Origin of the sequence: Sporolactobacillus mangiferae (assembly GCF_023336505.1) — a bacterium.
Classification (GTDB): domain Bacteria; phylum Bacillota; class Bacilli; order Bacillales; family Sporolactobacillaceae; genus Sporolactobacillus; species Sporolactobacillus mangiferae.
The window spans coordinates 173,015-344,587 of the sequence record NZ_JAMAST010000003.1 but is presented as its reverse complement, the minus strand read 5'-3'; the positions used below and the strand labels follow the sequence as shown (position 1 = coordinate 344,587).

The 171,573-nt window shown below is 46.7% G+C and carries 129 protein-coding genes, 1 tRNA gene, 1 pseudogene and 2 riboswitches; of the genes and pseudogenes, 80 read left to right on the top strand and 51 right to left on the bottom strand.

Annotation, left to right across the window (positions count from 1 at the left end; genetic code table 11):
• From M3N64_RS05770 to M3N64_RS05755, 4 genes are all read left to right on the top strand, one after another.
• Nucleotides 1-910 (top strand): IS110 family RNA-guided transposase (locus M3N64_RS05770; protein ID WP_249099407.1); only part of this gene is annotated, 910 nt, incomplete at its 5' end.
• Between the two features lie 774 nt (nucleotides 911-1,684).
• Nucleotides 1,685-2,083, top strand: coding sequence for an ArpU family phage packaging/lysis transcriptional regulator (locus M3N64_RS05765; RefSeq protein ID WP_249099405.1), 399 nt, complete (start codon nucleotides 1,685-1,687; stop codon nucleotides 2,081-2,083).
• Nucleotides 2,084-2,218: 135 nt separating this feature from the next.
• The gene (locus M3N64_RS05760; protein WP_100486608.1) at nucleotides 2,219-2,620 is read left to right on the top strand and encodes a phage holin family protein; all 402 of its coding nucleotides are present in this window, start codon (nucleotides 2,219-2,221) and stop codon (nucleotides 2,618-2,620) included.
• Between the two features lie 12 nt (nucleotides 2,621-2,632).
• Nucleotides 2,633-3,820, top strand: a complete 1,188-nt coding sequence (locus M3N64_RS05755; protein ID WP_249099402.1) for a phage tail tip lysozyme — start codon at nucleotides 2,633-2,635, stop codon at nucleotides 3,818-3,820.
• A 1,057-nt stretch (nucleotides 3,821-4,877) separates the two neighbouring features.
• Here M3N64_RS05755 and M3N64_RS05750 read toward each other — a convergent pair.
• The gene (locus M3N64_RS05750; protein WP_249099399.1) at nucleotides 4,878-5,117 is read right to left on the bottom strand and encodes a hypothetical protein; all 240 of its coding nucleotides are present in this window, start codon (nucleotides 5,115-5,117) and stop codon (nucleotides 4,878-4,880) included.
• 165 nt (nucleotides 5,118-5,282) lie between these two features.
• Between M3N64_RS05750 and M3N64_RS14245 the strand changes: the two genes are divergently transcribed.
• Together M3N64_RS14245 and M3N64_RS14175 are read left to right on the top strand one after the other, a co-directional pair.
• Nucleotides 5,283-5,375 carry a flagellar basal body rod C-terminal domain-containing protein gene (locus M3N64_RS14245; protein WP_438271004.1) on the top strand — a complete coding sequence of 31 codons (93 nt, stop codon included), beginning with the start codon at nucleotides 5,283-5,285 and terminating at the stop codon, nucleotides 5,373-5,375.
• Nucleotides 5,376-5,525: 150 nt separating this feature from the next.
• Nucleotides 5,526-5,876: pseudogene (locus M3N64_RS14175) on the top strand (TatD family hydrolase).
• An 840-nt stretch (nucleotides 5,877-6,716) separates the two neighbouring features.
• On the opposite strand, the gene M3N64_RS05740 reads toward M3N64_RS14175, so the two are convergent.
• The 4 genes from M3N64_RS05740 to M3N64_RS05725 form a co-directional block, all read right to left on the bottom strand.
• A complete protein-coding gene (locus tag M3N64_RS05740; protein ID WP_249099396.1) occupies nucleotides 6,717-7,874 on the bottom strand; it encodes an MFS transporter in 1,158 nt (385 codons plus the stop codon).
• Nucleotides 7,871-8,668 carry a Cof-type HAD-IIB family hydrolase gene (locus M3N64_RS05735; RefSeq protein WP_249099392.1) on the bottom strand — a complete coding sequence of 266 codons (798 nt, stop codon included), beginning with the start codon at nucleotides 8,666-8,668 and terminating at the stop codon, nucleotides 7,871-7,873. Before M3N64_RS05735 ends, M3N64_RS05740 begins: the two co-directional genes overlap by 4 nt.
• Nucleotides 8,669-9,280 carry a sugar O-acetyltransferase gene (locus tag M3N64_RS05730; RefSeq protein WP_249099389.1) on the bottom strand — a complete coding sequence of 204 codons (612 nt, stop codon included), beginning with the start codon at nucleotides 9,278-9,280 and terminating at the stop codon, nucleotides 8,669-8,671.
• Between the two features lie 70 nt (nucleotides 9,281-9,350).
• Entirely contained in the window at nucleotides 9,351-10,223 is an 873-nt protein-coding gene (locus tag M3N64_RS05725; protein WP_249099385.1) for an AraC family transcriptional regulator, read from the bottom strand.
• A gap of 315 nt (nucleotides 10,224-10,538) precedes the next feature.
• Here M3N64_RS05725 and M3N64_RS05720 point away from each other — a divergent pair, with 315 nt between their 5' ends.
• From M3N64_RS05720 to pgmB, 5 genes are all read left to right on the top strand, one after another.
• Nucleotides 10,539-11,522, top strand: a complete 984-nt coding sequence (locus tag M3N64_RS05720) for a LacI family DNA-binding transcriptional regulator (RefSeq protein WP_249099382.1) — start codon at nucleotides 10,539-10,541, stop codon at nucleotides 11,520-11,522.
• Nucleotides 11,523-11,763: 241 nt separating this feature from the next.
• Entirely contained in the window at nucleotides 11,764-13,131 is a 1,368-nt protein-coding gene (locus M3N64_RS05715; protein WP_438271001.1) for an SLC45 family MFS transporter, read from the top strand.
• A gap of 110 nt (nucleotides 13,132-13,241) precedes the next feature.
• Nucleotides 13,242-15,527: a glycoside hydrolase family 65 protein gene (locus M3N64_RS05710; protein WP_368389893.1), complete on the top strand. Its 2,286-nt coding sequence runs from the start codon at nucleotides 13,242-13,244 to the stop codon at nucleotides 15,525-15,527.
• Nucleotides 15,528-15,591: 64 nt separating this feature from the next.
• Complete coding sequence (locus M3N64_RS05705; RefSeq protein ID WP_249099377.1) at nucleotides 15,592-16,629, top strand: aldose epimerase family protein; 1,038 nt, start codon at nucleotides 15,592-15,594, stop codon at nucleotides 16,627-16,629.
• Between the two features lie 17 nt (nucleotides 16,630-16,646).
• Nucleotides 16,647-17,327: a beta-phosphoglucomutase gene (pgmB, locus tag M3N64_RS05700; protein ID WP_249099373.1), complete on the top strand. Its 681-nt coding sequence runs from the start codon at nucleotides 16,647-16,649 to the stop codon at nucleotides 17,325-17,327.
• A 9-nt stretch (nucleotides 17,328-17,336) separates the two neighbouring features.
• Here pgmB and M3N64_RS05695 read toward each other — a convergent pair whose 3' ends face one another.
• The gene (locus tag M3N64_RS05695) at nucleotides 17,337-19,835 is read right to left on the bottom strand and encodes a glycoside hydrolase family 30 protein (RefSeq protein ID WP_249099371.1); all 2,499 of its coding nucleotides are present in this window, start codon (nucleotides 19,833-19,835) and stop codon (nucleotides 17,337-17,339) included.
• A 661-nt stretch (nucleotides 19,836-20,496) separates the two neighbouring features.
• On the opposite strand from M3N64_RS05695, the gene M3N64_RS05690 reads away from it, so the two are divergent.
• Complete coding sequence (locus M3N64_RS05690) at nucleotides 20,497-21,495, top strand: alpha/beta hydrolase (protein WP_249099369.1); 999 nt, start codon at nucleotides 20,497-20,499, stop codon at nucleotides 21,493-21,495.
• Between the two features lie 300 nt (nucleotides 21,496-21,795).
• On the opposite strand, the gene nrdG is transcribed toward M3N64_RS05690, so the two are convergent.
• The 3 genes from nrdG to M3N64_RS05675 form a co-directional block, all read right to left on the bottom strand.
• Nucleotides 21,796-22,380 carry an anaerobic ribonucleoside-triphosphate reductase activating protein gene (gene nrdG / locus M3N64_RS05685; protein ID WP_249099365.1) on the bottom strand — a complete coding sequence of 195 codons (585 nt, stop codon included), beginning with the start codon at nucleotides 22,378-22,380 and terminating at the stop codon, nucleotides 21,796-21,798.
• 14 nt (nucleotides 22,381-22,394) lie between these two features.
• Nucleotides 22,395-24,602 (bottom strand): anaerobic ribonucleoside-triphosphate reductase, encoded by a 2,208-nt coding sequence (gene nrdD, locus M3N64_RS05680; protein ID WP_249099363.1) that lies wholly within the window; start codon nucleotides 24,600-24,602, stop codon nucleotides 22,395-22,397.
• 322 nt (nucleotides 24,603-24,924) lie between these two features.
• Nucleotides 24,925-25,929, bottom strand: a complete 1,005-nt coding sequence (locus M3N64_RS05675; RefSeq protein ID WP_283163309.1) for an oxidoreductase — start codon at nucleotides 25,927-25,929, stop codon at nucleotides 24,925-24,927.
• 197 nt (nucleotides 25,930-26,126) lie between these two features.
• Here M3N64_RS05675 and M3N64_RS05670 point away from each other — a divergent pair, with 197 nt between their 5' ends.
• Nucleotides 26,127-27,479 carry an L-cysteine desulfidase family protein gene (locus M3N64_RS05670; RefSeq protein WP_249099360.1) on the top strand — a complete coding sequence of 451 codons (1,353 nt, stop codon included), beginning with the start codon at nucleotides 26,127-26,129 and terminating at the stop codon, nucleotides 27,477-27,479.
• Nucleotides 27,480-27,893: 414 nt separating this feature from the next.
• Nucleotides 27,894-29,003: a PTS sugar transporter subunit IIC gene (locus M3N64_RS05665; RefSeq protein ID WP_249099358.1), complete on the top strand. Its 1,110-nt coding sequence runs from the start codon at nucleotides 27,894-27,896 to the stop codon at nucleotides 29,001-29,003.
• A 148-nt stretch (nucleotides 29,004-29,151) separates the two neighbouring features.
• On the opposite strand, the gene M3N64_RS05660 is transcribed toward M3N64_RS05665, so the two are convergent.
• Entirely contained in the window at nucleotides 29,152-30,096 is a 945-nt protein-coding gene (locus M3N64_RS05660) for an aldo/keto reductase family protein (protein ID WP_249099355.1), read from the bottom strand.
• Nucleotides 30,097-30,652: 556 nt separating this feature from the next.
• Here M3N64_RS05660 and M3N64_RS05655 point away from each other — a divergent pair.
• The 3 genes from M3N64_RS05655 to M3N64_RS05645 all read left to right on the top strand — a co-directional run bounded on the left by M3N64_RS05655 (nucleotide 30,653) and on the right by M3N64_RS05645 (nucleotide 33,084).
• On the top strand, nucleotides 30,653-31,681 hold the full coding sequence (locus tag M3N64_RS05655; protein WP_249099353.1) for an ATP-binding cassette domain-containing protein: 1,029 nt from the start codon (nucleotides 30,653-30,655) through the stop codon (nucleotides 31,679-31,681).
• 5 nt (nucleotides 31,682-31,686) lie between these two features.
• The gene (locus M3N64_RS05650; RefSeq protein WP_438271003.1) at nucleotides 31,687-32,493 is read left to right on the top strand and encodes an ABC transporter permease; all 807 of its coding nucleotides are present in this window, start codon (nucleotides 31,687-31,689) and stop codon (nucleotides 32,491-32,493) included.
• A gap of 294 nt (nucleotides 32,494-32,787) precedes the next feature.
• Nucleotides 32,788-33,084, top strand: a complete 297-nt coding sequence (locus M3N64_RS05645) for a hypothetical protein (protein WP_249099346.1) — start codon at nucleotides 32,788-32,790, stop codon at nucleotides 33,082-33,084.
• Nucleotides 33,085-33,320: 236 nt separating this feature from the next.
• Here M3N64_RS05645 and M3N64_RS05640 read toward each other — a convergent pair whose 3' ends face one another.
• Nucleotides 33,321-33,842 (bottom strand): GNAT family N-acetyltransferase, encoded by a 522-nt coding sequence (locus M3N64_RS05640; RefSeq protein WP_249099345.1) that lies wholly within the window; start codon nucleotides 33,840-33,842, stop codon nucleotides 33,321-33,323.
• 408 nt (nucleotides 33,843-34,250) lie between these two features.
• Complete coding sequence (locus tag M3N64_RS05635; protein WP_249099344.1) at nucleotides 34,251-36,635, bottom strand: phosphoketolase family protein; 2,385 nt, start codon at nucleotides 36,633-36,635, stop codon at nucleotides 34,251-34,253.
• A 469-nt stretch (nucleotides 36,636-37,104) separates the two neighbouring features.
• Here M3N64_RS05635 and M3N64_RS05630 point away from each other — a divergent pair, with 469 nt between their 5' ends.
• Nucleotides 37,105-37,827: a DapH/DapD/GlmU-related protein gene (locus tag M3N64_RS05630; protein ID WP_249099341.1), complete on the top strand. Its 723-nt coding sequence runs from the start codon at nucleotides 37,105-37,107 to the stop codon at nucleotides 37,825-37,827.
• A gap of 189 nt (nucleotides 37,828-38,016) precedes the next feature.
• Here M3N64_RS05630 and M3N64_RS05625 read toward each other — a convergent pair whose 3' ends face one another.
• A complete protein-coding gene (locus tag M3N64_RS05625) occupies nucleotides 38,017-38,991 on the bottom strand; it encodes a LacI family DNA-binding transcriptional regulator (RefSeq protein ID WP_249099340.1) in 975 nt (324 codons plus the stop codon).
• Nucleotides 38,992-39,259: 268 nt separating this feature from the next.
• Here M3N64_RS05625 and M3N64_RS05620 point away from each other — a divergent pair, with 268 nt between their 5' ends.
• The 4 genes from M3N64_RS05620 to M3N64_RS05605 are packed head-to-tail and all read left to right on the top strand — an operon-like array spanning nucleotide 39,260 to nucleotide 41,931.
• On the top strand, nucleotides 39,260-39,931 hold the full coding sequence (locus tag M3N64_RS05620) for a YhbD family protein (RefSeq protein WP_249099337.1): 672 nt from the start codon (nucleotides 39,260-39,262) through the stop codon (nucleotides 39,929-39,931).
• Entirely contained in the window at nucleotides 39,928-40,671 is a 744-nt protein-coding gene (locus tag M3N64_RS05615; RefSeq protein WP_249099332.1) for a hypothetical protein, read from the top strand. Before M3N64_RS05620 ends, M3N64_RS05615 begins: the two co-directional genes overlap by 4 nt.
• Nucleotides 40,672-40,673: 2 nt before the next feature.
• Entirely contained in the window at nucleotides 40,674-41,396 is a 723-nt protein-coding gene (locus M3N64_RS05610) for a polymer-forming cytoskeletal protein (protein WP_249099329.1), read from the top strand.
• A 31-nt stretch (nucleotides 41,397-41,427) separates the two neighbouring features.
• Nucleotides 41,428-41,931, top strand: a complete 504-nt coding sequence (locus tag M3N64_RS05605) for a DNA-deoxyinosine glycosylase (RefSeq protein ID WP_249099326.1) — start codon at nucleotides 41,428-41,430, stop codon at nucleotides 41,929-41,931.
• 36 nt (nucleotides 41,932-41,967) lie between these two features.
• Here the strand turns inward: M3N64_RS05605 and M3N64_RS05600 are convergent, their stop codons facing one another.
• Nucleotides 41,968-43,566, bottom strand: a complete 1,599-nt coding sequence (locus M3N64_RS05600) for an amidohydrolase (RefSeq protein ID WP_249099323.1) — start codon at nucleotides 43,564-43,566, stop codon at nucleotides 41,968-41,970.
• Between the two features lie 346 nt (nucleotides 43,567-43,912).
• Between M3N64_RS05600 and M3N64_RS05595 the strand changes: the two genes are divergently transcribed.
• On the top strand, nucleotides 43,913-45,097 hold the full coding sequence (locus M3N64_RS05595) for a pyridoxal phosphate-dependent aminotransferase (protein WP_249099320.1): 1,185 nt from the start codon (nucleotides 43,913-43,915) through the stop codon (nucleotides 45,095-45,097).
• A gap of 211 nt (nucleotides 45,098-45,308) precedes the next feature.
• Here the strand turns inward: M3N64_RS05595 and M3N64_RS05590 are convergent, their stop codons facing one another.
• On the bottom strand, nucleotides 45,309-46,208 hold the full coding sequence (locus tag M3N64_RS05590; protein ID WP_249099317.1) for an SDR family oxidoreductase: 900 nt from the start codon (nucleotides 46,206-46,208) through the stop codon (nucleotides 45,309-45,311).
• Nucleotides 46,209-46,395: 187 nt separating this feature from the next.
• On the opposite strand from M3N64_RS05590, the gene M3N64_RS05585 reads away from it, so the two are divergent.
• The 3 genes from M3N64_RS05585 to M3N64_RS05575 all read left to right on the top strand — a co-directional run bounded on the left by M3N64_RS05585 (nucleotide 46,396) and on the right by M3N64_RS05575 (nucleotide 49,299).
• Nucleotides 46,396-47,145 carry a hypothetical protein gene (locus M3N64_RS05585; RefSeq protein WP_249099315.1) on the top strand — a complete coding sequence of 250 codons (750 nt, stop codon included), beginning with the start codon at nucleotides 46,396-46,398 and terminating at the stop codon, nucleotides 47,143-47,145.
• A gap of 96 nt (nucleotides 47,146-47,241) precedes the next feature.
• Nucleotides 47,242-47,991 (top strand): phosphorylase family protein, encoded by a 750-nt coding sequence (locus M3N64_RS05580; RefSeq protein WP_249099311.1) that lies wholly within the window; start codon nucleotides 47,242-47,244, stop codon nucleotides 47,989-47,991.
• A gap of 282 nt (nucleotides 47,992-48,273) precedes the next feature.
• Nucleotides 48,274-49,299 (top strand): NAD(P)-dependent oxidoreductase, encoded by a 1,026-nt coding sequence (locus tag M3N64_RS05575; protein WP_249099309.1) that lies wholly within the window; start codon nucleotides 48,274-48,276, stop codon nucleotides 49,297-49,299.
• A 211-nt stretch (nucleotides 49,300-49,510) separates the two neighbouring features.
• On the opposite strand, the gene M3N64_RS05570 is transcribed toward M3N64_RS05575, so the two are convergent.
• Nucleotides 49,511-50,056, bottom strand: a complete 546-nt coding sequence (locus M3N64_RS05570) for a GbsR/MarR family transcriptional regulator (protein WP_249099306.1) — start codon at nucleotides 50,054-50,056, stop codon at nucleotides 49,511-49,513.
• Nucleotides 50,057-50,978: 922 nt separating this feature from the next.
• Here M3N64_RS05570 and M3N64_RS05565 point away from each other — a divergent pair.
• The 9 genes from M3N64_RS05565 (at nucleotide 50,979) to M3N64_RS05525 (ending at nucleotide 60,901) form a co-directional block, all read left to right on the top strand.
• Entirely contained in the window at nucleotides 50,979-52,184 is a 1,206-nt protein-coding gene (locus tag M3N64_RS05565) for a quaternary amine ABC transporter ATP-binding protein (protein WP_249099303.1), read from the top strand.
• Entirely contained in the window at nucleotides 52,181-53,029 is an 849-nt protein-coding gene (locus tag M3N64_RS05560) for an ABC transporter permease (RefSeq protein ID WP_249099299.1), read from the top strand. The genes M3N64_RS05565 and M3N64_RS05560 overlap by 4 nt, the downstream gene beginning before the upstream one ends.
• 1 nt (nucleotide 53,030) lies before the next feature.
• Nucleotides 53,031-53,915 carry a glycine betaine ABC transporter substrate-binding protein gene (locus tag M3N64_RS05555; protein ID WP_249099297.1) on the top strand — a complete coding sequence of 295 codons (885 nt, stop codon included), beginning with the start codon at nucleotides 53,031-53,033 and terminating at the stop codon, nucleotides 53,913-53,915.
• A 409-nt stretch (nucleotides 53,916-54,324) separates the two neighbouring features.
• A complete protein-coding gene (locus M3N64_RS05550) occupies nucleotides 54,325-55,374 on the top strand; it encodes a ketopantoate reductase family protein (RefSeq protein WP_249099294.1) in 1,050 nt (349 codons plus the stop codon).
• Nucleotides 55,375-55,859: 485 nt separating this feature from the next.
• Complete coding sequence (locus M3N64_RS05545; RefSeq protein ID WP_249099290.1) at nucleotides 55,860-57,053, top strand: phosphopentomutase; 1,194 nt, start codon at nucleotides 55,860-55,862, stop codon at nucleotides 57,051-57,053.
• Nucleotides 57,054-57,064: 11 nt separating this feature from the next.
• A complete protein-coding gene (locus tag M3N64_RS05540) occupies nucleotides 57,065-58,363 on the top strand; it encodes a pyrimidine-nucleoside phosphorylase (RefSeq protein ID WP_249099286.1) in 1,299 nt (432 codons plus the stop codon).
• Nucleotides 58,364-58,387: 24 nt separating this feature from the next.
• Nucleotides 58,388-59,044: a deoxyribose-phosphate aldolase gene (gene deoC / locus M3N64_RS05535; RefSeq protein ID WP_249099283.1), complete on the top strand. Its 657-nt coding sequence runs from the start codon at nucleotides 58,388-58,390 to the stop codon at nucleotides 59,042-59,044.
• 261 nt (nucleotides 59,045-59,305) lie between these two features.
• A tRNA-Glu gene (locus tag M3N64_RS05530) sits at nucleotides 59,306-59,377 on the top strand.
• Between the two features lie 321 nt (nucleotides 59,378-59,698).
• Nucleotides 59,699-60,901 carry an NAD(P)/FAD-dependent oxidoreductase gene (locus M3N64_RS05525; protein ID WP_249099281.1) on the top strand — a complete coding sequence of 401 codons (1,203 nt, stop codon included), beginning with the start codon at nucleotides 59,699-59,701 and terminating at the stop codon, nucleotides 60,899-60,901.
• Nucleotides 60,902-61,038: 137 nt separating this feature from the next.
• Here the strand turns inward: M3N64_RS05525 and M3N64_RS05520 are convergent, their stop codons facing one another.
• Both M3N64_RS05520 and M3N64_RS05515 read right to left on the bottom strand, forming a co-directional pair.
• Nucleotides 61,039-62,343 (bottom strand): O-acetylhomoserine aminocarboxypropyltransferase/cysteine synthase family protein, encoded by a 1,305-nt coding sequence (locus M3N64_RS05520; RefSeq protein WP_249099279.1) that lies wholly within the window; start codon nucleotides 62,341-62,343, stop codon nucleotides 61,039-61,041.
• A 125-nt stretch (nucleotides 62,344-62,468) separates the two neighbouring features.
• Nucleotides 62,469-62,572: riboswitch (SAM riboswitch) on the bottom strand.
• Between the two features lie 308 nt (nucleotides 62,573-62,880).
• Entirely contained in the window at nucleotides 62,881-64,377 is a 1,497-nt protein-coding gene (locus M3N64_RS05515) for an aldehyde dehydrogenase family protein (protein ID WP_249099276.1), read from the bottom strand.
• 296 nt (nucleotides 64,378-64,673) lie between these two features.
• On the opposite strand from M3N64_RS05515, the gene M3N64_RS05510 reads away from it, so the two are divergent.
• The 6 genes from M3N64_RS05510 to rlmN all read left to right on the top strand — a co-directional run bounded on the left by M3N64_RS05510 (nucleotide 64,674) and on the right by rlmN (nucleotide 71,760).
• Complete coding sequence (locus M3N64_RS05510) at nucleotides 64,674-65,432, top strand: LamB/YcsF family protein (protein ID WP_249099273.1); 759 nt, start codon at nucleotides 64,674-64,676, stop codon at nucleotides 65,430-65,432.
• A gap of 237 nt (nucleotides 65,433-65,669) precedes the next feature.
• Nucleotides 65,670-66,380, top strand: coding sequence for a 5-oxoprolinase subunit PxpB (pxpB, locus tag M3N64_RS05505; RefSeq protein ID WP_249099270.1), 711 nt, complete (start codon nucleotides 65,670-65,672; stop codon nucleotides 66,378-66,380).
• Nucleotides 66,377-67,381, top strand: coding sequence for a 5-oxoprolinase subunit C family protein (locus M3N64_RS05500; protein WP_249099267.1), 1,005 nt, complete (start codon nucleotides 66,377-66,379; stop codon nucleotides 67,379-67,381). The genes pxpB and M3N64_RS05500 overlap by 4 nt, the downstream gene beginning before the upstream one ends.
• 95 nt (nucleotides 67,382-67,476) lie before the next feature.
• Nucleotides 67,477-68,817 carry a C1 family peptidase gene (locus tag M3N64_RS05495; protein WP_283163308.1) on the top strand — a complete coding sequence of 447 codons (1,341 nt, stop codon included), beginning with the start codon at nucleotides 67,477-67,479 and terminating at the stop codon, nucleotides 68,815-68,817.
• 710 nt (nucleotides 68,818-69,527) lie between these two features.
• Entirely contained in the window at nucleotides 69,528-70,571 is a 1,044-nt protein-coding gene (locus M3N64_RS05490; protein WP_249099264.1) for an AI-2E family transporter, read from the top strand.
• A 115-nt stretch (nucleotides 70,572-70,686) separates the two neighbouring features.
• Nucleotides 70,687-71,760, top strand: a complete 1,074-nt coding sequence (gene rlmN, locus M3N64_RS05485) for a dual-specificity RNA methyltransferase RlmN (RefSeq protein ID WP_249099261.1) — start codon at nucleotides 70,687-70,689, stop codon at nucleotides 71,758-71,760.
• A gap of 160 nt (nucleotides 71,761-71,920) precedes the next feature.
• Here rlmN and M3N64_RS05480 read toward each other — a convergent pair whose 3' ends face one another.
• Nucleotides 71,921-72,559: a LysE family translocator gene (locus tag M3N64_RS05480; RefSeq protein ID WP_249099257.1), complete on the bottom strand. Its 639-nt coding sequence runs from the start codon at nucleotides 72,557-72,559 to the stop codon at nucleotides 71,921-71,923.
• Between the two features lie 254 nt (nucleotides 72,560-72,813).
• On the bottom strand, nucleotides 72,814-73,986 hold the full coding sequence (locus M3N64_RS05475) for an MGDG synthase family glycosyltransferase (RefSeq protein ID WP_249099254.1): 1,173 nt from the start codon (nucleotides 73,984-73,986) through the stop codon (nucleotides 72,814-72,816).
• Nucleotides 73,987-74,160: 174 nt separating this feature from the next.
• Between M3N64_RS05475 and M3N64_RS05470 the strand changes: the two genes are divergently transcribed.
• Nucleotides 74,161-75,558 (top strand): MFS transporter, encoded by a 1,398-nt coding sequence (locus M3N64_RS05470; RefSeq protein ID WP_249099251.1) that lies wholly within the window; start codon nucleotides 74,161-74,163, stop codon nucleotides 75,556-75,558.
• A 161-nt stretch (nucleotides 75,559-75,719) separates the two neighbouring features.
• On the opposite strand, the gene pepT is transcribed toward M3N64_RS05470, so the two are convergent.
• From pepT to M3N64_RS05445, 5 genes are all read right to left on the bottom strand, one after another.
• Nucleotides 75,720-76,952 (bottom strand): peptidase T, encoded by a 1,233-nt coding sequence (gene pepT / locus M3N64_RS05465; protein WP_249099247.1) that lies wholly within the window; start codon nucleotides 76,950-76,952, stop codon nucleotides 75,720-75,722.
• A gap of 845 nt (nucleotides 76,953-77,797) precedes the next feature.
• A complete protein-coding gene (locus tag M3N64_RS05460; protein ID WP_249099244.1) occupies nucleotides 77,798-78,172 on the bottom strand; it encodes a hypothetical protein in 375 nt (124 codons plus the stop codon).
• On the bottom strand, nucleotides 78,156-78,770 hold the full coding sequence (locus M3N64_RS05455) for a TetR/AcrR family transcriptional regulator (protein ID WP_249099241.1): 615 nt from the start codon (nucleotides 78,768-78,770) through the stop codon (nucleotides 78,156-78,158). The genes M3N64_RS05460 and M3N64_RS05455 overlap by 17 nt, the downstream gene beginning before the upstream one ends.
• A 351-nt stretch (nucleotides 78,771-79,121) precedes the next feature.
• Nucleotides 79,122-80,756: a hypothetical protein gene (locus M3N64_RS05450; protein ID WP_249099238.1), complete on the bottom strand. Its 1,635-nt coding sequence runs from the start codon at nucleotides 80,754-80,756 to the stop codon at nucleotides 79,122-79,124.
• A gap of 3 nt (nucleotides 80,757-80,759) precedes the next feature.
• Complete coding sequence (locus tag M3N64_RS05445; protein WP_438271000.1) at nucleotides 80,760-81,557, bottom strand: ABC transporter ATP-binding protein; 798 nt, start codon at nucleotides 81,555-81,557, stop codon at nucleotides 80,760-80,762.
• 309 nt (nucleotides 81,558-81,866) lie between these two features.
• Between M3N64_RS05445 and M3N64_RS05440 the strand changes: the two genes are divergently transcribed.
• Genes M3N64_RS05440 through M3N64_RS05430 form a run of 3 tightly spaced genes read left to right on the top strand, consistent with a single transcriptional unit; the run spans nucleotide 81,867 to nucleotide 84,526 of the window.
• Nucleotides 81,867-82,637 carry an ABC transporter ATP-binding protein gene (locus M3N64_RS05440; protein WP_249099236.1) on the top strand — a complete coding sequence of 257 codons (771 nt, stop codon included), beginning with the start codon at nucleotides 81,867-81,869 and terminating at the stop codon, nucleotides 82,635-82,637.
• 37 nt (nucleotides 82,638-82,674) lie between these two features.
• The gene (locus M3N64_RS05435) at nucleotides 82,675-83,496 is read left to right on the top strand and encodes an ABC transporter permease (RefSeq protein WP_249099461.1); all 822 of its coding nucleotides are present in this window, start codon (nucleotides 82,675-82,677) and stop codon (nucleotides 83,494-83,496) included.
• Nucleotides 83,497-83,512: 16 nt separating this feature from the next.
• Nucleotides 83,513-84,526, top strand: a complete 1,014-nt coding sequence (locus M3N64_RS05430; RefSeq protein WP_249099234.1) for an ABC transporter substrate-binding protein — start codon at nucleotides 83,513-83,515, stop codon at nucleotides 84,524-84,526.
• A gap of 109 nt (nucleotides 84,527-84,635) precedes the next feature.
• Here the strand turns inward: M3N64_RS05430 and M3N64_RS05425 are convergent, their stop codons facing one another.
• Nucleotides 84,636-86,021, bottom strand: a complete 1,386-nt coding sequence (locus tag M3N64_RS05425; RefSeq protein ID WP_249099229.1) for a hypothetical protein — start codon at nucleotides 86,019-86,021, stop codon at nucleotides 84,636-84,638.
• A 225-nt stretch (nucleotides 86,022-86,246) separates the two neighbouring features.
• On the opposite strand from M3N64_RS05425, the gene M3N64_RS05420 reads away from it, so the two are divergent.
• The 4 genes from M3N64_RS05420 to ybaK all read left to right on the top strand — a co-directional run bounded on the left by M3N64_RS05420 (nucleotide 86,247) and on the right by ybaK (nucleotide 90,347).
• On the top strand, nucleotides 86,247-87,215 hold the full coding sequence (locus M3N64_RS05420; protein ID WP_249099226.1) for a TerB family tellurite resistance protein: 969 nt from the start codon (nucleotides 86,247-86,249) through the stop codon (nucleotides 87,213-87,215).
• A 48-nt stretch (nucleotides 87,216-87,263) separates the two neighbouring features.
• The gene (locus M3N64_RS05415) at nucleotides 87,264-87,893 is read left to right on the top strand and encodes a DNA-3-methyladenine glycosylase (RefSeq protein ID WP_249099224.1); all 630 of its coding nucleotides are present in this window, start codon (nucleotides 87,264-87,266) and stop codon (nucleotides 87,891-87,893) included.
• A 473-nt stretch (nucleotides 87,894-88,366) separates the two neighbouring features.
• On the top strand, nucleotides 88,367-89,413 hold the full coding sequence (locus M3N64_RS05410) for a PTS sugar transporter subunit IIC (protein ID WP_249099220.1): 1,047 nt from the start codon (nucleotides 88,367-88,369) through the stop codon (nucleotides 89,411-89,413).
• 451 nt (nucleotides 89,414-89,864) lie between these two features.
• A complete protein-coding gene (gene ybaK / locus M3N64_RS05405; RefSeq protein ID WP_249099217.1) occupies nucleotides 89,865-90,347 on the top strand; it encodes a Cys-tRNA(Pro) deacylase in 483 nt (160 codons plus the stop codon).
• 26 nt (nucleotides 90,348-90,373) lie between these two features.
• On the opposite strand, the gene M3N64_RS05400 is transcribed toward ybaK, so the two are convergent.
• Together M3N64_RS05400 and M3N64_RS05395 are read right to left on the bottom strand one after the other, a co-directional pair.
• Nucleotides 90,374-90,808 (bottom strand): hypothetical protein, encoded by a 435-nt coding sequence (locus tag M3N64_RS05400; protein WP_249099213.1) that lies wholly within the window; start codon nucleotides 90,806-90,808, stop codon nucleotides 90,374-90,376.
• Between the two features lie 77 nt (nucleotides 90,809-90,885).
• Nucleotides 90,886-91,278 carry a hypothetical protein gene (locus M3N64_RS05395; RefSeq protein ID WP_249099211.1) on the bottom strand — a complete coding sequence of 131 codons (393 nt, stop codon included), beginning with the start codon at nucleotides 91,276-91,278 and terminating at the stop codon, nucleotides 90,886-90,888.
• A 708-nt stretch (nucleotides 91,279-91,986) separates the two neighbouring features.
• Between M3N64_RS05395 and helD the strand changes: the two genes are divergently transcribed.
• Nucleotides 91,987-94,320, top strand: a complete 2,334-nt coding sequence (gene helD, locus M3N64_RS05390) for an RNA polymerase recycling motor HelD (protein ID WP_249099207.1) — start codon at nucleotides 91,987-91,989, stop codon at nucleotides 94,318-94,320.
• Nucleotides 94,321-94,513: 193 nt separating this feature from the next.
• Here the strand turns inward: helD and M3N64_RS05385 are convergent, their stop codons facing one another.
• Together M3N64_RS05385 and M3N64_RS05380 are read right to left on the bottom strand one after the other, a co-directional pair.
• Nucleotides 94,514-97,591, bottom strand: a complete 3,078-nt coding sequence (locus M3N64_RS05385) for an ATP-binding protein (RefSeq protein WP_249099203.1) — start codon at nucleotides 97,589-97,591, stop codon at nucleotides 94,514-94,516.
• Entirely contained in the window at nucleotides 97,588-100,698 is a 3,111-nt protein-coding gene (locus M3N64_RS05380) for a hybrid sensor histidine kinase/response regulator (protein ID WP_249099200.1), read from the bottom strand. Before M3N64_RS05380 ends, M3N64_RS05385 begins: the two co-directional genes overlap by 4 nt.
• A 549-nt stretch (nucleotides 100,699-101,247) precedes the next feature.
• Here M3N64_RS05380 and M3N64_RS05375 point away from each other — a divergent pair.
• From M3N64_RS05375 to M3N64_RS05350, 6 genes are all read left to right on the top strand, one after another.
• Nucleotides 101,248-102,324, top strand: a complete 1,077-nt coding sequence (locus tag M3N64_RS05375) for a response regulator (protein WP_249099197.1) — start codon at nucleotides 101,248-101,250, stop codon at nucleotides 102,322-102,324.
• A gap of 358 nt (nucleotides 102,325-102,682) precedes the next feature.
• Entirely contained in the window at nucleotides 102,683-108,700 is a 6,018-nt protein-coding gene (locus M3N64_RS05370; protein ID WP_249099193.1) for an SdrD B-like domain-containing protein, read from the top strand.
• 493 nt (nucleotides 108,701-109,193) lie between these two features.
• Complete coding sequence (locus M3N64_RS05365) at nucleotides 109,194-111,389, top strand: SpaA isopeptide-forming pilin-related protein (RefSeq protein WP_249099191.1); 2,196 nt, start codon at nucleotides 109,194-109,196, stop codon at nucleotides 111,387-111,389.
• A gap of 134 nt (nucleotides 111,390-111,523) precedes the next feature.
• Nucleotides 111,524-111,652: an FbpB family small basic protein gene (locus M3N64_RS05360; protein WP_249099188.1), complete on the top strand. Its 129-nt coding sequence runs from the start codon at nucleotides 111,524-111,526 to the stop codon at nucleotides 111,650-111,652.
• A gap of 180 nt (nucleotides 111,653-111,832) precedes the next feature.
• Complete coding sequence (locus M3N64_RS05355) at nucleotides 111,833-112,468, top strand: class A sortase (protein ID WP_249099458.1); 636 nt, start codon at nucleotides 111,833-111,835, stop codon at nucleotides 112,466-112,468.
• Between the two features lie 273 nt (nucleotides 112,469-112,741).
• Entirely contained in the window at nucleotides 112,742-114,637 is a 1,896-nt protein-coding gene (locus M3N64_RS05350) for an ABC-F family ATP-binding cassette domain-containing protein (RefSeq protein ID WP_249099185.1), read from the top strand.
• A 120-nt stretch (nucleotides 114,638-114,757) separates the two neighbouring features.
• On the opposite strand, the gene M3N64_RS05345 is transcribed toward M3N64_RS05350, so the two are convergent.
• Nucleotides 114,758-116,947 (bottom strand): alpha-galactosidase, encoded by a 2,190-nt coding sequence (locus M3N64_RS05345; RefSeq protein WP_249099182.1) that lies wholly within the window; start codon nucleotides 116,945-116,947, stop codon nucleotides 114,758-114,760.
• Nucleotides 116,948-117,177: 230 nt separating this feature from the next.
• On the opposite strand from M3N64_RS05345, the gene M3N64_RS05340 reads away from it, so the two are divergent.
• Nucleotides 117,178-117,687: a PTS sugar transporter subunit IIA gene (locus tag M3N64_RS05340; RefSeq protein WP_249099179.1), complete on the top strand. Its 510-nt coding sequence runs from the start codon at nucleotides 117,178-117,180 to the stop codon at nucleotides 117,685-117,687.
• 271 nt (nucleotides 117,688-117,958) lie between these two features.
• Here the strand turns inward: M3N64_RS05340 and M3N64_RS05335 are convergent, their stop codons facing one another.
• Nucleotides 117,959-119,167: an ABC transporter permease gene (locus M3N64_RS05335; RefSeq protein ID WP_249099176.1), complete on the bottom strand. Its 1,209-nt coding sequence runs from the start codon at nucleotides 119,165-119,167 to the stop codon at nucleotides 117,959-117,961.
• Nucleotides 119,164-119,889: an ABC transporter ATP-binding protein gene (locus M3N64_RS05330; protein ID WP_249099173.1), complete on the bottom strand. Its 726-nt coding sequence runs from the start codon at nucleotides 119,887-119,889 to the stop codon at nucleotides 119,164-119,166. Before M3N64_RS05330 ends, M3N64_RS05335 begins: the two co-directional genes overlap by 4 nt.
• Nucleotides 119,890-120,073: 184 nt before the next feature.
• Here M3N64_RS05330 and M3N64_RS05325 point away from each other — a divergent pair, with 184 nt between their 5' ends.
• Entirely contained in the window at nucleotides 120,074-120,706 is a 633-nt protein-coding gene (locus M3N64_RS05325; protein WP_249099170.1) for a TetR/AcrR family transcriptional regulator, read from the top strand.
• 215 nt (nucleotides 120,707-120,921) lie between these two features.
• On the opposite strand, the gene pdxK is transcribed toward M3N64_RS05325, so the two are convergent.
• Nucleotides 120,922-121,770, bottom strand: a complete 849-nt coding sequence (gene pdxK / locus M3N64_RS05320) for a pyridoxine/pyridoxal/pyridoxamine kinase (RefSeq protein ID WP_249099166.1) — start codon at nucleotides 121,768-121,770, stop codon at nucleotides 120,922-120,924.
• Nucleotides 121,771-121,994: 224 nt separating this feature from the next.
• Here pdxK and M3N64_RS05315 point away from each other — a divergent pair, with 224 nt between their 5' ends.
• The 8 genes from M3N64_RS05315 (at nucleotide 121,995) to ptsP (ending at nucleotide 132,737) form a co-directional block, all read left to right on the top strand.
• Nucleotides 121,995-123,785, top strand: a complete 1,791-nt coding sequence (locus M3N64_RS05315; RefSeq protein WP_249099163.1) for a sensor domain-containing protein — start codon at nucleotides 121,995-121,997, stop codon at nucleotides 123,783-123,785.
• 75 nt (nucleotides 123,786-123,860) lie between these two features.
• Nucleotides 123,861-124,982: a LysM peptidoglycan-binding domain-containing protein gene (locus tag M3N64_RS05310; protein WP_249099160.1), complete on the top strand. Its 1,122-nt coding sequence runs from the start codon at nucleotides 123,861-123,863 to the stop codon at nucleotides 124,980-124,982.
• A gap of 552 nt (nucleotides 124,983-125,534) precedes the next feature.
• Nucleotides 125,535-126,488, top strand: coding sequence for a cytochrome aa3 quinol oxidase subunit II (gene qoxA, locus M3N64_RS05305; RefSeq protein WP_249099157.1), 954 nt, complete (start codon nucleotides 125,535-125,537; stop codon nucleotides 126,486-126,488).
• Nucleotides 126,481-128,448 (top strand): cytochrome aa3 quinol oxidase subunit I, encoded by a 1,968-nt coding sequence (qoxB, locus tag M3N64_RS05300; RefSeq protein ID WP_249099154.1) that lies wholly within the window; start codon nucleotides 126,481-126,483, stop codon nucleotides 128,446-128,448. The genes qoxA and qoxB overlap by 8 nt, the downstream gene beginning before the upstream one ends.
• On the top strand, nucleotides 128,448-129,077 hold the full coding sequence (gene qoxC / locus M3N64_RS05295) for a cytochrome aa3 quinol oxidase subunit III (RefSeq protein WP_249099151.1): 630 nt from the start codon (nucleotides 128,448-128,450) through the stop codon (nucleotides 129,075-129,077). The genes qoxB and qoxC overlap by 1 nt, the downstream gene beginning before the upstream one ends.
• Before the next feature lies 1 nt (nucleotide 129,078).
• Nucleotides 129,079-129,384: a cytochrome aa3 quinol oxidase subunit IV gene (gene qoxD / locus M3N64_RS05290; protein ID WP_249099149.1), complete on the top strand. Its 306-nt coding sequence runs from the start codon at nucleotides 129,079-129,081 to the stop codon at nucleotides 129,382-129,384.
• A gap of 290 nt (nucleotides 129,385-129,674) precedes the next feature.
• A complete protein-coding gene (pfkB, locus tag M3N64_RS05285; RefSeq protein WP_249099146.1) occupies nucleotides 129,675-130,586 on the top strand; it encodes a 1-phosphofructokinase in 912 nt (303 codons plus the stop codon).
• Nucleotides 130,587-131,018: 432 nt separating this feature from the next.
• Nucleotides 131,019-132,737 carry a phosphoenolpyruvate--protein phosphotransferase gene (gene ptsP / locus M3N64_RS05280; RefSeq protein WP_249099143.1) on the top strand — a complete coding sequence of 573 codons (1,719 nt, stop codon included), beginning with the start codon at nucleotides 131,019-131,021 and terminating at the stop codon, nucleotides 132,735-132,737.
• Nucleotides 132,738-133,109: 372 nt separating this feature from the next.
• Here ptsP and M3N64_RS05275 read toward each other — a convergent pair whose 3' ends face one another.
• Entirely contained in the window at nucleotides 133,110-135,128 is a 2,019-nt protein-coding gene (locus M3N64_RS05275) for a penicillin-binding transpeptidase domain-containing protein (protein ID WP_249099140.1), read from the bottom strand.
• Between the two features lie 236 nt (nucleotides 135,129-135,364).
• On the opposite strand from M3N64_RS05275, the gene M3N64_RS05270 reads away from it, so the two are divergent.
• Both M3N64_RS05270 and M3N64_RS05265 read left to right on the top strand, forming a co-directional pair.
• A complete protein-coding gene (locus tag M3N64_RS05270; protein WP_249099455.1) occupies nucleotides 135,365-136,933 on the top strand; it encodes a bifunctional metallophosphatase/5'-nucleotidase in 1,569 nt (522 codons plus the stop codon).
• A 21-nt stretch (nucleotides 136,934-136,954) separates the two neighbouring features.
• The gene (locus M3N64_RS05265; protein WP_249099452.1) at nucleotides 136,955-137,644 is read left to right on the top strand and encodes a uracil-DNA glycosylase; all 690 of its coding nucleotides are present in this window, start codon (nucleotides 136,955-136,957) and stop codon (nucleotides 137,642-137,644) included.
• A 203-nt stretch (nucleotides 137,645-137,847) separates the two neighbouring features.
• On the opposite strand, the gene M3N64_RS05260 is transcribed toward M3N64_RS05265, so the two are convergent.
• From M3N64_RS05260 to menB, 4 genes are all read right to left on the bottom strand, one after another.
• A complete protein-coding gene (locus M3N64_RS05260) occupies nucleotides 137,848-139,284 on the bottom strand; it encodes a PH domain-containing protein (RefSeq protein WP_249099137.1) in 1,437 nt (478 codons plus the stop codon).
• A complete protein-coding gene (locus tag M3N64_RS05255; protein WP_249099134.1) occupies nucleotides 139,274-139,756 on the bottom strand; it encodes a PH domain-containing protein in 483 nt (160 codons plus the stop codon). The genes M3N64_RS05260 and M3N64_RS05255 overlap by 11 nt, the downstream gene beginning before the upstream one ends.
• A gap of 406 nt (nucleotides 139,757-140,162) precedes the next feature.
• The gene (locus M3N64_RS05250) at nucleotides 140,163-141,656 is read right to left on the bottom strand and encodes an o-succinylbenzoate--CoA ligase (RefSeq protein WP_249099129.1); all 1,494 of its coding nucleotides are present in this window, start codon (nucleotides 141,654-141,656) and stop codon (nucleotides 140,163-140,165) included.
• Nucleotides 141,657-141,664: 8 nt separating this feature from the next.
• Complete coding sequence (menB, locus tag M3N64_RS05245; RefSeq protein ID WP_249099126.1) at nucleotides 141,665-142,486, bottom strand: 1,4-dihydroxy-2-naphthoyl-CoA synthase; 822 nt, start codon at nucleotides 142,484-142,486, stop codon at nucleotides 141,665-141,667.
• A gap of 317 nt (nucleotides 142,487-142,803) precedes the next feature.
• Here menB and truA point away from each other — a divergent pair, with 317 nt between their 5' ends.
• Entirely contained in the window at nucleotides 142,804-143,541 is a 738-nt protein-coding gene (gene truA, locus M3N64_RS05240; RefSeq protein WP_249099124.1) for a tRNA pseudouridine(38-40) synthase TruA, read from the top strand.
• Here truA and M3N64_RS05235 read toward each other — a convergent pair.
• The 3 genes from M3N64_RS05235 to M3N64_RS05225 all read right to left on the bottom strand — a co-directional run bounded on the left by M3N64_RS05235 (nucleotide 143,538) and on the right by M3N64_RS05225 (nucleotide 148,506).
• Nucleotides 143,538-145,226, bottom strand: coding sequence for an adenine deaminase C-terminal domain-containing protein (locus M3N64_RS05235; protein ID WP_249099121.1), 1,689 nt, complete (start codon nucleotides 145,224-145,226; stop codon nucleotides 143,538-143,540). The genes truA and M3N64_RS05235 overlap by 4 nt on opposite strands.
• Nucleotides 145,227-145,573: 347 nt before the next feature.
• Complete coding sequence (locus M3N64_RS05230) at nucleotides 145,574-147,814, bottom strand: ABC transporter permease (RefSeq protein WP_249099118.1); 2,241 nt, start codon at nucleotides 147,812-147,814, stop codon at nucleotides 145,574-145,576.
• The gene (locus M3N64_RS05225) at nucleotides 147,808-148,506 is read right to left on the bottom strand and encodes an ABC transporter ATP-binding protein (protein ID WP_249099115.1); all 699 of its coding nucleotides are present in this window, start codon (nucleotides 148,504-148,506) and stop codon (nucleotides 147,808-147,810) included. The genes M3N64_RS05230 and M3N64_RS05225 overlap by 7 nt, the downstream gene beginning before the upstream one ends.
• A gap of 172 nt (nucleotides 148,507-148,678) precedes the next feature.
• Between M3N64_RS05225 and M3N64_RS05220 the strand changes: the two genes are divergently transcribed.
• Nucleotides 148,679-149,293, top strand: coding sequence for a TetR/AcrR family transcriptional regulator (locus tag M3N64_RS05220; protein WP_249099112.1), 615 nt, complete (start codon nucleotides 148,679-148,681; stop codon nucleotides 149,291-149,293).
• Here M3N64_RS05220 and M3N64_RS05215 read toward each other — a convergent pair.
• Both M3N64_RS05215 and M3N64_RS05210 read right to left on the bottom strand, forming a co-directional pair.
• Nucleotides 149,265-149,891, bottom strand: coding sequence for a DUF6944 family repetitive protein (locus M3N64_RS05215; protein ID WP_249099109.1), 627 nt, complete (start codon nucleotides 149,889-149,891; stop codon nucleotides 149,265-149,267). The genes M3N64_RS05220 and M3N64_RS05215 overlap by 29 nt on opposite strands.
• A gap of 146 nt (nucleotides 149,892-150,037) precedes the next feature.
• The gene (locus M3N64_RS05210; protein ID WP_249099106.1) at nucleotides 150,038-151,279 is read right to left on the bottom strand and encodes an MFS transporter; all 1,242 of its coding nucleotides are present in this window, start codon (nucleotides 151,277-151,279) and stop codon (nucleotides 150,038-150,040) included.
• 706 nt (nucleotides 151,280-151,985) lie between these two features.
• On the opposite strand from M3N64_RS05210, the gene M3N64_RS05205 reads away from it, so the two are divergent.
• Together M3N64_RS05205 and M3N64_RS05200 are read left to right on the top strand one after the other, a co-directional pair.
• Nucleotides 151,986-153,116, top strand: coding sequence for a branched-chain amino acid aminotransferase (locus tag M3N64_RS05205; protein ID WP_249099102.1), 1,131 nt, complete (start codon nucleotides 151,986-151,988; stop codon nucleotides 153,114-153,116).
• A 321-nt stretch (nucleotides 153,117-153,437) separates the two neighbouring features.
• A complete protein-coding gene (locus M3N64_RS05200; protein ID WP_249099449.1) occupies nucleotides 153,438-154,616 on the top strand; it encodes an aminotransferase A in 1,179 nt (392 codons plus the stop codon).
• 110 nt (nucleotides 154,617-154,726) lie between these two features.
• Here the strand turns inward: M3N64_RS05200 and M3N64_RS05195 are convergent, their stop codons facing one another.
• Nucleotides 154,727-155,188 (bottom strand): Hsp20/alpha crystallin family protein, encoded by a 462-nt coding sequence (locus tag M3N64_RS05195; protein ID WP_249099100.1) that lies wholly within the window; start codon nucleotides 155,186-155,188, stop codon nucleotides 154,727-154,729.
• 363 nt (nucleotides 155,189-155,551) lie between these two features.
• On the opposite strand from M3N64_RS05195, the gene recQ reads away from it, so the two are divergent.
• The 4 genes from recQ to M3N64_RS05175 all read left to right on the top strand — a co-directional run bounded on the left by recQ (nucleotide 155,552) and on the right by M3N64_RS05175 (nucleotide 161,349).
• Nucleotides 155,552-157,339, top strand: coding sequence for a DNA helicase RecQ (recQ, locus tag M3N64_RS05190; protein WP_249099097.1), 1,788 nt, complete (start codon nucleotides 155,552-155,554; stop codon nucleotides 157,337-157,339).
• Between the two features lie 451 nt (nucleotides 157,340-157,790).
• Nucleotides 157,791-159,026 carry an MFS transporter gene (locus M3N64_RS05185; protein ID WP_249099094.1) on the top strand — a complete coding sequence of 412 codons (1,236 nt, stop codon included), beginning with the start codon at nucleotides 157,791-157,793 and terminating at the stop codon, nucleotides 159,024-159,026.
• A gap of 111 nt (nucleotides 159,027-159,137) precedes the next feature.
• Nucleotides 159,138-159,314, top strand: a riboswitch (Lysine riboswitch).
• A 225-nt stretch (nucleotides 159,315-159,539) separates the two neighbouring features.
• Nucleotides 159,540-160,937: an amino acid permease gene (locus M3N64_RS05180; protein WP_249099444.1), complete on the top strand. Its 1,398-nt coding sequence runs from the start codon at nucleotides 159,540-159,542 to the stop codon at nucleotides 160,935-160,937.
• Nucleotides 160,938-161,022: 85 nt separating this feature from the next.
• Complete coding sequence (locus M3N64_RS05175; protein WP_249099093.1) at nucleotides 161,023-161,349, top strand: DUF1516 family protein; 327 nt, start codon at nucleotides 161,023-161,025, stop codon at nucleotides 161,347-161,349.
• Nucleotides 161,350-161,584: 235 nt separating this feature from the next.
• Here the strand turns inward: M3N64_RS05175 and M3N64_RS05170 are convergent, their stop codons facing one another.
• Nucleotides 161,585-162,778, bottom strand: a complete 1,194-nt coding sequence (locus M3N64_RS05170) for an aminotransferase class I/II-fold pyridoxal phosphate-dependent enzyme (RefSeq protein ID WP_249099090.1) — start codon at nucleotides 162,776-162,778, stop codon at nucleotides 161,585-161,587.
• Between the two features lie 246 nt (nucleotides 162,779-163,024).
• Here M3N64_RS05170 and M3N64_RS05165 point away from each other — a divergent pair, with 246 nt between their 5' ends.
• The 3 genes from M3N64_RS05165 (at nucleotide 163,025) to M3N64_RS05155 (ending at nucleotide 165,756) form a co-directional block, all read left to right on the top strand.
• Entirely contained in the window at nucleotides 163,025-164,284 is a 1,260-nt protein-coding gene (locus tag M3N64_RS05165; protein ID WP_249099087.1) for a glycoside hydrolase family 18 protein, read from the top strand.
• Between the two features lie 22 nt (nucleotides 164,285-164,306).
• Nucleotides 164,307-165,236, top strand: a complete 930-nt coding sequence (locus M3N64_RS05160) for an NAD(P)-dependent oxidoreductase (RefSeq protein ID WP_249099085.1) — start codon at nucleotides 164,307-164,309, stop codon at nucleotides 165,234-165,236.
• Between the two features lie 145 nt (nucleotides 165,237-165,381).
• Nucleotides 165,382-165,756: a DUF423 domain-containing protein gene (locus M3N64_RS05155; RefSeq protein WP_249099083.1), complete on the top strand. Its 375-nt coding sequence runs from the start codon at nucleotides 165,382-165,384 to the stop codon at nucleotides 165,754-165,756.
• A gap of 156 nt (nucleotides 165,757-165,912) precedes the next feature.
• Here M3N64_RS05155 and gerQ read toward each other — a convergent pair whose 3' ends face one another.
• The 3 genes from gerQ to hemQ all read right to left on the bottom strand — a co-directional run bounded on the left by gerQ (nucleotide 165,913) and on the right by hemQ (nucleotide 168,094).
• The gene (gerQ, locus tag M3N64_RS05150; protein ID WP_249099080.1) at nucleotides 165,913-166,443 is read right to left on the bottom strand and encodes a spore coat protein GerQ; all 531 of its coding nucleotides are present in this window, start codon (nucleotides 166,441-166,443) and stop codon (nucleotides 165,913-165,915) included.
• Nucleotides 166,444-166,476: 33 nt separating this feature from the next.
• Complete coding sequence (locus M3N64_RS05145) at nucleotides 166,477-166,899, bottom strand: cell wall hydrolase (RefSeq protein ID WP_249099441.1); 423 nt, start codon at nucleotides 166,897-166,899, stop codon at nucleotides 166,477-166,479.
• Nucleotides 166,900-167,347: 448 nt separating this feature from the next.
• Complete coding sequence (hemQ, locus tag M3N64_RS05140; RefSeq protein ID WP_249099076.1) at nucleotides 167,348-168,094, bottom strand: hydrogen peroxide-dependent heme synthase; 747 nt, start codon at nucleotides 168,092-168,094, stop codon at nucleotides 167,348-167,350.
• Nucleotides 168,095-168,389: 295 nt separating this feature from the next.
• On the opposite strand from hemQ, the gene pta reads away from it, so the two are divergent.
• On the top strand, nucleotides 168,390-169,382 hold the full coding sequence (gene pta, locus M3N64_RS05135; RefSeq protein WP_249099074.1) for a phosphate acetyltransferase: 993 nt from the start codon (nucleotides 168,390-168,392) through the stop codon (nucleotides 169,380-169,382).
• Nucleotides 169,383-169,602: 220 nt separating this feature from the next.
• On the opposite strand, the gene M3N64_RS05130 is transcribed toward pta, so the two are convergent.
• Both M3N64_RS05130 and M3N64_RS05125 read right to left on the bottom strand, forming a co-directional pair.
• Nucleotides 169,603-170,487, bottom strand: coding sequence for an aminoglycoside 6-adenylyltransferase (locus tag M3N64_RS05130; protein ID WP_249099071.1), 885 nt, complete (start codon nucleotides 170,485-170,487; stop codon nucleotides 169,603-169,605).
• Between the two features lie 132 nt (nucleotides 170,488-170,619).
• Nucleotides 170,620-171,564, bottom strand: coding sequence for a DMT family transporter (locus M3N64_RS05125; protein ID WP_249099068.1), 945 nt, complete (start codon nucleotides 171,562-171,564; stop codon nucleotides 170,620-170,622).
• Between the last annotated feature and the right edge of the window lie 9 nt (nucleotides 171,565-171,573).

Genomic DNA, 171,573 nt, shown 5'->3' with positions numbered 1-171,573 from the left:
AGACGCCTTCCGGATTGCCGATTTTCTACGTATTGAACGCTATCAAGTGCCGGTGATCAAGGAAGAAAAATATGTTGCTCTCCAGCGTCTGACACGAACCCGTTACCAACTGATTCATCAAATGACCGAATGTAAACAGCACTTCTTAGAAAATCTATACTACACGTGCAACACCTTGACTCAGGAAATTCCGACTTCTGTGTTCAGCGCGTCGATCATGGATATCCTAAGCGATTCCCTGTCCCTCGATGAGATCTCCCAGATGAAGATGGAGGATCTTGCGGAACGCCTAAATAAGGCCGGAAAAGGACGTTTCAGCGATCCGGAAAAGCTGGCCAAAGCGATTCAGAAAGCGATTCGGGATTCCTACCGCATTGGCAAAGTCCTTCAGGATTCCGTTGATGTCGTGCTTGCCACCTATGCCCGTATCATCGCCGGGTTGAAGAAACAAATTCAGACACTGGACAAGAGCATTGAGTCCCTATGCGTCATCATCTCGGAGGCGCAGAGTCTCATGAGCGTTCCGGGAATCGGCCCGGTCTACACGGCCGGTCTGATTGCCGAGATTGGTCAAATTGACCGTTTTGACAATGAGGCACAACTCGCTAAATATGCCGGCCTCTACTGGAAAGTCTCTCAGTCTGGAACTTTTCGGGCAGAACGCACGCCACGAACACACACGGGTAATGAATACCTTCGCTACTACTTGATTGAAGCTGCCAATTCAGTAAAGCGATGTGACCCGGTTTATCGGGCCTATTACCAAAAGAAATTCAATGAAGTTCCTAAGTTTCGTCATAAACGCGCACTCGTACTAACAGCAAGAAAACTGGTTCGGCTGGTGGACGTGCTGCTTCGCGACCACCTGATTTACACACCGAAGAGGGGTGGAATCGCCGATAATCAGTAAAGATCCGCCTCCTTATCGCCTTCAAAATTTTGGTAATTAGTGAAGGCTTAGGTTTGTGTACTCTCATTTTTGAAACATCGGTGAAGAGCACAGAAATAAATCTTATTTAGGTCTTGACTTAATACCACAAGACTTTTAAAATTGGCATGGCAAAAAAGGTCAACAATTAGTCACATTAACTAATTGTTGACCTTTTTTAATAGGAGCATAGTGTACAAGGGTGCAAAATGGAGGGATAATGCTATGATCCAAACAAGATTTAAAGTTATTCTAGACTGGCCAAATTGCATATCAGGGGTTGATAATAACCAAAATATGTTGCTTGGCGCGTTACTTAGTCATGTGGTAATTATCTATTGACTATCGTTCGGCAATTATAGACTAGCTTGTCAGTAATATGACCAACACAGCAAAGGAAGGCTCTAAGAGAGCGGATAAATATACTTATCCAAATCCATCTCCATCACTCTGCTTTTCATGCGACGGTTATCAATTTATTTCGTAATTTTGAAAGGCCCATTGTTGCATCCTTGAAAGAATAAGTATTTTCGTGTATTTTAAATAACACGAACGTATGTTCCTGATTATGTGGATGACAGTATTTAGGCATGTTTTTGGCAAGGTTTAACAGATATAACGATTTATGATGGGAATAAGCACCCGGCACATCCCCTTTCACTCCTCTTGATGACATAGAAAACACATCATGTCATACTATCTTGAATTTTATGTATCTGAACATATGGAAAATACTAATTGAATCAGGTGGGCGAAATGAAAAGTGTTAGAAATCCTAGTGAAAAACAAGCGGTTATCGATCTAAAAGATTATCTTTATCGTTGCCAGTTGTTATTTGTGAAGATGACGCAATCGCCTTTTTTGTTTGATGATTATCATATTGAAATCAGTCGAGAATATTTTCATTTTCTTGAATTTGATGAAGTCAATCAGTTATTGAAAATTTATGCGGCACTTCAGGCTTTGGATATCGATGAACAGTCTATTGTGTTTTATAAATATCTTAGAAAGGCGTCATCTATGGATTTTGAAATACAAAACCGTCTGGCTATGTCTGAACGCACGTATTATCGAAAGAAAAAACGGGCTTTGACTAAATTGGCCATTGCTCTCCATTTACTTCCAATCAGTAATATTCATTGTTCTCTTTTGTAATAAAATTTTTATGTGGCAACAGTAGCGCTCCCTCAAGCAGAAAGTTGGGAGACCTGAAGCCAGAAAATCAGATAGCATGGGTTTTAGTTAAAACAGGCCATGTGTCTTGCGTGTCTATAAAAGAGGAGGGGTGAAATGAGTATGCAGGGTATGACTGTATATGTTTTTCTGGTCCTGTTAATGGGGCTGGATGTCATAGCAGGATTATTAAAAGCTATTAAAAAGAGAACGCTTCAATCGGATGCCGTTCGAGATGGACTGCTAAAAAAGTCAGGAACATTTCTGGCTCTGATTCTATCCTATGTCCTAGATCGTCTCGTAAATAACGGTTCGCCCGTTTTTCAAACAATGATGGTCATCATGGCCGTTTGTGACGAAAGTCTTTCGATTATAGAAAATCTGAGCTTTCTTGGCGTTCCTTTTCCAAAGGGAATTACAAGCCGGTTAAATAGTTTGAAGGAAAAATCAAGTGATATAGGCACGGACAATCAGGATGATCTTACTAAAATAAATAAGAAGAATAACACGGAATTATAACAATGGCAGTCTTTGCTCTACGCCGATATCTGGGAAGGTGGTGTCGGCCCAGGGTATGGCCTTGTTCAGTGGACACCCGCCAGCAAACTTATCAGCTGGTGTGATGCGCAAGGGCTGGATTACAAGGATATCGGTTCGCAGTGCGCGCGTATTGAATATGAAATGATGAACGGCATTCAATTCTATCCTTCATATTCTTATTCAATGACTTCGACCCAATTCATCACGAGTACAGAATCAGCTGAAACGTTAGGATTAGTGTTCCTTGCAAATTACGAGCGACCTAAGAATCCCGATCAGCCCCAACGTGGAGATCAGGCGCAGTATTGGTACAATCAGTTAGCCGAAGGCGGAAAACCATCAGCGCCAACCGAACCAACGCCAAGCAAACCTACGGATACCAACACGTATACTGTTGAATCCGGCGATACACTGAGTGGCATTGCGCTAAAATTCGGCGTCACGGTTTCGCAGCTACAATCATGGAATAGCATTTCTGATCCAAATAAAATCTACGTTGGACAAGTATTAAAGCTTAAACCGGATGAAAGCGATAATTCGGAGACGTCAAATACGTATGTCATCAAATCAGGAGATACACTGAGCGGCATTGCACAGCAATTTAATGTTACAGTATCGCAGTTGCAATCGTGGAACAATATTTCTGATCCAAACAAGATATATGTCGGTCAAAAAATTATTGTGTATAAAAACGGCGGGGGAACGGGTACAATGGTATACACTGTAAAATCCGGGGATACATTGAGCGCCATTGCGGAACGTTTTGGCGTAAGTTTAAGCAATATCGAGCAGTGGAATGACATTTCCGATCCCGACAAAATATACGTTGGACAAACTTTGAAAATGTACAGTTCCGGTGGCGGTGGTGGCAGTGAGATTTCTTATACCATTCAATCCGGCGATACGCTGAGTGGAATTGCGGCCAAGTTTGGTGTATCTGTCTCACAACTGCAGGCGTGGAATAGTATTGCTGACGCCAATAAGATTTATGCTGGAGAGGTGCTTTCCATTTTTACTTCGGGAGCCGGTGGTGGCGGATCACGGACTTATACCGTGGAATCTGGCGATACGCTGAGTGGAATTGCGGCCAAGTTTGGTGTATCTGTTTCACAACTTCAGTCGTGGAATAATGTTGCCAATGCCAACAAAATATACGCTGCTCAGGTATTGGTGGTCTGATATCGAAAGATCAGAAACCCATACAATTATTCTGAAGACAGAAGAAGATTAAAATTCATCGTGCTTAATTTAAAGAGGTGGTCTTAACAGGCAACCCCCGAATATAAAAACTGAGAGGAGTTCACCTCTCAGTTTTTATATTCGGGGGTTCTTTCAGAAGAAATCCATCTTTCCTTTTGTAATGTAAATGACCAGTCCACATTATTCGAAGACGACTTTTAGGATAACGAGGGGGATCTGTTAACCGTGAAAATTGCCTGTATATTGATCAACGGTTACATAAGGATTCTGCCCTGTATTATATTCTTTTACCCAGACCTCCCAAAGACCATTGCCTATATATTTATAGCGGCTGGGTGTTACGTGATAACCTTTATATAGGTCTTGTTCAAATTATTTTAACCCAAGCTCCCGTCGGTTTACTGGCAGGTTGAATTGCACTCGTTTGTCCGCTTGTAGTATTTGTACTTTCAGATGCCGCAGAATGGCTTGTTGATGATTCATTTGACTGGGTTTTGGTTGCAGTCCGACTTGATGATGCAGCGGAGGGGCTCACTGATTCTGTTACGCTGCTTGTTGAACTATCTGTTATCGGCTGGCTCGAACTCTCCGTAATCTCGTGACTCGACGAAGATGACACGTGAGATTGACCCGCAGGGGCTTGACTTTCTGTGTGTTTGCCGCTAGATGATCTGTTCGAATCTGAGTTATGATTCAAAAAAATAAACAATCCTCCAATTACAATCAGAATCGCTAACGATACTACCAGAACTCTTTTCATTTTTTCGACCTGCCTCCAAATGAACTACTAATTGCTAAATCTGGTTTGCAAGGAAGTTAGAATAGCCTGAACATGAGAGTGGTTTTAAAGAGAGAATCTTACCCGAGGATGTATGATTATTCATTGAATGATGAGGTTCCTGTCTTCAAAACATTATTAGTTTAGCATTCTCTGAATCGTAATGCAAAAATTCAAGGACAGTGAGCTTGACCAGAATTTCATTACAGTGAAAACAACAATATCCTAGTCGAGTTGTTCTAATTAGGTTTATCCTTTTTAATAGGAAGGTGTCGTTGCTATGATTATGTCCATACGTAATCCCTCCATAGCATGTGGATAGAGTAAATTAAAAGTAATAATGCCTTCAGAAAGCACTGAGATCTGGGCTTGTTTTGAAGAATAATCAACGTGAATGTCCGCAATTTTATGTGCGCCCACTGCAAACTGGCTGCCTTCCATGAACGGTGGCCCATGAAAGAGCGCGAGATGCCCGTAGCGCGCCGTTACCGCATCCATTGCGGCAGAGAGCCGCTCCTTTGCGCAGCAATGACCCGGAATAGGTCGAGTTGGTAAACAGACGCGTCCTAGAGCAGAGGGCGTCAGGCCGACACTACGCACCGGTTGGCCGTCCCACTCATTTCTGGAGCACTTGAAGCTTCGAATGTTGATCTAACCGATGAAATGACGGAGCTGATCAATGCGCAAAGAGCTTATCAATCCAACGCAAGAGCATTACTAGTGCAGATCAAATCCTACAAGAATTGGTACAGTTGAAAAGGTAAACATCAATCAAAATCCGGTGACGAGCAAACACATAATGCTTGTCACTTTTTTTCTTTAGTTTGTTTGGTCTCGTAGATGTGAAGAAGTATAGGATTTCAACCGCAGGAATCAACTTTAGGCGTTAGAGGTTTCGCAAATTTCTTGGTTTTAGCGAATAATGTAAGATATATTGGTGAAATTGGTCTAGATTTTTCCTCAAGTAGATATTTACCTAAGAATCAACAATTAGATTATTTCGAACAAATAGTTAAATTGTGTGCAGAAAATGATAAACTAATGTCTGTACATTTACGTAAATCCTAGAAGGCGGCGATAGACATTATAAAGAAATATAAACCATCAAAATGCATAATTCATTGGTTTACTGGTTCATCTACGCAACTAAATGCCGTTGTAGCCTTAAATTGTTATTTTTCCACAAATACTATAATACGACACACAGTAAGAAAGCAAAACCAAAGCTCTCACTTATTCCTACTAACAGACTCCTAGTAGAAAGTGATGGTCCCTTTACAAAAGTTCAAAGTTAATGGTAATAAATTCACATCCAAATTACTTTCATCAGCCTATCAATCAATAGCTGAATACTATGCGAACATTCTTGTTGAAAGAAGAAGATCTCAAAAAACACACCCCTTTGCCAAGCCAGTGAGAAACATGGAAAATTCGTTTCTCTTCCCATCTTTCATACTGACTCTCACCGGGACAATGCTATTTGTTGCAAGATACCTCTTTTCTATGAAACTTTTAAGTATTGAAAAAAAGCCTGAGCGGACCTCATCATCCGTACAGATTTTTGAATAAGTACATATAGCTCTAAAAAATAAAGCCATCGCTAAAATAAACTTTTTTATCTCTGTAATTCTATCTCCTATAATTGTGTCGTGATACTTTGAACGATATTATTCGATATTCAGACTGCACTACTGACGAAATACAGAGAGATGCATCAGTACATCAGCGACTCCATTTACATCACTAGAGGTTGTGACATAGATGGGACTCTTTGATTTCAACATCCGCATACGTCATTACAATCGGGATTCTTGTCAATTTGATGCCATGGGTACACCATGGCATCACTGAACGCGGCTGTTTGGTTCCCATAGAATTGTTCACTTGCCATATCGGTGCATGGCCTGATACAAGTTTAAGCAGGATTTTATGTCCCGAATTACTTGAACTGTAGTTGGAATGATATGTCCATGACTGTTAAGAAGAGTCCCGTCCGTATCCGAAAAAATGTCTCTAATCATATTTCAGCGTTCCTTTATTCAATACTTCAAATATTTTACAGCCGTTTGTCTCCTCTACTATTCTCATCTTAGTCTATCATTTATTCTTCTCCATATGAGGTTGCAGCACTCGGATCCATATGCATCCTGTAATCACAAGTAGACTACCAGTCACCCATAGTAAAGCATTTCCAGTAACATCATTCGGGCCGAGGTTGCCGAGAAAATTCCATACCACCGGTGCAAAGAAGGCACTAATCACAGTGGCAATCGTCAGATAACTACTCAAAGTATCGACCTGATCATCAGCAAGCCCAAGATTACTGCGAAATACCAGATATGGTCCGGTGTACGAATAGATATAGTTGAAAAAGACTGCGGCGAGGATTGCAACTACTTGGTTCTTAGCAAGTAAGAGCACCGCAACAGAAACCGCAGCACCGCCATAACCCAAAACGAGCGTATATTGACGCAGTCGGCGGTAGACCAAGCCAAAGGATAGGCCAGCAATCAGGCCGCCAATATTCATTGCAGCAAGCGTCCAATTAACTACCGACGCATCTCCGAATCCTCTCGTCAAAAATAGACTAGGCAGTTTTAGCTGAACGCCCCAAATCAACAAATATGTGATAAAAGCCAGTCTGATAAAACACCAACGTTCATTGTTTAAGTGACTACGTACATGCTCATGTGTATCCGTCTCCCCGACTGCTGGGACAAAGCGCCATACACCAACTGCAACAACGCCCAAAAGCAGATATATAAGGAATACTGATCGCCAGTTCAACGCCACCATAACGCCAGCCAACGCAAGCAACAATGCATTTCCTAAAGCGGATAGACCCGTCTGATAACCAAGCAATCGTGTGCGAAACTCTCCGGTGTATACATGAGCAATTAGCCCAATGGCATGTGGTAAAAACAGACCAACGCCCAACCCGAGCGCAAGGCGGCTGACCATAATCAGTGTGAAATTTTTGATCAATAGGGGAATGACTCCGGCCCAAGCAGCAATCAGCAACCCCGTGATCACAACACTGCGACTGCCGTAGCGATAGGTCAACTTTGGATTCAGTAAAAGTGTCGCCAGAGCGCTAAAATTCGCTGCTGTTACAAGCCATTCAATCATAGTCGTCGGCATCTGCGGGTATGCATGCTCCAGTTGAGGAATTATCCCGGTGATAATCGTTGAAACGCCACCAACCATCGAAATGCTTAAAATGCTGACCGTTGTCGTGAACCGAGGTTGACTCAAAATTGTTTCTCCAGCAGTTGGTCAATAAAGCTGAGAACGCCTTGCGACTGATTATCGGTCGTCTTTGCCTTCGCTACAGCGGTAACCGCCGGTTGAGCATTTTGCATCGAAACGCCGAGTCCAACTTCTCTAATCATTTCAAGATCGTTCCCACCATCACCAAATGCACACATTTCACTCAGATCGATTCCAAGAACTGCTCCTAATTCCCTTAGCCCTGCAGCTTTATTCATCCCTAACTGAATGACATCAATATCGCCATGTCCGCTACTTGTCGGTTCAGCTAATCCGATTAACATGATTCGCAGACGTGCGACAATATCCTCAGTCAGTTCAGGCGGGCAAGTGATCGCGAACTTCAAAACATTATCGTCGATATGGTCAAAATCTTCTACAACAGTCAATTGATGGTAGTAGCGACGCACAAACTGAATGTGCGCTTTACCTTCGCTTGCTCGTGCATAGGCACCCTTCTGCCCACATACGAGTATCTTCAATTCTGGGATCTCAATCAACTTAGGCAAGATTTGCTTGACGGCTAGAGAACTGAAGGCATGCAGCGCATAGACTTGCTTTTCATCAAGAATGTACGCACCATTCTCAGCGACATAAATTGTATCGGGATAATCTTCAAAAAAGGACTTCAATTGAAAGTATTGGTTCCCACTCGCAACAACAAAGTGAACGCCTTGTCGTTGCATTTCCGTATACAGCTTCGAAAAATGGAGACGATCATAACTCATGTCGTCGCGTAAGAATGTGCCATCCATATCAGTTGCAATCAACTTAATCATTTATGTCCTCCTCAGATAGGCGCGCTGCTCAGCTTTCCAATACGCTTCATCATTATCGGTAATCGGTCGAATGACGCGTGCGGGGTTTCCTGCAACAACCACGTTATCAGGAACATCTTTTGTCACGATTGACCCAGCGCCGATCACAACGTTACTGCCGATCGTGATACCTGGACAAATTACCGCATTTCCGCCGATCCAGACGTCATTTCCAATCGTAATTGGATGTCCATATTCAAGATATTCGTTCCGTACACTTGCAACAATTGGGTGTCCAGCAGTATATAGCGAGACTCGTGGTCCCAGCATGACATTATCTCCAATAATGATCGGCGCTACGTCTAAAAAAATGCAGTCATAATTTGCATAAAATCGTCTTCCCACATGCAAGTTGGAACCATAGTCCGCTCGCATCGGCGGTTCGATGTAAGCGTCATTGGTCGGACAGTCAATCATTAAGTTAAGTAACTCGTCACGTTCTTCACTCTGCTCCGGTTGTGTGCCGTTATAACGCCAAGTCAACTGCTTCGCCTTCAGTCTCATTTGCACCAATTCAGTATCGTTTGAGTCGTATAACTTGCCCGCGAGCATTAATTCACGTTCTGTTGGCATAAAAAAACCTCCTGTAAAATCGATTACAGGAAGTAGATTAGCATATTTATCAAGCCCTTAAGGGACAATTTCAAAGGCAACTGGTATCATTTTTGTGATAACGTGCATACGCCTGTCGATACTCAGTCGGCGTCATGCCTTTCCATGACTTAAAGTTGCGATTAAATGTCTTACCATTGGTGAATCCGGATTCGGCGGCAATATAGTCAACCGTTTTATTCGTTTCGAGAAGTAGACGCCGCGAGTTCATTAAGCGAACCAAACGAATATAGCGATTTACTGACATCTGCAGATTGATATTGAACTGTTGATTAAGTGTTGTCAACGAGACATGGAATTGTTCAGCCAGCATTGTTCCAGTCAGCTGTTGTGCATAATCCCTATTGATTGCGTTCATGACAGTATCAATCAGAGGTGGATTAGGATTGACGTCTTGCGCAATCATGGGAACCGTAAAAGACTCTCCCAATATTGCCAATATCATGAAAAAATGACCTAAAATCGACATCCGTGAAAGGTCTGTTACCTGAGAACTGATAAGATCGTGAATCGCGATAAGATGCTCCCGAATTGCTCCATAGGAAGCCCGATTGGTCTGTGACGAGCGACTGCCCTGTAGGGTAATCTGCCAGTTGGTACTGGCCGGAAACTGTGACTGGAGAATGTTATCATCGATGATAAAGCCAAACTCTGACCAGTTTGCCTTTGAAGGACCAGTGACACTATGAATAACGCGACGGTTAACTGCCCATACATCTCCTGGATGGTATTCATTTGTCACACCATTTGTCACGAACTTCAATGTTGCACCGGACATCAGGCAATTCAGTTCGATTCCTTGATGCCAATGTGGAGAAACATTAATACTCGTTAACGGATCGTGTTTATAGTATTTGAACGGCAGTCTAGGCGTGAGTTGAACATTTTCATGCTGTATTGTCATGTCTTATCACCTCGCTTGAAGATATAGGGTCACCGGAGCATTAAGAGCCTTGCATAACATTAAAAGCATAGCACATTCGAGCTTTGAACGATTAATCAACCGTTTTACCAGTAAGCGATAGAACAATAATAGTTCTAATTACTTTCAATAATAACTCCTGAGTCAGCAAGTTACTAAGACAGGTGTTATGGTAAACGTTTATTTTTTTTATAATACCGCATTTCTTGGACCACATTACAGAGAACAATTTTTTGAGAATCCCATGCAACGGTTGCATGAATTTCTGCTATAATGAAGTACACGGGAGGAATATTGATGGTAACCATTCGGGATGTAGCAAAATATGCTGGTGTATCTGCATCAACGGCATCACGCGCCATACGGAATAGTTCACTAATCAGCCCAGAAACACGAAAAAAAGTGCAACTTGTTGCAAAAAAAATGAACTATGTTCCAAATTTCAACGCACATAATCTAGCAACTAACGCCAATAACACTGTTGGTATTGTTTTCCCAGTTGATAAGGATGATTTGTACCAAAACCCCTTTTATACTGAATTAATTGAAGGCATTAATCAGGAGTTAACACCAAAGCATTTTTTCATGACGGTGGCTTTAGGTGGTACCATAAAGGAATTGAAGCAAACTATCAAAATAATGATTGAAAATAGTAAAATTGAGCAATTCATTTTATTGTATTCTATTGAAAATGATCCTATTTTGAAATATTTGCAGCAACGAAAAGCAAAGTATGCTGTCATTGGAAAGCCCTATACTAACGCCAATAGCATCCCCTATGTCGACAATGATAATGTCAATGCTGGATTAGATGCAACGGAATATTTGATAAACAAAGGACATCGTCAGTTAGGTTATGCTTTTACTAGTAGATACCGATTGGTACAAACAGACCGAATGCTTGGTTTTCATGAAGCAATTCGTCGCAATGATTCTTATGGTTATGATCTGGAACTGTGCAGTGAACGTTTTGGTACCGCCATTAAGGAATACTTGCAACGCTATCCAGACATTTCTGCCATTTTGGCGAGTGATGATATTTTAGCCTTTCAAGTCCAAAAAGCTGTGCAGCGAATTGTCCCTGAAAGGCAGATTGAACTGATGGGATTCAACGATTCTTTATTTGCTAAATTTGCCGAACCGAAAATCAGCACCGTACAAATTTATCCGAAACGACTTGGCAAGGCAGCCGCACAGTTGATTATTCAGCAACTCGAGCAGGAATCGAATGAACCTTTCGAAAAAATGATTGTACCCTATAAAATCATCGAACAAAATTAATTAAAAAATGTACTGGCGGATTTGGTTCGCCAATCGAGCAGTTAGTTCGCCTAAACCGCGAAACAGCTGCTTTTTTGTTTGCTTTTTGATACAATCGACTGTTTCTTTGTAAATAAATATTCAAAATTTTTTATTTGCAACCGGTTGCATTTTTTTGTAAGCCGTTACATAATAGATTATGCAAGTAACGAACATTATCCTTTTTAAGGCATTGTTGTTCGATTATGAAGGAGGAGAAAGAATGATGTATCAAGAACAACCCGTTAAGGCCGATGTAAAAAGCACCGAACAGAAATTGCCAAGTCTTCCGGTCAGTACGATTTGGATGATTAGTTTTGGGTTTTTGGGCGTGCAAATGGCATTCTCATTGCAAAGTTCAAATATGGGACGGATCTTCCAGACGATTGGCGCAGATCCTACTAAACTCGGTTTCTTCTTTATCTTGCCTCCGCTGGCAGGTTTAGTTGTTCAACCCTTAGTTGGTTATTTTTCCGACCGCACGTGGATACCAAAACTTGGACGCCGTATCCCTTATCTGCTCATCGGAGCCATTGTTGCCGTCATTGTCATGTGCCTATTGCCTAATTCAGGCAGTTTTGGTTTTGGTTTTGGTTCAATGACAGCGCTGACATTCGGAGCCATCACGATTCTGTTCATGGATCTGTCATCGAACCTTGCTATGCAACCGTTTAAAATGATGGTTGGCGATATGGTTAACGAGGAGCAAAAAGGGTATGCCTATTCTATTCAAAGCTTTCTCTCAAACAGCGGCGCTGTGCTGGCTTGTATTTTCCCCTTTGTTTTAACCGTGCTGGGCACGTCAAACAGTGCACCAAAAGGGGTTGTCCCTCAATCAGTTGTTATTTCATTTTATGCTGGAGCAATTATTTTAATTGTCTGCAGTTTAATTACGATATTCAAGGTTAAAGAGTATTCACCTTCTGAGTATGCATTCTATCACGGGTTCACAGATAAAACCGCTCAGAGAGAAAGTAACATTATCAAACTGCTTGTCCATGCACCAAAAGTTTTCTGGACCGTTACTGTCGTGCAACTCTTCTGCTGGATGGGTTTTCAGTATTTGTGGACTTACGGCGCAGGTGCCGTTGCTAAGAATGTTTGGCAGACGATTGATCCAACAAGCGCAGCTTATCAAGATGCCGGGAATTGGTTTGGTATTTTATCAGCTGTGTATTCATTTGCTGCCGTTTTGTGGTCACTTGTCTTGTCGCGCTTGCCAAATGATAAACGCAAACCGGCTTATGCCTTCAGCTTGTTGCTAGGCGGTATCGGTTTTGGTTCTGTATTCTTCATTCATAATCAATGGGCATTGATCGTTTCATTTATCTTGATCGGTATAACCTGGGCTGCTATGATGACCTTCCCATTCACAATACTGACCAATGCTTTGTCTGGCGAGAATATGGGAACGTATCTCGGACTGTTCAATGGAAGCATTTGTTTGCCGCAAATTATTGCATCCTGTGCAAGCTTTGCCTTATTCCCGGTGTTTGGATCATCGATGCCGTCAATGATTTTATTTTCAGGTGTTATGCTGATTATCGGTGCATTCTCTGTTCCAATTATCAAAGAAACCTATGCAGAATAAGTTAATCAGCAATATTAATTGAAACCGCTTTGATTTTTGCTTGACTGTGCAACCGGTTGCATTTAATATAAGGGCATGAAAGAGCATTCAAAATGGACGTACGAGGAGGAATTGGCATGCAGCGAATTTTTGAAATTGACCCTTGGGAAGTCGTTACCCATAAATTAGACAAAGAAAACAAACGGGTGCAAGAAAGTATGACTAGTATTGGAAACGGCTACATGGGCATGCGTGGGTTTTTTGAAGAAAATTACAGTGGAGACACACTACAAGGGATTTACATTGGAGGCGTTTGGTTCCCTGACAAGACACGTGTCGGATGGTGGAAGAACGGCTATCCAAAGTACTTTGGCAAAGTGATCAATGCAGTTAATTTTATTAAGACGAATCTATTCATTAACGGTGAACCTATTGATCTAGCCAATGATTTGGTCAGCGATTTCAGTTTGCGGCTGGACATGAAGACTTCCTTTCTAACTCGTGAATTTACTGTAGAAAAAAGCGGCGCTAAGTTAAAAGTTTCCATTGAGCGCTTTGTTAGCGCCGCACAAAAGGAATTATTCGTGGATGCTTATCAATTTGAAAATGAGGGTTCAACGCGTTTTAAATTAACCGTAAATACCCAAATTGACGCCGATGTTCAAAATGAAGATGCAAATTACGGAGAACGTTTCTGGAAAGTTTTAAATAAGTCCCAAAGTGATACTAAAGGTCATGTTGTAGCGATCACTAAAGAAAATCAATTCGGTACTCCTCGATTTATCGTTGGTGATGAGATGGTCAACAAAACGGATTTGACAGCTGAAAAGACGGATGAAACGGATGAATTAGAATTAGCCGTTCAAAACCAGTTCAGTAAAGAACTTGTACCAGGTGACACAGCTTATTTTGAAAAACGTGTCGTTGTCGTTACTTCACGCGATTACGATGACCAAGCGAGCTTAATCAAAGCCATGCATCAATTAGCTGCCAAAGTTGCCGATAAAAAGTTAGCAGATTTACAAACAGCTCACAAACACGTTTGGGCACAACGTTGGAAAAAATCCGATGTTGAAATTGACGGCGATGCTGCTGCACAACAAGGAATTCGTTTCAACCTGTATCAATTATTCTCCACGTACTATGGTGAAGATGATCGGCTGAACATTGGCCCTAAGGGCTTTACTGGCGAAAAGTATGGTGGTGCCACCTATTGGGATACCGAAGCATTTGCCGTTCCAATGTACTTAGGAGTTACCGATTCTACAGTGACCCGAAACTTGTTAATGTACCGTTACAAGCAGCTCGATGGTGCTTATGTCAACGCTAAAGAACAAGGCTTAAAGGGTGCGCTGTATCCGATGGTGACGTTCAATGGAATTGAATGCCATAACGAATGGGAAATTACCTTTGAAGAAATTCATCGGAACGGTGATATCGCATTTGCCATTTACAATTACACCCGATATACCGGTGATAAATCCTATGTATTAAACGAAGGCAGCAAGGTCTTAACCGAAATTTCTCGCTTCTGGGCAGATCGGGTACATTATTCACAACGTAAGGGGCAATACATGCTTCACGGTGTAACCGGTCCAGATGAATATCAAAACAACGTCAATAACAACTGGTACACGAACTACCTGGCACAATGGACATTGAAATACACGCTTGAAATATTGGAAGAAGTTTCATCCGAACAAGCAGTTCAATTAAAAGTTTCTGATGAAGAAAAGAAACAATGGAAAGAGATCATCAACAAGATGTACTTACCAGAAGACAAGAAACTTGGCATCTTTGTTCAGGACGACGGCTTCCTAGATAAAGATTTAAAGCCGGTAAGCGAACTTCCAGCCGATCAATTGCCGATTAACCAGCATTGGTCATGGGATAAAATTTTACGTTCGCCATACATCAAGCAGGGTGACGTCCTTCAAGGAATATGGGACTTTATCGATGAATTCACACCGGAACAAAAGAAAGCCAACTTTGACTTCTATGAGCCTTTAACCGTTCATGAATCAAGTTTATCTGCTTCGATTCATTCGATTTTAGCTGCCGACCTGCATTACGAAGATAAGGCAGTTGAAATGTATGAACGGACATCCCGCTTAGACTTGGATAACTATAACAACGATACTGCCGATGGACTGCATATTACCTCAATGACCGGCAGTTGGCTAGCCATCGTGCAAGGCTTTGCAGGCATGCGCATTCGCAATAATCAACTACACTTTGCTCCATTCTTACCGAAGAAATGGGAAGGGTATCGCTTCCGGATCAACTTCCGTGGACGGGTCATCCAAGTTGCTGTCGATCATATGGGAACACGGATCACATTAGTTTCTGGTGAACCACTCACCATTGATGTTAAAGGAAAAAACGTCCAACTGGATTCAGAAACCGCCACGGCTTAAATTCATATTGGATGAGTTTCTGCATTTATCCCTAAAGTATAGAGAAAAGTTAGGGGATAGTACCGTGAAAATTACGCAAGCAACGATTGGTTCAATTGCTGATGAGCCAATTACACAATATACTTTAGAAAACGATCACCATGTACAAGTCGTCTGTATGTCCTATGCAGCAACTTGGCAAGGGTTTATGGTTCCATGCCAAAATGTCAAATTACACAATTTGATTTTACGATTCGATGACACCAACACTTATTTGACGAATCCATTTCATGTTGGCAATACCATCGGTCGTGTAGGTGGCCGAATTAAAAATAGCAGCTTCGCCATTAACGCCATTAAATACCACGTTCCTGCAAATGAAGGTCCGAATTTAATTCATGGTGGCGACCATGGCTTTTCCAGTTGGAATTGGCATGCCGCTACAGAAAGCCTTCAAAATGCAGTGAACGTGACATTTAGTCGGAAGATAGCAACCCAAGATGATGGTTTTCCGGGAAATATTGAGGTGAAAATCTCATACACCCTGGACAATCAAAACAAAGTCACGATTCAATTTTTTGGTCAAAGTGATGCAGATACCCTCTTCAATCCGATGACGCATGTTTATTTTAATTTGAGCGATGACCAAGAAACCATTATGAATCATGAACTGCAAATCAATAGCCGGCAACACGTTGAAGTTGATGATCAAAAACTGCCGACCGGTCGTTTACTTGAACATAGTGGAACGGCATTTGATTTTTCTAAACCTGTAACGCTGCAAAAGGCGTTCGCGCAGTTACAAAAAGAATCAGGTAAAACCCAATTTGACGATGCATTCAAATTGGTCGACCAAGAACATCCAGCCGTTGTGATTCGGGATAACGCTTCCCACCGTCAAGTTCGCGTTTATTCTGACCGAAATGGTGTCGTGATGTTCACGGCCAATCCTGAAGTGATTGGAAAACCGAAGGAATGGGAAGCAAGCCATCCCTATAATGGTGTGGCGATTGAAGCACAGACGTTTCCGGATGCCATTCATCATCCGGAATTTGGCGATATCGTTTTAAAAGCGAATCAACCTAAAGTATATACCGTACACTATCAATACGAAGAAATTTGATGAGAGGGGAAAATAGATTGACAAACTTTAATGACATTAAGGGGTTCATCTTTGATTTGGATGGCGTAATCGCGCTGACATCTAAGTATCACAGTCAGGCTTGGCATCAGATTGCTGATGATTTGGGTGTGACATGGACGAAATCACTTGAAGATGGGCTCAAAGGGATCAGCCGAATGGACTCTTTAGAAATGATTTTGAAAGCTGGCAATAAAGAAAACGACTATACCGAAGAAGAAAAAATCAAATTAGCGGCAAAGAAAAATGACAATTATTTGGCGCTTATTGGAAATATGAATATTGATGATCTTTTACCTGGAATACCGGAGTTCTTAGAAGATTTAATGGCCCACAATTATAAGATTTGTTTGGCATCTGCTTCAAAGAATTCTCCAATTATTCTTAAAAAGTTAAACCTGGCAAGATATTTTCCAGATGTTGTCGATCCATCTAAACTGAAAAAAGGAAAGCCAGATCCTGAAATTTATATTCGTGGAGCTGAACTGTTGAACTTGAAGCCTGAAGAATGCATTGGAATTGAAGATGCCGCTGCAGGGATTCAATCCATTAATGGAGCCGGCGAAACATCAATTGGTATTGGTGATACACAAGAACTAAGTGCCGCTGATATTCTTTTCTCAAGCACAAAAGACATTACATTAGCGAATATTGAAGCTGCAATGAAAGTTAACGCATAAATCGATCATTTAAATTGTTTTCAGTGTAAGAGGCTGTCTCAAAAGGTCAGCAGATGAAAGACGAGAGGGAATTTTTATCCCTCTCGTTTTTTCGCGTTTCTGGATAAAAATCATAGAAAAAAATCGCCAATTCTCTTTAAATGAAATTATCCCGAGTCTCAATGAATGAAGACGATTTTTTTGAAAAACATTATCTTCGAAAAGTATAACATGCATCAACTCATTCTTCCAATGGATTTCAGCGACAGTATTCCCAAAAGCCATATATTGCGTATGTGCATATCCGGTTGTGAGCCCGACTTTTCCTGATGTATAGATTGAAGTGGTATCTTGATAGTTAATGACCTGCTGGTGGTCGATGGAGGCCGTGATGGAATTATCAACGACCTTCAGCGCTTCGTTATGCCATTTTGTATTATCGAATTGATCGATTTTGCCTGATTTCAGCACCTGTCCATTTTTTGTTAATTGGTAGTTTCCATTCGCGTAAACCCTGAAAATATATCCTGCGTTATCACCGCCGCCTGTGATTAGATTGCGTGCAACGATTCCAGCATAATTAGAGCTGGAATCCTGGGATTTGAGATCCAGTTTGAAGTCAACGCCAACCTCATAGTCTGCCCAGCGGTCATCTCCAAGCACGGTATCATTGCCGGATTTCGTATTCCATTCACCATTCGCGTGTGTCGAACGATCAATGACTCCTTCAAGTACATGACCCCTTCCTTGTTTCGTCACTTCAAATGCTCCGCCGATGTCTTCCGTATAGCGTGGTGTTCCGTTGCGACTTGCCGAATAACTCTGCATGCGCGGATCCGCTACGCTTCGGTCGCGATAGAGCATGTATCTCAGATCCGAATATTCAAAGTCGTCTTTATAAGGCAGGCTGAGGGCCTGGTCATGAGACGCATCTTGATTTTTCTGATGGTGGTATGGTTTTTGTCCTGAGGTTGTTGACAGCGTGGCGATCGTATTCGGCTGCAGATTATACGTAAAGGTATAACTTCCATCGCTTTCTTTTTTAGGATGAATGTTTGCTACGTGTTTTAGCCAGCGTGCATCATACGACTCACTCTGTTTTGGTCCTGAGGTCTCCCAGACATGCAAAATTTTTCCAGGATGTTTCATATTTTTCACAGTCACTTTGTAATTGCGTACCTGATTGCTGTCGTTAGTCATCACAACCGAATAATTGTTTTTCTGAGTATCAGTCAGCGTCAAGTAATTGTTGGTTGTGTCGGAGATGGAATTGTCACCCTTTCCGTCTCCAAACGATGCGCTCTGGACATATTGCCATCCCGGCTTAATAAAATTCATGAATTGACGGACAACAGGTATGCCGGCGTCTGTATAGTAATAACCGGACCATGGGCTGTCTGCTTCAATGAGTTCTTTCGACGAGTACTGACCGCCATCATAGAACGAACCGACAGCCGGTTGAAATTCGTAGCGAGTCATATAGGCGCTGGTTGATTCGCCTGACTGATACATGTTGATAAAGTGATTGGCAATATCAAGAGCGCCTGACGTACCACCCAGGCCGCCTTTAGGTTCGGACGTATTTAAACGGTACTGAGCATATGTGCTTGGAGCTACTCCTTCAGAATACCAGATCTGTTTATGGTATTGCTGGTTCATCAGGCGCATGTCGGCTGTGCCATGAGCATTGTAGTGCATGCTGATGACATCAATGTCGTTGCGCAGCTCTTCATCGTTTTTCATTAATGTTGGAAGCGATGTCGCACCAATCTGATCAGAGGCTACAATTTTGATCTTGCTGTAATCGTATCGTTCATTCCCTTCATTTTTTAAATGAGACGCGAAATACTTGATCCAATCTGGATCAGGTTTGCCCGTTTCATTCTTGTCGGGACTTATATAACTGAACTTAACTTTATACGTATCATAGACCGCGTCGATGGTTTCCTTGTACCATTTATATCGAGCAGCATACCCTGACTCATTGCCACTGCCAAAAGCATTGGTGACCCATTTCGGCTCTGCCCAGCGCAGCGCGTCGACCTGAAGTGACGGATTAATTTTTTGTGCGTCAGCTACAATATGCCAGTCCCATCCACGCAGGACATCAGCCTTTTCCCCCTCAGTTCGCTTGGTAGCCGGAGTGACGGCTGTGGACGTGTTGACATCGGCCCCCAGCTCGACCTTGATGAAATTCAAACCCGCTCCAGTCCGTGGATTAAACAGCTCGTTCATGAGTTTCCAATACTGTTTCGGGTGTTCGGCCTTATAATCCAGCAGCAGTCGGGATGTCCCATTACCGGATACCATTCCAAAGCCTTTGAATGTGTTTGCTGGATTAGTATCAACTGTATTTCCGTCGATCGTCAGCTGACGCACGTCACCTTGGCTGATTTCCGATTCAGCATGTCCGCCAATCGGATAAAACAGGAGAAAAGCAATTAAAAAGGCTGTCCCGATTAATGAAAGTTTTTTTTCATTTAAGTTTAACCCCTTTCTAAAATGGATGTTCTGGTATGCAACTTTCACCAAAATACTCAGATTATTGTTTATTCGATATATCACTTTCTTTTCACATCTATGGCGATCATTTGTACACAATACATGGCTCATTCTGGTTATCGAAAGGCAGTTGAGTTGAAGCGCCCGTTTTCAAATTGAAAAGCAGAAAACAATTTTGTATACGCTTTCATTATACTGTGTTGTAAAAAATCATGATTTTCCTCCTTCCGACTGAAAGGATTGATTTACTTTTTCTTTCCCCCAATCTTTTAAGTATAAATAGATAACGCTTTCAAAATTAAAAAACAATTCTGTGATACTAATACATCATTGTCGTAAACATTATAGGTCACATAGAAAAGTGTGTAAATGCTTTCATGATAATGCTTCTTTAGTCCTGCGTGTTACTCTTTATATTTGTCCGTACATAAAAATCCCAGTGAGGCCAGAAGCAATAAATGTATTTATAATCTATTATAGAGAGATGATAACGGAAAGTATTTCATCTATGTTATTACGAGTATGCTTTTCTTAATTAAAATGATAGAAAACAGACATACTGTATTATAGAGTTTCTTTTTAAAGCGCATCATTTTAAAATAATAAGTGAGAGGAAAGAAAATTTCTGAGAAAGGGGGGCATTCGGCTGATGGAAGCAGGTCACTCGAAGGATCAAAGAGCAAAGACAATGAAAAAATTGCCTAATAAAATGAAAACAAAAGTTGTTCTGCTGTCGGCAGCGCTGACGGCTGCCGCAGCGGTCTTTAAAGTGACGGAGAGCATGGTCGGACATCATTTCTATCGTCTTGCTATTGCGCGTGAGGACTCACCACGCCGAAAGAACCTTGATCCGGCAGTGCCGAAGGGCAGAATTGATCCGCTCATTCAAGAAAGAATAAATGAACAGAACGCAGCGAAGCAACACTTTCTCCAGGCTTGTCCGCCGACTGATTTATTTATAAATTCGTCTGACGGTCTGAAACTGCACGCCTGTCGTTTTGTTCCTCATCCGGAATGTCATCGCTGGGCAGTTCTGCTGCACGGATATATGGGGGATGCATCAAACATGTTCTATTATGCGTCTGTTTTTGCCGATCACCAATTCAATGTGCTGATTCCTGATTTGCGTGGGGCAGGGCAAAGCGAAGGCGATTATATTGGTATGGGGTGGCATGATCGACTCGATGTGGTCGCTTGGATCAATCGGTTGGTCAAGTGGGATCCACAGGCGCGGATTGTAATCTTCGGCATTTCGATGGGTGCTGCAACAGCGATGATGACAGCCGGCGAGAAACTGCCGAGTCACGTAGCTTGTGTCGTTGAGGATTGCGGCTACACATCGGTGGCCGATGAATTTGCTTATGAATTGCGCAATCTTTTCCGGCTTCCGGCATTCCCGATCCTGCGTTTCGCGGATCGAGTCACTCGTTCGCGAGCGGGTTATGGCATTTTTGAGGCATCAGCAATTGAACAATTGAAGAAATCCAATGTTCCGATCCTGTTTATTCATGGTGATAAGGATACGTTTGTCCCAACAAGCATGGTGCATCGTGTTTATGAAGCAGCAGCAGGAGATAAGGAACTTCTGCTTGTTAAGAATGCCACACATGGTGCTTCTGCACTGGTTGATCCGGAATTATATTTTTCGACTCTTTTTCGCTTTATTGATAAATATATTGGCTGCTAGTATCGCGCTTTAATAAGGATACTGTTTGTTTTTCTTGCTGTTTTATCGGTTGATTCTCCACCTGTTTTCTGGTTTTTCATAAATTCGCGCACTTTTTATGAATGGGCTGGTCTGCGGGGAGACCTTTGCATGGTTAAGCAAAGCCGGGTAAAAACACCCGGCTCTGCTTCACAGGATGTGCGTACCATTGATCACTGCAAGTATTTATTCTCTTGCGGATATTTATAAATTGCACATAAAAACAGCTTGTATCATTGGACAGATACAAGCTGCTCTTTATGTGCCTGTGACTTTTCTGATTTACTTAACCAAACGTTCCCAGATTACGAGGGTACCGCTTGCCAGCGACTTTTGCACGTCAATAATCCTTTGATTGGCGCTGCCGCGGAATTGTAAGGTCAGATCTTTCTGGTTCAGTTCAAAGCGTCCGTCAACGAGAATATCAATCTGAGACAGAAGTTCCCGCTTATCCTCTGAATCCTGTTGCAGTTCCTCCCATGTGTAGCCTGTCCATGACCAGATATCTTTCGTATGCCTGTATTCGCGGCGCAGCCGATTCACCAAAGAAAGGCAGACACCGGTATTCAAAAACGGTTCGCCGCCAAGCAATGTCAGACCCTGTACGTAGGGTTCACCTATGTCTTTAATAATCTGATCCTCCAATTCCTGAGTATACGGCTGCCCGTAGCGGAAATTCTGCGCGGCTTTATTATAGCAGCCGGGACAGTCAAACGGACAACCGCTGACATACAGACTGCAGCGTACGCCCTCGCCGTCCACAAAGTTAAACGGTTTATAACTGGCGATATAGTGCTGGCTTAATCGCTCTGCGAGCCATGTTTTTGGATTGGGTGTTCGCGGCCGCCTTTCTGATTCATTGTCCATCCGAATTCCTCCTGTTATTGCCGAGCAATCGTACTGTTATCATTGCCTAAGGACAGATGCTTGACACGTGACGCAATTTCAACGTGCCGTCCGTGAATCATCGGCCGCTGCTGCGGATTGCCTAAATAACCGCAGGTTCGTTTGACTACATCACAGGATTGTGGATCGGTATTGCCACATTCGGGACATTCGAAGCCGCGTTCAGTAGGCTTGAACTCGCCTTTGAATCCGCACTTAAAGCATTGATCGATTGGCGTGTTGGTTCCGAGATAGCCTACACGATCATAGGCGTAATCCCATACAGCTTCCAGCGCCTTCGGATTCTGTTTTAAGTTCGGATATTCGCAGTAATGGATAAAGCCTCCGGAACAGTACGGCGGGAAATCTTTTTCAAAATCCAGCTTTTCAAAAGGAGTCGGCGCCTTGCGGACGTCGTAATGAAAGCTGTTTGTATAGTATTCTTTGTCGGTTATATCTTTGACTTTGCCAAATTTTTCAGTATCCCGCCGGCAGAATGTATCGGTCAGACTTTCGCTGGGTGTACTATATACGCTAAAGTGGTAGCCATATTCGTTTTCCCAGTTCTGGCAGTGTTCCCAGAGCTTTTTAACAACGCTGACTGCGAAGTCTTTTGCTTCACCGTTGTTTTCCCAGGCGCTTCCATAAAAAACCGTACCGACTTCGTATAAGCCGATATAGCCGAGAGAAACGGTGGCGCGACGGTTCCGGAACAGCTTGTCCACAGAATCGGTGCGTTTCAGACGTTTGCCGAAAGCACCGTATTGGTACAAAATGGGTGCATTTTCCGGAGTTGCCTGCTTTGCACGTTCCACTTTGAAAACCAGAGCTTCTTTGCAGATCTGCAACCGTTCCTCGAGAATGGACCAGAACCGCTTCTTGCTTCCCTGTGATTCCAGCGCAATCCTTGGCAAATTGATTGTGACTACGCCAAGATTCATCCGTCCTGAGTTTACTTCTTTGCCGTCTTCATCATGCCATCCCTGCAGAAAAGAACGGCAGCCCATCGGTGCTTTAAAACTGCCGGTGAGTTCAATTAATTTATCATACATCAAAACATCCGGATACATGCGTTTTGTCGCGCATTCTACGGCCAGCTGTTTTATATCATAATTTGGATCTTCGGGATTCAGGTTCAATCCACGCTTTAAGCTGAATACTAATTTTGGGAAAATGGCCGTGCGGTGCTCCTTGCCGAGACCATCGATGCGAATGCGCAAAATGGCCTTTTGGATGGCACGTTCAATCCAGCTTGTTCCAAGTCCGAAGCCCAATGTAGTAAACGGCGTTTGTCCCTGAGAAGAATATAAAGTATTGATTTCATACTCTAAAGCTTGCATTGCATCGTAAATGTCTTTTTTTGTCTTTTGACGCGCAAAGGCTTGCTGGCGTTCTGTGCCATCGACCCATTCTTTTGCATCGCTTAAGTGTTTGTCGTAATTTTTTTTCGCAAACGGAGCCAGCAATTCATCCACGCGGTCGGCAGAACAGCCACCGTATTGACTGGATGCCACATTGGCAATGATCTGCGCCATCTGTGCGGTTGCCGTCTGGATGGAATGCGGCGGCTCTACATCGGCATTGCCAATTTTAAACCCGTGATTGAGCATTTCATTAAAATCAATCAGGCAGCAGTTAGTCATCGGACTGTAAGGCTGGTAGTCCAGATCGTGCCAGTGGATCTCGCCTTTTAAGTGTGCATTGGCTACTTTCGGAGGCAGCATTTTCAATCCGATTGCTTTGGCGACTGTGCCGGCAGTCAGATCGCGCTGCGTATTGAAGACCTGGCTGTCTTTATTCGCATTTTCGTTGACGATGGTTTTATCTTTATGTAACAACTTCCGAATGGTGAAATTGATATCAGTTGCCTGATTGCGTGCGAAGTCACGCTGCGTTCGATAATTGATGTACTCTTTTGCGATCTCGTACTGATGGTGAGTCAGGAGCGTCTGCTCGACAATGTTTTGAATTTCGTAAATTTTAACATCGGTGTGGAATCGTGATCCGATTTCGGCAACCACGTCATTGGTAATCTCATTGATTAATTGATGAGTTAACGGGTCAAGCTCGCCCTGGACATGTTTTGCGGCTTTCAGCAGTGCGGTCGTGATCTTTTCGGCATCGAAGTCTATAATACGGCCATCACGCTTCAATACGTGGATGGTCAGTTGCGTTTTCTCTGTTTTTTGTGCCGTTTCTAACATTTTGCATGCCCCCTTGAATAAGTACTCACTTATCATAGGGGATTAGCTGATGAGTTTCAATCAATATATTGAGATAAATAACGTCATTTTCGCCATATAAACACTATATATTGTTAATTCATGCGTTTGTGTCGCGAAAAAAACAAGTTGTGACAAGGTTGTGAAACATTCGGACAACATGAAAATTATTGGTAACTAATGGAATTTTAAGCGGGCTCCGGCGGGGCGTCCCTGTTAATGCGAGCAATCGGAGCCGCAGTATAAAGTTCGGCACTTTTTGGGACAGCTTCGTGAGGCAGAGCGCAGGGATGCAGAAAGCCAGTCAATTATTGCAGCCGTCCAAATTAACAATTATTCGCCCCCTTGCCTGACCGTTCAGCAGCGTCGGAAGCGTATCCGGCAGCTGGTCCAGAGTGATTTCTTTTTGGACCAATGCTTCCGGATTTGCGGGTTTCCATGATTGAGCCAGACGCTCCCATATTTTGATACGTGTGCTCATCGGGCAGTAAACGGAATCAATGCCAAGCAGACTGATACCGCGTAAAATGAACGGGAAAATCGTTGCCGTCAGACGCGTACCGGCCGTCAGACCGCAGGCGGCGACCGCGCCGCCATAACGAATTTTACGAAGCAGCGCAGCGAGCGGTTCACCGCCAGCGGAATCAATCGCTGCGGTCCATTGCTGCTTCTGCAGCGGTTTGGAAGACACGTCATTGATTTCATTGCGATCAATAACTGTTTGTGCGCCAAGCGTCTTTAGATACACACTTGCGGATGATTTTCCTGTGCTAGCGGTAACTGTGTAGCCACAAGCTGAAAGGATTGAGACGGCGAAGCTGCCGACACCGCCGGTTGCTCCGGTTACGAGCACCGGGCCGTGATCGGGCGCTACGTGATTTTCTTCAAGACGAAGAACAGATAGAGCCGCAGTAAATCCGGCAGTGCCGATAATCATTGATTCCCGAAGTGAAAGTCCTTTAGGCAGCGGAATGATCCAGTCAGCCGGAATGCGTGCAAATTCACTGTATCCGCCATAATGAGAAACGCCAAGTCCATATCCGGTTGCAATGACCGGGTCGCCCTCTTTAAAGCGCGCGTCTTTGGATGATGCCACAATTCCCGCAAGATCGATACCGGGGACAAACGGATAGGCATTCACGATACGTCCGTCTGGTGTTGCGGCAAGTCCGTCCTTGTAATTGATGCTGGAGTAGCAGACATGTATGAGCACATCCTCCTCTGGCAAGTCATCCAGAGTCAGTTCCTGTATCTTTTGAGTAAACAACTGATCTTGTTTGTTGACTACGAACGCGTGAAATTTTTTCATGATGCTCGCCTCAACTCTCTGGTCATTTTTCCAAATTAATCATACCAAATTTAATAAAATAAAAATCAAAAAATCACTCAATCCTTGATTTAAACATTCAATTGAATTATTTCGTCAATCTATTGACATATAATTCTCTTGAATCAGTACGAATAAAGGGTAAAAATGTATGTAATTGTATCAAAAACGGTATGGAAATGATTGAGAAACATGCTGCGGAGGAGTGGGACATTTTAATGCAACCGGATGATAAAGTCTATAAAAATTATCTGCAGATTTTAAAAGAAGAACTGGTGCCCGCAACAGGCTGTACGGAACCGATTGCCGTTGCCTATGCGGCGGCGAAAGCCAGGGAAGTGCTCGGGACATTACCTGAAAGTTGCGTGATTGCTGCAAGCGGGAATATTATCAAAAATGTTAAGAGTGTGATTGTTCCCAATACGAACGGTATGAAAGGCATCGCTGCGGCAGCAGCTGCCGGAATCGTTGCCGGCGACGCCTCGCAAAAGCTGGAAGTGCTGTCTGATATTCGTGAAGCGGACAAAGCGCAAATCCAATCCTATATAAACGAACACGAGCTGATAGTTGTTCCCGCTGATAACGATATGGTCTTCTATATAGCAGCTACGGTTAAGTACGGGAACGAAGAGGTAACCGTGGTGATTGAACACTTTCACACGAATATCGCCCTGATTACGCGCAACGGAATAAAACTGTATGAGTCAGGGGCAAGCGGCAAAGTCAATGAGAGTCACGGCCTGACGGATCGCAGTTGCCTTAACATACGGGATATTCTTGACTTTATTCAGAGTGTGCGAATGGAGGATATCTCCGAAGTGATCGGGCGACAGATTGATTATAATACGGCTATTTCCGCGGAAGGGCTGAAGGACAACTGGGGCGCGAACATAGGAAAAGTGCTGCTGAGCGCCTGTGGCAATGACGTGAGGACACGCGCACGCGCGGCGGCAGCAGCCGGATCGGATGCGCGTATGGGTGGCTGTGAAAAACCGGTCGTCATTGTATCGGGCAGCGGCAATCAGGGAATGACGGCGTCTCTGCCGGTGATCGAGTATGCCAAAGAACTGCATGCATCACAAGACAAACTTTATCGTGCCGTTGCTTTATCCGATCTGGTTACGATTTATCAGAAAACCGGAATCGGCCGCCTTTCCGCCTATTGCGGCGCCGTCAGTGCCGGTTGCGGTGCTGGCGCAGGCATCGCTTATTTATATGGCGGAGATTATGACGTTATTGCGCATACCATTGTCAATGCGGTGGCGATCACGTCGGGCATTATCTGTGACGGTGCCAAACCTTCATGCGCCGCTAAGATCTCGGCAGCGGTCGATGCAGGTATTTTCGGTTACTATATGTACGAGCACAATCAGCAGTTTTTAGACGGAGATGGTATTGTCACGAAAGGTGTGGATAATACCATCCACAACGTGGGTGCGCTGGCTCAAAAGGGAATGCGGCAGACGGACCGCGAGATCATTCGTATTATGCTCAGAAAGACCGGCAAGCCAGGGATAGCAGCGAAAGACTGATTCTAAATCAGAGGCATTAACGAAATTCACTGCCAATGGTTCCTGCGTTTTTGGCAGCTTAAAGAAAGGATAAAATTCTGCTCTGTATCCAGCCAAACAATAACTTGACTCATGATAGAGAAGGGATTTTCGCTGACCATAAAGGAACTTTCAATAAAGAACTTTCAATAAAGAACTTTCGCTAAGTGCGCATACGTCCTGTATGCAACGCGAAAGCCATCACGTCCTGTGAAAGGAAGACCGGACGTTTTTTTGCCCCGGTTTTTTAATCACCGGACATCTCTGAAGCGCATTTTTATAAATAAATACTTTAGCGAATAAACGCGTTGCATTGTGAAAAATGATGTGTTAGAATAGCGTCACTAACCTTTTCGGTAAGAACAGAGAAAGAAGACAGGAGAGAGGATGTTTACGGTGGTAAAGGAGAAAATGACGGTCAAAGTTTTTGTGAATCATGTACTTGTCGGGCATGCAGTTGGTATCGTTGCCGGGCTGATTCCTTCGGCTCTGCTTAGTGAATTAAGCAAAGCATTAATGGGGCAAATGCCCGTTTTTGGCATTATGAATCAGCTGGTATCCATTTACATGCTGGCTGTTCCGCTTTTGATTGGTGCAGCGGTCGGTTATCAGTTCAAAATGAAGCCAATTCCTATGGTCTGTGTGGCGGCATCCGCCTGGATTGGCTCCGGTGCCCTGAACTTCACCTCAGGCGGCATCGTGATTAACGGAATGGGCGATCTGGTCAATACATTAGTGACGATCAGTTTAACCAGCGCATTAGTGCTGCTGATTGGAGACCGTTTAAAGTCATTTGAACCGCTGGTGATGCCGGTGCTTGTCTGTGTCATTGGCGGCGGTGCGGGTGTACTCATGTTTCCATATATACACAAAGTAACCGTAGGCCTTGGACAGATGATCAACAGCTTTTCCGTCCTTCAGCCGATTCCGATGGGCATTTTGATTGCAGTATGCTTCTCAGTGGTGATGATTTCTCCGGTGTCCACAGTAGCAATTGCGACAGCGATCGGTCTCGGCGGCATTGCCTCAGGAGCCGGTAACCTGGGCTGTGTGGCAGCGGCAGTCGGTATGTTCGTCGGAGGTCTGCATGTCAATAAAATCGGTCTTTCGCTTTCCATTGTGCTCGGCACGCCAAAAATCATGATTGCGGCCATGGTCCGTCAACCCAAAATATTGGTGCCGATTATGCTGAACGCTGCCTTGCTGGGAACAGTCGGCGCACTTTTCGGAATAAAAGGCACACCAATCAGCGCCGGATTCGGTTTTTCAGGCATGGTCGGTCCGATTAATGCCATTCATTTTATGCCGGGTGGCTTCACGGCAGGTAACCTCTTGGTAGTTGCACTTGTCTTCATTGTGCTTTCTTTTGCTGGAGGCTTCTTCTTTGAATGGCTTTGCAGACAGGTCTTCCATCTTTATAAGGCTGAAGATTACAGCACGGAGATGGCTGAATTTAGAAAAGAAAAAAAGAAAGCACAGCCTAAATTTACTCTTGAAAAAGCCTGATTAAAAATACAAAAAACCTCACGTTTTGTGCATGATTGATGTGAACAAATGTGAGGCTTTTCTTTATTCAGAAAATGAAGTGTTGAACATGATGCCGTGCGTCATCGCGTATGCGGGCAATGTTTCTTGCTTCGTAAATGCAGCATGCTTAATCAGCAAGTACCTGTTCTATTTGATTCAGGACTTCTTCGCTGAGCTTGACATCCGCGGCCTTTGAATTGTCAATAATCTGTTCCGGCTTGCTGGCGCCGACAACAACGCTGGCAACGTTATCCTGACGAAGAATCCAGGCCAGTGCCAGCTGGGCCATACTGATATCAAGCTCTGCAGCCATTTTTTTAAGTTTCGCAACTTTACTCAAGTTATTCTCGGTCAGGTATTCCTTGATGTGCCCCTTGTTTTCCGCAGCCCTGCTTCCAGTCGGGAACTGATTTGTTGACGTATATTTTCCTGTGAGTACGCCTTGCGCAAGTGGCGACCAGCATACCTGACTGACGCCATGTGCCTGACTGGCAGGGATGACCTCATGTTCAATGTGCCGCGCAAACATATTGTATTTGGATTGGTTGGCGACAAAGTGGTTGAGCAGCTTTTCATCGGCAATATGTGCCGCTTCCGTAATTTGTGCTGCAGTCCATTCGCTGACGCCGATATAATTTACTTTCCCCTGATGGATCAGATCGTCAAACGCGCGTAAAGTTTCTTCAAGCGGCGTCTCTTCATCGAAGCGATGACAATAATAGAGATCAATATAGTCAACGTCCAGTCGTTTTAAACTGGCATGGGCCTGTTCCATAATGTGTTTTCTGGAAAGTCCGCGATCATTGGGACCGTCGCCCATCGGAAAGTAAACCTTAGTTGACAGCACGATGGAATCGCGTGGAAAGGATTTAATTGCTTTTCCGACCACTTTTTCTGCTTCGCCGCGCATGTAGACATTAGCCGTATCAAAAAAGTTGATACCCAGATCATAGGCTTTAAGAATCGTGTTTACTGCATTTTCATTGGCGACATAGCCGCCGTAGGTCAGCCAGCTGCCGAGACTGACTGTGCTGACTTTGAGACCGGTATTGCCGAGATGACGATAGTTCATGAAACCCCTCCTCAGTTTTGCGGTTTACCAGGCGTTATCTTGAGCTGCCTTCTCTTTAATCATAATCTTCTCTTTGTTTATAAGAAACATTATTGACTTTGCTCTGAATCAAATCATCAATACAATGTCCTGGTTAAGCGTAAAAGTGGAAGGCGCGCTGCCGCCCGCGGGGAACATGTCCGCGAGCAGCGATATTGCAAATAAAAGGAACAGGTCAGCGGCGCTGGTTGATGATTGTGATGAAGACGATGACCGGTAAATCACTCGCTATGGCCGGAAAACTGCGCTGAATGGTCGGTAAATCACCTGCAAGCAATGACCGGTAACCCGCAACGAGTGTGTCCGATTTTTCTAAAGCATCAACAAATAGGCTGGCGACTCGTTTTTGAATCGTTTAATATCGGTTCATCCTCCGTTAATTTTAGATGCATATGATCATTTTACGGATCGGGAGATGGATAAAAAATCCGTCTTCCGCATGAGTGAATTCCCGGTCTGGCGATCATTACGAAACGAAGGCGCATGTTATATTGTTGATTCAAAAGGAGGAATAAACGTGAACCAGAACAAAGCAACAACAGAAATAGCGAAAAAAAAGGTCGATTGGGCGGTGGAAGCACGCGGACTCGTGAAGCAGTTCGGCACATACCGGGCAGTTGACGGAATCGACCTGAACGTACGTGCAGGTACTGTTTACGGCGTACTTGGTCCGAACGGAGCCGGCAAAACGACGACCATTCGTATGCTTACAACCTTACTGCGTCCGGATGCCGGATCCGCCCGGGTTTTCGGACACGACGTCACGAAGGAGCCCCACATCGTACGTCAATTGATCGGTGTCACCGGACAATATGCTTCAGTTGATGAATCGCTGAGCGCAACGGAAAATCTGGTCATTTTTTCACGACTGCTCGGTCTGGGGCGTGCTGAATCCCGACGCAAGTCGGCGGAACTGCTTGAGGCATTCGGCCTGACCGAGGCGGCAAAACGTCCGCTGAAAAATTTTTCCGGAGGCATGCGCCGTCGTCTTGATCTTGCGGCCAGCCTGATTGCGCAGCCGCCGCTTATTTTTCTGGATGAACCGACAACCGGTCTTGATCCACGCACACGCAACCAGATGTGGACCACGATTCGCCAGCTGGTCGACACAGGTTCGACAGTTTTGCTGACCACTCAGTATCTTCAGGAAGCAGATGAACTCGCGGATCGCATTGCCGTGATTGATCGCGGGCGTGTCGTTGCCGAAGGAACCGCGGATGACTTGAAAGCCTCAATCGGTCAATCATCGCTGCAACTGCGTATACAGGATCCGAAAGACATGGAGTGTGCGCGTCGGATCGTTGAGCAGGAACTTCGGGTAACGGCTGTTGCATCACCCGAAGGAGGGCAGCTCACCGCCCCCTTGGCGGATGCCGACAAGGTTGCCGATCTGCTCATCACGCTGCGCGAGGCGGACATTCATCTGGCCGAGTTGAGTGTGCAGAAACCGACACTTGACGAAGTATTTCTCGCGATTACCGGGCACAGCGCTCAAACGGAGACATCCGAAAAAACTGATGCAGAAGATAAGGGGGCAGGGTTATGAATCAAATGAAGATTATACCTGCGGCTGATCGACAACTGAGAAAAAATGCGGGTCTTGGACAAACCGTCCGCAATTCATTGACAATGGCGGGAAGAGGTTTGCTGAAAATTCGTCGTACACCTGAACAATTATTCGACGTCACCCTTCAGCCGATTATTTTTACGTTGATGTTTACGTATATCTTTGGCGGAGCGATCTCAGGCGATGTGAAAAGCTATCTGCCCGTTATTATACCGGGCATTCTGGTTCAGACAGTTATTACGACGTCGATTGTTACCGGAGTGCAGCTGCGCGAAGATATGGACAAAGGCGTTTTTGATCGTTTTAAATCCTTGCCGATTGCGCGCATTGCGCCGCTTGCCGGTGCACTTCTGGCCGATACGGTCCGATACACGATTGCGACGGTGCTTACTTTTTCAATGGGCTATGTGATGGGTTACCGGCCAGACGGGGGATTTGCTTATGTAGTGCTTTCCGGATTGCTGGTTATTGTCTGCTCCTGGTCAATCAGCTGGATCTTTGCATTCTTCGGTGTGATTGCGCGCACAGCTTCAAGTGTGCAGGGCATTTCAATGCTTGCTCTGTTCCCGCTGACCTTCCTTTCCAATGCATTCGTTCCAGTTAATACGTTGCCGGACTGGCTTCAGTGGTTTGCAAAAATTAATCCGGTTTCCCATCTCATTACGGCGGTAAGGCGGCTGACCAATGATGGTGCTTTTGGGTGGGATTTTACTGTCACATTAATCGGGGCGGCCGTCATTGTCATCATCTTCGCGCCGCTTACTGTTCGTGCCTACATGCGCCGTGCATGAGTCTGAGGGCCATAAACGGAAAAAGGTGTGTACTGAAGCAAGATGTACCATGAACTGCATGATGAATCCGACTTTTTATCGCATAAAATAAATTCCATGCTCGCCATCACTAATTTCAGTTATACTAATCACAAAGCACTGTTAAACGATACAGCTGATGGTCTGCTGAATTTAAGTGTGAAAACGAGTACTCACATTGTATTTAAGCAGACTGGTCACACTTTTCAACCCAGCATTTTTCGCAAATGGGCCAATCCGTACGCATGCGCAGCATTATCCTTGGGACGGCAGGGGGTGGGAAGAAGCGACAAAGAATTCTTCAGAGATGCTGGAATTCGTATTTTTCGAAACCACAACGGGTGGAAAGGAACGAACGGAATGGGACTGATTGTCGGACTGTTTGCGGCAATTCTTATATTTGTCATCTTTCTAGCAATCGGCGGATTGCTGATCACATCGCTGGCGTGGCTCATAATTGGTATTACTGCTCTGATTTTCTTCGTTTTTTTTCGGTTCATGCTGAAGTGGCTGTTGATTATTCTGCTTGCCATTGGTGTGTACAAGCTCTTAAAAGGCATTTTCTCAAGATAGGTTTCAACTGGCTACCTGTGAGAAGAAAAATGAGGTTTGCGAATCATTCAAAGTCGTCATCTACACCGACGGACCCTCAGACTTGTGAAATCTTCGGGTTTTTGCAGCATCTGCGCACTTCTCTTTGCTTTCTGGTCGAGATCTTATTTTGCTGGCCTGTTACTTATCATACAAAAAAGCAGCCTGAAAAGCCGGCTGCTTTTTCCATTGCGGTGCGCGCGGTATGGGCGAATGTATCAATTAAGGATCAGCTGATAGGCGAGTCGTTTGCCGTTCGGCATGTCCAGATGAACCACGCCGCGGTAATCAAAACCGGCCTGCTTAATCACGTGCTGCATGCGTGGATTTTCGGGATGCGTATCAATGCGGATATCTGTATGCCCTTGAAGCGCGGCAGCGGTGATGAGGTGGCTCATCAATACGGAAGACAAGTGCAGTCCGCGAAAATCGGATGAAATCGCTACACGGTGAATGGATGCATAGCCGGTTTCACTGGAAATCTTCCAGGAGCCCTGCTCAATCGCTTCGTATGCCGGATCGATTTCCTCGGAAATAATACCGATACCGGCGACGTGTCCGTCAATGACAAGGACATTGGCCCTCTTCTGTACAATATCATCGCGCAGAGTCGCTTCGTCGGGATATCCGTTCTGCCATTGATCGATGCCATCCGCTTTTAACAATCGTTTTGCTTGTTCAACAATGGTTATGATTTCGGGATAATCTTCTATTGAAGCTTTGCGTAAATAGGCGGTCAAACGCAATCCCCCATTCCGATATGGTGTGTCGCTTTGTTATCGATGTATTTATTATAGTGGAGAATATAGCTGTTCAGCAATGCACAGCTACCTGCCCGAAAAAGAGCGGAGAGCAGCAACTTACAGAAAGCAAGACTGCCTCATGCATGTGTATGCGAGATAAGACAGTCTTGTTTTATTCATGCTGCGCGCCACGGATTGAGTTCACTTGCTGAATGGTTCCATCAGGCTGCTGATACGCAGGGAGTTTTACCCCGGGGTTGCGACAGCCTGGTGAAACGTGGACTGAAGACGGCGCTATTCGGATTGAAGCAACCCGGTTTTCCTTTTTTTACTCTTGAATTTACATCTTAAGTGCAACTACGTCTTTGCCTTCGTCAGAGGTTTGGCAAAGTCAGGTTTTCTAATTTACTTTAACGGTGTCCATTTCCATTCAAGAACTTCTGGTAAATCATCGCCTTCTTCGCGAATATAACGGTTGTGTCTGGCAATGGCGTGATCCATCCTGGCAATGAATGCGTCACGCTTCTCCGCGCAGCGCGGCTGCATGAGCACTGCTGCCTTTGCGAGATGGAAGCGATCAAGGTGATTCAGCACGCGCATATCAAAGGGTGTCGTGATATCTCCGTTCTCACGATAGCCGTGAACGGTCAGATTTCGGTTATGCCTGCCATAGAACAGGCTTTCAATTAAACCCTCGTAGCCATGAAAGGCGAAAAGCACCGGCCTGTCTCTGGTAAAGTAATGGTCAAAAGCCTCATTGGAGAGACCCCGGCTGCTTTTTTTCGGTGTTCTCAACTTGAGTAAATCAACCACATTCACAAAGCGTATTTTCATCTCAGAGAAAGTTCGATGCAGAAGCTGAATGGCTGCCAGACATTCCAATGTCGGTTCGGTACCGGCACTCGCGATAACGATATCAGGTTCTGTTCCCTGATCGGTGCTCGCCCAGTCGATGATGCCAAGCCCAGTGTCAACGAGTTCGGTCGCTTCATCCATTGAAAACCATTGCGGACGCGGGTGTTTTGATGCGACGACTAAATTAATTTTATCGCTGCTCTTAAAAACTTTTGCTGCAACGGCAAGCAGTGTATTGGCGTCCGCGGGCAGATACTCACGAATGTATTCCTGTTTTTTTTCAGCAAGATGCGTAAGCAATCCCGGATCCTGATGGGTGTATCCGTTATGATCCTGCTGAAAAACGGTCGAAGAGGCAATCAGATTTAAAGAAGGAGATGATCTTCTCCAGGTGAGTTCACTCGATTTACGCAGCCATTTGAAATATTGTGTGATCATTGAATCGACGACACGCAGAAAGGCCTCGTAGCTTGCGAAGAAACCGTGGCGGCCAGTGAGGATATAACCCTCAAACCAGCCTTCTGCCTGGTGCTCGGACAATTGCGCGTCGAGAATACGTCCGGCAGGCGCAACGAATTCATCTCTCGGCTCGTCGATACGGCCAAGCCATTGCCTGCTGCTCGTTTCAAAGACAGGAGTCAGCCGGTTCGATGCGGTTTCATCCGGTCCGAAAACGCGAAAGTTAGTCGGGTTGAGTCGAATGAGATCGCGGACATAGCTGCCGAAGACGATCATGTCCTGAGCGGTCTGGCTGCCGTGCGCTTTAATGTCGATCGCATATCCGCGATGATCCGGGAGCCGGAGTGGCCGTGGATCGATCCCTCCATTGGTAATTGGGTTGACGGACATACGTTTGCGTCCTTTCGGAGGAATTGAGGCCACTTCTGAAACCGGTGATCCATCTGCACGAAACAATTCTTCCGGATGGTAGGATTTCAGCCAGCGCACTAGTTCGTCAACATGCTCCAGATGTTGCTGATCAACCGGGATCGGGATTTGATGTGAACGGAATGAGTCTTCGACTGGCTTACCTTCCCAGAATTTTGGCCCGGTCCATCCTTTTGGACTGCGGAAAATGATCACCGGCCAATGCGGCATGGCTGGATCGTCATTTTCACGTGCGTTTTTTTGGATGCGGATGATTTGTTCGATGGCCTGATCAAGTGCGGCGGCCATCGCCGGGTGCATGATCTGCGGATCGCTGCCAGCGACGAAGTAAGGCGCCCATCCCAAGCCTTCAAAATATTTTCTTAGGTCTTCATCAGAAGTGCGCGAGAACAAAGTCGGATTGCTTAACTTATAGCCATTAATGTAAACAATTGGCAGAATGGCACCATCATGAATCGGATTAATAAAATGGTTAGCGTGCCAGGCAGTGGCCAGCGGTCCGGTTTCGGCTTCACCATCACCGATGACAACAGCGGCAATTTGATCCGGATTGTCCAGAATGGCACCGACACCGTGAGCAATTGAATAGCCGAGTTCGCCCCCTTCATGAATCGATCCCGGCGTTTCCGGTGCGGCGTGGGAGGCGAAACCGCCCGGCCAGGAAAAATGTTTGAACAGGCGCTGCATCCCCTGCCTATCTTGCGGGAAATCAGGATAAATTTCACTGTAGCTTCCATCCAGATAGCTGTTTGATACCATCACCTGTCCGCCGTGACCTGGGCCTTCTATGTAGCACATGTGCACATCGTATTTGTTGATGATGCGATTGAGGTGTGCATAGATGAAATTCTGGCCGGAGATCGTGCCCCAATGGCCAATCGGATGCACTTTAATATCGCTCGCAACAATCGGACGGTCGAGCAGCGGATTGTCTTTTAGATAGATTTGGCCGATTGACAGGTAATTCGCTGCACGCCAATATTTATCCAATTTATCAAAATAGGACTTTGCGGAGTAGTCCGTTAACTTTTCTTTTGATTCTTCCATATATACTGCAGCTCCTTTCAGCATCGTGATGTCCATAGTATAGTGTTCGTCAGTATGAAGGAAAAAATAAGTCTCGATCGGGAAAAGATGACGCCAAGCGCACATTGAAGCAGCCTAGATCATTTGAAATGGCGTGATATCTTATATGAATTCGCGATTCGGGATGCAGACCCCTTTTTAAGCGGTAAAGAAAGTTTAAAATGTTGCCCTGTAAGTAATCAAACAATGGATCCGCTAAGCATCAAAGCGGAGACGCGCTGATGATGCCAGCGAGCAGCTGCATGGATCTATATCCCGTCGATACAACAGGATATTCTGCAGCCCTCGATCATCGAGTGTGATCGATCTCCGCTACAAAAACTTGGTGATTGCGGATATAATGGAAAAGAATAATCGGCTTTGCATAGCCAAACGATCGATGCCCTTGCATCGCTATAGCGTTTTAACATCAGCACTGGAGGTTTTTAATTTGAGTGGGGAGCAACTGAGACTGGACTATTTCTTTGAAAATAGGGACACTTTTTACGTACCTGAAGTCTTCCAGGACGTTGAGTATCCATGGGAATCATTGAAAAAAGCGACGGAGATCGTCAAGGAGCGTGTGGAAAAGAAAAACCTGAAACAAAATGAAGGACAGCTTGCTGAAGGCAGCTATCTGCATGGCAATTATTCAATCGGCAAGGGTACGGTCATTCATTCACAAGTCACCATTGAAGGCCCTGTCATTATTGGTGAGAACGTCACCATTCAGTCCGGTGCGCTGATCCGTCCGTATACGATTATTGGCAATCACTGCGTGATCGGGCACGGATGCGAAGTCAAGCATGCCATTATCGGTAACGGAGCGAAGGTGCAGAGTTTTACGTTTGCCGGTGATTCAGTTATCGGTCAGGGTGCGCGAGTCGGTTCGGGGACCATTATTGCGAATCGGCGTTTCGATCAGGGAATTATCGGAGTTAAAGTGGACGGCGTCTACACTCCTTTTCAAACGGATTTCTTCGGGTGCGTCCTCGGCGATTACAGCAGAATCGGCGCTAATTCCGCGACGCTCCCTGGAACCTGTATTGGCCCATACACATGGGTGTTCCCGCTGACCCGTGTTCATGGATTCATACCGAAAGAAACACGGGTATCGATGGGCGGAAAAGAACTTACTCTTACACCGAATAAGAAACTGAAACTGAAACCTTAACAGAGAAGAAAAAAAGCATCCCGAGCGGATGCTTTTCATTTTATACTATAAGGAAGTTTAAAATTCAGCGGATTATCGTATAAGTGCGGCGGCGTCTTTGCCTTTGTCAGTGGCTTGGCAAAGGTTAACAAACGGTGGCTAACAATCGTTGATGATGCAGCACATCAGTCAACTGAATCATTTTTCTGTCTATTCTCCCTTTTTTAGTGTGACTGGCAAAACGTAGTTTCTCTTTATGCCGCTGAATTCGTTGCTGATTTCTTTTAAAAGAAGGTCAACGGTTAATTTAGCCATCGCGCGAATCGGCTGAACAATGGTTGTCAGTTCAGGAAGACAGGTGGTCACCGTAGTCGTGCCATCGTAACCGACGACGGCAATATCCCGGTCCATCTTTCGAATGATGCTCAGTGCGATGGCCGCAGTGATGTCGTCACTGAGAAAAATCCCCTCAAGATTCAGATGGCTGGCAATCATTGTTTTGAGCAGCTGTTTTTTGGCACGTATATCAAGTGACGACTCAATGTTATAAGTTTTGCAGGGAAGTCCGTGCGCCTCCATCGCATCTTCATAGCCTTTCTGCTGCTGACTGCAGGAAAGTGATCTGCGCGTATGCATGCCATTGACATGAACAATTCGGGTCCGCCCTTGACGAAGCAGTTCCTCCGTTGCCATTCTGCCTCCCTGATAATGATCACTTCTGACAACGGTGACGGTTCCGGTGGCGTCACGATCGATGGCGATGACTGGCAATTGGGCCTGCAGATAAGCATCAATACCGAGACTATGCGTACCGATAATCACTCCGTCTACCTGGCTGGCAAGCAGCATATTCAGATAGTTTTTTTCTTTGTCTGCCTGATCCATCGTATTGCAGATCAGCACCTTATAGTTTTTCTCGAATAATAAATTTTCAATTTGGGCAATCATTTCACCAAAAAATGGCTGGCTGGTTGACGGAAAGATGATGCCAATGAGATGAGTTTTGCTGACGAATAACGAACGTGCAATTTCATTAGGATGATAATTCAGCCTTTGAACGGCATCATGGACACGCTTTCTTGTTTTATCACTGATGGCACCACGGTTATTTAACACGCGTGAGACTGTTGTTGGTGAGACGCCAGCGGCTTTTGCAACGTCTTCAAGTTTTGGCTTTGCTTTCAATGTCGAATCCCCCTCAATGCGTGCTGGAAAAATAATTAAATATAATATATGGATACAATTCCATCTTTTACTAGTATTATAGCTTAAATACTCTCTGCAAAAGAGAGTTGTCACGGAGTTTACAAGTTTGGAAAGGATACCAAATTTTAAAAATCCTTAGTAGTGGTCAGCAATGAATCTGGTGTGAGGCTTTTATCTTTGAGATACATCGTTTGAAAACGTAACAATGTTATGTTATATTCGTTTTATCATGATAGGGGGGCTGCTTGTGCGTGATGAAGAACTGATTACGAAGAAGGAGCTTCTCGAACGCACTGGAATTTCTTACGGACAGCTGTATCGCTGGAAGCGAAAACAGCTTATACCGGAATCCTGGTTTATCCGAAAAGCTACATTTACGGGGCAGGAAACGTTTTTCCCAAAAGAAAAAATATTAAAACGTGTACAGGCGATTTCTGAGATGAAAGATAATCTCTCGCTGGATGAACTGGCGGAAAAGTTCTCCCCCCGGGCAGTAACTAAAATTGTATTAACCGAACAGGAATTGCTTGATCAGAACATTGTTTCGGAAGCAACACTGATTATTTTCAAGGAACTGGCAGCAAAAGTGAACGAATTCCGATTTGATGATCTGCTTACCTTGTCCATTCTGGATCAAATGCTGAAAAGCGGGCAGATGAATCGTTTCGAGGCACAGGATTTACTAGATGTACTGAAAAAAAACAGCTCCAAAATTTATGATAAAAATGGTTGCCTCTATTTTGTCCGCAAAATGGGTGTATCCATCGTGTTCATTACTGAAGAGGACGTTGCAGTGTACTTGGACGAGCATGCGAAGCTGATCGGAAAACAACGGATTTCCGCACATATGGAAAGACTTAAAGCGGTCATTGAGCGGACGGATCCGTCGGATAAAAACAGGGAGGATTTGCGAAAATGAGCCAGGAACGTAAAAGTGATTTCAGAGTCATGGGTGAATCGCACTCGGGAGGCGGAGCATTCGACAAAGTACGTATTATGGGTGAATGCACAATTAATGGGTCACTGGAAGCCAACTCATGCAAAGTCATGGGTGAATGCGTTGTCAAAGGAGACCTGTCCTGTGACTATTTTAAAAATATGGGTGAGGTCTCTGTCGATGGGCGGTTTGCGGCGGGCGAAGCTCGGTTTATGGGCGAGACAAGAATCGGCGGAGATTGCATGCTGCGGCAGTCGTCCATATACGGTCAACTGTTTGCCGGAAAAAACCTCACTGGAGACAATCTGAAGGTGCGCGGCACGCTGCAAGCCACAGGTGATGTTTCGCTGGAGTCTTTGGAGATGCACGGCGGCATCTATGTTGCTGGATTGCTGAATTGCGATGAAGCCAATATTGCCGTTAAGTTCCGGGCTGAGAACTATGTCAAAGAAATTGGCGCCGGTCGTGTAACCGTGAGGCGCAAACGTTCGTGGTTTAACGCCGCACCTGTGAAACGGTTTCGGGCCGAGATAATTGAAGGTGACTACGTACATCTTGAATATACCGAGGCTTCCGTTGTTCGCGGCTCGGTCATTGAGATCGGCGACGGATGCAAAATTGATCGTGTGGAGTATTCAGGCGCTTATAAGACAAACGGTACATTTGAAGTCGGAAAAGTGATTCGAACAGAATTGAAGAACACTCATTCTGAGGAGGAGTGAGCATGACTGAAGAAAAGAGAAGTTTAACAATATCCGGATCCGGCCGTGCTCCGGGCGGGTGTTATGAAGATGTAAAGATCAGCGGAAGCGGCAAAATTATTGGCGATATAATGTGCGGCAGTATCAGTATTAATGGATCAGGACGTATCAGCGGTGACGTGAAAGGATCAACTATCGCTGTCAGCGGCTCGGCCGTATTTGAAAAACGGGTGATTGCTGAATCGATTAATGTAAATGGAACATGCAGGGCAGAAGGGAATGTTTCTGGAGAGCGTATTCAGGTGAACGGCCGAATGCATACGGCAGCATCAATTCGCGGAGAAAGTGTACGGGTTTCCGGAACTCTGAAAGTTGAAGGTGATTTGGAGAGCGAAGAAATCGTTGCGGAAGGTCCGCTGAATGTCGGTGGTCTGTGCAGTGCGGAACATATCGACATGACGCTTGCCGGTTTTGCTTCGCGTATCGGGGAAATCGGCTGCGGGACATTGACGGTGCATCGTCGCCTGTCGTCCGAGCTGTTTGGCAAACTTTTTAAAGTGTTTGGAAAGAAGCTGATTGTCGATACGATTGAGGGCGATGATCTGTATCTTGAAGATACGGAAGCGAAAGTAATCAGAGGCAATCGTGTCCGGATCGGGCCTGGCTGTTCAATTGGGCGTGTCGCCTATAAAAATGAGTATGCAAAAGATGAAAAGGCGGAGGTTCAGTCCGCCGTTAAAGAGTAAGTGGAAGATGCACTGTGAGGGAGGAAGACGAATGACTGAATTCATCTTTTCCATGCCGAAAGTCATTGGGAGCAATGCACGTGTCTTGATTCTGGGATCGATGCCCGGGCAGGAATCCCTGGCGAAGCAGCAGTATTATGCGAATCCGCGCAATCAGTTCTGGCGGATCATATACGCTCTTTTTGATCAACCTACCGATCCGGCATACGATCAAAAAATTGAATTTCTGAAGAAGCACCGAATTGCCTTGTGGGATTCCGTACATTGCTGCACGCGCAAAGGCAGCCTGGACTCGGCGATCCGTGACGAGCGGGCAAACGATATTCCCGGGCTGCTTGCTGCATATCCGAGTATCCGGGCCATTGCCTTTAATGGAAGCAAGGCGTTCGCTGTGTTTCAGCGCTATTTTAAGTCATCAGTGCCACCGAATGTTGCCTTAATTAAAATGCCGTCAACCAGCCCGACACCATCCCGCTATCCAAAAACACAGGCAGAAAAAATTCAGGAATGGTCACAAATGAAGCGTTATTTATAAATGCAGCACGTGTGAAACATAGCCTTAAAAAATTTATCAGCTCTGTGCTGCCCGATCAAAAACAATCTGTTCATTGACAACAGTCTTTGTTACTGAGAGGTTGCGCAGATAAGCGTGAGGGACAAGGAACGGATTCTGATCGGTCATGGTGAAATCGGCCGCTCTCCCGGGTTCGATCGTACCAAATCGTTCATCGGCTCCGCATGCCGCGGCACTTCCTTTTGTATAAAGCGCAATGGCGTCAAAGACACTCAAAGCTTCTTCAGAAAAGTAGTGTTTCCCGTCCGGATCTGCGTCACATGTACGTGTTACAGCTGCATGAATGCTGAGAAACGGATTCGGCACTTCAATGGGTGCGTCGCTGCCGCCGGAAGTTCTAAACCCGCAGTTCTGGATTGTTTTCCAGGCGAATGAAAGCGGCGGTCTGTTCGGACCGAGAACATCCAGTGCCCAGGGTAGATCACTGCTCATGAATTGTGGCTGGATATCGAAAATGAGCGGCAGGCCTGCTGCTTCTTCCAGCATACGTGGACGAAGCCACGGTGTGTGGATCATGCGGTCTTTTTGTCCGGGCAGCGGCGGATATGCCCGGAGTACGCGGATGACCTCCTCAAAAGCACGGTCCCCGATAATATGTACAGCGATGGGCAGGTGTGCCCAGCGCGCCTGCCGGACGAGCGCTTCAAATTCTTCTTCGGAATGGAAACGCAGTCCGTAATTGTCCGGCTCCCCCGCATACGGATGTGTCATGAAAGCGGTGCGGGAGCCCACGGTCCCATCGTAAAAAATTTTCATTGCACCAAGCGACACAAAAGCGGTGGGGTCCTTGATTGATTCCGGAGCGTGCAAATAGGCACCGAGTTCCCGATGGTGAATGAGCAGATGTGCACGAAAAGGAAATTTGGCGGAAAGGACATTGCGGAAGGCCTGAACGGTTCCGGAAAAGCCGTTGAAGTAGTGCAGATCTTCCGAATGAGCACCTGTGATTCCTTTTTTCCATAAATCCCTGACAGCGATTTGCAGAAGCCGCTCCAGTTCTTTTGTGTCTTCAGTTGGGAAACGTTCGATTGCAAGCATCGATGCTTCATCGCGCAATACGCCGGTAGGCCATCCGTCAACATCGAGATCGATCATGCCGCCGCCACTGAAAATCTGATGCCGCTTCAGCCCGATTTTATGCATGAACGGCGTGTTGACGCTGACCGTATGGTAGTCGATCCTGCGAACGAGAATAGGGTGTGTGTTACTGATTGGATCCAGATCATGGCGCGTCAGCAATCCAGGACTGCCGGTTAGGCTGTTGTCATCATAACCTTCGACAAACAGCCATTCGCCATCTTTTAAAATCGCCGCGCGCTGACGGATTGCCTCCAGACAGGCGGCTTTTGTTGTAAAGGAAGACAGATTCAGCCGATCCAATGCCTGGCCGTACCAGAGCAGATGCATATGGCTGTCGACAAAACCCGGAAAGACAACGTTTCCCTGAAGGTCCACGGTCTCTGCATGCAGTTTTTGGGCAGCCGTGTCAGCGGCTCGGCCCACAGCAATAATTTGCCCGTGATCAGTAAGGACGCTGCGGGCGACCTGACCTGATTTTTTCATCGTGTAAAAAGTTCCGTTTGTCCAAAGTTTCATGTGTATCATCTCACTTTTTATTAAAAATGAGCGGGGCATAGCCCGCAATTCCGATCATGTGACAAGAAGGTCGTTAAACATTGCCGGTGATCGTTGATTTATTCTGAAAACAAAGCAGGTCATCAAAATAAGAAAAGTTGCCTGTCTGTATACCCGTGATTAAAAATGGATAGAAATCAGGGAACAAGATCGGTATAATGGCAGTATTATGTTGTCTGCGCGCCCTTCGGAGCTGTGCAAAGACAAAAGGTGGGTTAAGGGCGGTCGCTTGAGCAGCAAACCCGCAAACCAGTCTGCCACTTATTTTATACTTTAATGACAGTATATCAAAGCGAGGGATTTTATAGTGATTGCTGAAGAATTCAAGCAAATGCTTGGTCAAAAATCGGTCATTCGGGAACTGTCCGAATATGCAGCGGAACGTGCAAAACAAATTGGCTATGAGAATGTTTTTGATTACAGTCTTGGCAACCCTTCGGTGCCTGTACCTCAGGCTTTTACCGATAAACTTGAGGAACTGGCTGCAAGCAGGGACACCATGGCTGTTCATGGATACAGCCCAAGTCTGGGCATTACTTCGGTCCGCGAGAAGGTAGCTGCTTCGCTTTCAAGAAGGTTTGGACTTAACTATAAGAAAGAACATATTTTTATGACATCGGGCGCTGCCGGTGCACTTGCACATGCACTGCGCGCGGTGGTCACAGCGGGTGATGAAGTCATTACTTTCGCCCCTTTTTTTCCGGAATATACGCCTTATGTGCATGGACTTGGCGCCCAATTGAAAGTGGTCCCGCCGAATACAGAAACTTTGCAGATCAATTTTGAGGCATTTGAAGCAATGTTCTCGCCAAGGGTGCAGGCAGTGCTGGTCAATACACCGAATAATCCTTCGGGTGCCGTTTACTCATCCGAAACGGTAAAAAGGCTTGCCGACTTTCTGGTACGGAAAGAACAGGAATACGGTCACGATATTTACATCATTTCCGATGAGCCTTACCGGGAAATTGTTTATGATCATGTGGAAGCTCCTTATATCGCGAAGTACTATACACATACAATAACCTGCTATTCGTTCAGTAAATCATTGTCGCTGCCGGGTGAACGTATCGGTTACGTTGCCGCCAATCCGAATAATCCAGATGCGGCGCTGATTATATCCATGTGCGGACAAATCTCGCGGGGTATCGGTCACAACTGCCCGCCGTCGATTATTCAGCTGGCCGTTGCTGAAGTGATTGACATGACTGCCGATCTGTCAGTGTATGAGACCAACATGAACATTCTTTACGACGGGCTGACCAGGCTTGGCTTTTCCTGTGTCAGACCCGGCGGCACTTTTTATATTTTCCCAAAAGCACTTGAGGAAGACGCAGTTGCTTTCTGCAGGCATGCACTGAAATATGACTTGATTCTCGTGCCAGCTGACAGTTTCGGCTGTCCGGGTTATTTCCGCATGGCATACTGCATTCCAACTGAGAAAGTAGAGCGCTCACTGACTGCTTTTGAGAAACTGGTTAAAGACTATCGATGATGGCTGGAATTTAACACCCGGATCCTGTCGAAGGGTCCTGCATCATAGCTAAAAAGGCCTCCTCACCGCTGTAATGAGTGAGACAGCCTTTTCAAGCTATAAGAAAGCATATAAATTTTAAGGAAAATAGTATAAGCGCGACGGCGGCCTTGGCTTCGCCAGAAGCTTGGCGAAGCCAGGTTTTCTAATCGGAGGGTGCTTTCGCGACGCATCAGGAAGTCATTGTCTGCCCGCCATTAACATGAATGGTCTGGCCGGTAATATAAGAACCATCTTCAGAGGCAAGCAGGACGTAAGCCGGTGCCAGTTCATAGGGCTGCCCCGAACGTTTCATAGGTGTGTTTGCACCCAATGTTTTTACTGTTTCCGCCGACCATGACGCAGGTTGAAGCGGTGTCCAGATTGGCCCGGGTGCAATCGCGTTCACACGTATTCCTTTTCCAGCCAGATTATGAGCAAGTGCGCGCGTGAAGCTGACGATCGCCCCTTTGGTTGAAGCATAATCAATTAACTGACCGCTTCCTGCGTACGCCTGTACCGACGTTGTGTTGATGATACTGTCGCCGCTCCTGAGATAAGGAACAACTGCACGTGTAAGGCGGAAAAAAGATTGAATATTAACATCAAAGGTAGTCTCCAGCTGCTGATCGGTAATTTTTTCAATCGATGGCTGGGGGAACTGGACACCGGCGTTATTGACTAAGATATTGATACTGCCGAAGGCCTTCAGAGTCTGGGCAATAATCTGTTCGGCTGCCTTCTTTTCTCGAAGGTCGATCGGAAGAAGAAGGCTTTTTCGTCCCAGCTTTTCTACAGCTTCCTTTGTTGCACGCGCGTCTTGTTCTTCATTCAGATAGACAAGGACCGAATTGGCGCCTTCTTTTGCAAATGCAACGGCAATCGCGCGTCCGATGCCGCTGTCACCGCCGGTAATGATTGCGGTTTTATGCTTTAGCTTTCCGGTGCCGATGTAATTGGGATTATCATAAATGGGCAGCGGATTCATCATGTATTCCAGACCGGGCTGACGATTCTGGTGCTGAGGCGGAAAGGTGATAGGCACTTCTTCACACTTTGTCACAGATCCGTAGTATGGAATGATCGGTTGCATCATTATGCTCCTTTCTTTTCTTTGCTGATTTCAACAGTATATGCGGGGTAATTTGGGCAGGTGCCTGTGTCATAGCTATTCATCATTTTTCAAATTTTGTCGATAAAATAATAAAGACCGACGTAAATAATGACAAAAAATGATAAACTAATGATGGACAGCATGTCATCGAAACCGGAGGCAGACAATGAAAAAAGTACTCTTTTTATTATTCCTGATCTCTGCTCTTGTCCTGACTGGATGTGCCAATCAGGAAGATCAGGCCTATGATCAGGCCATGGAAAAAGGTCGGGCTGCTCTCGTTTCAAAAGATTATGACGCGGCACAGAGTTATTTTAAAAAGGCTCTGCAGTATAAGAAAAAGGATAAAAAAGCAGCGATTTTATCAGCGCAGACGAATCATTTCATAGCGGCAAAATCGATGCTGGATCAGCCGGATCAAGCACTAAAAGCGTTAAATGCTGTGATCCTTCAAAAAAACGGTTCGGGTACGCTACGAAAAGATGCAAGGGAGTTAAGAGAACAAGTGATGTCGGCAAAACAGAAAAATGCTGAAGGCAGTTCATCTGAACAAACGGCCGCAGGCGCGGCAACGTCGTCCGAGCCGTCAGAATCATCCAATAGCAGCAGTAGTCCGAGTGATCAGCCGTCTGCTTCATCATCTGATTCCTCATCCGAAAATTCAAGTGTTTCTGTAACACAGGAACAGGCAGAAGCTGCGGTTATTAAAGCAGCCGGGCATACTCCGGACGAAGTTTATATCGACACGACGGACAACGGCACCTATTATTCCATGGAACTGCGTGAGCGGCATAAAAATGACAGTGCTGCCGATCCGGATACGGCGCCGTCAGCAGGATTTTTCCGCTACTATAAAAGTTCCGGCAAGATTACTCAGCTTGACTTGCTCAGCAATACGTATAAAGAAATTAAGTAATGACGCACATCAGAGAAAAAACCGACATGGACTCATAAGCAGCCGCTTATGGGTCCATAATGATATAGGAACGGTTTTTTATAGAGAGGGACTACGATGGACGATCAAAATCACGATTTCTGCAAGGATTGGCTAGTTTCCTTAACGTGTGAAGAGAGGATGGTACCGGATGCGCTGATTTTGCATAGTCAGTGGATCGATCACCAGGATCTTTCTTTGTGGCGCGCACTGCTTGGCGCGAAGGCGTCGACTCCTGACTGGAACACAGTCACCGGTGATTTTCTCGGCAGACGGATTGCTTTTGCCCATGTCTTCGGCCCATCGATGGTTGCAGCGACGATGTACCCCTGGGCCATGCGCGGCAGTGGACTTTTCATCCATACAGGTTACGCGAATCGTTTAAGACGGGACACTTGTCCGGGTAGTATTCTTATTGCCGAATCCGCGTACGCTGAATCGGTAACAGAGTCCGCTGTTTTCCATGCAGCACCTGAGCTGGTTGATCAGGCCGTTTATTTTTGCGAACAGAGTGGCTATCCCTATCGAGTGGGCACGGTGATTAGCGCATCTGCCTTGCCGTCAGCGGAAGAGGGACATTGGCGGAAATGGGAAAAAGAAAATCTGGATGGCGTCGACATGGAAACCGCCTCCGTCTTTTCACTTGCCTCCCGTCTGGGGAAAAAAAGCATTAGTCTGCTCAACATGGCAGGCCTGGCTGCATGTATGGCTTCAGAGACCAAGCAGTTGTCGGATGAAATCATGAATACAGATCGCCGAATCCGTGAACTCTCACTGCACCTCGCTGCAAGTCAGGTGAAGCAGGAGCCGACGGATGCGGATGGTTGAAATGAATTTTAAACAAAGTGCAATTTTCACAAAAAAATCATTTTTAATCGATTGTGACTGTTTATGGCCAATGGTATACTTTTAGAGTGAAAAAGAAAAAAGATTTCCTGAATATTCGTATGAAAGTGATGAAAATAGCACTTTGCGAATAGTATGTGATTAACCGATGAAAAATTTTTTTATTCATTGTGAAACGAATCACGTATCAGGCGGTCTCAGTTATATCTCCGTTGTTCAGAAACAACGGAGTAGAATAAATTTTATTTAGGAGGATGTTTAAGCATGGCTTTTAAAATCATCGCGTATGGTGTAGAACCTTACGAAGAACATTTGTACAGTGAACTGAATAAATACGGGTACGAACTGACTTTGGTTAATGACTTGCTGACGGCAGACAATGGCGATCTTGCTAAAGGTCACGATGGTGTCCTGCTGTTCGTTAACTGCCTGGCAGACCGTGCCAATCTGGAAAAATTCAATGATTACGGTATCAAATATGTATTTACGCGTACAGCTGGATTTAATCATATTGATCTTCAGGCAGCTGCTGATCTCGGCATTAAAGTCGCCCGCGTGCCTGCTTATTCACCGAATGCGATCGCAGAACTTGCTGTATATCTGGGCACGTCTCTGCTTCGTCACACTGTTTATACAACTGCACGTACGGCAAAATTGAATTTCAAAGTAACGGAAACGAATTTCAGCCACGAAGTTCATAAAATGACGGTTGGTATTGTCGGTACCGGTCATATCGGCTGTGTGGAAGCAGAGTTGTATAAAGGCCTCGGGGCTAAATTACTTGGTTATGATATTTTCCAAAGCGACTTCGCTAAGAAGCTGGTTGAATTTAAGGAATTGGATGAACTGCTTGCTGAATCCGACATCGTCAGCCTGCACCTTCCATATTTCCCTGGAAAGAATGAAAACTTTGTAAACGAAGAATTTATCGGCAAAATGAAAGACGGCGCGATTCTGATTAACACTGCCCGTGGAGAACTCGTTGATGAAGCCGCTGTTACAAAGGCAATCAAGAGTGGCAAGCTTGAAGGCTTTGGCGCCGACGTATTGACTGATGAAGCACGCTTCTTTGGCAAGGATTTCTCTGACGGCAGCGAATTCCCGGATGCAACGATCAAAGAATTGATTGAACTGTATCCTAAAGTATTAATCACACCTCATGTTGCTGCGATGACTGATGTTGCCGTATCGAACATGATCTCAACAAGCTATGACAACTTCAATGCAGCGATCAAAGGCGAAAGTCTTGGCCGTGCGGAAGTTGAACTGCCACAGCCTGCCACTAAATAACCGATCATCAATAATGAACAGCCCTGCCGGATCCGGCAGGGCTGTTTTTTCTTATACTATTAAGAAAGTATATAAAATTTAAGGGAAATAGTATAAGTGCGACGGCGGCTTTCCGCCAGAGGCCTGGCAAAGCCAGGTTTACTTATTTCGCAGAAATCCATGTACACGAGACAACGCTTCCTCATTTTTTTACCCAGGCAGGATGAGTTTCTTAATCGGGCTTCTCTTCCTTTTTTTTGACCTGTTTGTAGAGCTCCTCACTCTCGAGAAAATCAAAAAGACGATTAAGCCAGTCATAATAAGCCAGGATATAGTTGTATTTGTCGATATCTTCTTGAATCTGTTTTTTTTCATCCTCACTGAGCACTTCGGCGTGCATTAATTGCTTCAGTTCTTTAAGCGACTGGCGCACCGCTTTGGCATTTAATGAGGTGACTTTTCGCCATTGATTGGCGAAAAAGTCAGTGAAAATCTGATACCAGTCTTCCTGGGCCGCGTACAGATCTTTACGGATGCCTTTTCTCCAGACACGCTCCACCATATTCAATTCGCTTAATGTCCGCACGGATGTGCTCATGCTCGTCTTACTCATTTTTAATTCTTCTTTCATGTCATCCAGGGTCATCGGACTGCCTTTAAAAAATAAAGTCCCATAAAGGCGCCCGATTGACGGACTGACACCGTAAAGATACATATTTTGAGAAATGGATTCGATAACACGTTCCCTTATATTTTCAATGATCTCAACGTGATCCACAGTATCACCAACTTTAAAGAAAATTCCACACACTCCATTGTATACGTTGCCCGGCACTCTGAAAAGAATAAAAATGTTAAAAGCAGCAATACGCAAAGACGCTTTTATTAAAACATATTGTATAGTATACATCGTTATTTCTGAATGTACAGTTTGAACTGTATAAAATATTATGTTACGATGGGTACTGTTGAGTGGCTCGTTTTTTTCGATGTTCCTGTGCGTACTTACCACGGCCTGCGGCCTGTGCCAGCAGAATGAAAGGTGTATGAAGTCCGCATTTTCCACCAATGCGCTAATTCATGATGAAATAAATTTTATAATTTTTAATGCATGATACAAATCTTTCCAGATGATGTTATAAGTGTGAGGGTGCCTTTGTCAGAGATTTGCCAGTTGGCAAAATTCCCAGCAAAAAAAGAAAGTCTATGATTTTGCCCCGTATCCAATGAATCAAACAATGGTTCAACCGTGTCAAAGCGGAAGGTGCTGGTGCCAGCGAGATCCCGCAGATTCCTGCCTGCCTGAGGAGGCTCGCAGTGCGCCCACGGCAAGCGAGCAACTGAAGCGCCGATTCAGTACCGAAAAGACACGAATCCAGTTCGATTACAGCGTAAAGGGAACTTCCACTAAAGTAAGGGAATTTTCAATAACTATAAGGAACTTTCGCTGGTTGAAAAGGGAGTTCCACTAATGTAAGGAACTTTTTTAATAACTATAAAGAACTTTCGCTAAGGGCGCATACGTCCTGTATGCAACGCGAAAGCCACCGCATCCTGCGGAAGTACGTCCTGTATGCAACGCGAAAGCCACCACATCGTGCGGAAGTAAGGACCGGGCACTTTTTGCACGGTTTTTCTTAATAGAGACTGACGATAAAAACAATCCTAATGGTGATTATAAAGGAAGATGAGGTGTTCGAATGAAAAAAATTGAAGTCAGGCAGGCAATTAAAATTTTCGGTAAAAATCCGAGGCATGGTCTGGAATTACTGGAACAAGGATTAACGAAAAAAGAGATAAAAGAGAAAACCGATTTGAATGTCGGCGTTGCTGAAGCAAGTTTTTATGTTGAATCCGGTGAAATTTTTGTCATCATGGGCCTGTCCGGAAGCGGGAAATCGACCTTGGTCCGACTTCTGAATCGATTAATTGAGCCGACATCAGGGAGTATCTTTATAGACGATCAGGAGATTACACAGATGAAGGCGGAGGAATTGCGTCAAGTTCGGCGTAAGAAAATCAGTATGGTTTTTCAGGGATTCGCGCTCTTTCCTCACCGAACCATTCTTGACAACACATTATTCGGGCTTGAAATTCAGGGACTCGATAAAAGAGAACGTGAAAAGCGAGCACTTGAGGCATTGGCTCTTGTCGGACTGAAGGGCTATGAAGCGAGTTACCCCAGTCAGCTGTCCGGCGGCATGCAGCAGCGCGTCGGGCTTGCCCGCGCATTAGCCAGTGATACGGATATTCTGCTGATGGATGAAGCCTTCAGCGCACTTGATCCGTTAATTCGTAAGGAAATGCAGGATCAGTTGCTTGATTTGCAGGATGCGATGAAAAAAACCATTGTGTTCATCACGCATGATTTGGATGAAGCGCTGCGTATCGGCGATCGAATTGCCTTGATGAAAGACGGGCGCATTGTTCAGATCGGCACACCTGAAGAGATTCTCATGAATCCGGCCAATGACTATGTGGCGCATTTTGTTGAAGACGTTGATCTGAGTAAGGTCATCACAGCAGGAAACATTATGACTCATGCGGATGCGGTAACTATTGATCGTGGTGCCCGCGTTGCGCTAAAGCTGATGAATGACAATGGCATTTCAAGCATTTTCGCTGTTGATCGCAGTCAGAAGCTGCTTGGTGTCGTGGATGCAGACGATGCAGCACAGGCGATTAAAACGAGTACGGCAATTGGTGAATTTGTTAAAAAGGTGCAGCCGGTTAAAGTGGATACACATCTGAACGATCTGTTTGACGATATTTCAAAATCATCGATTCCACTCGCGGTTGTTGATGATCAGGGGAGACTGCGCGGGCTTGTACGACGTGGAGCGATTATTCACGCGCTGGCAGGAAATACACCCTTAACGAAAGATAAGGAGGTGCAGCACTCATGAATGCCACCTTTTTGCCTAAAATACCAATCGGTCACTGGGCGGATGTATTCATTCAATTCATTACTGATCACTTTGATACATTTTTCGGTTATATAGCCTCCGGAATCCAGGGCTTTGTTGACAGTCTGGTCTGGCTGTTTCTGTTTATGACGCCCGTTGTTTTTATCTTGATCTGTGCAGGCGTTGCTTTTTGGCGACGGGGCTGGGGCGTTGCTCTGTTTACGTTGATTGGACTGATTCTGATCTATGATCTGGGCTACTGGCAGCATGCCATGCAGACTTTTGCTCTTGTCCTGACTTCAGTGGTTCTTTCCATAATAATCGGCCTTCCGCTCGGCATACTGGCTGGCATTAATCGAACGTTTCACCGCATCGTGACACCGATTCTTGATTTTATGCAGACGATGCCCTCATTCGTTTATTTGATTCCGGCTATTTTCCTGTTCGGAACCGGTATGCCGCCCGGGGTTGTGGCGACAATTGTCTTTGCCATGCCGCCGACGATTCGTATGACCGGGCTGGGAATTCGCCAGGTTCCCGGCGATCTCATTGAAGCATCAAATGCATTTGGTTCGACTACATGGCAGAAACTAGTTAAGGTGCAGATTCCACTGGCAGCGCCGACAATCATGGCGGGCGTGAATCAGAGCATCATGCTTTCATTATCGATGGTTGTCGTAGCGTCGCTTGTCGGTGCACCAGGGCTTGGGGCTGATGTTTATCTGGCAGTCACGTCACTGAAAACTGACATTGGTGTTGAAGCTGGTCTGGCAATCGTAATTATTGCGATTATGCTGGATCGCATGTCACAAAATACACGAGGTAAAAAGACAGGAGGAGCATAATATGAAGAGGTTTAATCTTATCTTTTTAAGCGCGTTAATCATTGCTGCGTTAACTCTTGCAGGATGCCAGAGCCAGAGTGCGGGCAGTGCGGATTCATTCGGCAATAAAGTTGACCATAAGATTATCGGTATTGATCCGGGTGCCGGTGAAATGAAATTGACGGATCAGGTAGTTAAAGACTACGGGTTGAGTAATTGGACCGTGCAGTCGGGTTCAGAATCAACGATGACCGCTGCGCTTGATAAGGCGATTAAAAAGAAGCAGCCGATCGTTGTTACAGGATGGACACCGCACTGGATGTTCCAGAAATATGATCTGAAATATTTAAAGGATCCGAAGGGAATATACGGAAAGTCAGAAAGCATCCACACTATTGTCCACAAGGGCTTCGAGAAGAAAGATCCCAACGCGACCAAGGTCCTCGATCAGTTTCATTGGACACCTGCGGATATGAGCAAGGTGATGCTCTCGGTTCAGAACGGTACTGATGCCGAGAAAGCAGCAGCGCAATGGGTAAAAGAAAATCCTGACAAAGTCAGTGCGTGGACCAAAGGCGCCAAGAAAGTCAGTGGTAAATCCATTAAACTCGGCTATGTGGCATGGGCCTCTGAAATTGCCAGTACACATGTGATTGCCAAAGTGCTTCAGGATCTGGGGTATAAGGTGACAATGGAGCAGCTTGGTGCAGGGCAAATGTGGGCCGGTCTTGCAAAAGGCAGTGACGATGCTATTGTTGCCGCCTGGCTTCCGTCAACGCATGCGGATTACCTGAAACAATTCAAGGATCAAGTAACTGATCTTGGCCCGAATTTAAAAGGAACAAAGCTGGGGCTGGTTGTTCCTTCTTATGTAAAGATCAATTCAATTGAAGATTTGAAGGATTGATTAGATTGTCTTTCGAATGACTTCCGCTGCTTTTTTACTGTGCGGAAGAGGACGATGCAGAGAACGATAAGTTCATCGGCTATTCAAAGAGGACCGTGGCAACAAAGCGGTCCTTTTGTTTTGACCTCATTTGCTAGTACACATTTGGGATCTTTGTGGGTATCCTTAAATGCAAATTTTCGAAAAATTCCATTGACAACAAGCCATGGATCGTGTAAACTGACAGCACTCACTTAAATAGTCTTCCAAAAAGAAGGTCGCAATCATGTTCCGTTCAAAACAGTACAAAGTAGTCGTCATTTTGATTAGTTAGGACTCAGTGCATCCATCGATTCATCGATCGTATGTGCTTGAGTCCTATTTGTACTGAATGGGACTTAAGCAGAGCCTCATTCAGAGCAGCATCTGGATGGGGCTCTTCGTTTTACTTGGAGAAGTGAACGACGTGCAGATCAGAAAAGAGGCATGGGAGACTGAAGGAGAACAGAAAAAGGAGACGAAAAGGATGAAGATTGTCGTGATTGGTGCAGGTGCGATGGGATTAAGGTATGGTGTGCTTCTTCAGGAAGCAGGGAATGACGTGCATTTCGTAGATACATGGGAACCCAATGTAGAAGAGATCAGGAAAAATGGCGGTGTGCATGTCTGGCGGGACGGTAAGGATGAGCGTTTTGTCAAAGTCAGTATCAGTTATCCGGAGGACTATCATGAAACTCCGGAGCTTGCGATTGTTTTTGTTAAAGACATGCATACAGTTGAAACGATGGAAAGGTGTCAACACTTTATTAGTGAACAGACGTACGTACTGACGAATCAGAACGGTTTCGGCGGTGCTGAATACATTGCCCGGTTTGTTCCGCGTACACATATTATTGCGGGAACGGCAATGATCGCAACCGTCATGAAGGGACCGGGCAAGGTCGATTTCATCGGCAAGCGCGGCGGTGGACATGTGCATATTGTTCGGGTTGAAGGTGAGCCGAATGACTTTATCTACAAGGTTGCAGCAGAAATGGAGAAGGCATTGATGCATCCGACCGTTCAGAAAGACTACATGGGTACGGTCTGGACCAAGCTTGTTTTCAATTCGGTTGTCAACACGCTCTGCACACTGATGAACATAAAAATGGGACAGTTTGCTGCATATAAAAATGCGAAGGAAATGTCACGCAAGCTGATTTATGAAGCTTATGAAGCCATTGATGCCGAAGGATTCAAGATGGAAGTGACCAGAGACGAACTGGTTGAGCAAGTCATGTATGTATCGGAAGTGGGGAATCCGCTTCACTATCCGTCGATGCACCAGGACATGAGCACGAACCGGCCGACTGAAGTCGATTATATTAATGGTGCGATTGTCCGTCTGGCGGAGAAACATGGTCTGGAGGCACCGTACCATTCCATGCTTGTAGACCTTGTTCATCTTAAAGAAGAGTCAAGAAAATATAACGAGGAATAATTTAAAAAGTGTTCTAACAAGATAAGAAACATCCATGACATGCTTGAGGGATAGGGGACACCGCAGATTCCAGCTTGCCCGAGGAGGATCGCGGTGCGTGCACCCGCGACAAGCGAGCAGCCGCAGCGCCAATGCCAACAAAATAAATAGACCAAAAACGCTGGTGGAAAACTGTGAAAGCGAGCGATGACCGGTAAATCATGCTGAATGGCCGGTAAATCGCACTCAAATGATGACAGTGTTGCGATCAATGACCGGGTGCTTCACCCGGTTTTTTAATACTCTTGAATTGTCAAATCAAGTGCAACGAGATCTTTGCCTTCGCCAGAGACTTGGCAAAGGCAAGTTTTCTAAAAAAAATTTCGGATTGCGTCTTGTCAGGCGTCTGCTTCCGAAGTTTTTTGCGGCTTTCTGTGTGATGGGGTAAAATGAAGTATAGATTTTTCCAAAAAACTCCGAACACGTTTCGCTTACAGGAGGACATAATGAACGAACGATTTAAACGAATTCATATCATCGTGCTGGATTCGGTGGGCATCGGTGAAGCAACCGATGCCGCGAAATATGGTGATGAAGGCTGCGATACCTTAGGTCATACGGGCGAGGCAATGAATGGGCTTCTGATCCCTCATTTAGCAAAACTCGGCCTGTCTAATATCCGTCCGGAAAATCCGATTCAGGGTGTTCCGGTTCAGCAGAAGCCATTCGCTTATTATACGAAAATGCATGAAATTTCCGCAGGCAAAGACAGTATGGACGGACACTGGGAGATGATGGGGCTGCCGGTAACGACACCGCTTCATACGTTCCCCAATGGATTTCCCGATGAACTGATTGGGAAAATAGAGGCGTTCAGCGGCCGCAGAATCATATGGAACAAGCCGGCAAGCGGGACGGAAATTATCAAGAAATTTGGCGAGCGCCAGATGAAAACGGGTGAACTGATCGTGTACACATCCGGAGATTCGGTGCTGCAGATTGCCGCTCATGAAGCGGTGATCCCGCTTGAAGAATTATATAAAATTTGTGACTATGCACGCAAACTGACGATTAACGAACCCTATCATCTCGGCCGTGTCATTGCCCGCCCGTACATCGGCGACAGCGCGCCGACCTTTGAACGGACGGCCAATCGCCGCGATCTGACGCTCGTACCTCCGAAATCAACGGTACTTGATTTTCTGCAGCATGCCGGTCTGGATACGCTGGCTGTCGGGAAGATCAATGATATTTTCAGCGGGCAGGGCATCTCTGAGGGCTGGCACACGATCAGCAATGAGGATGGGATGAATCATTTTATTCGTCTGCTTGATCGCGATTTTCACGGGCTCAGTTTTACCAATCTCGTTGACTTTGATGCGAAGTATGGGCATCGCCGGCAGCCCGTACTTTTCGGCAGGGCACTCGAATCGTTCGACCGTCAGCTCGGTGAGGCACTTCCAAAATTGAATGCGAATGATTTACTGATGATCACAGCGGACCATGGCAATGATCCGGGCTTTCGTGGCACAGATCATACGCGAGAATTTGTGCCCCTGCTTGTTTATTCACCGTCTTTTACCATCGGCAGAGCGCTTCCGGTTCGCCAGACCTTTGCGGACATCGGCGCAACGGTGGCCGCCAATTTTAATACAGAAAAACCTGAAGTTGGTGAGAGTTTTTTAAACGCTTTAAACTGAGGTGATGCGTGATGCGAATGGTTGATATCATTACCAAAAAAAGAGATGGGATAGCCTTAACGGATGAAGAAATCCGTTTTTTTATCGAAGGCTATACACATGGAACCATTCCGGATTATCAGGCAAGCGCCCTTGCGATGGCCATTTACTTCAGGGATATGAACGATTCGGAGATTGCTGCGCTGACGCGTGCGATGGTGGACTCGGGCGATACCGTGGATCTGTCTCCGATTGCCGGGCTTAAGGTTGATAAACATTCGACGGGTGGTGTGGGTGACACAACGACGCTGGTACTCGCACCACTTGTTGCCTCGGTCAATGTACCGGTGGCCAAGATGAGTGGACGCGGTCTCGGATTTACCGGGGGAACACTTGATAAGCTTGAGTCCATTTCCGGATTCTCCGTAGAGATGGATGGTCTTCAGTTTATCGATCACGTGAATCGTGATCAAATTGCCGTGATCGGGCAGAGTGGCGATCTGGTTCCTGCGGACAAGAAACTATATGCCTTACGGGACGTCAGCGGATCAATTGAATCCATTCCGTTGATTGCAAGTTCAGTAATGAGCAAAAAGATTGCGGCGGGTGCCGATGCCATTGTCCTTGAAGTCACCTGCGGATCTGGAGCATTTATGAAAAGTGAAAGAGACGCCATACGTCTGGCGGAGACAATGGTTCGAATCGGGATCCGTGTCGGGCGGAAAACAGCAGCGGTCATTACCGACATGTCACAGCCACTCGGCTTTGCGATCGGCAACGCACTTGAAGTCAAAGAAGCGATTGACACGCTGCGTGGCCATGGACCTGAGGATCTGAAGGAACTTGTACTGGAGCTTGGCAGCCGCATGGTTGTTTTCGCAGAACGTGCAAAGACGCGTCAGGAAGCGAGACTGCTGTTGGAGCAGGCGCTGGATCAGGGCAGGGCTTTTGACAAATTCAGGCAGTTCATTGAAAATCAGGGCGGTGACCCGAGTGTTGCTGATCATCCTGAGAGACTGCCACAGGCCAAATACCAAATCGAGCTTCCGGCGCGATCAAGCGGTGTCATTGCGGAAATGAAAGCAGATCAGATTGGACTGGCAGCGATGCTTCTCGGGGCCGGACGGGCGACTAAAGAAGAGCAGATCAATCATGCAACGGGTATCGTGCTGCACAAAAAGGTCGGGGATTCTGTGGCCAAGGATGAGCCATTGCTGACCATACATTCAGACTCGAAAGATGTCGCACATGTTGTCAGACTATTGAACACAGCCATCAGATTGGCTGATCAGGCAAGCAGACCGGCACTTATCCATAAAATCATTGAATGATTCGAAATTAAAGGAGCCAACAAAATGAAAGACCTCGCAAAATATATTGATCACACTGCGCTCAAACCGAACGCTGATCAGGCAGATATTCTTAAATTAACAGGAGAGGCAAAAAAATTCGGCTTTGCTTCTGTTTGTGTCAATCCATACTGGGTGCCTTTGGCCGTAAAGCAGCTGAGTGGCTCGAATGTCAAGGTGTGCACGGTCATCGGTTTTCCTCTTGGTGCCGAAACAAGCGAAACCAAGGCTTTTGAGACGAAAGACGCGATTGAAAAAGGTGCTGATGAAGTGGATATGGTGATCAACATTGGTGCTCTGAAAAGCGGCGATGAAAGGACTGTTGAGGCGGATATTCGCGCAGTTGTGCGGGCGGCACAAAAGCGTGCGCTAGTCAAAGTCATCATTGAAGCCTGCCTGCTTACTAATGAAGAAAAAGTGCGTGCCTGTCAGCTTGCCGTTCGGGCGGGTGCTGATTATGTGAAGACCTCAACCGGGTTCTCAACAGGAGGCGCGACAAGCGAGGACGTCGCTCTGATGCGCCAGACGGTTGGTGACGCAATCGGGGTTAAAGCGGCCGGCGGTATTCACTCAAAAAAAGAAGCGGAAGCGATGATTGCCGCCGGTGCCTCGCGAATCGGTGCCAGCTCAGGAATCAGGATTATTGCGGAAATCAATGAATGAAGTGCCTGTTTTTTCATTTGATGACGATTTCACCCTTCTCAGAAGTCAGACATTTTGAGAGATCGTACTTTGTGGCATTATATACTTGAAAAAACTGTCGATTTTGTGCTATACTAGTTCTCGTGCCAAATAAGCGGATCATTTGTTCTTGTACTATAAGAAAGTTTAAAATTTAGCGGATTATAGTATAAGTGCAACTACGGTCTTTGCCTTCGCCAGAGGTTTGGCAAAGCCAGGTGCTCTAACAGGCATGATGAATATAGGGCGTTGGGCAAGTGGTTAAGCCAATGGATTCTCATTCCATGATCGCGGGTTCAATTCCCGTACGCCCTCTGAATGAAACAGGGGTGTCTCAGCGGTCTTTTTGACTGCGAGGCATCCTTGTTTTGCTGTGTGCTTCGAAAATAAGTGCTTATATGCGGTAAGCGTGCAAACGTTCCGATAGTCCGTTCAGCACATCTTTTTTATAAGAAAGTTTAAAATTCAGCGGATTATCGTATAAGTGCGACGGTATCTTTGCCTTCGCCAGAGACCTGGCTAAGCCAAGTTTTCTAAAATACACATTTGTAAGCGGTTACATATTGAGTTACAATAAAGAAGAGAAATGTGAACAAATTGTGACGAACATTTATGTCCGAAAAGGAGTGTGTGAAGATGAGTAAAAAGCGGATCGTTATTTTAGGAGCAGGTTACGGAGGACTTCGCACGTTGAAAAAGCTTCAAAAAATAAGGCCGGACGCTGAGTTAATGCTCATTGATAAAAATGATTATCATTGTGAGACGACCGCGCTGCATGAGGTTGCGGCAGGTACCTCAAATGCCGACGAAATATGCTATTCGCTTGATCTGGTCGTTGACCGCAGCCAGACGTCATTTATTCAGGATGTAGTGGTATGCGTCGAGCCGGAGAAGCGGCGTGTTCTGCTCAAAAACCATGCCCCGGTTTCCTACGATTATCTGTTGATCAGTCTTGGTTTTGAACCGGAACTGTTCGGCATTCAGGGCATGGAACATTATGGCCTGTTTATTTCTGATATTCCTTCTGTTACAAAAATCAGAGCGCACATCGAAGAACAATTCGAAAAATGGACCGAGGATCATCGATTGGAACACTTGGTTATTGTTGTTGGTGGTGCAGGATTTACAAGCTTTGAATTTCTCGGTGAACTGACGAATCGAATGCCCGCACTTATTGAACGCTATCACATCGATAAGAATCTGGTACGGATCATCTGTATTGAGCCGACGCCCAATGCGCTGCCGATGTTTCACCGCCGTCTGGCGGAGTATGGGGCAGGCAGATTAAGCAGTCGCGGTGTCGCATTTGTCATCGGAAGAGTCGCGAGTGTTGACGAAGGGCGGATTGATTACCGAACGGATGACCAGATCCAATCCATACAGGCTGGTACATTTGTCTGGACAGGAGGCGTCAGCGGCAGCTCAGTTGTTGCAGCTTCCGGGTTCAATCAGCGGCGCGGACGCGTAACGGTTAACCGCGATCTTTCTGTACAAGGGCACTCGGAAATATTAATCATTGGTGACTGCTCGGCAGTGATCAATCCGCAAAGCGGGCGTCCGTATCCGACCACGGCGCAGATTGCGTTGCAGCAGGCGGACTGCGCAGCCTATAATCTGAACGCAATGCTGCATGGCAACCCGACGAAACCATTTGTCTATAATTATAAAGGGACGGTCTGCTCATTGGGGAAAAACGATGCGGTTGGAGAGGTGATGGGGCGGAAGCTGAAGGGCCGTCCGGCATCAATCATGAAAAAAGTGATTGAGAATCGTGCGCTGGCCAAAATCGGCGGCGTGGAAACGATGATTAAAAAAGGAAGGTTCAGTCTTATAAAATGAGTATATGAAAGGGCAGGTATATTAAAAATATTGATTTACAAAAAAGTAAAAGAGGGTGCCTCATCGTCAGATTCCGACTTTTGAGACGCCCTCTTGAATCATTAACCCCCGCTTTTTAACACAATTATTTTCTCTGTTTAATTTGCTGTTACTGTATCCGGAATTTTTGCAAGTGCCTGTTCCAGATCATAAATAATATCGTCAACGGTTTCAACGCCGATGGAAACCCGGATCAGCTCCGGTGTAACGCCGGTGACTGCCTGTTCTTCAGGTGTCAGTTCAGCATGCGTTGTACTTGCCGGATGGATGATCAGTGACTTTGCATCTGCAACGTTCGCCAGCAGCGAGAAGAGCTTGACATTATTAATTAATGCTTTTCCGGCTTCTCTTCCGCCTTTGACGCCGAATGTAAAGATGGATCCGGCACCTTTCGGGAAGTATTTCTTAGCAAGCGCTCTGTATTTGTTTCCTTCCAATTCAGGATAATTAACCCATGTGATTTTCGGGTGGTTGTTCAGGTATTCCGCAACTTTTCGCGCATTCTGCACATGACGCTCGACGCGTAGAGAAAGAGACTCAAGTCCCTGCAGGAACAGAAAGGCATTCTGCGGACTGATGGTTGCTCCGGTATTGCGCAGCAGCTGTACGCGTGCTTTAGCGGCAAACGCAGCAGGCGCGAGGTCGGCATAGATCAGGCCGCCGTAACTTTTGTCAGGGGTTGTAAAGTCGGGGAACTTTCCGCTTGCTGCCCAGTCAAATTTGCCGCCGTCAACGATAATGCCGCCGATTGCTGTGCCGTGGCCGCCAATGAATTTTGTTGCCGAGTGTACGACAACATCCGCACCGTATTCGATTGGACGAACAAGATAAGGAGTTCCGAAGGTGTTGTCGACAATGAGCGGAATTTTGTATTCATGAGCAATGTTCGCGACGGCCTCGATGTCGAGAATATTAATTTTCGGATTGCCGATCGTTTCTGCGTAGATGGCTTTGGTATTGTGTTGAATCGCATTGCGGAAATTTTCAGGATCATCTGGGTCAACAAAGGTGACATCAATGCCGAGCTTTTTCAAAGTGACTGAGAACAGTTCATAGGTTCCGCCATACAAAGTGGAGGCGGAAACGATATGATCACCGCTGCTTGCAACATTCAATATTGCGTAGGTGATGGCTGCGAGCCCTGAGGAGGTTGCCAGTGCTGCTGATCCACCTTCAAGCTGAGCTACGCGCTGCTCAAAAACATCTTCGGTCGGATTCATGATTCGCGCATACACATTGCCCGGCTTCTTTAATTGAAAGAAATCAGCCGCTTCATCTGCGTCCTTAAAAACAAATGAGGTTGTCTGATAGATTGGAACCGCGCGCGCCCCCGTTGCCGGATCGGGCACCTGACCTGCATGTACTTGCAACGTTTCAAACCCATACTTTCTTTCCTCTGCCATGTTCATCTCTCCTTGTTTTCTTAAATTTCCTTCTATTAAATAAAATCTTAGAAAGGGGGTTCGCGCAGATTAAAAAGGCTGCCTCTCGCAGATGATGGGAGAAGCAGCCTTTATCGCCGATGCTTTTCTTATCTGCCAGAACTTAATCTGCTGGAATTAACACCATACACATCGCTGTGCTGGTTGTCGGGCTTCGTCGGGCCAGTCCCTCCGCCACTCTTGATAAGATTTATTTAATTGAATTAAGTTTATCTGCGATCCTTCTATTTGTCAAGTATAAATACGAGTAATTTTATGAGATTAATAATAAATTATACTTTTATATCTGCAACCGGCGTGATTCAACCACTGGCTATGCATTCTGATGTTCTGTCATACGCATTTTGGAAGCGGATAAGCCGCAGGCGGTGCACTTATACTGTAATCCGCTGAATTTTAAATTTTCTTATGCTTACAGAAAAAATCCCAAGTGATCTTGGATCACCCGGGATGTAATGGAATCGCATGAACGATTTTGTGCCTGCGTTTCTGATCTGATTAATACAGGCCCTCAGTTGCTTCTTTTGTACTGATATAAATATTCTTGGTCTGTGTATAGGCATCAAGAATGCTCTTATATGTTTCACGACCGATACCGGATTTTTTGTAACCGCCGAACGGTGCGCCCGCAGGAAGCTGATTATACGTATTGACCCACATACGGCCGGTGCGCACGCCGCGTGCTACACGCAGTGCTTTGTTAATGTCGCGAGTCCAGACAGCACCACCAAGACCATATTCGGACTGGTTGGCGAGTTTAATGACCTCGTTGGCATCTTTGAATTTAATCACCGTTGCTACCGGCCCGAAGATTTCCTCCTGAGCAATGCGCATATCGTTATTCGCATCAGCCAGAATGGTCGGTGCCATGAACACACCTTTATCCAGATTGTTGTCGGTCAGCTGTCGGCCGCCTGTGACAAGTGTTGCTCCTTCGTCCTTGCCGATTTTAACGTACTCAAGAATTTTTTCCAACTGGCGTTTGTTAACCTGAGCGCCCATTTGTACGCCGTCTTCCCAAGGCAGACCGACCTGCACTTTTTCAAAGGCATCTTTCAGAGCGGCAACGAATTTGTCATAGATGCCTTCCTGGACAAAGATACGCGATCCCGCGCAGCATACCTGACCCTGGTTAAACAGGATGCCGAGCTGAGCACCCTCAAGAGCACGTTCCCATGGCGCGTCGTCGAAGAAAATGTTGGCCGACTTGCCGCCAAGTTCGAGTGTCGCCGGAATCAGGCGTTTTGCAGCAGCTTCCGCCACTTCATAGCCAATCTGTGTCGAGCCGGTAAATGCCAGTTTAGCAAATCCGGGATGATGAAGCATATAATCTCCTGAATCGGAACCGCGGCCGGTGACCACATTAACGACTCCGGCAGGAAGTACCTGATCAAGTAGCTTAGCCAGCTCCAGCAGGCTGAGTGATGTGGATGAGGACGGATGGATCACGACTGTGTTGCCTGCGGCAATTGCCGGTGCAATTTTCCAGGCAGCCATCAGCAACGGGAAATTCCAGGGAATGATCTGGCCGACGACGCCGATCGGTTCTTTCAGATTAATTGTCAGTGTGTTTTCATCGAGTGCGTTGGCTGTTCCTTCTTCCGAACGGATGACACCGGCAAAGTAGCGGAAATGATCTGCACTTGCAGGAACGTCAATTCCTGTGGTTTCACGCAGCGGTTTGCCGTTGTCGAGCGTTTCAACAAGGGCCAGATGATCGGTATTTTCGTCAATCAAATCAGCAATTTTAAGCAGGAGTGCGCTTCGCTCCTGAACGCCGATATCCTTCCAGGTTTCGAATGCTTCTGTTGCAGCCTTTACTGCTGCATCTACATCAGCGTGACTTGCGTCGGTAAACTCAGTCAGTTTTTCTCCGGTACTTGGATTATAGCTTGCTATTTTTCGGCCTTCAGAGCTTTCGACCCATTTACCGCCGATATATAACTTGTAGTCAGAATCTACCGCGTGTTCCAGGATTGTGTCTTGAATACTCATTGCACATCTTCCCTTCAATTTTTATGTTGGTGTTATAAAGATCACAGTATTATTGTAATGCATACCTTAGAAAAACAAAAAGAAAACGCTCTCTTTTTTGAAAAGATAATCTCAATTTTTTTGTCGATGTAACATTTGACGAGTGACAAATTCAATTTTTCGGCATTCGCTTATTTTTTACGCGTAATTCCAACTCGTATGCACCAACTGGTTTTTGCATCGAAATCGTGTTTGACTTATTCTAGAATTAAATATTTGTGCCTGTCTTGGAATCCTCACGAAAAGGATGGATGTGGATGAGTCAGATTGATTTAAACTGCGACCTGGGAGAAAGCTTTGGCCAATATCGCATGGGCAACGATGAACAAGTGCTCGCGCTGATCACATCAGCCAATATCGCCTGCGGTTTTCATGCTGGTGACTATTCTGAAATGCGGCGAACAGTGATCCGGGCAAAGCGCAGCGGTGTAATGATCGGTGCACATCCCGGGCTTCCTGATTTAATCGGATTTGGAAGACGTGCTATGAGCATGGCACCATCCGAGGTGTATGATCTGACCGTTTATCAGATCGGCGCTCTTCAGGCGGTTGCGGCAGCGCAGCATGTTCGTTTAAATCATGTGAAACCGCATGGTGCGCTGTACCATATGGCTTCATTGCATGAAAAATACGCTGAAGCTGTGGCACATGCGGTGCGTGATGTCAATCCTGACTTGCTTCTGTTCGGAATGGACGGCACGTTTCTCACGCGGGAGGGTGAGCGGGCAGGCCTGCATGTCGTTTATGAAGCCTACGCGGACCGAACCTATAGTCCGGACGGATCGCTGACGCCAAGAACAGAGTCGGATGCACTCATTACGGACACACGTCAGGCCCTGAAGCAAGTGATCCAGATGATCAAAGAAGGGTCAGTAACAACTACGAATGGAAGCAAAGCAAAGGTACGTGCGGAGACATTGTGTATTCACGGAGACAATTCAGCAGCTGTGGCATTCGCTGCGGCCATTCGGGATGAACTGCAGAATCGCGGCGTCACGATCTGCGCATGGACGTGAGGATGGTTGAACTCCAGTTTCTTAACTGCTGTATTTCCGATTCATTTTTCGCTGATTTCCGTATGAACACGTATGATCACGCCAGAGGGTGGTGGCATCGAAAGACGTGGAAAATCTGTGCCCTTTTAATTAGCTCTGTTTAAATTTATGCTGCTTTTCTGATTCACGGCAAACGGGCGCCAGGTAATAAACGGGCGGGTTTCAATAAAACTTAAAAATTAAGGGTGGGGCTGAGCAATGCGTATTGAACCGTTTGGTGATCAGGCTGTTCGAGTCCGTTTCGGAGACCAGATTGCCCCGCACATACAATTGAGTATTCAGAGATTGACGCTGCAGGTTGACCGCGACCCGTTTCCCGGATTTATTGAATATGTTCCGGCATATACCAATGTCGTTTTTTATTATAATCCGGTTGAAGTGATTAAGCGTGGAAAAAAAGAACGAACCGCGCAGCAGCAGGTTATGGATATTTTAAGCCAGCTGGCTGAGCAGGCCTGCGGTAATGAGCGGCAAATTCAGCGACGCGTGATTCATATACCGGTTTGTTATGGAGGCAGACTGGGGCCTGACCTAAATGCAGTCGCGGCATTTCATCAGATGAGCACCGATCAGGTTATTAAGTGGCACGCTCAGTCTGAATATCTGGTCTACATGCTTGGCTTTGCACCTGGTTTTCCTTTTCTTGGCGGCATGTCAGAAGCGCTTGCGACACCGCGACGGGCGACACCGCGGCTGAAAGTTGCCGCAGGTTCAGTCGGTATTGCCGGCAGACAGACCGGCGTTTATCCGCTTGAGTCTCCTGGCGGATGGCAGATCATTGGCAGAACGCCCGTTTCGCTTTTCACTCCGAAGGCAGATTCGCCCACTTTGCTGCATGCGGGAGATGTCGTTATCTTTGATCCGATTCCTGAACAGGAGTATGCACAGATGAAAGGAATATCCTCATGACACTGAAGATTATTCAGAAAGGGTTTGCCTCCGCAGTACAGGATATCGGACGGACAGGCTATCAACGCTACGGCATTATTGTCGGCGGAGTGATGGATCCACCAGCGGCAAAGATAGCCAACTGGCTTGTGGATAATCATGAATCGGCGGCGGTGATTGAGTACTCATTCGCTGGACCAAGCATTTTTTTTACCGAAGATACACTGTTCGCCGTGACTGGTGCTGAGTGTATACCCATGCTTAATGGGCGGGAAATTGGCATGGGCAGACCCTGTCTTGCGCGAGGTGGGCACATTTTAACGATTGGCAGAATGCTCTCAGGAAGCAGAGGGTACCTGGCGGTAGCAGGTGGTGTGGCTACACCAGTATGGTACGGCAGTCGTTCGACCGATTTGCGTGCCGGATGCGGCGGGTACGAAGGACGGTTGCTTGCGGAGCATGACTGCCTGCCGACCGGCATCCCTTCTCCATATGCGCAGGGAATAATGAGCGTTCTGGCTCAGGTTGAATCGCCAATTAGTTGGTATGCCGCACTGCGCCGTTCTTATCGCGGTATGCATTGGATACGTGTCATGCCCGATACACTGTGGCCGCATTTTTCCGAGGAAAGCAGGAAAGCATTTCTCAGCACGAACTATCAAATCACGGCATCATCCGATCGAATGGGCTATCGATTAAGCGGTGAGCACCTGTTGCTGGAAGAGGCGGGCGAACTTTATTCGGAAGCCGTAACCAATGGATCCATTCAGGTGCCAGGTAATGGCCAGCCGATTATTTTAATGACTGATCACCAGTCGATTGGCGGATATCCGCGCATTGCCCAGGTTGCCTCTGCGGACCTTTCCCTGCTGGCCCAATTATCACCGGGCGCGAAGCTGCGGTTTCGGATGATTACGACTCAGGAAGGAGAAGCGGCTGCCATCCAGCAGTATCACACACTGAAACGACTTCACCAGGAAATTAAATGCCGCTTCAGGCTGCTTGCGCAAAAAAATAATTGATGTAAGGGAAAGTGACATGCGAAACATCCGTGCTTTTCGTTGGTGCGGTTTAGCATTATAATAGGTCTGTTACTTTATGATAGGAGGACTTAATCTTGGCAAAAGAAATTTCAGCTTCCATGATTGAATCGTTTTCAGACAGTGTGCGCAGCATTGCTGAAAATAAAATTATTCAAGATGCAATAATGAAAAATGGTATTCATGCGGCCACACTGAACAGCGATGCAGTTGTATCGATGAATCCGGTTTTTTCTGAAGAGATCGAAACCGGAAAAGTGGCAGATCAGAAGCAAAGTGGACGGTGCTGGATGTTTGCGGCACTGAATACATTCCGCCATAAGCTCAGTGAAACATATAATCTTAAAGACTTTGAACTCTCGCAAAACTATACGCTTTTTTGGGATAAATTTGAAAAGGCGAACTATTTTCTGGAAAATATAATTGAGACTGCATCTGAACCTCTGGAAGGGAGGCTGGTTTCCTGGTTGCTGGAGACACCGCAGCAGGACGGCGGACAATGGGATATGCTTGTTGCCATTCTGGAAAAATATGGTGTGGTTCCAAAGCAGGCGATGCCGGAAACCTATCAAAGCAGTCGGACGATCGAGCTGAACCGTGTGCTGAACGCCAAACTGCGCGAGGATGCCGGTGTACTGCGCAAGCTGTATGCGGACAAAAAAACACGTGAAGCGCTTGAAAACGCGAAAACGGTTATGCTTGGCGACATTTATCGTATTCTTGCATTTGCACTCGGGGAACCGCCGAAAACGTTCGACTTTGAATACCGTGATGAAGATAAGCATTTTCATAGAGATCTTGGCATCACCCCGCAAGCGTTTTTCAAAAAATACATTGATCTTGATCTGAACGATTATGTTGCAGTCATTAACGCACCGACCAAAGATAAGCCATACAATAAAACGTATACGGTTCAATTTCTTGGCACGGTCGTTGGCGGACACCCGATTAAATATCTGAATGTGGATATGGAGACGTTAAAGGCGCTCGCCATCAGCCAGATCAAGGATAATGAATCCGTATGGTTCGGCTGCGATGTTGTCCAATATTCGGATAATAAGCACGGAATTATGGATACGGCACTCTACGACTATGAAGCCGCATTCGGAACTGAATTCAAGATGAACAAAGCGGAACGCCTTGACTATAAGCACAGCTGCCTGACACATGCCATGGTGCTGACCGGCGTAAATCTTGTTGACGGCAAACCAAACCGCTGGAAGGTTGAAAACAGCTGGGGCGAAAAGTGGGGAACGAAAGGGTATTTTGTTATGAGTGATCCTTGGATGGATGAGTACACATATCAAGTGGTGATTAACAAAAAATATTTATCCGATGATCTGAAGGCAGCTTTCGAGCAGGATCCGATTGAATTGAAGCCTTGGGATCCGATGGGCGCGCTTGCGGTCATGCAATAAGAAAATCTGTCAATCTGGCAGACTCTGCAAAAGCGTCCGTCATGGCAGCAATTATAAAGAATGAGCACGTGCACTGCGGTTACCCTCAGAAAATACGAAGGGTTTTGCGGATCATCAACTTTATATTGAAAAATAAGCAGCTATTGGTTACAGGTGCCGGCCGATCTCAGTGATCGCTCCGGCATCTTTTTTGTATTATTAAGAAAGAATAAGATTTAAAGTATAAGCTAGATACGAAAGGGCGAGACAGACACCCGCGGCAAGCGAGCAACTGAAGCGTCGATTCAGTACTGTAAAGACACGAACCCAGTTCGATTACAGCGTAAAAGGAACTTCCACTAATGTAAGGGAATTTTCAATAATTATAAAGGAACTTTCGATGGTTGAAAAGGAACTTCCACTACAGGCGTGCACGTCTTGTGCACAACACGGAAGCCATCACATCCTGCGGAAGTAAGGACCGGGCGTTTTTTGCCCGGTTTTTCTAAGTTTCTAAATGTGCTTCATTTTAATGTTTATAGATGTGGATGATTTTACGAAGCGAAGGCATGAAACTTTTTTCGACCGATGATGTAAATGAATATAAATGAAGGGACAAATAATGCTTTGCATCTCAAACTTAAAACCTCTAATATAGAGATATGGAGCTGTTCCTAATACTAGATATAAAATTGAAATAAAGGATTAAAGGAGAAAAGGAAACAGAACTCATGAATTTACTGATCGGGTACCTGAAGCGACAATCGGTTCGACGTGTGTTGATCTTTGCTTTGCTGGTTTTTATCATTTATTTATTGCGCAGCCTCCTTGACCTGCTGCTGCTCACCTTTATTTTTTGTTTTCTCGTTGATCGTCTGGAAACGTTTGTCCATCAAAAGATACGGCTGCCCAGACGGCTTATCGTTATTACCTTGTATTTGTTAATAGGGATCGGTATTTATGCGGCAATGACCATTTACCTGCCGATTATTGCCGATCAGACCGTGCAGCTTTTCGATTCAATCATGAAAACCATCAAAGAATTTCGCGGTTCGGTTGTTGTGAATGCAATCTTTGATCAGTTGCAGAAATATAATGTTGAAACATACCTGAAATCAGGCGTTAAGTTTATTATTGATTCTTTTTCCTCTTTCGGTTCGTTTACGATTGATTTATTTCTTGCTCTTTTGCTCAGTCTGTTTTTCTCACTTGAGAAGGATCGGCTGATTCAGTTTTCCAAGGGTTTTAAGACAAGCAAGATCGGTTTTCTCTACGAAGAGGTTGCTTTTTTCGGCTCAAGATTTGTGCAGACCTTCGGAAAAGTTATCGAAGCGCAGTTTGTCATTGCACTGGTGAATACGGCAATTACGGCGATCATTCTTGCCATTCTTCATTTTCCTCAGCTGGTCAGTCTGATTCTGATGGTGTTCGTGCTGAGTCTGATTCCAGTTGCCGGGGTCGTCATTTCGTTGCTTCCGCTTTGCATCATCGGTTATACGATTGGCGGCATTCAGGACGTCATCTACATGGTTCTCGCCATTCTCTTCGTGCATGCAATCGAAGCCTATGTTTTAAATCCGAAACTGATGTCGGCCAAAACAGAGCTTCCGGTCTTCTATACGTTTGTCGTGCTGATCTTTTCGGAACATTTTTTCGGAATTTGGGGATTGATCGTTGGTCTTCCGATTTTTGTTTTCCTGATCGACGTACTTGGTGTCGAATATAAACGGCCAGCGAAAAAATTGCCCTTTAATCGTTCCAGGAGCGACAAATAAAGGTTCGGGTGCGGCAGAGAATGCTGTTGTCCATGGTGATGAGCTCTGCCCTTGCCTGGAAAGATGAATTCACGTATGATGGAATCATTATGCGATCATTAAAAGAGGTATGAATATGGATAAACCCTCCATTTATGGATTAACATTGGATCAATTAACCGACTGGCTGGTTGATCATGGCGAAAAGAAGTTCAGAAGCGCTCAAATCTGGAATTGGCTGTACGTCAAAAGAGTGACCAGCTTTGATGCAATGACGAATATCTCTAAAAACACGGTTCAGCTGTTAAGCAGTGCCTTTGTCTTGGGCAGCCTTGAAACACAGATTGAGCAGCAGGCAAAGGACGGGACAACAAAATTTCTGTTTCGCCTGTCCGACGGCAATCTGATTGAAACGGTGCTCATGCCGCATGAATATGGCCTGTCTGTCTGTGTCACGTCACAAGTCGGCTGTAATATCGGCTGCAGCTTCTGTGCAAGCGGTCTGCTTAAAAAGAACCGTGATCTGGCCAGTGGTGAGATGGTAGAGCAGCTGCTCAAAATTCAGCAAAGTCTGGATGCCAGAGGAAATGATGAGCGGGTCGGTCATATTGTGGTCATGGGAATTGGTGAGCCTTTTGACAATTTTGATTCTGTCATGAACTTTCTGCGGATTATTAATAGCGGATCGGGTCTTGGTATCGGGGCGCGGCATATCACGGTTTCAACCAGCGGTATCATACCGAAAATTTATGAATTTGCCGATATTGACTGGCAGGTGAATCTGGCAATCTCACTGCATGCACCAAATAACGAACTTCGCAGCCGTATGATGAAAATCAACCGCGCGTATCCAATTGAAAAGCTGATGGATGCGGTGGATTATTACTTAAAAAAGACCAACCGTCGTATTACATTTGAATATATTATGCTGAAAGGGATCAACGATCATAAAGAGGAGGCGCTCCAGCTGGCCAGGCTTCTGGAGAATAAGCGCCATCTGTCTTATGTCAACCTGATCCCTTACAATCCGGTTGAAGAGCATTCTGAATACCAGCGAAGCGAAAAAACCACTGTGACTGCATTTTACGAGACATTGAGAAAACGCGGGATCAATGTGGTCATTCGCAAGGAATTCGGCACGGATATTGACGCCGCCTGCGGCCAGCTGCGCAGCAAGCAAATGAAAAGAACGCGCGCCGTAAGATCATAATGGCCTGAGAGAGTCAATCATATGAAACCCGGAAGAGCGTCTCCACTCTTCCGGGTTTTTTGTACATTTGCCCGTATCTGTGCGTTTGCTCGTGAGCGAATGCAAGTTTAAATCATAAACACCAGATGTGACATCTTCCGGATCACGATTTTTGAATGGGCTACCGGTGATGCGTCAATGCCAGCTGAATACCGAACCCAATCAGAAAGAACCCGGTTGTCCCCTGTATGATACGCTGGACGTTTGGCCGATGCAGCCATTGGCTGAATGACGCGATAAGCAGCACATACAGACTGAGTAAAATCAGATTAATGATAATCTGTGAGATTCCGAGAATGAAAAAAGGAACGATTGAATGATTACCGGGACGAATAAACTGCGGAAGGAAGGTCAAAAAGAAAACAGCAACCTTAGGATTTGTCAGATTGGTAATGAATCCCTGAAAAAAGCTGATTTTTATTGAGGTTGTTTTTTGCTTTGTTTGAAGATGGATGCCTGGGTGGTTCTGATGACTCTGTTTATGCAGGCCGGATAAAGTACGCACGCCCAGATAGAAAAGATAGCAAGCCCCTATATATTTAAAAAGTGAAAAAGCGGCGGCTGAATGAACGAGCAGTGCGGACAGACCGAGTGCCGCTGCTGATGTATGGATCATGAGTGCTGATGACGTGCCGCAAATGGTGCGGAACCCGGCGGATCGGCCGGACATGAGTGTATTTCGGGTCGCAAGCGCCATGTCAGGCCCCGGTAGTAAAACAAGCAGACAGGAGACAAACAGATAGAACAGATAATTTTCCAAGACCGCGGCCCCCCCTTTCAATTATAAAATATACTGGCATGACACCTTCTCGTTGCCATAAGATGCATCGTCGTTCCCTCACCTTTATCTTTCGGGAAATTTTTATTGGCATTAGAAAACTTGGCTTTGCCAAGCCTCTGGTGAAGATAAAGTCGCCGTCGCACTTATACAATCATCCGCTGAATTTCAAACTTTCTTATAGTATAAGAAAAGACGGAAATCACGAAACGGATTTCCGTCTTTTCGGCCAACAATCAGGATTCATAATTTATGTTATTGAACGAGACATCATGAGCGATTCCGGCAGGCTGAAGCGCCCCTTCATCTGGAATATTTAGAATAAAGTTGACGATATTTTCAGAGGTCTGCGGATCCATGAATTGCTGCTGTGATTTTTTAATCTCTTTTAACATGGCAACGTTGTTTTCGAGCAGTTCGTTGATCGTCGGTACAAGATCGCTCATTGAGTCGCATGTAATCGCCAGGTGGTACTTTTCAGCAAACTTCGGATTTCCTGCTTCCTGACCCGGGAGTGCCCCTGTAATGACGATCGGTGTGTTGCAGGAAACGGCCTCCATCATAACATTCGGGCTGCTTCGAATGAACGCAATATCAGAACTGGCAATGAGATCCTGTATATTTTTGGTGAATCCGTAAATTTTCACCTTGTCGCCATACTTCTTGACCAGTGATTTTTTCAGGTGTGCTTGTAATTTTTCGTTTCTTCCGGCTACAATGGTAATGTTAAATCCGAACGTTTCGATCAGGGTTTTAGCCATTTTTCCCATGTTTCCGACACCTTCACCGCCGCTCATGATCAGACAGTTGAGCGGTTTGTTCGGTGAGTAGTGCTCAATGTCCTTGTGCGTCTGGGTGTAAAAACGTGAACGAACCGGAAATCCAAGTACCTTGATTTTGTTTGCAGGTACACCGAATTCAATGCATTTTTCTTTGGCTTCCTGGGTCGGACTGATGATATAGTCGGCGCGGCTGTCCGCCCATAGCGGTGTAATGCTGATCAGATCAGCGATTAACGTGACGAAAGGTATATCAATATTGTTTTTTTCGAGAATATTGAGGATGGACCCGTTAAAATTCGGATGAACGGTCAGAATGAGATCAGGCTTAACTTTGTCAAGCAGAGCAAGAAATCTGGTGCGAATTTTTGCTTCAATCAGATGATTGACAAACGGCACCTTCACGGATGTGATATCCCAAATGATTTTCCAGAGATGCTCCGAGTTTCTCGTAATCGGACCGTACATTTTACCGACTTTCAGCAATGTGTTTCCGCCTAATGAGAAACCATCGACCACATGAATCTTTACATCCGGAACAATATCAAATTTTTCACTTAGTGATTCCGTGATGCTTTTGTGGCCGTGTCCGGTGTAATTTGAAGAAATGATGAGTATATTTTTAATCATCGAAGATATCCTTTCTCTAACAATTGGACTGACTCGCTAGATAAGCAGTCTCTTCTGTCTCATTTACATTGTATGCTAAACTGGGACAAGAAACAATTTATTTAAGGCAGTTATTGAACAATCGTAACAAAAAGATTATAGCTGCGCAACAAAAACCTAAGGAGACACGTCCGTATGTCATTGCAGAAATTCAAAGTTGTTTATGCGATTTCCGTATACGTCAGCTTAGCGGCATTCGATAATATTGTGATCGGATTGTTCCCGCCGCTCTTCTCTAACATATCAAGCGATTTACATGTCGCGATCTCGTCAATGGGTGTCATTTCAGCAGTTAATATTCTGGCTACTTCGTTCTCTTCATTGTTCTGGGGCTATCTGTCCGGGAAATACCATCGCAAGCGATTGATTATTTTTGGCACCATGATCTGGGTCGTCGGTGTTTATCTGACATCGCTCAGCAATTCCTATGTGCACTTGCTGAGCTGTCAAATTATTACCGGAATCGGGCTGGGCTGTGTTGCGTCCATTGGGTTCAGTGCACTGACCGATTATGTGCCCTATCACTCCCGCGGCATGATCCTGAGCCTGTGGGGCATGTCTCAGGGATTTGGCGGCATTGCCGGCGCGCTGATCGCTTCTATCATATCGACAATGGCCAACTGGCGTCTTCCATTTGAAATCCTGGCACTCATCGGCATGGTGCTCATTGTCTTTTACTTTTTTGTTGAGGAACCACGCTTTGGCAATACAGAACCTGAACTGAAACGGTTAATGGAGCTCGGTATGAATTATACATATCGAATCAGCATTAGCCAAGTGGTTGCAATGATTGGAAAAAGGAGCAACCTGCTGCTCTTTCTGCAAGGCTTCTTTATGAACATTGCAACGGGAAGCTTGATCTGGCTGCCGACACTCTACATATCGAAAATTGAAGAGCTTGGGTACAGCACGAAAATTGCAATGATTGTCGCCGCCTTTCTGTTTGGCATTTTCCAAATTGGAGGAACCCTGTCCTCTTTCTTCGGTTATCTCGGGGATGTGCTGCAACGAAAAAGTTACAAGGCACGCGCATTGATTACCGCGGTGTTTGTTTTTTTGACCATGCCGCTGTATATTCTATTATTTATTTTTCCAATTGATCAATTATCACTCCCTGACACAACGAATTCAGTGACTTTATTTTTCAGTCTGCTTGGTGACCTGATGACAAATCCATGGGTCCTGACTCTTTTTGTGATTTCGTTGTTTGCGTCTGCCGCACAATCGGCGAACACGCCAAACTGGCTGGCACTGATTACAGACGTCAATTTGCCGGAGCATCGCGGCACGGTTTTCAGTATCGCCAACTTAGCGAACAGTCTTGGCCGGACAGTAGGTAATCTGGGTATTGGTGCCATACTGGCCATCGTGTCTATCTACATTCATAGCCCAAGCGATTATATTTTGACGATGAGTCTGCTGCAGCTGCCGCTTATCCCTTCCGCGCTTTGCTATGTATTTATGGCAAAATATAACGTTCGGGATATTTATTCGGTGAAGAAGACGCTGGTCAAGAGAGGGAAAATCATGTGATTGCGAATGACAAGCATGATTCACGGAAGCCTTGCTTCTCCTGCATCGGATCTTGCGGGCTGCTGACTGGGCCCCACTGCCAGTTATAAGAGGTACGTCATAAAAACAGAGCCCCTGAATCTGGATGCAGACTCAGGGGCTTGCCCTTCCATTGAATACTCTCAGGCTTGTTCTTCAAATAATCGGGCGATCTCAACAATGGTTCGGGTCGCCTTAATCATGTCGTTCACCGAGATATACTCATATTTACCGTGGAAATTTTCTCCGCCGGTAAACAGGTTAGGTGTCGGCAGGCCCATATAAGAAATCTGAGCGCCGTCGGTCCCTCCGCGAATAGGCAGCACCTTTGGCTCAATATCCAGATTTTTCATCGCCTGATAAGCAACTTCGACTACTTCTTTATGCTGTTCAACAATTTCTTTCATATTGTAATACTGATCTTTTAACTGAAGTTCAATGGTGCCTTCTCCGTACTTCTTTTCGAGTCTCTGCACGGTTTTCTGGACGAACGCTTTCTTTGCTTCGAATTTTTCTTTGTCAAAGTCGCGAATGATATAAACGACTCTAGTCTGTTCCACGTCACCGGTAAAGCTCAGCGGATGGTAGAAGCCTTCATATCCGTCGGTGCGTTCAGGGGCTTCTTCCGCGGGCAACTGATTTTGGAAATCGACAGCCATTTTTATGGAATTCAGCATTTTGTTCTTTGCGGAACCTGGGTGCACATTGCTGCCTTTAAAAATTAATTTTGCTTCTGCAGCATTGAAATTCTCATACTCCAGTCCGCCAAGCGCGCCGCCGTCAACTGTATAGGCAAAAGAAGCGCCGAATGCCTGAACATCGAACTTGTGCGGGCCGCGGCCAATTTCCTCATCCGGCGTGAAAGCTACGCGTACTTTGCCGTGTTTGATTTCGGGATGCTGAATCAGATAGTCCATAGCCGTCATGATCTCAGTGACACCTGACTTGTCATCGGCGCCAAGAAGCGTTGTGCCGTCGGTCGTGATCAGCAGATGCCCCTTATAATTCAGGAGCTCGGGAAATGTTTTCGGACTGAGGACAATGTTGCGCTCTTTGTTCAGGACAATATCGCCGCCCTCATAATGCTCAACAAGCTGAGGATTAACGCCATCGCCGGTAAAATCGGTTGCTGTATCGACATGGGCCATGAATCCGACTACCGGAGTCGATTTGTCCGTATTTGCGGGCAGCGTTGCCATGACATAACCATTTTCATCCATGGCTACTTCCTGCATGCCGATTTCGTTTAATTCTGCAACGAGCTGACGGGCGAGCGTCAGCTGGCCAGGCGTTGACGGACAGCTTGGACTGTCATCGTCTGATTGTGTGTTGACTTTTACGTATGAAGTAAAGCGTTTGATCAGATCTTCTTTCACAGGGGTCAGCCTCCTTAATAATCTGTTTCTATCTTACCACGGCAAAGCGCGCAATGCGTCTGTTTTGCCGAATGCCTGAGTGAAGAGAGCGGTGGCTCTGTTTATTTTAACCACGATGCGGCACTTCATCATCCAGTACATGTGAAAATAGAGTGAAGAGGCTGTTCAAAAGGTGCCGAACTTTATACGGCGCTCCAGTTGCTCGATCAACAGAAACGTTCCGCAGGCATTAACTGCACCTTTATCGCAAAACGTACGTCATTGTAAAAGGCATCCCATCATCAACAGACTTCTGAGACACCCTCTTGATCTTAGCTAAGCATAAAAGTACAAGCATGATACGAAAGTGCGAGACATCAGCGGGACCCGCGTGCCAGCGAGATCCCAGTGCGCCCGCGGTAAACGAGCAGCTGGAGTGTCCGTCAAGACACGAACCCAGTTCGATTACAGAGTAAAAAGGAACTTTCGCTGGTTGTAAAAGGCACTTCCACTAAAGGCTGCATGTCCTGTGCACAACGCGGAAGCCACCACATCCTGTGAAAGTACATCCTGTGCACAACGCGGAAGTCACCGCATCGTGCGGAAGTAAGGACCAGGCCTAGCTTAGTTTTTCTAACGCGTATTGCATCCGGATGCGAAAACGAGTATTCACCTTGCATGTCAGCAAACCTGCAATGGTCTGGAAAAAGGGAAATTCGCACTTTTCTGAATGGTTCCATCCGTAATGAAAGTGTTGTACAGCATCTGTCTCCAATTCACGAAAAAGTGTAATAATTTTTTACTGAAGGCAGCAGGGTAACGGCCTGGATGGCCAGTCCGAGAAACATATAGAACACGTGTATAGGCTAGATGCCATGCAGCAGATACATTTCGACAGTCAGCCAGATAATGAGCGCGAACCCGACATACAGTGAATGGATCCATGCCCAGTGCGTTTTTTTATACAAATTGAATGGTTCAGCAAGTGTGAAAGGTTTTTTGGTAATTAAAAACAAGGCCACAAGCAGCGGATAGAGGCCGAGAAAAAGAAATAAAATCAATCCCGGAATTAAATAGTTATCAAAAAAGCTGTCTTTTAGAAGCGAGAGCGGCATACTGAGGAGTGCTCCGTCAGGGGATAGAATTAACAGACCTCCGCCAATGAACGCGCCGATACCGAGTAATAAGTGTAGGACAATCAATGCATAGCAAGCGATCGTTTTTTTATGGGTTACCTGCATCTTCTTTTGTCTCCAATCCTTTGAAAATATAATCTGCGCTTTTCATCATTAGTCCGGCAATCTTCTTTTTCTCTTCGCTCGTTCTGCAATGGGCATATTGCATGGACAGCATGATCTGTTCGTTGTTGAACAGCGCAGCAATGAGCGGTTTATCAATGGTTTTGATCTTTCCCCGACGCTCCATTTCGGTCAGTATGGCTATATAGTAATCGACATTGTTTTCAATCATTTCTTTTTTAAAGATACTTTGGGCTGTCCTGTTGTAGAAATGTTCGGAAAAAATGAGCGTTGCCATCTGTGTCCACTGTGCATCAATGCGTTTGCCATAAGCCAGGATTAAGGACTTGAATACATCTTCGACAGGCATTTTTTCCATGCTGGCAGTAATCCTGTCTATAGGAGGGCGTGAAAAAGAAAATGTTTTTACAAAGGTCTGACAGATATCATCCATGATCGCCTCTTTCCCGGCATAGTGATTATAAATTGAACTTCCTTTGATGCCTACCGCACGCGCGATGTCCCGTATGGAGACACCATTGTAGCCTTTTTCTGAAAAAAGTGCCAACGCACAATTGAAAATTTCCTGCTTTGTACTCAATATTACACCTTCAATGCTTTATTGCTTCGAGTATATACTAACGTTAGTTAGTTTTCAACCTGAAATTAAATTTTCTGTTTTTTTGCCTGATTTTTTCAAGAGTAAAGAAACATCCATGAACCGTTTGAATGAAAATACCATGGGATAAAAACCAGCATTTACGTATAGAAGTATATGATTTTTCCCTGCAGGCAACCAACAAAACAATCATGAGCCGGATCAAATTCATCAGAAGTTCGGTTGAATTTTTTTGTTGGGGCATTATGTATTCGGCTGACAGACAGCGCAGGTCAAATAAACGAACCATACTCAGTCCGAAAGAAACACCTCAGCGAAGGGCTGCGTGCTTGTTTATGTTCTTGCCACACCTTTTTTCCAGACAATGGGGCCAGCGATGAAAAGGATGGCGCAATAGACCGGAACCCCAAATCCGGGGAATGTCCAGCGAATGAGCGCATGTGCAGCTGCGAAAAGGCCGGCAATCAGAAACAGAAAGATGACGATGAAATTTCCGCTTGCGGGAGCGGCGTCAAAGGACACAGAGAAAGGCAGGTCGCCATCCAGACAGTAGTGACTGCAAATGACCGTATAAATGGATGCGGTAAGCAGAACGGCAAGCAGATCCGGCAGAATCGTCCATTTAAACAGGAAAAGAAGTGCGATGGAAAGGATCAGGTAAACAGGCAGGAAGAGCTGGGTAAAGACGGCTTTCAATGCACCGGAAAAAAGAGCAGTGTGGCTCTGAATCGGTGCAGCTCTGTAAGTCCATGCGCCCTTATACGCACTCGAATACTTGAGCATCAGCAGTACCGTAGGAATCATGATCAGACAGAAATAGGCATAAAAATATCCGGAACCCTTACTAAGCTGGTTCCATGATGAATCGCTCAAACTGTTCATCAGGAAAATGAATGGAAAGATAAAGGCAATACCGATCGACGGGTAGACTTTCAGTTTAAAGGTGCGGTCCTGTTTTATGATCGATGAGGCAAATCGGAAGAACAGCCGTTCTTCCCGGTTCCGGCAGAGCAGCCGGCTCGTCCATTGGCTTAATCGGCTGAACTGCATGTTTCCCTTCCCACGCTGCATCGATAATTTAATAATGGCCTGCTCAAACGATGTACTGAATGCCTGGTTGACAATAAGCAGGATGATAGGGATGACAAGTCCAAGCAAACCGAGGAGGGCCATGTAACCGGTACGTTCCGAGCTGCCGATCAGCCATTCGATCATTGCGCCAGACCAAAGCGGAGGAACAAAGAGCTGCCACCACGCTGGAGAGAATGTCAACTGAGTGGCTGTTCCATCAAATGCGCGTAGCACGAGCTGATAGCCGACCGCAATCGCAATCGACAGGAAAATCTGTACGGAGTTGATCATGTCCTTCAGGCGTTCGCCGTCAAAGCATTTCAGTACGATCAGATAGATAAACGTTGTACAGGAGACAGCAGTCAGGTCGATGAACAGGAGATTCAGAAGGAACAGTAAAAAGAATACTGGTCCGAATTTTATCAGGCCGATCAATGCAGATGGCAAACCAAGTGCGCCGGTCAGCAGAATAAGGTAAATGCAGATATGAACAGTTTTTGCCGCATGCAAAGTTCGTGAACGGATTGGTTTGGTCCAGAGAATTGACAGATCACGAGTATCGAGGAGAACGGATGAGAAATCGGCGATCATTGAGGTCATGACCATGAAAAGAATGATGCCGAAGACAAGGCTTGTTCTGAACAGATAATTACCAGGCAATAAATTCATTGGAATCAGAAACAGTCCGATTAAAGCATAGACCCACAGTGACTTAAGAAACAGATTGCTTTCCTTTCTCTTCGTTCGGGTCCTGCTTCCAAGCACGACGGGCAGACGGCGTGTATCCATGATCAGCTTAACGGCCAGCACGTGTCTCATTGCCGGATAGTCAACACCCAGTCGTTCAAAAATCGGACGCAGCCAGTCGATCACTTTCAGAAAAAAAATTTCCCGCATGGGTCACGCCTCCTCAACAATCGATACAAAATCTTTGGCAATCTGTGCATGCTGATGGAATCCGGTTAGCTGATTGAATAATGCTTCCAGGCTTCCTTCCGTGTTCTGCACTTTTAATTCTTCAAACGTGCCATCAGCGGCAATCTGGCCGTCATTGAGCAGTACGATCCGGTGACTGATTTTCTCAACGACATCCATGATGTGCGATGAATAAAAGATGGTCTTTCCGGACGCAGCCAGATTGGCCAGTATTTCCTTGAAAACCAGTACGCTGTTTGCGTCCAGTCCGCTGAGCGGTTCATCGAAAAAGAGAAGATCAGGGTTGTGGAGCAGACTGGAGATGATCAGCACTTTTTGCCGCATCCCCTTTGAGAACGAAGAAAGACGAGTGTCAAAAACATTGTCCATACCAAATTGCTGCATAAGCAGTTTTCCTTTTTGCTCTGCTTTTTTTTCTTCCAGGCCGTAGCAGCCGCCGGTGAAGATCAGGTATTCGCGCGGAGTGAGCATATCGTATACATCCGCAGTCTCCGGTACATAGCCAATTCGTTTTTTGTATTCGATGCCGGCATTGCGGATATCTTCACCGAACAGACGAGCGGTTCCGCCATAGCCTTCCTGAAGACCGAGCAGAATGCGAACAGTCGTACTTTTTCCTGCTCCGTTTGGACCAATGTAGCCGATAATCTGCCCGCTTCGGACTTCGAGATCTACGCCCTTCAAGACGGGGTGCCCACTGTAACTCATGGTCAGATGTTCCATTGCTAAAACGGTTGATGATTTCGTTTCGATTATGATCATCTCCTGAAGCTCATTCTGTATCTACCGTACCACGACAGCACAAGATTGTCCGTGTCTAAAGTCCCTGCGTGTGATCAAAAATGATGAGTGATATACAGGAAAACATGTGTCACGGCGAATGCCCAGTGCATATATCAATAGCAGAACCCAAAAAGGGAACGGAGAACGCCGGATCAGGCTTCTGTTCGGTGTCCAGCCCCACCACCAGATTTGCGGGTCTCATTTTGTAAATGGAGGCGATCATTTGACAAATGATCCATTTTCAACGCTGCTCCAATCCCGTAAACAATGCAAAGGATGTGGCGATTTATGAGTGCGCTCGATATCATTCATTGCAGCAAATATTATAAGAAAAACAACGAGGCACTGTGTGCGCTTGAGAATGCGGATCTGCATGTTGCGCGCGGACGCTTCGTCAGTATTATCGGACCGAGCGGCTGCGGGAAATCGACACTGTTCAATATTATTGCCGGTCTGCTCCGGCCGTCAACCGGGCAGGTGCTGCTTGACGGAGAGGAGATCACCAGGAAAAGCGGATATGTCGGCTATATGCTGCAAAAAGATTTGCTGCTTCCCTGGCGCTCGATTCTCGACAATGTCATTATCGGACTTGAAATTCGTGGCATCCCGAAAAAAAAAGCACGTGCACGGGCCCTTCCGATGCTCAAAAATTATGGCCTTGGCGGCTTTGAAAACGACCATCCCGATGCATTGTCCGGAGGAATGCGGCAGCGTGCCGGGCTTATCCGTACGCTGCTCTATGATCGGGATGTGCTGCTGCTTGACGAGCCTTTCGGTGCACTTGACGCCCAGACACGGATGCAGATGCAGAACTGGCTGCTTGAAATCTGGAACGATTTTAAGAAAACGATTCTTTTTGTTACCCACGATATTGATGAAGCTATATATCTTTCGGATGAAATTTATGTTTTTACCCATCGTCCGGGAAAAATTAAGGCGCACATCGAAGTTGATCTGCCGCGGCCGCGCAATGAGAAAACACTGATGAATGATCGCTTTCTTGAATTAAAGCGCGAACTGCTGCTGATGCTGCGTGAGGAACATGGATCAACAGAGTGAACAGGGAAATTGAGAGGGAGCGGAGGTGATGAACACAATGTCTCATGAAGAAAAAAATAACGAACCGTTTATTGAAGATCCTGGCGTGCGACAGACCCGGCTTAGGCGGCGTGCCCTGATTGGACAGATTCTGGTTGGGGCGATTCTTATTATTTTGTGGGAACTCCTGACAAGAATCGGCTGGATGGACAGCTACTACTGGAGCAGTCCGAGCACGATTGTCCGTACAGGCTGGACGGCAATGATGCAAGGAAGCCTGCTTCAGGATATGGCCTATACCTCAGGTGCAACGATACTTGGTTTCGTCACCGGAACGGCCGCGGGGTATCTTCTCGGCCTATCGTTCTGGTGGTCGGCGCTCTACTCCAGAATTTTCGAGCCGTATATGATCGCCTTTAATGCTGTTCCGAAACTGGCGCTTGCTCCCGTACTCGTGATTATGTTCGGGATCGGCTTTGATTCGAAAGTTGTGCTCGCCTTTCTCATGACGATTATCGTGGCAGCCATTGCAGCATACAGCGGTGTGCAGAACGTTGATCCGGATCTGGAGAAAATGCTCCTTTCATTAGGCGCAAAACGTCGTCATGTGTTCATGAAAATTGTTGTCCCAACTACGTTTCCATGGATTGCCAGCATTTTGAAAATCAATATTTCGCTGGCACTCGCCGGTACCATTGTCGGTGAATTCATTAGTTCCAGACAAGGAATCGGCCGAATGATTCTTTATGCCGGTCAGGTGATGAATATTGATCTTGTCTGGGTTGGCGTTGTCGTACTTTCCATTCTGTCAATCGTGATGTATCTTGGGACGGTTTGGCTGGAGCATGTCTTAATGAAAGGGAGAGCGTCAAAATCATAATCAGGAGGATTTAATGATGAGAAAACTGAAGTGGCTGCTAAGCCTGCTGCTCGTGGCCATGCTTGTCATGACTGGCTGCGCGCCGCATCAAGCAAAGCAGGAAACAAAGAAACTGGTCATCGCTGAGCCGGTGCACCTGATTGCTTATCTTCCGTTGTACGTGGCTATTGACAAAGGCTATTTTAAAAAGGAAGGACTTGATGTAAAAACGATTACGGCAACTGGGGGCGCCCACGTGACCTCTGTTGTGAGCGGGGATGCCTGGGGTGTGATCGGAGGCCCGGATTCGAATCAGATCGCAAATTATAAAAGTAAGGATCCGATTACTTCTGTTGTAAACGTCGTTAATCGTGCCAATGTCTACCTGATGGCGAATAAAAAGCTGAATTTGAAAGGGCACAGCGACAAAGATCTTGCTGAATTTATGAGAGGAAAAACCATTGCTGCCGGCCGTTACGGCGGAAGCCCGAATCTGCTGACCCGCTATTTGCTGATGAAGGTTGGCCTTGATCCCAAGAAAGATGTAAAACTGGAAGAACCGGCAGACGCGGCCGCAGTCGTCTCGCTTGTATCGCAGGGGAAAGCAGATATGGCGAACGGCGCCGAACCGCAAATCAACGAAGGGATTAAGAAGGGAGCCTGGGGTGAACCGTTCTACGGTTTCCCAAGTCTCGGCGATTATGCGTATTCTGTAGTCAGCGTCAAGGAATCTACGATTAAGAAAGATCCGAAGACGGTTCAAAAGTTCGTCAATGCCATGCTTAAAGGTCTGAAGCTTGTTAATGAAAATAAAGCCGAAGCGTTTAAAGTGCTCAAGAAGGAATTCCCGACAACACCAGAAGCAAGTTTGCAGGCGGCCATGGATCGCGCCTATAATGACAATCTTTGGAGTAAGGACGGCTATATCACTAGAGCGGCCGTTGCCAAACCAATGGAAGTCGTCAAAAAAACTGGCATTTATACTAAAGGATACAAATACAGCAAACTCGTTGACATGGAATTTGTAAAGAAAGCAGGCAAAAACAAATAAGCATGCATTTTAATATGGATGCTATGGGGAAATATACTGAAACGGCACTCGGATGTCGCTCTTTTTTTGCAATAAAATAAATAGATAAAATCCATTGATTCGAGTGCGGCTACAGAACGGCATACAGCACCTGGACAAACAGAGTCAGGAGCAAAAGGTAAAAACAGGTGAACGAAAAATTCCAGTTTGACAGGGTGAATGGTTTTTCATCAAGCAACGAAGCCATCATACCAAGCGTTGCGTTGTATGGCCCCATCAGAAATGCAGGAATGGCACCGCCGAGCATTGCGATCGTAACAACTGTGGGTGCCTGATGAAGAAGTTGCGATTTCAGCGCTTCAGAAATAAGGGCTAATCCAACAGCCGGATGAAGGCCGGCAAAAGCCAGTGCAAAAGGGATTAGCGGCAACAGAATCATGAAAGCGCGAAATCCTGTCCATTGAATCAGGTCGTCCATCCAATGTGTCACCAGTCGATCGGTGTGGGAAGTGTGCATTGCGGTTATAAAAAATCCCGCGGTAAGAAAAATAAAGAATTGATTTTTCATTTTAGGAATGTATGCATAAAAATGGCGGCGGACACCGGCGAAAAATGGTCGTGCCTGTCCGATCAGTACACACCAGAAATAGGCAAAGGGAATGACAACAACGCTGACAAGAAACAGAAAACTGACTGGGAACACGTGGTCCAGAAACACGATGAGCCCGTTGAGCAAAAGGACAGCAATGAAAATCTGCAGTAATTTACCATTATGATCAGGTGGATCAAGTATATATGATCGAGTGGCTGCTGCCTGCTGATGCCCCTTTATTTCGGACGATATTGCTGAATGCATACGCATGGAGTTAAGCCCCCAGTCTAATAAAAGCCCAATGACACTCAGCAGCAGTAATAAAGGGAGCACACGTGCATAGGCTGTCCCGGTTAAATAAAGCACTGTTCCGACAATTGGTGTGATCGGGCTCCAAAGGAGCGGCATCGCATAACCATGTGTGATGGCTTGATTGAGGTACTTTTTTGGGTGCTTAATTGGATAGCCGGGCAGAGACGGTGCAATGGAATGATAGGTCAGCGGGAGAGCGCCCAGATTCATGAATGAACTAAAGAAATAAGAAACTGCTGAAGTGAGCACGTAAAGCTGTCCTATCCCATTGATTCTCTTGTGAATGATCGTGCTGACCGCATCAGAATAACGGCCATATTGAATAGGCAGAGCGAGGACCGGGATGATGGCGAATAAAGCCACTAATTGAATCATTTCACCGAAGGACATGACATATGCCGAAAATGTTGCATGGCTGGCAATGAGCATCGAAATACCGGAAATAAGAAAAAACCCGCCAAAAATCAGTGCCAGTCCTCTGACGCTGCGCAAACTGATGAAAACGGTAAGCATACATAAAAATGAGACCATTGTTTTTAAAAAAGGAAGATACGGGAACAGGGTTGCGAGCATGTAGAAGCTTATTGCGGCCAGATAAAAAATGCGGATCAATCGCGGGCTCCTCCTCCATTTTCCATTTACAGATGAAATTGAATCAACCCACCGAAAAAGCGGTACGCCTATAACTTGCACAACTGCACGAAAAAATACCAGTGTTAAAAAGTATTCTGCGGAGCAAGTTGTGAAAAATCAACGGTTTCATGCATGGATATCGCAGATTTCTGCTATGATTAAAGTAAAATGGACAGGAACACTTGGAAGGGCAGGAAGAAGTTCATGACGTTGATGTGGGGCATACTATTCGGCTTTATTGCGGCCTTCATCGCATTGGCTAAGAAAAGGAATGTGGTGCTCTGGTTTATTGCCGGATTTATCATACAATGGCTCGCAGTAATCCTTTTGCTCATTTTGCCCGGCGGCAGCCATCACGTCTTTTCCGGCAGAAGAGGCGAGTCGGGCAGCCGCACCAATACGCAATGGCGAAGCAAGGTATCGCGAGAATGCCCGTACTGCGGGCATCAGGTCGCTTTTGACGATATTCCCGGAAATTGGACCTGTCCGAATTGCGGACAGACGTTTACATACAGCACGGACGGCCGCGTATACAGGCAGCGTGATGAGCGCCTGATGCCTCAGATAGAATGGATTGTTAAGCTTTTTGCAAAAATAGCAAAAAAAGATGGCGTTGTTTCGGAAAATGAAGTACGTCAGGTCGATCAAATTGTCCGGCAGGCGTTTCAGCCGACACGACAGCAGCTGCAGCAGATTATGACACTGTTCAATCAGTCCCGTTACTCCGATGAGTCTGTCGAATCGATTGCTCAGAATCTGTATGCATCGGTCCGTGGGCGGCGCGATATTCTGGCCGATACGCTGACGGCACTGGTTGCCATTGCTGCTGCGGATGGCATGCTGCGCCCGGAAGAAGAAGCAACGATTCGAACAATCGCTGCTATTTTTGGACTTGCCGATGAATATGAATCCCTGAAGTCCCAATTTTTCGGGCGCTCGTCACAGGGGAATACTGAGCAAAGTATGGGCATTGACGCGTGTTACCGGCTGCTTGGCTGCAGGCAGGATGATTCCGATCAAGTGATCAAGAAAAAGTACCGGGCACTGATCAAGGAAAATCATCCCGATCGCCTGATGAGCCGTGGCGCGTCGGAAGCAAGCATCAAAGAAGCCAATAATAAGATCGCGGAGATCAAACGCGCGTACGAGCGAATCATGGCTGCCCGAGCATAACATAAAGGCCGCAAATATGTGTGTACTCGTTTAAATGAGGTGACTGGTTTGAGTGGAACTGAATGGGGGAAGTTCCGTGAGCCGCTTCCGCTTACTTTCTTTGAACAGCCGACTCAGCAGCTTGCAAAAGCCCTGCTCGGCTGCCTGCTCGTCAAAGAGACTCCGGAAGGAACGGCTTCTGGATATATCGTCGAAACAGAAGCTTATATGGGCGCCGAAGACCGCGCGGCCCACAGCTTTGGAAACAGGCGGACAAAACGGACGGAAATCATGTATGCATCGGCGGGACATGTGTACACTTATACGATGCACCGTCATGTTCTGCTCAATGTGGTAAGCGGACCGGAAAACGTTCCTCATGCGATCTTAATCAGAGCTGTCGAACCCTTTGAAGGCAGTGCTCTGATGGAGCTGCGGCGCATGGGCAGAAAGCGACGTGAGTGGACTAATGGACCGGGGAAGCTCTCTGAAGCGTTGGGCATTACCCGTGAGGATTATGGAAGAACGTTTACTGAGCGGCCTCTGTATATTGCTGAAGGATTTGTGCCGGATCAAGTGATGCGCGGACCAAGGGTGGGGATTGAAAATACAGGTGATGCACGATTTTACCCGTGGCGATTTTGGATTAAGGGAAACCCATATGTCTCAGCAATGCGAAAAACTGTTCAAAAAGGTTGATGCAAAGCCATTTTATGCTTAGCTTTTATGACCAGATCATATTTAACAGAAAATTATAAAGAAAAATGCAATAAAAGTATTTACAACTTAATTGATTTCTGATAGTATCAATGTCAACCACAAAAGAGTCAGTCAACGAAAAGGAAGTGAGTATCGATGGCACAGGTCGTGAGCGGCATACGAGTGAAAAGCTTGATTCGAATTATTTTGCGATTGCGCACATGAAAGGGCTGAAACAAATACCATTTTAATCAAAATGGATTGTTTGAGTCCTGCTTATCATCGTCAAAACAGGCGCTCAAGCATTCGCAAAGCGCCTGTCCGAGAAAATCGGATGGGTTTTTTATTTAGCTTTTTCGGTGATTTGCGGATCCTGTCGGCTGTTCCGGTTCTTCTTTCGTGAAAGTTTTTGTGGCGGAATATTTTGATTATTTAGTTATAAGAGAAAAAATTATTAAGGAGCGAAACAAAGGATGAATGCAGAGAGGAAACAGAAAATGAAGGATTATTTCATGGATCGAATGTATAAGTGCTCGGCAGGGATTGCCAATGCGATTCTCGTCACATTAGGTATCGGGCTGCTCTTTGAAACACTGGGCAAATTCACAGGCTATCATCCGTTCATGGTGATCGGCGGTGCTGCAAAAGTGCTGCTCGCCCCGGCTATTGGCGCCGGAATTGCGTATCAGCTAAGGGCCAATACATTGACTATGTTTAGTGCCATGGCCTGCGCGGCAGTCGGAGCCAACGCGATTGTCATTCAGTCAGCGGCACCGCAGGTATTTACGATTGCTCCGGGCCAGCCGGTCAGCGGTGTTATTGCGGCAGTGATCGCAACGTATGTCGGCAAGAAGATCAGCGGCAAGACGAAGTTTGATATGATGGCAATCCCGTTTTGCTCGGTTTTTGTCGGCGGCATTTGCGGTTATGGGCTTGCGCTTGTCGTGACTCCGGCTCTGAATCAGATCAGTGCCATGATTACGCATTCGGTTCAGGGATCACCCCTGATTGCTTCTATGGTGATCGCACTTGTCTGGAGTATTTTCCTGATGTCACCTGCGTCTTCAGCAGCTCTCGCCATCGCACTTCAGCTTGATCCGGTGTCGAGTGCGGCAGCGCTGATTGGCTGTACGGTACAGTTCGTTGGGTTTACGGTGATGTCATTCAGAGAAAATGATTTTGGCGGATTCTTCGCGCAGGCACTTGTCACACCAAAGGTGCAATTTCCTAATCTCGTGAAAAATCCGAAACTGGTCATTCCTCCATTCGTGGCGGCCATTGTCAGTGCACCGATCGCAACCATGCTCCTTCATTTTCAGGTTCCTTACGAACTCGGCGGGCTTGGCCTAAGTTCATTCATCGCTCCTTTGAACATACTGGCCATCCAGGGAATCAGAGGGTTGCTCGCATTTGTAGTCGCGGGTGTCCTCATTCCAGGTGTGATCACCTATGTGCTCTATCGTGTCATCAAAATCTTTGGCTGGGTCAAAGCCGGCGATCTGCACATGGAAGTACAGTAAGTAGTAAATAAAAAAAGCAAGTTGATAAATCAGATCGAAGCAGACCGAAAAGCTGCTTCGGTCTTTTCTTTTGTACTATAAGAAACCATATGAAAACCAATAAACCAGTGTCTTACCGAGAATCAAAGCAAAGGTGCGCTGGCGCCTGCGGAGCGTTCCTGTTGATCAGCGAGCCAGGGAAGACCCCGCAGGAATTAGTCTGCCCGCGGAGGCTTCCGGATCGCCCGCGGCAAGCGAGCAACTGAAGCGCCGATGCCAACAAAATAAATAGATCAAAGACTCTGGCAGAAAACGGTGAAAGCGCTCGATGATCGGTAAATCGCATTCAAACGACAACAGTGTTGCGATCAATGAATCCGGTGCTTTACCAGGTTTTCACATGCCATGCAGTAGAATGATGGCTATGCTAGAATGAAAAAGGACCGTGAGTGACGAAAGGAAGTTTATGTTAATGGCAAAATCAAAAACAAAGACCAATGCAATGCGCATCCTGGATGCCGAGCACATTCCCTATCGCGCTCAGAACTACGACATTTCAGACGGACGCATTGACGGGATGTCCGTAGCGGAAAAAGTTGGCGAAGATCCAAGAAATGTTTTCAAGACGCTGGTGACACAGGGGCACAGTGGTGAGCTGTATGTGTTCGTTATACCAGTGCCTGAAGAACTGAATCTGAAAAAGGCAGCAGCGGCAGTTTCTGAAAAAAAGATTGAAATGATTCATGTAAAAGACATTCAGAAGCATACCGGATATGTACGCGGCGGCTGTTCTCCCATTGGAATGAAAAAGCAGTTCCGAACGGTCGTTGATGCTTCGGCAAAAAAAATTGATCATATTGTGATCAGCGGAGGAAAGAAGGGCATGCAGATTATATTGGCGGTTCCCGACCTGATTGAAGCTGCCCACGCTACTTTTTCGGATGTTGTCCGATAAAAACAGAGGAAAATGAACAGTAACTGTTAATAAAAAAGATGTGCAGAGATCAGGAATGGGTATGGAGCGGTGAGCACTGCAAACGAAAACGCCATTCTGAGGGCCTGTTTTTTGGTCAGATAGGGGCGAAGATAAAGATAGTCCATGAGATACAGGATCAACCCGGAAAAAGCGACGGTCGCGACAAAGATCAGGGCATTCCATGGCGATGAATAGATCATATAGTAATCAATCAGCTGTATATGCAGCTTTACACCGAGCGCGCCGATTGATGTCAGAACAAGTGCGCCGATCATATTTGCAGTCAGGCCAATCAGCCAAAGCCCAATGAGTATACGCCAGGCGCGTTGCAGTGGCACGCTGATACTGAAGAACTTCGTCACTAAAAAAAGAACAACCGCATTGATGACCAGATGAATGAGTGCGACCTCGATGAGCATTGGCGGAAGAAAATAAAGCATAAATATTGGAAAACTTATATGACTAAGAAACACAGGAGAGCAGATCAAGGTTTTGCCTTCTTCCGTCACAGCAAAAGTTAATTAATAATTCGATTGTTCGAATATATGCCCTTTATTTCTTCCGGTGATTTTCCCCGGACAAGCAGGCAAAAATTTTCATAACCGATTTCAAGATGGGCATTCATTAACTGCTCCAATGCGCGCAGGCCCTGCGGATGTTTATGAATTTTCTCGATTTCATTTTTGTACAGATCGATAATCGATCTCTGGACAAAGTGGGGGGCATATTGCAATGCGTATCCATCGTTTCCAAGCATCAGACCGCAAAGATACTCATACTTAAACTGAAGCTGCCGTGTGAAGTTAACCAGGTGAAGCAGACGATAAAAGGTATTTGGGTAGCTTTCTTTGAAATTTCTGATCGCCGTTTGTGCTTTTCTGAGATCCTGAATGCTGCTGATGGTCTTCATCGATGAATCCCTCCTTGTCTGACTGCGGGTATGAAAAAACACACCCCTTTTTATTATATGACTTCGCGGGTTTATCTGAAACATTGACGGTGCTTATTTCATGTATTTTCCACAAGGAAGCGTTTTCTTTCTAATGCGCTGACCAGTTCAGGTATTTTTAACAGGGTTAAGAAAGTATAAGATTTTAGCTAAGCATAAAAGTGTAAGCCAGATACGGTAGCGCGAGACGCCTGCGGAGCGTTCCCGTTGATCGCATGCCAGTGAGCAGCTGGAGTGTCCGGTACAAGATCTACAGCAAAGGACCAGGCTTAGCCAGGCTTTTTAAAAGTATCCTGGCACTATAAATCATCGGTTTACAATTAAATGATGTCTTCTTCTGCGCCGGTGCGATAAGATATTTGCGAAGCTGCGCGAATATCCACGTACCTGAACAGGATTACAGGTATTCGATTCCGAAACGGTCAGAATAGAATAAGGAAAAATGGAATAAGAAACGTCTGCTTGACGAAACACGTCAGTCAATACCTGCGGATATTGAACTTTCTGTCGGTGCATGTTATAGTTATAACTCAATAAGATGATTTATTTTAAGTTAAAAAACAAATTAAATCATAACACATTATTAATCGATTGTCAATAGGTACTTGCAAAAAAACGATTGCCCCAGCGCCTTAAAAAGATAAAATGCACGAAGAGGTGTGATTCATTATGGTTCAGGATGAACGCAGGCAAGAACAGGAACGGGTCAACGAAGTTGTAGCTATTATTGGGGAAAAGATTGAGAAGATCACCGGGAAAAAGAGCAATGTGAAGCAAGGAATTGTTGATTTAAGAAAAAATTTCTGGGATGACGTTACGGTTAATCTGGATGAAAACGATGATGTATACGAAACGCAGGCAAGTATTAAGCAGCAGGCGGAGTTACTGTCAGAGCGTGAACGGCGCCACGGGCAGATGTCAAAAGAGCTTAAGACATTGTCACGGCTTCAGGATGCCCCCTATTTTGGACGCATCGATTTCCGCGAAGAAGATGAGCAGAATGCCGAGCCGCTTTATATTGGTATTGGTTCACTTATGGACGCAAAAAATGAGGATTTTCTGATCTATGATTGGCGCGCGCCGGTTGCGAGCATGTACTATGATTACGCGCCGGGTCCGGCCAGATACATGTCGCTGGACGGAGAAGTTCACGGCGAGATGACGCTCAAGCGGCAGTTTATAATCCGCGCGGGCAAGATCAGGGGGATGTTTGACACCGGGCTTACCATCGGCGATGCACTGCTGCAATCGGTGCTTGGCGGGAAGGCATCCTTACAGATGAAGAGCATTGTTTCAACCATTCAGAAGGAACAGAATCAAATCATCCGCAATGAAACGGATCGCTATCTGATCGTACAAGGCGCTGCGGGAAGCGGAAAGACATCAGCCGCCTTGCAGCGGGTTGCTTTTCTTTTATATCGGTATCGAAAAACACTTCGGTCAGATAATATGCTGCTTTTCTCGCCCAATCCGCTCTTTTCAAGTTTCATTTCTTCAGTGCTTCCAGAGCTGGGGGAGGAAAATGTCGTACAAACCACGTTTAAGGATTTCATTGAAGAACGCATTGGCGATGAATTGCAGGTTGAAAATCCGTTTGACCAGACGGAAGCCTGTCTGACGATGGAGGATAATGAGCGGCTGAACACAAGAATTGCCGGCATTCGTTTTAAAGCGTCGCTTGGCTATCGGAATATGATTGATCAATGGCTTGAACATTTGAAATCTGAAGGCATGATTTTCAGGGACATTACGTTCCGTGATAAGATTATTGTCTCAAGTGATGAAATCAGTAAGTTTTTTTATGCACTGCCAGAGACTCAGTCACTGCTGAGCCGGCTGGAGCAGGTGCGCGACTGGCTGCTGCGCCGAATGGCGGTTTTTTCAAAACGTGAACGGCAGGAAGACTGGGTGCTTGAAGAAGCGGGGCTGCTTGATAAATCGGATTATCAGAGCATTTTTGACAAACTGCAGCAGGAAAAACGCTTCAGCGAAGATACTTTCGATGATTATGATCGCGAGGAACTGCTGCTGCGCAAGATTGTCATGAACCGGCGTATGAAGAAGCAGCGAAGACGAGTGAAGCAGCTTGAATTTGTGAACTTCCAAAAGGTGTACAGCGAGATTTTTTATCAGCCGTTCAGTGATGCAGAAACACCAGAGCATTGGCCGGAAATCTGCCGCGCGACACGAATGCGTTTTGAAGAAGGTGATTGTCCGTGGGAAGATGCGGTGCCTTATCTGTATATGAAGGAAAAAATGCAGGGGCGAAAGGGAAATCAGGAAATTCGGCATTTGATCATTGATGAGGCCCAGGACTATTCGCCGACGCAGCTGGCTTATCTTAAGGCTGCTTTTCCTCGCTGCCGCATGACGATTCTCGGCGATATGAATCAGGCCATTTATATGCAGAGCCTGGAACAGGATACAATGCTCTCCGAACATCTTTACAATCCAGAAGAAGTGAAAAAACTGACGCTGCTCCGCAGTTACCGGTCAACGAAAGAGATTATGAATTTTGCCCGGGCAATGGTAAACGGGGGTGATCAGATTGAGCCGTTTGAGCGCAGCGGCAAACTTCCGGAATGGATTGATGCAGCAAACGAAAAGGATAAAGTTTCGATTATTTTGGATAAACTCACGGCATTTAAGAAAAATGGCTTTGAAACGTTCGCCTTAATTGGAAAAACGATGAAAGAATGCAGAGAAGCATTCAGGCTGCTCAAAGATCACACCGATGTCAAACTGATCACACAGGAAACATATCAATTTGATAAAGGATTTATCATTATTCCAACCTATTTGGCAAAGGGAATTGAATTTGATGCGGCGATTATTTATGATGCATCTGCAGGCAATTACTGCCGGGAACGTGAACGTACGCTTTTTTATACGGCATGTACGCGCGCGATGCATGAACTGGTTCTGCTTTCATCCGGAGAGGTAAGCCCGTTCCTGAATCTGATACCAGATGCGTGTTATTTGCGGACATCGGTCGACGGCTAAGACGCGATCGATGGACAGATGCCCCGGTTTTTCGCCGTGGGCATCTTTTTTTGCAAGATAAGAAAGTATATGATTTTGCTCTGTAAGCAGCTAGCAAAACAATACAATGTCTAAGCATCAAAGCAAGCAGCCGTAGCACCGATGCAAAGCCAAAGGCATAAATCATGTTCGGAGATTGTGGGCCAGGCTTTGCTCAGTTTTTCTTAGATGGGCGTAAAGATGCAGATGTATAATAGCCTGCTCTGCTTCCTTGTTTTTCGGGAATATGCACTGTAACAGTCGCTCCGTTGCCGGGACTGCTGCTGATTTGAAGTTCCGTTCCATAAAAATGTTTTAGCCTGCTGTTGATATTTTTCAGCCCGACGCTGTGTCCGTTCCCATTGAGCAGCACGTTGCGTATTTCTTTCTCGTCCATACCTGCCCCATTATCAGACACTGTAATGAGAAAGTAACCGGATTTGTGCGTTATTGACAGTGACAGCCGTCCGCCGTTTTTTCGCTTCCCGATCCCGTGACGGATCGCATTTTCAATGAGCGGCTGAATCGTGAGCGGTGGAAGCGGAAAATCAAGTGTGTCATCTACGTTAATTGTTGCATGAATACGATCCTGAAAACGCATTTTCTCAATAGCCAGATAAGCATGGACAAGCGACAATTCCTTTTTTAAAGTGCTCATTGCCGATGTGTTTTGAAAGGCAAAACTTCCACGTAAATAAGCAGCGAACTGTGCTGTCATTTCGCGTGCTTTTTCAATATCCTCATAACTCAGGGCGATTATTGAGTTTAAAACGTTATAGAGAAAATGCGGCCGGATCTGGGATTGAAGAAATGCAACTTCCAGATGAGCTGCCTGGCTGGCCGCCTGTTTCATCAGAATTAAACTTCGGATCCGTGCTGAGAATTCTGAGAACGTATACGGTCTGGGCAGCACATCATTGGCGCCCGAGCGAATTGCATAATGCTTGTCTTCGTTAATGATTGAAGTGGTGAGCATGAGTATGGGCAGCTCAGTCAAACCATACTTTTCACGTATTTTACCGCAGATCTTAAATCCCGACATTCCCGACATCATTAAATTAAGGACCACCAGATCCGGCATTGAGCGAACGACTTCATGCAGTGCCTCGTCTCCGCTTTTCACGCTGATCACGTGATAATCAAGGCTTTTCAGCATATCCGTCAGAATTTTCAGCTGTTCCGGATCATCATCAACAGCGAGAATGGTCTGCCGCTTGTTCGAGTCCGGTTTTTGCTGCGTCTGATGTGTCATCTGATTCTGTGAAGTATGAAACTCGAGGGACAGCGTGTTGACAGTATCGATGCGATTTGACGCATAAAGCGGAACTGTGAAGTGAAAAGTGGTTCCCGAGCCGCTCTTTGACTCAAACCATATTTTTCCCTGTTGCAGTTCCACCAATTTTTTTGTAATCGCAAGGCCAAGCCCGGCACCTTCGCTCGCATGTGTATCTGCTTGCCGGATCGGATCAAAAAGCGTATCGTGTTCGCTTGCAGGTATCCCGGTTCCTGTATCAGCCACCATGATCTCTAAATGATTCTTTTTTTGTTTCGCCGAGAGCGTGATGGTTCCGCAGTGTGTGTATTTAATGGCGTTATCGAGCAGATGATTTAAAATCTGACGCAAACGGTTCCCATCGGCCAGGACAAGCGGAAGCACGCGGGGCATTTGGTCAATGAACTGTAATCCCTTTTCTTCGGTCATTTTTGTATAAAAGCCAATTTCCAGATTGATCAAGGAACGAACATCTACCGGTCCGGTTTTAACGTTCAGCAGTCCCTGATTGATTTTTTCCAGATCCAGAATATCGCCAACCAGATTGGACAACCGATAGCACATACGCGTGATCCTCTGAATTGTTATCTGTTCATCCTGGATCAATCGCCTCTTATCACTTTTTAACAGCGTTTGAGCACTTGTGATGATTCCACTTAACGGTTCTCTGAATTCATGCGCTGTGCGGACAATGAATTGGTCTTTAAGCACATCAATCTGGCGCAGCTTTTGTGCCAGTGATTTCGCTTTAAAAAAAGTGCTGTTGAACTGCTTAGCCATTAAGAGTGAAAGCGAGAGAATGACTCCAAGCACGGATAGCACATTGTATATCAGAATCTGATTTGTGCTGGACGCATTGATCACGGCTGTGATGCTGTACACATTCAGAAACAGTCCGCAGATGACCAGGTACCGGCTTCCCTCCATCCGCCGAATGGCAGCGAGCACAATGATATACATTGAGTAGATGAAAATAAAAAGTGTAAAAGGAAGCACGAAGACGAGATAATACCATGATGGCATACGTATGGAAATCAGGCTTACGGTCACCAGTATACTGGCGTAAACAGTGATCAGCCAAAGCATGTGTCTTGAGATCAGCGTTCGATAATAGGAGGTAAAACTGTAAAGGGCCATTAGTATGCCTAAAATGAAAAAGATCAGTTCAAGACGTGCGTGCAGCCACAAAGGAATCCATGGGAATGGAATATAGATCATTCCTTCCAGATCGAACATGGATAACGCTATGGACGTGCAGATGGCCATTAATGAGAAGAATAAAAAGGACAGATTTCTTCTTATCTGCAAATAATGGCCGAAATAAAACAGGCCCATGATAAAGAAGGGAATAATGATGATGCAGCTGACAGCCAGAGCACGTGCTCTGGCACTTGTAATGCCCTGATCAGTTCCAAGCAGAACGGGTTTTGCAATTCCCCATCCGTTAATCATGCCATAATTGGCAAATTGGATGATTAGTTCATTATCGCCTTTGTGAATTGGAAAATAGCAAACGTAGGAAACGGGTTTTGGCGTAAAATTTTCTCGCGTCACGTCTCCGCTCCGGCCGAACGCTTTTCCGTTTACATAAATTTTGCTTGCCGTGTAGATCACCGGGACTTTAATGGCAAATATTCGATGATCCTGATTGGATCGAATAATCAGCCGATAAGTCCCGGATCCTGGCTGGCGTCCCCCGGGATTAGTGATGTTGTTAAGGGGGACATCGGTTAAAACTGCCTGTCTGCCCTGTCCGGACTGAATGTCTTTCGGAGTTAAAAGCTGATTGCGATAAAAGGTCCATTCTCCATTAAGCTCAACGTTTCCGCTCTGGTCAAAGTTCCAGCGGCTGAGGTCGAGCATGCCTTTATCAGCCTTTGGCGCGTTGTTTGCCGAGATTCCGGAAAGAAAAAGCAGGACGATGAACAGCACGGAATAGCTCAGAATAATCAAGCTGACGATTTTTATTTTTGTTCTCAATGCTTTTCACTCTCACTTTGTGCATTTTGCAGCCCGCTGCCTGGCGGATGGTGAAAAACCCCATCGATTATACAATAAGATACAGTCGTTCCCTCACCGATCTTGCTTTGGACATCCAGATGCGTGCCAAAGTAACGCTTAAGTCGCTCATTAACATTTTTAATGCCGAAGCTGCTGCCGGACGCATCGGTCAGAAGTGCATTCAGTCTCTGTTCATCCATACCGATACCGTTGTCTGTAATAGCAATCTTATATCCGTTCGGAAGGCGTGTAACGGATAGAATGATCCGTCTGCCTTCTTTTCGTCCGCCAATACTGTGCTCAACCGCATAGTCAACAAGTGGCTGGATCATGAGCGGCGGCATCGGGAAATCAATCCGTTCATCAACATCGATACTGAATTGCAGCTGGTCGTGAAAACGCATTTTTTCAATTGTGAGATAGTTCCTCACAAGTGCCAATTCTTTTTTAAAAGTGCTTATTGCGGATGTATTCTGGAAATCGAAACTGCCACGCAAATAAGCAGCAAATTGCGCGGTCATTTCACGTGCTTTTTCCACATTTTCATAACTGAGTGCAATGATCGAATTAAGTACGTTATAGAGAAAATGCGGCCTGATCTGTGACTGGAGAAAAGCGACTTCCATATTTGTTGCCTGACTGGCCGCGTTTTTCATCAGGATCAATCCATGGACACGCGCCGAGAATTCCGAGAAGTTGTATGGCTTCTGCAGAATATCATTCGCTCCCGCCCGAAATGCGTAATGTTTTTCTTCGTCGATAATCGCGGCGGTAAGCATCAGCACCGGGAGTTCGGTCAGACTGTACTGCTCGCGTATTTTGTGGCAGACATCATACCCGGACATACCCGGCATCATCAGGTCGAGAATCACCGCATCCGGTTTTGAATGAGCGATCTCATCCAGTGCTTCTTTTCCGTTTTTGACCGCGGTCACATTGTAGGACATGCCGGTCAGCATATCAATCAGGATTTTCAGGTTTTCCAGATCATCGTCCACGACAAGAATCGTTGTCGCATGATTAAATGGAGAATGGTAAGGTGTCTCCAGAGTGACTTCTGGCAGATGCCCGTTTAAAAGTGCCTCATCTGTTCCTGTTCGTTCAGCTGATTGTGAAAATGTCTCATGGGAGCTTCCCTGTTTTGCATTGAAGAGCGGCAAAGTGAAATGAAAAACAGATCCTGATCCAGCTTCGGACTGTACCCATACTTTCCCGTTTTGCAGCTCTACCAGCTGTTTAACAATACTCAGCCCCAATCCGGCACCTTCACTTTGATTCAGTTTGTCCCTGCGTTCGAATGCCTGAAATATGGCCTCAAACTCTGAGCGCGGAATACCAGTTCCGGTATCGGTTACTGTGATCTCGACTACCTGCTCTATTTTTCTGGCCTGTAATGTAATTTTTCCTGCCGGCGTGTACTTAATCGCATTGCCGATCAGGTTATTCAGTATTTGCCTGAACCGGTTTTCATCCGCGCTGACCAGGGGAAGGTTCTCCGGCACGGCATTTGCAAGGACCAGACCTTTCTTTTTGGCCAGCAGGCTGTAAAAAGGAAGCTCCGATTTTACCGCAGCCGCCACGTCCAGGGGGATCGGATGCAGACTCAGTTTTCCCTGCCTGATCTTCTCCAGGTCAAGCACATCATTGACAAGCGCGGAAAGCCGGTAGCCGATCCGTGTGATTATTTGGAACTTGTCCGCCTCATCGCCAATGGTGCGATCCGATCTGCTTACGAGCAAAGTCTGCGCTGCGTTAATGATTCCGTTTAAAGGTGTGCGAAACTCATGAGAGGTTCGGGCGATGAATTCATCTTTTAGCTGATCGCTGCGGACCAGTTCTCGCGCTAATGATTCGTTCCGTTTAAGCGCATGGGCGAAGCGCTGTGATATAAGCAACGACAGCATCAGCAGAAAGATTAAAGATGAAAAAGTATACAGCGAAATAATCATGCTTGAGCTGTATGAACGGATCGTTGTAATAATGATAAAGATACTCATGGACAGTGTCGCGACCATCAGATAAATGCTTTCTGTGGTTTTGCGTACAATTGCGAGCACAAAAATATAGGAAGTATAGGTGAGAATAGAGACCGCGAGAAAAGAATGAAGAAACAAGATCATTGGTGTCAGTGGGCTCCATGGAATGAAATCAATGATCAGCGTTGCGCATGAGATACCTATGCCCCAGGTTAACACTTTCTTTGATACCAGCTTAGGGTAGGTGGAGAACAGGTGCAGGAGCACGACGACCCCAAGGAGCAGCGTTTCTATGACTTCCAATATGACCAGGGCACGGTAGGAGAGATCCGGGAAGAAAATGTAGATCACCCGGCCCGGACTGATCCAGGAAATAATCATGGAAAAAAGCAGGCAGATAACGGAGAAAAACAGCAGATGCGCATCCTGTCTGCGCTGGACGAAATAACCGAAAAAGTACAGCCCCATAAAGAAAAAGGCAGCAACCGTGACCATATCGCTGAAGATGGATCGGTCATAGCTTCGCGAAATCTGCTGCTGCGTGCCAAAAGTGATCGGCTTGGTGATGCCCCAGGCCGTAGCTACATCCGCGCGCGCAACCTGAATCAATAATTCATTATAGCCGCGCTGAAGCGGGAAATAACTTACAGCAGGCTTAAGCGAAGCCACTTTGCTGTCCCCTTTTGATGGCCGTCCGCTTCCTCCGACAAGCATCCCGTTGACATAAATTCTGCTGGAATTATAGATATGCGTTGCCCTCAGCCCGAACATTTGCTCATGATCAGAATAGATGACAAGCCGGTAAGTTCCTGCATTTACATAGTAAGGTTTGATGCTGTTTGCGTTGCGTGTCTTTTCAGGGACAGTGATCAGCCGTCTGTTCTTTCCGTGCTGCGTGGTTTCGGGAGTGAGAAGCTGATCAGGGTAGAAATACCACTGTCCGTTTAACTCAATACTGCCGTTCTTCTCAAAGTTCCAATGCGCAAGGTCAATATGCCCCGCTTTTGCGGTCGGACCGCTGTACTCAGAAAAATGATCCCATGCAACAAAAGCGCAGAACAGGCCGATATAACATAAGACGACAATAAGAAAAGCGGATACGCGCTGCACAGCCTGCTCACTCCCGAAATTGATAGGATACATGTAATTCTATCAGTTCTGCTGAAAGAAATGAATAGAAGAACGAATGGGGGCAGGTCTGGCCCATGGTATAATAGCAGCGATGAACCATAGTTTCTTTGTATGCTTTCCATTTATTTTATACTATAAGAAACATTCATGACTCGCTTGAGGGGTGAGGGACACCGCTTGAATGAAAATACCCCATGAGAGAAAAAACCATTCTGTATTTACGTACAAAAGTTTAAAATTCAGCGGATTATCGTATAAGCGCACCTAAGGCATCGCCTTCGCCAGAGGCCCGGCAAAGCCAGGCTTTCTCATCGGCTCTGTTAAAGGATAATGTGCGCTTGATCGGCTCATTCGTTTTTCAGCTCGTTGAAGAATTCAGCGGAATGAACCGAAAAAAAGGAAAACAGCGATTAACAGTACTATTTTACAAAAATCACAAAAGGCATATGCGTGACGGCGGCTTCATTTTTACCCCAGGGGTCGGCGAAGCCGGGTTCGCAACCATATTTATGCAAAGGAGGCAGAATCATGCATGCATTTGTGGTGGATGATGAACTGCTGGCTTGCAGGCAGTTGAAGCACATTCTTCAGGAGATAGGCATTTTTCAGTCGATCGATACATTTACCGATCCTGAGAAGGCGCTGGATCAGGCGAAGCTGCTCAAACCGGATGTTGTGTTTCTGGACATAGAGATGCCGGAAATCAGCGGTATTGAACTTGCGGAGCTGCTTCAGGCTGATGATGGACCAATCCAGATTGTCTTTACAACTGCTTACGATGAATTCGCGATTAAAGCATTTGAATTAAACGCCATTGACTATCTGCTTAAGCCGATTCTGAAACCGCGCCTTGAGAAGGCGGTTACCCGATTGATTAAGAACCGCGCCCCTGGCGCAGCTTCAGGTCACCCGCAGCCGGAAGCCCATTTCGGCATTGAATGCTTTGACAGCCTTAAATTTTATAAGATTGAAAAGGGTACAAAATCATACATACCTGTTAAATGGCGCACATCCCGCGCTCGAGAACTCTATGCCTACCTGCTTAAAGAGCATGGGCGTTTCGTCAGCAAGGAACGTCTGATTGATCTGCTTTGGCCAGGCATGGATGATGCCAGAGGGACCGCGCAGCTCTATACGACGATCTATCAGATTCGCAAACTGATGGAAAAACTGCCGCTGAAACAGCGCATTATAAAAAATGATATCGGCTATTCCCTGAGCGTTTCAGAAGCAGACATTGATATTGAGCAATGGCAGGTTAATCTGAATCACCTTCCGCCGATCACTCCTTCCAGCTACCAGAAGCATATGACGTTGTTCCATGCCTATAAAAATCATTATTTTAATGAATATGGCTACCTCTGGGCAGAGGCGGAGCGGGTTCGGCTGCTTCAGCTCTGGCTTGAGCTGGCCAATTCGCTAGCTGAATTCCTGATCCAGGAGGGCAAGAAGATGGACGCACTGAATGTCTGCCAGCAGGTGGCGCGTCTTGAGCCTGATGATGCGCGCAATTTGAAGCTGATGATCAGACTTTATAATGAGACAGGCAACGTTGACGGAGCGATCCGTGTGTACGAACGCTATAAAGAAGTGAAGGATACCTGAACTTATTTCCTGTATCCTTACATCGTAAAGTGATCACGAGAGGCCGTGAATCCCGAAAAGGGGTTTGCGGTCTTTTTTTTGTATATGATTTTTTTCACATTGAAGCTGATTTTGGAACAAAGTTCACTGTTTGTTCAGAACTTGTACAGAGCGCCAAGATAAACTAAACATTAACAAATTGTGGGATAAGCTGCGCAATTGGTCGGTCATCCGAAATGATTCGACATATTCGGCACCCTAGATAAGCACCTTGCCGCCATCGTTCAGCATTCCGGCCAATGCCGGATTTCCATATATACCACAACAACACGTAACCGCACATAAATGTGAAAACAGAGAAATAAAGGGGAGAAGTACATTGAGAGCTAAAAGACTGCCGCTTGGTTTAAAAAAAACAAAACATAGAAAAACGGTCAGACGGCTGATGATCATCGCCTTGTCGCTGTTTGTCATTTTCAGCCAACTGTCGCTGCCAACGCTTGCGGGAACAGCCAGCGCGGAAGGCAGCCTGAATGCAGATTCAGGATTCCATTTATCATTAAGCAGTTTTAAAGTTGACGGCGAGCCTGTATCTTCAGGGGATACGAACATCAATCAAAACGGAGAGGTTAATCTGACCTATCACTGGTCGGCCGATGACTCGGTCGCGATTGCCGACGGCGCTGCCTATACGTTTTCCATTCCCGACCAGATCGATGTCGGTGGCGGCTTTTCAACTGATGTGTTTGATGCAACCAATAATGCGACTGTCGGTACCTTTACCGTCGGATCTGATGGGACGGCAACGATACAATTTAACAGCTACTATGCCGACCATTCGAATTTAAAGAATCGCGCCGGCGACTTGGAGATAAACGTCATCTTTTCAGAAAGCTTAAAAAACGGTACCGTCACACAGACGATTCCTTTCCTTGCCGATGCGTCATACACGCTCTCGTTTCAACCGAACACGAGTATACCTGATGTTTCTAAGAATGGTTCAACGGACCGGGGCTTCAATCCGTCAACTCTAACCTGGCAGATGGATGTCAATGCGCGCTACCAGACGATCAGCGGGGCCACGGTGACCGATACCTTGCCTGCAGGTTTGGATTTTGACAAAAGCAGCGTAAAGATATATCCGCTAACCGTTAAATTGGATGGAAGCAAAAATGATCCGGAAGCTGATAGCGTGGTTGCTTTGGACAGCAGCAAATATACCGTTTCGGATCCGGACGGAGACGGGCAGTTTGTCGTCACCTTTACCGATCCCACGATTACACAGCCGTATCGCATTGTCTATGAAACGGCGATTCAGGATTCAGAGAAACACGACTCGCAAAAATTTGACAATACGGCAACACTCAGCGGAACAGTTGACGGCAATTCAATTAATGAATCGGCCAATAAACAGATTACCGCTCAATATGCGCCGTTTATGACCAAGTCGGCGAACAACAGTTACGATCCCAAGACACAAATGATCACTTGGACAATTAACTATAATTTTAATAACAGTACGGTTACTTCACCGGTGCTTCATGATACGGTGACCGGCGACAGCGGATATGTCACCGGATCGCTTGCGGTGAAGAAGGTAACGCCGACCAATGCGTCGGGCGGTTACACTGTTGACAGTGATCAGTCTGGTGTAACCTTTTCAACTGATGCGACATCTGGAGATAAAAATTTTGACATCACCTTAAACGACGGCAATCCAACGACCGACGCGTATGTCGTCACTTATAAGACGCAGGCGGCCGATCAAGATCATGTCGAGCAAGGCGATGTGTCCAACCAGGTTACAAGCAACAGTCAAACGGCTACCTCCGGTTCGGTTCGCATTCATAACGTAGGTATTACAAAAAGCGGCTCGATTGACCCGACGAAGAACACAATTAATTGGAAGATTGATTTAAATGATTTAGGCAAAACACTGACGGATCAGACGGATTCGACTAAAGGGCCGACGCTGACCGATACATTCGGTACGGGCGTTACAGACTTTGATCTATCATCTGTTGTGATAAAAAATAAGAAAGACAATAGTGTACTTGATGGTTCAAATTACACAGTTACTCCAAATGGTGATTCCGGATTCACGATTAATTTTCATCAGGCGATCAACACCATTGAATATCTGCTCACCTATGCGACCAAGTATGACCCGGACAACGCCGTCTCCGGATACGGCAACGATTACGTGCTGACCTATTCCGACGGGGTAAGCAAAACGGAAACGGGCGGCATATCCGTTGATCCCAGTGATGCCGAACAGTACAACGGTTATAAGACAGGCACATATGATGCGGCAGCCAAGATCTTTACATGGGACGCGGTCATCAATTTTAACAGCACAGATATGGGGAAAGCGACTGTAACAGATACACTGTCGCAGGATCCGGATGGAAGCGGCGGTTATAATTTAGTAACCACGGATGAAGACGGAAAACCGTTAATCAAAGTCTATAAATTCAATTATGCATCAGATGTCCACTCGAACACTTTTTCTGAATCGTCAAAAGGTGACGAAGTCGATTCCGCTGATTATGATGTGACACCGGCGACAAATGCGCAGGGCGTAATCGGGTTTACGCTTACATTCAAAAATGCAATCAGCGGTCCTTATGTCATTGAATATCAGTCGCAGCCTGTCGGTGTCACTTATAGCAATGGCCAGTATAAAAATGACGTTGCCTTAAAAGACGCAGATGTAACTGATGATGCGGGAACAAGCTTCAGCCAAACCGTGACCATTCCTCACTCGCTCGACTACACGGTTAAAGATGGAAAGATGTCAGATGATAAAAACACGGTAAATTGGACTGTGGAAATTAACAGGGCACAGTCCGATCTTGGTACAGGTGTTTCATTGAAGGACCAGTTAAGCGCCAATCAAACCTATGATCATGATTCTTTTAAACTGTACTCGGCCATTGTAGATCCGGAAACAGGTGATCTGACGAAAGGCGGACAGATACCGGTTGACAACTATTCCCTGTCATTTACACCTTCGGCGGATGGTGCGGGTGAAAGCTTTGAACTGAAATTCGCATCGGGAGAAGATATAAACAAAGCTTATATTTTAACCTACGATCAGAACATTGTCAGAAGCAAAGGGCTTACGGAAATATCGAACAGTGCGTATATTGAGGGAACCGGCTACACGAGTACCTCTTATAGTAAACCCGTGAATGTTCGGATTGTGTCGGGTTCTGCGACGGGCTCGGGTGAAGATGTCGGCTATGTGTCGGTCGGCAATTATGTCTGGTTTGACAAGGATCGTGACGGTATTCAGGATGATGGCGAAGACGGTATTCCCGGAGTCGTTCTGAAGGTGGAACGTTCCGACGGTGGGGCGATCATCATGCCGGACGGAAGCAGCCAGACGTCATTGGAGCAGACAACGGATTCATCCGGATATTATCAATTCAAGAATCTGCCGGCTCTTCCGGACGGACAGCACTATGTGGTCAGCATTGATAATGACAATCAAGACACGAAAGACGCGCTGGACGGTAAAGTGCCAACAACAGAACATCAAGGTGATTCAGCTAAGGATTCATCAACAAATACGGCCGAATCAGGTGACTTAAAGAACGACGGGGATTCCGATCAGACACTGGATTTTGGGTTTAAAGTACCGTCAGTTTCTGTCGGTGATTATGTCTGGAAAGATACGAACCGTGACGGCATCCAGCAGGATGATGAGAGCGGCATTAACGGTGTCAAACTAAGTTTATCCGTGGTTGACAGCAGTGGAGAAACGATTTCTTCCAATGTAAAAACGATTGACGGTGAGAATGTTGTTTCGCAAGTGACGTCAACGCATGATGAAAAGAACGGATACTATCATTTTGCAGATCTTCCACTGCTCCCGGACGGAGAGTTTTATCAAACGGTGATTGACCAAAATGATTCGGCAACTGCTGAAGCTTTAAAGAATCTGACACCGACGAAAAATAATGCAACGGATCAAGACAAAGATTCATCTGAGTGGCTTTCGACAGCAATAGACCTGAATAACGACGGAGATGATGATCCAACTCTGGATTTCGGTTTTGTTGAAAAGTCAGTCTCTGTCGGAGACTATGTCTGGAAAGACGTGAATCGTGACGGCATTCAGCAGGACGGGGAATCCGGCATTAATGATGTCCAGGTTCATCTGACGCTGGTCGATGCAGACGGCGAGCACTCGGTAACGGATGTATTCGGGGACAGTGTGCAACCTCAAAAAACGGTGACTAAAGATGGAAATAAAGGCTACTATCAATTTGACAATCTGCCGGCACTGCTTCCGGGACAATTGTACCGAGTCACTGTTGATGGTGATGCAGACAGTTCTAAAGCAGCATTGAACAATTTGGTTCCGACACTGGCTGGTCAAGGAAAAAATCATGCAAATGATTCATCAACAGGCTCAACTGATTCGATTCTTCCTTTAACGGAAAATGGGGCGAAAGATACTACACTGGATTTTGGCTACATTGAAAAATCCGTGTCGGTCGGCGATTATGTCTGGAAAGACGTGAATCGCAATGGCAAACAGGATGATGGCAACACCGGCATAAATAATGTAACAGTTAAAATCGCCGGTCCGGACGGCAAATCTGTAACGGATGTATATGGTGATCCGGTCAATGAACAGCAAACCGAGACCAAAAACGGGAAAACCGGTTATTATGCATTTAATAATCTTCCGGCACTGCCGGCAGGAAAACATTATACGGTAAGTATTGTTACGGACGATACAACGAAGGAAGCATTAACGAACTTGATCCCAACTCAAACAGGCGAGGGAACAAGAACTGAGGATTCATCAACGGGAAGTGCGGAGTCAACAGATTTGACCAATGATGGAGATAATGATTCAACACTGGACTTCGGATATATTGAGAATTCGGTATCTGTTGGCGATTATATCTGGCTCGATAAGAACGAAAATGGTATTCAGAATAATAATGAGTCCGGAATTGAAAATGTCGTGGTCAACGTTACCGGCCCGGACGGCAAACCGGTAATCGATGTTTTCGGCAACGAAGTCAAAGCAACAAAGACCGATTCCAAAGGCCATTATGAATTTGATAACTTACCGGCTCTACCTGAAGGCAGGCATTACACAGTAACGATTGATCAGAATACATCGAAGGATGCACTGACCAATCTGATTCCGACGAAAGAAAAAGCAGGTGAGGATTCAGCTAAGGATTCATCTACCTGGAAAACTGAATCAAGCGACCTGACTAAAAATGGTGACAAAGATCTGACCTTGGACTTTGGATTCATTCAGAAGTCTGTATCCATCGGAGACTATGTATGGTTAGACAAGAATAAAGATGGTATTCAGAACGATAACGAAAAAGGAATCGAAGGCGTGACAGTTACGATCAAGGGTCCAGACGGAAAGACTGTAAAAGACAATGATGGCAAGGAAATTACACCAACAAAGACTGATAAGGATGGTCACTATGAATTTACCAATCTGCCATCACTGCCAGCCGGAAAACACTATACGGTAAGTATTGATAAAGATGCTTCAAAACAAGCGCTGATAAATCTAGCACCAACCGGGGAAAAGGGATCGAGTGATAGAGGTAAGGATTCCTCAACATGGATAAGCGAATCAGGCAATTTGGTTAATGATGGAGACAGTGATACTACATTAGACTTCGGCTTTATCGAAAAATCTGTAACTGTCGGAGACTATGTCTGGGTTGATAATGATAGAGATGGCGTTCAGGACAAAGGTGAGTCTGGTATCCCGGGTATCGTCATAGCTATTACGGGACCAGATGGAAAACCTGTTACTGATTTGAATGGTAACGAAGTGAAGCCGGTCAAGACAGACAGCGATGGTCACTATGAATTTACCAATCTGCCATCACTGCCAGAAGGTAAGCATTACATGGTAAACATTGATCGGGATGCTTCGAAAGATGCTCTAAAAGGTTTCACTCCTGCTAAGGAAAATGGAACAAATGATCAATCAAAAGATTCATCTACCTGGAAGGCTGAATCAGGCAACCTGCTTAAGGACGGTGACAAAGATCTTACGCTCGACTTTGGTTTTGTAAAAGAAACCGTGCCACTGGTATTGAAGGGTGGCAAGCCAGGCGCTCTCTACAATGTGGTCGATGAAAACGGTCGTGTCATCGCGCGAGGCGTACTGGCTGATGAAGAAGGAAACGTCCATTTCAAAGGTCTTGCGACCGGCAAATATCATCTTGTACTCGTTCGTGGTGTCGAGGCCGAGGTACAAACGACCAAGAAATCAAAAAGCAAAGGACTGCCGATTACCGGTGATGCCAGTGATATCATGACAATGGCGACCGGAGCACTGCTTCTTCTGGGCGGTGGATTCCTGACCCTCTTCACAAGAAGAAGGAAAAAAAGCTGAGATAGCGGGCGGACCAATAACAATTAACCGGTTTTTTAAAGGCATTCGATTCTCACTAGGATCGAATGCTTTTTTTGATACTCAGAAAGTTTAAAATTCAGCGGATTATCGTATAAGTGCGACAGCCTCTTTGTCTTCGCCAGAGGCCTGGCAAAGCCAAGTTTTCTAAATTGGAAGTTGTTGATATAAACGCAACAGCGTATCGATGTTTTTCACCTGTCATTTACCCGAATTGCTATGTGCTTTGATTCCTGGCGGTCAGACGCCAGCCCCCAATTTACCACTGTATTTTTCACCTGCATGCAACGTTTTGACGCAAAATTGTCATACTTTTCCGTGCTTCCGAATACAGTAAAAATCGTTCTGTATGAAGCTGACCAAGAACGCACCAGACACCGCAATCCTTCCATCATAAACAGAACATCGTTTATTTTCCTTTGAACTGCTTTTTTACACACAGGAAATTCAGCAAAGAGAAATGGGGAGGAAAGTCATGTTTAAAAAACCAAAGAAGATTTTCCGTGTTTTGAGATACCTTTTAACGATGCTGCTGCTTGGTGCATTGATGGCAAGCGGTGCGCTCCATCCAAAAGATGTTCATGCGGCTGAATCGTCACCTTCGATTGATGTCAACCATCCGCTTGGTGTTGCGGAGAACTTTAATGCGTTTATCCTTAATGATATGCGCATGGCTTCGGACGCGCAGGGACGGCTTGCCGTGGGGCATGATGTCACACTTTCCAATTATATGGTGGCGACAAATGAAGCTAACAACGACGCGATTAATTTTGTCATTGGTCATTCACTGACCTACAATGGCGGGGAGCTTCACGGGCGATATGTCATTGGCGAAAACGGAAGTGCCGCAATTAACGGTGCGAATGCAAGAAAAGCGGAGGGTGTTTCCATTGCAGAAGTACCCGATTTCAGTGAGAATCATCTAACCGATTTTTCAGGAGCAAAAAACCAGCTGATCAATTACAGTCACTGGTATACAAAGTTATCCGGTGTACGCTTTGATACAGGCGAAGTAACAAGAGACGCGAATAGCGTCACATTCAGCTATTCCGGAAGCGATCCAGGTGTCGTTGTTTTTCAATTGGATGCGGCTGACTTTAACCAATTTAAGAAGAATGAATTTCAAATAAACTACAACATACCACGCAGTAATGCAAGCACCACGATCATCGTTAATGTGGCGGGATCTTCAGCTATTAATATGCCAGGCTGGAGTACGATGTATAACGGAAACGCATTGAATGAAGGCGACGCACGAGCCTCCAGGATTCTGTACAACATGCCAGATGTGCGGACGATCAACCAAGGAAACGGAGCGCTGTTCGGCTCGATTCTCGCGCCAAACGCGACGTTCAACGCAGGTGGCGGGAATCTTAACGGCACATTGATTGCCAATAACTTCTTTGGAATTGGAGGCGGGCACACAGAAATTCACAAATTTTTGTTTCATCCTGTATTTCCGAGCAGTCCGGCGCCGATAAAAGGCAAGATCACGCTGAAAAAAGTGGATGCGGAGCACCCCGGCACAACTTTGTCCGGAGCTGAGTTCGCGCTTCAGCAAAAAGAAGGAAGCAGCTGGAGCACAATTGACAAACTGATAACGAAAGCGGACGGAACAGTCACCAAAGAAGGCCTGCCGCTTGGAGTGTACCGGTTGGTAGAGACTAAGGCACCGGCCGGCTACGAAAAGGGGAGCGTTCCACCCACGTTCGACTTAAGCAAAGAGGACCCAAATAAGACCATTACGGTAGAAAACAGAAAAAAGCCGGTGAACGGTTCGATCACACTGAAAAAAGTGGATGCGGAGCACCCCGGTACAACTTTGTCCGGAGCTGAGTTTGCGCTTCAGCAAAAAGAAGGAAGCAGCTGGAGCACAATCGACAAACTGATAACGAAAGCGGACGGAACAGTCACCAAAGAAGGCCTGCCGCTTGGAGCGTATCGGTTGGTAGAGACTAAGGCACCGGCCGGCTACGCTCTTTCATCTGAAGCCAGGCAGGTTACGCTGACGCGAAATCATCTTAAATCGCTGCTTATTTTTAAAAATGTGAAGCAACCAGCAGCAGTCACCGGCAGCGTTACGCTGAAAAAGGTAGATGCTGCAGATTCGAATCACGTGCTGGAAGGGGCGCGGTTTGTGCTGCAGAAGCTGAACGCGAAAAGCGAATGGACGACGCTCTATACGCTGACAACGGATAAGAAAGGCATAATCACTAAGAGCGGTTTGGAATTGGGGACGTATCGCTGGGCGGAGCAAAGTGCTCCGGCCGGCTATTCCCTGTCCACAGATGCAAGGCCGTTTACGCTGACGCGAAATCACCCAATATTCATGGTGACGATTAAAAATACTAAAATACCTGAAACGGTCACTTCGGCACACGCTCAGCGGACAGCCCAACCACAACCGCCGGATATTGAACACGGAGTTATGGGTGAGGAACAGCAAACACAGAATCAGTCAAATGCCTCTGAATCGACAGGCCAGGCTCCGGCGTCAAAGACTCGAGCAGTGCAACGAGGCTATTCATCGCAAATTCAGCCTGACGAACAGACCAGTCACGCGCTTCCGGTTACAGGCGACAGCGGCAACTCATTGGCTTATTTGCTTGGCACAGTGCTTCTGGTTGCAGCAGCAGGCATCATTGGCTTTGCGCAGAAGCCAAAAAACTGATGACGCAGACTGAGACGGAAATCATCATGAAAAAATCCGGCTATGCCGGAGTACTTATTTAATGAAAACGCTAACAAAATCGTCATTCATACCGAATAATATAATGGAACAATAAAACAGAAAGAGGGATGACGATGATCAGAAAAAAGTTAACATTCAATCAATTGATTAAGAAAAATAAAGATGAAATTTTAAGCGATCGTGATCAGCTCAAAATAATTGAATTGAAAATCGATCAAAGGCATATTGAAAAAGCAAAATAACGTTTTATCACCCGCCTGGCGGGTGTACATAATCTGATCATAGAAGGCGCAGTTTATCCGATTTTTTACAACTTGTAAACTTTATGATCACTTAAAAAAAGAAAATAGTGAACAACAAGCACCTGATCATGGTAAGATTTGATCAGGTGCTTGTTAGTGATTGAAGGCGGGGATAAGATGATCGGACGTAAAACACTGATTGCTGTTCTGGTCGCGGCGGGACTGCTTTTGATTGCCTCTCCGTTCTTAAAAGAAACCCTGATTGGTTTTCTGAGTGCAAAATATAATTCCGCCCGGTTGACAGCGACGCAGATGGAAAAGAATAGTCATCGCGGAGCATCCTATGATTTCAGCAAAATTCAGCCTCCTTCATTTTTTGAAACAATAAAGGCGGGTGCGAATTTTGATGCTAAGGCAGTGGTGGGTCGCATTCAAGTCAGGCGTTTGGGTATAAACCTTCCTATCCTGAAAGGAACAACGAGCGCCAATCTGCTCGCAGGGGCGACGACCATGCGCCCTGATCAGAAGATGGGGCAAGGGAATTACCCGCTTGCCGGTCATCATATGCGGCGGGAGCAGCTGCTTTTTGGCCCACTGATGCAGGCCAGAATTGGCGATGAGATTCTGATAACAAACTTGAAGAAAGACTATATATATTGTGTTGTGCGGATTAAAGTGGTACGAGAAACTGAAGGCGATGTGATTGATCAGACGAACGATAATCGGATCACGCTTGTGACCTGCGATAAACCGACACGCACACCGAAGCGGCAGATTGTCATTGGGAAGTTAGTGCAGGTGAATGCTCATCGTTAAGCAGCATCAATCGATACAGAAGTTTTCCGTGTGTTTTCATGCGTTATTTCGGCCGATTTTACAATCAGATGTGGCGGAGATTAATTTATAAGCGTGGGGTCTCTGTCCGCCTCAGTGCAGAGTGTTCATCAGGCGGATAGACATAGAACTTCAAATGAGCAAATCAGAGCGACGAATAAAACAGTGCCGATACTGCATGAAAACAGATCAGTCAGATGAAACGCTTACCAGAGACTGACGAAGCCAGGCCGCCGAAGAATAGGAGGATTCAATTTGAGCATTCTTGATGTTGAAAATTTATATAAAACTTATGGAGCACAGATTCTTTTCGATCACTTGTCGTTTTCCATTTCAGAAGGTGATCGGATCGGGCTGATCGGCGTCAATGGCACAGGGAAATCGACGTTGCTGAATGTGCTTGCCGGCAGGGATTCGATGGAGGAGGGGCATTTGCGTCATGCTAATGCGTTCCGAATGGCGTATTTACCACAAACACCGGTTTTTGAGCCGGGCGTGACTGCGCTCGAATACATTTATGGCGGGACCTCGCCGATTATGACAACCGTGAGAAATTATGAATGGGCTCTCCGTCGTCTGGAAAAGAACCCTGAAGATCTGGAGCTTCAGGCCGAACTTTTTGAACGGCAGCAGCAAATGGATGCTGCGGATGCATGGGATGCAGAAGCGGCTGCCAAAGGCATATTGACACGACTGGGCATTCATGATTTTGATACGCCGGCAAGCGAGAGCTCCGGTGGTCAAAAAAAAAGAATTGCGCTTGCTCAGGCACTGATCCAGCCTGCGGATTTGCTCATTCTTGACGAGCCGACAAACCACTTGGACAATGAAATCATCGACTGGCTGGAAGACGCACTGAATCAGTATCCCGGTGCTCTGCTGATGGTGACGCATGACCGCTATTTTCTGAACCGGGTCACAAGCAGGATTTTCGAACTGGATCATGGCAAACTGTATGCCTATGAAGGAAATTATGAACTTTTTCTGGAAAAGAAAGCGGAGCGTGAAGAACAGACGGCCTCCGGGGAAGTGAAACTGCGAAATCAGCTGCGCAGGGAACTGGCCTGGCTGCGTCGCGGTGCCAAGGCACGTTCAACCAAACAAAAGGCAAGAGTAGAGCGTGTGCATGCGCTTCAGGGACATAAAGGTCCTGAAAGAAAGCAGACTGTGGATCTGGCAATCGGATCTGCACGACTGGGCAAAAAAGTCATTGAAGCAAGACAACTGTCGAAATGCTTTAACGGGCACGAACTGATTCGTTCGTTTGATCTGCTTGTGATGCCCGGAGAGCGGCTGGGCATTATTGGCGGCAACGGAAGCGGGAAAACAACGCTGCTGAATTTGCTGGCGAAACGTATCGATCCGGATTCGGGAACCGTTGACATCGGTGAAACAGTCAAAATCGGTTATTATACACAGGAGCACGCGGAAATGGATGAAGACCTGACCGTGATCGATTATATCAAGGAAGTGGCGCAGGTGATCCGAACGGCTGACGCGCAGCAAGTGTCGGCAGAACAGATGCTGGAACGGTTTCTGTTCTCAAGGGCGCGTCAGCGGACATTCATTCGTAAACTGTCCGGAGGCGAGCATAAACGTCTGTATCTGCTGCACATTTTGATGTCAGAACCGAACGTTCTGTTTCTTGATGAGCCAACGAACGATCTGGATACCGAGACGCTGACTGTGCTGGAAGACTACCTGCTCCAATTTCCGGGAACCGTACTGGCAGTTTCTCACGACCGCTATTTTCTCGACCGCATTGCCGATCGGCTGATTGCATTCGAAGGAGACGGCATCATCCGTCAGTTCATCGGCAACTACAGCGATTATATGGACGAACGAAAACGTACCGCGGAACGAGAAGAAGCTGCACGAAAAAAAGAAATACCGCAGGAGCGCAAAGCAGCGCCCAAGAAGAAAAAGCTGACCTATAAGGAGCAGCAGGAATGGGAAGGTATTGAAGATCGAATTGCCGGGTTCGAAGAACAGGTGGAACAATTAAAAAAGGAGATTGCTGAAGCAGGCAGTGATGCCGGAAAAGCTCAGGAACTGTTTGAAATGCAGCAGAAAGCGGAACATGAATTGGATCAGGCCATGGAACGATGGACCGAGCTATCGTTAAAAATAGAGGAGATCGAAAATCAGTAAGCATGTATAAACAAGCTCAGGCTCGGTTTATGTGCCGCTCAAAGACAATGCTTTATTGGTCATCGTTCCTGCCCTGAACCAGCACCATCCAGGTATCTTGAGTACAGAAACCAGGGCTGCTTATGACTTTACCTGCCTGAACCGCCAGACATAGGTGCGAAAATCTCCTTTTTCATCCGGTACATTCAGGCCGGCATTCATGAGTTCATCACCACCGAATATGTCGCCGGTGTCAGGATTCTGATAAATGAAATCGGGATTAAGTCCTTGAAAGCGGAATGATTTCTGGACCTGGGAGGGGGCTGCGAGCACTGTGAAATAGAATCCAATGACCTCTGACCGATCAGGTGAGACAAAGCACCATGCCGTGTCTCCATGTTCAAATGGGCTGGTGATTCGATAAAGATCGCCGAACTGAATCAATGGGCGAATTTTTTTATAAAAGGTGACCTGTTTTTTCACGCTCTCTTTTTCTTCGTCAGTCAGCTTTGTAAGGTCGAGCTCGTAGCCGAAATTCCCGGACATTGCCACGTTGCCGCGCATGGCAAGTGAGGTGCTCCGGCCGACCTGATGATTGGGTACGGCGGAAACATGGGCACCTATAGCAATCGGTGGATAAACGACACTCGTCCCATATTGTATTTTTAAACGGCAAACGGCATCTGTATTATCACTGGCCCATGTCTGCGGCATGTAATAAAGCATGCCGGGATCAAAGCGCCCGCCGCCGCTGGAACAGCTTTCGAATAAAATATCGGGAAATGCATGAGTAAGCCGTTCAATCAGTGCGTATAAACCAAGCATATAGCGATGTGCCGTTTCGCGCTGGCGGTCCGGTGGCAGCTGAGCGGAACCGATTTCGGTCATATGCCGGTTCATGTCCCATTTGACATAGTTAATGTCCGCGCTTGAGAGAACGGCAGCAAGCGCTCGCTCCAGATGAGCGCACACATCTTCACGTGACAGGTCAAGCACAAGCTGATTACGGCTCAGACTGCACGGACGATCGGGAACATGCAGGCACCAGTCCGGATGCGCACGGTACAGGTCGCTGTCCGGGGATACCATCTCCGGTTCAAACCACAACCCGAACTTCAAGCCCATTTTGTGGATATGATCGGCAAGCCAGGCGAGTCCGTGCGGCAATTTGCGCCGGTCGACGATCCAGTCGCCAAGCGAACTACGGTCATTGTCCCGATGTCCGAACCAGCCGTCATCCAGTACGAAAAGTTCAATCCCTGCTTTCTGAGCTTCCTTCGCAATCGCCAGCAGCTTTTCTTCATTCAGCTTGAAATAGGTAGCTTCCCAGTTGTTGATCAGAATGGGGCGCATTTCGTCCCGGTACTTTCCGCGTGCAAGCCGCGTTCGGTAGAGATGGTGGTACGTACGTGACAGACATCCGAGACCCTGGTCAGAATAAACCAGTACTGCTTCCGGCGTCTGAAAAAGTGCTCCTGCATCGAGCTTCCAGCTGAAGTCGAACGGGTTCAGTCCAATCACCGCACGAGCGGTTCGGTACTGGTCTACCTCAATCTGTGCGCAAAAGTTACCACTGTAGACGAGACTGAAGCCGAAGACTTCACCGTGGATTTCATCTGTTTTTTTACGCATCAGCGCAAAGAAAGGGTCATGTTGGGGACTGCTGGCGCCGCGCGTGCTTTCGATCACCCGTCTTCCGGGTGCGAGTGGTCGGCGATCCATATTGCGTTCATGGTTATGCGAGCCATAAAAAGTCAGGATGTCGAACTGATCGTCACGAAAATCGATACAGGCACTCGCTGCAGCCAGAATACGAAGCGGACGCGTTCCGCTGTTTTCAAAACGGACTGATCTTGTGATGGCATTGAACTTTGCAAATACACTGTAGGTGAGCACTGCGGATAAGCCAGCAACCGGGTCATGCAGGATGATATCTACGGATTGTGCTTCAAGATCATGTTCAACGTAGGTGGCAGGAAGTCCGTTCAGCTTTTTTTTGCCAGAATAAAGGACATGCCCTGCGTAACGGAGATCCGAGACGGTCGAGCCGTTTTCGAGCTGGATCTGGTATGCCGGTTGCCGGTAATCACCATTGCCGTATGCGGGATATTCCAGAGGCAGCGTACTCAGCGTAAATCCACGTCGTTTTACATCGGTATAGGGCGCAAATGATTTTGGAGCCAGCACCAGCGGTCTGCTTTCCCGGAAACGGCTGATTTTTTTACCCCAGTAAAGCTGGAGCAGATAGCCATTGTCTATGCGTATAACGTAGCTGCATTGCCTCGTCTGCAGATGAAAGGTTCTGGTTTTCGGTTCGTAGGTGATCATCATCAACCCTCCCTGAAGGTGGATTTGATACATTTCGATTGTAATCAATAGGTGTGCCTAAGTAAAGAATGCCAGTGCAGAACAGATCTGTCCGAGTGTTTGCTTCAAGTGTGCCTTCGCACGGACACTCAATTCATCTAAATCTTTATACTTTCTTATTTGTGTAAAAAGAAAACGAAATGTTATAGTTAATATAAATCTACCGGTACTGTTTCTTGAGAGGTGAGCAGTGTATGCGTTTTTTAAAAAGGCTGTTCCGAAAAAACGGATCGGATACAGATCAGGCGGAACCGAGTGCTGCGGACATAGCCGCAGCTGGCGATTTTTATATGCCCTTCAAAGGCAAAGTGGTTCCAATCACGGAGGTTCCCGATCCTGTATTCTCCAAGAAAATGATGGGCGACGGGTTTGCGATCATTCCTGAAAGTAACATTCTCCGCTCTCCGATTGACGGCAGGGTAACCAATATTTTTCCGACTAATCATGCGATCACATTAAAAGCCAGTGATGGCAGAGAACTTTTAATACATGTTGGTTTGGAAACGGTTTCTCTGAAAGGTGCAGGGTTTGCACCACTGGTCAGGGAAGGTGCGGAAGTGAAGAAAGGCGATCGGCTGCTTCAGGTTGACTTTGCCAGTATCAGCAGTAAAATACCGTCGACTATTACTCCTGTTGTTTTTACGAATTTAAGTGATACAGAATATGTTGTCGTTGAAGATGGCAAAGTATCGATTCATTCTTAACCGGAAGAGAGGGAGAGTGCTGAGCATACATGGGATCAACCGAACCCGAGAAAAATTCATTCGGATTTTGCTGCTTCACTCAATTCATGATCTGATCGGATGATCCCTGATCCTTGCGATCACGTCAGCGTTTGCTTATATGAGTGTCGTGCAGTATAAAAAAAGTCGAGCAAATGCTCGGCTTTTTTTATACTCTTGAAATCCAGCGGATTATAGTATAAGTGCGACGGCGGCTTCGCTCGTATCAAAGGCCTGGCAAAGCCTGATTTTTCTAATCCGTAACTGGTCGGGAGCGGCGGATCGCAAAGATATTAATAATCATAAAGACAACAGAGAACAGAATGAGAATCGCTGCGTCGAACCACCATCCGGAAAAGCCGGTACCTCGAATCATGATGTTTCGCAGTGCCTCGGTCGAGTAATGGATCGGCATCAGATTGCCGACCGCCCGTACCCACCCGGGCAGCGTGTCAATCGGAAAAAGTCCGGATAAAAAGACTTGCGGAACGATGACGAGCGGAATGAACTGAAACATCTGCAGTTCGTTGGAGGCAAAAGTCGACAGAAGGATGCTCAATGACAGTGCGCTGAAAGAAAGAATAAAAACAATAATCAGCACATCAAGCAAGTTCCCGACATTGTAAATGTTCAGTACGTAAGCAATGTAGCAGGTCAGCACAAACGACTGAACAATAACAAACAGCCCGAAGCCGATCATGTAGCCACCGATGATCTGGTAATTTTTGATCGGTGAAGCCATTAAACGATCGAGCGTTCCCGTGGTGCGCTCGCGAAGGAAGGATACACCGCCGATCATAAAAATGAACAGGAATACAAAGATGCCAACCATCGCGGGACCAAAGGCGTCAAAAGTATTTAAATCATCATTCCCATGCAGATAAGAGACGTCAAGCGAGACCTTTTCAGGGGTCTTTGGTTCCTCGGGCTGGCTGGTTTTAGGGGCCTGCTGCATAATCTGGGCGAGTGCTCCCGGAGCATAACGCTGCATCGCTTCAGTCATCTGACGAATGGTCTGCTGCTGCACCATCATACCTTTTTGTTCAGCTTTGATCACGTCGGTCAGCTGATTTTTCATCGAAGTGACGTTGATCTGCTGGATCTTCTGCATCGACTGCTGCACCTTGTTCATCACAAGACCATTGCGTGACGGATCGCTGCCTTCCAGATGTACGGATACCGGATTCTTCAGATCAATATAAGCGTCAATTTCTTTGTCGGCGAGTGCCTGCCTGGCTTGAAGCGCGCTCATCCGCTGATAGTCGTCCTTTTTAAAAGCAGAAAGATAATCCGAAGACTCATAATGGATGATGGCAAGTTTCGGTTCGGCTGTTTTTGCGCCGAAAATATACCAGACCAGCGTCAGAATCAGGAGCGGTGCAATAATCAGGAGTGCTAGTGTCCGTCTGTCACGGACAATCTGGCGAATGATGCGACGCGCCATCGCAAAAAGATTTCTCAATTTCCGTCCGCCTCCTTTTCGATTGCAATGAAAATATCCTCTACTGTTGAAACGCCGTACTGGGCGGTTAATGCTTTCGGCGCCCCTTCAGCAATGATTCTGCCTGTGCTCAGCAAGCCGACACGGTCGCACTGAGCTACTTCATCCATGACATGTGTCGTGACAATAATGGTAGCGCCCTTGCCTTTCAGATAATGAAAAAGTGTCCAGAGTTTGCGCCGGATCACCGGATCAAGACCAACGGTTGGTTCATCCAGCAAGTACAGGCGCGGACTGTGTACAAGTGCTGCAGCCAGAGAGAGCCTCCGCTTCATGCCCCCGGAAAAATTGGACACATTTTTTTGCAGATGCTGATCCAGATCCACTGCTTTTGCGACTTCAAGAATCCGCTGTTTTTTTTCTTTGCCGTGCATCCCTTGTATGGAGGCAAAGAATTCGAGATTCTGATAGGCACTTAATTCGTTATATAAGGCATCGGACTGGGCCATGTATCCGAGTGACCGGAATGCATTTAACGTCGGTCGTCTCTCAAACAGTTCGATCTTGCCTGAGTCCGCTTTTTCAAGTCCAAGTAAAATGCGGACAAGGGTCGTTTTACCAGAACCGGACGGGCCGATCAGACCGTAAATTTCACCTTCCTGAAGTGTGAGTGACACATCATCCAGCACAACTTGTTTTTTAAAGTGCTTGTGAAGATGTTCTCCTTTAATTGGGTAACTCACCGTATCACATCCTTTGTGGGACGAAAATATTGAACACTGTGTTCACTAATTATGATAAAATGGAATAAACAATTGATCAATAGCCAATTATTTATTAAATGCACATTATTGAACACATCGACAGAAAACGTCGATTATTAACCTGAAAACCTGGCAAAAAGGTACAGAACAGGAGGCAGACGGTGTGGAATCTGAATCGAATGACTTGCGTGTTATCAAAACACGGGCTGCAATCGAATCCGCGTTTCTTGATCTGCTGCTGCAGAAAAATTTTAATGCCCTGACCATAAAAGATATTGCATCCGCAGCCAGAATCGGTCGCGGAACGTTTTATCTGCACTATATCGATAAGTATAACTTGCTCGAAACCGTGATTGATAAGGGACTGTCTGAGACGGTCGACCGATTCCATCCGCGGGACTATTTTCTTAACGGAAAGGTTGTTCCTGAGCGCATTGTCGCCTTCATCCGCAGTATGTTCCGACATTTTAAAAAGAATGCCCGATTTTTTCAGGCTATGTTTTTTAACGAAGGCATTCCTGTATTTCGTCAGCGCATGCAGGAGCGATTTATAAAAAAATTTCGTACAGAGATGCGCACTTTTCCGCCGGTTGCTGAGGATCCGCTTATGCTGGAAATTATGCCGATGTTTCTCTCCTCTGCAATGATCGGTCTGGTCGGTTGGTGGTTTGAGCATCACATGCATATACCGGAAGAGGAAATGGCGCGGAGAATTTTTCTCATTTTTTCCCGCGGACCGCTTAGAGCTCTCGGCTTTACATTTATTGAGGACGAAAAAAAAGAATCGCCACAATGAACGATTCTTTTTTGCGCTATTGTATAAATGCAGCGGCGGCTTTGGCTTCGCCTGTTTCAAAAGCTTGGCAAAGCCAAGTTTTCTAATACTATTAAGAAAGTATAGAAATTTTAAGGAAAATAGTATAAGTGCGACGGCGGCTTCGCCCGTTTCAAAAGCTTGGCAAAGCCAAGTTTTCTAATGTGCTTTGCGCAATCGCCGGATATCGGTAACATTCAATTGCCGCGTGACTGCTTTGCAGCAAGTTCTCTCTTATAGGCACTGTGATCGGTTGGTCCGGTATAATCATTTAACGGAAAAGACGCACGTATACCGGCCGTGACAAAGGATTTCGCCACTTTTACTGCTTCAAGCACGGAAAGGCCTTTGGCGAGTCCGGCTGTGACCGCGGCAGCGTAAGTACAGCCCGCTCCGTGAATGTTCGGTGTGTTGATAAATTCATCGGCGATGATGTGGAAGGTTTTGCCGTCGTAGAGCACATCGATTGCCTGATCAGTATCTGGCAGTCTGCTGCCGCCTTTGACCAGCGCATGGCGTGCCCCCAGCGCAACAATTTTTTGCGCAGCTTCCTTCATTTGATCGATTGTCGTGATTCTCGGCATTCCGGTCAGCCGTGCTGCCTCATATAAATTCGGCGTTGTAACGAGCGCTTTCGGAATCAGCAATTTGAGCATGGCTGCCGTATTTTCCGGTTGCAGTTCCGGCTGAATCTCTTCCTCAGCCCCTTTGCAGACCATGACTGGATCAATCACAACGCGTGTCAAATGATATTTTTCAATGATATCGGAAGCAATTTTAATAATGTCCGGAGAACCAAGCATACCGGTCTTCATCGCGTCAACGCCGATGCCGGCAACAATCGTGTCCAATTGCTTCTTTAATAATTCTGTATCAAGCGTTGTCACTTGATGTGACCAATGGTTAAACGGGTCCATTGTGACAATGCATGTTAAGGCAGTCATCCCATATACGCCGAGTTCCTGAAAGGTTTTTAAATCCGCCTGCATACCGGCGCCGCCGCTTGAATCCGAGCCGGCAATAGTCATCGCTTTGTAGATGGTCATCATTCATCCTCCTGCTGGTTTCATCTTTGTTTTCTATTATAATGGGCCATGCTTTAAAAAACTATGTTTACCTTTCATGAAATCGATCTTCAGAAAAATTGATGTCGAAAAAAATTTGCCGGAAGTCTGTTAAATCCGTAAATGTAATGGCCGATAAAAAAGATGTAGACTATTGTCACTAATAATAGATTATCGGTTGGTGACGGGGGGCAGAAGCTTTCTCGATGATGGACCTTAATAATGGATGGCTGATCATTGCCTCCGCAATTCTGGCCTTTCTCCTGTGTACGGTCTCGCTTGTTATGTATTTCCGCATGCAGCAGCTCCGGGCATTGGAAGAGGGCGAGAAAATTATTAAAAAAATAACCGACAATCTTCATATCGGTGCTTTTGTTATAAGGAACGACAGCATTATGTATGCCAACAGCCGTTTGTGCGAATGGATCGGCTATTCTCGTGAAATGATGAAACACATGAAATGGCAGGATATCGCATCACTCGAAAATTCGGAAAAGACGGCATCAGCCATTCAGAAATTGCGAGAGGGACATGTCGCATCCATTGAAGAACGGATTGTTGTGATCTGCGGAGACGGATCAAGAAAGTGTCTGCTTGTCACATGCCAGCGGATTATGGATCAGCATGATCAGTCAATTTACGCCGGAACAGCAGATCTTGAGGAACATGCCTATCAGAAGAATGGCGGCTTCGCTGAAAATACGGTAGATCCGATTACCGAACTTCCTGATGCACTGGTGCTGCAGGAGCGTCTTGAGCATGAAACGATTGAAAACCCGGCCCAGCCGCTTGCTTTGCTGGTTGTTGATATTGACAGCATGAATCGTGTGAACGACACTATAGGTAAAGATGCCGGGGACAAGCTGCTTCAGGAAGCCGCAAAACGGCTGAAGGCATGCGAAGGTTCACGTGTCTATCACTATCGAGGTGATGAATTCGCTATTCTGTTTAAAAATATGGGGCGGGCAGAAGTGAAAATGCACATTAAGCGAATTATGAGCACATTTACGGTACCGATCCAGATTCATGATACACGCTGGTATGAAACAGTAACAATGGGTGTAAGCTTTTTTCCGATCGATGCGGATAACGGACGCAAACTGATTGACTGCGCTGTATCAGCCATTCATGACGCAAAGAGGAATAACAAAGGAAAATATGCGTTTTATAATCCGAGAATTATTCAGGGGCTGCGCAAGCGTCTGGAACTGGAGATGGATCTGCGGCATGCGGTTAAGCGAAATGAATTCACGCTCTATTACCAGCCGCAAATTGACCTTCGAACGGGAGCAATTGCCGGATGCGAAGCGCTGATCCGTTGGGTTCATCCTGTGCGTGGCGTTATCTCTCCGGCCGTATTCATTCCGCTGGCGGAAGAGCTGGGACTGATTGAGGAGATTGGTCAGTGGGTGCTAAACACCGCTTGCCGGCAGACAAAGGCATGGAATGACCAGGGCTTTCCGTTTAATATATCGGTGAATTTATCGCCGCGGCAGCTTTTTCAGGAAAATCTATTAAGTCTGGTTGAGTCCGCGTTAAAGGAATCAGGACTTCAACCTGAGCGGCTGCAGCTTGAGATTACCGAAACAGCGGGGGCCGATCTGTTTGTCATGTCACAGAAGCTGCTGGCCATTGAGGCATTAGGTGTACGCATCAGCATTGATGACTTCGGGACGGGCTATAATTCCTTGAACTATCTGAAGCAGCTTCCGCTCAGTCAGCTCAAAATCGATCCATCGTTTATCAGAGGTGATCACCATGATCAACAGGATGTGGCTCTTGTGCGCATGATTGTGGCACTTGCGGCCGAGCTGAATCTGCAGGTCGTTGCTGAAGGGGTTGAGTCAGCGGACCATGTCCGGTTCTTAAAACAGACACACTGTGCATTGGCGCAGGGTTATCTGTTTGCCCGTCCGCTTGGCGCTGAGCAGTTGATCGAACAGCTTGGGGCGATCAGGCAGCGAACCAGTGAAATCATCATACCGGAAACACAGTAAGTTTATATGGAACACAAAAGATTTCGGACGATTGCCCGATGACTTCATAAGAGGATATTCAGGAGGCGGTTAATTATGAAAAAAATGATTGTGCCTACCGCTTTAGTGAGCGGATTATTACTTTCAGCGACCGGTCAGCAGGCAATGGCGGCATCCGGCCAGGATGTCGTCAGTCAGGCTTTGAATTATCAGGGCAAACCTTACAAGTATGGTGCGCCATCTTTTTCCGATGCTTCGTTTGACTGCTCATCCTTTACTCAGTTTATCTTCAAAAAGGTGATGGGAGTAACGTTGCCGAGAACTTCTGCAGCGCAGGCGACTGTGGGCACAGCTGTATCAAGAGGCCAGCTTCAGCCAGGCGACCTGCTTTTCTTCGATACGACAGGTGACGGCGGCATTCATCATGTCGGCATTTACATAGGTAACGGACAGATGATCAGTTCAGAGTTGACAGTCGGCGTGCATGTGACAAATGTTTTCAGCGGGGGCGGGGCGCAGTCATACTGGGAACCCCGGTTCAAAAATGCGCGAAGAATTGCGGGGAAGGTTGGCACCGGAAGCAGTCAGACTTCGCGTGCAGCTACCCCGGCCTCATCCCAAAAGACACAGACAGGTTCCTCCACTTCTTATACGGTAAAAAGCGGCGACAGCCTTTGGGCGATCGCGAACCGTCACAGTATTTCAGTTGCTAAACTGAAATCGATCAACAGCCTTAAGTCAAACACGATTTATCCGGGTCAGGTACTCAAACTGACTGCTTCTGCGGCATCTTCGGCAAACACGCAAAAGACAGCGGCAACGTCAACTGCCTCGGCTGGAAAATCAGCTTCAAAGAGTTCGGTGTCCATCTATACAGTGAAAAGCGGGGATACGCTTTGGGCGATCGCTTCGAAGCACGGGGTCACGGTGTCCGCACTTAAATCAGCCAATGGCTTAAAATCAGATCTGATTTTCCCGGGCCAGAAATTGAAGCTGTCCGGCAAAAGCGCATCCGCCTCAACCGCAACAACAATTAAAAAGACTGCGTCAAAATCATCTGCAAGTACAAAAGGTGACTACAAGGTCAAAAAAGGCGACAGCCTTTGGGCGATTGCGACGATGCACGGCATCAGTGTCAATCAGTTGATGCGTACTAACAATCTCTCGTCTACGCTTATTTACCCCGGGCAGCATCTGGACATTCCGAACGATCTGTAAATGATCGGACATACGGGGAAACAGAGTCTGCAGCGTATTCGCTGATAAAGATGATCCGAGCATTTACTTTTTCAGGTATCCTATGAGTATAGATATAGCCATGAAATGAATCCGGAACGTATGCGATGAATGTACCCCTTCGTGCGATTATAAGGGAAGAACATTCATCTACAGCGTTTCGGTTTTTTTTTACCTTGTATTTGATGACTGTATATAAGCACATAAGCCCCCCAAAAAAAGCATAAATCAGCGGCCTGTGATTGATCGGAGATTGGATGCGGGCTGTTCTCGGCTTTCTGATCAAGTAATTCTGGCGTAGTTTAATGTAAACGCTTTAAATAAAAGTATACATTCGTTATAATGTGAATAAACAGTGAATGATATGTGTGTAAATCGTGACAATCATTGAAATGGATATAATGGTTATTAATATGTAACAAATATCACATTATATAATTTATATTAAAGTTATAATTTAAAGTTTATGCTATAATGTCAATGTTTACTTTGCGTGCGATGCGAAAGAGAGAAACAGAGGGGAGGAAATATAACGTGAAGCAACTAAAAATACTGGTTAAACCAGTTTTTCTCTTGCTGGCGGTGCCCGTACTAACGATGCTTGCCGGATGTTCAGATAAAATAGCTGTGCTGAATCCACAGGGGCCAGTAGCAAGATCGCAGTATCATCTGATTATCTGGTCGCTGATCATGATGAGCATCGTTCTTGCGATTGTTCTTATTCTATTTATTTATGTACTTGCGCGGTTTGGCCGAAAAAACAGTGGCGGATATGATCCGAAAGATACCGGAAATCGCAAACTTGAAATTGTTTGGATGATTGTTCCGGTAATCATCTGTATTTTGCTGGCGGTGCCGACGGTAAAAACACTTTTCGAACTGAACCATCCGCCAAAAGCGACAGCTGTAGCGGCTAAGTCGGCAGAGAAGACACTGACAATTGATGTCACATCGGTTCAGTGGAAATGGCTGTTCCGTTATCCGGATCAAAGAATCGAGACCGTTAATTATGTGGTCATTCCGGCTGGCACCCCGGTAAAGTTCCGTCTTCACGCCTACGATGCGATGAATGCATTCTGGGTACCCGAACTTGGCGGTCAGCAGTATACGATGACGGATATGCCAATGAAACTGTGGCTGCAGGCTGACAAGCCGGGCACCTATCAGGGGCGGAGTTCCAATTATTCCGGCAAAGGATTCGCGCACATGACTTTTAAAGTGATGGCACGTTCTGCCACAGATTTTGACAATTGGGTGCGAGATGTGAAAAATAATGAACCGGCGCTTACCCACGAAAAATATATGAAACTGCTCAAACCGAATACGGTTAAACCGCAGGCCTTTGCTTCTTATCCTGAAATTGTCGCAAAAGATTATAACAAAGCACAGATGGATGCCTATATGAATGGCGAGTCTGTTGGCAACGACAGTATGCACGGAATGGATATGAGTGATGACAGTGGGGAAGGGGGTAAGAGCAATGATTGATTCTGTTAAATCGTTTCTTGGATGGTTCTTTGTCACCGGCGATCCGATGATTTATGGTGCCGATGCTTCGATTGCGCTCGTATCGATCGGTATTGTCGCTGTTCTGACCTACTTTAAAAAATGGAAATGGCTGTGGAATGAATGGCTGACTACAGTGGACCACAAAAAAATTGGAATCATGTATATTATTGCAGCGCTTTTAATGCTTTTTCGCGGCGGTATGGATGCATTGATGATGCGTGCACAGCTGACGCTGCCCAATATGCATTTTCTTGATGCCGAGCATTATAATCAGGTATTTACGACTCATGGAACAATCATGATTATTTTTGTTGCCATGCCATTTATTTTCGGGCTCATGAATATTGCTGTACCGCTTCAGATTGGCGCACGTGATGTGGCCTATCCTTTTTTGAATGCGCTCAGCTTCTGGCTGTTTTTCTTCGGCGCAATGCTATTCAATTTATCCTTTGTTATTGGCGGTTCACCGGATGCCGGCTGGTCAAGTTACGCTCCGTATGCGGGTGCCGAGATGAACCCTGGTGTCGGTCAGAATTATTATTTGATCGGCGTGCAGATTTCAGGTATTGGATCGCTTGCGACAGGAATCAATTTTCTGGTTACCATTTTGAAAATGCGTGCACCTGGCATGACTCTGTTTAAAATGCCGATGTTCACATGGTCTATATTAATTACTTCGGTCATTGTCGTCTTCGCCTTCCCGGCATTTACCGTAGCGCTTGCGCTGATGACGATTGACCGTCTGTTCGGGGCGCATTTCTTTACGATCGCTGCCGGAGGGTCCCCAATGCTTTGGGCGAACTTATTCTGGTTCTGGGGGCATCCGGAAGTCTACATTGTACTGCTTCCGGTGTTCGGTATTTTCTCGGAAGTCATAGCGACTTTTGCACATAAGACGTTGTTCGGCTATGCTGTCATGGTCTGGTCTATGGTTGCGATTTCCGTGCTTAGCTTTATTACCTGGCTGCACCACTTTTTCACTATGGGGAATACGGCACCGGTTAACGCCTTTTTCTCCATTTCCACGATGTTGATTGCGATACCGACCGGTGTGAAAATCTTCAACTGGTTGTTTACGCTGAACAAGGGACGCATTCAGTTTACGACACCAATGCTCTGGGCACTGGCATTTATCCCGAACTTTACCATCGGCGGGGTGACCGGCGTCATGCTGGCGATGGCACCGGCGGATTATCAATACCACAACAGTTACTTTCTTGTGGCGCACTTCCACAGTACGTTAATTGCGGGTACGGTGTTCGGCATTTTCTGCGGCCTGCACTACTGGTGGCCGAAGATGTTCGGATACATGCTGGATGAAGTTAAAGGCAAATGGTCATTCTGGATTTTCATGATTTCATTCAATATTTGCTTCATGCCGATGTACTTTTTGGGACTCATGGGCATGACACGCCGTATGTATACCTATCCAGCTGGTCTGGGCTGGACGCCGATCAATGTGGTTATGAGCATTGGCGCGGCCGGGATGGGCATCGGTTTTGCACTGATGGCCTACAATATTGTTTGGAGCGCTGTCCGCGGCAAGAAAGATACAACCGGCGATCCGTGGAATGGCCGGACTCTGGAATGGGCAACGGCTTCTCCTGCCGCCGAATATAATTTTGCGCATATTCCCGAGATCAAAAGTCGTGATGCTTTCGCGGCAATGAAGGAAGCGCGTGCTGCCGGACATGCGGAAACAGTGCCGCCCTACAAGGCAATTCATATGCCGAATAACACGGGCATTCCAGTGATTATGTCGGCCTTTATGTTCATTGCAGGGTTCGGTTTCGTGTTCGAGTGGTACTGGATGGGCATTCCGGGGTTGATCGGCGTGGTCGCCTGCATGATCGCCCGTTCGTTCGTCTATGATGATCATCATTATATTCCAGTTGAGAAAGTGAAACAGACCGAGGCTGCTACGGGGAGGTTGTCCTAATGACGGATGCAACATTAAGTCTGCATGAAAAAGACCGCAGTCAAATGCCAATCGAATATTCGACAGAAGAAGGCGACCTTCGCATCGTCGGCTTCTGGATTTTCCTTGCTGCCGAACTGGTACTGTTCGGTACCTTGTTTGGTACTTATCTTGTTCTGCAAAGCCATACAGCCGGCGGACCGACAGCCAAAGATCTGTTTGAAATCGGTCCGGTCATGGCGGAGACGATTGTTCTGCTTGTGAGCAGCTTTACCTGCGGCCTGAGCACCATCGAATTACGTCGCCATAATAAAAGAGGACTGATTGGCTGGCTGCTGGTCACCATACTGCTCGGGCTTGTATTTGTCGGATTGGAAGTCAACGAGTTTTACACTTATGCGGTGCATGAAGGCGCGCCGCTTTCAAGAAGCGCATTTCTATCCGGATTCTTTGTTCTGCTTGGAACGCATGGATGCCATGTCTCACTGGGCATTGTCTGGATTATTGGCATTCTGCTGCAGCTTGGAAAACGCGGCATTACACCGGTTACTGCGCGCAAAGCATTTATGGCCGGTCTCTACTGGCATTTTCTTGATGTGGTCTGGATATTCATCTTCACAGCCGTTTATTTGACAGGGTGGGTGATTTGAGATGAACGGAACACAAAAACAGCTAAAAGCAGGGTTTCCATGGAAACAGGTCATTGGCTTGATTCTTTCACTGACCTTGACGTTCCTTGCGTTGTGGATTGCAGTCGGTTTGTCACTCCCGGTTCATGTGACGATTGCCATTATTGTCAGCCTGGCCATTTTTCAGGCGTTCATTCAACTGTTTATGTTCATGCACGTGACGGAGGGGACTGAACCGGTGCATCAGCTCATGGGCATTCTGTTCGGAATTTATGTTGCGTTTACGGTTGTTGCGGGGACATTGTGGATTTTAGCCTATGCTTTATAAACTTGTGCTATGATTAAGGCGGAGCTTTGGCTCCGCCTTTTTCTATGCTCGAACGGGCGTAAGGTGGTATTGGTGTGAACGATTATGACCTGTTTTGATTGATATTGACTGATTTTAGCTTTATACTATAAAAGTAAAAAGAAGCCTCCGTTCCGCAAGTTGGCGAAGGCTGGTTTTCAGACAATTGGTTCTGCTGAAGAATCCTGCGATTTCTGAATAGTGGATCACTGTATGGTTCTGCATCACGCAGCAGACAATAATGAAAAAAAGAAATTAGGGGCTGAACATTCGTGATTTATACTTGTACATTGAATCCGGCGATCGATTACTTTCTTCAGGTCGATCACTTTAAGGCCGGCGTATTGAATCATGTAAAAACTGATCGCAAAATGCCTGGTGGCAAAGGAATCAATGTCTCTCGGGTATTGAAACATTTGGGCCAGACATCAAGATGTCTCGGTTTCATTGGCGGATTTACAGGTGCCTTCATTAAAGAAAAACTCGCTGAGGAAGGTATCGAAGCCGATTTTGTATTGGTTAATGGTGACACACGGATTAATGTGAAGCTGAAAAGCGATTCGGAAACAGAAATCAATGGCGTTGCGCCGGAAATTACTGATGAGCAGCTAAATGCACTGTTTGCCAAACTTGATAGGCTGACTGCGGATGACTTTCTTGTTCTCTCGGGCAGTGTTCCCGCAACGTTGCCGGTTACGGTTTATAAAGACATGATCCATCATGTTCGGAAAAGTGGTGCCAGAGTGATCGCCGACACAAGCGGCGAGGCATTTCGTGAAACAGTCGAAGCAAGACCCTTTCTTGTCAAACCGAATCATCATGAGCTTGGCGAGTATTTTGGCGTGGGCATTGAAAGCTTTGAGGATGTAAAAAAATACGGTTTAGTGCTGGTGAAAAAAGGAATTGATCATGTGATTGTATCGATGGGCGGCAAGGGAGCGATTTACATCGACAGAGATCACGTCCTATACGCACCTCCTGCCAAAGGCATACTCAAAAATTCGGTTGGAGCCGGTGATTCAATGATCGGGGGATTCCTGTCTGAATTTGTGACCAGCGGCGATTTTCAGAAATCATTTCAAAAAGGAGCAGCCTCTGGGAGCGCAACAGCCTTCTCTGTAGATTTATGTACAAAAGAAGAAGTCGAAAAACTGTTTCCGCAGATCAAAATCGATACAATCTGACCCTATTGAGTGAAAGAAAGCGGAATCCGCAATCGCAAAACGGCGATTTTTCTGACTGATCGATTGTACATTGCCTGTACTTCTGGTTTGAAAATTTGATACACAATGGTGGCGGGCACGCGCCATCGAAGGAAAAACATGTTTTTTGGCGATACACAAACCTTCAAATCGTGACAATTAATACACAATCACAGTACTTGCTTTAAATATCGCAAAACTCTTGATATAATAATAAATGTTACGTTTTCTGCAGGATTTTGAAGAGCATGATCGCTGAAGCCGTTGCGTGTGTTTGGTGTGCAAAGAAGTGACGACGCGCCGGGCAAAATGAAAGCGATCATCAATGCCAGGTTGTCAGCTAATGAAGAATGCCGATGGGCGGTTCACAGAATCGCTGAACATTTAGATTTGAAGGGTTGGGTGAGTAAAAGGATGTCAGAAAAAATTAAGGGAATTGCTGCCTCCTCAGGCATCGCGATTGCCAAGATATTTATTTTGAAAAATCCGGATCTGTCCTTTGAAAGAAGCACAGTTTCCGATAAAGAAGCAGAAAAGAAGAAACTGAACGATGCGCTTGAAGTCTCTAAGAAGGAACTGACGACTATTAAAGAAACGGCTGAGCGGGAATTAGGTAAAGACAAGGCTGAAGTCTTTGCAGCTCATCTGATGTTCCTCAGTGATCCGGAATTTGTCGGACAAATCACGTCGAAAATTGAAGAAGAGAGTCTGAGCGCGGAAGCAGCTCTTGACGATGTATCCAGCTTCTTTATCCAAATGTTTGAAAGCATGAAGGACAACGATTATATGAGAGAGCGCGCGGCTGATGTTCGCGATGTGTCCAAGCGTCTTCTGGCACATTTGCTTGGCGTTTCCTTTACTTCGCCGGCAAGCATTACAGAAGAAACGGTGATCATTGCCGAAGATCTGACACCGTCAGATACTGCTCAGCTCAATCGCAAATATGTAAAGGGTTTTGCTACCGATATCGGCGGACGTACTTCACACTCGGCAATTATGTCCCGTTCGATGGAGATTCCGGCAGTTGTTGGTACAAAGACGGTTATGTCACAGGCAAAAGAAGGCCAGCTTGCGATCATTGATGGACTGAACGGCGAAGTTATTCTTGATCCGAGTGAAGAAGAGGTAAAAGAATATCAGGCCAAACAGGCAGCATACAAAGAACAGCAGGAAGAATGGAAAAAGCTGGTTCATGAAACAACAAAAACAAAGGATGACGCGCATGTCATTCTTGGTGCGAATATTGGCAACCCCGGCGACGTTACAGGTGTAATCAATAACGGTGGTGAAGCGGTCGGTCTGTATCGTACTGAATTCCTTTATATGGGCCGCGATAAGCTGCCAACTGAAGATGAACAATTTGATGCCTATAAAGAAGTTCTCGAGAAGATGGAAAATAAGCCGGTCGTCATCCGCACGCTCGATATTGGCGGTGACAAAAAGCTGTCCTATCTGCCGCTTCCGGAAGAGATGAACCCATTCCTCGGTTTCCGTGCGATCCGGCTCTGTCTTGAACGCCAGGACATTTTCCGCACTCAGCTGCGTGCCCTGCTTCGCGCAAGTGCATATGGCAAACTGCGGATTATGTTCCCGATGATTGCGACAGTTGACGAATTCCGTCAGGCCAAGGCAATTCTTCTTGAAGAAAAAGATAAACTGACGGCTGCCGGGACAAAAGTTTCGGATGATCTTCAGGTCGGCATGATGATGGAGATTCCTGCAGCTGCTGTTGCTGCTGATCGCTTTGCGAAGGTGGCAGACTTCTTCAGCATCGGTACGAACGATCTGATTCAGTACACGATGGCGGCGGATCGAATGAATGAACATGTTTCATATCTGTATCAGCCGTGCAACCCATCGATTCTTCGCCTGGTCAGCAATATTATCGATGCAGCACACAAAGAAGGACACTGGGCAGGCATGTGCGGTGAAATGGCCGGTGACGCAACGGCAATTCCGCTCCTACTGGCGCTTGGCCTTGACGAATTCAGTATGAGTGCTACTTCAATTCTTCCTGCGAGAAGCCAGTTGCTGAAACTGTCCAAGGCAGAATTGGAAAAGCACAAAGAAGCCTTCCTCAATCTTGATACGGCTGAAGAAGTGCTCAATTATGTAAAGACGAAAATGATCTGATTTCATCGATAGAGAAAAGCCAGACAGAAACCTCGTTTTTAAGGTCTCTGTCTGGCTTTTTGTTACAAGATAAGAAATAGCGATGACCTGCCTGAAGGGTGCTGGACACCGCTTGAATGAAAAGGCCATGGGAGAAAAACCAGTATTTACAAACAAAAGTATAGGGTATTTCCCTGCAAGGCAACTAAGAAAACGATCACGAAAAATCTTATCAGATTCATCAAAGAGGGTAGCAAAGTCATGGATAGGCATAACAGATTTCTAGAATCGTAATAAAGGGCTTCAAACCTGTAACGAATTTTCAAAGAAGGTGTCTCATAGTCAAAAAAATGACTTTTGAGACACCCTCTTCTTTTTTAGCTGATTTATTAATTATTTTTTCAAAACTTCCTCAAAAACCTTCTTTACTTTCGGTGTTACGTAATGGCTGCCGCCCTGTTTTTGAGTGTTTTCTACAATCATAGTGACCATCAGCCTTGGATCATCTGTATTGTAGGCGACAAACCACCCATTTTCACGTCCGGTCTTTCCTTGTTCCTGCTTGAATTCCGGAGTACCGGTCTTTCCAGCCAGAGAGATGCCGCCGATTTTTGCGTCATGTGCTGTTCCGGCGGGATTGTCGATCACTTGAGTCAAATCTTTGCTCAGCAGTTGTGCAATTTCCGGAGTCATCACTTTTTTCTTCCAGAAAGTAGGCGGGTCATTCGTCTTGATGAGTCGCGGTTTAATCATGTTTCCGTCATTAACAAATGCTGAATAGATCAGCGACAGGTGCAGTGGGTTGACGCTGACCTGTCCCTGACCGTAACCGGAATTGGCGAGCAGGGTCTGGCTATCCAGTTTGCCATCATTGGAAAGCGTTGACTTGCGCATCGGATAGTCGATTGGCAGTGATGCGCCAAAACCGAATTTCTTCGCATCTGCGGCAAACGTAGCCCCGCCGATCTTCAGCGCGGTTTGAGCGAAATAGATATTGTCGGACCGGAATAATGCTTCTTCCAGGTTAACCTCCGGATCCTGATCCAGGCGGGTCACATAATAGTCGCCCCATGATTTATTGGCCTGCCACTTCTTTCCTTCAATCGCCACCGATTGATTCGGATCAATGGCTTTATGTGTTAACGCGATTGCTGCCGTCAGTGGTTTGAAAGTTGATCCGGGTGCGGAGGCGGCGGTAAACCGGTTCGATAAAGGCTGTTTCGGATCATTGCTCAGCTTCTTATAGGCGTCCGATGAAATGCCAAGCACGAAATCATTCGGATTGTAGGCAGGAGCACTGACCAGCCCGAGAATGTCACCGTTACGTGGATCGATCGCGACACCGGTTCCTGCATCCTTTTTGAGTTGGCTGTAAAGTGCGTCCTGAACATTTCGGTCGATGGTAAGCTGGATGTTATGGCCGTTTACCGGTGCCTTTTTTGCGATTGTGCCTTCTTCGGCTCCTGTCGGATCAAGTAAAACGATCGATGCGCCGTCACGAGCACGCAGCTGCTTTTCAAACAGTAATTCAAGCCCGGTTTTTCCGATGACTGAATTGGCATTGTATCCTTCGTTCGGATGTTTCTTAAGTAACTCGGCCGTAATTTTTCCGACATAACCGGTTAAATGGGCACTCGCATTTTTGTCAGGGTATATGCGGCTGGAAACATCCGTTTTTACAACACCGGGCAGTTCCGTAATTTTTTTTAGAAGATCAGTTTTTGATGCGTCAAGCGTTGTGATGGGCACCAGACTGTCTGCTTTTACCCATGACTGGCTGAGCGCGGACTTGATCTGTGCCTGAGTGATTCCAAGCTGATCTGTCAGCATTTTGATCGTATTCGCCTTGTCCTGATCGGTGCCCATTTTTCCAGGGACAAGATCAATGCGCGCTGCCGTTCCGTTTACTGCCAGTGGTTTTCCACTGCGATCAACAATTTCGCCGCGTGTACTCGGCAAAATGTCCACGCTGATTTTGGCGTTCTTCTTCATCTTCGGCAAAATCATGTTCGGCTTCCAGTCAATATACCAGTTTTCCTTGTCTTTTCTTTTTTCCTTTGTTAATTGAACGCTTTGCGCGAATTTGACTGGCCCGGCGATGGTGGCCAGCGAGGCGCTGAGGCGGACTCTTCCTTCTTTATTCTGATCTTCTGTTATTTTAGCCTTCAGTTTTCCTGCCTCAATGCCATCATAGATGCGGGAATAACGGTCAACAAAGTCATTCTTGCTGACACTTTTTTGTGATTTCTTCGAAAGAAGACTGTACATTTTTTCAAAATCCTGCTTTTCCCATGCATGGACGTAATCCTGCATCCGCTCTTTCGCTGTCGGTTGATTGCTGCCGCAAGCGGAAAGTAAGAGAAGAAAAGCAAGCATAAGGGTGAAAAGCAGACTTAATTTGCGCTTATTCATTGGATACACCTCCATAAGATCCAGAACAGAGCCAGTTCGCCTGTATAATATTCCAGCTCTGCACTGGCCATGACAGGCTGTCCATATCTTTCTATTATATATGATTTGAAGAGGCACTGCTGACTTTGCAGATCGTTCTTAACATAATAGTTGAGAAAACGTAAGTCTCTCTATTTTTCCCACGCAAAAGCGAATCGGCATGATAGTATAAAAGGAGAACGAGGATGTGGCAAATGATGAAACTGCTGATTCTGGAAACAAGTGATGTTCACGGAAATATTTATCCGATTCATTACGCAGACAACAGCCCTGAAGAGATTGGCATGGCGAAGATTGCTTCACTCATACATAAAGAACGCGCCGAATACCCCTGTACACTGCTCATTGATAACGGTGACATGATTCAGGGCACACCGTTATCCTATTATTATGCCCGTATCAATCGCAAACGGCCGAATCCAATGGTGGCTGCTGCCAACTATTTAAACTATGATTGTGCTGTTTTTGGCAATCATGAGTTTAACTTTGGACGTGATGTGCTCAGCGATGTGATTGCTGCCTCCGATTTTCCATGGCTTGGGGCAAACATTGTGCGTGAAGTGGATGGCCAGCCTTTTTTCGGCAGACCTTATATCATCAAAACATTTTCCGAAGGGCTCCGCGTTGCGGTACTTGGATTGACGACAAAGTATGTCCCAAACTGGGAAAAGCCTGAAAATGTGAAAGGCATGCGTTTTGAGAATCCGGTCGAAACTGCAAAACGATGGGTGCCTTTTTTGAAAAAAGAGGAGCATGCGGATGTCGTAGTGCTCTCTTATCATGGGGGATTCGGGCGTGACCTGAAAAGCGGGCAACCGATTGAGGATGAATCGAAAGGCGAGAATCAGGCCTATCAGATGTGCCGGGAAGTCCCTGGCGTTGACGTAGTGCTCACTGGGCACCAGCATCGCCTGATCGCAGATACAACCCTCAATGGTGTTGCTGTTCTTCAGCCGGGGTGCAATGGGGCATATCTTGGCAAGGTTATGCTTGAACTGAAACACACGTTGAATGGATGGCAGGTGACAGGCAAGCAGTCGAAGCTTATTCCTGTATGCGGCGAGATGCCGGATCCGAAGCTGCTGTCACGAATGGATGTATATGAGAGAGAGGCTCAAATCTGGCTTGACCAGCCGTTGGGGATGATTAAAGGTGACATGCTGGTGCATGATCCAATGAAGGTACGAATGCAGGATCACCCGCTGATCGAATTTATCAACCGGCTGCAGATGAAGGCTTCGGGAACGGACATCAGTGTCACGGCACTTTTCAACAATGAATCACCAGGCATGCCCGTAAATGTGTCCATGCGTGATATCGTTGCCAATTATATTTATCCTAATACATTGCGTGTGATTCGTATCAGTGGTCAGGATATGCGCGATGCGCTGGAACGCTCGGCGTCATATTTCGAGAAGGACATTGACGGGATGGTTAAAGTCAGCAAGGCATTTACAGATCCAAAACCGCAGCATTACAATTATGACATGTGGGAAGGCATTGACTATCTGCTCGATATTTCACGTCCGGTCGGCGATCGTGTCGTGAAACTCAATTACCACGGTAAACCGGTAAAAGTGCATGATTCCTACGATGTTGTTATGAACAATTACCGTTCTGTTGGCGGCGGCGAGTATGCCATGTTCCGCAACCGGCCGGTGATTAAGGATATTCCGATTGATGTGACCGAATTGATCGCAAATGAGGTGCTGGAGAAAAAGGTGATTAAAGCCACCGTTGACCATAATTGGCAGATTGTTTATTAATCAGGGAGGGATACAGGATTGGTGAAGCATCTATTGAAAAATGATTGGGAACCGCTCTTGCAGCCAGAATTCGAGAAGGATTACTATCTGAAATTGCGACAATTTTTAAAGCAGGAATATTCAACGAAAACGATCTATCCGGATATGTATGATTTGTTCAATGCGCTCAAGCTTACGCCTTACGAAAAGGTTAAAGTTGTGATACTCGGTCAGGATCCTTATCATGAACCGGGACAGGCGCACGGGCTCAGTTTTTCCGTTCTGCCCGGCGTAAAGCAGCCTCCGTCGCTGCAAAATATTTTCAAAGAACTGGAGAGCGATCTGGGATGTACGACTCCGAAGCATGGCTGTCTGATTGAATGGGCAAAGCAGGGGGTGCTGCTGCTCAATACGGTGCTTTCGGTCCGGCGCGGCGCGGCCAATTCGCATAAAGGGATGGGCTGGGAACAGTTTACCGATGCGGTTATTCGCGACTTGAATGACCGTGAGCGGCCGATTGTATTTATTTTGTGGGGGCGCAATGCTCAGGCGAAAGAATCGCTGATCACAAACAAGCAGCACTTTATCATTAAATCATCTCATCCGAGTCCTTTTTCCGCGCACTATGGATTCTTTGGCAGCCGGCCGTTTTCGAGGACAAACGAATTTCTTGAGTCAGTCAGTGAGACGCCGATTAACTGGCAAGTGTCGATCGAAGAACCCGAACTCTGAAGGCCCGAAAAAGCCCGTCAAGGTCACCAGGCCTTGACGGGCTTTTTATTGCAAATAAAGAAACATCCATGATCCGTTTGAGGCGCGGAATACCACGGATTCCTGCCTGAGGAGGCGTGCGCTGCACCTTAACAGTGCCGAATCATGCAGTGGACAGGTCCTTGTACCACCCCGGCTGGTTCTTGATTCACGATGGGGCGGGTTCAGTGGCGGCTGCCCTGAAACCAATGAAAGAGATTTTCGCTATCCTCAATGTCGAGCTGCCGGATGGCAAATGTTTGTGACGATGCCGCGCGAATGGCCGCGGTACATGTACCGAGACGGAATCGCTTCTGAATGCGCGACTGTTTCCTGGCAAACCATTGTATATGATTTATACGTGTAATTAAAGTTGTCCTGGCGAACCAGCGGTTGACAACGACCAGCTGCCGGCCGCACAGGCCGAATCCCTGAGAACGGTACATAAGCCAGCAGTAAGCGAGCATTAACGGCAGTGCAATCAGCACATACTTTCCCCATGGCAGGAACCAGGCAAGGAGCGACAGAGACACTGACCAGAAAAGTACGGGCCAAATCATCCGGTAAAGCGTACCACGCACCGGCAGTCTGCGGACCATCGCAGCACCGGAAAATCTCGGAATGGCCGTGTCAAGAAAATCGGCAAGCTCTGTTTTTTTCAGCAGAGGGAAAACAAGCACCGATCCGCCATCCGTTTTCTCCGAATCCACACTGCCGCTGCAGTCGGCATAAACCGTGCAATAGCCGAAACATTGCTGCAGCCAGTGTTCTTTAATGCGAATGGCCTGAACACGGTCTGTCTTATATGTTTCATCGCTCGTCTCCCATACACCGCGATGAATGCGCCATTCATCGTCATCGATTGAAAGCCTGAAAAAGCCCCAGCGCAGCAGCACGCTGATCAGGGAGAAAAGCCAGAAAAGAAAAATTCCGATACAGATGAGTACAATCAATCCGACGAGTGAAGCGTGCTCAATGTAGCTTAATGAGCGACCGCGAATGCTGTCTGGAACAAAGTCATCTGCCTGAGACCAGAGCCCGAATACGGCGGCGATCATAACACCGGCTTTTGATGACAATAACGAAGCAGCCAAAAGCCGTTTTCCGGACAGCTTATAGATTCTGCCTGGCTGGTTTTGCGGTGTCTCCATATGTACGTCTTGTGCAGCAAAATCTGAGTGCGGCGTTTTTTCATGGCTGACCGCCGCTTTGATTCGTTCTGCTTCTTTAAGCTTGAGGGCGGAAAGCACCATATCGCCTTTGGACGCCGGATCTGCCGTATCAAACTTTAATTGGACTACGCCGAGCAGGCGCAGCAGCAAATTGGTTTTGATCTGTACAGACTGGATTCTCTGAATTCGAATATAGCGGTCGCTGCGCACCAGAATTCCTGAACGAATATGGAACTGGCCGTCAACAAATTCGTACTTAAAACGCAGCCATCTCAAAAAGCTGAAGACCAGTATGACAAGCGGAATGATCAGCACATAGCCAATGATGTCATCCAGATGACGCACGCTCCAGGCCAGGCCAAATCCGAGCGGCACAATCATTTGCCACAGGGTGGACACGGCGTTGCTGAAAATCGCGAAGACATGAAGATGTTTGCTTTCAGATTTCATTGGCGGGATGCTCCTTAATCAGCGTGGAAATCTGATCGCGGAGCGCACGTGCGTCCTGCTCCTCAAGCGCTGGAATTTCATGTGCTCCGGCTGCAGTGGTTATGGATACCGAAGTCAGATGATATTTGCGCAGCAGCGGGCCCTGTTCTGTTTCGACATTCTGCACACGTGTAAAAGGGATGATCGTTTGCGTAATGACGAAAATGCCATCCTGGATCAGCAGATCTTCCTGCCTGATTTCGTAGAAAAATGTTCGATAATTGATGCCTGGGAAAATGAATACGTATAGAATCAGTTGCAGAATATTAAGCGTGGCAAGCGTGCCAGCGATCAAAAGAAAAAAATGCGGCCAGTGGAAAAAGAGAATACTTGTGGTCAGTCCGCCAATGATCAGCCAGAAAATGAGATGTGCAAGGACTGCTCTCTGGCGCCAGATTGTCATAATTCCGGGATTTAATTGCTTTTTCTGCACAACAGGCTCCTTTCAGCATGACACATTCCTGTCAATGCGCCCATGCCCATACTTAGTTATTGATCAGACTATGTAAAGAAACAGTGTCGCTTGCAGCCATGGATTGGCTCATTCGTGAAAAACGTGCACTTTTGTCAGTAGGCTGGCCAAACAACACCAATTATTGAATAGTATACCATGATTGTTTTTTCATGTTTAAGAGAGTAAAAGGAGCCTTGATGACATTTTTATGAAAAGATGTCCTGCAAAGGAAATGAAGAAGCTGCGTTTTATTTGGCGGGTACTCAAAGAAAAACCCGGTGGTTGAAGTCTGATAGACTGTCAGGCTTTCAACTGCCGAGCACAGAATGTAAGTTATTTTTATGTTTGGGATGCAGATGTGGCTGTGTTCTGTTTTTATACAGTGTTAATGGTGTTCCTGAACCATTTTTTCATAGATGGCATGCAGTTTCCGCCGAAGCAGCTTATGTGCGGCATTCTCCGGCAGCTCATTCAGGACAAAGATACGCCTGGGTACTTTATACCCGGCAAGCTGTGCGTTGCATGCGGCGATCAACTCGGATTCCGAAAAATGTGCTCCCTCATTCAGGCTGACAAAAGCAATCGGGACACGCCCCCATTCAGGGCTCGGGATACCGATGACACCGGCTCGCCTGATTCCCTTACAGCCACTTAACACCGATTCTATTTCCGCGGGATAAACATTTTCTCCGCCGGAGATGATCAGATCCTTTCGCCGGTCAAGGACAAACAGAAAGCCATCCTCATCAATCCGGCCAATATCTCCGGAATGAAACCAATAGTCGTCAAAGGCCTCTTCCGTTGCTTCTTTGTTATTTAAGTAATGGCTGAACACGGTTGGCCCCTTAATGAGAATCTCACCGGGCTCGCCGGGTGCCGCTGCCTGACCGTCCTTGTCTATTCGGATTTGAATCGGAAACAGCGGTTTGCCCGCGGAGCCGGCTTTTTCGCGCATATACTCGGGCGGCAAAGTGACCGCCTGTGATGCTGTTTCGCTCATGCCGTAAGTCTGGTAGATCGGCATCCGCCGATCAAGGCAGTACTGAAGCATAGCAGCAGGAACGGGCCCGCCGCCGAGCAGAATACAGCGCAGTGTGTTCGAATACCGTTTGGGACCGAGTACGTCCAGCATGCGCCGCAGCATAGAGGCAACGACAGAAATATGAGATATGTTTCCGCTTAATAAAAGGTGATTGACTCTCTCCGGATCAAATTTCTTCATTAAGTATATGGGCATGCCGTAAATGACACTTTTCATTAAAATCGACAGGCCGCTGACATGAAAAAGCGGCACACAGCAAAGCCATTGATCATCGGCTGACAAACCAAGGTTAATCAGTGAGGCATTGGCATTCCACCAATGATTTCCGCTGGTCAGCACCACACCTTTGGGATGTCCGGTCGTCCCTGATGTAAAAATAACCGTGCATGGCCTGTTTAGCTGAATGTCTTTAATGACAGTCTCCTGATCGGTATGGCTGTGCGTCAGTGCTTCAGCGCGCAGTACCACGCTTCCGCCTCTTTCACTGGCGCGCGCGGCTTTAGACAGATTGTCCTGATCGGTGATGACAAGCGGACGGCCGCAGTCTCTGATCTGTCTGGAAAGTTCCTCTGTTGATAAACGCGTGTTCAGCGGCACCATGACTGCGCCGATCAGCATCAGCGCATGGATTGTCACCACGCAGTCAACAGTATTGCTTTGCAGCGATGCAACCAAATCATCAGGCTGCACGCCTGCCGTGCGCAGTGCCGAGGCGGCACAGCAGGCACGTGCAAACAGCTGTCTGAACGTCAGCCGTTCCTGCTTAGTCTCGATCGCCATTCGTTCTGGCGTCAGCTGCGCGCGTTGAGCAAGCCATTGCGGCATGGCTGGATTCATGGCTGAAATCATGGAAACTTTGGAAACTTGCTGAAATCCGGATCGCGTTTTTCTTTAAATGCATCGCGTCCTTCTTTCGCTTCGTCCGTTGTGTAATACAGAAGCGTTGCGTCGCCGCCCAGTTGCTGCAGACCTGCAAGTCCGTCCGTATCCGCGTTAAACGATGCCTTCAGGAAGCGAAGGGCGGTCGCGCTTTTGGACAGCATTTCTTTTGCCCATTTAACGGTTTCTTCTTCAAGCTGATCAAGGGGTACAACCGTATTGACGAGCCCCATGTCGAGTGCCTGCTGTGCATTGTACTGACGGCACAGATACCAGATTTCACGTGCTTTTTTGTGCCCGACGATTCTTGCCAGATAGCCGGCACCGTATCCCGCATCGAAGCTGCCGACTTTGGGACCGGTCTGTCCGAAAACCGCGTTGTCGGCGGCGATCGTCAAGTCGCAAACAACTTGAAGTACATTCCCTCCGCCGATGGCATAACCGGCAACCATGGCGATGACCGGTTTCGGAATGATACGGATCAGGTGCTGCAAGTCGAGCACATTGAGACGCGGAATATTGTCTTTGCCGACATAACCGCCGTTTCCGCGTACTTTCTGATCGCCGCCCGAGCAGAATGCTTTTGTGCCGGCCCCGGTCAGAATAATGACGCCGATCGACGCATCGTCACGTGCGCGCGCAAAAGCGTCAATCATTTCAATCACTGTATTTGGCGTAAACGCATTGCGGACATGCGGTCGATTAATAGTAATTTTGGCAATCCCCTCATACGTTTCAAAGAGAATGTCTTCATAATCCCTGACTTTCTGCCATTCAATAGAGGACATAGTTCGTTCACCCAGCCTTTGAATAATCGATGAATTTGTCACCTTTTTGTCAAAAGTGCCATTCATATTGTAGCATAACTTGTCCGTACTTTCTGATACGGCGACTCTGATCCGCAATAAGAGGGAAGGAAAAAGTAACAAGCGGTTCCGAAGCTGTCAGGAAAAGCAGCGATGGTAGTGGATGGCTTTTACATGTACCTGCCTGAATCTTTGAAACCAATCACTCCGGCAGCTTAACCGATTCTGTGACAGCGGAGTTGACGCAGCCTGCTGAATAAGCGACAATTCGTGAGAGAGCACAATCAAAGGAGCATGTGATGAACAATTATAAGTTAACTATTCAGTATGACGGCGGCCGTTATAAGGGGTGGCAGCGGCTGGGCGACGGCAGGCATACCATTCAGGAAAAAATCGAACAGGTATTGGCCGCGCTGATCAATGAACCAATCGAAATCATCGGTTGCAGCCGAACAGATGCAGGTGTTCATGCCCTCGGTCAGACAGCGAATTTCAGGACGCCGAAGACATTGGAAGAAGGGCATATCTTTGACTATCTGAACCACCAGCTTCCGAAGGATATCAGTGTAATCGGCGTAACGCGCGTTCCGGAACGCTTTCATGCGCGTTATAATGCCCGGAAAAAAACATATTTATATAAAATCTGGAATGGACCGTGCAGCCATCCGTTCATGCGCAAGTACAGCATGCATGTGGAGGAACGGATGGATCTTTCTCTGATGCAGAAAGCAAGCCGCGACTTTCTTGGGTCTCATGACTTTACGGCATATGCTAACGCGAAGTCAAAGAAAAAATCGTCGGTACGCACCATTTCCGCCATTCGTTTTGATGGCCATGACGGATTTATCGATATTCGCTTAACCGGTGACGGCTTTTTGTATAACATGGCGCGAAAAATGGTCGGTACATTAATCGACATCGGGCTTGGTAAAATTCCGGCGGACGCGATTCTGAACATTCTTGAGTCAAAGCAGCGTATACAGACAGGCCGCATGGCCGATGCATGCGGTCTTTATCTGGAGAAAATTGATTATTAATGTGCAGGGGCAATGATTTTATTAGTCTTGATATCAATGAGTCCCTCTGGTGTCAGGCGAATAAAAGGAAGATGCAGCTCTGTGAGAAAGAACAGGCAGAAGAATGGGTCGTCAAATGCGAATCCGCCTTTTTTCATTTGTGCAATAAAAGTCTCGGCTTCTGCGCTTAATTCGCTGACCGGTTTTTCGCTCATTATTCCGAGCAGTTCAAGACGGATGGAAACAGTCCGTGCGTCGTTAAATTGTGCGGTGATGCCCTGAAATCCATCTTTCATCTTCCGGTACATAACGGACATCGCATTCTGATCCCGTCCGATCAGCAAAAGATCGCCGGATGCACAGTATGTGCTGCCGAGCGCCTGGAGGCTGCGGGCAAAATGTTTGATTCGCGTGCGCAAACAGGCCCCGGTCGATCTGCAGATATAGATCAGAAAACACTCGTTCTCCGCTAACGCGTGGCTCGGATCGAACGTATATGGACGGGTAATCACACTGTTTTGCAGGTCGAGACCGACCTCAGTCACCGTCCCCCATGGGCAGTCTTGAGGCAGATGCGTTCGGTCAGCGCGGTAAAAGGTGTTTGCAAAAGAAAATTCGGCCGGAGGCAGCATTTTTTTCCCATTCCGAACATGCCATCTGCCTTCAAAAAGGACACTCGTCGGGTCCGGTTCCGCCAAGGATTCGATGATATTAATATCTGCCATTCGTCCTGGGGAGAGACTGCCGGCTGTATCATCCATGCGGTAGTAGACAGCCGGATTCAAGGTCGCCATCCGGTAAGCATCCGCGGCCTGAATGCCGCATGAAATCGCATGCCTGATCATAGATGCATGGGTCGCCCGTTTTAAGAATGGAAGTGAAGCCCCGTCATTGGTCAGCATCAGCTTGGATAAATCGAGGCCGCGGTGTTTTGCCAGTTCATGCATTATTGCCGGCAGATCAGGACGGATCGATGAATAACGGATCGTTGTATAATAACCCAGATTCAAACGATGGATGACCTCATCCGCGTTCATCGCTTCGTGATCGGCAGAGATTCCGGCTGCAGCGAACAGATTCAGCGTATTGAGCGAAGATCCCGGCAGATGGCTTTCCATTCGTTTACCGGAATGGCGGACGGCAAACAGCTTTTCGCATAGATCCCGCGACCCCATTTTAAAAGGAAGCCAGTGGCTGAGTTCGCCACCCTGCATGACAAAAGGCTGGACAAGCCATTTTTCCAGTGCTTCGGTGGACGGCTCGTTTTCTTCGAAATAGGCCCACCACAGCCATGTATGCCGGCTGGTTTGATCCAGCGTTTGGACAAAGCTGTGCATGTCGCGCCCAGATAAAGAAGCAGTGGCGAAATGATTGTCATTCACCGAAATCATGGTGCCTTTTTCGGTCAGATAGCTCCCCAGCGTCAGCGGGTTATAGAGCATGAACGGATGCGCGTGCGGTTCGATATAAGCCGGCACCATAATCTGGTGACTGCTCAGGCGGCAAATCTCCGTTTTTTCCGAAATCATCGGCTCATCCGGACCGACATAAGCGATTCGGTCGCCGCTGATCCAAACATTTTCTTTTTGTACGATTCCCGAATAGACATGAAGCACAAAGGCATTGGGAAAATACATTGATGCTGGCTCTTTTTTGCGTGCGGTGTCGATCAGGCGGCGATGTGCCGCTTCATCTAATGGTTTCATAAGCTCACATCTCATTCGATAAGTTGTCTCTATTATACCGGGATGGACAAGACTTTTCATGGGATGGGGACTGCTTTATGTGGCACCTGTTTTCAGGGCATGGGGCTGTTTGGCTGATCCAGCCATTAAAAATAAGTGAAGTTCGTATTGTTCGGTTGAACTTTTCATACCTTCGTTACAACTTTGAGATTGTTGGTTACTACTTTTTTGGGCAGTTTGTTACCTTTTCTATTTTTTTCTGCCGATACCGTTTTGTGTCAAATAAAAAAAGCCCATGCAGATTCTTCCGCATGAGCTTTGTATCTTTTTCTTGTCTTAAAAACTGAGGTACTTATCTAGCAATCCTGTTATTCCATCCGCGATTTAAGAATGTCGCTCAGCGCGATATGACTGATTTTTCGTTTTCCCGCATATCGGGAAATGCCATACGTGATCAAGATGATGACAAAGCCAATGACGATGGACCAGACGCTGAAACGAACCGGAAAAGATAAGTTGGCAGATTCGCTGAATGAGCGGAACAGGCCGCCAAGAGACAGAATGATCAGTGGCACGGAGAGTGCGTAACCAAGAATGACGAGCAAGGTATTGCTGCTGAGTACCAGCGAGTATATTTCTTTCTGCTTGTATCCGAATACCTTCAGCATCGAAATGGTCTCTTTATTCTCTTCAATGATAAGCGAAGTCATGACATAAACAATAACCAGGCCGATCAGAAAAGCAATCAATGCAATCGACCCGATGGACGCCTGCATCGGCTGGATCATTGCCTTAAAACTGTTCTGTGTGTCTTTTCGACTGATCGTATTGGCGAGCTGATCGGAAGCGATGGTCAGTTTCTTATCCGACCAGACACCGTTATGGCTGCCGGACGGCAGATCAAGCAGCGCGTTCAGTTTTTCAATCGGCATATATACGGCGGTTCCGGTGTAGACCTGTGCGATTTTATCAATTTTGATTTCGTATTTTTTGTTATCCAAAGCGCTCGTGACTTTTATGGTGTCTCCTTCGTGAACAGCCAGTTTATCTGCGAGCGGCCGGGTAATGATCGTTTGGCTCAGCGAGAGACGATGTCCGTTTGAATCGGGCAGTTTCAAATAATCCGATGGATGATGGACGCCGTACACTGAAAAAAGATTTTCGGCATTTTTTGTTTTCCCTTCAGGTGCGAAGGAAAAGGCGGAATAGGCTTCACCATCGGATTCGGCGGTCGTTTTTATGCTGTTGTAAAGATAATTATATTCATAATGGTTCGCATCGCGATTGCCGTCCATCATAAACTGGATCGAATTCTGCAGACCGAAGCCAAGCAAAAGCAGCATCGAAGCAAAGGTTACGCCAAACACCATGAGCAGCGTCCTTGGCACATTTCTCACCAGTTCGCGGATTCTGAACTTGTTTTTGAAACGCAGACCGTTCAGGTGCAGATGCCGCTCCAGAAAACCGGTTTTGCTTTTCTTTTTGCCGCCGCGCATGAGTTCAAGTGGTGACATCCTGAGTGCCCGGTGAATCACCAGCCAGGTGACCGGAACAAGCAGCAAGGCAGGAAGCAGAATACTGAGCAGCAGAGCCGACGGATTCCAGTTCATCGTGATGATCGGAACATTAAAATAACCGACAAAAAATTGAAGCATCGGGTTAACGGCGATCAAACCGATGGCCGTACCTAGTACGCTGCCAATGAATGAGACGATCCAGGCATAGGATAAATAGTGCCGCATAATTTCCCGTCTCTTGTATCCCAATGCGTAAAGAGTGCCAATCTGAACAAACTCGGTCTTCAGGGTTCGCCAGAGGACGATGCTGACCAGCGCGCATGTCAGCAAAAGAATCGCGATCGGAAGAGAACCGGTCATTCCCTGTATGCTCTTGATTTTCTCATTAACAAATAGAATGCGCGGGTTGTTCGTGCTGTCCAGCCATCCGGTCACTCGATTCGTGCGATTAACTGCTCGTTTGAAGGCACGTTTATCAGCATTGTGGTCAAAGTGCGCGCTGTATGAGGCAGCGCCATTATTCAATTGTCTGAATGCTTTTTCAGAGATGACACCGATTCCGAACTGTTTGCTGTCGGAGAAGAGGTCGCTCTCGCTTTTTAAAGGATACATATAATCCGGAAGCACCATGAATCCGGCAATTTTAAATTTCTGGTCGCCAATCATCCATGAATCGCCAACTGACAGATCCTGCGCCTTGGCGAAACTCGGATCAAGAAGAATCTCGTCTGTTTTCCGAATCGCATGTCCCTTCTGAATAAACGGTTTATTGACACGATCGGATGGACTGAACAGACGCAGTGTTGTGTCATGATCGAAAGAAGCATCAAAGCTCAGGCGCTTTTCGAGGCGCATGTGATAGGTTTTTTCCAAGCTCTCCAGATTATTGAGTGGTTTCTGCACAGTAAAATGAGCGTTTTCCTGAACATTTTTTTTCTGAAAATCCCGATTATTAGTGTCCAGATTAGCACTTAAAATGCTGAAGAGTGTGAAGATCATGCAGCTGAGTATGATCAGGACGATCGAACCGATATATTGTGATTTATGCTCGGCCATCGTTCGCTTGACTTTTCGGTTCAGCACCATTACCATTCAATCCTTTCTGCCGGAATTTTTTCTTCATTGATCCAAGACTCGGTGATTTCACCGCTCCGAATGCGGACAACCCGGTCCGCGATTCCGCTGATCGCATTATTGTGCGTAATGATCAGAATGGTCGTGCCGAGGGTCTTATTAATTTTTTCAAGAAGCGCCAGAATGTCCTTGGATGTCTTATAGTCAAGCGCGCCAGTCGGTTCATCACAGAGCAGCAGTTCAGGATTTTTGGCGACCGCGCGGGCAATGGATACGCGCTGCTGCTGACCGCCGCTCAATTCGCGTGGGAATCGTTTTTTCTTATCTGTAAGGCCGACCGCGCGCAGAATATCATCGACTTTCATCGGATGTGCGCTGATATTGGTGGCGACTTCCACATTTTCTTCAACAGTAAGGTTAGGAATCAGATTATAGAACTGAAAAATGAATCCGACCGATGCTCTTCGATAGAGCGTCAGTTCCTTGCTGTTCATGCCGGTAATGACTTTGCTGCCGATTTTGACAGTGCCGCTGTCCGCACTGTCGACGCCGCCGATCACGTTCAGTAATGTGGATTTGCCCGAACCGGAAGGACCGAGAATCACACCGATTTCCTTGCGTTCAAGCGTAAAATCAACGTCGGTCAAGGCCTGAAACACCACATCACCAGTGTGATACGTTTTATTTACTTGATTAATCTCAATGAACATAAATGATACCTCCAATAATTATATTGTGAACATATAATGTTCTGTCCGTTCAAAATATACAACAAATCACTTTAATAATCAATACATAATGAACTATTTTTATTAATTGTGTTAACAAAATAGATTGTGGTAAAATAAAAATATCATTAACCAAGAAGGATGAAACGATGGTATGGATGGATACAAGAGACGAGCGGAGAAAACGAAGGAGCGGATTAAACAAGCGGCGTCCGAACAGTTTGCCATTTTTGGAATTGAAAAGGTAACGATGCGTGATATTGCGGCGAAAGCCAGTGTGTCACCGGTCACTGTCTATAAATATTTTGATAATAAGGACGTGCTTCTTGAGCAGATGCTGGACGATTTCGCGAAGGGGGCCCTTGCGTTCTTTGATCAGCTTTTATCTGAAGATCTGCCCTTCCCGGAAAAAATCAATAAGGTTTTCCAGTATACAGCAGATAAGAAAAAAATATTTAATGACAATTATTTTAAAAAACTTTACTATGCGCATTCAGAAAATGTTCAGCAGACAAACGAACAGTATTTGAAGCCTGTATATGGCAAGCTGCTGCAGTTGATTGAGCAGGGAAAAGCAGAGCATTACGTTGACCCCGGACTTTCGGAGAAATCAATCTTCTTCTTCATGCAAATGCTGATTGACACATTTTCTGATCGGGACAAAGCGATGGCGGTCGATGAATCGATGAGAATCGATTTGACACAGATCTTTTTCTACGGATTGGCGGGTCCGGGGCGGTTTAAACGTTCGGACAGAGAAGAGCTGTAAGGTGCGGCGTATATTGATCATTGGGAGCTGTCTGTGGACGCATTGCGTGTTGATCATTTCGGTCCAATGTCGCGAGAAAACACAGAAGCGCGCCAAGAGCCTGTACCCAGCTGCCGGCAAAGTCAATTTTTTGGGCACGGTCCGTACTGAATGAATGATTCAGCTGGAAAATGGTTGCGACCGCCTGCAGCGTGTTCCCCGCAATCTGCAGCAGGTTGCCCGTGACGGAAAGCGCGGCCGCACGATTTCGATCTGCTGATTCCAGATCTGATTGCAGCGACAGAGAACCCCCAAGGGCCTGCAGTGAATTGCCAATGATGATCGGACGGAGACTGTTCGGGACGTTTCCGTTAATAAGCGAGCCATAGATCACCAGTGAATTTCCAAGAGCCTGCGTGGTACCGCCAAACGCATCCATTCCTTCACTTATCTCTGCATCCAGAGCATTTCCAGCTGCCTGGAGGGCATTGCCGACAATGCTCAATCCGTTTTTGGCAGCGGTGGAAAGCATAATCTGAGGCGTGGCACCGATTGCGGCAATGATGGTACCTGCTGCATTGATCAGAGCGTATGCCGCCTCATCGGTTTGTCTGCTCATCGTCTCCCTCCTCACTCTTAATTACATTTTATTCATCAAATAATGTCTGCCGCGTAAATAAGTGAAGAAAAAATGATACCATGCAAAAAGCGCCTGTCCGAAAGAATCCGAACAGGCACTTTTTGCATGGATTTTCAGCAAGCGATTTATTTGAAACGTGCGCGTTTGAAGGCGAAAGCAGGCCGCCGCCGATGCAGCATGAATGCAAGCGGACGAAGACTTTTTCCACTGCGCAGGGCGTTAATCAAAAGCAAAAAGAATAGATAGCCAGTCGCAATGCCGACGATAAACCAGAGCGTCACTGGCATGCCAGCCTGATCGATCGCGATACCGGTCAGAGCCGGAAAGACCGCAGAGCCAAGTCCTGATAGTCCGGAGATCACCGGTGTGACCAGATGGGCACTGCCCGGAATCGAATAGTTGGCATAGACCAGTGTGATGGAATAGATGCCAGACATCATCAGGCCAAGCATGCCGACAAAGACATAGCCGAGCAGCGCATTCTGCAGGAGAATGAACAGAATGAGCGAGACAATCGCGCCGTAAATATTGATCTGTAAATAGGCGCTGTAAGTCAATTTACGAATGATTACTGAAGTCAGCGCACGTCCGATCACCATCGCGCCCCAGAAAATGCCGACACTGATTGAAGCAAGATCGGCAGCCTGACCGAGGTAATTCATAAAGATTGATGACATGAAATTGTTCAGGCTGCCTTCAAGACCGCCGTACAGGAAGACAATGAACGCGAACAGCCCGAGCACGACCCATTTCATCTGGGCGCTGAGCGGACGCTGAGCATTGCCTGATCCGGAAGCATCAAGCGGTTCGCCCTGATCCACTACCTGGCTGGTATAGGAAATACGTGTCCAGATAAGGGCGAGCAGGACGGCAAGAACGGCTGTGAGTACAAAGAGATAACGCCAGATGCCGTGCGCAATAAAAAAGCTTGCCAGAAGCGGCATCGCGAAGGCTCCAAGACCGAACGAAACCTCCAGATAGCTCATGGCAACGGCCTGCCGTCCGACGAAAACTTCGATGAACAGCGTCGCAATGATAATGCCGATCGCGGCCGAACCAACACTGTTCATGAAGTAAAGAGCCATGAACAGCGGGAATGGCGGGAGCAGAAGAATACTGAACTGTGCCATGGCAATGATAAGCGTGGCGATAATCAGGATCGGTTTTGGTGAAAAACGATGGCTCAGCCAGGAAGTAAGCAGAACACCCGCCAGAAAACCGATGGCACCTGTGAAAATCAGTTTTCCTCCGATTGTATAGGATAGATGATAATAGTTAAGCAGCTCGGGCAACACCGATCCAATAGAGATGGCAGTAAGTCCGGTTAGAAAATATAAGGCGCAAGCCGCAAATGTAAATGGGCGCATAGCAGGCGCTCCTTTCCAAAAGAATGGTGAAAACAAAGGATTTATTGCCCCATTTACCGCTTTCTTTCAGCCAGTCAGCCTTTCAGTGACTTCCTTAAGATGCGAAAGCATGTATTTTCTGCAAATGGGTCAATAACAGTGACGAACCACACAGTCTTTTATCAAAGTCAAAAGAGTTATAAAGAAGCGCCGTCACAGGGCCATGCGCTCTTTCAAAGATAAGAAAAGAAAAATCGGACCTGTACAAAAGGGACAGCCATCGGTTCGGACTAAGGGAAAACGGGCAGCTGCAATGTTTTAACTGCTCAGAATTTGACGGTGTCAGCCCCTCCCTATTGAATCTTAACCAGGAACTTGTTTTTTTCAGTCAACGCCAATCATTGTAGCAGGATCGATGGACATTGAGAAGAGGTTTTGCTCATTTTTTTGCACTTTATTTTTCTATAAAATAAATGGGAGAAATGTTCCCACATACTCGGTAATTTGCTGTCATATTAAATGTCTGATCCGGATGAGAAGGTACTGGAATCAGAGTGAATCGGGATGCTGTGCTGATCAGGAATGACCGTCTGAATGGCGAAGCATATTAATTATGAAGAAAGCCGGTATGCTGGAACAGGATTCGGCTGTGCAAAGGCATATGGCGTATTGCATGGTGGATTGCTATAATCAATTTAGGAAAACAAATATTAGGAGGCTTCGAATCATGGGGCAGTCAATCACATTCCATAAAGCAGATAAGCTGAAACCAAAGCCTGACGGCAGTAAACCACTTGGCTTTGGCAAGTTCTTTACGGATTACATGTTCGAGATGGACTATTCAATGGAGGAAGGCTGGCATGACGCACGCATCGTTCCCTACGGTCCGATCTCACTTGATCCGGCAGCAACGATTTTCCACTATGGCCAGGAAGTGTTCGAAGGAATGAAAGCATATCGGACAGAGGACAAGCGTATCCTGCTGTTCCGTCCGGATAAGAATATGGAGCGTATGAACCAGTCATGTGCGCGGCTGAACATTCCGGAGATTGACGAGCAGTTCGTCATTAAAGCCATAAAGCAACTGGTTGCCATCGAGGAAAAATGGATTCCGAATGAACCGGGTCAGTCGCTGTACATACGACCTTTCATCATTGGTACGGATCCTGCACTTGGCGTGCATCCATCCTCTACTTATAAACTTTTGATTATTCTGTCCCCAGTCGGTTCCTATTTCGGTGATTCAATGAGCCCGGTGAAAATTTATGTGGAGGATGAATATGTTCGTGCGGTAAAAGGAGGCGTCGGTTACGCGAAAACCTCGGGAAATTACGCGGCCAGCCTTAAGGCGCAGACCAAATCCGAAGAACTGGGCTTCGATCAGGTGCTCTGGCTTGACGGAGTGGAACATAAATACATTGAAGAAGTCGGAAGTATGAACATTTTCTTCAAAATTGATGATGAAGTGTGGACCCCGGCACTGAATGGAAGCATTCTGCCAGGCGTGACCCGTGCGTCCGTTATCGAACTGCTCCAGCACTGGGGCGTGACCGTTAAGGAAAAGAAAATTTCTGTAAATAAGCTGTTCAAGAAAGCGGAAAAGCAGCAGCTCAAAGAAGTATTCGGCACCGGAACGGCAGCCGTTATTTCTCCGGTCGGATTTTTGAAGTGGAACGATAAAGTGATTAAGGTCGCAAACGGCAAAACCGGCAAGCTCTCGCAAAAGTTATATGACACGCTGACCGGTATCCAGAACGGAAAGATTAAGGACGAGTTGCACTGGATACAGGAAGTAAAGACAGACAAACAGGAAGGCGCAAAGGAGAAAGAAGAGGAAAAAACAGCGACGGTCGAATGACTTCGCGTGCATACAAAGCCTTCGCGTGATCGAAGCGCGCGGGCTTTTTCTCTATATAAAGCTGTGTTTAAATTAAATAGTGTTTTTCTGACAGGTAAAGAAAATATAAGATTTTAGCTAAGCATAAAAGTGTACGCCAGATACGAAAGTGCGCTGGCGCCTGCAGGACCCTGCAGATTCCAGCTTGTCCGGGGAGGCTCGCGGTGCCCCGCGGTAAGCGAGCAGCTGGAGTGTCCGCCAGCCAGGTACAGGATCTGCGGCAATGGACCAGGCTTTGCCTGGCCTTTCTAAATATAAGGAGTGTGAGGCGGCGTGACGACGATGAAAGATCGGATCAACGGGCGTGTACAGGCCATCCAGATCAGTGGTATTCGCCAGTTTTTTAATAAAGTGAAGGATTATCCGGGCACGGTTCAGCTGACGATCGGCCAGCCGGATTTTGCGACACCGGCACATGTAAAGGATGCGGGTAAGGCGGCCATTGATCATGACAGAACGACTTATACGGCAAACGCGGGCTTGCTTGAGCTGAGACGGGCAGTCAGCGATTATGTTGCGGAAAAATATCAGCTGCACTATGATCCCGAAACGGAAATTATAACGACCGTCGGTGCAAGCGAAGCGCTTGATCTGGCATTCCGCACATTGCTTGAGCCTGGCGATGAAGTCATCCTGCCGGGTCCGGCCTATCCAGGGTACGCGGCACCGATCACACTTGCCGGAGGTATCCCTGTTTATATTGATACGCGGACAACCGATTTTAAGATGACGGCGGAGCAGATACAGCGGCATCTGACGAAAAAAACAAAAGCGGTGATTCTTCCTTATCCATCCAATCCGACCGGCTGTGTGCTGAGTGAAATGGAAGTGGCCGCCATTGCCAGCGTGCTGAAAAAAGCGCCGGTATTCGTTGTCTCAGATGAGATATACAGTGAGCTGACCTATGGGCGGAAGCATGTCTCAATCGCACGCTTTCCCGGCATGAAGGAGAAAACGCTGGTTATTAACGGGTTGTCCAAATCACATGCGATGACCGGTTGGCGAATGGGCTACGTGCTGGCGGATCAGCCGATTGCCGATGAATTGATCAAGGTGCACCAGTACGGAGTCTCCTGCATCACGAGCATCACACAGTATGCAGCAATTGAAGCGCTGACACGAGGGAAAAATGACGCCGTGCCGATGCGCGATGCGTACGAGAAACGTTTAAATTATGTGATGGACCGGCTGGAGGCGATGGGCATTGAAATTGTCCGTCCATCCGGTGCTTTCTATGTATTCCCATCTATTCAAAAATTCGGGCTGCCGTCAGAGACATTCGCTCTTCGGCTGCTGGAGGAGGAACGGCTGGCGGCGGTTCCGGGAAGCGCATTTTCATCATACGGCGAAGGTTATCTGCGCTTATCCTATGCCTATTCAATGGATGTGTTAAAAGAAGGGCTGGATCGGCTGGAGCGCTTCGTTACTTCCCTGAATGAAACGGGCGGGGCAGGTTTCTGAACAATAAGAACGGCATGAAAATGTGTCGCAGACCTCTGAGAAAAGTGAAGCCAGTGCAGTGCCTGCACTAAGAAAGGACCGGAACGATTCACGTTCCGGTCCTTTCTTTTTTACCCGATGGAAAGCCTGTGGCCGATTTTCGGTTTCTTCGGACCATGGACTTTCAGAATACCATTAACGTATGAAGCCTGCGTGTGTGCTCGGTCGATAGCGTAAGGGACGGTAACGATACGCTCGGCATGATCGAAGCGGTGTTCATGCTGATACATGCCGGTTTCCTGATGCTGCGACTCCATTTCCACATCATTTTCCACAGAAATTTTCACCTTGTCGCCAAGCAGTTCGATATGAATGTTGTTGCGGTCTGCTCCAGGCAGCTCGGCTTCAACGACCCATTCATCTTTTGTTTCATACAGCCTGACCGGAAATCCGGCAAACGAGTGACTGCTGAAAAAGTCATCAATGGATTTCAATACGTCGCCAAAGGGGTTGCCCTGAAAAAAGGCATCAATGTCATTCATCAGGTTTCTTCGTTTTGGGAGCTGCGGCTCCTGAGAATCCTTGCTGTCCAATATGATTCCTCCTCTGGATGCTTATCTACCAACAACATATGAATGGACATGGTTTTTGTTTCATTGTTTTTCGTCAATTCAATCGAAGGCCTCCCTGATAGAAGGATCTCCGCCTGCTGCGGATACAAGCGGTGGTGCAGACGTGGATCGGCCTGCGTATTGAGCAACTTTTTTATTATGGTAAGATGAAATTAGTTTCGTGAAGAATCCATTAAAGAACCATGTGGTCTTTGATACGGATTGGCGTATTTGTGAGAAGGATGAACATTTCACGTTTCGGCTTGCTGAAAAAAGAGATGGAAAATGTACAGCAAAGTTTAACAACTCTATAAAGCAATTATAGAGAGAAAGGTGGTTTCATTGATGATGGACGCGGCACTTCAGGCACTGAAACAGTATTTTGGCTATGACCGATTCAGAACGGGTCAGGACCAGATCATTTCCCGAATATTAAACGGTCAGGATACGGTCGGCATCATGCCAACCGGCGGAGGAAAATCGCTCTGCTACCAGATCCCCGCGCTGCTGTTTCCAGGTGTGACGCTCGTCATTTCGCCGCTCATCTCCTTAATGAAGGATCAGGTGGATGCGCTTAAGGATGTCGGTATTCAGGCGACATTTATTAATAGTTCGCTGACTTTCTCTGAAACGAATGAACGGCTTTCGGCTGCGGCACAGGGAATTTATAAGCTCGTCTATATTGCGCCTGAGCGGCTGGAAGTCTCAGGTTTTGTTCGTATTCTTGAACACATGCATGTGTCGCTTGTTGCGATTGATGAAGCGCATTGTATCTCGCAGTGGGGGCATGATTTTCGCCCAAGCTATCGCGCAATCCCGGCGATGATTGACCGATTTGCCCGCCGTCCGGCAGTGGTTGCGCTGACGGCAACCGCAACACCGAGAGTAACCACGGATATCCGAAAATTGTTCGGGATTGAAGCGGAAGGCGTAGTGGCCACCGGATTCGCACGTGACAACTTGAATTTCCAGGTGGTTCGCGGTCAGAGCGCGGATGTTTTTTTGCTGGATTACTTGCGGAAAAATCGTGATCAGCCGGGCATTGTCTATGCGGCAACACGTAAAGAGGTAGACCGTCTGTATGCACGGCTGACTCAACAGGGGCTCGCGGTTGGCCGCTATCACGCCGGACTTTCCGAAAAGGAACGTGCCGCAAGTCAGGAGCAGTTTCTTTATGACGATCTGACCGTATTAGTTGCGACCAACGCCTTTGGAATGGGCATTAACAAAAGCAATGTGCGCTTTGTCATTCACTACAATATGCCGCGCAATATTGAAGCTTATTATCAGGAGGCGGGCCGTGCCGGGCGCGACGGTGAAAAAAGTGACTGTATCTTATTGTTTGCACCGCAGGACATCCGTCTTCAGAAATTCTTCATTGATCAGTCGGACATGGATGAAACGCTGAAACAGGCGGAATATCATAAGCTGGAGCAAATGATCGGCTACTGCCATACGGAAACCTGTCTTCAGGCATATATCCTGCGTTACTTCGGCGAACGGAATCCGTCCGGCTGCGGCCATTGCGGTAATTGTCTTGATACGAGAGAGAAGACGGATGTGACCGTCAACGCGCAGAAGGTGCTCTCTTGTGTGAAACGGCTGCGTGAACGGTACGGCAAAATAATGGTGGCCAAGGTACTTGCCGGGGCATCGGAACAAAAACTGCGTTCGCTTCATCTTGACCGTCTGCCAACATATGGCATCATGAAAGAGCAGACGCAGAAACAGATCGGCGAATTTATTGATTTTCTGACTGCAGAACAATATCTGGTGCAGCAGGGCGGCGCCTATCCGGTCCTGGCGCTTGCCGAACGGTCATTGCCTGTGCTCAAAGGCGAGGCGCGGGTTTTAAAGAAAGGGCATATTCGCGCAGAACGCTTGGCCGTAGACGACGCGCTTTTCGAGGTGTTGAAGCAGGTGCGTAAAACGCTGGCACAAAAGGAATTTGTGCCGCCATATATTATTTTTTCCGATCAGTCGCTGCGCGAAATGAGTGCTCGTCTGCCGGCAACGGATCATGATTTTCTGATGATCAAAGGTGTCGGCCAGCAAAAACTGGAAAAATACGGACACGCCTTTATGCAGGCAATAGCTGGCTACCAGGCAGAACAAAAGAATGCGGTGAACTGATTGGTTTCGCTTTTGAAAATTTCTGTGTACAATAGAAAGAATAAAATTTTTAAGGAATCCAGTGACTTTGCGGGTTAAGCAAGTATAAGATCCTGCTTCGTGTCCAATCAATTAAACGATGGTTTAGCCGAGCATCAAATCAGAGATGCGTGAAGTCTGCGAGATTGGCATTGTTGCTGCGTGCCAGCAAGACCCGGCAGATTCCTCTTGCCCGAGGAGGCCTGCGGGTGCATCTGCGGCAAGCGAGCAGCCGCAGCGGTGCAGACCCAAAGGCATAAATCAATGAATTACGATTGAAGACTGAGTTTTCTAATGACGCATGATACGTATGGAGTGATTGAAATATGTGAACCAGTCATTATTAATACCTTGACTTTTAATCAGCGCTGAGATGAGCACCGAAGTTCCTCGTCTTTTTTGTGCTGCACTTAGAACAGAAAGGAACTTAATAATGACAAAACAACATGCGTTCAGATATCTTTGGATTGGGCAGTCCTTGTCCAATTGCGGCGATGTGTTTTATATCGTTGGCCTGATGACGGTTATGTATGCCGTTACCCGTTCGGCGATGTTCATGACGCTCATTCCCTTTTTAATGACGTTCATAAGGTTTATCAGTGGCATTTTGGCACCCTTGATTCTGGATCGATTGGGGTTAAAAGAGGCTCTGGTTTGTTCGCAGATCGGCAAGTCTTTTTTTCTGCTGCTTATGGCACTTGCCCTAACGTTTCACGGATTTGGCCCCGATTTTCTTATCGTTTTCTTTTTCGTTGTCTGTATCGGATTTCTTGATGGGTGGGCTTCTCCGGCTCGAAATGCAATGGTTCCGCTGCTTATTGACCGGGAACGATTGGTCAAAGCCAACGGTTTTTTGTCTCTGCTTGACCAATCGATTAATTTAAGCGGTTGGGCATTCGGCGGGATACTGGCGGCTTTCATAGGAGGTGGGCAGCTTGTCTGGGTTACTTTTTTCCTTTTTGTCCTGTCAACCGTTTGCATGTGCATGATCAGGATTGACACTGCATTCCATACTTTTAACCGAACGGATTCATCGGTTGGAAAATTGAAGATTATGGTTGAAGGATGGCATGCGATCTGGCGTAGTCCCGCTTTGCGCGTCATCAGTATTTCAGAGACGATTGGGAACGTTAGCTCAGTCGTCTGGATGGCTGCTATTGTGCTGGTATTTGTGCACCAGGCATTGCACGTTAATGCGTCGTGGTGGGGATTTATAAATTTCAGCTTTTTTGCCGGCCTTATTATTGGCGGATCAATCTGCGTGAGATTCTCTGCTTCTATCCATACACATTTAAAAGTTGCCGCATTAACAGGCTTGTTTATGACGGGCGCGGCTACCCTGTTCTTTGGATGGAACACCTATCCTTTACTTGCGTTAATGATTTCCGCTGCAGTAGGGCTTTTTGAACAGCTGAAGAATGTAGCCTTTGAGACGCTCATTCAGACAAATACGAAATCGAATTTGCTGGCAAAAGTTTACTCCGCCCAAGATGCGCTGTATGCATTGTCGTATGGCCTGGCGACGGTGCTTTTTGGCTGTCTCATTGATAAAATCGGTGTTCAGTTCGTTTTTACCTTGTCGGGCGTGCTTTTATTTATTTCATTTATGTACGCTGCAGGTTTCAGAAGATATCTGACTGAGCCTGCACATGTCGGCGCACACGAATAATTCAGTTGGTGCATTTCATGACTTGTTTGAAGATTGTTCCGGTTGCCAACCCATTTTAATAACGGTAAAATAAAATCTGTTGTCAAAAAACAACATCTCCTCGCAACATGCGGAGGGGGTAGAGGCGCGGCAGTTATGAGAAGCGCACCCGAAGCGAAGGGAGGCTGGACGGTGCGTGTAAGGAACTGCTGCCGAAGTGCTTTCGGTTCCCTTACCGAAGGTGCTGGGTCCGTTTCCGAAAGGGACGGGACTGTCACATGCATGAGCATGTGGTGTGCTATCGGGGAAGCTGCGTGTGGAGTGAGTGGATCAAATGACTTGAAGCGGATCTCATTAACTTTACTTTGAATATGTTCGCCCGTTTGAGAGCATCACGATGCCTGAAACGGGCGATTTTTATTTCCATTCATCAAAGCGGCATCATTCCCCCGAAATACAGAGAGGGAGAGAGAGAAAGTGAAGCAAGAAAAGAACAATCAATTACGGCGGGGATTGAAGTCACGCCATTTGACGATGATCGCGCTTGGCGGCGCGATTGGTACGGGCCTGTTTCTCGCGAGCGGCAACGCGATTTATTCTGCTGGTCCGGGCGGCGCACTGCTTGCTTATGGATTAACCGGCATCATGGTCTATTTTTTAATGACCAGTCTTGGAGAACTGGCGACGTATATGCCGACAAGCGGGTCGTTCAGCACTTATGCCACGCGTTTTGTCGAACCGGCTTTCGGGTTCGCGCTCGGTTGGAATTACTGGTACAATTGGGCGATCACGATTGCAAGTGAATTGTCGGCGGCAACGCTGATCATGAAATTTTGGTTTCCGCACAGTCCGTCGATGCTTTGGAGCGGCCTGTTTCTGCTGATTATTTTTTTACTGAACGCGCTGACGGTCAAAGGATACGGCGAATCGGAATACTGGTTTGCCTTTATCAAAGTCGCGACGGTGATTGTTTTTATCGTCCTCGGATTGTTGATGATTTTCCGTGTTCTTGGCGGCGGTGTCTCCGGGTTTTCAAATTTTAACGTTGGTGATGCACCGTTTCACGGCGGTTTTCTGGCGGCATTCGGTGTTTTTCTCGCTGCGGGCTATTCTTTCCAGGGAACCGAGCTGCTCGGTGTCAGTGCAGGAGAAAGTGAGCATCCGGAGAAAAATGTGCCTAAGGCCATGAATACGATTTTCTGGCGTATCCTGCTCTTTTATATTCTGGCGATTTTTATCATTGCAATGATTATTCCTTATACGAATCACAATTTATCGGCTACGGATTCGGTGATGGTCAGCCCATTTACCCTTGTTTTTCAGCGAGCGGGTCTTGCTGTTGCGGCTTCGGTTATGAATGCAGTCATCCTGACAGCCGTACTGTCTGCGGGAAATTCCGGCTTATATGCTTCAACGCGCATGCTTTATGCTTTGGCTAAAAAAGGCAAGGCACCACGATTTCTTGGTTATGTGACGAAGCACGGCATTCCTATCTGGTCACTCGTGGTGACAGCGGCATTCGGACTGCTCGCGTTTCTGGCTTCTGGTTTCGGTGACGGCATCGTCTACAGCTGGCTGCTCAGTGCGTCAGGTATGTGCGGATTTATTGCCTGGCTCGGCATTGCGGTCAGTCACTATCGTTTTCGCCGCGCGTACATTGCGCAGGGCGGGAAGCTCAGTGAACTGCCTTGTCGTGCCAGATGGTTCCCCTTTGGCCCGCTGTTTGCGTTTGCTGTCTGCATGGTAGTTGTGATCGGGCAGAGCTTCGGCGCTTTTTCTGGTGGTCAGATTGATTGGGGCGGCATCATTGCGGCTTATATCGGTATTCCGATTTTTCTTGCTGTATGGCTGATTGCAAAGTGGAAGATGAAGGCGAAGCTGATCCCGCTTGATCAATGTGATCTGTCGCGCCATTCGGATCAGCAGGATTAAGGGCCTGTACTGGGAAAAGCATGAGGACATGATAAAATAGAGGCAGAAGAGTTTTGTATGATTCATACAGAAAAGGGGAAAATCGATGCATGCTTTGCTGCAAATCCACGGCCTTGTCTGGGGCCTGGTCGTCATTTTCTTTATCTTAAGCTATGTTTTGCCCAATCAGAAAATATGGAGCATGATTCTGCGGCTCACCTACCTGGTTATGATCGTAACTGGTATTGCGATGCTCTTCCTGATCCATTTCCCGCTTATGCCGACGATTAAAGGTGTGCTTTCCTTTGCACTGATCGGCCTGATGGAAGCGGCAATGGGTAAGCGAAAGCGCGGTGAATCATCTGCCGTACTGCTGATTCTGATTGCCGCGCTGCTGATCGTGATTGTGCTTATGGGCTATCGCGTGATATAAAGGCTTTTTTGAGTATCCACTAGAAAATCTTGCTTCACCAGGACTCTGGCGAAGCCGCAGGATGCGTCTCTAAAGCGGATCATGAATGCTTCTTATTGGCGTAAAAAAAGAACTTATCCCTCGGGAAAAGTTCTTTTTTTACTACAGAGAAAGTTTAAAATTCAGCGGGTTATAGTTATAAGTGTGACGGCGTCTTTGCCTTCGCCAGAGGCCTGGCAAAACCGAGTTTTCTAATCTAGTTCTGTATCGGTATTTCATCAAGTATGCCTGAAGCTTTGATCCGTTCTGCGGCTTCCCGCAGACGCGCTTCCGGTTCCAGAAGCCCCGCACGGACAAATTGATCGCCGTGGGTGCCAAATCCTGCACCGGGGGCGACGGCAACATGTGCGCGCCTGAGCAGCGTATCGGCAAATGTCTCGGACGTATAGCCATCCGGGACTCTGAACCAGCAGAAAAACGACCCTTTGGGCGCCTGCACGTCCCAGCCGATGGCACGTATGCCGGAGACGAGTATATTGCGTCGCCGTTCATAGAGTGCGCACAGATTCTGAACGGATTTCTGCGACCCAAGCAGAGCTGCTGCCGCCGCGTCCTGAATGGCACTGGGGACATCAGAATGGTCGATATCGTGGAAACGGCTGAGCGCACGGATGATCGAAGCATTGCCCACTGCAAAGCCAATTCGGAATCCGGCCATATTATAAGTTTTCGATAATGTATAAATTTCAATGCCCTGCTCTTTGGCACCAGGCGTCTGGAGAAAGCTCAGCGGACGCTTGCCGTCAAAACCAAAGGCGGCATAGGCAAAGTCATGAACGACAGGGATATGCCGTTCCTTGGAAAAGCGCACTGTCTCTGCAAAAAAATCCTTTGTTGCCATGGCTCCGGTCGGATTGTTCGGATAATTCAGCATGAGCAGACGCGCTTTTTGCAGCACATGATCGGGAATGGTCCGATAATCAGGAAGAAATCCGTCTTTAGCATGTACGGGAATCCCATACGTGTCTGCCCCTGCAAGCTGCGGACAAACGTAGTAGAGCGGATAGGCGGGGTCAGTGGTCAGCATCACTTCGCCTGGGTTCAGCATGGCCTGCGGCAGTGCCGAAATGGCGATTGTCGCACCATCAAACACAGTGACCTCCGTTTCAGGATCAATGGAGACACCGTATTCCCGCTGATAAAAAATACTGACCGCTTTTTTGAGTGTCATTTTTCCGCCTGCAGGCGGATAGCCTTGATTTTTATGAAGCTGAGCTGCCTCATTCATCGTTTCAATAATCGGCATGGGTGTTGGCTGATCAGGGCTTCCGGTATGGAGGTGGATGACATCTATGCCTTGCTTTACAACCGAATCGATCTTTTGATCCATACGGGTAAAATAATTGGCGGGAAGTGATTGAACAAGCCGAGATGGGATGAATTCAGCCATAAATACCCCTCTTTCTTTCCGTACTTTCTATAAACTATGGCCGCAACTGAAAAACCGTGCATTCCTTGCGGCCGGTTGCCGCTTCTCTGCGAATCTCGCAGTACATTTAATCATAACCTTTTTTTCTCTTTGAATCTATATGAATGCGGGCACTCTTCGGCACCTGCTGAATAAACTGGAGTGAAATGCCTATGCATGTGCGGCGGTTTTCTCTGCAAATCAGGTATACGGGAAGGATGGATTTTTATGTTTGTCTATACAGTAAAGGCCGGGGATTCATTATTTGCAATCAGCCAGAAGTTTGATGTCCCCGTCAATACATTGCGAACAGTTAATGGATTAACGGCGACGAATGTTGTGGTCGGGCAGGCGCTGCTTGTGACAACGAATGTGTACACCGTTCAGCCGGGGGACAGCCTGTGGACCATTTCACGGATGGCTTATGTCTCGCTTGACGCAGTCCGCAGAGCGAATCCCGGCATTGATCCGAATCAGCTAAGGCCGGGACAGAAGATTAATCTGCCCGCACTTGAGCGCCGTGTGGCGACACACTTCAGTTATTCGCAGCTGCGGACGCCTGCTCTTGATCAGGCGATCATTGCGGACAACGCGCCTTATCTGACCTATATTGGTCTTTTTGAAACACATTTTAACTGGAACGGAGATTTAAGTCCGCTCAATGACAATGCGGCCGTACTCGCGGCATGGCGCGGCAGAGTCACACCTGTTCTGACGGTTACGAATCTGACCGAGACCGGATTTAATTCGGCACTTGTTCAGCGTGTGCTGAATACCCCGGACGTTCAGCAGCACCTGATTGACAATATGATTAATATGGCGACATCGCGCGGATACGGCGGCATCAATATTGATTTTGAAGGGGTACTGCCTGCAGACCGGAATGCGTTTGTCATGTTTCTTCAGGCATTGAAAGAACGCACGCAGGCTGCCGGGCTCAATCTCAGTATTGCGGTGCCTGCCAAGACGAATGATACAGTGCCGTGGGTGCGCGGATACGACTACGCGGCCATTGGGGCGATTGTCGATCAGTTTTTTATCATGGCCTACGACTGGCATCATGCAGGAAGCGAACCGGGACCGACAGCACCCATTCAGGATGTACAGGCGACGGTCAATTATGCGGCCAGCCTGATGGATCGCAGCAAGATCATCATGGGCACTCCGTTTTACGGCTATGACTGGCAGATTCCCTACTCCAGCCAGAATCCGGGCCGGGCAATTACGTATCAGGCGGCGATTAACCTGGCGATGGCCGAGCAGGTGCCAATTAACTATTCCTCTGACGATCATGCGGCCTATTTTTACTATACCGACGACAGCGGTCAGAATCGCGTTGTCTGGTTCGAAGATGTACGCAGTTTGTTTGAGAAGGCGAGGATCGTTTATGACTCGCGACTTGGCGGAATCGGTACATGGCAGCTGAATTTTGCCATGCCGCAATATCCCTGGGTGTTTACTCACTTTTTCCAGATACGCAAAGTCTGATTCATCTGCATATGGCGTGAAAATGCACGCCGTTCATGCTATCGTTAATTCTGGAACGATAACCTGGACAGGAAGGCGAGTGGTAGCGATGGCAGTGAAGACGATAGGATTCGTTGGAACCGGAGTGATGGGCAGGGGGATGATCCGTAATCTGATGAAAGCTGGTTTTACCCTTCAAGTGTTTAACCGGACGAAAAGCAAGGCAGACGATCTTATTGCAGAAGGTGCCGTCTGGAAAGCAAGTCCCGCGGAAACCGCAGCAGGTGCCGATGCTGTCATTACGATGGTCGGTTATCCTGAGGATGTGGCTTCCGTTTATTTTGATAACGGAATTATCGATCATGCGAAGCCAGGTGCCTGTCTGATTGATATGACGACTTCTTCGCCGCAGCTGGCGGAAAAAATCGATAAAGCGGCAGCAGCTAAAGAATTGTACGCACTTGATGCCCCGGTTTCCGGTGGTGATGTCGGAGCGCGTGAAGGGACATTGTCAATTATGATCGGCGGTGATCCACAGATAGCCGAACGCTTGATGCCTGTATTTCAGGCCATGGGGAGGAAGATTGTTTACCAGGGAAAAGCTGGTTCCGGTCAGCATACGAAGATGGCGAATCAAATTGCGATTGCGTCGAATATGATCGGCGTGGCTGAAGCACTGGCCTATGCCAGGCGCGCGGGACTGGACGCAGATAAGGTCATGGAGAGCATCGAAACCGGTGCAGCCGGCAGCTGGTCACTCAGCAATCTTGGACGGAGGATGCTGAAAGGTGACTTCGCTCCAGGATTTTACATCAAACACTTGATTAAGGATGAGAGGATCGCGCTCGAATCCTCTGAATCACTGGGCCTTGCTACCCCAGGACTCGCTTTATCTAAGAAAATCTATGATGAACTTGCCGCAAACGGTGAAGAAAACAGCGGGACACAGGCAATTTACAAAAAATACTTATGAAACCAGCCGTTCTGACGGATGAAAAATGAAAAGAGACCGATATTTTCTCCAGAGAGACCGATTCATTGGCAGATCAGGCCGATAACAGGCAAACACGCGTTTGATCATAGAGTAAATTCATTTGTATGAGGAGATGGATAGATACATGAAAGTTTTTATTGTCATTGGTGCTGTTTTAGCATTCCTGTCAGTCGCATTTGGCGCATTCGGGGCGCATGTATTGAAGGCGCGACTTACTGAACAGGATCTGGCTGTATTTCAGACGGGTGTCCAGTATCAAATGTATCATGCGCTGGGACTGATCGCGATTGGCATCCTCGCACTGACCGTATTCAGCGGGCAAAGCACTTTGCTCAGCTGGTCCGGCTGGCTGATGACTCTCGGCGTAATCCTTTTCTCAGGCAGTTTATACGCACTGACACTGAGTGGTGTGCGCGTGCTTGGCGCCATTACGCCGATCGGCGGACTCGCTTTTCTCGTCAGCTGGCTGCTTATTGTGATTGCGGCTTTTCGTGCGTAGAAATAAATGGAGCATCCACCGGTGGATCGGGGAGCTCCATTTCTCGTTACAGTCCTTGTGAAAAAATAGCCCGGTTTGCTCTTGGCCGATGTGATGAATCGGGTTGAGCTGGTTTCCCTCAGTTCATCTAATGATCGGGAATGGCTGAACTTTGGCTCATCTACCTCCTGGCTGAGGCGCTGTGTAAGGATATTCATAGCTGAGCGGACCGGTGAACTCGAAGTAATTGACAAATACCATCGGGATGAGATAGCGTACACGGGTTGCTTCGTCTTCAATGATGACATGGTCGCGTCCGGCGGCTTCGACCGTGCCGGTAAATTTCTTGGCATTCCACTGGCTGTTGCCCTCGAAAGTGCAGTACACGGTAGCCGTTTTCCCAAGGTTCAGTCTCAGTATGTTTTCAATGTAAGACTGTTCAACCAAAGGAAGAGGCAAGATTTGTGCCGGCTGTGTGCCCGGTTGTCCGGTTTGCGGCACCGGAACGGTGTATGCCGGATACGGGTAAGGCAGCGGTTGAGCGGACTGAGTTCCCGCAGGAGGTACAGCCTGTGCCTGAAAAGGAAAGGATGCACTGCCTGATTGCGGTGTGGCCTGCTGTCTCGAAGCATCCCAGTTTTGCGCGGCGGGATCGGGGCTGGACGACGCGCCATACGGCCAGCTGTCTGGTGGAAATTGAACACCCATAAATGAAATCACTCCTTAACGGTAAAATAAGAATCAATAGACATTCGGACAGTCGGATTCAGTTGGAGAAAAGAAGCAGTGTGCTTTGAATCGCCCGGTGTTCCACTGGCTATACCATTGTGCGGGGCATGTTCCTGCAGGCTGGAAAAACCAAAGCGCGTTTGACGCCGGATGGAACCGCTCGCCGTTAAGTGCACGCTGGGCGAGACGCTTATCCTGACTGCGTGCCGCCTGGTAAAAATACCCCTTTTGCGTTGCCTCAAATCCGCCGGGACTTTGAAAAACCATCTGCTGAATAGTTCGCAGTCCTTCAAAATCAAGACAATTGCCAAGCACGCGGTTGACGCCAACATTGCCAACCATCAGCATACCAAGTTGGCCGTCGCCTTCAGCTTCCGCGCGCATCAGTCGTGCCAGCAGTGAAACATCGCTTGAATTATGCTGGACTACAGCCATTGCCGTAATTCCTCCTTTTTGCAAAACCAATGCACCGATTTCGATTGGGATCGGCACGGGGTTTGTCATACACTTATAGGTATGCCGGGCAAAGCAGATCATGACAACAGATGCGGGAAAGATGCCTATGGAGAAAATCTGGAACGCTTCATCTGGCAGACGTGAAAAATCTGCATGGTTCACGAATGAGCCGGCCCATGATGAAAAAAAGCAATTCGCTAACGGGGATTGAAATAAAAGAGCGGGATCCATTAGGATTCCGCTCTGAACAGAAGCACAGTCTGATTGAAATAAGAAAGTATAGGATTTTAGCTAAGCATCAAAGTGTAAACCAGACACGAAAGCGCGCTGGTGCTGCGGAGCATTCCTGTTGATCAGGTGCCAGCGAGCAGCTGGAGTGCCCGTCAAGTGTCAAGTACAAGATTTACGGCAAAGCCAGGTTTTCTTATTAAATGGAAAATCTCTGATTGAAAAGCTCCTGAGTCAGCCGTGTGCCAACGAAAAACGGGCCGAATTCGCCGAAACGTGCACTCGCTTCATCAAAGCGCATTTCATAGACGATCTTCTTAAATTGCAGCGGGTCGTCAGAGAAGAGGGTAACGCCCCATTCCCAATCGTCAAAACCGACCGATCCGGTAATGATTTGATGAATTTTCCCGGCGTATTTGCGACCGATCCGGCCATGGCTTTTCATCATTTCACGCCGTTCTTCCATAGGGAGCATGTACCAGTTATCACCGTGCTCCCGCCGCTTATCCATCGGATAGAAACAGAAATAATCGGTTTTCGGAAGTGTCGGCTTTAAACGTTGTTGCACACGTGGATTTGCATAAGGGTCCTCACCGCTCTTGCCCAGATAATTACTCAATTCAACAACAGAGACAAAGGAATAAGCGGGACTGGTCACCTCAGCAAGCTTGGATTTATTAAATTCTGTTTCCAGATCGCTCAATTCATCCATGGTCGGCCGTAGCGAGACCATTACAAAATCGGCTTTTTGTCCGAGAACCGAATACAAAGCGAAGCTGCCGTCATGTGCCTCTTCATTCATTTCTGAACGAGCCAGAAATTGGTTGAATTCCATGAGTGCCTGCTGACGCTCCCACTCCGACCTGGTTTTCCATTCCGGCCAGTCAATGGTTCGGAAGTCATGCAGGCAGTACCATCCATCCAGTGTTTCAGCTGCTTCAGACATTATGAACACCTCTTTTAGTTCGTTAAATAAATGTGTATAAAATAGAAAAAGATTAGCGATATGTATTCGGAATATAGTCATTTTACGCTAAGGTTTTATCCTTTATTTAATATAGCATAGTTCCCATGCGCGGTCAGATGATGAAAATAACTTTCTCAATGTAAGCGACCTCTTTTTCGTTTATACTATAATAAAGCGTGAGATTTAAGGAATATTGTATAAGTATGACGGCGGCTTGACAAAGTCGTATTCTGATATTCAGTGAAAGAAGTATTGATGAGGAGGCAGATCAGTAATGGCAGATTTATTTGAACGACTGAAACCGGAAATTAAAAAGGGCAGACCGTCAATTATTTTTCCGGAAAGCGGCGACGAACGGATCATTGAAGCGGTTCAGGCACTCACAGAAGATGAGCTCATTGTACCGGTGCTTATTGGCAGAGCTGAAGATGCACCAGATGGATTAAAACGGCTTGCGGAAGAAGATAAAGTTGTATTTAAGTGTCCGGAAACCGATGCGGAGCTGCAGCTGAAAATTGATGCTCTGGTGGAGCGAAGAAAAGGAAAAACCGATGCCACACAGGCGGCTGAGTGGTTAAAAGATCCATGTTATTATGGAACAATGCTCGTCTATCTGGGTGAGGCAGATGGCCTTGTCAGCGGTGCCATTCATTCGACTGCCGAAACAGTCCGCCCGGCATTGCAGATTATCAAGGCGCAGGCAGGGAAAAAACGTATTTCCGGTTCTTTTATCCTCACCAAAGGAAATCAGGAATTTATCTTTGCCGATTGCGGCATCAACATTTCACCGGACAGTGAAACACTGGCTGAAATAGCCATCGAGTCAGCAGAGACCGCAAAGCTGTTTGGGATTGATCCGAAAATCGCGATGCTCAGCTTTTCAACAAAAGGATCAGCAAAAGATCCGTCCATCGATAAAGTGACCGAGGCAGTCAGACTGCTGAAGGAAAAAGCCCCCGATCTGCCTGCGGATGGCGAACTGCAGTTTGATGCCGCCTATGTGCCGGAAGTTGCAGCAAAGAAAGCACCGGACTCGCCAATCGCCGGTAAAGCCAATGTATTCGTCTTCCCGAATATCGATGCCGGAAACATTGGCTATAAAATGGTGCAGCGGCTTGGCGGCTACGTGGCCGTCGGACCGATCCTTCAAGGACTTGCCAAACCGGTTAACGATTTGTCACGCGGCTGCTCGGCGGATGACGTTTACAAGCTTGCCTTGATTACTGCCAAACAGGCACTAAGCGCGGCAAAGCCGCAAAATGCATAATTCGCATCATATCTGCAGTGTGCTGAGGACCTGAGGATCCTGCAACCGCCTGCGGGGTCTCCTCTGGCTTGCGATCAACGAGAATGCTCCACAGGGGTCCGCTACCTGCGCGTTTCATCTCAAAACATACGTCATTTTAAAGGGTGTCCCATTGTCAATAGACTTTTGAGACACCCTCTTGTTTTTAGCGTATACAACAGATAGGTTAGTATGCGCTTCTTTATAAGTAAATTTCTTTAGCGTTTGCCGGCAATTCGTGCACATGCTTCAGATAGCCGGTAACGTGCCGGTCGTCACCGCTTGCATAGAGATAATCGAAACGGGCGGCAACATTTTTGGCTAGCATTCGAAACAGGGTGCCCATCTCAAAAAGGGACTGCCAGATATGCTCAGGTGCGGCATCCGGATAGGTTCGCAGATAACTTTGCCATATCGATTGTTCTACATAGCGAGGCAGATACTTGCCGCATTTGCCGGCGCTGACTGTAAAACCAGTACGCGTGCCGGCGTACCAGGTGAGCATCTTCAGCAGTATATCGCGCACCGGTTCCTCAAGTGTCGCTTTGGCATAGGTGATCTCTCCGCGCCATAATCCTTTGGCAACATAGGGAGATACCCACCAGAATTCATTGCAGCAGTCGGCAAACTGCTTCTCGGACGGTGGTTTGATGTGATAATCACGATCATCGGCAGGCGGCGCGGATGAGAACTGCCTGTCCTTATCAAGGAGTATCACGCTCAGGCTGTCACTGGCGACCCATTCTTTGGCAACGTCCGCAGTCATCAAAGTAAGATCAATTCGGTTGCCATCGGCAAACAGCATGAGATAAGCAAATTGCCGGTCAGGATCGGATTGCTGTTCATTGCCGATATCCGTCAGATCCGGCATCTGCATGATGATCTGTTCCCCAAAAATGTCCACCCAGCGGTGGTCGGATGTAAACGATGAGAGTTCGTCAGTGACATAGACAATATCATAATCCTGAAAACAGTCGTGCGGCGCGTCGGGATTCGTTCGCGAACCGTTCATAATGACGGCACGGATCCGTTCATCTCTCGTGGCCTTGTCCATAATCAGATGCATCATTTCCTGTTCATCGCGCAATTTTATTGCCTCCTGTTCGTTTTTTAACTTGAGAATTAGAAGTAAGGAGGCGGACATGCACAACAGGTCTAAAGACGGCTAAATTGTTTTTTCATTTGCTTCCCCTTTCTTTTCTGCAATTTCCGTACCGCATCATTTCTTTCTCATGATGCTATTCTGGATGTATTCGATACGATTTTGCCGGGTATCTTTCGTTTGCGGCTCGAAGGTAACCACTGCAACGCCGGCGAGAATGAGCAGACTGCCGATTGCGAAATGAATCGAGAGTTCTTCACCAAGAATCAGCCAGCCAAGCAGCGTGCCGACGATTGGCTGAAGGAAGAGAAAAAGTGAACCCGAACCTGCGTCGATCATCGCCAGCCCTTTATTCCAGAGGAAAAATGCGCCAGCGGTTGCGATGGCTCCCAAATAGAGAATACCGGCGATCACGCGCCAGTCTGGGATATGGATTGCGCCTGCCGCCCAATCGTAGATCATAAACGGACTTGTAAAAATAAGTGCAAAGAAAATGGTATAGGCGGTCATGGCAAGCGGAGAGATAAATTCCGCCGCCTGTTTCACGGAGACAGACAGGAGTGCCCATGTCACTGCTGCCAGAACGAGCATTATGCAACCCCAGAAGTAGTTGCCAAAATGATCGGGAAGCCCAATGGTCAGCGCAACGCCCGAGGTTGCAATCAATAGTGAGAGTACTTTCCGCACAGTGAACCGCTCGCGAAGAACGAAACGTGCGCATACGACGACGAAAACCGGCGTTGCTGCAGTAATCATGGCTCCCGTATGGGCATCGGAGAGTTTGGTTCCGATAAACTGGCTGGCAATAGAGACAAAATAGCCGATAAAACCGATCCAAAGCAACATCAACCATTGCTTTTTGCTCAGCTTCAAGCGTTGCTGTGCTTTCCGCTGCTGCAAACACAATAAGGCAAACAGCAGCATTGATCCAAGCAGGTAGCGCAGCCATACAAGTGCAAGCGGTGCAATGAACTGCAGAACATACTTGCTTACGACATACATGCCGCCCCAAATCGCGGCGGCAAGCGCCAGACAGGAGGCGCCGAGAACGGATGCTTTCATTGGTATACC

Coding starts and splice junctions, on each gene's coding strand:
- M3N64_RS05180 (WP_249099444.1), top strand. CDS start 159,540: ATGATCGCGCTTGGCGGCGCGATTGGTACGGGCCTGTTTCTCGCGAGC.
- ptsP (WP_249099143.1), top strand. CDS start 131,019: ATGTCAGAAAAAATTAAGGGAATTGCTGCCTCCTCAGGCATCGCGATT.
- M3N64_RS05605 (WP_249099326.1), top strand. CDS start 41,428: ATGACTGAATTCATCTTTTCCATGCCGAAAGTCATTGGGAGCAATGCA.
- M3N64_RS05475 (WP_249099254.1), bottom strand. CDS start 73,986: ATGATTAAAAATATACTCATCATTTCTTCAAATTACACCGGACACGGC.
- menB (WP_249099126.1), bottom strand. CDS start 142,486: ATGTCCTCTATTGAATGGCAGAAAGTCAGGGATTATGAAGACATTCTC.
- M3N64_RS05735 (WP_249099392.1), bottom strand. CDS start 8,668: ATGATTAAGTTGATTGCAACTGATATGGATGGCACATTCTTACGCGAC.
- M3N64_RS05235 (WP_249099121.1), bottom strand. CDS start 145,226: ATGAAACCATTAGATGAAGCGGCACATCGCCGCCTGATCGACACCGCA.
- M3N64_RS05230 (WP_249099118.1), bottom strand. CDS start 147,814: ATGGTAATGGTGCTGAACCGAAAAGTCAAGCGAACGATGGCCGAGCAT.
- M3N64_RS05565 (WP_249099303.1), top strand. CDS start 50,979: ATGAAAAAAATTGAAGTCAGGCAGGCAATTAAAATTTTCGGTAAAAAT.
- deoC (WP_249099283.1), top strand. CDS start 58,388: ATGAAAGACCTCGCAAAATATATTGATCACACTGCGCTCAAACCGAAC.
- M3N64_RS05125 (WP_249099068.1), bottom strand. CDS start 171,564: ATGAAAGCATCCGTTCTCGGCGCCTCCTGTCTGGCGCTTGCCGCCGCG.
- M3N64_RS05460 (WP_249099244.1), bottom strand. CDS start 78,172: ATGCAGGTAACCCATAAAAAAACGATCGCTTGCTATGCATTGATTGTC.
- M3N64_RS05555 (WP_249099297.1), top strand. CDS start 53,031: ATGAAGAGGTTTAATCTTATCTTTTTAAGCGCGTTAATCATTGCTGCG.
- M3N64_RS05205 (WP_249099102.1), top strand. CDS start 151,986: ATGGGGCAGTCAATCACATTCCATAAAGCAGATAAGCTGAAACCAAAG.
- M3N64_RS05420 (WP_249099226.1), top strand. CDS start 86,247: ATGACGTTGATGTGGGGCATACTATTCGGCTTTATTGCGGCCTTCATC.
- M3N64_RS05220 (WP_249099112.1), top strand. CDS start 148,679: ATGGATGGATACAAGAGACGAGCGGAGAAAACGAAGGAGCGGATTAAA.
- M3N64_RS05155 (WP_249099083.1), top strand. CDS start 165,382: ATGAAAGTTTTTATTGTCATTGGTGCTGTTTTAGCATTCCTGTCAGTC.
- M3N64_RS05490 (WP_249099264.1), top strand. CDS start 69,528: ATGAATTTACTGATCGGGTACCTGAAGCGACAATCGGTTCGACGTGTG.
- M3N64_RS05260 (WP_249099137.1), bottom strand. CDS start 139,284: ATGAAATCTGAAAGCAAACATCTTCATGTCTTCGCGATTTTCAGCAAC.
- M3N64_RS05585 (WP_249099315.1), top strand. CDS start 46,396: ATGAAAAAAGTACTCTTTTTATTATTCCTGATCTCTGCTCTTGTCCTG.
- hemQ (WP_249099076.1), bottom strand. CDS start 168,094: ATGTCTGAAGCAGCTGAAACACTGGATGGATGGTACTGCCTGCATGAC.
- M3N64_RS05500 (WP_249099267.1), top strand. CDS start 66,377: ATGACACTGAAGATTATTCAGAAAGGGTTTGCCTCCGCAGTACAGGAT.
- rlmN (WP_249099261.1), top strand. CDS start 70,687: ATGGATAAACCCTCCATTTATGGATTAACATTGGATCAATTAACCGAC.
- M3N64_RS05520 (WP_249099279.1), bottom strand. CDS start 62,343: ATGGCAGAGGAAAGAAAGTATGGGTTTGAAACGTTGCAAGTACATGCA.
- M3N64_RS05160 (WP_249099085.1), top strand. CDS start 164,307: ATGCACGCCGTTCATGCTATCGTTAATTCTGGAACGATAACCTGGACA.
- M3N64_RS05400 (WP_249099213.1), bottom strand. CDS start 90,808: ATGCTTTATTTTCTTCCGCCAATGCTCATCGAGGTCGCACTCATTCAT.
- M3N64_RS05515 (WP_249099276.1), bottom strand. CDS start 64,377: ATGAGTATTCAAGACACAATCCTGGAACACGCGGTAGATTCTGACTAC.
- M3N64_RS05210 (WP_249099106.1), bottom strand. CDS start 151,279: ATGCGCCCATTTACATTTGCGGCTTGCGCCTTATATTTTCTAACCGGA.
- M3N64_RS05430 (WP_249099234.1), top strand. CDS start 83,513: ATGAGAAAACTGAAGTGGCTGCTAAGCCTGCTGCTCGTGGCCATGCTT.
- M3N64_RS05660 (WP_249099355.1), bottom strand. CDS start 30,096: ATGAACTATCGTCATCTCGGCAATACCGGTCTCAAAGTCAGCACAGTC.
- M3N64_RS05650 (WP_438271003.1), top strand. CDS start 31,687: ATGAAGATTATACCTGCGGCTGATCGACAACTGAGAAAAAATGCGGGT.
- M3N64_RS05440 (WP_249099236.1), top strand. CDS start 81,867: ATGAGTGCGCTCGATATCATTCATTGCAGCAAATATTATAAGAAAAAC.
- M3N64_RS05250 (WP_249099129.1), bottom strand. CDS start 141,656: ATGAATCCAGCCATGCCGCAATGGCTTGCTCAACGCGCGCAGCTGACG.
- M3N64_RS05375 (WP_249099197.1), top strand. CDS start 101,248: ATGCATGCATTTGTGGTGGATGATGAACTGCTGGCTTGCAGGCAGTTG.
- gerQ (WP_249099080.1), bottom strand. CDS start 166,443: ATGGGTGTTCAATTTCCACCAGACAGCTGGCCGTATGGCGCGTCGTCC.
- M3N64_RS05395 (WP_249099211.1), bottom strand. CDS start 91,278: ATGAAGACCATCAGCAGCATTCAGGATCTCAGAAAAGCACAAACGGCG.
- M3N64_RS05185 (WP_249099094.1), top strand. CDS start 157,791: ATGACAAAACAACATGCGTTCAGATATCTTTGGATTGGGCAGTCCTTG.
- recQ (WP_249099097.1), top strand. CDS start 155,552: ATGATGGACGCGGCACTTCAGGCACTGAAACAGTATTTTGGCTATGAC.
- M3N64_RS05575 (WP_249099309.1), top strand. CDS start 48,274: ATGGCTTTTAAAATCATCGCGTATGGTGTAGAACCTTACGAAGAACAT.
- M3N64_RS05730 (WP_249099389.1), bottom strand. CDS start 9,280: ATGCCAACAGAACGTGAATTAATGCTCGCGGGCAAGTTATACGACTCA.
- M3N64_RS05175 (WP_249099093.1), top strand. CDS start 161,023: ATGCATGCTTTGCTGCAAATCCACGGCCTTGTCTGGGGCCTGGTCGTC.
- M3N64_RS05670 (WP_249099360.1), top strand. CDS start 26,127: ATGATTGAGAAACATGCTGCGGAGGAGTGGGACATTTTAATGCAACCG.
- M3N64_RS05560 (WP_249099299.1), top strand. CDS start 52,181: ATGAATGCCACCTTTTTGCCTAAAATACCAATCGGTCACTGGGCGGAT.
- M3N64_RS05615 (WP_249099332.1), top strand. CDS start 39,928: ATGAGCCAGGAACGTAAAAGTGATTTCAGAGTCATGGGTGAATCGCAC.
- pta (WP_249099074.1), top strand. CDS start 168,390: ATGGCAGATTTATTTGAACGACTGAAACCGGAAATTAAAAAGGGCAGA.
- M3N64_RS05270 (WP_249099455.1), top strand. CDS start 135,365: ATGAAACTGCTGATTCTGGAAACAAGTGATGTTCACGGAAATATTTAT.
- M3N64_RS05275 (WP_249099140.1), bottom strand. CDS start 135,128: ATGAATAAGCGCAAATTAAGTCTGCTTTTCACCCTTATGCTTGCTTTT.
- M3N64_RS05635 (WP_249099344.1), bottom strand. CDS start 36,635: ATGGAAGAATCAAAAGAAAAGTTAACGGACTACTCCGCAAAGTCCTAT.
- M3N64_RS05690 (WP_249099369.1), top strand. CDS start 20,497: ATGAAAAAATTGCCTAATAAAATGAAAACAAAAGTTGTTCTGCTGTCG.
- M3N64_RS05365 (WP_249099191.1), top strand. CDS start 109,194: ATGTTTAAAAAACCAAAGAAGATTTTCCGTGTTTTGAGATACCTTTTA.
- M3N64_RS05450 (WP_249099238.1), bottom strand. CDS start 80,756: ATGCGGGAAATTTTTTTTCTGAAAGTGATCGACTGGCTGCGTCCGATT.
- M3N64_RS05725 (WP_249099385.1), bottom strand. CDS start 10,223: ATGACAATACAGCATGAAAATGTTCAACTCACGCCTAGACTGCCGTTC.
- M3N64_RS05310 (WP_249099160.1), top strand. CDS start 123,861: ATGAAAAAAATGATTGTGCCTACCGCTTTAGTGAGCGGATTATTACTT.
- M3N64_RS05360 (WP_249099188.1), top strand. CDS start 111,524: ATGATCAGAAAAAAGTTAACATTCAATCAATTGATTAAGAAAAATAAA.
- truA (WP_249099124.1), top strand. CDS start 142,804: ATGAACAATTATAAGTTAACTATTCAGTATGACGGCGGCCGTTATAAG.
- qoxC (WP_249099151.1), top strand. CDS start 128,448: ATGACGGATGCAACATTAAGTCTGCATGAAAAAGACCGCAGTCAAATG.
- ybaK (WP_249099217.1), top strand. CDS start 89,865: ATGGCAAAATCAAAAACAAAGACCAATGCAATGCGCATCCTGGATGCC.
- qoxD (WP_249099149.1), top strand. CDS start 129,079: ATGAACGGAACACAAAAACAGCTAAAAGCAGGGTTTCCATGGAAACAG.
- M3N64_RS05165 (WP_249099087.1), top strand. CDS start 163,025: ATGTTTGTCTATACAGTAAAGGCCGGGGATTCATTATTTGCAATCAGC.
- M3N64_RS14245 (WP_438271004.1), top strand. CDS start 5,283: ATGACGGAGCTGATCAATGCGCAAAGAGCTTATCAATCCAACGCAAGA.
- M3N64_RS05510 (WP_249099273.1), top strand. CDS start 64,674: ATGAGTCAGATTGATTTAAACTGCGACCTGGGAGAAAGCTTTGGCCAA.
- pdxK (WP_249099166.1), bottom strand. CDS start 121,770: ATGACCATCTACAAAGCGATGACTATTGCCGGCTCGGATTCAAGCGGC.
- M3N64_RS05760 (WP_100486608.1), top strand. CDS start 2,219: ATGAGTATGCAGGGTATGACTGTATATGTTTTTCTGGTCCTGTTAATG.
- M3N64_RS05600 (WP_249099323.1), bottom strand. CDS start 43,566: ATGAAACTTTGGACAAACGGAACTTTTTACACGATGAAAAAATCAGGT.
- M3N64_RS05340 (WP_249099179.1), top strand. CDS start 117,178: ATGCGTTTTTTAAAAAGGCTGTTCCGAAAAAACGGATCGGATACAGAT.
- M3N64_RS05315 (WP_249099163.1), top strand. CDS start 121,995: ATGATGGACCTTAATAATGGATGGCTGATCATTGCCTCCGCAATTCTG.
- nrdD (WP_249099363.1), bottom strand. CDS start 24,602: ATGTTAGAAACGGCACAAAAAACAGAGAAAACGCAACTGACCATCCAC.
- M3N64_RS05675 (WP_283163309.1), bottom strand. CDS start 25,929: ATGAAAAAATTTCACGCGTTCGTAGTCAACAAACAAGATCAGTTGTTT.
- M3N64_RS05525 (WP_249099281.1), top strand. CDS start 59,699: ATGAGTAAAAAGCGGATCGTTATTTTAGGAGCAGGTTACGGAGGACTT.
- M3N64_RS05170 (WP_249099090.1), bottom strand. CDS start 162,778: ATGGCTGAATTCATCCCATCTCGGCTTGTTCAATCACTTCCCGCCAAT.
- M3N64_RS05445 (WP_438271000.1), bottom strand. CDS start 81,557: ATGATCATAATCGAAACGAAATCATCAACCGTTTTAGCAATGGAACAT.
- M3N64_RS05200 (WP_249099449.1), top strand. CDS start 153,438: ATGAAAGATCGGATCAACGGGCGTGTACAGGCCATCCAGATCAGTGGT.
- M3N64_RS05715 (WP_438271001.1), top strand. CDS start 11,764: ATGATGTATCAAGAACAACCCGTTAAGGCCGATGTAAAAAGCACCGAA.
- M3N64_RS05765 (WP_249099405.1), top strand. CDS start 1,685: ATGAAAAGTGTTAGAAATCCTAGTGAAAAACAAGCGGTTATCGATCTA.
- M3N64_RS05470 (WP_249099251.1), top strand. CDS start 74,161: ATGTCATTGCAGAAATTCAAAGTTGTTTATGCGATTTCCGTATACGTC.
- M3N64_RS05145 (WP_249099441.1), bottom strand. CDS start 166,899: ATGGCTGTAGTCCAGCATAATTCAAGCGATGTTTCACTGCTGGCACGA.
- M3N64_RS05750 (WP_249099399.1), bottom strand. CDS start 5,117: ATGGATGCGGTAACGGCGCGCTACGGGCATCTCGCGCTCTTTCATGGG.
- M3N64_RS05410 (WP_249099220.1), top strand. CDS start 88,367: ATGAATGCAGAGAGGAAACAGAAAATGAAGGATTATTTCATGGATCGA.
- M3N64_RS05580 (WP_249099311.1), top strand. CDS start 47,242: ATGGACGATCAAAATCACGATTTCTGCAAGGATTGGCTAGTTTCCTTA.
- M3N64_RS05590 (WP_249099317.1), bottom strand. CDS start 46,208: ATGCAACCGATCATTCCATACTACGGATCTGTGACAAAGTGTGAAGAA.
- M3N64_RS05345 (WP_249099182.1), bottom strand. CDS start 116,947: ATGATGATCACCTACGAACCGAAAACCAGAACCTTTCATCTGCAGACG.
- M3N64_RS05215 (WP_249099109.1), bottom strand. CDS start 149,891: ATGAGCAGACAAACCGATGAGGCGGCATACGCTCTGATCAATGCAGCA.
- nrdG (WP_249099365.1), bottom strand. CDS start 22,380: ATGGACAATGAATCAGAAAGGCGGCCGCGAACACCCAATCCAAAAACA.
- M3N64_RS05225 (WP_249099115.1), bottom strand. CDS start 148,506: ATGTTCATTGAGATTAATCAAGTAAATAAAACGTATCACACTGGTGAT.
- qoxB (WP_249099154.1), top strand. CDS start 126,481: ATGATTGATTCTGTTAAATCGTTTCTTGGATGGTTCTTTGTCACCGGC.
- helD (WP_249099207.1), top strand. CDS start 91,987: ATGGTTCAGGATGAACGCAGGCAAGAACAGGAACGGGTCAACGAAGTT.
- M3N64_RS05550 (WP_249099294.1), top strand. CDS start 54,325: ATGGGGCTCTTCGTTTTACTTGGAGAAGTGAACGACGTGCAGATCAGA.
- M3N64_RS05435 (WP_249099461.1), top strand. CDS start 82,675: ATGTCTCATGAAGAAAAAAATAACGAACCGTTTATTGAAGATCCTGGC.
- pxpB (WP_249099270.1), top strand. CDS start 65,670: ATGCGTATTGAACCGTTTGGTGATCAGGCTGTTCGAGTCCGTTTCGGA.
- M3N64_RS05610 (WP_249099329.1), top strand. CDS start 40,674: ATGACTGAAGAAAAGAGAAGTTTAACAATATCCGGATCCGGCCGTGCT.
- M3N64_RS05720 (WP_249099382.1), top strand. CDS start 10,539: ATGGTAACCATTCGGGATGTAGCAAAATATGCTGGTGTATCTGCATCA.
- M3N64_RS05540 (WP_249099286.1), top strand. CDS start 57,065: ATGCGAATGGTTGATATCATTACCAAAAAAAGAGATGGGATAGCCTTA.
- M3N64_RS05545 (WP_249099290.1), top strand. CDS start 55,860: ATGAACGAACGATTTAAACGAATTCATATCATCGTGCTGGATTCGGTG.